The sequence below is a fragment of the Bradyrhizobium sp. TM102 genome (genome assembly GCF_009176685.1).
Taxonomy (GTDB): domain Bacteria; phylum Pseudomonadota; class Alphaproteobacteria; order Rhizobiales; family Xanthobacteraceae; genus Bradyrhizobium; species Bradyrhizobium ottawaense.
In genome coordinates, this window is sequence record NZ_AP021855.1 from 1,881,887 (window position 1) to 2,104,614 (window position 222,728).

At 65.1% G+C, this 222,728-nt stretch carries 224 protein-coding genes and 1 tRNA gene (2 of these 225 running past the window's edge); 142 read left to right on the forward strand and 83 right to left on the reverse strand.

Going from position 1 to position 222,728, the window contains the following annotated elements:
* The 9 genes from GDN70_RS08805 to GDN70_RS08845 form a co-directional block, all read left to right on the forward strand.
* A protein-coding gene (locus GDN70_RS08805) for an aa3-type cytochrome c oxidase subunit IV (protein ID WP_028140297.1) crosses the window boundary here: on the forward strand, positions 1-25 show its 3' end. It extends 128 nt beyond the left edge of the window; 25 of the gene's 153 nt are visible here — the last part of the coding sequence; its start codon lies off the left edge, out of view; it ends in the stop codon at positions 23-25.
* Positions 26-162: 137 nt separating this feature from the next.
* Entirely contained in the window at positions 163-1,290 is a 1,128-nt protein-coding gene (locus GDN70_RS08810; protein ID WP_152102402.1) for a Re/Si-specific NAD(P)(+) transhydrogenase subunit alpha, read from the forward strand.
* 11 nt (positions 1,291-1,301) lie between these two features.
* Positions 1,302-1,619, forward strand: a complete 318-nt coding sequence (locus tag GDN70_RS08815) for a proton-translocating transhydrogenase family protein (RefSeq protein ID WP_018317801.1) — start codon at positions 1,302-1,304, stop codon at positions 1,617-1,619.
* Positions 1,620-1,658: 39 nt separating this feature from the next.
* A complete protein-coding gene (locus GDN70_RS08820) occupies positions 1,659-3,056 on the forward strand; it encodes an NAD(P)(+) transhydrogenase (Re/Si-specific) subunit beta (RefSeq protein WP_028140295.1) in 1,398 nt (465 codons plus the stop codon).
* 19 nt (positions 3,057-3,075) lie between these two features.
* Positions 3,076-3,246: a hypothetical protein gene (locus tag GDN70_RS34875; RefSeq protein ID WP_162832257.1), complete on the forward strand. Its 171-nt coding sequence runs from the start codon at positions 3,076-3,078 to the stop codon at positions 3,244-3,246.
* Positions 3,247-3,274: 28 nt separating this feature from the next.
* Positions 3,275-4,072 (forward strand): alpha/beta hydrolase, encoded by a 798-nt coding sequence (locus GDN70_RS08825; protein WP_152103678.1) that lies wholly within the window; start codon positions 3,275-3,277, stop codon positions 4,070-4,072.
* Positions 4,026-5,504, forward strand: coding sequence for a sodium:proton antiporter (locus GDN70_RS08830; protein WP_152102403.1), 1,479 nt, complete (start codon positions 4,026-4,028; stop codon positions 5,502-5,504). The genes GDN70_RS08825 and GDN70_RS08830 overlap by 47 nt, the downstream gene beginning before the upstream one ends.
* Before the next feature lie 251 nt (positions 5,505-5,755).
* Complete coding sequence (locus GDN70_RS08840) at positions 5,756-6,040, forward strand: cupin domain-containing protein (RefSeq protein WP_028140292.1); 285 nt, start codon at positions 5,756-5,758, stop codon at positions 6,038-6,040.
* 92 nt (positions 6,041-6,132) lie between these two features.
* A complete protein-coding gene (locus GDN70_RS08845; RefSeq protein ID WP_152102404.1) occupies positions 6,133-7,113 on the forward strand; it encodes a hypothetical protein in 981 nt (326 codons plus the stop codon).
* Between the two features lie 16 nt (positions 7,114-7,129).
* On the opposite strand, the gene GDN70_RS08850 is transcribed toward GDN70_RS08845, so the two are convergent.
* A complete protein-coding gene (locus GDN70_RS08850; RefSeq protein WP_152102405.1) occupies positions 7,130-7,780 on the reverse strand; it encodes a tetratricopeptide repeat protein in 651 nt (216 codons plus the stop codon).
* A gap of 270 nt (positions 7,781-8,050) precedes the next feature.
* Complete coding sequence (gene rpsU / locus GDN70_RS08855; protein ID WP_028140289.1) at positions 8,051-8,350, reverse strand: 30S ribosomal protein S21; 300 nt, start codon at positions 8,348-8,350, stop codon at positions 8,051-8,053.
* Between the two features lie 261 nt (positions 8,351-8,611).
* On the opposite strand from rpsU, the gene aqpZ reads away from it, so the two are divergent.
* Positions 8,612-9,334 (forward strand): aquaporin Z, encoded by a 723-nt coding sequence (aqpZ, locus tag GDN70_RS08860; protein ID WP_028140288.1) that lies wholly within the window; start codon positions 8,612-8,614, stop codon positions 9,332-9,334.
* A gap of 45 nt (positions 9,335-9,379) precedes the next feature.
* On the opposite strand, the gene GDN70_RS08865 is transcribed toward aqpZ, so the two are convergent.
* Together GDN70_RS08865 and purE are read right to left on the reverse strand one after the other, a co-directional pair.
* Positions 9,380-10,486, reverse strand: a complete 1,107-nt coding sequence (locus GDN70_RS08865; protein ID WP_152102406.1) for a 5-(carboxyamino)imidazole ribonucleotide synthase — start codon at positions 10,484-10,486, stop codon at positions 9,380-9,382.
* Entirely contained in the window at positions 10,483-10,971 is a 489-nt protein-coding gene (gene purE / locus GDN70_RS08870; RefSeq protein WP_038948420.1) for a 5-(carboxyamino)imidazole ribonucleotide mutase, read from the reverse strand. Before purE ends, GDN70_RS08865 begins: the two co-directional genes overlap by 4 nt.
* Before the next feature lie 141 nt (positions 10,972-11,112).
* Between purE and GDN70_RS08875 the strand changes: the two genes are divergently transcribed.
* Complete coding sequence (locus tag GDN70_RS08875; RefSeq protein WP_081494282.1) at positions 11,113-11,838, forward strand: GGDEF domain-containing protein; 726 nt, start codon at positions 11,113-11,115, stop codon at positions 11,836-11,838.
* On the opposite strand, the gene GDN70_RS08880 is transcribed toward GDN70_RS08875, so the two are convergent.
* The 3 genes from GDN70_RS08880 to GDN70_RS08890 all read right to left on the reverse strand — a co-directional run bounded on the left by GDN70_RS08880 (position 11,835) and on the right by GDN70_RS08890 (position 12,657).
* A complete protein-coding gene (locus tag GDN70_RS08880) occupies positions 11,835-12,086 on the reverse strand; it encodes a hypothetical protein (RefSeq protein ID WP_028140285.1) in 252 nt (83 codons plus the stop codon). The two genes, GDN70_RS08875 and GDN70_RS08880, sit on opposite strands and share 4 nt — an antisense overlap.
* 23 nt (positions 12,087-12,109) lie before the next feature.
* On the reverse strand, positions 12,110-12,328 hold the full coding sequence (locus GDN70_RS08885; protein WP_028140284.1) for a hypothetical protein: 219 nt from the start codon (positions 12,326-12,328) through the stop codon (positions 12,110-12,112).
* A 122-nt stretch (positions 12,329-12,450) separates the two neighbouring features.
* The gene (locus GDN70_RS08890) at positions 12,451-12,657 is read right to left on the reverse strand and encodes a YdcH family protein (protein ID WP_008546179.1); all 207 of its coding nucleotides are present in this window, start codon (positions 12,655-12,657) and stop codon (positions 12,451-12,453) included.
* Between the two features lie 329 nt (positions 12,658-12,986).
* Between GDN70_RS08890 and GDN70_RS08895 the strand changes: the two genes are divergently transcribed.
* A complete protein-coding gene (locus tag GDN70_RS08895; RefSeq protein WP_026201910.1) occupies positions 12,987-13,166 on the forward strand; it encodes a YdcH family protein in 180 nt (59 codons plus the stop codon).
* Between the two features lie 175 nt (positions 13,167-13,341).
* On the opposite strand, the gene GDN70_RS08900 is transcribed toward GDN70_RS08895, so the two are convergent.
* Positions 13,342-14,445, reverse strand: a complete 1,104-nt coding sequence (locus GDN70_RS08900) for an NAD(P)/FAD-dependent oxidoreductase (RefSeq protein ID WP_038948423.1) — start codon at positions 14,443-14,445, stop codon at positions 13,342-13,344.
* A 202-nt stretch (positions 14,446-14,647) separates the two neighbouring features.
* On the opposite strand from GDN70_RS08900, the gene GDN70_RS08905 reads away from it, so the two are divergent.
* The 5 genes from GDN70_RS08905 to GDN70_RS08925 all read left to right on the forward strand — a co-directional run bounded on the left by GDN70_RS08905 (position 14,648) and on the right by GDN70_RS08925 (position 21,908).
* A complete protein-coding gene (locus GDN70_RS08905) occupies positions 14,648-17,335 on the forward strand; it encodes an EAL domain-containing protein (protein ID WP_028140282.1) in 2,688 nt (895 codons plus the stop codon).
* A 137-nt stretch (positions 17,336-17,472) separates the two neighbouring features.
* Complete coding sequence (locus GDN70_RS08910; RefSeq protein ID WP_097668378.1) at positions 17,473-18,933, forward strand: glycerol-3-phosphate dehydrogenase; 1,461 nt, start codon at positions 17,473-17,475, stop codon at positions 18,931-18,933.
* Positions 18,934-19,007: 74 nt separating this feature from the next.
* Positions 19,008-20,180 (forward strand): ABC transporter ATP-binding protein, encoded by a 1,173-nt coding sequence (locus GDN70_RS08915; protein WP_028140280.1) that lies wholly within the window; start codon positions 19,008-19,010, stop codon positions 20,178-20,180.
* The gene (locus tag GDN70_RS08920; RefSeq protein ID WP_028140279.1) at positions 20,177-21,091 is read left to right on the forward strand and encodes an ABC transporter permease; all 915 of its coding nucleotides are present in this window, start codon (positions 20,177-20,179) and stop codon (positions 21,089-21,091) included. The genes GDN70_RS08915 and GDN70_RS08920 overlap by 4 nt, the downstream gene beginning before the upstream one ends.
* A 4-nt stretch (positions 21,092-21,095) precedes the next feature.
* A complete protein-coding gene (locus GDN70_RS08925) occupies positions 21,096-21,908 on the forward strand; it encodes an ABC transporter permease (RefSeq protein ID WP_028140278.1) in 813 nt (270 codons plus the stop codon).
* Here GDN70_RS08925 and GDN70_RS08930 read toward each other — a convergent pair.
* The 5 genes from GDN70_RS08930 to GDN70_RS08950 all read right to left on the reverse strand — a co-directional run bounded on the left by GDN70_RS08930 (position 21,841) and on the right by GDN70_RS08950 (position 27,356).
* Positions 21,841-22,833, reverse strand: a complete 993-nt coding sequence (locus tag GDN70_RS08930; protein ID WP_152102407.1) for a hypothetical protein — start codon at positions 22,831-22,833, stop codon at positions 21,841-21,843. The genes GDN70_RS08925 and GDN70_RS08930 overlap by 68 nt on opposite strands.
* A gap of 113 nt (positions 22,834-22,946) precedes the next feature.
* Positions 22,947-23,798: a carbohydrate ABC transporter permease gene (locus tag GDN70_RS08935; protein WP_018317827.1), complete on the reverse strand. Its 852-nt coding sequence runs from the start codon at positions 23,796-23,798 to the stop codon at positions 22,947-22,949.
* The gene (locus GDN70_RS08940) at positions 23,795-24,667 is read right to left on the reverse strand and encodes a carbohydrate ABC transporter permease (RefSeq protein ID WP_028140277.1); all 873 of its coding nucleotides are present in this window, start codon (positions 24,665-24,667) and stop codon (positions 23,795-23,797) included. The genes GDN70_RS08935 and GDN70_RS08940 overlap by 4 nt, the downstream gene beginning before the upstream one ends.
* A gap of 93 nt (positions 24,668-24,760) precedes the next feature.
* Positions 24,761-26,146 (reverse strand): ABC transporter substrate-binding protein, encoded by a 1,386-nt coding sequence (locus GDN70_RS08945; RefSeq protein ID WP_028140276.1) that lies wholly within the window; start codon positions 26,144-26,146, stop codon positions 24,761-24,763.
* Positions 26,147-26,375: 229 nt separating this feature from the next.
* A complete protein-coding gene (locus GDN70_RS08950) occupies positions 26,376-27,356 on the reverse strand; it encodes a LysR family transcriptional regulator (RefSeq protein WP_038970875.1) in 981 nt (326 codons plus the stop codon).
* A 118-nt stretch (positions 27,357-27,474) separates the two neighbouring features.
* On the opposite strand from GDN70_RS08950, the gene GDN70_RS08955 reads away from it, so the two are divergent.
* Together GDN70_RS08955 and dctA are read left to right on the forward strand one after the other, a co-directional pair.
* A complete protein-coding gene (locus GDN70_RS08955; RefSeq protein WP_152102408.1) occupies positions 27,475-28,548 on the forward strand; it encodes a 4-oxalomesaconate tautomerase in 1,074 nt (357 codons plus the stop codon).
* 68 nt (positions 28,549-28,616) lie between these two features.
* The gene (gene dctA, locus GDN70_RS08960) at positions 28,617-30,002 is read left to right on the forward strand and encodes a C4-dicarboxylate transporter DctA (RefSeq protein ID WP_028140274.1); all 1,386 of its coding nucleotides are present in this window, start codon (positions 28,617-28,619) and stop codon (positions 30,000-30,002) included.
* Positions 30,003-30,117: 115 nt separating this feature from the next.
* Here the strand turns inward: dctA and GDN70_RS08965 are convergent, their stop codons facing one another.
* Complete coding sequence (locus tag GDN70_RS08965; RefSeq protein ID WP_028140273.1) at positions 30,118-32,058, reverse strand: AsmA family protein; 1,941 nt, start codon at positions 32,056-32,058, stop codon at positions 30,118-30,120.
* Positions 32,059-32,330: 272 nt separating this feature from the next.
* Here GDN70_RS08965 and GDN70_RS08970 point away from each other — a divergent pair, with 272 nt between their 5' ends.
* Together GDN70_RS08970 and GDN70_RS08975 are read left to right on the forward strand one after the other, a co-directional pair.
* The gene (locus tag GDN70_RS08970) at positions 32,331-33,038 is read left to right on the forward strand and encodes a CoA transferase subunit A (RefSeq protein ID WP_028140272.1); all 708 of its coding nucleotides are present in this window, start codon (positions 32,331-32,333) and stop codon (positions 33,036-33,038) included.
* 18 nt (positions 33,039-33,056) lie between these two features.
* Entirely contained in the window at positions 33,057-33,707 is a 651-nt protein-coding gene (locus GDN70_RS08975) for a 3-oxoacid CoA-transferase subunit B (RefSeq protein WP_028140271.1), read from the forward strand.
* A gap of 143 nt (positions 33,708-33,850) precedes the next feature.
* Here the strand turns inward: GDN70_RS08975 and GDN70_RS08980 are convergent, their stop codons facing one another.
* The 4 genes from GDN70_RS08980 to GDN70_RS08995 form a co-directional block, all read right to left on the reverse strand.
* Positions 33,851-34,729, reverse strand: coding sequence for an SUMF1/EgtB/PvdO family nonheme iron enzyme (locus tag GDN70_RS08980; RefSeq protein WP_028140270.1), 879 nt, complete (start codon positions 34,727-34,729; stop codon positions 33,851-33,853).
* Positions 34,730-34,781: 52 nt separating this feature from the next.
* Positions 34,782-35,876, reverse strand: a complete 1,095-nt coding sequence (nirK, locus tag GDN70_RS08985; RefSeq protein WP_028140269.1) for a copper-containing nitrite reductase — start codon at positions 35,874-35,876, stop codon at positions 34,782-34,784.
* A gap of 123 nt (positions 35,877-35,999) precedes the next feature.
* Positions 36,000-36,875, reverse strand: coding sequence for a copper chaperone PCu(A)C (locus tag GDN70_RS35780; RefSeq protein WP_063615301.1), 876 nt, complete (start codon positions 36,873-36,875; stop codon positions 36,000-36,002).
* 25 nt (positions 36,876-36,900) lie between these two features.
* A complete protein-coding gene (locus tag GDN70_RS08995; protein WP_028140268.1) occupies positions 36,901-37,101 on the reverse strand; it encodes a hypothetical protein in 201 nt (66 codons plus the stop codon).
* 204 nt (positions 37,102-37,305) lie between these two features.
* Here GDN70_RS08995 and hemN point away from each other — a divergent pair, with 204 nt between their 5' ends.
* Entirely contained in the window at positions 37,306-38,658 is a 1,353-nt protein-coding gene (gene hemN / locus GDN70_RS09000) for an oxygen-independent coproporphyrinogen III oxidase (protein WP_028140267.1), read from the forward strand.
* A 208-nt stretch (positions 38,659-38,866) separates the two neighbouring features.
* On the forward strand, positions 38,867-39,064 hold the full coding sequence (locus GDN70_RS09005; RefSeq protein WP_028140266.1) for a DUF1858 domain-containing protein: 198 nt from the start codon (positions 38,867-38,869) through the stop codon (positions 39,062-39,064).
* A gap of 134 nt (positions 39,065-39,198) precedes the next feature.
* Here the strand turns inward: GDN70_RS09005 and GDN70_RS09010 are convergent, their stop codons facing one another.
* Positions 39,199-39,909, reverse strand: a complete 711-nt coding sequence (locus GDN70_RS09010) for a Crp/Fnr family transcriptional regulator (protein ID WP_038970872.1) — start codon at positions 39,907-39,909, stop codon at positions 39,199-39,201.
* A gap of 130 nt (positions 39,910-40,039) precedes the next feature.
* On the opposite strand from GDN70_RS09010, the gene GDN70_RS09015 reads away from it, so the two are divergent.
* Positions 40,040-41,251, forward strand: coding sequence for an NnrS family protein (locus GDN70_RS09015; protein ID WP_028140264.1), 1,212 nt, complete (start codon positions 40,040-40,042; stop codon positions 41,249-41,251).
* 3 nt (positions 41,252-41,254) lie between these two features.
* On the opposite strand, the gene GDN70_RS09020 is transcribed toward GDN70_RS09015, so the two are convergent.
* Positions 41,255-42,289: an AraC family transcriptional regulator gene (locus GDN70_RS09020; protein WP_152102409.1), complete on the reverse strand. Its 1,035-nt coding sequence runs from the start codon at positions 42,287-42,289 to the stop codon at positions 41,255-41,257.
* A 206-nt stretch (positions 42,290-42,495) separates the two neighbouring features.
* Between GDN70_RS09020 and GDN70_RS09025 the strand changes: the two genes are divergently transcribed.
* Positions 42,496-43,116, forward strand: coding sequence for a response regulator transcription factor (locus tag GDN70_RS09025; RefSeq protein WP_028140262.1), 621 nt, complete (start codon positions 42,496-42,498; stop codon positions 43,114-43,116).
* Positions 43,117-43,287: 171 nt separating this feature from the next.
* The gene (locus GDN70_RS09030) at positions 43,288-44,964 is read left to right on the forward strand and encodes a mucoidy inhibitor MuiA family protein (RefSeq protein WP_038970880.1); all 1,677 of its coding nucleotides are present in this window, start codon (positions 43,288-43,290) and stop codon (positions 44,962-44,964) included.
* A gap of 4 nt (positions 44,965-44,968) precedes the next feature.
* On the opposite strand, the gene GDN70_RS09035 is transcribed toward GDN70_RS09030, so the two are convergent.
* Genes GDN70_RS09035 through GDN70_RS35465 form a run of 4 tightly spaced genes read right to left on the reverse strand, consistent with a single transcriptional unit; the run spans position 44,969 to position 48,047 of the window.
* Complete coding sequence (locus tag GDN70_RS09035; RefSeq protein ID WP_050995583.1) at positions 44,969-45,796, reverse strand: heme ABC transporter ATP-binding protein; 828 nt, start codon at positions 45,794-45,796, stop codon at positions 44,969-44,971.
* Positions 45,793-46,884: an iron ABC transporter permease gene (locus GDN70_RS09040; protein WP_152102410.1), complete on the reverse strand. Its 1,092-nt coding sequence runs from the start codon at positions 46,882-46,884 to the stop codon at positions 45,793-45,795. Before GDN70_RS09040 ends, GDN70_RS09035 begins: the two co-directional genes overlap by 4 nt.
* Entirely contained in the window at positions 46,881-47,834 is a 954-nt protein-coding gene (locus GDN70_RS09045; RefSeq protein ID WP_152102411.1) for a hemin ABC transporter substrate-binding protein, read from the reverse strand. Before GDN70_RS09045 ends, GDN70_RS09040 begins: the two co-directional genes overlap by 4 nt.
* Positions 47,835-47,840: 6 nt before the next feature.
* Positions 47,841-48,047 carry a hemin uptake protein HemP gene (locus GDN70_RS35465; protein WP_028140258.1) on the reverse strand — a complete coding sequence of 69 codons (207 nt, stop codon included), beginning with the start codon at positions 48,045-48,047 and terminating at the stop codon, positions 47,841-47,843.
* A gap of 267 nt (positions 48,048-48,314) precedes the next feature.
* On the opposite strand from GDN70_RS35465, the gene GDN70_RS09055 reads away from it, so the two are divergent.
* The 6 genes from GDN70_RS09055 to GDN70_RS09080 all read left to right on the forward strand — a co-directional run bounded on the left by GDN70_RS09055 (position 48,315) and on the right by GDN70_RS09080 (position 53,705).
* Positions 48,315-50,663 carry a TonB-dependent hemoglobin/transferrin/lactoferrin family receptor gene (locus GDN70_RS09055; RefSeq protein ID WP_081494281.1) on the forward strand — a complete coding sequence of 783 codons (2,349 nt, stop codon included), beginning with the start codon at positions 48,315-48,317 and terminating at the stop codon, positions 50,661-50,663.
* A gap of 94 nt (positions 50,664-50,757) precedes the next feature.
* Entirely contained in the window at positions 50,758-51,090 is a 333-nt protein-coding gene (locus tag GDN70_RS09060; protein WP_028140256.1) for an antibiotic biosynthesis monooxygenase, read from the forward strand.
* 24 nt (positions 51,091-51,114) lie between these two features.
* On the forward strand, positions 51,115-51,630 hold the full coding sequence (gene hutX / locus GDN70_RS09065; RefSeq protein ID WP_152102412.1) for a heme utilization cystosolic carrier protein HutX: 516 nt from the start codon (positions 51,115-51,117) through the stop codon (positions 51,628-51,630).
* A gap of 26 nt (positions 51,631-51,656) precedes the next feature.
* Positions 51,657-52,427 carry a tonB-system energizer ExbB gene (exbB, locus tag GDN70_RS09070; protein WP_152102413.1) on the forward strand — a complete coding sequence of 257 codons (771 nt, stop codon included), beginning with the start codon at positions 51,657-51,659 and terminating at the stop codon, positions 52,425-52,427.
* Positions 52,428-52,431: 4 nt separating this feature from the next.
* Positions 52,432-52,878, forward strand: a complete 447-nt coding sequence (exbD, locus tag GDN70_RS09075; RefSeq protein WP_095426643.1) for a TonB system transport protein ExbD — start codon at positions 52,432-52,434, stop codon at positions 52,876-52,878.
* Positions 52,878-53,705, forward strand: a complete 828-nt coding sequence (locus GDN70_RS09080; protein WP_152102414.1) for an energy transducer TonB — start codon at positions 52,878-52,880, stop codon at positions 53,703-53,705. The genes exbD and GDN70_RS09080 overlap by 1 nt, the downstream gene beginning before the upstream one ends.
* Before the next feature lie 52 nt (positions 53,706-53,757).
* Here GDN70_RS09080 and GDN70_RS09085 read toward each other — a convergent pair whose 3' ends face one another.
* The 8 genes from GDN70_RS09085 to GDN70_RS09120 all read right to left on the reverse strand — a co-directional run bounded on the left by GDN70_RS09085 (position 53,758) and on the right by GDN70_RS09120 (position 62,284).
* On the reverse strand, positions 53,758-55,113 hold the full coding sequence (locus GDN70_RS09085; protein ID WP_097668357.1) for an esterase-like activity of phytase family protein: 1,356 nt from the start codon (positions 55,111-55,113) through the stop codon (positions 53,758-53,760).
* An 85-nt stretch (positions 55,114-55,198) separates the two neighbouring features.
* Positions 55,199-55,657, reverse strand: a complete 459-nt coding sequence (locus GDN70_RS09090) for a DUF6130 family protein (protein ID WP_097668380.1) — start codon at positions 55,655-55,657, stop codon at positions 55,199-55,201.
* Positions 55,658-55,677: 20 nt separating this feature from the next.
* Positions 55,678-56,685, reverse strand: a complete 1,008-nt coding sequence (locus GDN70_RS09095) for an alpha/beta fold hydrolase (protein WP_097668358.1) — start codon at positions 56,683-56,685, stop codon at positions 55,678-55,680.
* A gap of 47 nt (positions 56,686-56,732) precedes the next feature.
* On the reverse strand, positions 56,733-57,701 hold the full coding sequence (locus tag GDN70_RS09100) for an MBL fold metallo-hydrolase (RefSeq protein ID WP_097668359.1): 969 nt from the start codon (positions 57,699-57,701) through the stop codon (positions 56,733-56,735).
* A gap of 133 nt (positions 57,702-57,834) precedes the next feature.
* A complete protein-coding gene (locus tag GDN70_RS09105; protein ID WP_097668360.1) occupies positions 57,835-58,737 on the reverse strand; it encodes a carbohydrate ABC transporter permease in 903 nt (300 codons plus the stop codon).
* Positions 58,730-59,686, reverse strand: a complete 957-nt coding sequence (locus GDN70_RS09110; protein ID WP_097668361.1) for a carbohydrate ABC transporter permease — start codon at positions 59,684-59,686, stop codon at positions 58,730-58,732. The genes GDN70_RS09105 and GDN70_RS09110 overlap by 8 nt, the downstream gene beginning before the upstream one ends.
* Before the next feature lie 124 nt (positions 59,687-59,810).
* Positions 59,811-61,157 carry an ABC transporter substrate-binding protein gene (locus GDN70_RS09115; RefSeq protein WP_152102415.1) on the reverse strand — a complete coding sequence of 449 codons (1,347 nt, stop codon included), beginning with the start codon at positions 61,155-61,157 and terminating at the stop codon, positions 59,811-59,813.
* An 83-nt stretch (positions 61,158-61,240) separates the two neighbouring features.
* On the reverse strand, positions 61,241-62,284 hold the full coding sequence (locus GDN70_RS09120; RefSeq protein WP_028140247.1) for a C-terminal binding protein: 1,044 nt from the start codon (positions 62,282-62,284) through the stop codon (positions 61,241-61,243).
* 258 nt (positions 62,285-62,542) lie between these two features.
* Between GDN70_RS09120 and GDN70_RS09125 the strand changes: the two genes are divergently transcribed.
* Entirely contained in the window at positions 62,543-64,228 is a 1,686-nt protein-coding gene (locus GDN70_RS09125; RefSeq protein ID WP_028140246.1) for a methyl-accepting chemotaxis protein, read from the forward strand.
* A 158-nt stretch (positions 64,229-64,386) separates the two neighbouring features.
* On the opposite strand, the gene GDN70_RS09130 is transcribed toward GDN70_RS09125, so the two are convergent.
* The 3 genes from GDN70_RS09130 to GDN70_RS09140 form a co-directional block, all read right to left on the reverse strand.
* Positions 64,387-65,364, reverse strand: coding sequence for a tripartite tricarboxylate transporter substrate binding protein (locus GDN70_RS09130; RefSeq protein WP_038948458.1), 978 nt, complete (start codon positions 65,362-65,364; stop codon positions 64,387-64,389).
* Positions 65,365-65,598: 234 nt separating this feature from the next.
* Positions 65,599-66,534, reverse strand: a complete 936-nt coding sequence (locus GDN70_RS09135) for a DMT family transporter (protein WP_038948459.1) — start codon at positions 66,532-66,534, stop codon at positions 65,599-65,601.
* Positions 66,535-66,659: 125 nt separating this feature from the next.
* Positions 66,660-67,592, reverse strand: coding sequence for a DMT family transporter (locus tag GDN70_RS09140; protein WP_028140243.1), 933 nt, complete (start codon positions 67,590-67,592; stop codon positions 66,660-66,662).
* A gap of 420 nt (positions 67,593-68,012) precedes the next feature.
* Between GDN70_RS09140 and GDN70_RS09145 the strand changes: the two genes are divergently transcribed.
* Positions 68,013-69,305 (forward strand): adenylosuccinate synthase, encoded by a 1,293-nt coding sequence (locus GDN70_RS09145; protein ID WP_028140242.1) that lies wholly within the window; start codon positions 68,013-68,015, stop codon positions 69,303-69,305.
* 37 nt (positions 69,306-69,342) lie between these two features.
* The gene (locus GDN70_RS09150) at positions 69,343-70,950 is read left to right on the forward strand and encodes a hypothetical protein (RefSeq protein WP_028140241.1); all 1,608 of its coding nucleotides are present in this window, start codon (positions 69,343-69,345) and stop codon (positions 70,948-70,950) included.
* A 64-nt stretch (positions 70,951-71,014) separates the two neighbouring features.
* Here GDN70_RS09150 and GDN70_RS09155 read toward each other — a convergent pair whose 3' ends face one another.
* From GDN70_RS09155 to GDN70_RS09165, 3 genes are all read right to left on the reverse strand, one after another.
* On the reverse strand, positions 71,015-71,308 hold the full coding sequence (locus GDN70_RS09155) for a hypothetical protein (RefSeq protein ID WP_162832256.1): 294 nt from the start codon (positions 71,306-71,308) through the stop codon (positions 71,015-71,017).
* A gap of 257 nt (positions 71,309-71,565) precedes the next feature.
* The gene (locus GDN70_RS09160; protein ID WP_026202008.1) at positions 71,566-71,796 is read right to left on the reverse strand and encodes a hypothetical protein; all 231 of its coding nucleotides are present in this window, start codon (positions 71,794-71,796) and stop codon (positions 71,566-71,568) included.
* A 37-nt stretch (positions 71,797-71,833) separates the two neighbouring features.
* Positions 71,834-72,076 (reverse strand): hypothetical protein, encoded by a 243-nt coding sequence (locus GDN70_RS09165; protein WP_018318371.1) that lies wholly within the window; start codon positions 72,074-72,076, stop codon positions 71,834-71,836.
* A gap of 142 nt (positions 72,077-72,218) precedes the next feature.
* Between GDN70_RS09165 and GDN70_RS09170 the strand changes: the two genes are divergently transcribed.
* On the forward strand, positions 72,219-72,644 hold the full coding sequence (locus GDN70_RS09170; protein WP_028140238.1) for a DUF5413 family protein: 426 nt from the start codon (positions 72,219-72,221) through the stop codon (positions 72,642-72,644).
* A 61-nt stretch (positions 72,645-72,705) separates the two neighbouring features.
* Positions 72,706-73,260 (forward strand): DUF4112 domain-containing protein, encoded by a 555-nt coding sequence (locus tag GDN70_RS09175; RefSeq protein WP_152102416.1) that lies wholly within the window; start codon positions 72,706-72,708, stop codon positions 73,258-73,260.
* Between the two features lie 134 nt (positions 73,261-73,394).
* On the opposite strand, the gene GDN70_RS09180 is transcribed toward GDN70_RS09175, so the two are convergent.
* The 4 genes from GDN70_RS09180 to msrA all read right to left on the reverse strand — a co-directional run bounded on the left by GDN70_RS09180 (position 73,395) and on the right by msrA (position 75,334).
* Positions 73,395-73,688 (reverse strand): hypothetical protein, encoded by a 294-nt coding sequence (locus tag GDN70_RS09180; protein ID WP_018318374.1) that lies wholly within the window; start codon positions 73,686-73,688, stop codon positions 73,395-73,397.
* Positions 73,689-73,901: 213 nt separating this feature from the next.
* The gene (locus tag GDN70_RS09185; RefSeq protein ID WP_080670079.1) at positions 73,902-74,066 is read right to left on the reverse strand and encodes a DUF3309 family protein; all 165 of its coding nucleotides are present in this window, start codon (positions 74,064-74,066) and stop codon (positions 73,902-73,904) included.
* 106 nt (positions 74,067-74,172) lie between these two features.
* Positions 74,173-74,592 carry a peptide-methionine (R)-S-oxide reductase MsrB gene (gene msrB / locus GDN70_RS09190; protein WP_028140236.1) on the reverse strand — a complete coding sequence of 140 codons (420 nt, stop codon included), beginning with the start codon at positions 74,590-74,592 and terminating at the stop codon, positions 74,173-74,175.
* 31 nt (positions 74,593-74,623) lie between these two features.
* Complete coding sequence (msrA, locus tag GDN70_RS09195; protein ID WP_152102417.1) at positions 74,624-75,334, reverse strand: peptide-methionine (S)-S-oxide reductase MsrA; 711 nt, start codon at positions 75,332-75,334, stop codon at positions 74,624-74,626.
* A gap of 257 nt (positions 75,335-75,591) precedes the next feature.
* On the opposite strand from msrA, the gene GDN70_RS09200 reads away from it, so the two are divergent.
* The gene (locus GDN70_RS09200; protein ID WP_152102418.1) at positions 75,592-77,274 is read left to right on the forward strand and encodes a tetratricopeptide repeat protein; all 1,683 of its coding nucleotides are present in this window, start codon (positions 75,592-75,594) and stop codon (positions 77,272-77,274) included.
* 208 nt (positions 77,275-77,482) lie between these two features.
* Here GDN70_RS09200 and GDN70_RS09205 read toward each other — a convergent pair whose 3' ends face one another.
* Positions 77,483-78,598, reverse strand: coding sequence for an ATP-dependent RecD-like DNA helicase (locus tag GDN70_RS09205; RefSeq protein ID WP_104462595.1), 1,116 nt, complete (start codon positions 78,596-78,598; stop codon positions 77,483-77,485).
* Positions 78,599-79,010: 412 nt separating this feature from the next.
* On the opposite strand from GDN70_RS09205, the gene GDN70_RS09210 reads away from it, so the two are divergent.
* From GDN70_RS09210 to GDN70_RS09245, 8 genes are read left to right on the forward strand one after another with little or no spacing between them, the layout of a single operon-like run.
* Positions 79,011-79,358, forward strand: a complete 348-nt coding sequence (locus GDN70_RS09210) for a 4Fe-4S dicluster domain-containing protein (protein ID WP_173015773.1) — start codon at positions 79,011-79,013, stop codon at positions 79,356-79,358.
* Positions 79,351-79,686 (forward strand): chaperone NapD, encoded by a 336-nt coding sequence (locus tag GDN70_RS09215; RefSeq protein ID WP_173015774.1) that lies wholly within the window; start codon positions 79,351-79,353, stop codon positions 79,684-79,686. The genes GDN70_RS09210 and GDN70_RS09215 overlap by 8 nt, the downstream gene beginning before the upstream one ends.
* 26 nt (positions 79,687-79,712) lie before the next feature.
* Complete coding sequence (gene napA / locus GDN70_RS09220) at positions 79,713-82,262, forward strand: nitrate reductase catalytic subunit NapA (RefSeq protein WP_038948467.1); 2,550 nt, start codon at positions 79,713-79,715, stop codon at positions 82,260-82,262.
* 18 nt (positions 82,263-82,280) lie between these two features.
* On the forward strand, positions 82,281-83,045 hold the full coding sequence (gene napG / locus GDN70_RS09225) for a ferredoxin-type protein NapG (protein ID WP_152102421.1): 765 nt from the start codon (positions 82,281-82,283) through the stop codon (positions 83,043-83,045).
* Positions 83,042-83,986, forward strand: coding sequence for a quinol dehydrogenase ferredoxin subunit NapH (napH, locus tag GDN70_RS09230; RefSeq protein ID WP_049801836.1), 945 nt, complete (start codon positions 83,042-83,044; stop codon positions 83,984-83,986). The genes napG and napH overlap by 4 nt, the downstream gene beginning before the upstream one ends.
* A complete protein-coding gene (locus tag GDN70_RS09235) occupies positions 83,983-84,450 on the forward strand; it encodes a nitrate reductase cytochrome c-type subunit (RefSeq protein WP_038948471.1) in 468 nt (155 codons plus the stop codon). The genes napH and GDN70_RS09235 overlap by 4 nt, the downstream gene beginning before the upstream one ends.
* A gap of 7 nt (positions 84,451-84,457) precedes the next feature.
* On the forward strand, positions 84,458-85,174 hold the full coding sequence (locus tag GDN70_RS09240) for a NapC/NirT family cytochrome c (RefSeq protein WP_063615300.1): 717 nt from the start codon (positions 84,458-84,460) through the stop codon (positions 85,172-85,174).
* Positions 85,175-85,179: 5 nt separating this feature from the next.
* On the forward strand, positions 85,180-85,791 hold the full coding sequence (locus GDN70_RS09245; protein WP_173015775.1) for a DUF2478 domain-containing protein: 612 nt from the start codon (positions 85,180-85,182) through the stop codon (positions 85,789-85,791).
* A 73-nt stretch (positions 85,792-85,864) separates the two neighbouring features.
* Here the strand turns inward: GDN70_RS09245 and GDN70_RS09250 are convergent, their stop codons facing one another.
* Genes GDN70_RS09250 through napE form a run of 5 tightly spaced genes read right to left on the reverse strand, consistent with a single transcriptional unit; the run spans position 85,865 to position 90,021 of the window.
* Entirely contained in the window at positions 85,865-86,506 is a 642-nt protein-coding gene (locus GDN70_RS09250; protein WP_028140229.1) for a NapC/NirT family cytochrome c, read from the reverse strand.
* Positions 86,503-86,973, reverse strand: a complete 471-nt coding sequence (locus GDN70_RS09255; protein WP_028140228.1) for a nitrate reductase cytochrome c-type subunit — start codon at positions 86,971-86,973, stop codon at positions 86,503-86,505. The genes GDN70_RS09250 and GDN70_RS09255 overlap by 4 nt, the downstream gene beginning before the upstream one ends.
* A gap of 3 nt (positions 86,974-86,976) precedes the next feature.
* Entirely contained in the window at positions 86,977-89,481 is a 2,505-nt protein-coding gene (gene napA / locus GDN70_RS09260) for a nitrate reductase catalytic subunit NapA (protein WP_095426631.1), read from the reverse strand.
* Between the two features lie 17 nt (positions 89,482-89,498).
* Positions 89,499-89,813, reverse strand: a complete 315-nt coding sequence (locus GDN70_RS09265) for a chaperone NapD (RefSeq protein ID WP_028140226.1) — start codon at positions 89,811-89,813, stop codon at positions 89,499-89,501.
* Between the two features lie 19 nt (positions 89,814-89,832).
* A complete protein-coding gene (gene napE, locus GDN70_RS09270) occupies positions 89,833-90,021 on the reverse strand; it encodes a periplasmic nitrate reductase, NapE protein (RefSeq protein WP_028140225.1) in 189 nt (62 codons plus the stop codon).
* Between the two features lie 238 nt (positions 90,022-90,259).
* Here napE and GDN70_RS09275 point away from each other — a divergent pair, with 238 nt between their 5' ends.
* The 12 genes from GDN70_RS09275 to GDN70_RS34885 all read left to right on the forward strand — a co-directional run bounded on the left by GDN70_RS09275 (position 90,260) and on the right by GDN70_RS34885 (position 100,867).
* Entirely contained in the window at positions 90,260-91,465 is a 1,206-nt protein-coding gene (locus GDN70_RS09275) for an LLM class flavin-dependent oxidoreductase (protein ID WP_028140224.1), read from the forward strand.
* Between the two features lie 9 nt (positions 91,466-91,474).
* Complete coding sequence (locus GDN70_RS09280) at positions 91,475-91,828, forward strand: DUF2200 domain-containing protein (protein WP_028140223.1); 354 nt, start codon at positions 91,475-91,477, stop codon at positions 91,826-91,828.
* A 118-nt stretch (positions 91,829-91,946) separates the two neighbouring features.
* Positions 91,947-92,735 carry a LuxR C-terminal-related transcriptional regulator gene (locus GDN70_RS09285; RefSeq protein WP_028140222.1) on the forward strand — a complete coding sequence of 263 codons (789 nt, stop codon included), beginning with the start codon at positions 91,947-91,949 and terminating at the stop codon, positions 92,733-92,735.
* A 149-nt stretch (positions 92,736-92,884) separates the two neighbouring features.
* Entirely contained in the window at positions 92,885-93,772 is an 888-nt protein-coding gene (locus tag GDN70_RS09290; RefSeq protein ID WP_028140221.1) for a L,D-transpeptidase, read from the forward strand.
* An 88-nt stretch (positions 93,773-93,860) separates the two neighbouring features.
* Positions 93,861-95,024, forward strand: a complete 1,164-nt coding sequence (locus tag GDN70_RS09295) for a cytochrome P450 (protein ID WP_028140220.1) — start codon at positions 93,861-93,863, stop codon at positions 95,022-95,024.
* 207 nt (positions 95,025-95,231) lie between these two features.
* On the forward strand, positions 95,232-96,182 hold the full coding sequence (locus tag GDN70_RS09300) for a sulfonate ABC transporter substrate-binding protein (protein ID WP_028140219.1): 951 nt from the start codon (positions 95,232-95,234) through the stop codon (positions 96,180-96,182).
* A gap of 38 nt (positions 96,183-96,220) precedes the next feature.
* On the forward strand, positions 96,221-97,174 hold the full coding sequence (locus GDN70_RS09305) for a sulfonate ABC transporter substrate-binding protein (protein ID WP_028140218.1): 954 nt from the start codon (positions 96,221-96,223) through the stop codon (positions 97,172-97,174).
* 8 nt (positions 97,175-97,182) lie between these two features.
* Entirely contained in the window at positions 97,183-98,349 is a 1,167-nt protein-coding gene (ssuD, locus tag GDN70_RS09310; protein WP_097668382.1) for an FMNH2-dependent alkanesulfonate monooxygenase, read from the forward strand.
* Positions 98,346-99,152 carry an aliphatic sulfonate ABC transporter permease SsuC gene (gene ssuC / locus GDN70_RS09315; RefSeq protein WP_038970845.1) on the forward strand — a complete coding sequence of 269 codons (807 nt, stop codon included), beginning with the start codon at positions 98,346-98,348 and terminating at the stop codon, positions 99,150-99,152. The genes ssuD and ssuC overlap by 4 nt, the downstream gene beginning before the upstream one ends.
* Positions 99,153-99,172: 20 nt before the next feature.
* On the forward strand, positions 99,173-100,000 hold the full coding sequence (locus GDN70_RS09320) for an ATP-binding cassette domain-containing protein (protein ID WP_028140215.1): 828 nt from the start codon (positions 99,173-99,175) through the stop codon (positions 99,998-100,000).
* Positions 100,001-100,032: 32 nt separating this feature from the next.
* Positions 100,033-100,614 carry a flavin reductase family protein gene (locus GDN70_RS09325; RefSeq protein ID WP_038970844.1) on the forward strand — a complete coding sequence of 194 codons (582 nt, stop codon included), beginning with the start codon at positions 100,033-100,035 and terminating at the stop codon, positions 100,612-100,614.
* A gap of 94 nt (positions 100,615-100,708) precedes the next feature.
* Positions 100,709-100,867: a hypothetical protein gene (locus tag GDN70_RS34885; protein ID WP_018318398.1), complete on the forward strand. Its 159-nt coding sequence runs from the start codon at positions 100,709-100,711 to the stop codon at positions 100,865-100,867.
* A gap of 119 nt (positions 100,868-100,986) precedes the next feature.
* On the opposite strand, the gene GDN70_RS09330 is transcribed toward GDN70_RS34885, so the two are convergent.
* The 10 genes from GDN70_RS09330 to GDN70_RS09380 form a co-directional block, all read right to left on the reverse strand.
* Entirely contained in the window at positions 100,987-102,135 is a 1,149-nt protein-coding gene (locus tag GDN70_RS09330; RefSeq protein WP_038970843.1) for a M20 family metallopeptidase, read from the reverse strand.
* 284 nt (positions 102,136-102,419) lie between these two features.
* Positions 102,420-103,670, reverse strand: a complete 1,251-nt coding sequence (locus GDN70_RS09340) for a vanadium-dependent haloperoxidase (protein WP_038948487.1) — start codon at positions 103,668-103,670, stop codon at positions 102,420-102,422.
* 258 nt (positions 103,671-103,928) lie between these two features.
* A complete protein-coding gene (locus GDN70_RS09345; protein ID WP_095426627.1) occupies positions 103,929-105,314 on the reverse strand; it encodes a sigma-54-dependent Fis family transcriptional regulator in 1,386 nt (461 codons plus the stop codon).
* 33 nt (positions 105,315-105,347) lie between these two features.
* Positions 105,348-105,698: a flagellar motor switch protein FliN gene (gene fliN / locus GDN70_RS09350; RefSeq protein ID WP_018318401.1), complete on the reverse strand. Its 351-nt coding sequence runs from the start codon at positions 105,696-105,698 to the stop codon at positions 105,348-105,350.
* Positions 105,699-105,701: 3 nt separating this feature from the next.
* A complete protein-coding gene (locus tag GDN70_RS09355) occupies positions 105,702-106,325 on the reverse strand; it encodes a FliH/SctL family protein (RefSeq protein WP_018318402.1) in 624 nt (207 codons plus the stop codon).
* Positions 106,325-107,416 carry a flagellar motor switch protein FliG gene (fliG, locus tag GDN70_RS09360; RefSeq protein WP_028140210.1) on the reverse strand — a complete coding sequence of 364 codons (1,092 nt, stop codon included), beginning with the start codon at positions 107,414-107,416 and terminating at the stop codon, positions 106,325-106,327. Before fliG ends, GDN70_RS09355 begins: the two co-directional genes overlap by 1 nt.
* Positions 107,417-107,463: 47 nt before the next feature.
* On the reverse strand, positions 107,464-109,074 hold the full coding sequence (gene fliF, locus GDN70_RS09365; protein ID WP_028140209.1) for a flagellar basal-body MS-ring/collar protein FliF: 1,611 nt from the start codon (positions 109,072-109,074) through the stop codon (positions 107,464-107,466).
* A gap of 192 nt (positions 109,075-109,266) precedes the next feature.
* Complete coding sequence (locus GDN70_RS09370) at positions 109,267-109,542, reverse strand: DUF1153 domain-containing protein (RefSeq protein ID WP_002714638.1); 276 nt, start codon at positions 109,540-109,542, stop codon at positions 109,267-109,269.
* A 393-nt stretch (positions 109,543-109,935) separates the two neighbouring features.
* Complete coding sequence (locus GDN70_RS09375; protein WP_028140208.1) at positions 109,936-110,643, reverse strand: flagellar hook assembly protein FlgD; 708 nt, start codon at positions 110,641-110,643, stop codon at positions 109,936-109,938.
* Between the two features lie 12 nt (positions 110,644-110,655).
* Positions 110,656-112,293, reverse strand: coding sequence for a flagellar hook-length control protein FliK (locus tag GDN70_RS09380; protein WP_152102423.1), 1,638 nt, complete (start codon positions 112,291-112,293; stop codon positions 110,656-110,658).
* A 343-nt stretch (positions 112,294-112,636) separates the two neighbouring features.
* On the opposite strand from GDN70_RS09380, the gene mnmA reads away from it, so the two are divergent.
* From mnmA to GDN70_RS09420, 8 genes are all read left to right on the forward strand, one after another.
* A complete protein-coding gene (gene mnmA, locus GDN70_RS09385; protein ID WP_028140206.1) occupies positions 112,637-113,818 on the forward strand; it encodes a tRNA 2-thiouridine(34) synthase MnmA in 1,182 nt (393 codons plus the stop codon).
* 20 nt (positions 113,819-113,838) lie between these two features.
* Positions 113,839-114,477 carry a class I SAM-dependent methyltransferase gene (locus tag GDN70_RS09390; RefSeq protein ID WP_028140205.1) on the forward strand — a complete coding sequence of 213 codons (639 nt, stop codon included), beginning with the start codon at positions 113,839-113,841 and terminating at the stop codon, positions 114,475-114,477.
* 44 nt (positions 114,478-114,521) lie between these two features.
* The gene (locus tag GDN70_RS09395) at positions 114,522-114,878 is read left to right on the forward strand and encodes a hypothetical protein (RefSeq protein ID WP_152102424.1); all 357 of its coding nucleotides are present in this window, start codon (positions 114,522-114,524) and stop codon (positions 114,876-114,878) included.
* 307 nt (positions 114,879-115,185) lie between these two features.
* A tRNA-Met gene (locus tag GDN70_RS09400) sits at positions 115,186-115,262 on the forward strand.
* 17 nt (positions 115,263-115,279) lie between these two features.
* On the forward strand, positions 115,280-115,612 hold the full coding sequence (locus GDN70_RS09405) for a hypothetical protein (protein ID WP_152102425.1): 333 nt from the start codon (positions 115,280-115,282) through the stop codon (positions 115,610-115,612).
* A 129-nt stretch (positions 115,613-115,741) separates the two neighbouring features.
* Entirely contained in the window at positions 115,742-115,903 is a 162-nt protein-coding gene (locus GDN70_RS09410) for a DUF2934 domain-containing protein (protein WP_018318410.1), read from the forward strand.
* A complete protein-coding gene (locus GDN70_RS09415; RefSeq protein WP_038948493.1) occupies positions 115,900-116,085 on the forward strand; it encodes a hypothetical protein in 186 nt (61 codons plus the stop codon). Before GDN70_RS09410 ends, GDN70_RS09415 begins: the two co-directional genes overlap by 4 nt.
* 319 nt (positions 116,086-116,404) lie before the next feature.
* Positions 116,405-116,683 carry a DUF2934 domain-containing protein gene (locus GDN70_RS09420; protein ID WP_152102426.1) on the forward strand — a complete coding sequence of 93 codons (279 nt, stop codon included), beginning with the start codon at positions 116,405-116,407 and terminating at the stop codon, positions 116,681-116,683.
* A 1,472-nt stretch (positions 116,684-118,155) separates the two neighbouring features.
* Here GDN70_RS09420 and GDN70_RS09430 read toward each other — a convergent pair.
* The gene (locus GDN70_RS09430) at positions 118,156-119,943 is read right to left on the reverse strand and encodes a peptide ABC transporter substrate-binding protein (protein WP_152102427.1); all 1,788 of its coding nucleotides are present in this window, start codon (positions 119,941-119,943) and stop codon (positions 118,156-118,158) included.
* A gap of 379 nt (positions 119,944-120,322) precedes the next feature.
* On the opposite strand from GDN70_RS09430, the gene GDN70_RS09435 reads away from it, so the two are divergent.
* From GDN70_RS09435 to GDN70_RS09475, 9 genes are all read left to right on the forward strand, one after another.
* On the forward strand, positions 120,323-121,117 hold the full coding sequence (locus GDN70_RS09435) for a MetQ/NlpA family ABC transporter substrate-binding protein (RefSeq protein WP_028144345.1): 795 nt from the start codon (positions 120,323-120,325) through the stop codon (positions 121,115-121,117).
* Between the two features lie 162 nt (positions 121,118-121,279).
* Positions 121,280-122,314 (forward strand): putative FMN-dependent luciferase-like monooxygenase, encoded by a 1,035-nt coding sequence (locus tag GDN70_RS09440; RefSeq protein ID WP_095426610.1) that lies wholly within the window; start codon positions 121,280-121,282, stop codon positions 122,312-122,314.
* A gap of 35 nt (positions 122,315-122,349) precedes the next feature.
* Positions 122,350-122,952: a CMD domain protein gene (locus GDN70_RS09445; protein WP_152102428.1), complete on the forward strand. Its 603-nt coding sequence runs from the start codon at positions 122,350-122,352 to the stop codon at positions 122,950-122,952.
* A gap of 15 nt (positions 122,953-122,967) precedes the next feature.
* On the forward strand, positions 122,968-123,546 hold the full coding sequence (locus GDN70_RS09450; protein WP_152102429.1) for an alkylhydroperoxidase domain protein: 579 nt from the start codon (positions 122,968-122,970) through the stop codon (positions 123,544-123,546).
* A 59-nt stretch (positions 123,547-123,605) separates the two neighbouring features.
* Complete coding sequence (locus GDN70_RS09455) at positions 123,606-124,763, forward strand: ABC transporter substrate-binding protein (RefSeq protein WP_038950178.1); 1,158 nt, start codon at positions 123,606-123,608, stop codon at positions 124,761-124,763.
* Between the two features lie 67 nt (positions 124,764-124,830).
* Positions 124,831-126,654, forward strand: a complete 1,824-nt coding sequence (locus GDN70_RS09460) for an ABC transporter permease (protein ID WP_028144350.1) — start codon at positions 124,831-124,833, stop codon at positions 126,652-126,654.
* On the forward strand, positions 126,654-127,499 hold the full coding sequence (locus GDN70_RS09465; protein ID WP_028144351.1) for an ABC transporter ATP-binding protein: 846 nt from the start codon (positions 126,654-126,656) through the stop codon (positions 127,497-127,499). Before GDN70_RS09460 ends, GDN70_RS09465 begins: the two co-directional genes overlap by 1 nt.
* Positions 127,496-128,236, forward strand: coding sequence for an ABC transporter ATP-binding protein (locus GDN70_RS09470; RefSeq protein ID WP_028144352.1), 741 nt, complete (start codon positions 127,496-127,498; stop codon positions 128,234-128,236). The genes GDN70_RS09465 and GDN70_RS09470 overlap by 4 nt, the downstream gene beginning before the upstream one ends.
* Before the next feature lie 183 nt (positions 128,237-128,419).
* The gene (locus GDN70_RS09475; protein ID WP_152102328.1) at positions 128,420-129,595 is read left to right on the forward strand and encodes an IS481 family transposase; all 1,176 of its coding nucleotides are present in this window, start codon (positions 128,420-128,422) and stop codon (positions 129,593-129,595) included.
* A gap of 35 nt (positions 129,596-129,630) precedes the next feature.
* Here the strand turns inward: GDN70_RS09475 and GDN70_RS09480 are convergent, their stop codons facing one another.
* Both GDN70_RS09480 and GDN70_RS09485 read right to left on the reverse strand, forming a co-directional pair.
* Entirely contained in the window at positions 129,631-131,142 is a 1,512-nt protein-coding gene (locus GDN70_RS09480; protein WP_152102430.1) for an ATP-binding protein, read from the reverse strand.
* Positions 131,143-131,245: 103 nt separating this feature from the next.
* Complete coding sequence (locus GDN70_RS09485) at positions 131,246-132,064, reverse strand: YkgJ family cysteine cluster protein (RefSeq protein WP_028144354.1); 819 nt, start codon at positions 132,062-132,064, stop codon at positions 131,246-131,248.
* Positions 132,065-132,324: 260 nt separating this feature from the next.
* Here GDN70_RS09485 and GDN70_RS09490 point away from each other — a divergent pair, with 260 nt between their 5' ends.
* Positions 132,325-132,909 (forward strand): LysE family translocator, encoded by a 585-nt coding sequence (locus GDN70_RS09490; RefSeq protein WP_152102431.1) that lies wholly within the window; start codon positions 132,325-132,327, stop codon positions 132,907-132,909.
* A gap of 27 nt (positions 132,910-132,936) precedes the next feature.
* Here GDN70_RS09490 and GDN70_RS09495 read toward each other — a convergent pair whose 3' ends face one another.
* Complete coding sequence (locus tag GDN70_RS09495) at positions 132,937-134,001, reverse strand: ketopantoate reductase family protein (protein WP_028144356.1); 1,065 nt, start codon at positions 133,999-134,001, stop codon at positions 132,937-132,939.
* A gap of 876 nt (positions 134,002-134,877) precedes the next feature.
* On the opposite strand from GDN70_RS09495, the gene GDN70_RS09500 reads away from it, so the two are divergent.
* On the forward strand, positions 134,878-135,960 hold the full coding sequence (locus tag GDN70_RS09500; protein WP_038970831.1) for a hypothetical protein: 1,083 nt from the start codon (positions 134,878-134,880) through the stop codon (positions 135,958-135,960).
* 71 nt (positions 135,961-136,031) lie between these two features.
* Here GDN70_RS09500 and GDN70_RS09505 read toward each other — a convergent pair whose 3' ends face one another.
* Positions 136,032-136,511, reverse strand: coding sequence for a MarR family winged helix-turn-helix transcriptional regulator (locus GDN70_RS09505; RefSeq protein WP_028144358.1), 480 nt, complete (start codon positions 136,509-136,511; stop codon positions 136,032-136,034).
* A gap of 511 nt (positions 136,512-137,022) precedes the next feature.
* Here GDN70_RS09505 and GDN70_RS09510 point away from each other — a divergent pair.
* Positions 137,023-138,594 (forward strand): porin, encoded by a 1,572-nt coding sequence (locus tag GDN70_RS09510; protein ID WP_095425962.1) that lies wholly within the window; start codon positions 137,023-137,025, stop codon positions 138,592-138,594.
* Positions 138,595-139,166: 572 nt separating this feature from the next.
* Here GDN70_RS09510 and GDN70_RS09515 read toward each other — a convergent pair.
* From GDN70_RS09515 to GDN70_RS09530, 4 genes are all read right to left on the reverse strand, one after another.
* Positions 139,167-139,802 (reverse strand): MarR family winged helix-turn-helix transcriptional regulator, encoded by a 636-nt coding sequence (locus tag GDN70_RS09515; protein WP_028145755.1) that lies wholly within the window; start codon positions 139,800-139,802, stop codon positions 139,167-139,169.
* An 856-nt stretch (positions 139,803-140,658) separates the two neighbouring features.
* The gene (gene fliI / locus GDN70_RS09520) at positions 140,659-141,984 is read right to left on the reverse strand and encodes a flagellar protein export ATPase FliI (RefSeq protein ID WP_028145754.1); all 1,326 of its coding nucleotides are present in this window, start codon (positions 141,982-141,984) and stop codon (positions 140,659-140,661) included.
* Positions 141,985-142,026: 42 nt separating this feature from the next.
* A complete protein-coding gene (gene flgF / locus GDN70_RS09525; protein ID WP_028145753.1) occupies positions 142,027-142,755 on the reverse strand; it encodes a flagellar basal-body rod protein FlgF in 729 nt (242 codons plus the stop codon).
* A gap of 3 nt (positions 142,756-142,758) precedes the next feature.
* Positions 142,759-143,544, reverse strand: coding sequence for a DUF1217 domain-containing protein (locus tag GDN70_RS09530; protein ID WP_028145752.1), 786 nt, complete (start codon positions 143,542-143,544; stop codon positions 142,759-142,761).
* Positions 143,545-143,687: 143 nt separating this feature from the next.
* Between GDN70_RS09530 and motA the strand changes: the two genes are divergently transcribed.
* The 37 genes from motA to GDN70_RS09715 all read left to right on the forward strand — a co-directional run bounded on the left by motA (position 143,688) and on the right by GDN70_RS09715 (position 174,407).
* Positions 143,688-144,584, forward strand: coding sequence for a flagellar motor stator protein MotA (gene motA / locus GDN70_RS09535; protein ID WP_028145751.1), 897 nt, complete (start codon positions 143,688-143,690; stop codon positions 144,582-144,584).
* On the forward strand, positions 144,581-145,522 hold the full coding sequence (locus tag GDN70_RS09540; protein ID WP_028145750.1) for a flagellar motor switch protein FliM: 942 nt from the start codon (positions 144,581-144,583) through the stop codon (positions 145,520-145,522). The genes motA and GDN70_RS09540 overlap by 4 nt, the downstream gene beginning before the upstream one ends.
* On the forward strand, positions 145,503-145,817 hold the full coding sequence (locus GDN70_RS09545) for a hypothetical protein (RefSeq protein WP_028145749.1): 315 nt from the start codon (positions 145,503-145,505) through the stop codon (positions 145,815-145,817). The genes GDN70_RS09540 and GDN70_RS09545 overlap by 20 nt, the downstream gene beginning before the upstream one ends.
* A gap of 76 nt (positions 145,818-145,893) precedes the next feature.
* Entirely contained in the window at positions 145,894-146,283 is a 390-nt protein-coding gene (fliN, locus tag GDN70_RS09550) for a flagellar motor switch protein FliN (RefSeq protein ID WP_018318435.1), read from the forward strand.
* Positions 146,284-146,285: 2 nt separating this feature from the next.
* Positions 146,286-147,326, forward strand: coding sequence for a flagellar motor switch protein FliG (locus GDN70_RS09555; RefSeq protein ID WP_028145748.1), 1,041 nt, complete (start codon positions 146,286-146,288; stop codon positions 147,324-147,326).
* A 13-nt stretch (positions 147,327-147,339) separates the two neighbouring features.
* Complete coding sequence (gene flhB, locus GDN70_RS09560; RefSeq protein WP_038970828.1) at positions 147,340-148,425, forward strand: flagellar biosynthesis protein FlhB; 1,086 nt, start codon at positions 147,340-147,342, stop codon at positions 148,423-148,425.
* 64 nt (positions 148,426-148,489) lie between these two features.
* Positions 148,490-148,891 (forward strand): flagellar basal body rod protein FlgB, encoded by a 402-nt coding sequence (gene flgB / locus GDN70_RS09565; RefSeq protein WP_038950165.1) that lies wholly within the window; start codon positions 148,490-148,492, stop codon positions 148,889-148,891.
* Between the two features lie 11 nt (positions 148,892-148,902).
* The gene (flgC, locus tag GDN70_RS09570; RefSeq protein WP_028145745.1) at positions 148,903-149,319 is read left to right on the forward strand and encodes a flagellar basal body rod protein FlgC; all 417 of its coding nucleotides are present in this window, start codon (positions 148,903-148,905) and stop codon (positions 149,317-149,319) included.
* 2 nt (positions 149,320-149,321) lie between these two features.
* Positions 149,322-149,651: a flagellar hook-basal body complex protein FliE gene (locus GDN70_RS09575; protein WP_028145744.1), complete on the forward strand. Its 330-nt coding sequence runs from the start codon at positions 149,322-149,324 to the stop codon at positions 149,649-149,651.
* A gap of 17 nt (positions 149,652-149,668) precedes the next feature.
* On the forward strand, positions 149,669-150,457 hold the full coding sequence (flgG, locus tag GDN70_RS09580) for a flagellar basal-body rod protein FlgG (protein ID WP_028145743.1): 789 nt from the start codon (positions 149,669-149,671) through the stop codon (positions 150,455-150,457).
* 13 nt (positions 150,458-150,470) lie between these two features.
* Entirely contained in the window at positions 150,471-150,947 is a 477-nt protein-coding gene (flgA, locus tag GDN70_RS09585; RefSeq protein ID WP_038974583.1) for a flagellar basal body P-ring formation chaperone FlgA, read from the forward strand.
* Positions 150,944-152,074: a flagellar basal body P-ring protein FlgI gene (gene flgI / locus GDN70_RS09590; RefSeq protein ID WP_028145741.1), complete on the forward strand. Its 1,131-nt coding sequence runs from the start codon at positions 150,944-150,946 to the stop codon at positions 152,072-152,074. The genes flgA and flgI overlap by 4 nt, the downstream gene beginning before the upstream one ends.
* A gap of 67 nt (positions 152,075-152,141) precedes the next feature.
* A complete protein-coding gene (locus GDN70_RS09595) occupies positions 152,142-152,909 on the forward strand; it encodes a MotE family protein (protein WP_028145740.1) in 768 nt (255 codons plus the stop codon).
* A complete protein-coding gene (flgH, locus tag GDN70_RS09600) occupies positions 152,910-153,617 on the forward strand; it encodes a flagellar basal body L-ring protein FlgH (RefSeq protein ID WP_028145739.1) in 708 nt (235 codons plus the stop codon).
* A gap of 42 nt (positions 153,618-153,659) precedes the next feature.
* On the forward strand, positions 153,660-154,103 hold the full coding sequence (locus tag GDN70_RS09605; RefSeq protein ID WP_028145738.1) for a flagellar basal body-associated FliL family protein: 444 nt from the start codon (positions 153,660-153,662) through the stop codon (positions 154,101-154,103).
* Positions 154,100-154,840, forward strand: coding sequence for a flagellar type III secretion system pore protein FliP (gene fliP, locus GDN70_RS09610; protein ID WP_018318447.1), 741 nt, complete (start codon positions 154,100-154,102; stop codon positions 154,838-154,840). The genes GDN70_RS09605 and fliP overlap by 4 nt, the downstream gene beginning before the upstream one ends.
* 264 nt (positions 154,841-155,104) lie before the next feature.
* Positions 155,105-156,010 (forward strand): flagellin, encoded by a 906-nt coding sequence (locus tag GDN70_RS09615; RefSeq protein WP_028145737.1) that lies wholly within the window; start codon positions 155,105-155,107, stop codon positions 156,008-156,010.
* Positions 156,011-156,273: 263 nt separating this feature from the next.
* On the forward strand, positions 156,274-157,185 hold the full coding sequence (locus tag GDN70_RS09620; protein WP_028145736.1) for a flagellin: 912 nt from the start codon (positions 156,274-156,276) through the stop codon (positions 157,183-157,185).
* Positions 157,186-157,519: 334 nt separating this feature from the next.
* Positions 157,520-159,145, forward strand: a complete 1,626-nt coding sequence (gene fliF, locus GDN70_RS09625; RefSeq protein ID WP_038950157.1) for a flagellar basal-body MS-ring/collar protein FliF — start codon at positions 157,520-157,522, stop codon at positions 159,143-159,145.
* Positions 159,142-159,834 (forward strand): hypothetical protein, encoded by a 693-nt coding sequence (locus GDN70_RS09630; protein WP_152102432.1) that lies wholly within the window; start codon positions 159,142-159,144, stop codon positions 159,832-159,834. Before fliF (GDN70_RS09625) ends, GDN70_RS09630 begins: the two co-directional genes overlap by 4 nt.
* Positions 159,835-159,840: 6 nt before the next feature.
* Positions 159,841-161,166 carry a MotB family protein gene (locus tag GDN70_RS09635; protein ID WP_028145734.1) on the forward strand — a complete coding sequence of 442 codons (1,326 nt, stop codon included), beginning with the start codon at positions 159,841-159,843 and terminating at the stop codon, positions 161,164-161,166.
* Positions 161,163-162,341, forward strand: coding sequence for a chemotaxis protein (locus GDN70_RS09640; RefSeq protein ID WP_152102433.1), 1,179 nt, complete (start codon positions 161,163-161,165; stop codon positions 162,339-162,341). The genes GDN70_RS09635 and GDN70_RS09640 overlap by 4 nt, the downstream gene beginning before the upstream one ends.
* Positions 162,338-163,666 (forward strand): flagellar hook-length control protein FliK, encoded by a 1,329-nt coding sequence (locus GDN70_RS09645; protein ID WP_152102434.1) that lies wholly within the window; start codon positions 162,338-162,340, stop codon positions 163,664-163,666. The genes GDN70_RS09640 and GDN70_RS09645 overlap by 4 nt, the downstream gene beginning before the upstream one ends.
* A complete protein-coding gene (locus tag GDN70_RS09650; RefSeq protein ID WP_152102435.1) occupies positions 163,617-164,198 on the forward strand; it encodes a transglycosylase SLT domain-containing protein in 582 nt (193 codons plus the stop codon). Before GDN70_RS09645 ends, GDN70_RS09650 begins: the two co-directional genes overlap by 50 nt.
* A 90-nt stretch (positions 164,199-164,288) precedes the next feature.
* Positions 164,289-165,521 (forward strand): flagellar hook protein FlgE, encoded by a 1,233-nt coding sequence (locus tag GDN70_RS09655; RefSeq protein WP_152102436.1) that lies wholly within the window; start codon positions 164,289-164,291, stop codon positions 165,519-165,521.
* 34 nt (positions 165,522-165,555) lie between these two features.
* Complete coding sequence (flgK, locus tag GDN70_RS09660) at positions 165,556-167,034, forward strand: flagellar hook-associated protein FlgK (RefSeq protein ID WP_095425968.1); 1,479 nt, start codon at positions 165,556-165,558, stop codon at positions 167,032-167,034.
* A gap of 3 nt (positions 167,035-167,037) precedes the next feature.
* Complete coding sequence (locus GDN70_RS09665) at positions 167,038-168,084, forward strand: flagellar hook-associated family protein (RefSeq protein WP_038950149.1); 1,047 nt, start codon at positions 167,038-167,040, stop codon at positions 168,082-168,084.
* Between the two features lie 55 nt (positions 168,085-168,139).
* On the forward strand, positions 168,140-168,484 hold the full coding sequence (flaF, locus tag GDN70_RS09670) for a flagellar biosynthesis regulator FlaF (protein ID WP_028145728.1): 345 nt from the start codon (positions 168,140-168,142) through the stop codon (positions 168,482-168,484).
* On the forward strand, positions 168,484-168,894 hold the full coding sequence (flbT, locus tag GDN70_RS09675; protein ID WP_018318460.1) for a flagellar biosynthesis repressor FlbT: 411 nt from the start codon (positions 168,484-168,486) through the stop codon (positions 168,892-168,894). The genes flaF and flbT overlap by 1 nt, the downstream gene beginning before the upstream one ends.
* A gap of 14 nt (positions 168,895-168,908) precedes the next feature.
* Positions 168,909-169,331 carry a flagellar hook assembly protein FlgD gene (flgD, locus tag GDN70_RS09680; protein WP_018318461.1) on the forward strand — a complete coding sequence of 141 codons (423 nt, stop codon included), beginning with the start codon at positions 168,909-168,911 and terminating at the stop codon, positions 169,329-169,331.
* On the forward strand, positions 169,328-169,594 hold the full coding sequence (gene fliQ / locus GDN70_RS09685; protein WP_018318462.1) for a flagellar biosynthesis protein FliQ: 267 nt from the start codon (positions 169,328-169,330) through the stop codon (positions 169,592-169,594). Before flgD ends, fliQ begins: the two co-directional genes overlap by 4 nt.
* 75 nt (positions 169,595-169,669) lie before the next feature.
* Positions 169,670-171,751, forward strand: a complete 2,082-nt coding sequence (gene flhA, locus GDN70_RS09690) for a flagellar biosynthesis protein FlhA (protein ID WP_152102437.1) — start codon at positions 169,670-169,672, stop codon at positions 171,749-171,751.
* Positions 171,748-172,500, forward strand: a complete 753-nt coding sequence (gene fliR / locus GDN70_RS09695; protein ID WP_028145726.1) for a flagellar biosynthesis protein FliR — start codon at positions 171,748-171,750, stop codon at positions 172,498-172,500. Before flhA ends, fliR begins: the two co-directional genes overlap by 4 nt.
* Positions 172,501-172,507: 7 nt before the next feature.
* Entirely contained in the window at positions 172,508-172,927 is a 420-nt protein-coding gene (locus GDN70_RS09700) for a hypothetical protein (RefSeq protein ID WP_152102438.1), read from the forward strand.
* Positions 172,924-173,397 carry a rod-binding protein gene (locus GDN70_RS09705; protein WP_173015777.1) on the forward strand — a complete coding sequence of 158 codons (474 nt, stop codon included), beginning with the start codon at positions 172,924-172,926 and terminating at the stop codon, positions 173,395-173,397. Before GDN70_RS09700 ends, GDN70_RS09705 begins: the two co-directional genes overlap by 4 nt.
* Before the next feature lie 42 nt (positions 173,398-173,439).
* Positions 173,440-173,952 carry a hypothetical protein gene (locus GDN70_RS09710; RefSeq protein ID WP_028145723.1) on the forward strand — a complete coding sequence of 171 codons (513 nt, stop codon included), beginning with the start codon at positions 173,440-173,442 and terminating at the stop codon, positions 173,950-173,952.
* Complete coding sequence (locus tag GDN70_RS09715; protein ID WP_028145722.1) at positions 173,949-174,407, forward strand: hypothetical protein; 459 nt, start codon at positions 173,949-173,951, stop codon at positions 174,405-174,407. Before GDN70_RS09710 ends, GDN70_RS09715 begins: the two co-directional genes overlap by 4 nt.
* A gap of 303 nt (positions 174,408-174,710) precedes the next feature.
* On the opposite strand, the gene GDN70_RS09720 is transcribed toward GDN70_RS09715, so the two are convergent.
* Positions 174,711-175,481 carry a response regulator transcription factor gene (locus tag GDN70_RS09720; protein WP_038950144.1) on the reverse strand — a complete coding sequence of 257 codons (771 nt, stop codon included), beginning with the start codon at positions 175,479-175,481 and terminating at the stop codon, positions 174,711-174,713.
* Positions 175,482-176,301: 820 nt separating this feature from the next.
* Here GDN70_RS09720 and GDN70_RS09730 point away from each other — a divergent pair.
* Positions 176,302-177,258: a hypothetical protein gene (locus tag GDN70_RS09730; protein WP_152102440.1), complete on the forward strand. Its 957-nt coding sequence runs from the start codon at positions 176,302-176,304 to the stop codon at positions 177,256-177,258.
* Between the two features lie 14 nt (positions 177,259-177,272).
* Here GDN70_RS09730 and GDN70_RS09735 read toward each other — a convergent pair whose 3' ends face one another.
* Positions 177,273-177,851, reverse strand: a complete 579-nt coding sequence (locus GDN70_RS09735) for a MarR family winged helix-turn-helix transcriptional regulator (RefSeq protein ID WP_028145719.1) — start codon at positions 177,849-177,851, stop codon at positions 177,273-177,275.
* A 728-nt stretch (positions 177,852-178,579) separates the two neighbouring features.
* Here GDN70_RS09735 and GDN70_RS09740 point away from each other — a divergent pair.
* Positions 178,580-179,467 (forward strand): dienelactone hydrolase family protein, encoded by an 888-nt coding sequence (locus GDN70_RS09740; RefSeq protein WP_038950143.1) that lies wholly within the window; start codon positions 178,580-178,582, stop codon positions 179,465-179,467.
* Between the two features lie 63 nt (positions 179,468-179,530).
* On the opposite strand, the gene GDN70_RS09745 is transcribed toward GDN70_RS09740, so the two are convergent.
* Both GDN70_RS09745 and GDN70_RS09750 read right to left on the reverse strand, forming a co-directional pair.
* On the reverse strand, positions 179,531-180,799 hold the full coding sequence (locus GDN70_RS09745; protein ID WP_152102441.1) for a serine hydrolase: 1,269 nt from the start codon (positions 180,797-180,799) through the stop codon (positions 179,531-179,533).
* A 122-nt stretch (positions 180,800-180,921) separates the two neighbouring features.
* The gene (locus tag GDN70_RS09750; protein ID WP_152102442.1) at positions 180,922-181,770 is read right to left on the reverse strand and encodes an SDR family oxidoreductase; all 849 of its coding nucleotides are present in this window, start codon (positions 181,768-181,770) and stop codon (positions 180,922-180,924) included.
* Positions 181,771-181,916: 146 nt separating this feature from the next.
* Between GDN70_RS09750 and GDN70_RS09755 the strand changes: the two genes are divergently transcribed.
* The gene (locus tag GDN70_RS09755; protein WP_028145715.1) at positions 181,917-182,651 is read left to right on the forward strand and encodes an HAD family hydrolase; all 735 of its coding nucleotides are present in this window, start codon (positions 181,917-181,919) and stop codon (positions 182,649-182,651) included.
* Positions 182,652-182,675: 24 nt separating this feature from the next.
* On the opposite strand, the gene GDN70_RS09760 is transcribed toward GDN70_RS09755, so the two are convergent.
* Positions 182,676-183,083, reverse strand: a complete 408-nt coding sequence (locus tag GDN70_RS09760) for a nuclear transport factor 2 family protein (protein ID WP_152102443.1) — start codon at positions 183,081-183,083, stop codon at positions 182,676-182,678.
* 98 nt (positions 183,084-183,181) lie between these two features.
* On the reverse strand, positions 183,182-184,666 hold the full coding sequence (locus GDN70_RS09765) for a mannitol dehydrogenase family protein (protein WP_152102444.1): 1,485 nt from the start codon (positions 184,664-184,666) through the stop codon (positions 183,182-183,184).
* 140 nt (positions 184,667-184,806) lie between these two features.
* Here GDN70_RS09765 and GDN70_RS09770 point away from each other — a divergent pair, with 140 nt between their 5' ends.
* The 6 genes from GDN70_RS09770 (at position 184,807) to uxuA (ending at position 191,081) form a co-directional block, all read left to right on the forward strand.
* The gene (locus tag GDN70_RS09770) at positions 184,807-185,622 is read left to right on the forward strand and encodes a FadR/GntR family transcriptional regulator (protein WP_152102445.1); all 816 of its coding nucleotides are present in this window, start codon (positions 184,807-184,809) and stop codon (positions 185,620-185,622) included.
* A gap of 82 nt (positions 185,623-185,704) precedes the next feature.
* Positions 185,705-186,670, forward strand: coding sequence for a sialic acid TRAP transporter substrate-binding protein SiaP (locus GDN70_RS09775; protein WP_370126372.1), 966 nt, complete (start codon positions 185,705-185,707; stop codon positions 186,668-186,670).
* A 114-nt stretch (positions 186,671-186,784) separates the two neighbouring features.
* Positions 186,785-187,363, forward strand: a complete 579-nt coding sequence (locus GDN70_RS09780) for a TRAP transporter small permease (RefSeq protein ID WP_028145710.1) — start codon at positions 186,785-186,787, stop codon at positions 187,361-187,363.
* A gap of 4 nt (positions 187,364-187,367) precedes the next feature.
* The gene (locus GDN70_RS09785) at positions 187,368-188,774 is read left to right on the forward strand and encodes a TRAP transporter large permease (protein ID WP_028145709.1); all 1,407 of its coding nucleotides are present in this window, start codon (positions 187,368-187,370) and stop codon (positions 188,772-188,774) included.
* On the forward strand, positions 188,771-189,820 hold the full coding sequence (locus GDN70_RS09790; RefSeq protein WP_097668428.1) for an L-idonate 5-dehydrogenase: 1,050 nt from the start codon (positions 188,771-188,773) through the stop codon (positions 189,818-189,820). The genes GDN70_RS09785 and GDN70_RS09790 overlap by 4 nt, the downstream gene beginning before the upstream one ends.
* 70 nt (positions 189,821-189,890) lie before the next feature.
* Entirely contained in the window at positions 189,891-191,081 is a 1,191-nt protein-coding gene (uxuA, locus tag GDN70_RS09795) for a mannonate dehydratase (RefSeq protein WP_081494279.1), read from the forward strand.
* Positions 191,082-191,114: 33 nt separating this feature from the next.
* Here the strand turns inward: uxuA and GDN70_RS09800 are convergent, their stop codons facing one another.
* On the reverse strand, positions 191,115-191,804 hold the full coding sequence (locus tag GDN70_RS09800) for an aspartate/glutamate racemase family protein (RefSeq protein ID WP_038970815.1): 690 nt from the start codon (positions 191,802-191,804) through the stop codon (positions 191,115-191,117).
* A gap of 1,398 nt (positions 191,805-193,202) precedes the next feature.
* Between GDN70_RS09800 and GDN70_RS09810 the strand changes: the two genes are divergently transcribed.
* From GDN70_RS09810 to GDN70_RS09825, 3 genes are all read left to right on the forward strand, one after another.
* Positions 193,203-194,864 carry a thiamine pyrophosphate-binding protein gene (locus GDN70_RS09810; protein ID WP_152102446.1) on the forward strand — a complete coding sequence of 554 codons (1,662 nt, stop codon included), beginning with the start codon at positions 193,203-193,205 and terminating at the stop codon, positions 194,862-194,864.
* 3 nt (positions 194,865-194,867) lie between these two features.
* Positions 194,868-196,133 carry an FAD-binding oxidoreductase gene (locus GDN70_RS09815; RefSeq protein WP_152102447.1) on the forward strand — a complete coding sequence of 422 codons (1,266 nt, stop codon included), beginning with the start codon at positions 194,868-194,870 and terminating at the stop codon, positions 196,131-196,133.
* A 383-nt stretch (positions 196,134-196,516) separates the two neighbouring features.
* On the forward strand, positions 196,517-197,296 hold the full coding sequence (locus GDN70_RS09825) for an SDR family NAD(P)-dependent oxidoreductase (protein ID WP_038951129.1): 780 nt from the start codon (positions 196,517-196,519) through the stop codon (positions 197,294-197,296).
* A 120-nt stretch (positions 197,297-197,416) separates the two neighbouring features.
* On the opposite strand, the gene GDN70_RS09830 is transcribed toward GDN70_RS09825, so the two are convergent.
* From GDN70_RS09830 to GDN70_RS09840, 3 genes are read right to left on the reverse strand one after another with little or no spacing between them, the layout of a single operon-like run.
* The gene (locus GDN70_RS09830; protein WP_028145702.1) at positions 197,417-198,211 is read right to left on the reverse strand and encodes an IclR family transcriptional regulator; all 795 of its coding nucleotides are present in this window, start codon (positions 198,209-198,211) and stop codon (positions 197,417-197,419) included.
* 17 nt (positions 198,212-198,228) lie between these two features.
* Complete coding sequence (locus GDN70_RS09835) at positions 198,229-199,962, reverse strand: FAD-dependent oxidoreductase (protein WP_038970810.1); 1,734 nt, start codon at positions 199,960-199,962, stop codon at positions 198,229-198,231.
* A gap of 8 nt (positions 199,963-199,970) precedes the next feature.
* A complete protein-coding gene (locus GDN70_RS09840) occupies positions 199,971-201,185 on the reverse strand; it encodes an ABC transporter substrate-binding protein (protein WP_038951126.1) in 1,215 nt (404 codons plus the stop codon).
* Between the two features lie 390 nt (positions 201,186-201,575).
* Here GDN70_RS09840 and GDN70_RS09845 point away from each other — a divergent pair, with 390 nt between their 5' ends.
* The 7 genes from GDN70_RS09845 to GDN70_RS09875 all read left to right on the forward strand — a co-directional run bounded on the left by GDN70_RS09845 (position 201,576) and on the right by GDN70_RS09875 (position 207,467).
* Positions 201,576-202,877, forward strand: a complete 1,302-nt coding sequence (locus GDN70_RS09845; RefSeq protein ID WP_028145699.1) for an MFS transporter — start codon at positions 201,576-201,578, stop codon at positions 202,875-202,877.
* A gap of 209 nt (positions 202,878-203,086) precedes the next feature.
* A complete protein-coding gene (locus tag GDN70_RS09850) occupies positions 203,087-203,548 on the forward strand; it encodes an Hsp20 family protein (protein ID WP_038970808.1) in 462 nt (153 codons plus the stop codon).
* Between the two features lie 86 nt (positions 203,549-203,634).
* A complete protein-coding gene (locus GDN70_RS09855) occupies positions 203,635-204,126 on the forward strand; it encodes an Hsp20/alpha crystallin family protein (RefSeq protein ID WP_095425985.1) in 492 nt (163 codons plus the stop codon).
* A gap of 86 nt (positions 204,127-204,212) precedes the next feature.
* A complete protein-coding gene (locus tag GDN70_RS09860; RefSeq protein ID WP_038970807.1) occupies positions 204,213-204,548 on the forward strand; it encodes a hypothetical protein in 336 nt (111 codons plus the stop codon).
* Between the two features lie 155 nt (positions 204,549-204,703).
* On the forward strand, positions 204,704-205,810 hold the full coding sequence (locus tag GDN70_RS09865) for a trypsin-like peptidase domain-containing protein (protein WP_081494278.1): 1,107 nt from the start codon (positions 204,704-204,706) through the stop codon (positions 205,808-205,810).
* Positions 205,811-205,936: 126 nt separating this feature from the next.
* Positions 205,937-206,722, forward strand: coding sequence for a fumarylacetoacetate hydrolase family protein (locus GDN70_RS09870; RefSeq protein WP_028145694.1), 786 nt, complete (start codon positions 205,937-205,939; stop codon positions 206,720-206,722).
* Between the two features lie 361 nt (positions 206,723-207,083).
* Complete coding sequence (locus GDN70_RS09875; RefSeq protein WP_038970804.1) at positions 207,084-207,467, forward strand: hypothetical protein; 384 nt, start codon at positions 207,084-207,086, stop codon at positions 207,465-207,467.
* A gap of 61 nt (positions 207,468-207,528) precedes the next feature.
* Here GDN70_RS09875 and GDN70_RS09880 read toward each other — a convergent pair whose 3' ends face one another.
* Together GDN70_RS09880 and GDN70_RS09885 are read right to left on the reverse strand one after the other, a co-directional pair.
* Positions 207,529-208,380 carry a CoA ester lyase gene (locus tag GDN70_RS09880; protein ID WP_028145692.1) on the reverse strand — a complete coding sequence of 284 codons (852 nt, stop codon included), beginning with the start codon at positions 208,378-208,380 and terminating at the stop codon, positions 207,529-207,531.
* Positions 208,380-208,832, reverse strand: coding sequence for a MaoC family dehydratase (locus GDN70_RS09885; protein ID WP_011089535.1), 453 nt, complete (start codon positions 208,830-208,832; stop codon positions 208,380-208,382). Before GDN70_RS09885 ends, GDN70_RS09880 begins: the two co-directional genes overlap by 1 nt.
* A gap of 232 nt (positions 208,833-209,064) precedes the next feature.
* Here GDN70_RS09885 and GDN70_RS09890 point away from each other — a divergent pair, with 232 nt between their 5' ends.
* Entirely contained in the window at positions 209,065-210,231 is a 1,167-nt protein-coding gene (locus tag GDN70_RS09890) for an acyl-CoA dehydrogenase family protein (RefSeq protein ID WP_152102448.1), read from the forward strand.
* Between the two features lie 33 nt (positions 210,232-210,264).
* Here the strand turns inward: GDN70_RS09890 and GDN70_RS09895 are convergent, their stop codons facing one another.
* The 3 genes from GDN70_RS09895 to GDN70_RS09905 all read right to left on the reverse strand — a co-directional run bounded on the left by GDN70_RS09895 (position 210,265) and on the right by GDN70_RS09905 (position 213,226).
* Positions 210,265-211,839 (reverse strand): AMP-binding protein, encoded by a 1,575-nt coding sequence (locus GDN70_RS09895; RefSeq protein WP_152102449.1) that lies wholly within the window; start codon positions 211,837-211,839, stop codon positions 210,265-210,267.
* Between the two features lie 33 nt (positions 211,840-211,872).
* Positions 211,873-212,508: a uracil phosphoribosyltransferase gene (gene upp / locus GDN70_RS09900; protein ID WP_028145689.1), complete on the reverse strand. Its 636-nt coding sequence runs from the start codon at positions 212,506-212,508 to the stop codon at positions 211,873-211,875.
* A 250-nt stretch (positions 212,509-212,758) separates the two neighbouring features.
* Complete coding sequence (locus GDN70_RS09905; RefSeq protein WP_173015778.1) at positions 212,759-213,226, reverse strand: hypothetical protein; 468 nt, start codon at positions 213,224-213,226, stop codon at positions 212,759-212,761.
* A 600-nt stretch (positions 213,227-213,826) separates the two neighbouring features.
* Between GDN70_RS09905 and GDN70_RS09910 the strand changes: the two genes are divergently transcribed.
* Genes GDN70_RS09910 through GDN70_RS09935 form a run of 7 tightly spaced genes read left to right on the forward strand, consistent with a single transcriptional unit; the run spans position 213,827 to position 221,993 of the window.
* Positions 213,827-213,916, forward strand: coding sequence for a K(+)-transporting ATPase subunit F (locus tag GDN70_RS09910; protein ID WP_018641117.1), 90 nt, complete (start codon positions 213,827-213,829; stop codon positions 213,914-213,916).
* A 3-nt stretch (positions 213,917-213,919) separates the two neighbouring features.
* Complete coding sequence (locus GDN70_RS35665; RefSeq protein ID WP_256379457.1) at positions 213,920-214,048, forward strand: hypothetical protein; 129 nt, start codon at positions 213,920-213,922, stop codon at positions 214,046-214,048.
* On the forward strand, positions 214,045-215,748 hold the full coding sequence (gene kdpA, locus GDN70_RS09915) for a potassium-transporting ATPase subunit KdpA (RefSeq protein WP_152102451.1): 1,704 nt from the start codon (positions 214,045-214,047) through the stop codon (positions 215,746-215,748). The genes GDN70_RS35665 and kdpA overlap by 4 nt, the downstream gene beginning before the upstream one ends.
* Before the next feature lie 18 nt (positions 215,749-215,766).
* Positions 215,767-217,881, forward strand: coding sequence for a potassium-transporting ATPase subunit KdpB (gene kdpB, locus GDN70_RS09920; RefSeq protein WP_152102452.1), 2,115 nt, complete (start codon positions 215,767-215,769; stop codon positions 217,879-217,881).
* A 56-nt stretch (positions 217,882-217,937) separates the two neighbouring features.
* The gene (locus GDN70_RS09925; protein ID WP_152102453.1) at positions 217,938-218,543 is read left to right on the forward strand and encodes a K(+)-transporting ATPase subunit C; all 606 of its coding nucleotides are present in this window, start codon (positions 217,938-217,940) and stop codon (positions 218,541-218,543) included.
* 40 nt (positions 218,544-218,583) lie between these two features.
* The gene (locus GDN70_RS09930; RefSeq protein WP_152102454.1) at positions 218,584-221,307 is read left to right on the forward strand and encodes a sensor histidine kinase KdpD; all 2,724 of its coding nucleotides are present in this window, start codon (positions 218,584-218,586) and stop codon (positions 221,305-221,307) included.
* Entirely contained in the window at positions 221,304-221,993 is a 690-nt protein-coding gene (locus GDN70_RS09935) for a response regulator (RefSeq protein ID WP_028145683.1), read from the forward strand. Before GDN70_RS09930 ends, GDN70_RS09935 begins: the two co-directional genes overlap by 4 nt.
* A gap of 136 nt (positions 221,994-222,129) precedes the next feature.
* On the opposite strand, the gene GDN70_RS09940 is transcribed toward GDN70_RS09935, so the two are convergent.
* A protein-coding gene (locus GDN70_RS09940; protein WP_028145682.1) for a Ku protein crosses the window boundary here: on the reverse strand, positions 222,130-222,728 show its 3' portion. Its footprint extends 286 nt past the window's final position; 599 of the gene's 885 nt are visible here — the last part of the coding sequence; its start codon lies off the right edge, out of view; the stop codon is at positions 222,130-222,132.

Here is a 222,728-nt window from a genome sequence, read left to right on the forward strand (position 1 = left end):
CCTGATGGCGGTCTTCCTGACCTGATCTGTCGGCAGCTGCACACGCCAGCGGCAGCAGCTGCCCAGAATATTTGCATCCAAGCCGGTGCCAAAACCGGTATCGAACGCCGCGGGAGTAACGCTTAGTTTGCGCGCGCGCTGTCCCGCGCCGCCGGAGGACCTATGAAGATCGCCGTTGCCAAGGAAATCGATCCGCTCGAGCCGCGAGTCGCCGCTTCGCCCGATACGGTGAAGAAGTTCAAGGCGCTGGGCGCCGAGATCGCCGTCGAGCCGGGCGCCGGCCTCAAATCGGGCCTGCCGGATTCCGAATTCACCGCGGTAGGTGCCACCGTCAGCGCAGATGCGCTGAAGGATGCCGACATCATCATCAAGGTGAAGCGTCCTGAAGCCTCCGAGCTCGCGCAGTACAAGCGCGGCGCGCTCGTCATCGCCATCATGGACCCCTATGGCAACGAGGCCGCGCTGAAGACGATCGCCGATGCCGGCGTTTCCGCCTTCGCGATGGAATTGATGCCGCGCATCACGCGCGCGCAGGTGATGGACGTGCTGTCCTCGCAGGCGAACCTCGCCGGTTACCGCGCCGTGATCGAGGGCGCCGAGGCGTTCGGCCGCGCCTTCCCGATGATGATGACCGCTGCCGGCACCGTGCCTGCGGCGAAAGTGTTCGTGATGGGCGTCGGCGTCGCCGGCCTCCAGGCGATCGCGACCGCGCGCCGTCTCGGCGCCATCGTGACCGCGACCGACGTGCGGCCCGCGACCAAAGAGCAGGTCGAATCGCTCGGCGCGAAATTCCTCGCCGTCGAGGACGAGGAGTTCAAGAACGCGCAGACCGCCGGCGGCTACGCCAAGGAGATGTCTAGGGAATACCAGGCCAAGCAGGCCGCGCTCACCGCCGAGCACATCAAGAAGCAGGACATCGTGATCACCACGGCGCTGATCCCGGGCCGGCCCGCGCCGAAGCTCGTCTCCGGCGAGATGGTCAAGTCGATGAAGCCGGGCTCGGTGCTGGTCGATCTCGCCGTCGAGCGCGGCGGCAATGTCGAGGGCGCCAAGGCCGGCGAGGTCGTCGACCTCGATGGCATCAAGATTGTCGGCTACACCAACGTCGCTGGCCGCGTCGCGGCCTCGGCCTCCAGCCTCTACGCGCGCAATCTGTTCTCCTTCATCGAGACCATGGTCGACCAGAAAGAGCAGAAGCTCGCCGTGAACTGGGACGACGAACTGGTCAAGGCGACCGCGCTCACGAAAGACGGCGCCGTCATCCACCCGAACTTCCAGCCGAAGGCTTAAGGAGACCCGCCATGGAGCATGCTGCACAGGTCGTCGACCCCTTCATCTTCCGGCTGTCGATCTTCGTCCTCGCCGTCTTCGTCGGCTATTTCGTGGTGTGGTCGGTGACACCGGCGCTGCACACGCCGCTGATGAGCGTGACCAACGCGATCTCCTCGGTGATCGTGGTCGGCGCGTTGCTTGCCGGCGGCGTCGCGAACGTCTCGAGTGGCTCGGGCTGGGCCCGCGCCTTCGGCTTTGTCGCGCTCATTTTCGCCTGCGTGAACATTTTTGGCGGCTTCCTTGTCACCCAGCGCATGCTGGCGATGTACAAGAAGAAGTCGAAGTAAGCGGCCACCTCGGGCTGAAGGGATCAATGGGGACCTGAGATGAGCGCCAACCTCTCTGCATTTTTGTATCTCGTGGCGGGAGTGCTGTTCATCCTGTCGCTGCGCGGGCTGTCGAGCCCGGCTTCGTCGCGCCAGGGCAATCTGTTCGGCATGATCGGCATGGCGATTGCGGTCGCCACCACGCTGGCCAACCATCCGCCGGCAGACGGCCTCGCCTGGGTGCTCGTCATCGTCGGTATCGCCATCGGTGCCGCGATCGGCGCGGTGATCGCCCGTCGCGTGCCGATGACCTCGATGCCGGAGCTGGTCGCCGCCTTCCACTCGCTGGTCGGCATGGCCGCGGTGCTGGTCGCCGCCGGCGCGTTCTACGCGCCCGAGGCCTTCGATATCGGCACCCCCGGCAATATCCATCCGCAGAGCCTGGTCGAGATGTCGCTCGGCGTCGCCATCGGCGCGCTGACCTTCACCGGCTCGGTGATCGCGTTCCTGAAGCTGTCCGCGCGGATGAGCGGCGCGCCGATCATCCTGCCCGCCCGTCACATCATCAACATCGCGATTGCCGTGGCGCTGGTGTTCTTCATCGTCCGCCTGGTCCTGACCGGCGGCGCGCTCGACTTCTGGCTGATCGTCATCCTGGCGCTGGCGCTCGGCGTGCTCATGATCATCCCGATCGGCGGCGCCGACATGCCGGTCGTGATCTCGATGCTGAACTCCTACTCCGGCTGGGCTGCGGCCGGCATCGGCTTCACGCTCGGCAATTCCGCGCTGATCATCACCGGTGCGCTGGTCGGCTCGTCCGGCGCGATCCTGTCGTACATCATGTGCCACGCGATGAACCGGTCCTTCATCTCGGTCATTCTCGGCGGCTTCGGCGGCGAGACCGCGGCGGCCGGCGGTGGCGGCGGCGAGCAGAAGCCCGCCAAGCTCGGCTCGGCCGACGACGCGGCCTTCATCATGAAGAATGCCCAGAAGGTCATCATCGTGCCCGGCTACGGCATGGCAGTGGCGCAGGCGCAGCACGCGCTGCGCGAGATGGGCGACATCCTGAAGAAGGAAGGCGTCGAGGTGAAGTACGCCATTCACCCGGTCGCCGGCCGCATGCCCGGCCACATGAACGTGCTGCTCGCCGAAGCCAACGTCCCCTATGACGAGGTGTTCGAGCTCGAGGACATCAACTCCGAGTTCGCGCAGGCCGACATCGCCTTCGTGATCGGCGCCAACGACGTCACCAACCCGGCGGCCGAGGAGGACAAGACCTCGCCGATCTACGGCATGCCCGTGCTTCAGGTCTGGAAGGCCGGCACCGTGATGTTCATCAAGCGCTCGCTCGCCTCCGGCTATGCCGGCATCGACAATCCGCTGTTCTATCGCGACAACACCATGATGCTGCTCGGCGACGCCAAGAAGGTCACCGAGAACATCGTCAAGGCGATGTAGCACGCGAAGGAAACCGACCGTGGCCATCAACAGGGAATGGCACCGGTCCCATCGCATGCCGCTCAAGGCGACGCGCGAGCAGCGCGTCGCATGGCACGCCGCCCACAAGGCGGCGTGCGGCTGCCGGGACGTACCGGCGAGCCTCCGGCCCGACGTCATGAAATTGCTGCGGAGCAGTCGCAAGCCCTGAGCCTGAACCGGGGGCCGGCCGCGCAATGATCACCATCGCCAAATGGACCGTCATCCTGCTCGCGACCGTCTATCTCGCCGGGCTCGTCGTGCTCTATGCCCGGCAGCGCGAGATGCTGTTTCCGATACCGACCGCCAAGCGGACCCCGCCTGAGGCTGCAAATTGTCCCGAGGCGGAGGAGCATGTCCTGGCCACCTCGGATGGCGAGAAGATCATCGTCTGGCATGTGCCGGCGAGGCCCGGTCGTCCCGTGATCCTGTATTTTCCGGGCAATGGCGATTTTCTCGCCGGCCGTGTCAGCCGCTTCAAGGCCATGACGGCTGATGGCACCGGCTTGGTCGCGCTGTCCTACCGCGGCTATGCCGGCTCCAGCGGCGCGCCGAGCGAGGAGGGTCTGCTGCGCGATGCCGCTGCCGCCTACGCCTTCACCACCGCCCGCTACACGGCGGAACGAATCGTCGCCTGGGGCTTCTCGCTGGGGACCGGCGTGGCGGTTGCGCTCGCCTCGGAACAGCGTGTTGGAAAGCTCGTCCTGGAGGCCCCCTATACCTCGACGGCCGACATTGCATCTTCGTCATTCTGGTTCGTGCCGGTGCGCCTCTTGATGCGCGATCCGTTCCCTTCCGACGAGCGGATCGCGCGCGTCACGGTGCCGCTCCTGGTGATGCATGGCACCAATGACCTTGTCATTTCGATCGTGTTCGGAGAGCGTCTGTTCGCGCTCGCGCATGAACCGAAGCAGTTCGTTCGCTTTGCGGGCGGCGGACACGACAATCTCGATGCGTTCGGTGCGATCGAAACGGCAAGGCGCTTCATTGGATCCTGAACGGCTCGTCTCCCGGCTGTGGGGCGTATCCCTCGCCGCCATCCTCGCTTTGTTGCCGCAGCAGGCCTGGGCCGCAACCGGCCTCGATGGTGCGGCGATGCGCTGGCCCTATGCGCTTCCCTTTGCCGGCCTGTTGCTGTCGATCGCGCTCGGACCGCTGCTGTTTGCAAAAGTCTGGCACCATCATTACGGCAAGATCGCTGCTGCCTGGTCGCTGCTGGCGCTGGCCTCGCTCGTCATTTTTGCCGGGAGCATGGCGACGCTGGCGGCGTTCGTCCATGCCATGCTCGCTGAATATCTCGGCTTCATCGTGCTGCTGTTCGCGCTCTATGTCGTGGCCGGAGGCATTCTCATTACCGGCGACATCAAGGCCACGCCGGCGACGAATGCCGGCATCCTCGCGCTCGGCACCCTGATGGCAAGCATCGTCGGCACCACGGGGGCCGCGATGATCCTGGTCCGTCCGCTGATCCGCGCCAACCGGCCGCGGCGCCACAACGCCCACGTCATCATCTTCTTCATCATCCTGGTCGCCAATGTCGGCGGCGCGCTGAGCCCGCTCGGCGATCCCCCGCTGTTCGTCGGTTTCCTGCACGGCGTCGACTTCTTCTGGACCACGCGGAGCATCTGGTTGCAGACCGCAATCGTCGCCGGATTGCTGCTCGCGATCTTCATCGCCATCGATTCCTGGCGCTTCCGCAGCGAGCCCGCGCTGAGCGACGCCGGTCCTGCGGATCCGGTCCGCATCCGCGGTCTGGTCAACCTCGTGCTGATCGCAGCCATCGTCGCGAGCCTGCTGGCCTCGGCGATGTGGAAGCCCGCTATCGCCTTCGACATTCTCGGAACGAAGCTGGAGCTGGAAGACATCGCGCGCAATTTGGCGCTGCTTTCCATTGCGGCGCTGTCGGTGTGGCTGACGCCGGACGAGCACAGGCTGGCCAACGGCTTCACCTGGGAGCCGATCCGCGAGGTCGCAAAACTGTTCGCGGGCATTTTTGTCGCCATCATCCCGGTCATTGCCATGCTCAATGCCGGCCATCACGGCGCCTTTGCCTGGCTGTTGTCGGCCGTGACGGCACCGGACGGCACACCGCGCGAGGTCGCCTATTTCTGGTTTACCGGCCTGATGTCGGCGTTTCTCGACAATGCGCCGACCTATCTCTTGTTCTTCCAGCTTGCCGGCGGCGATCCGCACATGCTGATGCATCAGCTGTCGGGCACGCTCGCGTCGATCTCGATGGGCGCCGTCTACATGGGAGCGCTCACCTATATCGGCAACGCGCCGAACTTCATGGTCAGCAGCATTGCCAGCGAGAACGGGATCAAGATGCCGAGCTTCTTTGGCTATCTCGTGCGCGCCGGCGCGGTGCTGATCCCGCTGTTCATGCTGCTGACGCTGCTGCCGGTCGCGCCGATCCTGCGCTGGCATTGAATCCGCCGGCCGATTTGCTCGCCGCTCGACAAGGAGCTCGAGCTCGGCCTCAACGCCCGGGGGCAGCGTGCTCTTGCTCCCGACCTTCGTCCTGAGCATGCCGACCTTCGGCACGGGCAGGACAAACGTCCTGTTCGGGCTGGTCCATGTGATGGTATTTGGCGTCTACGTATTCATGGTTTCGTGCCCTGAACCCACTTTGCGCTCACGCGGCCCTTCGGGGCCGGGATCGCGTCCCAGGAGAGGTCCCAATGCTTGCCGCCAGATCCGAGGTTCAGGTCGACAACGAGGAGGTCCGGGTGACGGAATGGCGGCTCGGTCCGGGCAGCGCCACGGGGCATCACACCCACGGCATGGACTATGTGATTGTTCCCGTCGTCGCGGGCGAAATGACCATCGTGGCGCCGGGCGGCGAGCGGTCCAAGGCGCAGCTGGCGGCCGGGAAATCCTATTTCCGCAAGGCGGGCGTCCAACATGACGTACTTAACGAAACCTCAACCGAGATCGTGTTCCTTGAGATCGAGCTGAAGCCGTAGGTCCGGCCTTACAACTTGCCATCGATCCGTCGCAGTTGATCCCTTACAATGCCCCAAAGTTCCCGCATCAGATCGCGCGGGGAGTGGCCGGAATGCTGAAATACCTCGCTAAAATTTCGATGGATATTTTCCCCTCGGTGCTCGCGACGATCATCGGGGCGTACATCGTTAACCACTACATCAACGCCAAGCCGGCGGCTGACGCCCCTGCGGCCGTCGTGGCCCCTGCCGAGGCCGGCAAGAACGGCAAGCCCGCCGATGTGGCCAATCTCCCGGCGCCCGGCGTCAAGGCCAAAGGCATCCCCGAGAAGAGCGTGACGGACAAGCCGGCGGCTGAAAAGGCTGCCGATCAGCCGTCTGCCGAGCACAAGGCTGCGGATGTGGCTCCGGCCGAGGCCAGCCCGCGTGGCAAGCCGTCGGCGCGCGAGAAGGCGGTCGCCAAGTCTACCCCGACGTCTACCCCGGCCGCCAGCACGCCCGCTCCCGCTGCTCCGGTGGTTGAGGCCAATTCGGCGTCGGCTGCCGCGGCTCCGGTCCCCGACGCCAACGACCTCGTGCGTGCCGCGATCGAGCGTCTGCGCAAATCTCCTGAGGGCAAGTCTCTTGAGGGCAAGTCTCCTGAGGGCAAGTCGTCTGAGGGCAAGTCCGCCGAGACCAAGCCTGCCGAGGTTAGGCCGTCCGAGACCAGGTCAGCCGAGAAGCCGACCGAGCCTGCCGTGCGGGAAGCCGCTCGCACGCCCGAGGCCCCGCGGGTCATCAGCATGGAGCCGGCTACGGTCCGTCCGCTGCCGCCGCCGATCACGGTATCGACGCCCTCACCAGAGGCCTATGGCAAGGATGGCTCCTCGCCGGCCAATCCGTCCTATACGGCCTCGGTCGGTAGCGATGATCCGAATCGGATGACGCCGCCGGCTGACATTCCCGTGCCGGTGATCGCGCCACCGCTCGATCTGCGCGCCGACGCCGGCGGCTCCATGCCGCGGCCCAAGAAGACCAATGTCGCCGACGAGATGCTGTCGGGCATGAAGTCGATGTTCCACTCGGTTCTGCCGAAGAGCGCCACCCCCGATTGAGACGGTGCCAGAACCGTCAGCCGCCGACGCGGGCCAGGCCGCTGCGCGCGGCGTCGTCGCGTGGACGAAGCGATACAGCCCTGGTGTAGGACGCCGCCGCCTTGGCCCTGTCGCCCAGCCGCTCATAGGCCTGTCCCCGCGCGGTCCAGACCTGCGCGTTGTGCGGATCGGCCTCTGAGGCCTCATCCAGATCGGCCGTGGCCTCCTTGACCTTGCCGAGCGCGAGATAGCTGGTGGCGCGGCCGAGCAGCGGCTCGACCTTCTGGGGATTGAGCCCGCTCGCAGCGCTGAAATCTGCGATCGCGAAGTCGTGCTGATTGTTGCTCTGGTAGATCAGGGCACGGCCATACAGCGCCTGCGCATTGTAGGGATCGAGCCCGACCGCGCGATTGAACTCGTCGAGCGCCGCCGCGACCTCGCCTGACTTGGCCAGGGATTGGGCTTTTGCGGTGTGGGCCTGAGCCTCGGTGACGTTGGCGGCGCTCACCGCGCTCTCGGCGGGCGCGGCGGCCTTGGGCGCCTCCTGCGGCTTGTCCTTCTCCGGCATCAGCGATCCCAGATCGAACGAGCAGCCGCACAACGCTATCCCCATGAGCGCCAGCGCGAACGGCGGCTGCGAGATCCGGCGTAGCCACGTCAAGCCGTGCTGGGGGAGGGGGGAGGCCATCTACGGTTCGCTCGCGCTAGAGCATGATCCGGACCCGAAGGGCCGCGTTGGCGAAAAGTATGCAGCGGTTTTTCCTCGCGACAAACGCGCGATGCGTTTGCGTAGAGATTGCTCAAACAACAAACTAAAGCGCGACGACGTTCAATCCAAATCTCATCGCGCTTGCGTGCCGCATCCGTGGTGCCGACCCGGAAAAGGCCCCGCGCACAAACAATAACGCGGGCCAGAGGCCCGCGTTATCGAAACTGAAATCTTGCAAAATTCGGTAAATCAGCGCGGTCCGCGCGGACCAGCACCTGCACCCGGGCCACGACCGCCGCGATCACCGCCGGGACCGGCGCCGAACACCGGCTTCGGCTTCATCGGCAGCAGGCCTTCGCGCTGCAGCTTCTTGCGGGCCAGCTTGCGCGCACGGCGCACAGCTTCGGCCTTTTCGCGGGCCTTCTTCTCGGAGGGCTTCTCGTAATGACCGCGGAGCTTCATCTCGCGGAAAATTCCCTCGCGCTGCATCTTCTTCTTCAGCGCCTTGAGGGCTTGGTCGACATTGTTATCGCGAACGAGAACCTGCACGCGGCATCCTCTTCAGTGGATCGGATTTGAATTCTGGTAAGACGAAGGGGATGGCGAAAACGCGCAAGCCCTTAACCTTGAGGGCGCGGATGTATCAGACAAATCCCGGGATGTCCACCGGACAAGCGGGCTTTCGGGCCAAGTTCAGCCATTAAATGAGGCGAAAATACCTCTGTGCGGCCCTGATTTGGGCGATTCGACGCCAGGGATGGGGCCGTTTCCGGAGCTTGTTCCGGAATCTTTGAAAGCAGGGGACGACACATGGATATCAAGAAATACGCCGCTGAAGCCATCGGCACCTTCTGGCTCACATTCGCAGGCTGCGGAAGCGCGGTGATCGCTGCCGGCTTCCCGCAGGTCGGAATCGGTCTGGTCGGTGTCTCCCTCGCATTCGGACTGAGCGTGGTCACCATGGCCTATGCGATCGGCCATATCTCCGGCTGCCATCTCAACCCGGCCGTCACGGTCGGTCTTGCCGCCGGCGGGCGTTTTCCGGCCGGCCAGATCCTGCCCTATGTGATCGCGCAGGTGGCCGGCGCGATCGTGGCCGCCTGGCTCCTCTACGTCATCGCGAGCGGAGCTCCCGGATTCGATGTCAGCAAGGGCTTCGCATCCAACGGCTATGATGCGCATTCGCCCGGCCAGTACAGCATGATCGTGTGCTTCCTCACCGAGGTGGTGATGACCATGATGTTCCTGTTCATCATCATGGGCGCGACCCATGGCCGCGCGCCCGCCGGCTTCGCGCCGCTCGCGATTGGGCTTGCGCTGGTGATGATCCATCTCGTCAGCATCCCCGTCACCAACACCTCGGTGAACCCGGCGCGCAGCACGGGTCCTGCGCTGTTCGTCGGCGGCTGGGCGATCGCGCAGCTCTGGCTGTTCTGGGTCGCACCGCTGATCGGCGGTGCGCTGGGCGGGGTGATCTATCGCTGGCTCAGCGAGGAGCCCACGGGCGTCGTCGCAGGCGCGAAGACGGCCTAAAGCGTTTTCGAGCGAAGCGGGATCGCAGCGATTGCTGCGGTCCCGCTACTTGCCTTTCGTCGGCCTGACTTCGGTGACGTGGCCCATCTTCCGGCCGGGGCGCGGCGCACCCTTGCCGTAGATGTGCACGGTCGCGCCGGGCACGCTCAGCCACTTTTCGTAATCGTTGATCTCGTCGCCGATCAGATTGGTCATGGTGACGACCTCGCCGTGGCGCGCGGGCTTGCCGAGCGGCCAGCCGGCGATGGCGCGGATGTGCTGCTCGAACTGCGAGACCGACGCGCCGTCGAGCGTCCAGTGCCCGGAATTGTGCACGCGCGGGGCGATCTCATTGACCAGCACCTTCGGGCCGGTGCCGTTGGCGAGCACGAACATCTCGACAGCGAGCACGCCGACATAGTCGAGCGCGCTTGCGATCTTGCCGGCGATGCTGCGTGCTTCCTCGGCGAGCGCAGCCGGGATCGGCGCCGGCGCGCGCGATATCTTCAGGATATGGTCGCGGTGCTCGTTCTCGGTGACGTCGAAACACTCGACCTGGCCTGTGACCGAGCGTGCGGCGATCACGGAGATCTCGCGCTCGTATGGCACGAAGGCTTCCAGGATCGCGGATTTGGTCGCGAGGCTGGTCCACACCTTGGCGATATCGTCGCCCTCGCGGATGATGGCCTGGCCCTTGCCGTCATAACCGAAGCGGCGGGTCTTGAGCACGGCCGGAAGGCCGATCCTGGCGATCGCCTCGCGCAGCGAGGACACCGAGGTGACGTCGGCATAGGCCGCAGTGCCGATGCCGAGCCGCGTCACGAAATCCTTTTCGGCGAGCCGGTCCTGGGTGGTCTCGAGAATCTTGCGGTTGGGCAGCACGGGTCGGCGCGCGTCCAGCACCATCGCGGCGGCCGATGGCACGTTCTCGAATTCGTAGGTGATGACGTCGACGTCGTTGGCGAACAGTTCGAGCGCCTCGACGTCGGCATATTCGGCGCAGGTCGCGTTCAATACGACGTCGAAAGCCGGCGAGTCCGGATCGGGCGAGAACACCTGGCAGCGCAGGCCGAGCCGCGCCGCAGCCATGGCCAGCATCCGGCCCAATTGTCCGCCGCCGAGGATTCCGATGGTGTCACCGGGCTTCAGCTTCACCTGCCTGGTGTCGGTCACGCCTTGTCCTCCGGGCGCTCGGCGACCGCCTCGGTCTGCGCCTTGCGCCAGGCGGCGAGGCGATTGGCCAAGGCCGGGTCGGACAACGCCAGGACGGCCGCTGCCAGCAGTGCGGCGTTGGTTGCCCCGGCCTTGCCGATGGCGAGGGTGCCGACCGGGATGCCGGCGGGCATCTGGACGATCGAATAGAGCGAATCGAGGCCCTTGAGCGTCTTGGATTCGACGGGAACGCCGAACACCGGGAGTTCGGTCAGCGCCGCCGCCATACCGGGCAGGTGCGCAGCGCCACCGGCGCCGGCGATGATGACCTTGTAACCCGCGGCCTTGGCGCCCTTGGCGAAAGCGAAGAGACGGTCGGGGGTGCGGTGGGCCGAGACGATGCGGGTGTCGGCGGCGACGCCGAGCGCGGCAAGCGTGTCGGCGGCATGCCGCATCGTGTCCCAGTCCGACTGGCTTCCCATGATGATGGCGATCGGCGCGGTCATGACGTTAATTGTGCCCGAAAAACAGAAAGATAGGCCAGATTAACGGTTCCGGCCGGCGGCTCGCAAGGCGGTGGCAAGGAGAAGGGAATCCACTATCCTGTCTTGGTGAATCCCCGCAAGCCTTCATTGAGCAGGATGCCCATGAAGAAACCAAAAAGGGCGGGCGCTGCGAAGGCCAAAAAGGGCCGGAAAACCAGTGCCGGCCGATCCAAAGCCGCCCCAAAACGGCTGACCAGGCGTTCGGCGGGGCCGCCGACGCGCGGCGCCTCGGGCGATGATGGAGCCAAGGATGCCGTCAGGACGACGATCCGGGGCTTGCGGGCCAAGCTCAAGGAGGCGCAGCGCCGGGTCGCGGAACTGGAAGCTGCGGCCGACACCGATTTCCTGCTCGATATCCCCAACCGGCGCGGCTTCGAGCGCGAGCTCGCGCGCGCCATCGCCTACATGAAGCGCTACCGCGCCAGCGGGGCGCTGATCGTGCTCGACGTCGATCGGTTGAAGCCGATCAACGATTCGTTCGGTCATGGCGCCGGCGACGAGGTGCTCAAGGCGATTGCCGCCACGCTGACGCGGCAGGTCCGTGCCTCCGACGTGGTCGGCCGGCTCGGGGGCGACGAGTTCGCGCTGCTGCTGTGGAATCTCAGCGAGACCGACGCCAAGGCGAAGGCGGCCATCTTCGAGCAGGCGGTCGACGAATTGTCCTTTGTCTTTCGCGGCCAGGAGGTGACCGCGGGCGCCTCCGCCGGTGTCGCGCTTCTGGGGGCGCAGTCCGACCCGGGCCGCGCCCTGGAGGAGGCGGATGCCGCCATGTATGTGCGCAAGGCGCACCGGCGGCACGAGCCGGGGGTCAGGCTGGTCGGCAGCTAAAGCGCGCTGAGATCTGGCGGTACGTTACCGAATTTCCGCAGCAATTTGGCGTCGCCAAACTCGCCGGTCAGGGGATCGCCGCTGCGGCTGAAGGCGACGGCGCCGATATGGCCGGCGCCGTGCGCCAGCATTTCCGCACGACGCAGGGCGGCAGCCGATGTCTGGCATTCCTCGGCAGCACCCGCCACCGGCGATCCGTCCTCGTCGATCAGGAAGGGCAATGCAACGTAGTAGGTGACGTCGGGCATGATCGGCTCCGATAGCTGACGGTTCAGGCGGCGCTGCTCTTGCTCCGCATCTTGCTGCGCGAGGTGTCCGGAATGCAGCCGGCGGAAATCGCCGCCTGCAATTCCTCCAGCTCGGCCTCCAGATATTCGTTGGCCATGATCAGCGCCTTGATGGTGCTGCGCAGATTGCCGTCGCACATCGCGATCGCCTGATCGCACGCCTGTTCATAATGGCTGTTGTCGAGAAGGGCGGCTGTCGACATCTGCATTGTCCTTGTCAGTTGTCCTGGGCGTTTTCTGGGGGCGCTGGGGTCGTCAAATGTTCCTATTTTGTTCTTTTGGAGTCAAGCGGATTCATCCGCGCGAGGGAAAGCCGGATCGCAGGTCAGGCGATGATGTCGGGGGTGATCTGGTCTTCGATGAACGCGATGCGGTCTCGTAACAACAGCTTGCGCTTCTTCAAGCGCTGTAACCGCAATAGGTCGGGGGCGGGCGATTGATGCAGTGCATCGATCGCCGCATCGAGATCTCGGTGTTCCTGCTGCAACCGGGTGAGCTCGGCTTCGAGCTCACGCTCGTCTTCATTGGTCATGTCTGCGGTGGCCGAAAACCGATAGGCGTGGGATTAAGGCTGTGGATGCCCTGTGGAAATTATCGTCCTTGCGCGGCGTGATCGCAAGCGATCTGCGACCATCGTTCGCCGATCTCCAGCGACATATTTCCGCTGATCGCTGCGGCGCTGCGCAAGCGCATTGATATCATGGATTTTTCCCGCGCGGTTCCTTTACTCACGCTTCGTTACATATGAATTTTCAAAAATGAAGCTGCGGCGACGGTTACCCATCGACAGGACGAATCGCTGATGTACACTTCCTTGTCCGGATCGAATCCTGAGGTTCAACCCTACCGAGGAGGTTTCGAATGACAATTCAGGCACATCTCGTTGAATTGGAGCGGAAGCACAAACTTCTCGAAAACGAATTGCACGAAGCTCTCGTGCACCTTTCAACAGACGACCTGCAAATTGTTGAGTTGAAGCGCCGGAAGTTGATGGTCAAGGACCAGATCGAGCGTCTGAGGCACGGCGACACGCTCCACTAGTAACCCCCGTAACAGCGTAGAGTTGAACATACCCCTATCCCGCAGGGGTGGGAGCTTTTGCGCTCATCCCTGCGACAAAGGTGAGAAACCGTGCAAAGAAGTTTGCGCGGTGTTTGGTTTTTGTCGCAACGCGTTGTCTTGCCGCGAACTGATATCCACGTCGCTCGAAAACGCTTCAGATGTCTGCGAGCTCGGCGACGTGATCTGCGATCGCGAGCGACGACGTCAGTCCTGGCGATTCGATGCCGAACAGATTGATCAGGCCAGCGACGCCGTGATCGCGCGGGCCCTGCATCAGGAAGTCCTGCGTGGCCACCGCGGGCGGTACGATCTTCGGCCGGATACCCGAATAGCTCGGCATCAACGCGCCGTCAGGCAGTGTCGGCCAGTATTTGCGGATCGCCGGGTAGAACCGCTCGGCGCGTGACGGGTCGACCTCGTAGTCGATCGTCTCGATCCACTCGACGTCAGGGCCGAAGCGCGCTTGGCCTGCCATGTCCAGCGTCAGATGCACTCCCAACCCGCCGGGTTCGGGCACCGGGTAGATCAGGCGCGAGAACGGCGCCTTGGCATTGCAGCTGAAGTAATTTCCCTTGGCGAGATAGGCGCGCGGAATTCGGTCCAGCGGCATGCCGTCGATGTTGCGCGCCACATTGGTCGCCGAGAGCCCCGCGGCGTTGACGAGGAGGGCGCATTGCAGCGTCATTGGCGCCTCGCCGCCGGCGTCGATCTCGATCAGGCCGTTCGCCGCCTTGGCGCGGATCAGCGGCGTGTGAAACGCGAACGCCGTGCCGGCTTCCTCGGCTTCGCCGCGCAGCGAGAGCATGTAGGCGTGGCTGTCGATGATGCCCGTCGATGGCGACAGCAGCGCGGCGTCGCAGGCCAGCGCCGGCTCCAGCGCGCGTGCCGCCTCGCCCGTGAGCTGCTGCATGTCGAGCACGCCATTGGCCTCGGCATGCGCCTTGATCGATTGCAGCTTCTCGGTCTCCTGCGGGCTGGTCGCGACGATCAGCTTGCCGCAATTCTTGTGCGGGATGCCGCGCTCGGCGCAGTAGCGGTAGAGCGCGTGCTTGCCGTCGACGCACATGCGCGCCATCCAGCTCCCGGCGCGGTAGTAGATGCCGGCATGGATCACCTCGCTGTTGCGCGAGGAGGTGATGGTGCCGATCGCCTCGGCCTCCTCGAGCACGATGACCTCGCGTCCGGCCTGCGCAAGCTTTCGAGCCACCGCGAGCCCGACCACGCCGGCTCCGATGACGACGCAATCGACCTTATCCATGGTTGTGCAGGAGGTCCGCTGGAGGCGCCGGTGGCATCAGGCCTGGAGAGAATGCCGCGCGGCCGTTTTCCGTTAAGGAAGAATTTATCATGTCAGGGCAATTGCCGTATTTCACGTCACATTTTTCTGTTGCGCGTACAGGCGTTTACCCGATCCAAACGCGTGAAGCCAGACAATCCGACGTTGAAATCGCGGGTGGCTGATGGCTGAGAAGAACTGGCACGAGGGCAGCACGCTTCCGATTGCTGTGCAGGCCGTTGTGTGCCTGGCCGGCACGGTTGCGCCCGCGCGCGCCTTTGCGCTGTCGGATGGCTTCGCCGCGCCGAGCTATCTCGGCCAGCTCGATCCCAACGTGGTCTGGGAAGTCCTGATCGCGGGCATCGTCGTCTGCGCGTTCCTCGGCGCGATCGTGCTGTGGATCCATTCCTCGCTGCGCCGGACCAGGCGTCTACAGTTGCGGCGCAACGCCTTCGTCTCCTCCGCCATGAACAATCTCAATCAGGGCGTGGTCATGACGGATGCGCAGCGCCGCATCATCTTCTGCAACGACCGCTATCTCGAGATCTACGGCCTGACGCGGTCGGAACTCTGGGCCAATATGGACGGCCATGAGCTTCTTAAGCTCCGGCGCAAGCGCGGGGTGCTCGGCGGCATCTCCGACGACGAATTCTACGAGAAGGCGGCGAGCCACAACGGCCTGGTCACCGAGCTGCCCGACGGGCGAGCCATCCTGGTGAAGTTTTTCGTGCTGCCGAACGGCGGCTCGGTGGCGACGCATCTGGACGTCAGCGAGCAGCGCAAGCTGTCGCGACAGCTCGCTTCCACCAAGCAATTCCTGGAATCGGTGCTGGACCATGTGCCGGCCTGCGTGGCCGCGAAGAACATCGAGGACGGCTGCTACATCTTCGCCAACAGCGCCTATGAGCGGTTCTGGGGGTTCTCGCGGGATCATGCCGTCGGCAAGAACGCACGCGAGCTGTTTGCGCCGGTCTCGGCAGCCAGTATCGAGGCGACCGACCGGGCGGCGCTCAACTCCCCGGACGGCCAGTTCCGTAACGAGTTCGAGGTCGACCGCGGCGGCGAGCGGCGCATGGTCGCCTCGATTCGGATCGTGGTCCGCAACGAGAGCAACAAGCCCGAGTTTCTGCTGCTGGTGTTCGAGGACATCACCGACCGCCGGTCGCTGTCGCAGGAGCTGGAGAGCACGAAGAAGTTCCTCGAGCTGGTGGTCGACAACATCCCGGTGGCGCTGATCGTCGAGCAGGTCAAGGACGGCCGCTATCTGCTCGCCAATCGCAGCGCGGAGACGATCCTCAACCGCCGGCGCGAGGAGGCCACGGGCCTGACCGCGTCCGACATCTTCAACCCCAAGGAAGCCAAGCTGATCATCGCGCGCGACGAGGCCGCGATCAAGAAACGCGGGATGATCACCGAGGAGCATCCGATCTCCACCAAGGACGGCCTGCGGCTGTTCCTGACCCGCCGCGCCACCGTGCTCGGCGATACCGGCGAGCCGCAATATCTGATCAAGACCCACGAGGACGTCACCGACCGCCGGCAGACCGAGTCGCGCATGGCGCACATGGCCTATCACGACGGCCTCACCGATCTGCCGAACCGCGCCGCCTTCCTTCAGGCGCTAACCCAGATGATCGAGGCCTGCGAAGGCACCGGCGAGGAGTTCGCCGTCCTCTGCGTCGACCTCGACGGCCTCAAGGAGGTCAACGACGTCTTCGGTCATGCGCTCGGCGACAAGCTCCTGATCGAGGTGGCCAAGCGGCTCCAGGACTCCGCCCGTGGCGGCGTGGTGGCGCGCCTGTCCGGCGACGAATTCGGACTGATCATCGACGGCAAGCAGCCGGACGCGGGTCTTGCGCTGGCGCAGCAGATCGGCGACGCCGTCGCGAAGGACTTCCAGATCGACGGCCGGGCGGTCCGCGCCGGCGTCACCACCGGCATGTCGATCTTCCCGCACAATGGCACTGACGGCGCCTCGCTGCTCGCCAATGCCGGTGCGGCGCTGTTCCGCGCCAAACAGAAGTCGCGCGGCACGATCAGCCTCTTCCAGCCCGAGATGGACCAGCAGATCCGCGACCGCCGCGTGCTGCACCAGGACCTGTCGGTGGCCATCAAGAACGGCGAGCTCTCGCTTGCCTTCCAGCCCCAGGGCGCCGCCGGCCACAGCGTCGCCGAGAGCGAGATCATCGGCTTCGAGGCGCTGGCGCGCTGGCAGCATCCGGTACGCGGCCAGGTCTCGCCGGCCGAATTCATCCCAATCGCCGAGGAGAGCGGTCTGATCGTCGAGATGGGCGAGTGGATCCTGCGCGAGGCCTGCCGCGAGGCGGCGTCCTGGCCGAAGCCGCTCCAGGTCGCGGTCAATCTGTCCCCGGCGCAGTTCATGCACGGCGACGTGGTTGGCCTCGTCCATTCGATCCTGCTCGAGACCGGCCTTGCACCCGGCCGGCTCGAGCTGGAGATCACCGAGGGCGTGTTGATCGAGGACTTCGACCGGGGCCTCGCGCTGCTGCGCCGCCTGAAGGCGCTCGGCGTGCGCATCTCCATGGACGATTTCGGCAGCGGTTACTCCTCGCTGAGCTATCTCCAGGCGTTCCCGTTCGACAAGATCAAGATCGACCGGGCCTTCATCACCAATCTCGGCCGCAATCCGCAATCGGCTGCGATCGTGCGCGCGGTGATCGATCTCGGCCACGGCCTCGAAATGTCGATCATCGCCGAGGGCGTCGAGACGGTCGAGCAACTCGCCTTCCTCGCCAAGGAGGGCTGTGACGGCGTGCAGGGCTATCTGCTCGGCAGGCCCCTGCCGATCGGGAAATATGCCGGGCTCGTCGGCCGCGCTGAAGTCATGGAGCTTGCGCTCAAGACCGGCTAGAGCGTTCGAGCGAAGTGGACGCCGGTTCGCGTCAAGAAAAACCGTCAGAATAAGAACCTAGAGACCCCGTTCCGATTTCATCGGAACGGAAATGGCTCTAGTGATGATGGGGCGCTTTGCTTCCATTCGACGGCTTCATGGCGGATTACGACCTCGCGATCATCGGCGGCGGCCTGAACGGTGTCAGCCTCGCGCGCGATGCGGCAGGCCGCGGCTTGCGGGTGATCCTGTTCGAGCAGGGCGATCTCGGCAGCGCGGCATCGTCGGCAACACCGCGGCTGATCCACGGCGATCTGTCGGTGCTGGAGCGGCGCGGGTTCCGGCGGGTGCGCCGGGCCCTGGCCGAGCGCCGGACCTGGCTCCGGATCGCACCGCATCTGGTCCGGCCGATGCGCTTCGTGATCCCCGCGCATTCCGACGAGCGGCCGCCATGGCTGCTGCGTGCCGGCCTGTATGTCTATGACGGTCTCACGAACCGGGGCGGCCTGCCGCCCTCGGCCACTCTCGACATCACGCATCATCCGGTCGGCAACGCGCTGAAGCGCCCGTTCGGTACGGCGTTCGAATATTCGGACTGCGTCGTCGATGACTCTCGCCTGGTGGTGCTGACGGCGCTGGATGCCGCTGAGCATGGGGCGGCGATCCGGACTGGTGCGCGTTGCGTCCGTGCGGACAGAACCGACATTTGGCGGCTCGCGGTGGTCGATCGCGGCCACCGCCGCACGGTCACGGCGCGGGCACTGGCCAACGCCACCGGCGGCTGGACGCCAATGGTTGCTGAGACCGTGCTGCGGCAGCCGCAGCCCGCGATGGCGGCCACGCAGATGAGCCAGATCATCGTGCCCAGGCTGTTCGATTCCGAGAACGTCTACGTCTTTCAGAACAATGATGGACGGCTGATCTTTGCCCGGCCCTTCGAGCGCGACTTCACGCTGATCGGCACGGTCACGCACGCCTTCACCGGCGATCCCGCAATTGTGGCGATGCCGGGGGCCGACGTCGGCTATCTCTGCGAAGCGGCGAGCCGCTATTTTCGTCAGCGCGTCGCCCCGACCGACGTGGTCCGGACAGTCTCCGGCGTCAACCTGGCGCTGGCGTCCCTGCGCGGCCGCGACGGCACGATGCTGTTCCATGCGCGCCTGCGCAAGGCGCCGCTGCTCACCATGTTCGGCGGCGACGTCACCACCTCGCGCCTGCGCGCGGAGTGGGCGGTGACGAAGCTGACGCCGTTCTATCCGATGTCGCCGCCCTGGACTGCCGGCGCCGCGCTGCCCGGCGGAGATTTTGCCTGGGAGCGTTTCGACACCGAAGTCGACCTTGCGCGCGACCGCTGGCGGTTTCTGTCGGAGCCAGAGGCCCAGCGTCTGGTCGGGGCTTATGGCTCGCGGTTGTCCGCAGTTCTCGGTGACGCCAGGAGCCGCGACGATCTCGGCCCGGGCTTCGGTCCCGAACTGACCGGCGCCGAGGTCCGCTACCTGATGGCTCGCGAATGGGCCCGCTTCCCCGAGGACGTCCTGTGGCGCCGCTCCAAGCTGGGCTTGACCATGCCTGCGGCGGACCGCGACGCGCTGGCGTCGTTCATGGCGAATGTGATGTGAACGATCTCTCCCGGCACGGTTGAGCTAGGGACGATCGGCGGCTAGCGTGCGGCGGAATCGGGGTTGGCAGGATCATGACGGACGAGTTGCCCAGAACAGGCGCCGCGGCTGATGCGGCCGGCGGAGATGCGCTTCCTGCGGCGGGCCAGCCGCTGCTGCGCATCGAGGGCGTCGCCAAAACCTTTGGCACCTTCCGCGCCGTGGATGGCGTCTCGCTGGACATCAAGGCTGGCGAATTCTTCGCGCTGCTCGGCCCGAGCGGCTGCGGCAAGACCACGCTGCTGCGCATGCTCGCCGGCTTCGAGGCGCCGGACGAGGGGCGCATCCTGCTCGGGGACAAAGACATCGCGCAGGCGCTGCCGCATGAGCGCCCGATCAACATGATGTTCCAGAATTACGCGTTGTTTCCGCATCTGTCGGTGCGCGACAACATCGCCTTCGGCTTGAAGCGCGCCGGCATGGCACGCGCCGACATCGCCGGCCGTGTGGCCGAGATGGTCGCCCTGGTGAAGCTCGAAGGGCTCGAGAAGCGCAAGCCGGATCAGCTCTCCGGCGGCCAGCGCCAGCGCGTCGCGCTTGCCCGCGCACTGGCGCGCCGCCCGCAACTGCTGCTGCTCGACGAGCCGCTCGCGGCGCTCGACAAGAAGCTGCGCGAGAATACGCAAGGCGAGCTGATGGAGCTGCAGCGCCGGCTCGGCATGACCTTCATCGTCGTCACCCACGACCAGGAGGAAGCCATGACGATGGCGAGCCGGATCGGAGTGATGAACACCGGCAGGCTTGCTCAGGTCGCGAGCCCCCGCGAGCTCTATGAAGCTCCGCGCTCGCGCTGGATCGCGGAGTTCGTCGGCGACGTCAATGTGTTCGACGGCGAGACCAGATTGCGCGACGGTCATCGTCTGGTCATTGGTACGCGTGATGCGGGTACGCTGGTGGTGGCCGAGCCGCGCGAACCGGTCGGCGCGGGAAGATTCTCGATCGCGATTCGTCCCGAGAAGATCAAGTTGTCGCGCCGCGCCCCGGTCAGCGAAGCCGGTCGTGAAACCACGATCAACAGCCTGGACGGTGTGATCGCGGACATCTGCTATCTCGGCGGCACCACCACCTATAAAGTGAAGCTCGATACCGGCGGAATCGTACGGGCCTCCGTCTCCAACAGCGCGCGTCTGTACGTCGACGCCTATAGCGTGGGCCAGCAAATCGTCGCCTGGTTCACGCCCGATGATTGCGTGGTGCTGCCGTCATGAGCTCCCGCCGTATCTTCGCGCGTCCGGCGCGCTTTGCCGCGATCGCCCCCTATGTCTGGATGGTGCTGTTCTTCCTGGTGCCGTTCGCGTTCGTGCTCAAGATCAGCCTGTCGCTGACGGCGATCGCGCAGCCGCCTTACGAGCCGGTGTTCGACCTGATGGCGGGGTGGGACGCGCTCAAGGCGGCCTTTGCCGCACTGTCGATCGACAATTTCAAGCTGCTCGTCTCCGACGACATCTATGTGTTCGCCTATGTGCGCAGCCTCACCGTCGCTGTGACCGCGACTGCGCTGCTGCTGCTGATCGGCTATCCCATCGCCTACGGCATGGCGCGACTGCCGAAGAGCTGGCAGGCGGTGGCGATGGTGCTGGTGATCGTGCCGTTCTGGACCTCGTTCCTGATCCGCATCTATGCCTGGATCAACATCCTCCAGCACGACGGGCTGCTGAACCAGATCCTGCTGGCGCTACACCTGGTCAGCCAGCCCCTGGTCTGGCTTTCCACCGACAGCGCGATGTATATCGGCATCGTCTATTCCTATCTGCCGTTCATGATCCTGCCGCTCTACGCCACGCTCGCCAAGATGGAGCCAGCGCTGGAGGAGGCGGCTGGCGATCTCGGCGCGCCACCGTGGCAGGTGTTCTGGCTCGTCACCTTCCCGCTGTCGCTGCCCGGCGTCGGTGCCGGCGTGCTGCTGTGCTTCATTCCCATCGTCGGCGAATTCGTCATCCCGGACCTTCTGGCCGGCTCCAATTCGCTGATGATCGGCCAGACCCTGTGGCTCGAATTCTTCACCAACAAGGACTGGCCGGTCGCCTCTGCCGCGGCCATCGTGCTGCTGGTGGTGCTGCTGATGCCGCTGCTGCTGTATGAGCGGCTCCAGAAGCGGCAGCTGGAACAGGGGCGCTGACGCCATGCGCAAGGTCTCACGCCTGTCCCGTTTCAACATCGCCTCGCTCGCGCTCGGGCTGGCGTTCCTTTACTTGCCGATCCTCATCCTCGTCATCTACTCCTTCAATGCTTCGCGGCTGGTGACGGTGTGGGGCGGCTGGTCGCTGCGCTGGTATCACGAGTTCTTCAACGACCGCGCCATGATCGAGGCGGCCTGGATGAGTTTTCGCGTTGCGGTCTCCTCCGCGACCATCGCCACGCTGCTCGGCACGCTCGCCGCGGTCGCATTGTCGCGCGGCGAGCGCTTCCGCGGCCGCACGCTGTTCTCCGGCATGCTCTACGCGCCGCTGGTGATGCCCGAGGTGATCACCGGTCTGTCGCTGCTGCTGTTGTTCGTCGCGCTGAACGCCGAGCGCGGCTTCTGGACGGTGACGATCGCCCATACCACGCTGACGATGTGTTTCGTCGCCGTGGTCGTGCAGTCCCGGCTCGGCTCGCTCGACCGTTCGCTGGAGGAGGCGGCGATGGACCTTGGCTGCGACCCGGTCCGCGCCTTTCTTTCGGTGACGCTGCCGTTGATCGCCCCCGCGATCGTCGCAGGCTGGATGCTGGCCTTCACGCTGTCGCTGGACGATCTCGTGATCGCGAGCTTCACGACCGGGCCGGGGTCGGCGACCTTGCCGATCCGGATCTATTCCGAGGTGCGGCTGGGCGTGAAGCCGGAGATCAACGCGATCTGCACGCTGGTGATCGCCCTGATCGCGGTGGTCATCGTGATCGCCTCGCTCGCTTCGAAACTGTCGAGCTCGCAGGGCGAGAGCGCGGCGCCGCTGTAGCCGTTCGTGCAGCGTGCCATCCTCGCGCCGCGCCCTGCACCGCCGCCCCGAGTTGCCGCAGCGCCAGGGCGTCGAGCGGAAATTCCAGCAGGATATGGATCAGGCTCAGCGCCAGCAGGAAGGTGAAGCCGAACGCGTAGTCGTAGAAGTAGAGCGCGGTGGAGGCTGCGCTGGCGGCGGCCATCGCCGCCAGCCGCGCCTTCGGGACTGCGGTCCAGCGGATGACGTCGGCTTTGATGAACCAGTTGAGGTAATGATAGGTATAGACGAAGGCGAGCAGGCTCGTCAGCCTGGTGTCGAGGACGAGACCGGGTACGCCGAACAGCCGGCTGAGCGCCGGGCCGACATTGCCGAAATAATCCTGTCCGACTCGGGCAAAGCTTGCGATCCGGACTTCGGCGGTTGGCGGCAGCAGCAGGATCGTAGCAATCGCGACGAGGTAGACAGCCACCAGCGCAGCCTGGACGCGGCTGCCGGATCGGTGCGCGCCGAGCACCATGAAGATCAGCGTGAACAGCGAGACGTGGATCAGGGTCGGAATCAGGATGCCGATGACCGCGAGCGAAGACCCGCTCGAATACATGATCGCGGACAGGGCGAGTGCCGTCATGAACAGCAGCATGCTCTCGATCGCCGAGGTGGTGGCCGCGAGCATGGCGCAGACGATCAGCGCGCCCCACATCGCAAAGCCGAACCAGGAGGCGTTGTCGATCAGGGCCGCGACCACGGCGATGATTGCGAGGGCTGCCGCAATCCCGCGATGTGGCAGGTAGTAGCTGCGGTCGTGCAGCCACGAAATCTCGGTGAAGTAGTGCGCCGGGCCGAGCACGACATAAGCCAGCAGGAGCAGTTCGAACGGCATCAGATAGGCCGCCGCGAGCGCCAGCAGCATCAGGCCGAGATGGATCGCGTCGTTGCTGCGCATGATGCCGTGCCCTGCATTGGGGCACGGAGGTTAGAGCAGGCGTGGACAACCCGCAATTGTCCACGTTGTCGCTCGAACGTCCTGCTTGCGGCGACCCGTTGCGTCCTGTCGCGTCAGGACTTCACCGCACCTGCCGTGAGCCCGCCCACCATGTAGCGGCGGAAGGCATAGTAGATCGCGGCCGGCGGCAGTGCGTAGATGAAGCCGGTCGTCATCAACAGCTCCCACGGCGAGTCGTCGGCGGCGAGGAAGTTGCCGAGCGCTACGGGGAGGGTGATCTCGCGGTCGTTCGAGAGCAGCAGGAACGCGTAGAGATATTCGTTCCAGGCCAGCAGCACCGCATAAGTGCCGATCGCGACCAGCGAGGGCATCATCAGCGGCAGGTAGACCAGGCGGAAGATCTGGAGGGTCGTCGCACCGTCCATCACGGCGGCTTCGTCCAATTCGACGGGCAGCTTGTCGGAGGCCTGCTTGAGCACCCAGATCGCGTAAGGGCTGGCGATGGTCACCATCGCCAGGATCAGCGACCAGTGATTGTTGAGCAGGCCGTAATTGCCCATGGTGCGGTACATCGGCACGGCAAGGAACGCCGCCGGGATGAAATAGGTGAACAGCGCGAGATTCATCACGACCCGCCCGCCGGGCACCTTCAGCCGCGAGATCGAGAATGCCGCGGCGGTGGCGATGAACAGCGTCAGCACGCCGACGGATGCCGCGATCACCAGCGAGTTCCAGAACTGTATGTAGAAGTCGCGCAGGAAGTAGTGCTGTTGCTTGAACACGATTTCGAAGTTGTGCAGCGTCGGATGGTCCGGCCACAGCTTGCCGGAGAATGCGTCCTCCTTCGGCGAGATCGCGAACAGGAACATGTGGTAGATCGGAATCATCGTCCAGAGGAAGACGGGAATGCCGATCAGCAGCAACCGCGCTTCGGTTGCGACTTCGCGCAGGGTGGGGAGCTTCATCGCGACAACCGTTTCATCATGAAGTACACGAGCGGCAGGACGAACGGCATTGCGCAGACGATCGATGCCATGGCCAGGCTGAGCTGGTCGAGCCGGAGATAGCGGATGCCGAGGGTCGACAGCACATGCGTGAGGTCGGCCGGGCCACCGCCGGTGAGCAGATAGACGCTGTTGAAGTCGCCGAGCGTCCAGATCATCGAGAGCAGCGTGCAGGTGACGTAGAGCGTCTGCATCGACGGCCAGGTGATGTAGCGGAATTTCTGCCACCAGCTCGCACCGTCGACCTCGGCGGCCTCGAACAGATCGTGCGAGATCGCAAGGCGGCCGGTGATCAGGATCAGCGTCCAGAACGGCAGCGACTTCCAGATGTGCACCGCGATCGCCATGCTGAGCGCCACGGTGGGGTCGTTGAGCCAGTTCGGGCCGTCATCGCCGGTCAGGGAGAAGATGAGGTGATTGACCATGCCCCATTCGGGATTGAGCATGAAGCGAACCGACAGGATGGTCGGGATCGACGGCACCGCCCAGGGCAGGATGAAGATCACCGAGAGCCATTTGATCCAGGGGCGCTGCACCGCGAAGAAGCCGGACAGGAACAGCGCGATCAGCATCTTGATGTTGATGCCGATGACCAAGAAGATCAGCGTGTTGACCGCGGCGCGCGCGAAGATCGGATCGTTGTAGAGCGCGACATAATTCGACGGGGCCCGCGCCAGCCACAGCCCGTAGCCGACGGGGTAGACCACGAAGGCAAGGAAAACGAGCAGATAGGGCGCAAGCAGCACGATGCCCCAGACCTGCGGCGGGGTCAGCCGCGACGACAGGGGCGGGCCGGGGAGTGCCTGATCGCCAGAGAGCGTGATCGCCATTCTTTTCGGACTCTTCAAAGAGATGCCGGCCGCGAAACGCGGCCGGTGTTGTTCTAGCACCTCTCCCCGCGAGGCGGGGAGAGGCAGGATGATTTAACCCGCGACCTGCTTGATGCGGGCGATCAGTTCGTCGACGGCCTTGTCGACCGGAACCTTCTCGCTGACGACGCGGTTCATCGCCTTCGCCCACACGTTCTCGTTGTTGAGGATCGTGAACTTCCAGTTTTTGGTGAAGTCGAACGCCGCGGTGCCGCCCTTGAACTGCGTGTAGACGGCCTTGCGGTGCTTGTCAGCCTGCCAGAACGGGCTTTCCTGGCTTTCCTTCGTCACCGGGAACCAGCGGCCGAGCGCGCCCTCGATGTAGGGGCGGACGTTCTCTTCCTGGAGCAGGAAGCTGATGAACTGCTTGGCCTCGGCCTTGTTCTTGGCCGCGGTGAAGACCAGTCCGGTCTTGACGTCGGAGCGGTAGCGGATGGTCGAACCATCCGGCGCCTTCGGGAAGGACGCCGTCACGATGTCCTGCTCGTAGGCCTTCTTGCCGGCTTCGCGCTGTTCGGGCGTGAGCGCCTGGTTCTGGGAGTCCTCGAACCACTTCGCGGCGATCGAGATCGTGAAATTGTGGGTCATCACGATGGTCTTGTTGTGGAACGCGACGTTGTTGTCGGGATCCTTCCAGGTCGTGGAGGATGGCGGCGTGCAACCCTTGATGTAGGTGTCGGTGTAATCCTTCATCGCCTTGATCAGGTTCTCGCGAACCGTGGGATCGTCGACCGTGAGCTTGCCGTCGTCATCGACCAGCTTGACGTGGTAGGCGTCCATGAAGGTGTAGAACGACTGGAAGGCGTCGGTGGATTCCACGCCCATCGGCTGGCCGACGGCATAGATGCGCTGGCCGGTGGCCTTGCGGATCCCCGGCTGCACCTTGTCGCACCAGAACGTCCAGTAGCCCGTCCAGTCGTTCGGGATATCGGCGAGCTTGAAGCCGGACTTCTCCAGCATGTCGTTCCAGATCTGAACGTGCATGCTCTGCTGCTTCAGCGGGAAGCCGTAATAGGCCTTCTTCTTGGTGACGTCGTTATAGAGGATCGACGCATCCAGCGTGTTCTGCACGAACCGGCCCTTGATCGGCTCCATCACGTCGGAGAGATCCTCAAGCTTGCCTTCATAGGCCCACTTGCCCTGCGCCTGGACGTCATAAGAGTCGGAATAGGCGACATCGGGCACGGTGCCGGCATCGAGCGCGGCGACCGTCTTCGGAATCATGTCCTGGATCGCGTATTGCGACAATTCGACCTTGATGCCGGTCTTGGCTTCGAACTTCTTGATCGTCTCGATCAGTGCGTCGTCTTCGGAGCGATAGAAGCCCTTGCCCCACCAGACCGTGATCGTCTTCTGCTGCGCAAATGCGGGTGCAGCGGCTGCAAACAGCCCGGCCGCAGCGACCGCCAGTGATACTGCGCCAATAACCTTGGATTTCACGTTTTTCTCCCTCAAACGGCCGGTGTTTTTAACCGGTCGTATAAAACACTAGCGCATGGCGTTAGCTCGATCTAGCGGCATGTTGTCAGACATAGGTCGCGGGGATGGGCCTTGCGGAGATCCTTAACGCGTGCATCGATCCAATCACCGCATCAATTCGCCCTGATCAATTCGCGCCTTCCGAGGAACTCCAGTTTGGGGAACGGTCTCGTCCCGCTCGGGCGAGCCGTCAGCGTTTCCGCTTTAGACCCGTCGATATCGTGTTCGAACTTGCCTCAGCGGATCGGGGCCGCGGCTTGCCATGCCCGCCGGCTCGAGAAGGAGAGCGCCATGCCTCGAGGAGCATCTTCAAAAACTGGCTGGCATGCGGCGATAGCGTCGCTCCGCGCCTGCGCACGATTCCGATCGTCCGCGACACTTCCGGCTCGATCAGCCGAACGGTGTGAATAATCGGATGACCGGCGGCGGGCGTCGCGAGCCTCGGCAGCACAGCGATGCCCAATCCCTCTTCGACCAGGCCAAGCGAGCCGGAGAGGTGGGCGACTTCATAAGACCAGTTCAGCTGCAGGCCATGCCGCGCCAGCGCATTGTCGATCAACGCGCGATTGCCGCTGTTGCGACCGACGGTGATGACCCGGTGCGACACGATCTCCGACCAGCTCACCTGCTTGCGCGATGCCAGCGGATGGTCATGACGGCAGGCCAGGACGAAAGGGTCCTCAACCAATTTCTCGAATTCGATTTCGGCATGCGAAGCGCCGATGAAATTGATGCCGAAGTCGACTTCTCCGCGCGCCACCGCTTCCAGCCCCTCATTGGCGCCGATATCCAGAATACGGATGCGGATGCGCGGATACGCTTCGGCAAACCTGCCGATCGCTCGCGGAAGAAAATAGAACACCGCCGTCGGCACCGCGGCTACCGAGACCAGGCCCGAACTTCGCGCGCCGATATCATGGATGGCGAGCACCGAGGTCTCGAACTCGTCGATGAGGCGGCGGACTTTCGGCAGGAAGTCGCGGCCCGTCATGGTGAGATTGACGTGGCGCGTGGACCGTTCGAGCAGCGGCGCTCCGAGACTTTCCTCCAGCTTCTGAATGCGCCGGCTGAGCGCCGGCTGGGACAGATTCAGCGCCTTCGCGGTCCGGACGAAGCTGCCCATCTCCGCGACGGTGATGAACGCCTTGAGGTCGAGCAGTTCTGCGTTCATGGCAAGGCTCCATTATGTCGATTGACGAAATAATACCTCAGATATTTGCATTTCACAAAAGAGTTCGGGGGGAGGATGCTCTGGTTCAGGCGAGCATGTCGCCGAACGGAAGAACATCATGAACGATCAGATTGCCATTCCCTGTGTGGTCATGCGCGGTGGGACCTCGCGCGGACCGTTTTTCCTGGCCCGCGACCTTCCTGCCGATCCCAACGCGCGCGACGCGGTCCTGTTGTCGGTAATGGGAGGTGGGCACGATCTCGGAATCGATGGAATCGGCGGCGGCAATGCCGTGATCAACAAGGTCGCGATCATCGGACCGGCAACGGTGCCCGACGCCGATGTCGACTACCTGTTTGCCCAGGTGCGCGTTCGCGAAGGGATCGTCGATACCTCGCCGAACTGCGGAAACATGCTGGCGGCGGTCGGGCCGTTCGCAATCGAAGCTGGCCTGGTCGCCGCTATCGCAGATCGCACCCATGTGCGTATCCATAACGTCAACACCGGTAAGCTGGTCGATGCGACGGTCGCCACTCCCGGAGGACGGGTGACCTATGAGGGCGGGGCGCGGATCGACGGGGTACCGGGAACGGCCGCGCCCATCGAACTGTCGTTCCCCAACGCGGCCGGCGCACGCACCGGTCGCCTGTTGCCGACAGGACGTCCGGTCGACCGTATCGGAGGGATCGACGTGACCTGCATCGACGCAGCCATGCCCGTCATGCTGGTCCGCGCGGCAGATCTCGGATGGACCGGCCGCGAGGCCCCTCCGGCCTTCGCCGACGGCGCCTTCCGCGGGCGGCTCGAACATTTGCGCATCGAGGCTGGACGCCGGATGGGTTTTCCGGATTCCGCGTCAATGGTGATTCCGAAGCCGGTTCTGATCGCGCCTGCAAGCGGGGCGGCGTTGAACGTCAGGTACTTCATGCCGCACGACTGCCATAGCGCGCTGGCGGTGACCGGTGCCGTCGCGATCGCGACCGCCTGTGTGACGCCCGGGACGATCGCCGCAGAGATGGTTGGATTGCTTGCACCTCCGGTGCCGATCACGCTCGCCCATCCCTCCGGCCAGCTCGTGGTTCGGCTGGAGCCCGGCCCGGTTGCCCGGGTGCAGCGGACAGCCCGGCGAATTCTCGAGGGCCATGTCTTCGCCCGTCGATCGCACGTCCCTCATTCAGTCCTGGCAGCCTGAAGCCGGACCGCTTTCAAAGCCTTCAAAAATCAGAGCCATGAAAAATCAGAGCCATGGGAGAAACGAGAATGCAGAAGCAAGCGCTGGTCGGGCCCGTGAACAGTGAGACGCGAAAGCCATTCTACCGGATCCTCTACGTCCAGGTGCTGATCGGTCTCATGTTGGGCGTCCTCACCGGCCATCTCTGGCCTGAGTTCGGTGCCGCGCTGAAGCCCTTCGGCGACGGCTTCGTGAAGCTGGTCAAGATGATGATCGCGCCGATCGTGTTCTGCACCATCGTCAGCGGCATCAACAGCATCAGCGATTCCCGCGAGGTCGGCCGCACGCTGGTGAAATCCATGGCGCTGTTCTACCTGCTGACCGTGCTCGCACTGCTGGCCGGGCTGGTCGCCGTGTTGCTGATCCAGCCGGGCGTCGGCATGCATGTGTCCGTCAGCACGCTGGATCCGTCGGTGGCCGCGAAATTCACCAAGCAGGCGAGTGCGACCGGATTTGCGGACTTCATGCTGCACATCATCCCGCATTCCTTCTTTGGCGCGTTTGCCGACGGCGAAGTGCTGCCGGTCCTGCTGGTCTCCATCCTGATCGCCTTTGGCCTGAGCCGTGCCGGCGATGGGGGCGCGGTGGTTACGAAGGCGGTCGATTCCTTCTCTCAGGTCCTGTTTGTGTCCTTTGGCTTCGTCATGAAGCTCGCTCCGCTCGGCGCCTTTGGCGCCATGGCGTTCACCGTGGGCCGCTACGGCATTCGATCGATCGGCTCGCTCGGACTGCTGATCCTGACATTCTATATCGCCTGCTCCGTCTTCGTGGTCGTCGTGCTCGGCACGCTGGCGCGGCTGAACGGCTTCAGCCTGTGGAAGACCATTCGCTACTTCAAGGAAGAGCTGCTGATCGTGCTCGGCACATCATCGTCGGAACCGGCGCTGCCGGGAGCGCTGCGCAAGCTGGAGCAGCTCGGATGCCGGAAAGGCGTGTCCGGCCTCGTGTTGCCGATGGGCTATTCCTTCAATCTGGACGGCAGCGCCATCTATCTCACCCTGGCCTCCATCTTCATCGCGCAGGCCTGCGACATCCACCTGTCGTGGGGGCAGATTGCGGCGATGCTCGGACTGATGCTGCTGACGTCCAAAGGCGCGGCTGGCGTCACCGGCAGCGGCTTCGTGGCGCTTGTCGCGACCCTCTCCGTCATGCCGGATCTGCCCGTGACCGGCGTGGCGCTGCTTGTCGGCATCGACCGTTTCATGTCGGAAGCGCGGGCGCTGACCAGCATGATCAGCAACTGCGTCGCAGCCATTACCGTTTCGCTGTGGGAGGACGCCTGTGACCGCGAGGTGTTGGCTCGCGAACTGGGAGGAAGCGGCGCTCTCAAGGTCGCGGCCGGATCGAAGATCGGTGGAGGAGCAGTGCTGCAGGGGGACAAGGCCTGGATTTCGACGACGCAATCGGCCGCTTAACGCCACCTCCGGGATGCAATCGGCCGCACTGCTCGATTTGGATTTGGCAAGTCGCTGGCATGTCGAGCTTGTTGAGCTCGGGCTACCGAAATCCGCGAAGGCTGCGTTGATCAGCCTAGTTGGATTTGGCGTTTTCCTTCGCGTTCTCTTTGGCGTTCTCCGCCGTCGGCGATTCCGCCGGTGGAGGACGCTTTCCGCTGCCGGTGATGCGTTCGATCGCGGAGCGCACGGCGTCGCCCCCCTTGCGATCCTTGAGCATGTCGAGCAGCGGCGCGGAGGCCGGCGAGCGGCGGATCAGGCTTTCCGGATCGGGGAAGATCAGGGGATCGTCCCAGGGGCCCTGCACCACGAATGGCAATTCGAATCCCGACGTGCTGTTGAGGCTCGCCACGCCCTTCATGTCGTATTCGCGCGTCGGCACCGAGGCGGTGCCGGTGAGCGTGATCTTCGCCGCCGGCCCTTCGACACGGATGTCTTCGGCGGTCGCGACCCCATCGGAGAATTTCACGGCGATGGTGAGATTGTTGTACGGCGTCGAACCGTTGCGGAAATTGCCGCCGCCGGACAGCGGCCTCCGCTCCAGGCGTTTCAGCAGCTGCTCGGCATTGAAGCCCGAGATCGCGCCGTCATGACCGGTGACGGTGGCGCTGCCGTCGAGCGACTGCACGAGGCCGAACGGGCTCGAGCCCGAGGCGAAGAGCGACACGTTGATGTTGCCGCGGCCGGATAGCTTGCTGAGGCCGAACAGTTCGGTGGCGCAGGCCTGGAGATCGACGTCGGTGAACTGGAATTGCGCCTTGATGTCGGCGACGGTGTCGGAGCGCGCGATGCCGAACGAGCCCTTGGCGATGCCGCCATAGACCTGCGCCTCGCCGACCGAGAGCGCCAGCGTGCCGTTGCGCAAATTGGCGCCGATCGCGGTGCGGCCGAGCCTGGTCGGACCGACCGTGAGCTTTGCTGCCGACAGGCGCATGTCGAGGTCGGTCGTCGACAATCCGTTGAGATCGAACAGCTGCCTGTTCCAGTCCCGCGCGCCGCTCGCGAGCAGGCGGAAGGTGGAGATATAAGGCGTGAAGTCGAGCGCGTCGGCGGCAAGCGTCGCCTGCAGCGTCTGCCGGCCGTTATTGGCGTAGGTCATGACGCCCTCGGCGGCATTGCCGTCGAGCTCGACATTGACGTTGGTGAGCGCGATCGAGGCGCCGACGACGTTGGCGCGCGCCTTCAGCACGAAGCGGCCGAAGCCGCCGCTGGCGGGCTGTGGCTGCCCGGTCCAGCGCAGCGCGTTGCGCAAGGAGGGGCTGTCGATCGTCAACGTGCCCTCCATCATCGGGCTGGTGCGGTTGGCGACGCTGCCGTCGAAGGCGAGCTTGAGCGGCGCGCTGGCGATCCGCGCCTTCAACCCCGAGCGCTCGCCGGAGAGGGCGGCGACGAAATCGGAAAAGCTGATCGAGCCGTCGACACGCTCGCCGCGCCAGTCGAACTGTCCGGTCGCGGCGAAGGAGCGCGAGATCGAAGGCCAGGCCAGGGACAGGTCGATGTCCTCGAACTTCTCGGTGCCGTGCGTGGCGGCGTCCTCGTAGTCGAGCACGCCGTCCTGGATCCGGATTTCGGAGAACGAGACCTGGTTCTCGGCCCCGGGCTTCATGGTGCGCGCGATGGTCTGGATGAAGGGCGTCCAGTTGCTCTGGCCGTCCGGCTTCAGGCTGACATGGATGCGGGGCCGCAGCAGCGTCAGGTCGGAGATCTCGAACCGTTGCAGCAGCAACGGCAGCAGCCGCAGATTGGCGGTGAGCACGTCGACCTGGAGCGCGGGATCGCTGGTGCCGCCGCCCTTGAGGCCGACGTCACGGAAGGAGATGTAGCTTGCCGGCAGCACCGAGATGTCGATTGCGCCTGCGACACTGAGCTCGAGCCCGGTGACGTCGCGGATCTGCGCTTCGACCGCCCTGCGCAGCGCGTCGCGGTTGATGAGCCATGAGGTCGCGATCAGGGCGATCAGCGCGACACCGAGCAGCGCCGCGATCGGCGTCCCGAGGCGCTTCATTCCTTGGGCCATGGTCAATGGCATGTCCTGATCGGGTTGGTCGTTGGAGCCAGAAGGGCGGGTCGGGAAACCTGCGTGCCCACGCCCAACCCCCGCAACTTGATGGTTTTTCTTGTCGCTTTCAAGGCCGCGGACGGTTCTGCCCACGGTGTGGGCAGCTTCTATCACCCGGGCGCGGTGCGGAGAACCCCGTATCATTGACGGCTTTGGAGGATTTCGCCTAATAATCGCCGCCAACAGGGCGCGCCGCCTCCAAGCCGAAGGTTCAGTCGAAGGTTATTTGCATGAACAAGGTCTATCCCGACGCGAAGTCGGCTCTCAACGGCATTTTGAAAGACAACATGATGATCATGTCGGGAGGCTTCGGCCTCTGCGGCATCGCCGAGGAGCTCTCGGATGCGATCCGCGAGTCCGGCGTCAAGGGCCTGACGGTGGTCTCCAACAATGCCGGCGTCGACGGCATCGGGCTCAGCCGCCTTTTGGAAACCCGGCAGATCAAGAAGATGATCTCGTCCTATGTCGGCGAGAACAAGCTGTTCGCCCAGCAATTCCTCGCCGGCGAGCTGGAACTCGAATTCAATCCGCAGGGCACGCTCGCCGAGCGCATCCGCGCCGGCGGCGCCGGCATCCCGGCCTTCTACACCAAGACCGGCGTCGGCACGCTGATCGCCGAAGGCAAGGAAGTGAAGGAATTCGACGGCGAGAAGTATCTGATGGAGCGCGGCCTGTTCGCCGACCTCGCCATCGTGCATGCCTGGAAGGGCGACACCGCCGGTAACCTCATCTACCGCAAGACCGCGCGCAATTTTAACCCGATGATGGCGACCGCCGCCAAGATCACCGTCGCCGAGGTCGAGCATCTGGTTCCGGCCGGTGAACTCAATCCCGACCACATCCACACGCCCGGCATCTTCGTGAAGCGCATCGTCGAGGTCGGCACGGCCAAGAAGCGCATCGAATTCCGCAACACCCGCCCGCGTACCGCCGCTTAAGCGTATCAGGAGACACACATGGCCTGGACCCGTGAACAGATGGCCGCGCGCGCCGCAAAGGAATTGCGTGACGGCTACTACGTCAATCTCGGCATCGGCATCCCGACGCTGGTTTCGAACTTCATCCCCGACGGGGTCGATGTCAGCCTGCAGAGCGAGAACGGCATGCTCGGCATGGGCCCGTTCCCCTATGAAGACGAGGTGGACGCGGACCTGATCAACGCCGGCAAGCAGACGGTGAGCGAGCTGCCCTCGACCTCGTATTTCTCGAGCGCGGATTCCTTCGGGATGATCCGCGGCGGCCACATGGACCTGTCGATCCTCGGCGCCATGCAGGTGGCCCAGAACGGCGATCTCGCCAACTGGATGATCCCCGGCAAGATGGTCAAGGGCATGGGCGGCGCGATGGACCTCGTCGCCGGCGTCAAGCGCGTCGTCGTGGTGATGGAGCATTCGGCCAAGGACGGCTCCAAGCTCCTGAAGAAGTGCAATCTGCCGCTGACCGGCGAGCGCGTGGTCGACATGGTCGTCACGGATCTGGCGGTTTTCACCATCGACAAGCACGGCGACGGCGGCATGGCCCTGATCGAGCTCGCCGACGGCGTCTCGCTCGACGAGGTCAAGGCGAAGACCGAAGCCGAGTTTCGCGTGGCGCTGAAGAACAGCTGAGTTAACGATCCGCGACCAATGGGAAAGGGCCGGGCTTTGTCCCGGCCATTTTCATTGAAGTACCGACGCGCACTGCTTCCACATCGCAATGACGGAGTATGAGGCGCGGCCGAGACTCTGCTATTTCGCGAGTCAGGCCCGCCCTACGACCTCACCGCCCACACCTTGCTCCAGCGCGCCGACACGCTCGCGACCCAGGAGGTCTCCTCGCGCACCAGGCGAAAGCCGAGATTGGCGGGCGGCACGCCCTGGGCGCAGCCGCCGGCGCGGGCGTCGCGGATGAAATCGGTGACATAGGCGCGGTGGGCGCCCTCGGCGACACGGACGCCGCAGTTCACGGTGGGGCGGCCGGCATTGCCGGCGGCGTCGACGCGCGAGCGCACGAAGCAGGTCGAGGTCCATTCCCAGACATTGCCGGCGAGGTCTTCGACGCCGTGTTCGTTCGGGCCGAACTTGCCGAACGGATAGGCCGTGGTGTCGGAAAGGTCGCGTTCGGATTCGCGCTCATAGCGGCTGATCCAGCGCTTCGAAGGATCGTCGGCATCGACAGCGACGCCATCGTCCTTGAATCTGGAGCCTGCTGCAAAGGCCCATTCTGCATCGCTCGGCAGGCGGTAATGGTGGCCTGTCTTGCGCGACAGCCAGCCTGCATAAGCCTCGGCATCGTGCCAGCTCACCTGCACCGCGGGACGATCGGCGGCGACCGCGACGTCGCGATCGAGCGCGCGGCAGGCGCCATCCTGCACACAGAGCTGATAGTCGGATGAGGAGACCTGATTTCGCATGATGTGGAGCGGCCGGTCGACGCGCATCGCGCGCAGCGGCGCTTCCGCCTGCTGCCCGCCGCGCGTGAAATCGCCGGCCTCGCGATAGGACAGGCTGCCCGCTGCGACCCTGACGATCGCAGGCTCCGACGCCGTGCCGTGGACGGTCATGTCCGAGACCAGCGGCGCCATCGCGATCGGCCCGGCGAGTCCGGCGGCGCAGGCGAGTGCCAGTTTGAGCTTGAATGCGATCAGCATGGTCATTCCTCGAAGAAAGAAGGGGCCGGTGATGACCGGCCCCTTGTCGCGTTTAGTTGGTGGCGGCCGGTATTTCGGCAGGGGCCTTCACCTGCATCATCAGATCGTCGTTCCACTTGCCTTCGACCTTGAAGTGCGCGGTGGCGCCAAGGTCGGCGGCCTCGATCAGATTGTGCGTGACGTAGGCGTAGATGCCGGGCTGCTGGAACTTGTACAGTGCAGCTCCCGCCGAGCCGCCGCGGATGAACCAGGTCTCGAGCCCGACTTCGGGTGCATTACCGAACTTGCCGGTCTCCCAGACGTAGTCGCCATGGCCGCCGATCAGATGCGGGCGGCTGTCGCGGTTGGCCTGCGAATGCACCATCAGAACGTTCTCGCCGACCTTGGCAGTCAGTGCGTTCTTGCCGGTGAGCGCGCCGACCTTGCCGTTGAAAACGACGTGGGTGGGGGTCAGCTTTTTCATCACCTCTTCGGTGTCGGTGAAGGCTTCACCCGGCGAGTCGTAGGACTTGAAGTTGCCCTTCTCGTCGCGCGGCACGTACATGTCCTGCTCGCCGATGTAGTAGACCTTGTCGTACTTCAGAGCGTGGCCCTTGCCATCGTTTAGTCCGTCGCGCGGCAGCACCATCACGGCGCCGTTCATGCCGGAGACGACGTGCCAGGGGATCATCGGGCCGCCCGGAGCGCAATGGTAGACGAACACGCCGGTCTTGGTTGCCTTCCAGCGCAGCACGACCTGCTCGCCGGGATTGACCAGAGTGAGCGCGCCGCCACCGAGCGCGCCGGTCGCGGAATGGAAGTCGATGTTGTGCGGCATGGTGTTGGTCGCGGGATTGACCAGCGTCGTTTCGACGTAGTCGCCCTCGTGCACGACCATCAGCGGGCCCGGCATCGAACCGTTGAAGGTCATCGCCTGGAAGGTGGTGCCCTTCTCGTCGATGACGACCTTCTTCTCCTCGATCGTGAGCCTGAACTCGATGATCTTGGGGCCTTGCTTGGTCGCCTGCTCGTGCGCGTGCACGAAGGGCGGAGCGACCAGCTCTACCTTTTGGCGCGGCAGCTTGAGATCATCGGCCGCGAAGGCGGGGGTCGCCAGCATCAGCGCGGTCGCGGCGGCGCTGATCAATGCGGCTCTGCGGGTGAACATCGGAAGCATCCTTCATCTGGAAAGGTTTTTGATGACGGATGCAGTGTGCGCCGATCGTGGCAAGAGTGTTTGCGCTGCGACAAGGTTTTGCCGGATTCGTCTCCGCAACAGTACTTAGGTGTCTCAACGGAGCAGGATCGGTGACACCACGTTAACCGCATCCGACGGATTGATGCGGATGTCGAGGCCGAGCGACCAGCGGCCGGACAGCGGTGCCGACATTCTGACTCGCCACTGATCGTTGCCGACGCGTTCGGCGTTCGCGGTGATCGGCGCGACGCCGTGCTCGGCGTTGCCGAGCGTGACAGCAACCGCGTCGGCGCTCAGCGGCAACTCATTCGCATCTTCAAGCTGGATTGCGATTTCGACTGGACCGGCGCGCCCGGGCGAGACCGTGACGTTGGCCATGGCCTTTTCAGCATGGAGATGCGTGAAGAAGCTCTCGTCAGCTTCGGTCGTCGACGGGGGTGGGACCGCCGCAGCCTGCTCCACGCGATGTGCAGGCTCTGCGGCCGCCGTTGTCTTCGCGCTTTCGGGAGCCTGTGCGCCGATGGCCTGCACGTCCAGCGTCACTTTCACTGCGCCGGCGTGCTCGAACGACAGCGTCACGGGCATCTGGTCGCCGGCATGGAGCGGCACATCGAGACCGATGAACATCAGGTGTCCGCCGCCGGGTGCAAGCGTCACGATTTGTCCGGGTGCGATGACAAGCCCCTTGTCGAGCGGGCGCATGGTCATGACACCGTCGTTGACGGTCATTTCATGGATCTCGGTTCGAAGCGCATGGGCGGCCGATGCGGCCTGCAGCCGCTCCGGCGCGCGGCCCCTGTTCTCGATCGTCAGATAGCCGCCGGCGACCCTGGCTCCGCCGGGCGTCGCCCGGCTCCAGGCCCTGGTGATGACGAGATCGCCGCTGGTCGTGTCGGCCGCAAAGGCCGGCGCCCCGACAATGCATGCCAGCACGACCGCGCCGGCGAATGCGCGCTTGGATGAGATCATGGTCGAGGCCTTCGCGAAGACGTGACTAAAATAGATGTGTGGCAAGCCAGACCGTTGCCCAGATCGCTAGCGACAGCACGGCGAAGACGGCGATGGCCGCGGCCAGAGCGCGCACGGTGCCGGCCGGGGCCGGTGCGACCGGGGCCGGCCGAAAGTCGTCGAAACGCGGGATATGGCCGCGGACGTCGAGCAAGGAAAGAATCAGCTCGAGTGCGAGAAGCCTCATGGGCAAACGCTCCGGATGGCGTGCGAATTGCCATGATCATGGCCCCGAACCCGCCGCTGCGCTTTGCGCGAGCGCAAAGTCTGCTGCACCCCCGGCCGACTTTGCGCGAGCGCAAGGTCGCCTCCGCGGATCCGGGTTATTGGAGTGCATTCCGTGATTTGCCGTGATGTCTGCGCACGGCGGAAATTTACGAATGGGTAAGACATGAGAGCTGATCTAGCGGCGAGCTACGGCGAAGAACGATTGCCACGCTACACGAGCTATCCGACCGCGCCGCATTTTTCGACGGCGGTCGGACCGGACGCCTACGCCAGTTGGCTGGCGGAGCTGCCGGCGGGCGCCAGCGCGTCACTCTATCTCCACGTGCCGTTCTGCCGCGAGATGTGCTGGTATTGCGGCTGCCATACCCAGATCGTCCGCCGCGACGAGCTCATCGCCGGCTATCAGCGGACGCTGCGCAACGAGATCGAGCAGGTCGCCGAAACCATTGGCCGCCGCATCAAGGTGGAGCACATCCATTTCGGCGGCGGCACGCCGACGATCATGCAGCCGGAAGCTTTCGCCGAGTTGATGGCGACGATGCGCCAGAAGTTCTTCGTGCTACCCTCGGCCGAGATCGCGGTCGAGATCGATCCCCGCACATTGACCGCCGACATGGTCGATGCCATGCGGCTCTCCGGCGTCAACCGTGCGAGCCTTGGCGTGCAGAGCTTCGATCCCGTGGTGCAGCGGGCGATCAACCGCGTGCAGAGCTTCGAGCAGACGGCTTCCGTGGTCGACATGCTCCGGCGCGCCGGCATCGAGGGACTCAATTTCGATCTGATCTACGGGCTGCCGCACCAGACCGTCGCGTCCTGTCTGGATACGGTCCGGCGCAGCCTCACGCTCGCGCCCGACCGCTTCTCCGTGTTCGGGTACGCTCACGTGCCCAGCTTCAAGAAGCACCAGCAGATGATCAACGAGGCCGTGTTGCCGGACGGACTCGCGCGCCACGACCAGGCTTGCGCGATCGCGAATGCATTGAAGGAGGCCGGTTACGTGCAGATCGGGCTCGATCATTTCGCGCGACCCGACGATTCCATGGCAGTGGCCTTCGAGGAACGGACGCTGCGGCGCAATTTTCAGGGCTACACCACTGACAAGAGCGAAGTCCTGCTCGGTTTCGGCGCGAGCGCGATTGGGCATTTGCCGCAGGGTTACGTCCAGAACGAGGTGCAGATCGGCGCCTATGCGCAAAGCATCGCCGCCGGCCGTCTCGCCACCGCCAAGGGCTATGGGCTCACCGACGACGACCGGCTGCGCGCCGACATCATCGAACGCATCATGTGCGAGTTCAGCGCCGATCTCGGCGACATCTGCGCGCGCCATGGCGCGGAGGCGGGGGCGATGCTGAATTCGGCGGCGCGTCTGAAGCCGCTGATCTCCGACGGCATCGTGAGGCTGGATGGCAACCGCCTCGCAGTCGCAAAGGATTCGCGCTTCCTGGTCCGCAGCGTCGCGGCCGCGTTCGACGCGCATCTCAATCCGGCGAAGCAGCTGCACAGCCGGGCTGTGTAAGGTCTCTCCTCCTGTCATTCCGGGGCGCGCCCTTTGGCGCGAACCCGGAATCCATTTCTCCACGTCACCTGCTGCGCGATGGATTCTGAGATGCGCAATTGCGCATCATAGTTCGCGCTTCGCGCGCCCCGGAATGACAAGCCAGCTTGCGCTTCGACAAGGAGCCTTCGATCCATTCTGCTATCGTCGTTGCGGAACGGAGTTGTCCATGTCTTTTGGATCCGACGATCTGGTCGATGACATCATGCGTACCGCGCCGCACACGATCCGCGTGTTTCTGGCCTTCAGGATGGCTTGTGTCGGTTGCCCGATCGCAACCTTCCACACGGTGGATGATGCCTGCCGCGAGCATGGCATCGACCGCGAGAAATTCCTCGCCGCGTTGTGCGATTGCGTGCCGGCGTGAAGCGGTCCGGAATTCACGCGGGCGCGCGCGGATTCCCGGGTGAGGGACGCTTTCGCCGTAAGCGGAAGCGCCCCTCACCCCTATCTCGATCCCTGTCTTAATCCCTATCTTGGGCGGAGACGTCCCGGCGGCTGTCACGCCGCGCCGCTGTCGGCGCTTCGCTCCGCCAACACGACGATCCTGTGCGGATCGCGCAGGATGATGCGCTGACGGCCGCTCTCGACGAGGCCTTGGCTCTCCCAGCCGCTCAGGATGCGGCTGACGGTGTGCAGCGTGGTGCCGGTCATCTGGGCGATGTCCTGGCGGCTGATCGGGAAGTCGATCTCGATGCCGTGGTCGAGCTTCTTGCCGGACTGCTTGGCGAGGCGCAGCAGCGCATGGGCGACGCGCTGCTCGACCTGCTGGGTCGACATTTCCAGGATGCGGGTGTGGCTTTCCTGGAGGCGCTTGCCGACGGTCTGGAGCGTGTTGGCCGCCAGCGAGGGAAATCGCTCAACCAGCCGCGGCCAGGCCGAGGTTGGCCAGATCAGCACCACGCTGTCATCGACCGCGATCGCGGTCGCCGGATACTGCACGGCTCCGATCGCCATGGCGAGCCCGAACGTTTCGCCGGGCGCGACGTAGCGTACCACGATCTGCTCGCCGGTCGGCGTGGTCTTGGCCGCGCGGACATGGCCGTGCAGCAGCAGGAAGAAGGACTGCGCATCCGCCCCCTGCTCGAAAATGGCACTGTTCTTGGGATAGCGCGCCGAACGGGCCTCACGCAGGATCTCATCCAGAGCTTCCGGCGTGACCCCGGCAAACAGCGGCAAATGCGCAACCAGCGATGTGTCGACCTTGGCCATTCTGCCTCCTTGGCATCAGGGAGTGTGATGGCACCTGCAATCGTTCGATAGTTTGCGATAGCGCAAAACGGGACGGCTGAGTGGCAGTATTTTTCCAGATAACGGACTGAAATTTATTGGAGTTGACCCCATGGCTGGCGCCCGATCCCGCAACTTTGAGGGCTGGCCGCTGTTTGCGAACAGTTTTCGGCCCTTCTTCCTGCTCGCCGCGATCCAGGCGGGGCTATCGATCCTGGCCTGGCTGCCGATGTTCTACGGCGAGTTGTCGGTGAGTTCCGCGTTCGCGCCGCGCGACTGGCACGTCCACGAGATGCTCTACGGCTTCCTGCCGGCGGTGATCACCGGGTTCCTGTTCACGGCCATCCCGAACTGGACCGGGCGGCTGCCGATCCAGGGCACCTCGCTGGGGGCGTTAGTGATGGTCTGGCTTGCCGGACGTATCGCGGTGACGTTGTCGGCCGATACCGGCTGGGCGTTTGCGCTTCTCGTCGATGCCGCCTTCCTGGCGCTGGTGGTCGCTGCCGCGGCGCGCGAGATCATCGCAGGCGGCAACTGGCGCAACCTGCCCGTGGTGGCGATGGTGTCCGTTCTGCTCGCCGGCAATGTCGCTTTTCATCTCGAGGCGCACTACCAGGGCGCGGCCGATGTCAGCATCCGCGTCGGCATCGGGGTGGTCATGCTGCTGATCTCGCTGATCGGAGGCCGCATCATTCCGAGCTTCACCCGCAACTGGCTGGTCAAGTTCAATCCCGGCCGTCTGCCGGTGCCGTTCGGACGCTTCGACGGCGCAGTGATCGGATGCAGCGCGCTCGCGCTCATCTTCTGGATCGTGGCGCCGTTGAATGCCGTCACCGGTGTCCTGATGGCGCTGGTCGGCGGGCTGCATCTGGTGCGGCTTGCGCGCTGGGCCGGCGATCGCACCTTTCGCGAGCGACTGCTGGTGATCCTGCATATTGGCTATGTCTTCGTGCCGCTCGGCTTCATCCTGCACGCCGTCGCGGTTTTCGGAGCGCTGCCGCCAAGCGCCGGCATCCACGCCTGGATGACGGGCGCGGCGGGAACCATGACGCTGGCGGTGATGACCCGCGCGAGCCTCGGCCACACCGGACAGGCGTTGACCGCTTCGCCGGCGACCCAGGGAATCTACGCTGCGATCATCATCGCGGCTCTGGCACGGGTCGCCGCCGTGGTGTTGCCCGCGCACAGCGATCTATTGTTGCACATCGCCGCCTGCGGCTGGCTGGTCGCGTTCCTCGGATTTGCCGTCGCGTTCGGCCCGCTGCTCGCCGGCAGCCGGCGGCGTGCCCTTGCCGTAATGGGCGTGCCTGCTCCGGCGCGCTGAAACTCAAGCTCCGGTCGCCGAAGGCGCATCGCGCGGTGTCGGAGGCCGAATGCCCTTGCGCCAGTCGGTGACGGTGCAGCCGAACCGGCCGCGGAACCAGCGCGCCATGGCGCTCTGCGCGGAGAAGCCGAGCTGGGTCGCGATGTCAGCCAGCGGCCGGTCGGGGTCCTCGATCAGCTGGATCACGAGATCGGCGCGTTGCGCATCCAGGATGGCCGAGAAGCTGGTGCCTGATGCGGCCAGATGCCGGTGGATGGTACGGCGGGTGCAGGCAAGATGCTCGGCGACGCGCTCGACGGTGCAGTCGCCGCCGGCGAGCAGGGTCCGCACGACCTCGTCGACCTTCCCTTCCCAACTTGCCGGCCGGGTCTCGATCGCCTCGATCCGCTTGCGCAGATAGCTCGCGATCAGGGGATGCGCGCTCGGGATCCGGCGCTCCATGTCGCGCGCCGAGAGCAGGATCGCATCGTGTTCGGCGTTGAAGGTCACGCGGCAGCCGTAGAACTCGCGATAGCGCTTGCGATCGCGCGGCGGCGGGTAATGCAGGTGGACCTCCTGCGGCCGCCAGTCATGGCCGTACAGCGATTGGATGATGCGGTGGATGCTGCCGAGCGCCATGTCGATCGCCTGGCGCGGCGCGCTCGGCTGCCGGCCGCGCAGGTGCAGCGTGACCGTCACGATCTGCCCGTCGCGCGCAACGTCCAGCCGCATGCCGTCATGATGGATGTGGATGAAGCGCGAGAATGCTTCGATCGCCTCGCCGACGGTCGCCTGCTCGCGCACGATCAGGCCGACCGCACCGAAATTGGTCAGGCCGCCGCGCTCGGCGAGACGCAAGCCGAAATCTTCGGCGCCGGAGGCCTCCGCCGACAATTCGAGCAGACGGCGCAGGCCGGCGACGGCGATGGGCGTATCGGGCTTGTCGAGGCAGGCCAGCGGCAGCCTGGCCTTGCGCATCATCTGTTTGGGATCGAGCCCGACCGACCGGGCGACCTCCGGGTAATAGCTCAAGCCTGCGCTGCGAACGAGGTCGGTCATGCGAACCGTTCCTGCCAGCCATTCCCGCAGATGTCCCGAAATGTAAAGTTTCTGTCTCGATCCGTCAAATCCAGGAACCGGCCGGAACATACATAGGGGGAAACCGAAGCACTGGCGTGAATGCCGTGCTCACGACGGCGCGGCAGGGCGATGCGGCCCGCTTTCCGTCTCGGACCATTTGACCAAGACATTGCTGGATCGGGATTATGCCGGGGAACATGCTTTCCAAGGGCGAGGTATTCGTCATCGACACCGACGCTGCCTCCCGCGAACAACTTTCGACCGCGCTCCAACAGAGCGCCTATGACGTGATCTGCTTCGCTGACGGTGCCTCACTTCTGTCGGAAGCGAAGGCGCGGATGCCGGCCTGCGTGCTGATGGAGCTGCCGCCCGATCGCTCCGGCCTCGACATGCTCAGGCGGCTGCGCGAGGAAAACTGCATGGCACCGGTGCTGGTGACCTCGGCGAATGGCAGCATCGCCATGGCGGTCGACGCCATCAAGAGCGGCGCGGCCGACTTCATCGAAAAGCCGTTCCGCACCCACGACATCGTCGGCCGGATCGATGCCGCCATCGACGAATTTGCGCAGCCCGGCACGAGCCGGCAGCGCTGGTTGCCCGGCTGCGAGCCCTTGACCGAGCGTGAGGGCGACGTGCTCGAGCACCTCGCTGCCGGCCTGACCAACAAGGAGATCGCCCGGCGCATGCATCTGAGCGCACGGACCGTCGAGGGCTATCGCGCCGGCATCCTGAAGAAGGCCGGAGCCAGGAACGTGACCGATCTGCTCCGCCGCATCTTCGGCCAGGGGGCGTCGACCCAGGTTTAGCGGGCTCGCCGCGGGACGACGTTCCGTTCCGCGGCCTTGGTGCCGCCGCTGCGGCGCCCCACGGAAACCCCAATCGAACCAGTTCCTTCCCTGCCGCGTCCAACCATGTTGGCGAGGCATTTGATCGCGCGCGTCCGGCTGGCGGCGCGGCGATACGGCAGGAGGGACTTCATGCGCATCACCGCAAGATATTTGGCAACGACGAGCCTGGTTCTGGTCACCATGGCGGCGTCGTCGCCATCATGGGCCGCCGATCTGGACGCCATTTCGGCGATCGATACGGTCACGGTTTACCCCGATGGTGCCACCGTCACGCGCGTCATCACGGTCGATTTGCCGTCCGGGGATTCGACGCTTGTTGCCAAGGACTTCCCGCTTGGTCTCGATGCCTCCTCCATCCGGGTCGAGGGTGAGGGCGGCGCAAAGCTCACCATCGGCACGATCGATGCGCGGTCGCCTCGCGCCGCGCCGGTCAATCTGCCCGAGCTGGAAAAGCGCATCGAGGCCTTGAACGATCAGCGCGCCGATTTGCAAGGCGCGATCGACTCGGCGAATGCGCGGCGCAAGTTTGCGGAGCACTTTGCGGAAACCTCCCCGGCGGGGATCGGCGACAAGGGCGAGGCGCGGCCGATCGCCGAATGGCGCGCGGCTTTTGCTGCGGTCGGCGAGGAAATTGCGAGCGCCGACACCGCCGTCCGCGACGCCACGCGCAAGACGCGCGAGATCGACCGGCAGATCGCCCAACTCGAGGTCGAGCGCAAGGCCAAGCCGCCGAGCAAGCTCGAGGTTCGCATGGACGTTGCCGCGGCCGCTGCGATGAAGGCGACGCTGCGCGTGACGTATGCCGTGCGCAATGCGCGCTGGATGCCGCTCTATGACGCCCGGCTCGACACCGGTGCCAAGGATCGCAAGCCGCAGCTCGAACTCATTCGTCGCGCCGAGATCACGCAATCGACAGGCGAGGATTGGTCCAACGTGACGCTCGGCGTCTCCACAACCCGCATCAGCCGCGGCGGCAGTGCGCCGGAGCTGCATTCACTGGTCGCGCAATATCCCCAGGTGCCGAAGCCGCTGGCAGCAGGCTCGGTCTCCGATCTGGCGCGGCCCGCGCCGGTCCTGCGCCAGATGCAATCGCCAGCGATGGCCAAGATCGCGGAGGCGGCCGAGCCGCGCGAACGTGCCGACGAGCAGCAGGCAATTGCCGAGATCGGGGATTTCCAGGCGACGTTCAAAATTCCCGGCCGCGTCAGCCTCGGCGCCGCCGAGGGCGCCAAGAGCCTGCGGATTGCAGCGATGACCGTGCCCGCCGACCTCGCGGTCCGCGCCGCACCGGTGCTGGACCCGACCGCCTTCCTCGAAGCCAGCTTCAAGCAGACCGACGACTCGGCTCTGCTGCCCGGCAAGGTCGCGATCTACCGCGACGGCGTCTTCGTCGGCCGCGGCAAGCTCTCCGCTTCCGCCAAGGACGACATCGTGCGGCTCGGCTTCGGCGCCGACGACAAGGTGAGAATCGAGCGCGCCGTGCTCAAGCGCAACGAGGGTTCGGCCGGCCTGCTTGTCACAACATCCAAGACCGACGAGCGTACGTTCAAGACCACCATCCGCAACGGTCATGATTTCCCGATCAAGGTCGCGATCGAGGATCAGTTGCCGGTCAGCGAGAGCGAGGACATCGTCGTCGAAATGCTGCCCGCGACCACGCCGCCGACCGCCAGCAACATCCGTGACCGCCGCGGCGTGCTGGAATGGTCGTTCGACGCCAAGCCGGGCGAAGTCAAGGATATCAACTTCGCCTGGCGCATCCGCTGGCCGAAGGACAAGAGCATGGTGATCGTGCCGGCGGGGTAGGCGGCTAGGCCCTCACCTCTCCCCGCTGGGAAGAGGTGAGGAGCGCCGCCCGCATCGACTGCGGCAGCACGTAAGGCACGCCGTCGTCGCCTTGATGGACGACGGCATCGATCTCGAAGATCTCGCGGATGATCTCGCGGGTGACGACATCCGCGCGCGGGCCATCTGCGGCGAGCTTGCCGCCAGCCAGCACGACCAGCCGGTCGGCGAAGCGGATCGCGAGATTGAGGTCGTGCAGGATCGCGATGACTGCGGTGCCGCCGGCCGCGCGGCGGCGCGCTGCTTCGACGAGGTCGATCTGGTGGCGCAGATCCAGGCTCGAGGTCGGCTCGTCCAGCAGCAGAAGTCCCGGGCCATGCTCGACTTCGCCGCAGGCGAGCTGCACCAGCACGCGGGCGAAATGGGCACGCTGCTGTTCGCCGCCTGATAGCGTTGGCAATTGCCGTTCGCGGAAATGGGCTAGCCCAACCTCATCGAGGGCCGCGTCGACGAGCGCGCCTGCTGCACGCGCGCTGCGCTCGCCCGCGCCCATCAGCACGATCTCCTCGACGGTGAAGGGGAAGGTGACGTTGATGTGCTGGGACAGCATGGCGCGGTGCGCGGCAAGCTCGCGGGGCGCATAGCCGCTGATATCCCGCTGCTTCAGGCGCACCTCGCCTGCGTTTGGGCGGAGATCGCCGGAGAGCAACCGCAGCAGCGTCGACTTGCCGGCGCCGTTCGGGCCGATGATCGCGACCATCTCGCCGGCCGCAACCGTCAGGCCGACGCCATCGAGCAGCGTCGCGCGGCCGGCGCGCTTGCTCAAGGCACGCGCCTCGATCACGGCGCTCATAGCGGGGCCAGCCCGCGCTGCCGCAACAGGATGAAGAGGAAGACCGGCGCGCCGACCGCTGCGGTCAGAATGCCGATCGGCATCTCCGCCGGCGCCACGATGGTGCGCGCCAGCGTGTCGGCGCCGACCATCAGGATCGCGCCTGATAGCACCGAGGCCGGCAACAACAGCCGATGCGCAGGTCCAATGACGAGACGGAGCAGATGCGGCACGACGATGCCGACGAAGCCGATGACACCGCTGATCGACACCGCGACGCCGGTCATGGCGGAGACCATGACGATCGAGATCCGCTTGAGACGCTCGACGTCAACGCCGCCGTGAAAGGCGTCGGCCTCGCCGAGCACCAGGAGATCGAGGCCGCGCGCGATGAAGGCGCAGGCGCCAAGCCCGATGACGAGGATGGGCGCCAGCACGGCGGCCTTGGTCCAGGTCACCCCGCTCATCGAGCCCAGCAGCCAGAACGTGACGTCGCGGAGCTGGCGGTCGTCGGCGATGAACACCAGAAGCCCGATGCCGGCATTGGCGATGGCGGTGATGGCGACGCCGGCGAGCAGGAAGACCGCGATCGAGGTGCGGCCCGAGCGGCTCGAGATGCCGTAGAGGATCGCGGTCGTGGCCAGCGATCCCGCGAATGCCGCGAGCGGCAGGAGCTCGGCCTGGAGGAAGCGCAGCGTCTCGCCGAAGCGCGAATCGGTGAACACGATCGCGCTTGCGGCTGCGAGCGCGCCGCCGCTGGAGACGCCGACCAGCGCGGGATCGGCGAGCGGGTTACGAAACAGCCCTTGCATGATCGCGCCGGCCGCGGCGAGCAGGCCGCCGACCATCGCCGCCGCCGCGATCCGGGGGACGCGGATCGACCACAGCACGAGCTGGTCGCGGGCCGTCATGGCCGTGCTTTCGCCTGATAGGCCGAGTGCGGCAGGCAGGCGGGAGAGGGGAATGCCGGCGGCGCCGAAGCTCAGCGCCACGATCGCGGCGACCGCGAGCACCGCGATCAGGAGAGGGATTGCGAACGATGCGGACCGCCGCCGCGAACTGGAGCGTCGTTCCGTGCCGCGCGCTTCCGTGCCGATCGCCACCCTCATTGCCGGCAATTCGCCGCCGACAGCGCCGAGGTGAATGCATCGCCCGGTTCGGCCAATGCCGGATAGAGTTTTACCGAGAGATCTCGCGCCGCCGCCGCCGTCCGTGGCCCGAAGCCGAGCAGATAGAGCCCGTCCATTGTGATGAGGCTCTTGTTGGCCGCGACCGACGTCAGGGCGAAGCCGGGATGGGCATAGATCGCGTCGGCAGGAAGCGAGTCCTTGCCGCGCTCGATCGACAGCACCACGTCGGGTCTTGCCGCCGCGATGGCCTCGTCACCGATGATCTTGTAGCCGTCGAAATCGTCGACGGCGTTGGCTGCGCCGGCGAGTTGAATGATCTCGTCGGCCGCGGTCTTGTGGCCGGCGACCATGGCGCGCCCGTTCTGGAGCGACATCACGAACATCACGCGCACCGGCTTGGTCACCTTGGCGCGCAGGGCGCGCAGCTGCGCAAGATCGGCGCCGACCGCGGCGCTGAGGCAGGCGGCGCGCGCATCGACACCCATGGCGTGGCCGACCAGTTTTATCTTCTCGATCAGACCGTCCTCGGAGAAGGTGTCGGGCACCAGCACCAACGGCACCTTCGCCGTTTCCAGGATCTCCATGGTCGCGTGCGGGCCCGAGCCCTGGATCGCCAGGATCAGGGTGGGGTTGAGGCCCAACACGCCTTCGGCGGAGATCTGGCGCATGTAGCCGACATTGGGTTTGTCCTGCAGTGCCGCCGCTGGATAAAGGCTGGTGGTGTCGACGCCGACCAGCCGGCTCTCGAGCCCGAGCGCATAGATGATCTCGGTGATGGCGCCGCCGATCGAGACGGTGCGCGCGAAGTCGGTCACGGCGACGTCGCGATGGCGCGCGTCATGCACGGTGATGCCGGCGGCGTGCGCGGCAGAGGCGAGCGCGATCGTGCTGGAGAGCAGGAGGCTTGCGAGGGTGCGACAAAATGTCATTACAGGTTACTTCGTCAGGATCAGCTTGTTCTGCGAGGTCAGGCGAAGCCGATAGCTGTCCTCGCCATGCGCGATGATGATCTCGCGCTCGGCCGCAAACAGCTCGCGACTGTCGATCCGGCTCCCACGCATGGTGAGGGTTCTCGTTGTCGCAGCAGGGCTTCCTGCCGACCCCGCCGCGCCGCCGCTGCTGTCTCCTGATGTTGCTGACATGTAGGCTGTGATGCGCTTTCGAAACTCTGGAGTGCTGCTTGCTTGTTTGTATAAGCGGCACGAAGCGCATTCCAACGGCTGCAATTTACAATCGATATAAACTGCAACCTGATGTCATTGACCGTCAGAGTGTTGCCACGTAACCAATTATGGCGGCGGGGTGACTTGCCCGCGTCTTGAGAAATCAGCCAGCCAGTCGTTCGCGTTGCGAACGCACGCCAGCCAAAAGACCTGAAATAATAGAGTGAAGTGCAGGCTGGGGCTAATATGGCTGACGGGGCTAGGTATTCGCGCGCCTTGATTTTGGGCGCGTCGGTGATTTCATTTGCGGCAATGACGACGGAGAGTGGTCTTGCACAGACCGCCGAGCCGCAGGCTGAACGCGCGTCGACGGAGCGGCCGAAGCAGGCCAAGCGCAAGCCGGCCAAGCCGCTGGTCGCGCAGCAGGCAGCGCCGGAGGTCCTCAACGCCCGAGCCCAGGCCGGCGGCACCGCGCCGGTTCAGACGCTCGACACCATCACGGTCGCTGCAACGAAAACCAAGGAGCGCGCGATCGATGCGCTCGCGCCGGTCAGCTCCATTTCGCTCGACCAGATCCAGGGAATCCAGCCCAACCGGCTGTCGGGCATCTTCTATGCTGTCCCCGGCGTGTCGTTCCAGGAACGCGGCGACGATCCCGCGACCGTCATCAACATCCGCGGCCTGCAGGAGTTCGGGCGCGTTGCGGTGGTCGTCGATGGTGCGCGGCAGAACTACCAGCGCACCGGTCATAACGCCAGCGGCTCCTTCTTCCTCGATCCTGAATTGGTCGGCGGCGTCGACGTCGTGCGCGGCCCGACCGCCAACATCTACGGCTCCGGCGCGATCGGCGGCCTGGTCTCGTTCCGCACCAAGGACATCGACGATGTGCTGCGTCCCGGCGAGCGCTGGGGCGTCGATCTCTCGGGCTCCTACGGCTCCAACAACAATCGCGGCCTCGGCTCGGTCTTCGGCGGTGTGCGCGCCACACCCGACGTCGATATCTTCGGCGGCGCGGTCTATCGCACGCAAGGCAATTACAAGGACGGCAACGGCACCGAGATCGGCAACACCGGCAACCAGGTCGAGAGTGGCCTGATGAAGCTCACGGTGCGTCCCGCCCTCGGCCACGAGGTCAAGTTCGGCGCCATCTTCCAGGACTATCAATACGATGTCGGCCAGTTCAACAGGGGCCCCGTCGCGACCGCCGCCCAGCGCGCGCTCTATCAGGGCTCGTCGGTCTACGCCTCCGATGCCAAGAACTACACCGGCACGATCACCTGGAATTACGCGCTGCCGAGCGACAATTTGTTCGACTGGCACATGTCAATCTATGGAAACCGCGTCGATAACGACCAGACCAAGACCTACCATTATTCGACCTCGGGTGCGGCTTTGTGCGGCACCGGCAATTTCGGCAACAACATCTCCGGCTGCGTCGGCGACAAGCGCGGCTATGTCCTCAATACCTACGGCATGGACGCCAACAACACCACGCGGTTCAACGTCGGTGACTGGCGCAACGCACTCACAGTGGGCTTCGATGCGTTTCAGGACGATGTGATCACGACCGACAGCCGCGGCAATTCCAACATCACCACGCCGAGCGGCATCCGCACCGTGTCGGGCGGTTTCCTGCAGTTGAAGCAGAACTACAGCACCTGGTTCGAGGCCGTGAGCGCGATCCGTTACGATCGCTACGATCTGGAGTCGGGCAAGACCAACGGCAGCGGCGACCGCTTCTCGCCGAAGATCACCCTTGGCGTCACGCCCGTTCCCGGCTTCCAGCCATATGTCAGCTACGCCGAAGGCTATCGCGCTCCCTCGATCACCGAGACCGTGATCTCAGGCGCGCATGCGACCGGTGGCGGGCCGGCCTTCTTCCCCTGTCCTGACGGGACCGTCGGCTTGTTCTGCTTCCTGCCCAATCCGAATCTTCGTCCCGAAGTCGGCAAGAACAAGGAAGTCGGCATCAACCTGAAGTACGACAACATCTTCAGCGCCAGTGACTCCTTCCGCGGCAAGATCAACCTGTTCCGCAACGACGTCAGCGATTACATCGACCTCGTCGCCTCGACGCCGGTCCCGACCGGGTTTGGCTCGTTCAGTCAGTTCTACCAGTACCAGAACATCGCGCAGGCCCGCATCCAGGGTTTCGAGGCGGAGACGATGTACGATGCCGGCAGCTGGTTCATCGGTGTCGCCGGCCACTACATCCAGGGCAAGAACGCCGTCACCAATGTCGGGCTCGCGACCATCACCCCGCGCAAGGTCGTCACCACCGGCGGCGTCCGCCTGCTCGACCGCACGCTGATCCTGACGGCGCAATGGGCCTCGTTCGGTGCCAACAACGACGTACCCGCCGGCTATCTGCCCGCGACCGGGTACGAGCTGGTCAATCTGTACATGACCTACAACGCAACGAAGGACATCGTGTTCTCGGCGTCGATCGACAATCTCTTGAACCAGTACTACCGGCCTTACGCCATTCCCGGCACGTCGACCGACGGCACCACGCAGAACGACGTGCTGTGGTCGAGCCCCGGACCGGGCCGGGTCTACAAGGCCGGCATGAAGATCCATTTTGGAGGTGCGTAGCCGCCAGCTTCGCAGCACCACATCTCCGCCGGGCCGCGCTGATGCTCCAGCGCGGCTCCGGCGCGTTTCGTTTTGATCAGAAGGAGAGACTTTGATGTTCATCGCCATGAATCGTTTCCAGGTGAAGAAGGGCGCGGAGACCGCGTTCGAAACCGTCTGGGCCACCCGTGAATCCTATCTCGGCAGCATGCCGGGCTTCGTCGAGTTTCACCTGCTGAAGGGCCCGGAGGCCGAGGACCACACGCTCTATTCGTCGCACACCACCTGGGTCGACAGGGCGGCGTTCGAGGCCTGGACGCGCTCGGACCAGTTTCGTCGTGCCCATGCCCGCGCCGACAACTCGACCGGCGAGAGCCTGTATCTCGGCCATCCCAAGTTCGAGGGCTTTGAGGTGATCCAGAGCGAGCGCAAGGCCGCGGCCGCCTAGATTGCAATGGCAGAGGAGCCGGACATGTTGAGCACCGATCTTGCCGATCTCAGGGTCCATATGGCCGACAATCCGGGTGCTGTGATCGAGGACGTTGCGCGCGAGCGCAAGGTCACCCCGCGCAGCGTGATCGAGGCGCTGCCATCCTCCATGGTGCGGATCGGTGGCGGCGAGCACTTTGCCGCCGCCATGCTGGACATCGCGGAGTGGGGCGAGGTCACGCTGATCGTGCACACCGATGACGCGATCTTCGAGTTCACGGGCGCTGTTCCTGCGGGCGAGATCGGCCGCGGCTACTTCAACCTGATGCAGCCGAAGGGTCTGCACGGCCATCTTCGCCACGAGCGCTGCGCTGGCGTCGCCTTCGTCGAGCGCCCGTTCATGGGCAAATCGTCGGCCTTCGTCGCGTTCGTGAACGCCGACGGCGGCATCATGTTCAAAGTGTTCGTCGGCCGCGACGAGACAAGGGCGCTGCGGACGGATCAGCTGGCGCGGTTCCGGCAGCTCGCGGCCCGGATCGCGGCGCAGCCGGCTGCGTAGCCTTCTTTTGTTGTCGGGAGATCAGGATGCAAGGCAAGTCCAGGCTTCGGCAAATGGTCGTTGCAATCGCGCTGGCGCCGACACCGGCCTTCGCGATCGACGAAGCCCTGTTACCGCGCAATCTGTCGCCCTGGGGCATGTTCGTCAGCGCCGACATTATCGTGAAGACGGTGATGATCGGGCTCGCTGTCGCCTCGCTGGTGACATGGACGGTGTGGCTCGCCAAGACCATCGAGCTGCGCCGCAAGGGCGTGCTCGCCTTGCGGCGGACGCGAGCGCTCGAAGGCAACATGACGCTGGCCGAGGTATCGTCACGGGCCGGTGACGCGCGCGACGCCGTCGCCCAGCTGATCCAGTCCTGCGCCAGGGAAGCCGAGCTCTCCGGCGGCATCCTCGACGACGGCCTCCAGGAGCGGGTGGCGCTGCGGCTCGAGCGGGTGGAGGCGGCGATGTCCAGGCAGATCGCGCGCGGCACCGGCGTGCTCGCGACCATCGGCGCCACTGCGCCCTTCGTCGGCCTGTTCGGGACCGTCTGGGGCATCATGAACGCCTTCATCGGCATCTCCGAGAGCCACACCACCAGCCTCGCGGTGGTCGCGCCGGGCATCGCGGAGGCGCTGCTCGCCACCGCGCTCGGCCTCGTCGCGGCGATCCCGGCGGTGGTGATCTACAATCATCTGGTCCGCAGTATCGCCAATTACCGCGCGTTGCTCGGCGATGCCTCGGCGCAGCTGATGCTGCTGGTCAGCCGTCAGCGCGACCACAGGGAGTTCCGCCTGGCGCGGGCGGCGGAGTAGGCCCATGGGTGCGAAGCTCGGCGCGCGCGGGGGATCGCCGCTCAAGCGCGGTGACCCGGATGATCTCCACGTCGTCAACGAGATTAACGTCACGCCGTTCATCGACGTGATGCTGGTGCTGCTGATCATTTTCATGGTGGCAGCCCCACTCGCCACCGTCGATATCGGTGTCGAGCTGCCCGCGACCGCAGCCGAGCCGGCGCCGCGGCCGGACAAGCCGACCTTCGTGACGGTGAAGCCGGATTCCACAATTGCCGTTGGCGAGGACACGATGGCCCGCGACGGTCTCGCCGCCGCCCTCGATGCCGTCATCAAAGGCCGCAAGGACGAGCGCATCTATCTGCGCGCCGACAAGGCCGTCTCCTACGGCGACCTGATGGAGGTGATGAACACCCTGCGTAACGCCGGCTACCTCAAGGTTGCCCTCGTCGGCCTCGATGGACGCAACTGATGGCCGCGAACGCCTTTGCCCTGCACGAGCCGCTTCGAGAGCGCGAGACCGCGCGCTGGGGCGCATCGGCGGCGGTGGTCGTGGCGTTGCACATCGCCGCCGCACTGCTGGCGATGAATTGGATCAGGTCGCAGCCCGAGCAAGGTGTCAACATGCCGGCGATCCTCATCGACATGACGCCGGAGACATCGGCGCCGCAGTCGACACCGCTCGATATCGCGCCGGGCCCCGTGATGGAGCAGGCGGATGCGTCGCCGCCGGAGCCGAAGCAGCAGCAGGCCGTCGAAGAGACGATCGCGCCGACGCCGCCGCAGGAAAAGCCGGACGTGGTTGCGCCGCCGGAGCAGAAGCTGGATCCGGCTCCGCCGAAGCCCGAGCCGGTGCAAGTCGCGCCCGTGGAGAAGCCGGCACCGGCAAAGCCTCGGGTGGTACGTCCCGATGCTCGGAAGCCGTCGGATGCGCCGCCCGCGCCGCGCACCAGCGCGCCGCCACGTGCCGAGCGCCAGGCTCCGCTGGCATCCGCCGTGAGTGCCGGCTCAGTTGCTTCGGCGATGGCAACCTATTATCAGCGCGTGCGCGCGCACCTCATGCGCTTCCACCAGTATCCGACGAGTGCGAATGGTCAGAGGGGCGTGGTCAAGCTGAGCTTCACGCTCGGCCGTGGCGGGCAGGTGCTGTCCAGCCGCCTCGCGGGCTCTTCGGGTGTGGCGGTGCTCGATGCCCAGGCCATGGCCATGGTGCGTCAGGCCCAGCCATTCCCGCCGGTGCCGTCCGAAATCACTTATGCGACGATTCCCATCAACGTGGGCGTCGCGTTTGGTAATTGATTTGCGACGAACTCCTCCCCCGCGCGAAGCGGGAGAGGAGCATAGCGTCAGCCTATTTCGCCTTCAGGAAATCCGCGACCTCGAGCAGCATGAACTCGTCGTCATCGGCCTTGTTGGGATCGCGGCTGGAGGAGAACGGCAGATTGTTGTCGTTGCCGACGATGATGTGGGTGTCGTCGACGCGATCGACGTTCTCGATGGTGAAGAACGGGAAGGTGTAGACGCCGTCGTTGAGCGGCTTCCTCGCCTTCTTGTCGGGATCCTTGATCTTCAAGAGGTCGATATAGCCGATCTTGCGCACGGGCTTGCCGACATTGGCCTCCGTGAGCTCGATCTTGTAGATGCGCTTGAACTTGGCGAGATCCGGGAAGCAGTTCTCGCCGCGCTGGCCTTGCGGGCAGGCCTTGTCCGCCGTGCCTTCGCCGTTGTCGCGCTCGATGATGAGGCCGGAGGCCTGATCGATCATGTTGAAATCGCCGATGGCGTTGCCGTTTTGCTCGAACACATACTGCCAGTAACGGCCGGTGAACTTCTCCGCAGCGACGTCGAATTCGAGGATGCGGGAGGCTTCCTTGCCGTCGACCTTCTCCCAGTCCTTCTTCTCGGCGTCCCACAGCGGTCCCTCGAGCAGGCCGTAGAGGAACTTGCCGTCCTTGGAGGACGCAAAGCCCTCATAGCCCTTGGAGCGGCGGAGGTTGACGTTGGTGTAGGTCGCGCCCGGCGCGCCCGGCGTCGCCACGGCCCAACTGTCCGGCGACCGCACCGGCTTGCCGTCAGCAACCGTATCGAACACGGCCAGGATCTTGCCTGATTTGTCGGCCTTCAGGATGTAGGGGCCGAACTCGTCGCCGATCCAGAAGACGTCGCCGATGATCTGGAAACCTTCGGTGTCGAAGTCGGAGCCGGTGAGGTAGCGCTTCGCCGTGTCCTCGTGGACGATGCGGAACGGCACCTTCTTGTCGGGATCGTGCAGGAAGATCGTCTCCTGACGCTCGATCTTGCCGCTGGCCCAATCCATCTTGTAGCGGTTGAGATACAGCATCGAATCCGGCGAGTTGGCGCGCGCGCCCATGCCGTTGTCGGTGATGACCCAGAAACTGCCGTCGGGCGTGGTCTTGATGCCGGAATGGCCCTGCAGCGGCTGGCCCTTGAACGGCAGCGACACGCCGGTCGCCCGCTCATAGGACTTGCCCATCACGGTGCCGAGCGCGTCGACGCGCTTGCCGGTGGTGTATTTGCCTGATGTCTTGAGATCTGCGGGGGCGTCGGCCGGAGCGTCGATGAACGACTCTGCCGGCATCACCACGTGGCCGGCGAGCTTGGCCGGGAATTCGCCCTCGCTCTGTGCCAGCGCGGTGCTCGCTGTGAGAATGATCGTTGCGACGGTGCTGAGAAAAGTCGCGCGCATGTGCGTCTCCTGTTGGCGGACGCACGCGTTATGCGGTCGGGGTGTTGCAGTTTTGTGAAACCGGGCGAAAGGCCGCAGCCACCGGCTACTTTCTCGGCGGAGTCGTCGAAGGCACCGGTATCTCGAAGCTGACGGTCTTGCTGTCGATCACGCGATGCGTGGGATCGGCCAACTCCAGCAGGACCTTGTGCGGGCCCGGGGGCAGTCCGACCACGATCACGGTCTCGCCGCTGGCATCTACAAAATGCCAGGGCGCATCGTCGACCGTGATATGGAGATGGCCGATACGCGGCGACACGTCGAGCGCGCCCTTGCCGAACACCGGTACGACACGGAGATTCTCCGTGGCGTACTGGATGAAGACGAGCCCGTGCGCCAGTTGTTCGGCCAGCGGCGGATCCACGATCAGGCGGGCAGGCGCCTGGTTTTCGATCGCAACCAGCGCAGAGGGCCCGCGCACGTCGCGCGCGCTCTGGGCGATGGCCGCCGATGCAAATAGTGTTGAGGCAGCCAGAACGGCCATGACGTCGAGGGCCGCGCTCATGATCGTTCCTTCGGGAGCCATCAGGCAATCTTGCGGGCGAGGAAGTCGCGGATCAACGGGGTGACCTCGTCAAACCTGTCCTCGAGCAGGAAATGGCCTGAGTCGACCAGGTGAAACTCCACCTGCGGCAGATCGCGCTTGTAAGGATGGGCGCCGTCGGCGGGGAAGATGAAATCATTCTTGCCCCAGACGATCAGCGTCGGCGGCTGGTGCTTGCGGAAATAGGCCTGCACCGCCGGATACAGCGGCAGATTGGTCCGGTAGTCGTAGAGCATGTCGAGCTGGATGTCGCCGTTGCCGGGACGGTCGAGCAGCGCCTGATCGTGAACCCAGTTGTCGGGTGAAATCCGGCTGACGTCGGACATGCCGTCGGTATACTGAAATTTCGTTATCTCCAGTGTGACGAGCTTCTTCAACGCCTGCCGGCTGTCATCGGAACCGTCGGCCCAGTATTTCTTGATCGGATCCCAGAACGCTTTCAACCCCTCGTCATAGGCATTGCCGTTCTGGACGATCAGGCCGCTGATGCGCTCGGGATGCTTGAGCGCCAACCGCCAGCCAACTGGAGCACCGTAATCCATGACATACATCGCGTAGCGCTTGACACTGATCTGATCGAGCAGGCCGTCGACGAGCTCGCTGGCGCGGTCGAACGTGTATTTGAAGGATTCGCGCGGCGGCATGTCGCTCTGGCCGTAACCGGGATAGTCCGGCGCGATCACGTGATACTTGTCGGCCAGTGCCGGGATCAAATTGCGGAACATGTGCGAGGAGGTTGGAAAGCCGTGCAACAGCAGCACCACCGGCGCATCCTTCGGCCCGGCTTCGCGGTAGAAGATCTTGATGCCGTCCACTGTCGCGGTTCGATGGTAGGTGACGGGATAGGCGCTGGCGGCAGCGTTCTCGTCACGCTCCGGCTTGGCGGATGCTGCCGTGGAAGCGGCTGCGACGGCCGCTCCGGACAACCCCAAAACGAGACGGCGACGATCGAGCAGCGCTGGCTTGTGAGTGGTCTCTGCGGTTTTCATGTCACGTCCTTTCAAGACGATGAGTTCGCGGGCGGCAACGAGGGGTTTCAAACGCCCTGGTAGACCAGACGGGTGAAGAAGCCGGGATCGATCACGAACTGCCCCCATATCGCGTCGAACGCCGCTGTCGGCTTCGCCGCGACGGTTTCGTCCCGCGTTCGTCCCTGCTGCTTGAGCCGGGCGACGTTGTCGCGGCATCCGACGAGCATGTCGCGAAAGGCCTGGAATTCGGTTTTGTTGCTGACCGGCTTGCCGTGCCCGGCGATGACGATGGTGTCCTTGTCCATGGCCCCGAGATTGGCGTCGCATGCAGCGATCATCCCGTCGATGCTGCCGCCCGTCGAATAGTCGATGAAAGGATAGATGCCGTTCCAGAACATATCGGCGACGTGAACGATGTTGGCGTCTGCGAAGGTGACGGAGATGTCGCTGTCGGTGTGGGCAGGTCCGAAATATTTCAGGCCGATCGAGGTTCCATTGAGCTTGAGCGTGTGGTTGCTCGCAAAGACTTCACTCGGGATTCCACCAGCGCCGAGCGGAAGGAAATTGTAGTCCCAGTCCTCGACACGCTGGATTTCGGAGAGGTACTTTTGGGTGTTCTCATGCGCGACGATCTTCGCGCCTGCCGCATGCAGCCATTCGTTACCGTCGGCGTGGTCGAAATGCCAATGGGTGTTGACGAGATGGGTGACGGGATCGGCGCCCAGATCGGCCAGCGCCTTGGTGAGCTGGGGACGCGAGACACGGATGCCCGCATCGATCAGCAGCTTGCCGTCAGGTCCGGTGAGAACGGCGATGTTGCCGCCGGAGCCTTCAAGCACGCTGATATTGCCGCGCAGCTTGTAGGTCGTGATGGGTGACGTCGCCGCGCTGTCCTTGATCAGGCTGACGATACCTCGCGCTTCGGCGTAGGCTTGCCTCGGGCTCAGCCATCCGGAGGCGGCGGCGGACGCGACGGCGCCGACGCAACACAGGCAGAAGCCGCGTCGCGACAAGTGAGGTCTTGGCGTTTCCATGCAACTCTCGCACTGTTGAGCGATGATTGACGGCGCCAAGGAAAAACCCCGCCGTCTGATCGGCAAGGTGGGTCGGAAAGCGTCAGCAGTCTATCACGATAGCACGATCGACTGCGCCTCGCGCAGTCGCCGCTTACTCCTTCACTGCACCGGTCAGCGAGGACACGTAGTAATCCACGAACAGCGAATAGAAGATCGCGACCGGCAGCGATCCCAGCAGCGAGCCCGCCATAAGCGCGCCCCACTGATAGACGTCGCCGGTGACGAGCTCGGTCAGGATCGCGACCGGCACGGTCTTGTTGGCGCCGCTCTGGATGAAGGCGAGCGCGTAGATGAACTCGTTCCAAGACAGCGTGAAGGAGAAGATGCCGGCCGAGATCAGTCCGGGCACGGCCAGCGGCAGCGTGATTCGGCGCAGGATCTGCAGCCGCGTAGCACCGTCGACCAGCGCGCATTCCTCGAGCTCGTAAGGGATCGACTTGAAATAGCCGATCAGGAGCCAGGTGCAGAACGGCACCAGGAAGGTCGGATAGACCAGGATCAGCGCGAGCGGCGAGTCGAACAGGCCGAACTGCACGATGACGGTGGCGAGCGGAATGAACAGGATCGACGGCGGCACGAGGTAGGCCAGGTAAATGCCGAGGCCGACATAAGGGCTGCCGCGGAAACGCAGGCGCTCGATGGCGTAGGCGGCGAGCGTGCTCGCGATCAGGGACAGCGTGGTCGAGCCGATCGCCACCGTCATCGTCGTCCACAGCCAGCGCGGATAGGCGGTGTCGAACAGCAGATGCTTGATATGGGCGAGCGTCGGCGAGGAAATCCAGAACGGGTTGTGCTGCTTGTAGTTCAGCAGCTCCGCGTTCGGCTTGAATGACGTGATCGCCATCCAGTAGAACGGAAACAGAAGGATCAGCACGAAGCAGCCGAGCGGCAGGTAGATCATCATCAACCGCCGCAGCCCGGAATCCCAGGCCATGGTGTCGGGTGCTGCTTTCGCGTCGGCCACGGCAGCGGTTTGCGCGACGGTGTCAGTCATTGCTCTCTCCCTGCTGCCATTTGCGGCGCGCCAGGCCGAAATAGGAGAACAGCGTCGCGAAAATCAGGAACGGGATCATCGACACCGCGATCGCCGCGCCTTCGCCGAGCTCGCCGCCGGCGATGCCGCGCTGGAACGCCAGCGTCGCCAGCAGATGGGTCGAGTTGACGGGCCCGCCGCGGGTGATGGCGTAGACCAGCTGGAAGTCGGTGAAGGTGAAGATGATCGAGAAGGTCATGACGATGGCCAGGATCGGCATCATCATCGGGAAGGTGATGTAGCGGAAGCGCTGCCAGGCGCTGGCGCCGTCGAGCATCGCGGCCTCGTAGAGCGAGGGCGAGATGGTCTGCAGGCCCGCGAGCAGCGAGATCGCAACGAAGGGAATGCCGCGCCAGATGTTGGCGGCGATCAGCGAGAAGCGGGCCGGCCAGGCCGAGCCGAGGAAGTCCACATTGCTCGTCCGCCAGTGCAGCACGTCGACCAGCAGATAGGAGATGATCGAGAACTGCGGATCGTAGATCCACCAGAACGCCAGCGCCGAGAGCACGGTCGGCACGATCCAGGGCAACAGGATGATCGCGCGCAGGATGCTCTTGAACGGAAAATGGTTGTTGAGCAGCAGCGCGAGCCAGAAGCCGAGCGCGAACTTCCCGAAGGTCGCGATGCCCGTATAGACCACGCTGTAGAAGACCGCGTTCCACCACAAGGGATCGGTGAGCAAATACTGGAAATTCTCGAAGCCCACGAAGACGCCGCGCCGGCCGATCGTGGTGTCGGTGAAGGCGAGCCAGATGCCGAGGCCGAGCGGATAGGTCAGGAACACCGAAAGCAGCCCGATCGCAGGCGCCAGGCACATCATGATCAGGAATGGCTTGTAGTCGAAGAGCCGCACCAGCCAGGACGGTTGCCGCTGCGCCAGGGCTTGGGAGGAAAGGGCGGTCACGGACATTAGTGTGTTGTCCTGTTCTGATCTTTCACTACGCCGTCATTGCGAGGAGCGAAGCGACGAAGCAATCCAGACTGTCGCTGCGCGGACGGACTGGATTGCTTCGCTTCGCTCGCAATGACGATCTCTACTTCTGCCGCCGGAAGTACCGCTTGCAGCGTTGCTCGGCTTCCGCGGCTGCGGCCTCCGGCGTGGCCGCGCCTGTCGCAACGGACGATAGCATCTGAATCAGCACGTAATCGGCGGTGACCGCTCCGCTGGCCGTCGAAATCGGTCCCTTGTAACCGCTATAGTAAGTGCTGTTCATGGTGTTCTTGAAGATTGTCACCTTGGGGTCCTGCGACCACACCGCGGCATCGGCATAGGCAGCCAGCGGCTGCGACCAGTAGCCGGAATTGGCGTTGAGCCAGGGTTCGTACTGGTCTTTTTCCAGCATGTATTGCAGGAAGGCCTTTGCGGCGTTGGGATACTGGCTGTGTTTGAACACCATGGCGTTGAGCGTGAGCCCGTCCATCGGTGAGACCTTGGCCAGGCCCTTGGGCAGAAGCTGATGCTCGCTGTCGTCGGCGATCGCCTTGGTCGCCGGGTCGTTCTTCAGCGAGAAGTACAGCGAGACGCCGTTGGCGGTCAGCGAGATTTCTTGCGCGGAATAGGCGCGATTGTTTGACACGTCATTCCACGACGGCGTGCCGGCGATGAAGGTAGGGTAGATCTGCTTCACCCAGTTCAGCGCGGCGATTGTCTCCTTGCTGTTGATGACGACGTTGCCTTCCTCGTCGAGCAGGGATGCGTTGTGCGACCACAGCGTCCAGTTGGCGAAGCCGGTGCCGTCTCCTCTCGCGTTGCCGAGCGCGAAGCCGGCCGGCTTGCCGGCCTTGTGCAGCTTTTGGCAGAGGTCGAGGATGCCGGCATGGTCTTCCGGCACCTTGTCGAAGCCGACCGATTGCAGGATCGACTTGCGGTAGATCAGCGGCCCCGCGGTGGCGCCGAACGGCAGCCCGATCCAGGCGTCGCTCTTGTTCTTCTTGCCGTAGCGCTGCGCCAGCGGGAGCCAGCCGCCATAGCGCTTGCCGACATAATCGGCGACGTCGGTCAGCTCGATCAGCTTGTCGACGTAGATGTGGGGAGCGTCGGAGAAGCCGATGATGATGTCGGGGCCCGCGCCGGAGTTCGAGGTGACCGCGGTCTGCTGGTTGATGTCCTCCCAGCCGACGAAATCGACCTTGACCTCGACGCCGGTCTCCTTGGTGAACTTTGCTGCATTGGCACGGAACACGTCCTCGTCGGCCTGGACGAAGCGCACCGGGCGCAGCATGCGCAAGGATGCGCCCTTCTCGATCGCAAGCTTGGGCGCCGCCACCTCGGCGGCCTTGATTGTCGATGATGTTGTTTGCGCTGCAGCACCGGTGGCCGCGAGCGTTGCAGCGGACAGGCCCAGCGCCAAGGCATCACGACGTGTGATGTCGTTCCTCATCAGTTCCTCCCTATGATGTCCCCTTCCCGGCGTTGATCGCCGGTGAAGGGCCGTTTCGCCTCTGGCGCCTTGGCGCCGGCCGCCTAGCTGTTCGGCCCGCGATCCATGCTGACGGGTTGCCAGCGGCGGAGCGTGGTGTCTTGCAGCACCGACGGATTGACGCAGCTTACCGGCCACATGCCCTGAAGCACCAGTGACAATTCGTAGCCCACGCGGCGCTTGCGCGCTTCGTCAAACCGTGCCGAGGCCGAAGCGACGTGGGCGGTCAGGGTCACGTTCTCCATGCCAAGCAGGGGATTGTTGTGCGAGGGCGGCTCCTTCTCCAGCACGTCGAGCGCGGCGTGCGCGATCCAGCCTTCCTGCAGCGCCTTGATCAGGCTCTCCTCGTCCACGGTTGCGCCGCGCCCGGTGTTGATGAAGATCGAGCCCTTCTTCATCTGCCGAAAGTGCTTCTCGGTCAGCATGTGATGCACCTCAGGCCTTGCCGGGGCATGCATCGAGACGAAGTCGGATTGCGACAGCACCTCGTTCAGCGTCGCCGGGATCACGCCGTGATCGTACATCAGCGTTTCCTGGATGAAGGGATCGTAGGCCATCATGCGCAGGCCGAACGGCGCCGCGCGTTTCGCAACCGCACGCGCCACGCGGCCGAACGAGACGAAGCCGAGCGTCTGGCCCATCAGCCTCGGGACCTTGAGCAGCGCTGGCCGGCCCTCGGCCCAGCGGCCGCTGCGTACCATGCGGTCCTGCTCGACCAGGCGGCGGAAGCCGGCGAGCAGCAGCATCATGGCGTGGTCGGCGACCTCTTCGATGAAGGTGTCCGGAATGTTGGTGACGGGAATGCCGCGCGCGGTGGCGGCCTTGACGTCGACGCTGTCGACGCCGACCGAGCCAAGCGTGATGACCTTGCAGGTCTGCAAGCTGTCGATGATGGTCTTGGTGATCGGGATGCCCTTGGCATAGATGGCGTCCGCGGTCTTTGCGGCGGCGATGAACCCGGCCTCGTCGGCGGGAGCCTCGATGATCTCGGCGTCGATCGGATCGAGCGCCTCGCGCTCAAAGGAATAGTCGCTGCCCGCGACCGTGAAGCTCGCGCCCTTCGGCGTCACCACCCTGTATTTCGGCATTTTCTCGCTCCCGATTTGGTTTGTCGGTTCTTGTTGTGACCCGTCTCCGCGGGCGGGCCTTTGCGTCTTTTACGCGAAATCGGAGCGGTCGCGTACAATCGTTGGTTGCCGGTGCGGAGATAAATTGCCGTTTATTGCGGCTGCGTCCGGGCTTCTACGGAGGCACGTAAGTAACTTGCTAAGGCTCTCTCCCTAAAAGCTATTTCGATTTCGATCGATCTGTCGCGCGCCCGTATCCCATTATTGCCGGAGCTAATCGTGAAATTGAGCAATCTGAAGATCGCCCCGAAGCTCGGCATCCTTGTCGGCGTCACCTTGTTCGGCCTGTGCATCTCCGGTGTCCTCGCCGGCTATCTGATGAAGCGCGAGATGGTGAATGCGCGCATCGATCAGGCCAAGGCGATCGTCGAGCTGGCACGCAACTATGCGGGCGCTCTGAAGAAGCGCGTCGACGCCGGCGAGCTGACGAAGGACGCGGCCATGGCCGAGCTTCGCCGCTACGGCAATTCGATGACCTACGACAACGGCGCGGGCTATCTGTTCGGTACGTCGTATGAAGGCATCACGCAGCTCGCGCCGGATCCCAAGCAGATCGGCACCAACCGCATGGATGTCGTGACCAACGGCCGCAAGCTGTCGGTCGAGCTGATGGACGGCGTCAAGGCCAACGGTTCGATCCTGCTGCATTATGAATACATGAAGCCCGGTCAGCCGACGCCGATCCGCAAGATCGGCTACGCGGTGGCGGTGCCCGGCTTCGACATGTATCTCGGCACCGGCGCTTATCTCGACGACATCGACGCCAAGATGGGTCCGGTCTATTGGCTGCTCGGCTTTGCCATGCTCGGCATATTCATTGTCGCCGGCAGCGTCGCCTGGCTGATCGGCCGCGGCATCAGCCGCCCGCTGGCGCTGCTTGGCGCCCGCATGAAGGATCTCGCCGACGGCAAGCTCGAGGGCGACATTCCCGGCGTCGGCCGCGGCGACGAGGTCGGCGCGATGGCCTCCACCGTCCAGATCTTCAAGGACAACGCGGTCCGCATCCGCGACCTCGAAAGGACCGAAGCCGATGCCAAGGAACGCGTCGCGGCGGAACGTCGCAGCGCGATGGAAGGCATCGCCAACGACTTCGAACGCAGCGTCAACGGCATCGTCCGCTCGGTCTCCTCGGCCGCGGCCGGCATGCAGACGACGGCGCAGTCGATGACCGCGACCGCCAGCGACGCCTCCTCGCGCGCGGCGACGGTCGGCGCTGCCTCGCAAAAAGCCTCCGGCAATGTCGGCACGGTTGCGGCGGCCGCCGAAGAGCTGTCGAGCTCGGTTGCGGAAATCTCCCGCCAGGTCACGCGCTCGACCGAAGTCGCCAGCCGCGCCGTCAGCGACGCCGAGCGTACCAATGCCACCGTGCAGGTGCTCTCGACCGGCGCCGAGAAGATCGGCGAAGTCGTCAAGCTGATCCATTCGATCGCAGCGCAGACCAATCTGCTCGCGCTCAACGCCACCATCGAGGCGGCACGCGCCGGTGAATCCGGCCGCGGATTCGCGGTCGTCGCCTCCGAGGTCAAGGCGCTGGCCAACCAGACCGCCAAGGCGACCGAGGAGATCTCCGCGCAGGTCGCGGCGATGCAGACCTCGACCAGCGACGCGGTCACGGCCATCTCCGGCATCACCCAGACCATCGCCGAGATGAGCGAGATCACCGCCGGCATTTCCGCATCGATCGAGCAGCAGGGCGAAGCGACCCGCGAGATCGCCCGCAACATCCAGTCGGTCGCGGCCGGTTCGAACGAGATCAACGCCAATATCGGCAGTGTCACCTCGGCCGCGGAAGCGACCGGCACCGCGGCAACCGACGTGCTCACCAACGCCCGCGAACTGGACAGCCAGTCCGGCGCGCTGCGCAGCGCCGTCGACGGCTTCCTCGCCAAGGTGCGCGCGGCGTAAGGCCAAACGCTCGAAATTCGTAGGGTGGGCAAAGGCGCCGAAGCGCCGTGCCCACCTTTTCTTTTTGCGACGACCTGACGGTGGGCACGCTTCGCTTTGCCCACCCTACGAGAGCGGTGCCCCGGGCTCAGCGCCGCGTCCGCGACACGAGACCGTCCTTACTGCTTCTCGATCTTCGCGTTGGTGATCAGCTTCTCCCACAGCACGAGCTGTTCGTTCACGAACGTGCCGAGCTGCTCCGGCGTGCCCGAGAACGCGTCCATGCCGAGGGTGGCGAGCTGTGCCTTGATCTCCGGCTTCTCGACGATCTTCCGGATCTCGGCGTTGAGCCGGGTCACGATCTCCTTCGGCATGCCGGCGGGGCCGAAATAGCCCTGCCAGGACGAGATGTCGAAATCAGGCACGCCGGCCTCCTGCATCGACGGCAGGTTCGGCACCAGCGGCGAGCGGTCCTTGGTGGTGACGGCGAGCGCGCGCAGCGCGTTGCCGTTGACGTGGGGCAGGCCGGTCAGGATGTCGACGAACATCATCGAGACGCGGCCGCCCATGACGTCGTTGAGCGCCGGCGGCGAGCTCTTGTAGGGCACGTGCAGCAGGTCGAGCCCGGCATTGTGCGCAAAGGTCGCACCCGACACGATCGCGGAGGACGATCCCGAGGCGTAGCTCAGCTTGCCCGGATTGGCCTTGCCGTAGGCGACGAGCTCGCCAACGGTCTTGGCCGGCACTTCCGGATTGACGACCAGCATGAAAGGCAGGTCGCCGGTGCGCGCGATCGGCGTGAAATCCTTGACCGGATCGTAAGTGAGGCTCTTGAGCAGATAGGGATTGGCCGAATGCGTGGTGTTGGTCGTCACCAGCAGCGTGTAGCCGTCGGGGGCGGCCTTCGCGACATAGCTTGCGGCGAGCATGCCGTTGGCGCCCGCCTTGTTCTCGATCACGATGCCGACGCCGAGCGCCTGCGACAGATGCTGCGAGATCAGCCGTGTCGTCGTGTCGGTGCCGCTGCCGGCCGCGAACGGCAAAACAAGCGTGATGTTGCGGCTCGGCCAGGTATCGGCCTGTGCAGTGGATGCGGCGACGAGGCACAATGCAGCCGCGCCGACGGCACGCAGGTTTCGAATCAGCCCTGAAATCATATCGAGACGTTCCCTCTTTTTCGTTGGCGGGGAACCTAGCGTCTCTTCGCCAAAATCGGAAGACGCGAGTTGTCTCGTGTGCCCCGGGCGCAGTGCAGCGCGCCGCCGTTCGCGGCGTGATGCGCTGCCGAACGGGGGCCCATGCTGCCACAAACTGGATCCCGGCTCTGCGACGCACCGCTTGCGCGCTGCGTCTTGTCCGGGACACGAGCACGCATCGTCCGCCGCGCGGAATTACTTCACCGCCGAGCCCTGGCGTGAGGCGATCACGACGCCGGCGAGCACCAGCGCGTAGCCGATCAGGTGAAACGGCTGCAGCTTTTCGCCGAGCAGCACGATCGCCATCGCCGAGCCGAACACCGGCACCAGATGGAAGAACGGCGCGGCGCGGTTCGGGCCGATCAGCGCGACGCCGCGGTTGAAGAACAGATAGGCCAGCGTCGAGGGAAAGATCAGGATGTAGCCCAGCGTCGCCAGCGTCGTCCCGTCGAATTGCAGCACGCGGCCGCTTGCCGCCTCCCAGATCGCGGTCGGCAGCAGCATCGTCGCGCCGCAGCAGGTGGTGAAGGACAGGAAGGAGAGCTGGTGGATCTTGGGCCGACGCGGGATGAAGGCCGAGTAGATCCCAAACGCCACCAGCGAGGAGGCGAACATGATGTCGCCCCTGTTGAAGCTGATGCTCGCGAGCGCGGCGAGATCGCCGCGCAAAATGATGATCAACACGCCGAGAAGCGAGATCGCGATGCCGGCGAACTGGGCACCCGTCAGCCGCACGCCGAACAGCACCAGCGACCACAGCGCCACGAACAGCGGTCCGGCCGACTGGATCAGCAGCGCGTTCAGCGCCTCCGTGTATTGCATCGCCCAGTAAGAGATCGCGTTGTTGAAGGCGAAGCCCACCAGCGACAGGAACAGCATCAGCGGCAGGCTGTTGCGCAAGGCGGGCCAGTCGCGCTTGAGATGCGGCCAGGCGAACGGCAACAGGATCAGGAAAACGCCGAACCAGCGGATCGTGGTCACCGTCAGCGGCGGCACATGCGCGCCGACATGGCGCGCGAGCACGATGTTGCCGGCCCAGAACAGCGAGCTCAGGCTGAGCAGCAGATAAGGCTGGTTGTTGAGCCAGCTGGCCGGACTGGAGGCAGGTGGCGCGGGCGAGGCAATCGTCATTGGCGTTGGATACGAGCTTGCGCCGGATTGGCGTCGCGGCACAAGCCACGCGGCCGCAATGCTACAATGCAGGCAAGCCCTGAGGAGGCGCCTTTGGCGGCTAATATGTTGAACCCTCGCTGGTCCTACGCCGCCTGCTTTCGTGACGCCACGAACACGCCCGACAGCACCAGCGCAAAACCGATGAAGTGGAATGCCTGCGGGTGTTCGCCCAGGAACGCCATCGCCATGATCGAGCCGAACACCGGCACGACGTGGAAGAACGGCGCGGCGCGGTTGGCGCCGATCAGGCGCACGCCGCGATTGAAGCAGAGATAGGCCAGCGTCGAGGGAAACACCGCGACGTAGAACAGCGTCAAGAGGTTCGGCCCGTCGAGCTTCATGACCGGGCGCGCGGACAATTCCCAGATCTCCAGCGGAATGAGGCAGGCCGCGCCGGCCCCGAAGGTGAAGGCGAGGAACGACAGGCCGTGCATCGGCGGCCGTTTCAGCGTCAGCACCGAATACAGCGCGAAGATGACGAGTGCGACGATGAAGATGAGGTCGCCCTTGTTGAACTCGATGTTCGACAGCGTGGTGAAATCGCCGTGCAGCAGAATGGTCAGCACGCCGCACATCGACAGCAGCACGCCGAACGCCTGCGCCGCGGTGAGGCGGATGCCGAGGATGGCCAGCGACCACAGCGCCACGACCAGGGGCGCGGCCGACTGCAGCAGCAGCGTATTGAGTGCCTGGGTATGCTCCAACGCCCAATATTGCAGCGTGTTGAAGGCGCCGATGCCGGTGACCGAGAGCGTGATCATCAGGCCGAGCCTGCCGCGGATCGCGGGCCAGTCCTGGGCAAGATGTTTCCAGGCGAACGGCAGCACCAGCAGGAAGGCAAAGAACCAGCGCAGGAACGACAGCGTGACCGGCGGGATGTGGCCGGCGGCGAGCCGGCCGACGATGGCGTTGCCGGCCCAGCACAGCGCGGTGATGCTGAGCAGCAGATAAGGCTGGTTGGCGATCCAGCTGTGGCCGGATGTCTCCGCGCTCGTGGTCTGGCCGGTGGCGGACATTGGGATTGGCGTGCCCCGCGTGCGCCGAGGCTTCCAGCCCGGCGGGATCCGGGCCGGCTGATCGCCCGGCGCTGTCCAAAGACACGGAAATCGGGGCTGCATCAACGGGGGGCGGACGCATCGCGACCATGCAGCGGCGGATTGAGCCTCTCACGCTTTGGTCGAAGCCTGCGCGCTGGCCGCGAAGGTTTCTGGATTTTCCGGGGATATCAAAGGCTTGGAGTGGCCTCGAAGCCCTGAAAATGCCCCGTTCTTGCTTGCCTAGAGAGGCTGCTTCCTTTATCCGGTTGGGCTGCCTCGGTGCGAACGGCCTCTGGCCGGGAATTGGGCTGGGCGCAGGCATGATTCCGGAAAAATGGGTACCAATTTTCCGTTCGGATCGTGCCACCTACAGAGAAATCTTCGAAGGATTACCCGCGAATGGCCAATGTTGTCGTCGTCGGCGCCCAGTGGGGCGACGAAGGAAAGGGCAAGATCGTCGACTGGTTGTCGGAGCAGGCGGACATCGTCGTCCGCTTCCAGGGCGGTCATAACGCCGGCCACACGCTGGTGATCAACGGCAAGACCTACAAGCTCGCGCTGCTGCCCTCCGGCGTGCTGCGCGAGCAGAAGCTGTCGGTGATCGGCAACGGCGTGGTGTTCGATCCCGCCGCCTTCCTCGACGAGGTCTCCAAGCTGCGGGCGCAGGGCGTCGCGGTCTCGCCGGAGAACCTGCGTATCGCCGAGAACGTCACGCTGATCCTGCCGCTGCACCGCGAGCTCGATGCGCATCGCGAATCCGCCAGCGCGGCGACCGCGATCGGCACCACCCGCCGCGGCATCGGGCCTGCCTATGAGGACAAGGTCGGCCGCCGCGCGATCCGCCTGATGGACCTCGCCGACCTCGACACGCTCCCGCACAAGATCGACCGGCTGCTTGCCCACCACAACGCGCTTCGCCGCGGCCTCGGCCTGCCCGAATTCGACGGCAAGGTGATCTTGAAGGAGTTGAGCGCGCTGGCGCCGGAGCTGCTGCCCTACGCCGAGACGGTGTGGCGGCTGCTCGACATCAAGCGGCGCGAAGGCAAGCGCATGCTGTTCGAAGGCGCGCAAGGCGCGCTGCTCGACGTCGACCACGGCACTTACCCCTACGTCACCTCGTCCAACACGGTGGCGGCGCAGGCGGCGACCGGCTCGGGCCTCGGACCCGGGGCGGTCGGCTATGTGCTCGGCCTGTGCAAGGCTTATACGACCCGCGTCGGCCAGGGCCCGTTCCCGACCGAGCAGGACAACGAGACCGGCCGCCGGATCGGCGAGCGCGGCCGCGAGTTCGGCACCAACACCGGCCGTCCGCGCCGCTGTGGCTGGTTCGACGCCGTGCTGGTCCGCCAGGCGGTCCGGACCTGCGGCATCAACGGCCTGGCGCTGACCAAGCTCGACATTCTCGACGGCTTCGACACGATCGAGGTCTGCACCGGCTACAAGCTCGACGGCAAGGAGATCGACCACTTCCCCGCCGGCGAGGGCGCCCAGGCCCGGGTCGAGCCGATCTACGAGACCATCGAGGGCTGGAAGGAGCCGACCGCCAATGCGCGGTCCTGGGCCGACCTGCCGGCCCAGGCCATCAAATATGTCCGGCGGATCGAGGAATTGGTGGGGTGCCCGGTTGCGCTGCTTTCCACCAGCCCCGAACGCGAAGATACTATCCTGGTGCAAAATCCGTTTGAGGCTTAACGATATCTTACCGGGACGCGCGTATAGTTGAGTTGAAATGGCTGATTACTATCCGCTGATCGCCCGCGCTATTGCCGCCCTGGACCCGAACGCTCCCGGCGAAAGCCGTCGCGCGCTCTATGAGCGGGCGCGCACGGCGTTGATCGCGCAGCTGCGCAGCGTGCAGCCGCCGCTCTCCGAATCCGAGATCACGCGCGAAAGGTTGTCGCTGGAGGAGGCCGTCCGCAAGGTCGAATCGGAGGCCGCCCAGCGCGCCCGCGAGGCCTCGCGCCCCGGTGGCGGCGCCCGCGGCGGCAGCAGCGGAGATGCCTTCCGCCGCGCCAGCACCCGAGCCGCCGAAGGCAGCCCGGCTGCGGCCGCGCCGACCCCGCCGCGGACGCGTCCGGCTCCGCCGCCGCCGCGCGCCGACCGTCCCTCCTTCAACGTCGATGACCAGAGCGAGGCCCCGCGTCCGCCGCGCGCGCCCCGTTTCGACGCCCCGCGCCAACCGGGACCGTCCGCCCCGCCACCGATGCCGGAGCCGGCGGCCGGGCGCGATCGCGCCGGTGCGCGCCGTCCGCCCGATGTCGGACCTCCGCCGCCGCTGCCGCCGGCACCGGGTGTGCGCGGCTTCCGCGACATCACGGCCGACGCCAACGATCTCGGCGGCGCTGCCGCCCAGGCCAGCCGCGCCGCGCGCCGCACCTACGCCAACGTGCCCTCGCCCTCGCCGGAATTCGACCGGCTCGAGCCGAGCCTGGAAAACCGCGCCGGCGAGCAGGACGCGCCCTATTCCTACGACGAGTCGGTCGAGGAGGCCGAGCGCTACGCGCCGCAGCCGCCGTCGCCGCGTCCGCGCATCGCGCCCGAGCGCGACGCCAAGAAGCGTGCCCGCACGCGCTCCGCCTTCCCGTTCAAGAGTGCGATCGCCGTCGGCATCGTGCTGATCCTGGTCGGCGCCGGCATCCTCTGGGGCAAGCAGCTGGTCCAGATCGCGACCAACCTGCTCAAGTCCTCGCCGACCCAGGTGGTGGAGGCGCCGAAGGATCCGTCCCAGCCGCAGAGCAAGCCCAAGATTCCGGATCGCGTCGGCCAGCCCTCGGCCAGCGACCAGCCGGTCGCGCCGGTGGCGCAGAAGGTCGTGCTCTATGACGAGGATCCGTCCGATCCGAAGGGCAAGCAATATGTCGGCTCGGTGGTGTGGCGGCTCGAGCCGATCAAGGCGTCGGGCAACCAGAAGGCCGACGTCGCCGTGCGTGCCGACATCGAGATCCCCGACCGCAAGTTCAAGATGACGATGTCGTTCCGCCGCAACACCGATTCCTCGCTGCCGGCGAGCCACACGGCGGAGCTGACCTTCATCCTGCCGCCGGATTTTCCCGGCGGCAGCGTCTCCAACGTGCCGGGCATTCTGATGAAGTCGAACGAGCAGGCGCGCGGCACGCCGCTCGCCGGCCTCGCGGTCAAGGTCACCGACGGCTTCTTCCTGGTCGGCCTGTCCAATGTCGACGCCGACCGCTCCCGCAACGTCCAGCTCCTGAAGGAGCGCTCGTGGTTCGACGTGCCGCTGGTCTATGCCAATCAGCGCCGCGCCATCATCGCCATCGAGAAGGGCGCCCCCGGCGAACGCGCCTTCAACGACGCCTTCGCACAGTGGGGCGACTGAGGCACTGCTGTCATTCCGGGCTCGGTGCTGCGCACCGCCCCGGAATGACATTCTTCATGGATTACTATTGCGCCGCCGCTTCCCGCTTGCGCGATGCTGATGCCGCGGCTTCGCGGTCCATCACGGCGCGGCAGCCGGGGCTGACCTGGGCCTTGTTCCGCACCATGCAGGCCCTGACCCTGGGAATGTCGGGGATCTCACTTGAGCACAGCCGCATCGCATCGCCCGTGCACATCTGCTGCGCTTCGGACGAGAAGGCGAGGCCGGGTGAGGTCTGGAGTGCGATGGCCGTGGTTGCTACGGCCAACAGCGAAGCGGTGGTCTTAAGCAGCGAAGCGATCGTCTGATAGCGTGTCATGCAGAATGCGTCCCCGAGTTCCGTGAGCTTGAGCCACTTGGTTTTTGGGGCGCCGCACACGGCTTGATCTGCCGCATGTCACAGCCTTCACGTCGGGAACTTTGGTCCCGCATGTGGTCGCTCGATTTCTTCATGTTCGAATCGAAAAGTGCTGCGCCGCCCGAGCGAAGTATGCGCCATTGTCACGCGGCTGCAATGGCAGGCGCAAAGGAATTTACAATTGTTGCGTGGACGTCACGCACAAAGCGTGCGCGCGTTCAGATCATCCGATCGAAGGAGGCGCTCGCTTGTTCCACATCGCTCGCGCCGAGCGCGGCGGCGTGTTCCTCGACGGCGGTGACGCCTTTGGCAGTCAGCTCGAACAAATCGCCGTCCTTCATCACGTAGCCGTCGGCGATGAGTTCGCCGATCTTGCCGTGGCGGTCGTCGGCGAAGGCAACGGACTGGCTGATGTCCCGCAGGATCGAGAGCTGTTCGTCGCGCAACATGGCTTCACTCTCCGTTCGCTGGGGATGGTCGCGGTCCTCACATGCCGTGGCTCTGAAACACCTTGCTGCAAGAGCGCGACAGCTTGGCCCGGTTGGCTTGCAGGCAACCCTGCACGGCGCCGTCATTGCCGAGGTCCTTGCGACAGAAGCGCGAGGCGTCGCGCGAGCAGGCCTGCTGTTCCTGGGGCGAGCCCATGTGGCCTTGCGCAAGAGCGGGAGCGTTCGACAGGCCACTCAGGGCTGCCAGCGTGATCGTCGCCAGGAGAAATTTGCGGGCCATCGGCGGCTCCAATCTGACAGGGATAATTCAGGTCCTGTCTGAACTCGTCGCCTTGCCACTTGTTCCTCCAAAGGCAGAGCTCGCCCCGCTATTCAAGGTTCCCGCGGCGCTGCTATAACACCGGCGAAACGTGAGGTGTTTGATGAAACGCTATCTGGTGTTTGCGCTGGTTGGCCCGTTCGTCGGCGGGTTCCTGCTGCTGCTGACGACGACCTATCAGTCCGGCTATTGGGCCCAGACCAGTCTCGGCGAGGTCGGCAAGCTGTTCGCGGTGTTCTTCAAGACCCTGCAGTACAGCTATCTGTTCGGCTTCCTGCCTTCGCTGATGATTGGCGCAGTCGATGACATCCTGACCCATGTCAGGCGGATCGGCCCGGGCTTGCGGATGCTCCTGGTCGGCCTGTTCGCCTTCGTGCTGGCCTCGCTCACCTACAGCTCGCGCGGGCCGGATTCGGGCGCGGTGCAGTTCATCCTGTATGGCCTCGTCGGGTTCGTGCCGGCGGTGATTTCGTCCTGGCTCGTGCATAAATACATCAAGGAGCCGCATCCGGTGGCGGCGCCGACGTGAGCGCGCGACGTTCGGACGCGGCGCAGCAACCTCAGCCGCGTCCGCGCGTTCCCTGAAGGCCATGACCATGTCCGACGACGACATCCTAGCTCCACGCAGATCCCGTCCGGGGAGCTCGCGCGCGACCTCTTCCGGCACCGAGGCACGCGGGCCGATCATCGACCAGGACGGCCGCGAAATCCGCCCCGAGACGCTGCAGCAGGGGTTTCGCGAATTCGGTTCCGAGCTTGGCAAGGACAATCCATTCGCCGGGAGTCCGTTCGGCAATCTGACGCGCGAGCAGCGGATCGCGCGGATCGAGGCGATCGCAAAGCTGCTCGACGTCGCCTTCATCCTGCCCGGCACCAACATCCGCTACGGCATCGACGGGCTGATAGGCCTGATCCCCGTCGTTGGCGACATCATCACCACGGCGATCTCGCTGTGGCTGGTGCGGGAGGCCCGCGCGTTGGGCGCGCCCTGGTACATCACCACCCGCATGCTCGGCAATGTCGCGCTCGACGGCGTGGTCGGCATGGTCCCGTTCGCGGGCGACGCTTTCGACGTGATGTTCCGCGCCAACATGCGCAACGTGCGTCTGCTCCGCCGCTGGCTCGACAAGCAGCCGCGGATTTAGCGCGGCGGCTGGGAGCGCTTGCCGCGAGTCCATCTGGTCGATGATGCGCCGCTGCGGGGAGAACCCCCAAACGCAAAAAACGCGACAGCCTTTCGGCCATCGCGCTTCTGCGCACATCGGAGGCTTGCGAAAACTTAGGCCGCGTCGGCGGCGTCGGTCTCGGCCGGCGCCGGCTTGGGACGGCGGGGCAACGGGAAGGCTTCGCTCTCATAGAGCGAGCGGATGCCGTTCTGGTCGAAACGCGCTTCCTCGACCTGGAGATAGGCGCCGTTCAGTGAATCCGTCGGCAATTGCTCCATCGCGAACTGCACGGCTTCGGCCGCGGTGCCGAACCGGCGATAGGTGAAGCCTGCGCGCTTCTTCTTGCGGATCGCGGCGGGGAAGAGTTCGGCGGAGGTGTTGAAGTTGAACGGACGCAGTGGACGCATGGTCAAAGACCTCGTGATCTTCTCTGGGGCTTTAAGCGCGTGGGGTTTGGGAGGGCAGGGGCCGCCATCGAGCGAGCCCGCCGCACATGCCATTTCGCCCTCTAATATAGGCCGATTTGACAAAAATGCGACCCCCGCGATGGGAGATGATGAATCCGCGCATGGCAGCTCCGCGGATGAAATTAATCAAATTATTACAATGGCTTATATGGATTACAATTTGCCAAGAAGCAGCAGGACGACCAGCACCGCCAGCACGACGCCGCCGATGCCCATGCCGGAATGGCCCATCCCATAGCCGTAACCGCCGATGCGGCCGGACAGGCCGCCGAGCAGATAGATGATCACCAGGATGATCAGGACGGTCCCGAGTGACATGGCATCCTCCCTGGCGGCCGCCAAATGCGATGATCGGCCGCACCGCCAGACAAGAAAAGCACATCGCGCGGCCGGGTTCCACGAAGGAACCGGGCCGCGCGCAACCTTATTTCGGCTCCAGCTTCAGCGCGGCCGAGTTGATGCAGTAGCGCAGGCCGGTCGGCCCGGGGCCGTCGGGGAAGACGTGGCCGAGATGGCCGCTGCATTTGGAGCAGAGCACCTCGGTGCGGACCATGCCGTGGCTCACGTCCCGCTCCTCGTCGATATGGCTCTCGACGGCGGGCTGGGTGAAGCTCGGCCAGCCGCAGCCGGAATCGAACTTGGCGTCGGACTCGAACAGCACATTGCCGCAGCCGGCGCACGTGTAGGTGCCGGCGCGGTGGTCGTGCTCATACTCGCCGGAGAAGGGACGCTCGGTCGCCTTCTCGCGCAGCACCGCGTACTGCATCGGCGACAATTCGCGCCGCCACTGCTCTTCGCTCTTGATGACCTTGTTATCAGTGGTTTTCATTTTGGTGTCGGGCATGGGTCTCCCGTTTGTTTCGGCGATCTCGCGATCAGTTGGTGGCCTTGCTGGCGCTCACCAGCGTCGGCTTTTCAATGTAGTTATCCGCGAACAGCTTTTTCAGGTTCTCGACCTTGGGCAGGTCGTTATAGGCGATGTAAGGCTGGTTCGGGTGCAGCGTCAGATAGTCCTGGTGGTAGGCCTCCGCCGGGTAGAACGCCTCCAGCGCGCCGACCTTGGTCACGATCGGCTTGCTGAACACCTTGGCGCCGTTGAGCTGGGCGATATAGGCCTCCGCCACCTTCTTCTGCTCGTCGGAGGTGGTGAAGACGGCCGAGCGATATTGCGTGCCGACGTCGGGGCCTTGGCGGTTGAGCTGGGTCGGGTCGTGCGCCACCGAGAAGTAGATCTGGAGGATCTTGCCGTAGGAGATCTTCTTCGGGTCGTACTTGATCTCGACCGCCTCGGCATGGCCGGTCCGGCCGCTCGAGACCGTCTGGTAGTCGGCGGTCGCCTTGGTGCCACCGGCATAGCCGGAGACCGCGTTGACGACGCCCGCGGTGTGCTGGAAGACGCCCTGCACGCCCCAGAAGCAGCCGCCGGCGATCACGGCGGTCTGGATCCCGCTCGCGGGTGCCGCATCCATGGCTGGGGCGGGGATCACGACCGCATCCTCCGCAGCCCGGGACGGCGCGGTAAAGGCAAAGGTTAGCGAAAGGGCGGTGGTTGCGGCGAGCAGGGAGGCGAGGGCAGGTCGGCGCATGGCGGATCCTCTTTCGGAAGGTCTGACAGTCTAGGGCGGTCGGGGCCGGACGAACAGTTGCCCGGCCGCGTTTTCGCACCATCCGAGGTACGGACGCGGCCGCCGATTGTTACGGCGGGACGGACACGAGTCTGTGAAACGAGCCGCGCGGGATAGCCGGGCGCCGGCGGCTTGGCGAGACCGGGAACTCCGCGCTAGATGAACCGGTGCGATCGATGATCGACTCAAGAAGAATCTGGCTGGAGCAGGCCTGACCCATGCTGCGCGTCGTTTCCCTGACCCTCGTCATCCTGACCGCCGGCCTGTTCAGCGCAGTGGCCGACCCGCAGGCCGACGATCTCACCCTCTGCCGCGACCGCCAGGCGGAGGCCCAGGCCCGCGCGAGCGCCTGCGACAATCTGCTGAAGGCTGACAAGCTCGGCGGCAAGGACAAGGCCATCGCGCTCTCCGTGCGCGGCAACACGCTGATCAGCAAGCGCGATTACGACCACGCGATCGAGACCCTGTCCATCGCGGTCGATCTCGATCCGGATTACGTCATTGCCCTCAACCTGCGCGGCCTCGCCTATGAGCGCAAGGGCCAGGACGATCTCGCCATGGCGGACTACAACCTCGCCCTCCAGAAGCGCCCCACCTATGGTGTGCCCTACAACAATCGGGGCGTCATCTATGCGCGCCGCGGCGCATTGCAAAGCGCGATCGACGATTTCAGCCTGTCGATCAAATACACGCCCAAATTCCTGCTCGGCTGGACCAATCGCGCCCGCGCGCGGACGCTGATGAAGGATTTCGACGGCGCGATCGCGGATTTCGCGGAGGCCGAGAAGATCGACCCGGCCGCGCCGCAGATCGCCAGCAACCGCTGCATCACGTACGGCATGATGGGCAGGTACGCGCAGGCCCTTGCCGACTGCAACGGCCTGATCGAGCGGCAGCCGAAAAACGTGTTCGCGATCAACAACCGCGCCGACGTCAGCATGATGAAGGGCGACCTCGACGCCGCGCTGAAGGACTACAACACGGCGATCCAGATCAATCCGAACAACATCCGCGCGCATTCCGGTCGCGGCCAGATCTATGAGCGGAAGAAGGATCTCGCGCAGGCGCGCGCCGATTTCCGCGCGGCCGCCTATTCGTTGACGAAGTTCGACGAGCCCGACGTCGCCCGCGCCCGTGCCGTCGCGCAGGAGCGGCTCGCCGCGCTGACGCCGCAGGCGCCGGCCGGGGCAACCGGGCGCCGCGTGGCGCTGGTGATCGGCAACGGCGCCTACAAGAACGTTCATGCCTTGCCCAATCCGCCGCGCGATTCCAAACTGATCGCGAGCGTGCTGCGCGACGTCGGCTTCCAGACCGTGATTGCCGTCAGTGACCTCACCCGCGACAAGTTCTTCGACGCGCTGAAGGCCTTCGCTGAGGAAGCGGAGAAGGCCGACTGGGCCGTGGTCTACTACGCCGGCCACGGCTTCGAGATCGGCGGGGTGAACTATCTCGTTCCCGTCGACGCCAAGCTCGCCGCCGACAAGGACGCCGAGACCCAGGCGGTCGCCCTCGAGCAGGTGATCGCCGCGGTCGGTGCCGCGCGAAAAATGCGTCTCGTGGTCCTGGATGCCTGCCGCGACAATCCGTTCGCGCCGAGCATGCAGCGCACGCTGTCGCTGAAGCTGGTCGACAAGGGCTTTTCCAACATCGAGCCCGGCGCCGGCTTCATGGTGGTCTACGCCGCCAAGCACGGCGAGACCGCGATGGACGGCGACGGCAGTGCCAACAGCCCGTTCGCCACCGCGCTGGCCCGCGAGATCAAGCAGCCGCGCATCGAGATCCGAAAACTGTTCGACATCATCCGCGACGACGTCTGGGCCGCCACCAGGCACGAGCAGCAGCCGTTCACCTACGGCTCGCCGCCGGGACGGGAAGATTTTTATTTTGTCGCGGGGAAGTAACTGAGCGTGAGGCGCGGCAACGCCACCTCATAACCGCTGTCGTCCCCGCGAACGCGGGGACCCATAACCCCAGGGAGGAGCGTGAGGCAAAACTCCCACTCCGAGTCTTCGTCAATCATCTTCCTGTGGGTATGGGTCCCGGATCGGCGCTCCGCTTCGCTACGCTTGTCCGGGACGACAGCGGAGGTCGAGGCTCGGGCCTCGGCGCCTAAACCACGATACTCAACCTTTTCGCCGCTCGCGTGATGCCTGTGTACAGCCACCGCGCCCTTGAGTCCTGGAACGCAAAGCTCTCGTCGAACAGCACGACGTCGTCCCATTGCGAGCCCTGCGACTTGTGCACGGTGAGCACGTAGCCGTAGTCGAACTCGTCATAGGGCTTGCGCTGCTCCCAGGCGATCTGCTCGACGCCGCCCTCGAAGCAATCGGCGCGCACCGAGACCTTGGTCACCTTGTGGCCGAAATCCTCGTCGGGCGACAGCCGCATCGAAAGGATGCGCGATTTCGAGCGCGAGGTGTTGCGCGACTTCACGCGCCATAGCCCGCCGTTGAACAGGCCCTTCTTGCGGTTGTTGCGCAGGCACACCAGCTTGTCGCCGGCGACCGGGAAGACGTCCTCGATGTTCTGGCGCTGGCGCACCCGCATGTTGTAGGCGCGCCTTGTGTTGTTGCGGCCGACCAGCACCTGGTCGGCGCCCATGACCCTGTCAGGATCGAGCTCCTTGCGCGACACCACCTCGCTCTCGCCGTAGCGGCCGATGTCGAGCTCGCGTCCCTCGCGCACGTCCATCGACATCCGCACGATCGGATCGTCCTGCGCCTGGCGGTGCACCTCGGTCAGCATCGCGTCGGGTTCGGTGTTGGTGAAGAAGCCGCCGCCCTGGATCGGCGGCAGCTGCGCGGGATCACCCAGCACCAGCAGCGGGCAGTCGAACGACATCAGGTCGCGGCCCAATTCGGCGTCGACCATCGAGCATTCGTCGATCACGATCAGCTTCGCCTTCGAGGCCGGCGCGTCGTCCCACAATTCGAAGCTCGGCTGCTCCTCGCCGGATTCGCGGGCGCGGTAGATCAGGGAGTGGATGGTGGAGGCGTCGTCGCATCCCTTGTTGCGCATGACGAGGGCGGCCTTGCCGGTGAAGGCGGCGAACTTCACCTCGCCGTCGACGCCGTCGGCGATGTGCCGCGCCAGCGTGGTCTTGCCGGTGCCGGCAAAGCCGAACAGGCGGAAGATCGGCGGCGTGCCATTGCGGCCCGGCTTGGCCTTCAGCCAGTCGCCGACGGCCTTGAGAGCGGCATCCTGATGCGGTGTGAAACTGGCCATATCTGTCTTGAGGAAGGGCGAAAAGGCGGCGATTCGCTACGCCCCAAGTTAATCATTCGACCCCCGCTTTCAAGCCGGATGCAGCAGCGAAGATCGAGGCGTCAGCGGGCGGTCGTCAGCTTCCGCTGGCCCGCCTCGCGGCCGCAATCCGCCTCGTCACGTCGCTGGTGAAGGCGAAGTAAACGCCTTGCCCGGTTCGCGCAATTTCGTGCGGCAAACGACCCGCAGGTTAATCGTTGCTTGCGCGCGTTCGCGACGCCGGTTGATCTAGCGCAATGCAACATGGACAGCGCGAACCTATGGTCCGCAGCGGTGACAACGGCGTCGACCGAGATGTGCCCGATGGGGCGCATTCTCCTGGAAAATTCCTCAACACGGGTCTGCCCGTGAGGATTCGGATATGCCGAGGCCAATGTCGCGACGCTCACTATTCTCTGCCGTTCTGCCTTTCGCATCCGGCCGCGACGTGCTTGCGCCGCGCGTGGACGAGTCGTGCCCCGAACAGGTGGCGACCGTCTCCAGCGCGAGCGCCTGCGTCGAAAGACACGGCGTGGTCTGCCGTCGCTGCGTCGAAGCCTGTGAGCATTCCGCCATCCGCATTCTCGCGCGCGAGAAGCTCGGCGCCGTCATCGATGCCGCGGCCTGCACCGGCTGCGGCGACTGCATCCCGGTCTGCCCGGTCGAAGCCATCGCGCTCGCGCCGCGGGACCGGATCGCGCTGGTATCCGAACTTGCAAACCTGGTCGTGCACAATGGCTGAAGCCACCAACATCTGCGGCGTCGCCGTCTATCTCGCACCGGATGCCGCGGGCGGTCTGACGGACCGGATCCTGGCGCTGCCCGGCGTCGAGCTCGAGGCCGCATCCGGCGAGAACCGGCTTGCGCTGACCGTCGTCGATACGCCGGCCTCGCTGGCGATCGACCAGATCGCCGCGATGCATCGCCTGCCCGGCGTCGTCAGTGCCTCGCTGATCTTTCACGCCTTCGATGCGCCCGACGACGAGAGCGCGATCGAGACCGAGCCGGCCGCCTGCTGCGGCGGCCTCTGCCAGAATTCCGGCGCGCACGCGCGCCCTTCCGCAATTTGAGATTCGTTGAGCCGGAGAGACCGACGATGGTTACGAAGTTGACGAACGGAAATGAAGCCACGGCGACCCGCCGCGATGCGTTGAAGGCAGCCGCAGCGGTGGCTGCCGCCTCGACCATCGGTGTGACGCTGCCGGATGCGGCGATCGCGCAGCCGGGGAAGACCGACGGCATCCGCTGGGACAAGGGCGTGTGCCGCTTCTGCGGCACCGGCTGCGGCGTGATCGTCGGCACCAAGAACGGCAAGGTCGTGGCGACGCAAGGAGATCCCGATGCGCCGGTCAATCGCGGCCTCAACTGCATCAAAGGCTACTTCCTGTCCAAGATCATGTACGGCGAGGACCGGCTGACCCAGCCGATGCTGCGCATGAAGAACGGCAAGTTCGACAAGAACGGCGAGTTCGCGCCGATCTCGTGGGACGACGCCTTCAAGCTCATGGCCGAGAAATGGAAGACCGCGTTGAAGGCCGGTGGCCCCTCGACCGTCGGCATGTTCGGCTCGGGCCAGTGGACCATCTGGGAAGGCTACGCCGCCGCCAAGCTCTACAAGGCCGGCTTCCGCTCCAACAACCTCGATCCGAATGCGCGCCACTGCATGGCCTCGGCCGTCACCGGCTTCATGCGCACCTTCGGCATCGACGAGCCGATGGGCTGTTACGACGACATCGAGCATGCCGATGCGTTCGTGCTGTGGGGCTCGAACATGGCGGAGATGCATCCGATCCTGTGGTCGCGCCTGACCGACCGCCGTCTGACCCATGAGGGCTGCGAAGTCCACGTGCTCTCCACCTTCGAGCACCGCTCGTTCGAGCTCGCCGACAATCCGCTGGTGTTCACCCCGCAGAGCGACATGGCGATCCTCAACTACATCCAGAACTACATCGTCAACTCCGGTGCGACGAACAAGGACTTCGTCGAGAAGCACGTCGAGTTCGCATCGACCGTGACCGACATCGGCTACGGATTGCGGCCGACGCACGCGCTCGAGATCAAGGCGCTCAACGCCTCGCACAAGGCCGGCAAGGACGGCGCGCTCGATCCGGCCGGCTTCAAGGACAAGATCGGATTCGACGAGTACAAGAGGCTGCTCGAGCCCTATACGCTCGACTATGCTCACAAGATGTCGGGCGTGCCGAAGGAGAATCTCGAGCGGCTCGCAAAGCTCTATGCCGATCCCAAGAAGAAGGTCGTCTCCTACTGGACGATGGGCTTCAACCAGCATGCACGCGGCACGTGGGTCAACAACATGATCTACAACGTGCACCTCTTGATGGGTAAGATCTCGGAGCCGGGCAACGGCCCGTTCTCGCTGACCGGCCAGCCCTCGGCCTGCGGCACCGCGCGCGAGGTCGGCACCTTTGCCCATCGCCTGCCGGCCGATCTGGTCGTCACCAACCCGAAGCACCGCGAGACGGCCGAGAAGGTGTGGCAGCTGCCCGAGGGCACCATCCCGGGCAACATCGGCTACCATGCCGTGCTGCAGAACCGGATGCTGAAGGACGGCAAGCTCAACGCCTATTGGGTCCAGTGCAACAACAACATGCAGACGGCCCCGAACATGAACGAGGAGGGCTATCCCGGTTATCGCAATCCGGCTGCCTTCGTCGTGGTCTCCGATCCCTATCCGACCGTGACCACGCTGGCCGCGGACCTCATCCTGCCGACGGCGATGTGGATGGAGAAGGAGGGCGCCTATGGCAATGCCGAGCGGCGCACCCAGTTCTGGCGCCAGCAGGTGAAGGCGCCGGGCGAGGCGCGCTCGGATCTCTGGCAGGTGATGGAGTTCTCCAAGTACTTCAAGATCGAGGACGTGTGGCCGGAGGAGCTGATCGCCAAGAAGCCGGAGGTGCGCGGCAAGACGCTGTTCGACGTGCTCTACGCCAACAGCGAGGTGAACAAGTTCCCGATCACCGAGTGCCAGAAGGGTTTTGACAATTCGGAGAGTGCCGCATTCGGCTTCTACGTGCAGAAGGGCCTGTTCGAGGAATACGCCAAGTTCGGCCGCGGTCACGGCCACGATCTGGCGGATTTCGAGCAGTATCACCAGGCGCGCGGCCTGCGCTGGCCGGTCGTCAGCAACAAGGAGACGCTCTGGCGCTTCCGCGAGGGCTACGATCCCTACGTCAAGCCGGGCGAGGGCGTGTCGTTCTACGGCAAGCCGGACAAGAAGGCGCGCATCATCTTCTGTCCGTTCGAGCCGGCGGCCGAAACGCCCGACAAGGAGTTCGATCTGTGGCTGTGCACCGGCCGCGTGCTGGAGCATTGGCATTCCGGCTCGATGACGCGCCGCGTCCCCGAGTTGCACCGTGCCGTGCCGGCCGCGACGCTGTTCATGCATCCGGACGACGCGGCCGAGCGCAAGCTGTTGCGCGGACAGCCGGTGAAGATCCAGACGCGGCGCGGCGAGGTGGTCACGCGGGTCGAGACCAAGGGCCGCAACAAGCCGCCGCGGGGCCTCGTCTACTTCCCGTTCTTCGACGAAAGCCAGCTCGCCAACCAGCTCACGCTCGATGCGACCTGTCCGATCTCGAAGGAGACCGACTTCAAGAAGTGCGCCTGCCGCGTGACGTCGGCCTAAACCCTCGATGGACGAGCCATGTCGGATTCCAGCTCAGGCATCCCGCGCGATCCGCGCCGCCGCAAGGCGCTGCAGGATATGACGCGTTTCGGCGGCGGCGCAGCCGTCGCCGCAACGATGCTGACGGCATTCGGCGTGTCCTCGCGGGCCAAGCCAGCGCCGACGCTGCGGCCGCCGGGTGCGCTGCCTGAGAAGGATTTTCTGGCGGCCTGCGTCCGTTGCGGCCTGTGCGTTCGCGACTGTCCTTACGACACCCTGAAGCTGGCGGACTGGGCCGACGGGCCCGCGATGGGAACGCCGTTCTACGTCGCCCGCAACGTGCCTTGCGAGATGTGCGACACCATTCCCTGCGTCAAGGCCTGCCCGACCGGCGCGCTCGAGCATGCGCTGACCGACATCGCGAAGGCCAAGATGGGCGTCGCGGTGATCACCAGCCGCGAGACCTGCCTCAATCTGCAGGGCTTGCGCTGCGACGTCTGCTATCGGGTCTGTCCGGCCATCGACAAGGCGATCACGCTCGAGGTCTCGCACAACGCGCGCACGACCAAGCACGCGATCTTCGAGCCGGTCGTTCACGCCGAGTCCTGCACCGGCTGCGGCAAGTGCGAGAAGTCCTGCGTGCTGACCGATGCCGCGATCAAGGTGCTGCCGATCGAGCTCGCCGCGCTGAAGCAGGACGAGCACTACAAGCGCGGCTGGGAAGAGAAGTCCAGGGCCGGCGGAGCCCTGGTCGACGCGCCGCTCAAGCTGCCGGTGCGCAGACCCGAGGGAGGCACGCCATGACGGCGAATGCCAGGCCTTATGTCGAAGCGCGCGCGGTCAAGGGACTTTGGGCCGCCTCGCGGTTTCTGGTGCTGCGGCGGGCGAGCCAGCTGTTCTTCCTCGCGCTGTTCCTGTCGGGGCCGCTTCTGGGCGTCTGGATCGCCAAGGGCACGCTGGCCTCGTCGATGACGCTCGGCACGCTGCCGCTGACCGATCCCTTCGTCTTGCTGCAATCGCTCGCGGCGCGCCACTGGCCGGAGGCCCTCTCGGTGATCGGCGCCGCGATCGTGCTCGCCGCCTATCTGCTGTTCGGCGGCCGGACCTATTGCTCCTGGGTCTGCCCGGTCAATCCGGCGACCGATCTTGCTGCCTGGCTGCGGCGGCGGCTCGGCATCACCTTCACGGCCAAGATCCGCCCGGAGCTCAGGCTCTATTTCGTCGGCGCGGTGCTCGCGGCCTCCGCACTATCAGGGTCGATCGCCTGGGAGCTGATCAACCCGGTGACGGCGCTGCATCGCGCGCTGGTGTTCGGTCTCTGGTTCGGCGCCGGCGGCACCGCGGCGATCTTCGTGTTCGATCTCCTCGTCGCCAGGCACGGCTGGTGCGGTCATCTCTGTCCGGTCGGGGCGTTCTACGGCCAGATCGGCAAGGTCGCGCTGATGCGCGTCACCGCCGACAACCGTGCCGCCTGCAACGACTGCATGGATTGCTTCGCCGTCTGTCCGGAGCCGCATGTCATCGGCCCCGCGCTCAGGGGCGAGCGCAGCGGCGCCACGCCGGTCATTATCGCGGGCGATTGCACGCTCTGCGGAGCCTGCATCGACGTCTGCTCCAAGCAGGTCTTTCATCTCGGTCTGCGCGGCCGCAATGCGGCGCGTCCGGACCCCTCCATGACCGCGCCATCGCCAGCGGCGCGCGTCGTCTCTTCCCAGCCGGCCGTCCTTGAAAGGGACCTCCCATGACGTTTGTTCGACTGATTCCGTTGATCGCGGCGGCGGCCGTCGCCGTCGCAGTTGCAATTCCGTTCGCGGCGTCGGGCCCGCTTGCGCAGGAGGCCAAGCAGCCCAAGGCGCTGCGCGAGGCCCCGCTGACCGAGATGTCGGCGCCGCCCGACGTGACCAAGCAGTCGGTGCCGGCGAGCGGCTTCGAGCGCGCCTATCGCCAGCAGCCGCCGCTGATCCCCCACAAGATCGACGGCTACCAGATCACGACGGAGAACAACGCGTGCATGGGCTGCCACGACTGGCCCGGCAATACGCGCGTCAACGCGCCGAAGATCTCGGAGACGCATTACGTCGACCGCCAGGGCGTGCGGCTCGATAAGGTCGCCGGCACGCGTTACTTCTGCCAGCAATGCCACGTGCCGCAGGCCGACGCGAAGCCGCTGGTCGGCAACATCTTCCAGAACGCGACGCAGGCGAAGTGAGGCTGACATGCAGGACACCAGCACTTCTGCCGCCGTCGCAGCAGCGCAGCCGGGTCGCCTGAAACGGCTGTGGCGATGGTTCTTCTCGCCGACCGCGCGCTACGCCTGGGGACTGATCGCCATCGTCGCATTCGCCGGCGGCGTCCTGTTCTGGGGCGGCTTCAACTGGGCGATGGAGATGACGAACAACGAGCAGTTCTGCATCTCCTGTCACGAGATGAAGGAAAACGTCTATCTCGAATACCGCAACACGGTTCACTATTCGAACCGCACCGGCGTGCGCGCCAGCTGTCCGGATTGCCACGTGCCGAAGGAATGGAGCCACAAGGTCGTCCGCAAGATCCAGGCCTCGAACGAGGTGCTGCACAAGATCCTCGGCACCATCGGCACGCCCGAGAAGTTCAACGCCCACCGCATCGACCTTGCCAAGAGCGTGTGGCGCGGCATGAAGACGACGGATTCGCGTGAGTGCCGCAACTGCCACAAGTTCGACCACATGGAGTATGCGGTGCAGGAGCCGCGCGCCTCCAAGCTGCACCAGACCGCGTTCGCGCAGGGCAAGACCTGCATCGATTGCCACCAGGGCATCGCGCACAAGCTGCCGCCCAAGGCGCAGGAGGGATATCGCGATATGCTCGAGCATATCGACGAGGTCGGCCCCGTGCAGCGCATGATCGACTTCCTGCAGGATGCCGACGTCGCCAAGGCGAAGGCGGCGAGGTGATGGACATGCTTCAGCAATCCCGCGATACGGCGGATAGCGCGCCCCGGCCTTCCGCCGCCGTCAGCGTTGCCCTGGTCTATGATTCGGGCCCGGCCGTGAACCGGTGGTTCGCCGGTCTCGTCACCGAGCTTCGCGGCTCGGGCAAGAGCCTGGCCGGCCTGATCCAGGACGACGTGCCCCAGCCGGGTCGCACTCGCTGCGACATGGTTCTGCACGAGCTCGCCACCGGCCGGGCGATGTCGATCTCCGAGGATCTCGGCGCGGGAGCGACCTCCTGCCGTCTGTCCACGCCGCGCCTGCTCGAAGCGGCGCAACTGGTCGAGGCTCAGCTCGCCGACGCCGAGATCGTGTTTCTCAACAAGTTCGGCAAGGCCGAGGCGGATGGCGGAGGGCTGCGCGACCTGATTGCCCATTGCATCGAGTCCGGCAAGAGCCTCGTGATCGGCGTTCCCAGCGGCAATCAGCAAGCCTGGACCGATTTCTGCGGCGAGTATTTCAGGACGGTCGCGGCAACGGCGGAGCCGAGCCAGGAGGCGATCGCGGCTCTTGCGGCTCTGCTCGGTCAGCCCAAGACTGGTCGCGCGAAGGCCGGCAGCGAGCAGCTGCACGTGGCCTGAGGCCGCATCCCGGCTCGTCCCACCGGACCGGCGGGCGCCATTGCTCCCGCTGGTTCAAGCGGGGGCAGAAGCGCTATTGCCAGCCGGGAACGCCGCGCATGTCGGGCAGCTTGTGCGCGATGCCCTTGTGGCAATCGATGCAGGTCTTCTCGCCGCTGAACAGGTAGCGCTGATGCGCAACCGAGGCCCGCGGCGACTGCTTCGTGATGTCCATGGAATCCGCGCTGTGGCAGTTGCGGCATTCCAGTGAATCGTTGGCCTTGAAGCGCGCCCATTCATGCGCGGCCAGCTCGAGCCGGTGATCCATGAATTTCTCGCGGGTGTCGATCGTGCCGAAGATCTTGCCCCAGACTTCCTTGGACGCCTGCATCTTGCGCGCGATCTTGTCGGTCCAGTTGTGCGGCACGTGGCAGTCGGGACAGGTGGCGCGGACTCCGGAGCGGTTGGAGAAGTGGATGGTGGACTTCAGCTCCGCATAGACGTTGTCCTTCATTTCGTGACAGCCGGTGCAGAACTTTTCGGTGTTGGTCAGTTCCAGCGCGGTGTTGAAGCCGCCCCAGAAGATGACGCCCGCCACGAAGCCCGCGAGCACGAGCGTGCCGAGCGCGAACACAGAGCTCGGGCGCCTCAGCACGCCCCAGAGCTCGAGCACAAAGCTCCAGGTTCGCGCGATGAAGCCGCGCCTGGGCTTGGACTCCTCCGTGGTCGCGCTCATCGGCGGCCACCGGGGCTTGCGCGCGAGAGCAGCGTGTCGATGTCGACGAAGTCGTTGCTCACGGGCGGATTGGCGGTGTTCTGCGGCACGTGACACTCCGTGCAGAAGAAGCGCCGCGGCGAGATCGAGGCCAGGAACTGGCCGTCGCGGTCCATGAAGTGGGTGATCGAGACCATCGGCGCCTGCGACTCCGCCGTGCGCGCGCGGGCATGGCAGGACAGGCACTTGTTGCCGTTGAGGTCGATCTGGTAGCCGTCGATCGTATGCGGGATCACCGGCGGCTGCTCCGGGTAGTTGCGCGTCTCCTTCTCGGAGGTGTTGCGGTTCGGCAGCATCGTCGGCGCCGGCCCTTCGTCGTTAAGCGGGGTCGGGCCGCGCAGGCCTGAATTGAGCGTCTGCGCGGTCAGCGCGCTCGCCCCCGCGGCAATCGCGAGCGCCAGCACGGCAATGCCAAGTCGCTTCATCATGGCTCACACCCGCTCGATGCGCACGGCGCATTTCTTGTAGTCGGTTTGCAGCGAGATCGGATCGGTGGCGTCCAGCGTCACCTTGTTGATCAGCTTGGATTCGTCGAACCACGGCACGAAGACCAGCCCACGCGGCGGCCGGTCGCGGCCGCGTGTCTCGACACGGGCGCGGATGAAGCCGCGCCGCGAGACCACCTTCACTTCGTCGCCGCGACGGAACTTGGCCTCCTGCGCATCGTCCGGGTGCATGAAGCACACGGCCTCGGGGAAGGCCTTGTAGAGCTCGGGCACGCGGCGCGTCATGGTGCCGGAATGCCAGTGCTCCAGCACGCGGCCGGTCGAGAGCCAGAACGGATATTCGCCGTCGGGCGATTCCGCCGGCGGCTCGTAGGGCAGGGCGAAGATGCGCGCCTTGCCGTCCGGATAGCCGTAGAACTGCACGTCGGTGCCCTGCTTGACGTAGGGGTCGCTGCCCTCGCGGAAACGCCATTTGGTTTCCTGGCCGTTGACGACAGGCCAGCGCAGGCCGCGCTCGCGGTGATAGGTCTCGAACGGCGCGAGGTCGTGGCCGTGGCCGCGGCCGAACGAGGCGTATTCTTCGAAGAGTCCCTTCTGCACGTAGAAGCCGAATGCTTTGGATTCCTCGTTGGCGTAGCCCTCCTCGATCTCGGAGGTCGGGAATTTGTCGACCTGGCCGTTCTTGTAGAGCACGTCGAACAGGGTCTTGCCGCGAACCTCGGGTTTCTTGGCGATCAGCTCCTCGGGCCAGACCTCCTCGATCTTGAAGCGCTTGGAAAACTCCATGAGCTGCCAGAGATCGGACTTCGCCTCGCCGGGCGCGTTGACGAGCTGGTGCCAGAACTGCGTGCGCCGCTCGGCGTTGCCGTAAGCGCCCTCCTTCTCCACCCACATCGCGGTCGGCAGGATCAGGTCGGCGGCCAGGGCCGTCACCGACGGATAGGCGTCCGAGACCACGATGAAATTGTCGGGATTACGGAAGCCCGGATAGGTCTCCTCGTTGGTGTTGGGGCCGGCCTGGAGATTGTTGTTGACCTGCACCCAATAGGCGTTGATGAGGCCGTCCTTCAGCATCCGGCTCTGCAACACGGCATGTGCGCCGGGCTTGTCGGGAATGGTGCCCTCGGGCAGCAGCCAGAGATGCTCGGCGTGGTCGCGGTGCTGCTTGTTGGTCACCACCATGTCGGCGGGGAGGCGGTGCGAGAAGGTGCCGACCTCGCGCGCGGTGCCGCAGGCGGAGGGCTGCCCGGTCAGCGAGAACGGGCTGTTGCCGGGCGAGGAGATCTTTCCGGTCAACAGATGGATGTTGTAGACGAGGTTGTTGCACCAGACGCCGCGGGTGTGCTGGTTGAAGCCCATGGTCCAGAACGAGACCACCTTGGTCTTCGGGTCGGCATAGAGCTCGGCCAGCGCCTCGAGGCGGTTCAGCGGCACGCCGGACATCTCCGCCGCTTTCTCCAGCGTGTAGTCCGAGACGAACTTGACGAATTCGTCGTAGCTCATGTCGGTGGAGTCATTGGCCTTCGCCGCACCCGTCGCCTTCTTCTGCAGCGGATGCTCGGGCCGCAGGCCGTAGCCGATGTCGGTCTGGCCGCGCCTGAAGATGGTGTGTGCGGCGACGAAGTCCTTGTGGACCCGGCCGGTCTTGATGATGTGATGGGCGATGGCGTTGAGAATGTAGAGGTCGGTTTGCGGCTTGAACACCATGCCGATGTCGGCGAGGTCGAACGAGCGGTGCTCGAAGGTCGAGAGCACGGCGACGCGGACATGCGGCGCCGAGAGCCGGCGGTCGGCGAGGCGCGTCCACAGGATGGGGTGCATCTCCGCCATGTTGGAGCCCCACAGCACGAAGGCGTCGGTCGCCTCGATGTCGTCGTAGCAGCCGGCCGGCTCGTCGATGCCGAAGGTGCGCATCATGCCGGCGACGGCCGAAGCCATGCAGTGCCGCGCGTTGGGATCGATGTTGTTGGTGCGGAAGCCGGCCTTGAACAGTTTCGAGGCGGCATAGCCTTCCCAGATCGTCCACTGGCCCGAGCCGAACATGGCGACGCCGTTCGGTCCGCGCTTCTTCATCGCCTCCTTCCACTTCACCTCCATGATGTCGAAGGCTTCGGTCCAGGACACGGGCGTGAACTCGCCGTTCTTGTCGTATTTGCCGTTCGCCTTGCGCAGCATCGGCTGCGTCAGGCGGTCGTGGCCGTACATGATCTTGGAGAGGAAATAGCCTTTGACGCAGTTGAGGCCGCGATTGACCTCGGCCTTGATGTCGCCGTGGGTCGCGACCACGCGGTTGTCCTTGGTGGCGACCATCACGGAGCAGCCGGTGCCGCAGAAGCGGCAGGCGGCCTTGTCCCATTTCAATTCGCTCGCCTCCCGCTCGGCGGCGAGATTGGCGGCGAGCGCCGGGACCGGCATGCCGGCAGCGGCGGCCGCGATCGCGGCAGCCTCCAGCTTCAGCATCTGGCGGCGGTCGAGCTTTGGCGATGTCATGATGGCTCTCCCGGTCTTTAGGCGGTTTCGATGGCGTGGAAGACGAGCGCCGCGGAATAAACGTGTCGCAGGGATTGGATGGTGTTGAGCATGGTGCCGAGGCTGCCGGCGTCCAGCGCCTCGGCCACGACCACGAGCTTGCCACGCACGTCGCGGCCGTAAATCTCGCAGCCCGCGAGGGCGGTGATGTCGGCTTCGACGTCGGCGAGATGCTCGGGGCGCGCCTGCACCACGATACTGGCAATCTCGCCCCCGGGCGGGGGCACGATGCGGTCGGCGCCGAGCACCTGTCCCGTGATCAGCGCGCGACGGTTGAGTTTGGCTTGGGCCATATGCCTGCCTTTCTGGATATCAATGCGGGGTCGGAGGCGGGCCGGGCGGGCCCGCGAACATCTGGTAGATCCACACGGCCAGCCCGTAGCTGCCGACGGTCCCGACCGCGAGGACGGGCATCACGACCGCCGTCAGGAACAGGAACGCGAAGATCTCCATGCGCCGTTGGCGCAAACGCCCAGTCGTGTCGTCGCCGGGGGCCGGCATATCCGGTCTCTCTCTTGCAGTGCCTAAGATCTTGACGGCTTACGGCCGTCGCTCCGTGAACTTGTCAAACTATATCGCCGGAGACCGCCGATTCTGACATGGATCAATGCGCCTTGCATCAACTAAGTCGTCGCATTTCGCATGGCTGATTCGAGCCCGTGATGGCGAGCAGCCATGGACAGCGCGACCCCGCTCATTAAGATGCCATTAACAACAATAATCGCGGGAGAACGACGCCATGAAGTTCGGCATCTTCTACGAGCTGCAACTGCCGCGGCCCTGGGTGGCTGGCGACGAGCTCGCCCTGTACCAGAACGCGCTGACGCAGATGGAGCTTGCCGACAAGCTCGGCTACGACCATGCCTGGGTGGTCGAGCATCACTTCCTCGAGGAATATTCGCACTCGCCGTCACCGGAATCCTTCCTCGCTGCAGCAAGCCAGCGCACCAGGAACATCCGGCTCGGGCACGGCATCCTGCAGCTCACCACCAATCATCCGGCGCGCGTTGCCGAGCGTGTCGCGGTGCTCGATCTGCTCTCTAACGGCCGCTGCGAGTTCGGCATGGGCGAGAGCGCCTCGATCACCGAACTCACGCCGTTCGGCCGCGACATGGAGACCAAGAAGGAAGTGTTCGAGGAAGCCGTTGCCGCGATCTTCCCGATGTTCAAGGACGCGGGCAGCGAGCATCACGGCAAGTATTTCGATATCCCCCTGCGCAACGTCGTGCCAAAGCCGGTGCAGAAGCCGCATCCGCCGTTGTGGATGGCGTGCTCGCAACTGCCGACCATCGAGCGTGCCGGCCGTCACGGCTTTGGCGCGCTCGGCTTCCAGTTCGTCAGCGCCGACGCCGCGCATGCCTGGGTGCACGCCTATTACAACGCGATGACCAAGCGGCTGCATAAACTGGCGGACTACCAGATCAACCCGAACATGGCGCTGGTCTCGTTCTTCATGTGCGCCAAGACCGACGAGGAGGCGCGCGCCCGCGCCGACGGCGCCACCTTCTTCCAGTTCGCGCTGCGCTTCTACGGTGCCTCGCAGAACCGCCAGCGGCCTGCGCCCTACACCGTCAACATGTGGGACGAGTACAACAAGTGGAAGCGCGACAATCCTGAAGCGCAGGAGGCGGCGCTGCGCGGCGGCCTGATCGGCTCGCCGGAGACGATCCGCAGGAAGCTGAAGCGCTTCCAGTCCTCGCATATCGACCAGGTCATCCTGCTCAACCAGGCCGGCAAGAACAGCCACGAGCACATCTGCGAATCGCTGGAGCTGTTCGGCCGCGAGGTGATGCCGGAGTTCCAGAACGACCCGGCGCAGGCAGCCTGGAAGCAGGGCGTGATGAGTGGCGAGATCAAGCTGGAGGAGATCGACACCGAGGCCTTTACGGACCGCTACGGCAAGCTGGCGATCAGTGTCGCCCCGGCGAAGGCGGCGGCGGGGTAGGGGGCTCCGTTGCCAAAGCACCGGATCTACACGACCAGCTTCGCCAGCGTTTACCCGCTCTATGTTGCGAAGGCGGAGAAGAAAGGGCGCTCGAAGGCCGAGGTCGATCAGATCATCTCTTGGTTGACGGGTTATGGTCCGAAGGAGCTGCAAGTCCAACTGGAAGGACAGACGGATTTTGAGACCTTCTTTGCAGAGGCCCCTGCAATCAACCCCTCGCGCGCCCTCATCAAAGGCGCGGTGTGTGGCGTTCGAGTGGAGGACATCAAGGAGCCAACGATGCGGGAAATCCGTTACTTGGATAAGCTGATCGACGAACTGGCCCGGGGAAAGACAATGGACCAGATTCTGCGAAGAAAGTGATTTCGAGCGGCTACCGTCCATTCGGCTCAGCGACGTTCGCGCAATCTGCCACGCAGAGCGGCCTTCCGGCGCGCCGCCATTGCTGGTAGACCACGTCAAAAGCGACAGGGAGAAGACGATGCGCCCTTGCGGGACGTCCACAACTGCAGCGGCAGGCGATATCGCGCCCGCGGTGCTCGCCATCGGCCGCTCCGATTTCCCAAAAGTCCTGATCGACACGCTGCGCCGCCACGCCGATGTCGGCCATTGCATGGTGTTCGCGCTGAGCCGTGCCGGTGCCGCGACCTGCCTGCTCGATGCCGGCAACATCCCGATCGGCGGCGATCTCGGCGCGGCCTATGCCGGGCACTTCCATGAATCCGATCCCAACCGCGATGCGCTGTTCGAAGGCGAGGGCCCTGCGCCGATCATGCTGCCGTCGTTCGCGCCGCGCATGTATGGTGCGCGCTACCGCAAGATATTCTTCCACGAGTCCGGCATCGTCGACAAATGCGCGACCGCGATCTGGACCGGCGACACCTGCTTCTACGTCAATTTCTACCGCATCACGGCCCAGGGCCGCTTCAGCGCCGCGCAGCGCGAACGGCTCCAGGCGATCGCGCCAGCGATCGGCGCCAGCGTCGCACGTCATTTCCAGCAGGCCGCGACCGCGACGCCTGATCAGAGCCTCGCCACATTGTTCGCCACGCGCGCGCCGCTCTCCACGCTGACACCCCGTGAGCAGGAGGTCTGCCGTCGCATCCTGCTCGGTTTCAGCTCCGAGGCAATCTCGCAAGAACTCGGCATCAGCCTGCATTCGACCCTGACCTACCGCAAGCGCGCCTATCAGCGGCTCGGCATCTCCTCGCAGAACGAATTGTTTTCGATCGTGCTGGGTCTACTCGCGGGGCCGCACGGCCTGAACTGAGTATCAAGCGGTATCCCCCATTCTTGATGTCGCCGAACAAGAATTCCGCGTTAACCATCGCCAACGGTTCCCGTCTGCGCGGCATCGCTTCGAAGTTTCTTAAATTTTGCTGGGTACCTCTTCAGGCACAGTGACCCCTGGAGAAAGATATGGCTAAGCGGGCCAAGGCCAAACGTGGGAAGGCGGAGACGCTCGCAATCCCGATGGCCGCGAGGGTTGCAATTTGCGCCGTGGCCGTCGCCGCGTTGGGGTACGGTTTGCTGTCCGGCCAGGCGGGCGTGCAGCCGGTACGGAAGCCGCCCGCACAGGAAGCCCGGGCATCGTCGTCTCCTGTCTACGTGGCGCCTCCAGTTCATGCCGCAGCGGCGGTTCCGGCCCCGGCTGCAGCTCCGATTCCGGCACCGGTTCCGGCGCCTCTGGCCGAACCGCCCAAAGCCGACGCTGATGCTCCTGGAGCATTGGTGCGGCAGGTGGTCGACTATGCCAGCCGCCAGGCGCCGGGCACGGTCATCATCGATACCGGAAACACATTCCTCTATTTCGTCCTGAACGACAGGCAGGCGATGCGCTACGGCATCGGTGTCGGCCGCGAAGGTTTCACGTGGTCCGGTGAGCAGACCGTGGCCCGTAAAGCCGAATGGCCGGATTGGCATCCGCCCGTGGAGATGGTCTCGCGCCAGCCTTATCTGCCGCGCTTCATGGCAGGTGGTCCCGGCAATCCGCTCGGCGCCCGCGCAATGTATCTCGGGGAGACCGAATATCGCATTCACGGCACCAACAACCCCGCTACGATCGGCAAGCGCGTTTCGTCCGGCTGCATCCGGCTCACCAATGACGACGTCACGGACCTCTATGAACGGGTGAAGGTCGGCGCGAAAGTGATCGTGCTTCCGGCAGCCGCGGCTCGCCGACCGTCCCAGGGAGCGCCGGCCGACGCCGCATCGCGTTCGCCGGACCCGGCACCGCCGTCGAACCGGCCCTCGGCAGCCAACGCGCAGATGCTCCCATCTGGACCGAAGATCGCCGAGGCCCGGTAGCTCGGTCCGTCCCTATCGCTAGGGACAGACGCCGGCCGCGGAGTTCGCTAGTCTGGCCTGAAGGATACGACAATCCGGGGAGGCCGCTTTGAGCACCGCGCCGCGCATCGACATCGACCCTGTCGCGTTCTGGGCCGATCCCTATCCGATGCTCGCGACAATGCGGAAAGAAGCGCCGATCGCGTTCGTGCCGCAGCTCGGCTCGACCCTGCTGACCAGCCGCGACGACATCTCGATCTCCGAGAAGCAGATCGACGTGTTCTCCTCGCACCAGCCCGCCGGCCTGATGAACCGGCTGATGGGCCACAACATGATGCGCAAGGACGGCGAGGCGCACCAGGTCGAGCGCCGCGCGATGTTTCCGACGGTGTCGCCGAAGACGGTGAAGGCGCATTGGTCCGCGCTATTCCAGGCCCATGCCGACCGCATCTTCGACGCGATCGCGCCGGGGCGGATCGACTTCATGCGCGACTTCGCGCTGCCGTTCTCCGGCGAATGCCTGAAGTCGATCACCGGCCTCACCAATATCGGCTTTGGCGACATGGACGCGTGGTCGCAAGGCATGATCGAGGGCATCGCCAACTATGCCGGCGATCCCGCCGTCGAGGCGCGCTGCCATGCCGCGACGTCGGGCATCGACGCTGCGATCGACGACATCCTGCCGGTGATCACGAAGAACCCGGACCAGAGCATCCTCGGCGTGCTCGTGGCCTCCGGCATGCCGATGGACAGCGTGCGGGCAAATGTCAAACTCGCGATCTCAGGCGGCCAGAATGAGCCGCGCAAGGCCATCGCCGGCACGGTCTGGGCGCTCCTGACCCATCCCGAGCAGCTCGATCTGGTGCGCAAGGGCGAGGTGACCTGGCTCGAGGCGTTCGAGGAATATGCCCGCTGGATCTCGCCGATCGGCATGTCGCCACGGCGTATCGCCAAGCCGTGGAGCATCCGCGACGTTTCGTTCGAGCTCGACGAGCGTGTGTTCCTGATGTTCGGCTCCGCCAATCGCGACGAGAGGCATTTTGAGCGCGCGGATCAGTTCGACGTGCGGCGTGATACGACCAAGAGCGTCGCGTTCGGCGCCGGCCCGCATTTTTGCGCCGGCGCATGGGCCTCTCGCGCCATGATCGCCGACGTCGCGCTGCCGACCGTGTTCGCACGCGCCAGGCTTCTCGAGATCGCCGATGACGAGCCGGTGCGGATCGGCGGCTGGGCGTTTCGCGGACTGCAGAATCTGCCGGTGACATGGCATTAGCCGGGACCAGATCCGTGCGGCTCTCACATTCGCGTGCAGAAAAAATCCCTCTGCATCATCGCGGCCGCTTGAAAGATTAATCATGCGCGCTGCCGCACGCGCAGTGCTCGCATCACTATTTTTCCGCACGTCTCGACACCTCCGATAACCCGCACCATCATTCCTGAAACGTGAATGATGACGGCCGCACGCGGCCGGGAGTGTGGAATGCAGCGTCGTGACTTTCTCAAGCTCTCCATCGGAACCGCAGCCGCCGCTGCGCTCGCCTCGCCTGCGATCGCGCAAGGCGCGGTGAAGGAAATTCGTGTCGGCTACCAGAAGAACGGCGTGCTGGTCATCACGCGCCAGCAGGCCGCGCTGGAAAAACATTTCACGCCCCTGGGCATCGAGGTGAAGTGGGTCGAGTTCTCCTCGGGCCCGCCGATGATGGAGGCGATGAATGTCGGCAGCGTCGATTACGGCGCGGTCGGTGATTCCCCGCCGGTGTTCGCGCAGGCCGCGGGCGCCGCGATCGTCTATGCCGCGGGCCAGCCCATCACCAACGGCCAGGGCATTCTGGTGCCGAAAGATTCGCCGATCCGCGCGATCGGTGAGCTGAAAGGCAAGCGTGTCGGCTTCACCAAGGGCTCCAGCGCGCACAACATCGTGGTGCAGACGCTGGAGAAGGCGGGCCTCACCTATGCCGACATCACACCGGTCTATCTGACGCCGCCGGACGCCGGCCCCGCCTTTGCCAATGGCAGCATCGAGGCCTGGGCGATCTGGGATCCGTACTTCGCGATCGGTGAGACCAAACAGAGCGGCCGCATCCTGATCAACGCGCGCGAGGTCACCAAGACCAATTCCTTCTACATCGCCAACCGCGACTTCGCGAAGAACCACGGCGCGATCCTGCAGCAGATCGTCGACGTCACCACCGCGACCGCCAGATGGGCCGAGCAGCATCGCGACGAGGTCGCGAAGTCTCTCGCCGCGGTGACCGGCATTCCGCTGGAGATCCAGACCATCGCGGCGAACCGGTCGTCCTTCGTCGTCGGGCCCGTCACCGATGACATCGTCGCGACCCAGCAGGGCGTCGCCGATCGCTTCTACAAGCTCGGACTGATCCCGAAGCCGATCGCGATCCGCGACATCGTCTGGCGCAACCCGGCAGCCTGATCGTGCCGACCAACCTTCCCACACACAGGGGTTTGAACATGAGGCGTATCATTCAGCGTCTGATCGCGGCCGTGGTGCTGTCGATCGGCATCGTCGCTGCCGCGGTCGGCACGTCCTACGGTCAGGACAAGGTGGTCCGCATCGGCTACCAGAAATACGGCAAGCTGGTGCTGCTCAAGAGCAAGGCCACGCTCGAGCCGAAGCTCGCCGCCGACGGCTACAAGGTGGTGTGGACCGAATTCCCCTCCGGCCCGCCGCTGCTCGAAGCCCTTAATGTCGGCGCGATCGATTTCGGCAACACCGGCGAAGCCCCGCCGATCTTCGCGCAGGCCGCCGGCGCGGCGATCCAGTACGTCGCCTATGAACCACCGGCGCCGAAGGGCGAGGCGATCCTGGTGCCGAAGGACAGTCCGCTGAAGTCGGTCGCCGACCTCAAAGGCAAGAAGGTCGCGCTCAACAAGGGCTCTAACGTCCACTACCTCCTGGTCAAGGCGCTGGAGAAAGCCGGCGTGAAATATTCGGAAGTTGAGCCCGTGTTCCTCGCACCCGCCGACGCGCGCGCCGCCTTCGAGCGCGGCGCGGTCGATGCCTGGGTGATCTGGGATCCGTTCCAGGCGGCAGCGGAGGCGGCCACCGGCGCGCGCACGCTCGCTGACGGCACCGGCATCGTCGCCAACTATCAGTTCTACTTTGCCTCGAAGAAATTCCTCGGTGCCAATCCTGAGATCGTCGACGTCGTGCTCGCCGAGCTCAGCACGGTCGACGACTGGGCCAAGGGCGACATCCATGCGGTGGCCGAGCAGCTTGCTCCGGCGATCGGATTGTCGGTGCCTGTGGTCGAGGTGGCGTTGAAGCGACAGTCCTACGGCATCAAGCCGATCACGGATGCCGTCATCGCCGACCAGCAGCAGGTAGCCGACGCGTTCTTCGCGCTGGGCCTGATCCCCAAATCCATCAAGATCTCCGATGTGGCTCGGAAGTCAGGATCGTGAGCAAGGTCATGAGCAAGCAACCCAACACCAACATTCTCTGGTTCCTGCCGACCCACGGCGACGGCCGCTATCTCGGCACCGGCGTCGGCGGCCGTGAGGTCAATTTCAACTATCTGCGCCAGATCGCGCAGGCCGCCGATCAGCTCGGCTATTTCGGCGTGCTGCTGCCGACCGGGCGGTCCTGCGAGGATTCCTGGATCGTCGCCTCCGCAGTCGCACCGTTCACCGAACGGCTGCGTTACCTCGTGGCTGTCAGGCCCGGCCTGCAATCGCCGAGCGTTGCGGCGCGCATGACCGCGACGCTCGATCGCGTCACGGGCGGCCGGCTGCTCGTCAACGTCGTCACCGGCGGCGATCCCGTCGAGAACAAGGGCGACGGCATCTTCCTCGGCCATGACGAGCGCTACGAGGTCACCCGCGAGTTCCTGGGCGTCTATAGCGACCTGCTCGCCGGCAAGACGGTCAATGTCGAGGGCAAGCACATCCATGTCGAGGGCGGCAAGCTGCTGTTTCCGCCGGTGCAGTCGCCGCGCCCGCCGCTCTATTTCGGCGGCTCCTCGGACGCCGGCATCGACGTCGCCGTCGATACCGTCGATAAATATCTCACCTGGGGCGAGCCGCCGGCCCTGGTGGCCGAGAAGATCGCCAAGGTGAGGGAGGTCGCGAGCGCGCGCGGCCGCAAGCTGTCCTTCGGCATCCGCCTTCATGTGATCGTTCGCGAAACCAACGAGGAGGCCTGGGGTGCCGCGAACGAGCTGATCAGGCATGTCAGCGACGACACCATCGCGCTGGCGCAGAAGAACTTTGCCCGCATGGACTCCGTCGGCCAGCAGCGCATGGCGCAGCTTCACGGCGGCAAGCGCGACAAGCTCGAGATCGCCCCGAACCTGTGGGCCGGCGTCGGCCTCGTGCGTGGCGGCGCCGGCACGGCGCTGGTGGGCGACGCCGAGACGGTGGCGGCCCGGATCAGGGAGTATCAGGAGATCGGCATCGATACCTTCATCATGTCGGGCTATCCGCATCTGGAGGAGGCCTATCGCTTCGCCGAGCTGGTGTTCCCGCTGCTCTCGCTGGAGCAGCCCTCCAACGTGACGAAGCTGCACTTCAACGGCGGTCCGTTCGGCGAGACGGTCGGCAGCGACTTCCGTCCGCAACATCGGGTGTCGCAGTCATGAGCGTGATCGACAGCGTTTCACTTCCGCGCAGCTTTCGTTTGCCGCGGATCGACGGCCTGATCCAGTGGATCGTGCCGCTCGCCATCATCGCGATCTGGCAGGTCGCCAGCGTGACCGGCTTCGTGCCGACGCGGGTGCTGCCGGCCCCGAGCGACGTCCTGCTCGCCGGCTGGAAGCTGCTGCTCTCCGGCGAGCTCGTCCGCAACATCTGGGTCTCGTTCTGGCGCGCCTCGATCGGTTTCCTGATCGGCGGCAGCATCGGCTTCGCGTTCGGCCTCGCCAACGGCCTGTCGCAGCTTTCGGCAAAACTCACCGACACCACGTTGCAGATGGTGCGCAACGTGCCGCATCTGGCGCTGATCCCGCTGGTCATCCTGTGGTTCGGCATCGACGAGAGCGCAAAACTGTTCCTGGTGGCGCTGGGCGTGTTCTTCCCGATCTACCTCAACACGCTGCACGGCATCCGCACCGTCGATCCGCAGTTGGTCGAGATGGGCCGCATCTACGGCATGACCGACGGCGAATTGTTCCGCCGTGTGATCTTCCCGGGCGCGCTGCCGTCGATCTTCGTCGGTATCCGCTTCGCGCTCGGCATCATGTGGCTGACCCTGATCGTCGCCGAGACCATCGCGGCGTCATCGGGCCTCGGCTACATGGCGATGCAGGCGCGCGAGTTCATGCTGATCGACGTCGTCGTGCTCTCGATCCTGATCTACGCCCTGCTCGGCAAGCTCGCCGACAGCGCCTCCCGCGTGCTGGAGCGTTTGACGCTCTCCTGGCACCCCGCCTTCCAGAAAAATTGAGCAGAGATACTGGGAATCACATGCAGACAGCCGTTCGTAGCTCCCTTCCGGAAACCGAGCTCGCCAGCCGCGCCAATTTTGCGCCTCACGCGCGCGTCGTGCGCGAGGCGCAAAGCACCGGCCTGCCGCTCAGCATCCGGGGCTTGCGCAAATCCTTCGGTAGCAACGAGGTGCTGCGCGGCATCGATTTGCACATTCCCGCCGGCCAGTTCGTCGCCATCGTGGGAAAAAGTGGTTGCGGCAAGAGCACGCTGCTGCGCCTCATCGCGGGCCTCGACAAGATCGACGCCGGCAGCATCAGCTTCGGCCAGGACATTCAGCCCGAGGACATTCGCGTCATGTTCCAGGAGCCGCGGCTGTTGCCCTGGGCCCGCGTGCTCGCCAATGTCGAGGTCGGCCTCGGCCGCGATCGCGCCTCCGCCGATGCGCATGCACGCGCCGAGAAGGCCTTGAGGGAGGTCGGGCTCGCCGACAAGCGCGACCAGTGGCCGTCGGTGCTGTCGGGCGGCCAGAAGCAGCGCGTCGCGCTCGGCCGTGCGCTGGTTTCCCGTCCGCGCGTGCTGGCCTTCGACGAGCCGCTTGGTGCGCTGGATGCGCTGACCCGGATTTCGATGCAGCGCCTTTTGGAGCGTGTCTGGCGCGACCAGGGCTTTACTGCGATTTTGGTGACCCATGACGTCGCCGAGGCCGTGGCGCTGGCGGACCGGGTGCTGGTGATCGAAGAGGGCCGCATCGCCCATGATGTCGTGGTTCACGCAGGCCGGCCGCGCCAGCGCGGCTCGGCCGAGCTTGCGGGTCTGGAGGGCTCGATCCTGAGCCACCTGTTGTCGGCGGACGATCGTACCTAGATACAAGGGAACCCCGTCTCGGGGACCATGCCATGAATGTAGTGCCTCGCGATCTCATGACTGAAATCCCCATCTCGTCCGCCGATTTCCGCGGCGCCATGCGCCATCTCACCGGCGGCGTCAGCGTCATCACGGCCGGGCGGGGCAAGGACATCACCGGCATGACGGTGACCTCGGTGACCTCGCTGTCGGTCGAGCCGCCGACGCTGCTGGTCAGCATCAATCGCGACGCCTCGTCCTTCCCCTTGATCCGGCGCCACGGCGCTTTCGGCGTGAACATCCTCAACGCCGACCAGCTCGACGTCGCCGAACGCTTTGCCGGCAAGGACGGGCTGAAGGGCGCTGACCGTTTCACGGGCGCCAAATGGGTGACGGCGGTCTCGGGCGTTCCGCTGCTCGTCGGCGCGCTGTCGGCCTTCGATTGCGAGGTCGAGGAGATCGTGGAGCGACATTCGCACGGCATCGTCATCGGCCGTGTCAGGAACGTCAGGAATTCCACCCGCAACGCGGCGCTGGCCTATTGGCATGGCCAGTACGTGGCGGTCGACCAGGACGAGGACGCCGCGAGGCTTGCGGACGTGAGCGTTCCCGCGCGCGGCCGGCGCGGCCTTTGATCGCGCGGGTGGCCGGCGCGGAAGGCTGGCCTTTTCCCCGTCATCGCTCTAGAAGCGCCTGAGCCTCCCGCCGGGACGGCAATGGAGCGGATCGATGAAGCGCGTCGCGACCTGGGCGTTCTATGCCATCGGCGCGCTGGCGATCGCCTATCTCGCGCTCTACGCCTACGCGATGTTCTCGGGCCAGCCCGTGATCATCCCCGGCGATCCCATCCACATCTTCCGCAAGCCGGACGCGCCGAGTTATTCGTAGACACTCGGGAGGTTTCGTAGGGTGGGCAAAGGCGCACTTGCGCCGTGCCCACCATCTCGTTCCCAATTGCCGTCAAATCGTGGGCACGCTTCGCTTTGCCCACCCTACGGCACCAGCATTCATCCCCTCAAAATCGCCAGCGCCAGCGCTTGCGCGCGCGGCACGATGCTGTCGATATCGAGATACTCCTCCGGCGTGTGCGCGAGGCCGCCGACCGGCCCGAGGCCGCAGATGGTCGGCGTGCCCACGGCGGCGGTGAAGCCGGAATCGGCGCAGCCGCCGGAGAACTCGCCCTGGAGCGTGGTGAGGCCGGCCTCTCTTGCAGCCGCCTGGTAGTTCTCGAACAGCGCCTTCGAATCCGCGCTCTGCACCACGGGCACGAACTCGCCCTTGATGGTCAGCGTCGCACGCGTGCCCGGCACGTAAGACGTTGCGACGATGGTCTCGATCGTGTCCATCACCCGCGCACGATCCGCGGGATCGACATAGCGCAGGTCGATCTGGCCCTCGGCGTAAGGCGCCGTGGTGTTGACGGACTGTCCGCCCGAGACCAGGCCGACATTGAGCGTGATGCCCTTGTCGAGATCCGTGAGCGCGTGGATCTGCACGATCTTGTGCGCGAGCTCGCCGATCGCGCTGACACCCGCGGCGAAATTGGCGCCGGAATGCGCGGCTTTGCCGGTGATGGCAAGATGCATGAAGATGCCGCCCTTGCGCCCCGTCACGATGTTGCCGGTGGGGCGGCCCGGCTCGGAATTGAACACGGCGCGGGCGGAGCGGCCTTCACGCTCGATCACGGGCCGCGAGGAGGGCGAGCCGATCTCCTCGTCCGAGGTGATCAGCAGCTTGATCGGATGCGGGTTGCCGCCGAATTTGTGGAAGGCGGTCGCGACGAAGATGTTCATGACGACGCCGGACTTCATGTCGGCGACGCCAGGCCCATAGGCGCGGCCGTCCCTGATCGTGAACGGGCGCCGCTCCGCTTCACCCTTGCCGAACACGGTGTCGCGGTGTCCCATCAACAGCACCGGCTTCTCGTTGCTGCCGGGCTTGGCCACCTCGGCATGGATCGCGTCGCCGAAGGCGTCGTGGCTCTCGCGCCGGAACGGAATGCCATGCTCGGCAAAATGCCGCTCGAACCGCGCACCGACCGCATCGACGCCCTCCTTGTCGTAGGAGCCGGAATCGATGTTCACGACATCGCGAAGCAGATCGATCATCGCCTGCCGCTGCGATGCCAGCCAGTCCGTGATTTGAGATTGAGACATGTTTACCCTCGTGGTTCTCACGCGGGGTTATAGGGCTTCGCATGCGTGCGACCTAGTCGGAGAACGCGGTGCGGCCATGTCCATCGCTGTCGTCCCCGCGAACGCGGGGACCCATACCGCGGAATCTATCGACTGAAGGCGATAGAGGTACCGAACGACGAATCTTCGCCAAACTCCCCCCTGGCGTAATGGGTCCTGGCTTTCGCCAGGACGACGGCGGAGGGTGGGGCGGCGGTGCGAGCCCCGCTCGCAAAGAAGAACGCCCGGGACCCGCCCCGGGCATTCTAACGCTTCGGTTCCGCCATTGCCTCCACACCGCGAAGCTGCGTCGCGACGACCAGCGCGCCGATCTTCCGACCCATGTCCTTGCCGACTTCGGTCGAGAACCGGTAGTGGAAGCCGGCCCAGATGCGCGCATTGGAGACTTCGTCGCTATAGTCCTGGAGCCGCGACCATTTGCGCGTGACCCCTGGCGCCGTCGGGCTGGTCAGTGAGAACTCGCCAAAATCTCCAACGACGGTCTGGAGCACGGTCGAAATTGCGGCCGAGATGATGCAGTGAGCGCAGGGATATTCAGGATGCATCGGCGTGTCCCCAAGCGGCAGCCAGGAGGGATCGCGAGGCGTTGCGGCATTCGAGGTCAGATCGGCATTGCGTATGGCCGTGATCGGGCGCCAGAAATTGTAATGGTACTTGGCGTCGAACACGGCAACGATGGCATCGTTCCCGGCAATCGACGTCAGGGCGAACAGGCGGGCGCAGTCGACGAGATCCACTCCCTTGGCCAAGGCGGCCTGCCTCACGATGGGATTGTAGGTGCGGGCGCCGACAGAGAACCAGAAGCGGCCGATCGTCGTCTGCTCGGGTGTCCGGGTCGGGCTGCCTCTGCCGCCGACCTCGCGGATTTCGTTGACGTCCCTGGTCCAAACCTCTGAATCGAGTGCCGGCGGTGGTCCGGGGCGAAACTGCGATCCGGACGCCATGACCCACGGCGTTGTCGCACCGGTGGTCGAGAAGAGCGGGACGACGGTTGGAATATAGGCGCCCGGTGTGGTCGGGGGCCGGTACGTTTCCACGGCGGCGCTGCCATCGTTCGCGCGAAGCTGGATGATCTGCGCCGCAGCTTCTTTCCCGAGCGCGATGCCGGCGCTCTTGGACTCGCCCTCGGCAATCGGCGTCAGCGCGTTCGTCAGTGTCGCATCCAGGTCCGGCTTGAGGTCCGGATAGATCGACAGCAGCACGTCGTGAGCCGCAACTGCCCCCGCGGCTTCCCGCGAGGTCGAACGCTCCGCGGACAGCGTGACCTTGTAAGGCGCGTAGCGGCGGTCGATCGCATTGACGGCCTCGAACATTGCAACGTGCATCATGGACAAGGCGCGGCTGTGCGGCGCCGGAAGAATCTGTTTCTCGGCGGCGATCGCATCGGCTTTGGCGTTCCAGTCCATGATTACGTCCGCGCGCGCAAGCGGCGCGGTGGCCGAGATCAGCGCTGCAATCAGCGAAAAGCGGGAGATCGTCCACGAAGCGTATTTCATGGCGTGCCCTTTCGGTTAAGGAGGTTCGCGAAACGCGGATGCGGCACCTCGCCGGCATCCTGCCAAGCGGCATCGGGACTCTAACGATGTTGCGGCGTGTCCTTTGTGAACTGCTTCACGCACCGTTCCTCCCGGCGCTGTCCCGGCCCCACGCGCAATTGCGCAGCAGGCGGGGACGACACCAGCATAGCACTACCCCGCAAAGAAAAATGCCCGGGACTGGCCCGGGCATTCGCATCTCAATTTTGTCAGAAGCCCTTACGCTCCCATCATCGGTATGCGCGGATACTCGCCCGGCGTTCCCGCGGGCGTGATCGGGATGCCGCCGTCGGAATATTCGTTGAGCTTGTTGCGCAGCGTGCGGATCGAGATGCCCAGGATGTTGGCGGCATGGGTCCGGTTGCCGAGGCAGTGCTTCAGTGTCTCCAGGATCAGGTCGCGCTCGACATCGGCGACGGTGCGCCCCACCAGCGCGCGCGTCACCTGCTCGGCGGCCATCGTGGCATGCGCCACGGCCGGCACGGTTTTCGCGAGGTCGAGGCGGTCGCCGTCCGGGGTGAGGATCGCGTCGGCTCCGATCTCGTCGCCCTGCGCCATCAGCACGGAGCGGTGCATGGTGTTTTCGAGCTCGCGGACGTTGCCCTGCCAGCGGTTGGCCGAGAGCACGCGGCGCGCTTCCGCCGAGATCGGGCGCACCGGCACTCCGTTGGCTTCGGCGTACTTCTTCACGAAGTGCTGAGCGAGCTCGAGGATGTCGAGGGGACGCTCACGCAGCGGCGGGATCTTCAGGTTGACGACGTTGAGGCGGAACAGCAGGTCCTCGCGGAACGTGCCTTCGCGCACGGCCTCGGCCAGATTGCGGTTCGAGGTCGCGATGATGCGGATGTCGACCGGCACCGGCTTGGTGCCGCCGACGCGGTCGATCACGCGCTCCTGGATGGCGCGCAGCAGTTTCGATTGCAGGCGGACGTCCATCTCGGAGATTTCGTCCAGCAGCAGCGTGCCGCCGGTCGCCTCCTCGAACTTGCCGATGCGGCGCGCGATCGCGCCGGTGAAGGCGCCCTTCTCGTGGCCGAACAGCTCGGATTCCAGGAGATGCTCGGGAATAGCGGCGCAGTTGATGGAGATGAAGGGGCGCTTGGCGCGCGCCGAGCGGGTGTGGACGTAGCGGGCCAGCACTTCCTTACCCGTTCCGGACTCACCGGTGACCATTACCGAGGCGTCGGATCCTGCGATCTGCTGCGCCAGCTTGATCACCTTCGCCATCGCCTCGTCGCGATAGACCAGCTCGCGGGAATCGTTGGCGACTGCGGCCAGCACCGCGGCTATCAGCTCCGGGTCCGGCGGCAGCGGGATGTATTCCTTGGCGCCGGCGTGGATCGCGGCGACCGCGGCGCGGGCGTCGTTGGTGATGCCGCAGGCGACGATCGGGGCATGAATGTGCTCGGCCTCGAGCCGCATCACGAGGTCCCGGATGTCGAGGGCGACGTCGACCAGCAGGAGGTCGGCGCCCTTGCCGCCGCGCAGCACGCGCATGGCCTGGTCGTGATCCTCGGCATGGGTCACGGTGGCGCCGTTGTCCATCGCGATCTTGGTGGCGGTGGTGAGCTGGCCCTTCAATGTGCCAACGATGAGAAGCCGCATGTCAGTCTCCTGTCCGTCTGGTCGCGCGCGCTATCAGCTGCGTTCGGTCTTGATGATTTCGGTCATGGTCACGCCGAGCTTGTCCTCGACCAGGACGACTTCGCCGCGGGCGACCAGCTTGTTGTTGACGTAGATGTCGATGGCCTCGCCGACGCGGCGGTCGAGCTCGAGCACGGTGCCGGGTCCGAGCTTCAGGAGCTCACTGACGTCCATCTTCGAGCGGCCGAGCACGGCCGAGACCTGCACGGGAACGTCGAACACCGCCTCGAGATCGGCGGCGGCACGCGCCGCATATTCGTCCTCGTTGTAGCCGACGTCCGTGCCGGTGGGCGGCATCGGGCCGTTGAGATCGGGCAGCGGGACCTGTCCGTCGGTGTCGCTCATGGCTTAGCTCCCCCTGCGGGACGCGACATAGCGTCCAACCATTTCGTCGATCTTGGCAGCGATGGCGCCGCGCTCCAGCACGACGCCGCCATCGGCCCATTCGATCCGGCAGTCGCCGGTCGCAATCTCCGGCTCGGCCAGGATCACCAGCCGTCCTTCGAAGCCGCTCTGCTTGGCGAGCCGCTCGATCTTCTCGCGGGCGCTGTCGTAGAGCGCGTCGTTGATGCGGACCACCAGATGCGGTGTCGCGACCAGATGCGAGAAGCAGTCCTTGACCAGTGCGACGATCTCGCCGAGCGGCTCGGCGGCGACCAGGTCTGCGCACAGCTTGCGCGCAACCGCCACCGCGACGTCGACCGCCTCGGTTTCCATCTTGGATTCGATGTTGCCGATGCCGGATGCGATGCCGCGGATGCCGATATTGATCTCTTCCATGGCAAGCGCGACGCGGCGGTCGCTCTCGGCCTTGGCCTCCTGCTGGCCGGCGGCAAAGCCGTCCTGATAGGCGCGCGCCTCGGCTTCCGCGACCTTCTGGGCGATCTCCGCAGCGGTCGCGGCCTTCTCGCGTGTCGTCCGCTCGGGCGCCGCGAAGTCGGTATCGAACAGGAATTTTGCCGGAGCGGCCATCAATACACCAGTTCGTCGTCGGCGCGGTTCTTGGTCAGCATGATCTCGCCCTTGGCGGCGAGATCCTTGGCGAGGTTGACCAGCAGCGCCTGGGCCTCGTCGACGTCGCGCAGCCGCACCGGGCCCATCGCCGCCATGTCGTCCTGGAGCATCTTGGCAGCGCGCGAGGACATGTTGCCGAAGAAGAAGTTGCGGACGTCCTCGTTGGCGCTCTTGAGCGCGACGCCGAGCTTGTCCTTGTCGACGTTGCGCATCAACGTCTGGGCCGAGCCGGAATCCAGCTTCACGAGGTCGTCGAAGGTGAACATCAGCGCTTTGATGCGCTCGGCCGATTCGCGGTTGTCCTCTTCCAGCGAGGTGATGAAACGGGTCTCGGTCTGGCGGTCGAAATTGTTGAAGATCTCCGCCATCACCTCGTGGGCGTCGCGGCGGCGGGTCTGCGACAGGTTGGACATGAATTCGGTGCGCAGGGTCTTCTCCACGCTCTCGATCACCTCCTTCTGCACCGCCTCCATCTTCAGCATGCGATTGACGACGTCGAGCGCAAGCTCCTCGGGGAAGATGCCGAGAACGCGCGCGGCGTGTTCCGGTTTCAGCTTCGAGAGCACCACCGCGATGGTCTGCGGATATTCGTTCTTGAGATAGTTGGCGAGCACCTCTTCCTGCACGTTGGAGAGCTTCTCCCACATGTTGCGTCCCGCGGGGCCGCGGATTTCGTCCATGATGCCGTTGACGCGCTCGGGTGCCAGATATTGCTGCAGCAGCCGTTCGGTGGCGTCGAAATTGCCCATCAGCGCGCCCGATGCCGACATGCGCGAGACGAATTCGAGCAGCATGTCCTCGACGGTGTCGACCTCGACGGTGCCGAGCGTCGACATCTCCAGCGAGAGCTGGCGCACCTCGTCGTCGTCGAGGAGTCCCCAGATCTTGCCGCCATATTGCTCGCCGAGCGCCAGCATCAGGATCGCCGCGCGCTTCGGCCCAGACACCGCTTCGACCGCGTTGCCCGCGCGGCTGCCGGCACGCTGGCCGAGCGTGGAAATGACGCTGGTGATGTCGTTCGAGTTGGCGTTTTGCAGACTGGCGGCCATGTCAGATCACTTCTTGATTCACTTGGCGAGGGATCACTTGGTGCGGATTACTTGGCAGGTTCGGTCAGCCACTGGCGGATGATGGCGACGGTTTCGTTGGGGTTACGCTCGGCGAGCTCGCCGACGCGATGAACGGACTGGGCGTGGACCTGGCCCTGGATGGTGGCAACGTCGATCGCGCTGGCGGCGCCGCTCGGCAGCAGCGCCTGGCCGGCCGGCGCGGTCTCTTCCGAGGCCGCCGGGCCGGCGAGAACGCCGGAGATGGCGGCGGCGACTTCGTCGGAGGCCAGGATGCGCTTGACCAGCGGGCGGATCACCAGGAACAGCACGATCAGGCCGAGCAGCATCATCACGCCGAGCTCGACGAAGTACATGACGTCGTCCTTGGTGAACTGGAGCATGCCGAGGAAGCCGCCGGGCTCGCCGATCGGGGCAGTGGAGGGCGCATCCGCAAAGCGCAGATTGACGACCTCGACCTGGTCGCCGCGCTTCTGGTCGAAGCCGATCGCCGAGCGCACCAGCGTGGCGATGCGGTCGAGCTGCTCCTTGGTGCGGTCCTGATAGGCCAGCTCGCCCTTGTCGTTCTTGGAGTAGATGCCGTCGACCAGCACCGCGACCGAGATGCGGTTGACCCGGCCGGCTTCGGTCACTTCGGTCTTGGTGGTGCGGGAGATCTCGTAATTGTTGGTCTCTTCGGACTTCTTGCTCTGGTCCTTGGCCGCGACGCCGTTGTTCTGCTGGTTGCCGGGCAGCTCGTTGTTGACGGTGACCTGGCCGTTGTTGTCGGCGGTCATGCTCTGCTCTTCGCGGGTCTGGCTCGAGCGCAGCACGCGGCCCTCGGGGTCGAACTTGTCCGAGGTCTGGGTGATCTTGTTGAAGTCGAAATCGGCGGAGAGCTGGACGCGGGCGCGGCCCGAGCCGACCACGGAGGAGACGATGTCCTCGACCTGCTTGCGCATCCGCTTCTCGAAGGAGATGCGGCGCTCGTCGCCGACCGCCTGCTCCGGATCGGTGGCGGCGCCGTCGGCGAGCAGCTGGCCGGCCTCGTCGACGATCGAGACCCGCTGCGGCTTCAATCCGTTGACGGCGGAGGCGACGAGGTGGCGGATGGCGCGGATCTGCTGGGCTTCCAGCGAGCCGCGGACGCGGACCACGATCGAGGCCGACGGCTCCGGCGCCTCGCGCGCAAACAGCGGGCGCTCGGGCAGCACCAGATGGACGCGGGCGGCCTGGATGCGGTCGATGGCGCGGATGGTGCGGGCGAGCTCACCTTCCAGCGCGCGGAGGTGATTGATGTTCTGGACGAAGGAGGTGGTGCCGAGCGCGTCCGACTTGTCGAACACCTCGTAGCCGACGCCGCCGCCCTTGGGCAGGCCGCCCTCGGCGAGCTTCATCCGCAGGCGCGTGACCTTGTCCTTGGGCACCATGATGATGCTGCCCTCGTTGCGGATCTCGAACTGGATGCCCTGGCGTTCCAGGTCCTTGATAATGCCGGAGGAATCCTCGACGCTGAGGTCGGTGAACAGCGTCGTCATCTGCGGCGTGGTGACGCGCATGATGACGAACGCGAAAAAGCCGATGAGCGCGGCGGTGACCGCGATCATCGCCCCGAACCGGGCGGCGCCGATACTCTTCAAAAAGTCCGCAAGACCTTGCAAGCAACCGCCCCAACAGATTCGGCCGCTTTCACAGGAAAGGCCGACTGGGCAATTATTGCCTAGGTGATGGTTTCGATATGGTTAACGAAGGTTAAGAGGTCGGACAAAAGTCGCGCAAAGGACCGATATGAAAAAAATCGGCCTCGCAGGGCGAGGCCGATTTTCGTCAAAAGCCGCAGATTTCCGGATCGCCTACTGGCGATATTGCTGGATGCGGGTGGTGCGAAGACCCGCCAGACCATGCTGGTCGATGGAAAACTGCCAGGAGAGGAATTCGTCGACCGTCAGGGTATAACGGCTACAGGCCTCCTCCAGCGAGAGAAGTCCACCACGGACGGCGGCGACGACTTCGGCCTTGCGGCGGATGACCCAGCGTTTGGTGCCGGGTGCAGGCAGATCCGCGATCGTCAACGGACTGCCGTCCGGCCCGATGACGTATTTTACCCTCGGGCGATGGGGTTCTGTCATGGCGTACTCACAAACTCTCAACCACTGAACTCACGCCCGTAACCCTACGCCCGGCGGCTTAAAAATCCGCTAAGCCTAAGGCTTCAATACAATTCTCGTTGAAAATGGCTGGAACGGCGCCGTGTCGGCCGGCGAAACGGTGGAATCCGGGCCGGTCGAGGGGGACTTCGTAAATACTTTACTAACGAATGGAGCCGGAGCGCGGTGTCGCGGAGGCCCTCAATGTCGTCCCTGCGAAAGCAGGGACCCATACCGCGTGATCTATCGATGAGACGCGGGCAGCAGTACCAAGAATGACGTCCTAACCCCTGGTCTTCGCCAAACTTCTCCCTGGGGCTATGGATCCCCGCCTTCGCGGGGATGACAGCGAGTATATAGCAGCGGCGCGCACCTTTAATTGCTGCTGGTGGCGATGATGCTCTTCACCTGGCTCAGTGTGTAGCTTGCGCCGTCGATGGTGAGCAGGGGCGGCGATTGGGTCAGGTCGACCGACGACACGACGCCCTGCACCTGGGCGGCGATGCCGACATTGTTGTTCGCCACGTCCTTGCCCGTTGCCGTGATCGTATACTTGCCGTCGGGCCATTGCGTGCCGTCATTGCCCATGCCGTTCCAGGTGAAGGGAATGTCGGTGCCGGCGGCGGCGGTGTATTTGCCGGTGAACACGGTCTGGCCGCTGGCATTGGCGACGGTGATGTCGACGGTGGAGTCGGTCGGCACGTTGAGATGCCAGGTGGCTGATGACTTGGTCATGGTCGCGGTCGAGCCGTCGACCAGGGCGGTCTTGCCGACGAAGCCCAGCGCCTGGGTCGCCTGCGTGGTCTGCTGCAGGGTGACGAGCTGCGACAGCGCATCGTTGGTCTTGAGCTGCTGCTCGACACCGGCGAACTGCACCAGCTGCTGCGTAAACTGGTTGGTGTCGAGCGGATCGAGCGGGTTCTGGTTCTGCAGCTGCGTGGTCAGCAGCGTCAGGAAGGTCTGGAAGTTGCCGGCGAGCGTCGATCCCGTGGTCGAGCTCAGCGAGTTCGACGAGGAGGATTTCGGGAGGTCGGTCGTGCCGGAGACGACAGCAGGAGCGGTAGCGCCAGTCGTGGTGGTCATGTCGGATACTCCTTACACTCTGATGTCGACGCCGCCGCTCGGCCCGTACATGCGGCCATAGCCGCGCCCGACGGGTGCGGCAGCAGCGGTGTCGTCCTCGCTGATGATCAGCCGGCGGGCATTGCCGCCATTGTCGTTGTTCTGGCCGGAGTTCTGGCCCGACGAATTCTGGTCGCGCAGGCTGAAGGACAGCCCGTTGCTGCCGGACTTGAGGCCGGCATCATCGAGCGCGCGCTGCAATTGCGGCGCGTCCTGGCGCAGCATCTGCAGCGTCTCCGGCTTCTCCACCGTGAGATGCGAGGTGACGTTGCCGTTGCGGTCGACATTGATGCGGACGTCGATGCGGCCGAGCTCGGCCGGGTCGAGGCTGATGTCGAAGCGGGACTTGCCGGAGCGGATGGCGGCCGCGATCTCCACCGGCACGCCGTTGATCGGCACCGCCGTCGCACTGGCCGCGGTCGCGGTCAGCGTCGCGGTCGAAGCGGACGCGGTCGAGGTCGTGTTGGTCAGCGGCGCCTGCATCGCGGAGGCGGCCTGCGCGCTGGTGTCGGCGGTGTTGAAAGCGGCCTGCGCATTGGCATGGGCGTGGGCGGCCGGTGCGGCCGGGATCGCGTCGGGCGTACGGTCCGCTGCGCCGGGCTTCGCCTCGGTCGCTGCGCCATCTGCCTGCGGCTTGGCGCTTTGCGGATGCGCTGCGGCGTCGGCGGTCGCGGCGCCCGGCGCTTGTGTCGGGGCGGCGTTCGCCTTGCCGGCGTCCTGGCCGATATTGGAGACGTCCGACTGTCCTTGTGCGGTGGCGACGGCGGCCTGGAACGAGGTCTTCGGCGTGCCCTGGTTGACGGGGATCAACCCGCCGCTCGCCTTGGCGTCGGTCGCGGCCGCGTCGGTTGCCCCGGTCGCGGCATCGGCCAGCGTCGCGGTGGTGTCGGCGTCGACCTTGGCGCCGGCGGTCTTGGCGCTCTTGTCGGCGGGCGTGGCGGTGTCGGTCTTGGTGCCCGCGATCTGCGCCGCGGTCGAAGCGCTGGCGGCGATGCCGGCGGCGGCGATCGTCAGCGGCGAGGCGGTGGCGGCCTGGTTTGCAGCCGCGTTGGGATCGGCCGGGACGACCGGCGCGGCAACCACGATCGCGTTCGGATCGGGCACGGCCTGCGCCGCGTCGGCCGGCGCGGTTGCTGCGGCATCGACCGCGGCGGTGAGCGTGTCGGTGCCCTCGGTCTGGTCGTCCTTGGTTTTCTCGGATGTGTCAGCCGATTTGGCGTCCGACGCCTCGGACTTGTCCTTGACCTTGTCCTTCGCCGTGCCGGCGTCCTTGGCCGCATCCGTGGTCGTGTCGTTCGACTTGTCGTTCGCCTTGTCGTTCCTGGCGGGCGCGGAGGTGTCGGTGTCGTCGCTCGCCCTGCTCTGCGAGGATTCATCCGTGGACGAGGTGTCGCGCGGCCCCTTGTCCGCGGAGGACGAATCGCTCCGCCGCGGCGCGCTATCCTGGGCCTGCGAGGCCGCATTGGTGTTGATCGCCTGGGTGTTGCTGTCGACCAGCGACCCGAAGGAGTCGTTCGCGGACGGCTCCCTGGCGCTCTGCGACCGCGCAGGCTTTTGCTGCGCGCTCGAAACTTGCACGCTGGCCACGACATCTGACGTACGACTGACCACAGGCAACCCCTTGGAAACATCTTCGGCATCAGGGGAGCAAGGAGCGGGCCAGTGCCCTTTCAGGTATATTTATGTAGCAAAATCAATCATTTATGGATTTTATCCCGTCACCGCAGGGCCCGCTGCGACCCCGCCATTTCTGCCTCCCCGGCAAGAATTGCCCTAAGCTGGCCGCCCCCGTGATTGCTTCACCGGAATGCCGCCTATATTAAAGAGGTTACTCTCAGCCGCTTTCGACCGGGCAGTCGTGCCTTGCGGGAACTAAAGTTCCCGGGGTTCGACGACGTCCCGCGAGAAGCATGAAATCGCGGATCGCCGCACGCCGTCACAACCCTTAAGGCCCATGCTCAACAGTCTGGATCTCGAAGGCCGTCCTGAGGACACCAGGGTCGTTGTCGCCATGTCGGGCGGCGTCGATTCCTCGACGACGGCTGCGCTTCTGAAGGCGGAAGGCTACGACGTCGTCGGCATCACGCTGCAGCTTTACGACCATGGCGCGGCGACCCATCGCAAGGGTGCCTGCTGCGCCGGCCAGGATATCCACGACGCCCGCGACGTCGCGGCAAAACTCGGCATTCCCCATTACGTGCTCGACTACGAGGATCGCTTCCGCGAATCCGTCATCGACAATTTCGCCGACAGCTACGCGCTCGGCGAGACGCCGGTGCCGTGCATCGAGTGCAACCGCAGCGTCAAATTCCGCGACCTCCTGAAGACCGCGCGCGAGCTCGGCGCACAGGCGCTCGCCACCGGCCATTACGTCGCCTCGCGCCGCCGCGAAGACGGCTCGCGCGCGCTGGTCTGCGCGGCCGACGCCGACCGCGACCAGAGCTATTTCCTGTTTGCGACGACGCAAGAACAGCTCGACTTCCTGCGCTTCCCGCTCGGCGACATGACCAAGCCCGAGACGCGCGAGCTCGCGCGCCGCTTTGGCCTGTCCGTCGCCGACAAGCACGACAGCCAGGACATCTGCTTCGTGCCGACGGGCCGCTATACCGACATCATCACGCGCCTGCGTCCGAATGCGATGGACCCCGGCGACATCGTGGATCTCGACGGACGCGTGCTCGGCCGGCACAACGGCATCGCCAATTTCACCGTCGGTCAGCGCCGCGGCCTCGGCATCGCCGCTCACGCGCCGCTGTTCGTGGTGCGGCTGGAGGCTGCCACCCGCCGCGTCGTCGTCGGCCCGCGCGATGCGCTGAAGATGCACCGCATCGCCTTGCGCGACGTCAACTGGATCGGCGGCGGCGACATCGACCGCGCCATCGGCGCCGGCCTCGAATTGTTCGTGCGCGTGCGCTCGACCCGCGCGCCGCAGCCCGCATGGCTGCGCGGCAGCGATGGTCATTACGAAGTCGAGCTCGTCGGCGGCGAGGAGGGCGTCTCGCCCGGCCAGGCCTGCGTGTTCTACGACGCGCCCAGTGGGCAGGCCCGCGTGCTTGGCGGCGGCTTCATTCAAAGCGCCGCCGCGAAAGTCGCGACAGGCACGGCGAGGCCGCTTGTCGAAGCGGTGCGCGGTTAAGAGAATTCAGGGCAGGGGGCATGGCAGCAGACATCTCGCGGGCCGGGGTCGAGAAGGCCTATGGCCGCTGGGCGCCGGTCTATGATCTCGTGTTCGGCAAGGTGTTCGACGCCGGACGGCAGTCGACCATCGCGGAGGCCGACCGCATCGGCGGCCGCATCCTCGACGTCGGCGTCGGTACCGGCCTGTCGCTGTCGGACTATTCGCGCACCACGAAAATCTGCGGCGTCGACATCTCCGAGCCGATGCTGCGCAAGGCGCAGGCGCGGGTGCGTGCGCTTCGCCTCTCCAATGTCGAAGTGCTCTCGGTGATGGATGCGAAAAACCTCGCCTTCCCCGAAAACTTCTTCGACGCGGTGGTGGCGCAATATGTCATCACCGCCGTGCCCGATCCCGAAGGCACGCTCGACGAGTTCGTGCGCGTGCTCAAGCCCGGCGGCGAGCTGATCCTCGTCAACCACATCGGCGCCGAGACCGGCCCGCGCAAACTGTTCGAGCTCGCCTTCGCGCCCGTCGCCCGCCGCCTCGGCTGGCGCCCGGAATTCCCGTGGGCCCGCCTCGAGGGCTGGGCCGCGAGGCACGGCGGCATCACCTTGGCCGAACGGAGGCCGATGCCGCCGATGGGGCACTTTTCGCTGATCCGCTACCACAAATCGTGATCGTGCCGAGGGAACACGCGCCGTGATCGGCGCGTTTTGCTCCCATGCGCACGACATCAAACATCATCCTGGCCAGCCTCCTGATCGTCGCCTCCGGCAGCGCGATCGCGCAGGCTCCGCCGCTACCTGCGACGCCGCCGCAAGCGACCGCGCCGCCATCCCCGCAACATGCGGCCAATTGCACCCCGCAGGACCGCCCTAACCGCCAGGCCGATGGCACCACCACCGGCCAGTCCCGGGAACCGCTCGGCGACAAGCTGGCAAAGTCCGACGGCGTGCTCTGCCCGCCCGCGGGCGTCGACCCCGAGATGCACGCCCCGGCCCCCGACACCGGCGGCAACACCCCGGTGATCCCGCCCCCCGGCAGCCCCGGCGGCGACCCGAACGTGCGGCCGAAATAAGCGATTTCCCGCCTCTCGCGCCCTTCGCCTCTCCCCGCCTGCGGGGAGAGGCCGGAGCGCGTCGCAGATGCGATCCGGGTGAGGGGGATTCTCCACGAGTCCGGTCTTCGAACGGGCAAATCCGGCGCCCAAATCGGCCGTTTCTCGCCGTCTTGTCCCGCCGAAGCCTTGGCCAAGAAAGTCTTGGCGAAGAAAGCCTTGGCGAAGGCGGAAGCTTTTAGCGAAGGCGGATTGACTTCCCGCCGCCCCCTTCTTTATATGCCGCGCGTTCGCGAGATCGGCCGTAGCCGCCGTTCGCGGGCCCTGTGGCGGGGTAGCTCAGCTGGTTAGAGCACGGGAATCATAATCCTGGGGTCGGGGGTTCGAGTCCCTCTCCCGCTACCAATATCCCCGAGCTTCGCATGTCCATCCTCCAAGAGGCGTTGCACGACCTGCTGCGTGTCCTGGCCTTTGCGACCTGGGGATGTGCGGTCGTAATCTTGGCGATGGCGATACGCCTGGCCTTCTTGAGAGCCGGAGCGTCGCCCGAGTGGCGCGGCCTGCTAACGCTCAGGCGTCCGTTGGCGAGCGAGCTCTCGCGGGAATTCCACGCGGCCAATGGTCAGCTCATGCGTCTCATGCTTGCATTCGCCGCGATGCTAGGCATCGGCGCCCTGCTGTTCTGGCTGGATACCCTGCTTCTTCCTGTCTCAAGTAATTTGATGAGCGTGCTATCGCCCGGCGCGCGCGATTAGGAACTCCCGCGCACGATGGAAGCTTGAATCCGCGGGTCAGCCTCGCCGCCGATCGCTGGCCTGCACGGCCCGCCTCCAAGCCCCCCATACCCCCCAGGGTGGGCCGTGCTTCACCAGAGGAGACGAGAATTGTCCGACCCGACCGAGCAAGAGATCAGAGAACGCGCGCACCGCCTGTGGGAGCAGGCCGGCAAGCCCGAAGGCCGCGAAGAAGAATTTTGGAACGCGGCCGAGCAGGAGCTGCGCAACGAGGAAAAGTCGAACACGCTGCGGACGCCGGATACGCTGTGACCGACAAGACCTGCCCATTCTGCCAGGGTCTGGGATGGGTCTGCGAAAACCATCCGCTCCGGGCGTGGAGCGAGAAACTCGGCGGCTGCCGCTGCGGTGAGGGCATGCCCTGCACCTGCAACACGACTGAGGATCCGGAAATCAGAGTGGTGATCGTCGAAGCCGACACGACGTGGCACTAAAGCATGACCCGGAAAAGTGCGCAGCGGTTTTCCGAAAAGATCATGCTTAAACAACAACCTGAAGCGCGATGGCGATTCATCCTAATCGCATCGCGCTTTAGCGGCGTCGACTCGATGTGATGGTGCGTAGGATGGGTGAGCCCTTGCGAATCCCGTCATGCGTCGACGTCGTCCAGACGCCGATGGGTTTCGCTTCGCTCACCCCATCCTACGCTCTTCCATCCCGCGCGCTTTTGCCGAGGGAACAGACCATCCCCGAAAGGAATTCAATCTCCGAACAGCACGGGCTCTGGCAACATTTCCCACGGCAGTGTCGGCGGTGGACGAGCAGAAAAAGATAGAGCACCAGATCGAACTCGCCACGCGAGCGGCCGCGCTCGTCAAGGACGAAACCACCGGCCAGCGCTTCCGCAGCTTTGCCGAAGAGCTGAAGCGAAAGCTCCGCCGCATGATGGGGCGCGGCCAGGTGCGCGCGCGCGCCTACGAGCTCTGGGAGCAGGCGGGACGGCCGAGCGATCGCGAGCTGGAGTTCTGGCTCGAAGCGGAGCGGCAGGTGGAGGAAGAGCGCGAGGAGCGGAAGGGGGCGGGTGGTTCGTAGGCGGAAGCTCCACCTCGATTGAGGGAGATCACATTCGGACATCGTCATGCCCGGGCTTGTCCCGGGCATCCACGTTCTCAGTGCTGCACAGCAACAAAGAAAAAAGCCGCCGGGCTCTTCACCCGGACGGCCTCGAAAAGTCCCTAGCTGTCGATCGCCTCCGCAGCCTCACGCGTACCGCCGTTACCTTGTTTGCGGCCATGCTGGGTCATTGTAGGGGAGGGGGAGTGATTCTGCTGTGATCTGAAGCACACAGTGGAAAAGAGGATGGGGAGGGGAAGGTCCCGTGCCGCATGAGAGCTCGGTAGTAGGATGGGTTGAGCTCTTGCGAAACCCATCATGCCTCGGCGTTGGGAACATCTTGATGGGTTTTGGTCTCGGGCCGCGGGAGCTAGGCTTGTGTTCCATGGAGACTGAGGGCTTGTTTAGCAATCGCGACGATTGACTTGTCTGCCCATAACTCACCCTGTGTCGCCCTCCGTCAACCCCTCCTCACAAAAATATTCCACTTTACCGAAATTCGGTTTCGGCGTATTTCTCGCCCATCCCGGCTCACCCAAGAGGGGCGACTATGTGTCGTCACTGTCGCGAGCCGGGCTTGCGGTGGACGCGGCAGCGTCGGCACGAGAGGTGCGGACAGGGCGGGTAGTCCCTGTGAGTCCGCAACCGCGTGCGACGAGCGGCGCTGTCAGGTTCGTCTCGCCGGCAGGTCGACGGCAACGTGCACAACGTCGTCGAACCCTGCGGCGAAATGGCGGGCCGTGCGTACGGCAAAACCGTGTGGTCCTGGCCGTCGTTGCTACGGTCAAGCATCTGCGGAGATGCGCGCGAGCCCAACCGGGCAGACGGCATCGTCAATTCGCGGGGCGAGGGAGGCCAGAAGGAAAGGTCGGCTCCCGGGAGATCACGGCATAAGCCGTCCGACCATCGCGCAGGGAAGGCCGAGTGATCGGCGACACCTGTATGCTGCTGTGCGGTCTCCTTTGCGCACTATTCGCGCAGCAGACCGCGGGTGCACGCTGGCACCCGGCCTTCCCTGCGCCCTCTTGGCTTTATGAGGGTGGAGCGACGAAGCAAAGCTCGGGCGGATTGAGCCGCGAGAATGCGAAGGCGTGTCTGCGAGCTGAGCTGCGTGCCACAAACTCGATCTCGTAGGGTGGGCAAAGCGCAGCGTGCCCACGCCTTGTTGCTCATGGAGGGAGATCGTGGGCACGGCGCTGTGCGCCTTTGCCCACCCTACGCACTGCACGTTGGGATGTGGACTAGAGCTTTGCAACGACGGTGGAGAGAGCGGGCGTCATAACTCCGCTCTCGTGCCCCGGACGCAGCGCAGCGCTCTTGCGGTGCGCTGCAGAGCCGGGGCCCATGTCGCTGCGCCCTACCGTGCCGCCCCTTGGTCCCGGCTCTGCGCGGCAGCGCGCTATGCGCGTTGCCGCTTGTCCGGGACACGAGAGCCTTGCGCCGTGCCTCCCTCAAACCCGATACCACGCCGCCAGATTCCACGTGATGGTGTCCCAGCCGGAGATGTCGATCATGAGGTTGTTGGCGCCGGCGTTGACGATGGGGCGTGAGAGCAGCGGCAGGAACACGTGGGCTTCGCAGAAGATCTCGTCGACCTTCATCAGCAGCGCGGCGCGCTTGACCGGGTCGAGCTCGTTCTGCGCGGCCTTGTAGGCCTTGTCGGCTTCGGGATCGGAATAGCGCGAGTTGTTGCGGCCGAGCCATTTGTTGTCCTTGGTGGCGATCTCCCAGGACACGCACTGGTTCAGCAGGCGCTCCGGGTCGGGCTGCGGCTGCGTGGTGTTGTACATCTCCATGTCGGCATAGAATTTGGAGTAGGTGTCGGGATTGCCGACGTCGGAGGAGAAGAACACCGATGCGGTGACCGACTTGAGCTCGATGTCGATGCCGGCCTTCTGGCAGGCCTGCTTGATGATGGCCTGCGTCTTCTGGCGCGGCGCGTTGATCGAGGTCTGGAAGACGTATTTGAGCTTCTTGCCGTCCTTCTCGCGGATGCCGTCCGCGCCCTTCTTCCAGCCTGCGTCGTCGAGGATCTTGTTCGCCTTGTCGACGTCGAACTCGTATTTGAGCTTGGGCGATTTGAACTGCTTGGGCGCGTTGACGAAGCTCGCGGTGGCGATGCCGCCGCGGCCGTAGATGAATTTCTGGATCGAGTCGCGGTCGATCAGGAGGTTGATCGCCCGGCGCACCGCGGGATCGGACAGCGTCGGGTGCTTGGACTTGACGCTGGAGCGCTCGCCGTCGATCTCGGTCCACGGGTCCGTCGTGTTGAGGATGATGAACTCGACGTTGCCGGACGGCGTGATGTCGAGCTTGCCCTTGCCGCCCGCCTCCATGCGCTTGAGCACCTCCTCCTCCACCTGCATGTTCCAGGCAAAGTCGTACTCGCCGGTCTGCAGCACGGTGCGCGCCGCGGACACCGCATCGCCGCCGCCCTTGATCTCGAGCGTGTCGAAATGCGGCTGGTTCTTGATGTGATAGTCGGGATTGCGTTCGGCGCGGATCAAATCGCCCGGCTTGAACTCGACGAATTTGTACGGGCCGGTGCCGACCGGTTTCAGATTGGCCGGTGCCTCGCGCGACTTGGCGCCGGCATAGTCGCCGAAATGATGCTTTGGCAGGATCAAGCCGACCGAGCCGACGAAGGGATCGGCCCAGAACGGCGTCGGCGCCCTGAAGATCACCTTGACGGTGTGGTCGTCGATCTTCTCGACCTTGATGTCCTTGTAGGATCCCGTGGTGTAGGCCGCAGTGGCGAGATCGGCGGCGTATTGCCAGGTGAAGATGACGTCGTCGGCGGTGAAGGGCTGGCCGTCATGCCATTTGACGCCCTGCTTCAGCTTCCAGACCACGCTCATGCCGTCGGCCGCAAGGCTGCCGTTCGCCTTGGTCGGAACCTCGGCCGCAAGGCACGGGATGAGGTTGCCCTCCTTGTCCCAGCCGGCGAGCGGCTCGAAGAACACGCGCGAGGCCATCTGGTCCTTGGTGCCGAGCGCGAAATGCGGATTGAGCAGGGTCGGCGCCTGCCAGAACAGCAGCTTGAGCGGGCCGCCGCCGCCGGCCTTGGTCGGCTTGTAAGGCAACGTGGCATCCGCCATCGCCACGTTGTGCCAGAGCAGGATCTGGCTCGCGATGGGCGCTGCGATTCCGACCGCGGCCACCTTCTGGATGAACGAGCGTCGGGACAGCGTGCCTTGCTTCACCTCCGCGACCAGACCCCGGATTTCGTTCTCGTTCATCAGATGACCCTCCACCGCGAAGACAAATCGTCGCCGGCGGCCATCATGTTGCATCATGCACGAGGCGGCAATGCCGGCGTGACTGCCGGGCCATGCGACGAAATGACGATGGGGAGAGCCCTTGCGGGCCACGACCCGGACCGCCGACCGAGCGCGGCGAGGGTGGTCCTGGCAAAACTCCGGGCGAATTGTGCCGGCAATCTCGCTCTCTTGGCCCTGCCGTGCCGTGATGCGTCTCACGCTTGCGCAGGCGCGTTCGTTCCCCACATCGGATCGAACGGAGAAGCGTCGTCCGCGCCAGGCGGCAAATATGGTTTTCCATTTCATTGATTTCATCCGGCGGAGAAGCGAATACGGTTCCAATCATTCTCGCCGTGCCATGGAGACCAAGATGTCGTTTCGCTTCCCCCTGATGCTCGCAACCGCGCTCGCCGCCTGGTCGGCAGCAGCCACCGCCGAGACCATCAAGATCGGCGTGACGCCGGGCCCGCATGCGCAGATCCTGGAGGCAGTGAAGCCGATCGCCGCCAAGCAGGGTCTCGACATCCAGCTGCTCGAATTCTCCGACTATGTCGTGCCGAATGCCGCGCTCGATGCCGGCGAGATCCAGGCCAATTCGTTCCAGAACCAGCCATATCTGGACAACCAGAAAGCCGACCGCGGCTACAAGATCGAGGCCGTCGGCCTGACCGTGAATTTCCCGATCGGCGTCTATTCGAAGAAGCACAAGGCCATCGCCGACATCCCCGAGGGCGGCAAGGTCTCGATCCCGAACGATCCGACCAATGGCGGCCGCGTGCTGCTGTTGCTGCGCGACAAGGGCCTGATCAAGCTGAAGGACGGCACCGGTTTCAAGCCGACGGTGCTCGACATCACCGAGAACCCGAAGAAGCTGAAGTTCATCGAGGTCGACGCGGCGCAGGCGCCGCGCGCGCTCGACGATGTCGACGCCGCCGCGATCAACACCAATTATGCAACCCAGGCGGGCCTCGATCCGGTCAAGGATCCGATCCTGCGCGAGGACCCGAAGGGCCCCTATGTCAACCTGATCGCCGTGCGCACCGCCGACAAGGACAAGCCCTGGGTCAAGATCCTCGTCGACAGCTACCACACGCCGGAGGTCAAGGAGTTCGTCCTGACCAAGTTCAAGGGCGCGGTGCTGCCGAGCTGGTAGGCAATCTGCCCAGCTCCAGCGCAGGGGCGATCCCGGCGGGCAGCGTTACGCATGAGCCTTGTCAATGAGCTTGCGTATGAGCCCTGCGCAATGCCCGCTTGTCTGGAGCAGCAGTAACCGACATCATCGGCAGCCTGACCATCCTCGCCCGACAGGGGTCGCATGAAACGCTTTGCAAATCTGAAACGCCTGGGATTTTTCACGCGGCTTTTGGACGAGGCCCCGCCCGCCGAGCGCTATCGCTTCGCGGCCGAGCAGATCGTGCGCGCCGAAAAGGCGGGCCTCGATTCTGCGTGGATCGCGCAGCATCATTTCCACGAGCGCGAAGGCGGCCTGCCGTCGCCCTTCACCTTTCTCGGCTACGTCGCAGCCCAGACCTCGCGCATCCGCCTCGGCACCGGCATCGTCACGCTGCCGCTCGAGAATGCGGTGCGGGTGGCGGAGGACGCAGCCGTGCTCGATCTGATCTGCAACGGCCGCTTCGAGCTCGGCGTCGGCACCGGCGGCAATCCGTCGGCCTTTGCCGCCTTCGGCCTCGACAGCGCTCAGCGCAACGAGATCTTCGCCCGCAATCTGGAGGTCGTCCGCACCGCCCTGGTCGGCAAGCCGCTCGAGGGTGGCGACACGATCTACCCGCAACGGCCGCAGCTGGACAAGCGGATCTGGCAGGCCACGTTCTCGGTCGCGGGAGGTGCCCGAGCCGGCAAGGCCGGTGACGGCCTGTTGCTGTCGCGCACCCAGCCGCGGACCAAGGAGGCGCCGAAGGCGACGCTGGCCGAGATCCAGAATCCGGTGATCGATGCCTATCTGGAAGCGCTGCCCAAGGGGGCCGAGCCCCGCATCATGGCCTCGCGCAGCGTGTTCGTCGCCGACGATCATCGCGAGGCGTTGCGGCTTGCAGACATTGGCTTGCGGCGTGCGCTGCCGCAGTTTCTCAAGGGCGGCCACGCCAAGCCGGGCGAGACGCTGGAGGAGATGATCACGGCGTTCGACACCCATGTCGGCGGCGCCGACGAGGTCATCGCCTCGCTGCGCACCGATGCCACGCTGGAGCGGGTGACCGATCTCGTGTTCCAGGTGCATTCGGTCGATGCCCCGCATCCCCACGTCCTGCGCTCGATCGATCTCGTCGCGGAGAAGGTCGCACCCGCGCTGGGCTGGACCCGGACGGCGCCCGATGTGGCGCTGGCGGGCTGATTGGACATGAAGAGCATCGCGTTGCACGAGGCCGAATGATGACTACGCAGGATATCATCGACACACTCGCCGGGATCCAGCCGGGCTCGGCGCTGGACGCCATCCGCGCCCGCCGCCTGCAGGCGCGCGAGAACGCGCAGAAGAGCTATCTCTCGCTGTTCGAGCCGATCGACGCGGGCGATGTCTCGCTGGCCGAGCGCGCGGCCGTCGCCGCCTTCGTGACCGGGCTCCATGGCGAGTCGCCCGTTGCCACCTTCTATCGCGACAAGCTTGCCGCAAACGCGGACGGTGCGCGCCTGCTGGAGGCGATCGACGCCGAGATCGCGCGGGGCAGAACCTCGGGTCCCTATGGCTCGTATCCCGCCGGCCTACTGTCGATCGAGAACACGGCCGGCCTGATCTATCGCGTGAGCGCCGCGAGCAAGCCGGCGCTTGGTGCGAAGCTCGCAGCAGCGCTCGAGCATGCGCACCTCCTGGTGTTCCGGCCCCGCGATGCCGCAGCCGCCGACATGAAGGCGCTGCTTGACGCCGGCTGGTCGACCACCGGCATCGTCACCTTCTCCCAACTCGTCGCGTTCCTGTCGTTCCAGGTGCGGGTCGTCAGCGGCTTGCGCACGCTCGCCGCGGCGAACGCATAAGAGGAGACCGCAATCATGAGCGCCGCCGTCAACCCGCCCGTCGTCTTCACCCAGGACGAGCTCGGTTGGGTCTCCTGGATCGATCCGCTGCCCGAGGCCGAGCTGACCGAGCGGCATTACTCGGGCCTCGTCGATCGCTCGCGCGCCAAGTCGGAATATTTCCGCCTGCTGGTGCGCGATCCCGAAGTGCTGGAAGCCCGCACCAAGACCGACAGGGACATCTTCTACAACGTCGCCGACGGCTTGCCGCGCGCCGAGCGCGAGCTCGCGGCGGCCGCGACCTCGCGCTACAACGGCTGCATCTATTGCGCCTCCGTGCATGCGCGCTTCGCCAGCACCTATTCCAAGCGCCGCGACGACGTGCAGCGCCTGCTCGACGAGGGCATCAAGGCCGACCTCGGCGAGCGCTGGAATGCCGTGGTCAAGGCCTCGGTGGCGCTGGCCGCGACGCCGATCGCGTTCGGGCCCGACAATATCGCGGAGCTGCGCCGCGCCGGTCTCGACGATGCCGAGATCGTCGACGTCATCAACGGCGCCTCGTTCTTCAACTGGGCGAACCGGCTGATGCTGTCGCTCGGCGAGCCCTCGAAATAGCCAATCTCGGCGGCACAAGAATTGCTGCTTGTTTCAACATTGAGTGGATGGAGCCGTGCATGAGCAACATCGATCGTCGTAGCCTGGTGAAGGGGTCTCTCGCCGTCATGATGGCGGGAGCGGCCGTCTCGCGCGGCGCCTTCGCGCAATCGTCCGAACCGATCCTGCTCGGCGTCAGCGGCCCCCTGACGGGACCGAACGCGCAATATGGCACGCAGTGGAAGCAGGGTTTTGATCTCGCGCTCGACGAGATCATGGCGGCCGGCGGCATCAACGGGCGCAAGCTCGCTTATCAGTTCGAGGACAGCCAGAGCGATCCGCGCCAGTCGGTGGCGATCGCCCAGAAGTTCGTCTCCGATCCCCGGATCGTCATGGAGCTCGGCGACTTTTCCAGCCCGGCCTCGATGGCGGCCTCGCCGATCTATCAGCGTGGCGGCCTCGTGCAATTCGGCTTCACCAACTCGCACCCCGATTTCACCAAGGGCGGCGACTTCATGTGGAGCACCTCGGTCAGCCAGGCCGACGAGCAGCCGCTGCTGGCGGCTTATGCCGTGAAGCGTCTCGGCCTCAAGAAGCTCGCGGTGCTGCACCTCAACACCGATTGGGGCCGCACCAGCCGCGACTATTTCGTCAAGGCGGCGAAGGAATACGGCGCCGAGGTCGCGGTGACCGAGGGCTACATCGCGGAGGAGCGCGACTTCCGCTCCACCCTGGTGCGCGTGCGCGACGCCAGCCCGGACGGGCTGATCCTGATCTCCTATTATTCCGACGGTGCGCTGATCGCCCGTCAGGCGCGGCAGGTCGGCCTGAAGCAGGTGATCTGCGCCGCGAGCTCGGTCTACTCGCCGAAGTTTCTGGAGCTCGGCGGCGAGGCGGTCGAGGATGTCCATCTCGGCACGCGCTATTTCCCCGAGGATCCCAGGCCCGAGGTGAAGAAATTCATCTCGGGCTTCAAGGCGAAGTACGGCGGGCAGGAGCCGGACGCCTTCAACGCTTATTCCTATGATGCGATGAACATGGCGGCCGCCGTGGTCAAGATCGGCGGCACCGACCGCCGTGCGGTCCGCGATGCCTTCACGAAAGTGAAGGACGTCTCCAGCGTCATCTTCGGTTCCGCGACGTTCGACGTCGAGAGCCGCCGCGTCAAGGGCGCCATGAACGCCGAACTCGTCGTGCGCAAGGGGCAGTTCGCGCTCTGGGACGGCAAGCCGACCTGACCTGATGGCCGGGGCATTCGCTTCTGCCGCTTCTCTCTCTCTCTCTCTCTCTCCTTGGGGCCATCGCGTGTCTTCCTGGCTCGACTACACGATCAACGGGCTGATCGTCGGCAATGTCTATGCCCTCGTTGCGGTCGGGCTTGCGCTGATCTTCGGCGTCAGCCGGCTGATCAACTTCGCGCAGGGCTCGATCTATCTGGTCGGCGCCTATATCGGCTGGGTCGCGGTGGTGCAGCTGCATACGCCGCTGCCGCTCACCATCATCGTGGTCGCGGTCGCTGCCGCGCTGGTCGGGCTGGTGATCGAGCGGTTCGGTCTGCGTCCGCTGCAGAACTCGGTGCGCATCGCGCCGCTGCTCGCCACGATCGGCATCAGCTTCGTGCTCGATCAGCTGGTGATGCTGACCTTCTCGCCCAATCCGCGCGCGCTGCCGAGCCAGTTGCCGGACGTGCGCTTTCAGGTCGGCGGCGGCACCATCGGCCCACTTGATCTGCTGATCGCCGGCGTCGGCCTCACCAGCGCGCTGCTGCTGTTCGTGTTCCTGCGCTACTCCAAGCTCGGCTGGGCGGTACGCGCCACTGCGCAGGACCGCGACGCTGCGATGCAGATGGGCGTCGACGTCAACCGCGTCAATCAGGCGGTGTTCGGCATTGCCGCCGCGCTCGGCGGCGTCTCCGGCATGTTGGTCGGCATGTACTATAACCAGATCGACACCGCGATGAGCCTGCAGGCGACGCTGAAGGGCGTCGTCGCCGAAGTGGTCGGCGGCGCCGGCAATGTGCCCGGCGCCGTCATCGGCAGCCTGCTGCTCGGACTGGTGGAGAGCTACGGCGTCGCCGTGTTCGGCACCAGCTACCGCAATCTGTTCGCCTTCCTGCTTCTCGTCGTCGTGCTCGTGCTGCGGCCGAACGGCCTGTTCGCCAGCGCGCGGCAAGCGCCGCCCGAGCCGCTCACCGGCACCTTCATCGCGCCGAGCCGCCCGGTGCGCATTCCGCGCTGGGCGCTGCTGGCTGCAGCCGCGATCTTCGCGGTCCTGCCGTTCTTCCCGGTGTCGTTCTACGTGCTGCAGACCCTGATCAACGCCTGGCTGCTCGGCATGCTCGCACTCAGCCTGACGCTGGTTGCGGGCACGATCGGCCAGGTCTCGCTCGGCCATGCCGCACTGCTTGCGATCGGCGCCTACACCTCCGCGCTGCTGTCGCTGACCCTCTCCGTACCGGTGGGCCTCTCGATTATCGGCGGCGGCCTGATGTGCGCCGCGCTCGGCACCGCGCTGATCTCGCCGTCGTTCCGGCTGCGCGGGCATTACGTGTCGATCGCGACGCTCGCCATCGGCGAGATCGTGTCGCTGGTGATCCTGAATTGGGAAAGCGTCACACGCGGCCCGATCGGCATCTCCGGCATCCCGCCGCTGTCGCTGTTCGGCTACGATTTGATCAGCCCGACCTCGATCTACTGGTTCAGCTTCACAGTGATGGTCGTGCTGGCGCTGCTGCAGGGGCGCTTGCTCACCTCGCATCTCGGCCGCAGCTTTCGCGCCATCCGCGACGACGACATCGCAGCGCGCGCCTATGGCCTCAGTCTCAACCGCTACAAGTCGCTGGCCTTCATCTTCGGCGGCTTCGCCGCCGGCGTCAGCGGCGGCATCGCGGCACACCTCTACTCCTACATCAACCATGAGACCTTCAATACGCAGCAATCGATCCTGGCGCTGACCGTGGTCATCCTCGGCGGCCTCGGCAATGTCGTCGGCGCGATTCTCGGAGCGGTCGCGCTGGTCGGCCTGCCCGAGGTCTTTCGGATCGCGGCGGAGTATCGCATCCTGATCTACGGCATCGTGCTGTTGCTGCTCGTGCGGTTCAGGCCGCAGGGCCTGTTGGGGACGCTGTGATGGCACAGCTCAATTCCATGCTGTCCCTGCGCGGGCTGACGCGGCGCTTCGGCGGCCTCACCGCGGTCGACGCGATCGATCTCGATCTCGCCAAAGGTGAGCTTGTCAGCATCATCGGCCCGAACGGGGCCGGCAAGACGACTCTGTTCAACCTCGTGACCGGGCTGGACCGGCCCGACGCGGGTACAGTTCACTTCGAAGGCCAGGACATCACCGGCCTGTCGCCGGAGCGGCTCGCAGGCGAGGGCATCGCGCGCACGTTCCAGCTCGGCCGCGTCTTCGGCAATCTCAGCGTCATGGACAACGTCCTGATCGGCGCGCACACGCGGCTGCGCGCGGTGAAGCCGGCGGTGCCGGTGATCGGTCCGCTGCTGGAATTGGGGTTGGCGCTGCTGCGGCCCGCCAGCGTCAAGGCGGAAGAAGAGCGGCTGCGCGAGGAGGTGAAGGCCATCCTCGCCCGCTTCGGCGAGCGGCTGCTGCCGCGGATCGACCAGCCGGCCTATAGCCTGTCCTACGCCAATCGCCGCCGCGTCGAGATCGCGCGCGCGCTCGCGCTCAAGCCGCGGCTGTTGCTGCTCGACGAGCCCACCGCCGGCATGAACCCGACCGAGACCGCGGAGATGCAGGCGCTGGTCGCCGAGCTCAAGGCGGAGGGGCTGACCATCCTCCTGATCGAGCACAAGCTGGAGATGGTGATGCGCCTGTCCGATCGTGTCATCGTCATGGACGAGGGTAAGAAGATCGCGGAAGGGCCGGGCGACGCGGTGCGGAGCGATCCCAAGGTGATCGAGGCCTATCTTGGCCACGGGCTATCAGGGGCGTCGGAGCAGGAGAGCGCAGCATGACGACGAGCGCACCCGAACCGCTGCTGGCGCTGTCCAATGTCAACACCTTCTACGGCCAGGCCCAGGTGCATTTCGATCTGTCGATCACAGTCGCGCGCGGCCACATCGTCTGCCTGCTCGGCGGCAACGCCAGCGGCAAGTCGACGACGATGAAGATCATCTTGGGCCTTGTGAAGCCGCGCTCGGGCGATGTCACGTTCGACGGCGCCTCGCTGATCGGGCTGACCACGCCACAGATTGTCCGCCGCGGCATCGCCTCGGTGCCGGAGGCGCGGCGGCTGTTCGCGGACATGAGCGTGCGCGAGAACATCCTGATGGGCGCCTTCGTGCGCAACGACCGTGACGCGGTGGCGCAGGATCTCGACAGGATGCTGACGCTGTTCCCGAAGCTCGGCCAGCGGCTGTCGCAGCGCGCGGGCTCGCTCTCCGGCGGCGAGCAGCAGATGGTCGCGATGGCGCGCGCGCTGATGAGCCGTCCCAGGATGATCGTGATGGACGAACCGACCATGGGCCTGTCGCCGCTCTATGTGGACCGCGTGCTGGAGCTGATCCGGACCATCAATCAGGAGGGCGTCTCGGTGTTCATGGTCGAGCAGAACGCCAGCCTCGCGCTGGAGATCGCACACGAAGCCTATGTGCTGCAGACCGGCAAGATCGTGCTTTCAGGCCGGGCGCGGGCGCTGAAGGACGACCCGCGCATCCGCGACGCCTATCTCGGCGGCTCCGAGGCTGCCTGACGCAATGCGCTGACCTCTCCACGTCATGGCCGGGCTTGACCCGGCATCCACGTCTTGCCTCCAGGCACGAAGAACGTGGATGCCCGGGACAAGTGTTTAGCCCGGACAGATCACTGACGGGTGTTCGGAGACATAGCTGACACATCAACATTGGCTGGATTGGTCCGATTCGGGAGGCCGTCCATGCCGTGGAGTGAGGTGTCAGTAATGGATCAGCGCCAGGAGTTCGTGCGGCTGGCTTTGCAGGAAGGCGCCAACCGGCGCGAACTGTGCCGGCGGTTCAACATCAGCCCTGACGTCGGCTACAAATGGTTGCGGCGCTGGCAGGCCGGCGATCGGGAGCTGGCCGACCGCTCCCGTTGCCCGCATGCGATGCCCAGGCGCAGTGAGGCTGCGGTCGAGGCCCAAGTTCTGGCCGTACGGGACAAGCATCCGGCTTGGGGAGCGCGGAAGATCGCCCACTGCCTGAAGCGGAGCGGGCAGACGGTGCCGGTGCCGTCAACGGTGCACCAGATCCTGTGTCGGAACGGTCGGGTCAAACCGAGCGAGAATGTACCGCCAAATCCGGGGCATCGCTTCGAGAAGGAAGCTCCCAACCTGCTGTGGCAGATGGACTTCAAGGGTCACCTGCCGCTCGCCAACGGGACGCGATGCCATCCGCTGACCGTTGTCGACGATCACTCGCGCTATGTCCTGTGCTTGAAGGCCTGCGCCGACGAGCAGCGTCTTACCGTGCAGGATCACCTGACGACGACATTCCGCTGCTATGGCTTGCCGGAAGCCTTCTACACCGACAACGGCTCACCCTGGGGCGATACGTCAGGCGTTCGTTGGACCGGGTTGAAGGTGTGGCTGCTCAAGCTCGGTGTCAGGGTTGTGCACGCCAGGCCCTGTCACCCGCAGGCCCGCGGCAAGAACGAACGCTTCCATCGCACCCTGAAGGCCGAGGTTTTTGCCATGCGGCGCTTCCGCACCCTCCCGGAAGTCCAGCGCGCCTTCGATGCCTGGCGACCGGTCTACAATCTGGAGCGTCCCCACCAAGGCCTCGATATGCGCGTCCCCGCCGATCGCTTCCGGCCCAGCGCCCGCGCCATGCCGACCCGCGTTCCGAACGTTGAATACGACAGCGGCGAGATCGTCCGTAGGGTCTCATCGACGAGACCCTACATCTCCTTCAAAGGACGCTTCTGGAAGGTTCCCCAGGCCTTCGCGCGCGAAAGTCTCGCCATCCGGCCGCTGGATCGTGACGGCCACTACGGAATCTTCTTCGCCAGTTGGCAGGTCGCATCGATCGACTTGACCAATGGCCAACCTGTCAGTGATGTGTCCGAACAGGTGTCAGCCATGTCCCCGGACTAAACAACAAGCCCGGGCATGACGACCTCCATCCCGCTTCAAGCCGAAGCCGCGCTCGCGACCGGCTCCGCCGGCAGATCATCGCCATTGGGATCGCCGGGCGCCGTGGCCCAGGCCAGCTCCACCAGCGTCACGATCCTGCGTCCACCGCCGTCGAGCTGGACGACGATCAGGCCCTGTTCCTCCATGTAGCCGAGCAGCCGCTGCGCCCGGCGCAGCGAGTGCGAGCCATAGGCCCGCGCGATCGCGGCGTCGCCGGGGCATGGCCAGCCTTCCTTCGCCGCGCGCGCGATCATCATGAATACGCCCTGCATGTCGTCCGGCAAAATGGATGCGCGCAGCGATACGTCCTGCCAGGCGTCGTCTTCGGCATGCTCGGCGCCGAGCCCCGCGCGTGCGCGCGTCAGCATGCGGCGGAATTCGATAAGGTCAGGGACGGCCGAGCCCAGTCCCTCGATCCGGCAGCGGACCACGAACTCCTGATAGAGCACGCCGACGGCGCGGAAGCCGGCGTCGGGCGCGGCGAGCACGGCACGCAGCGTGCGATCGACGCGTTCACGCCGCTCGGCGAGCTCCTCGGCGCTGACCGGCACCTCGTCCACTTCTGGCTGGATCACCGGCGCGGCGGCCTTCGCGGCGCGGAGCTGCTCGAGCAGATCCGGCGCCGGCCGTCGTTGCGGCCGGCTGGCATCGGGCGGCGGCGCGGCCAGGATCATGGCGCGCATATCTTCCGTGGCCGCCTCCGGTAGCGGCATCAGCCGCGGCGTGGAATTGCGCGGCTGGGTGTCGGTCGGCCCGATATGCAAACGCAGGGGCCGGCGCGACAGCGCAGGTCCCAGCGCCATGAACTGTCCACGCTCGAGATCGCGGAAGGATTCCGCCTGCCGCCGCTCCATGCCGAGCAGATCGGCGGCGCGCGCCATGTCGATGTCGAGGAAGGTGCGGCCCATCAGGAAATTCGAGGCTTCCGCCGCGACGTTCTTGGCCAGCTTCGCCAGGCGCTGGGTCGCGATGATGCCGGCCAGCCCACGCTTGCGGCCGCGGCACATCAGATTGGTCATGGCGCCGAGCGAGAGTTTACGCGCCTCGTCCGAGACCTCGCCGGCCACGGCCGGCGCGAACAGCTGCGCCTCGTCGACGACCACCAACATTGGATACCAATGGTCGCGGTCGACGTCGAACATCCCGCCCAGAAACGCCGCGGCGCGGCGCATCTGGTTCTCGGCGTCCAGACCTTCGAGATTGAGCACGGTGGAGACGCGGTGCAGCCGCGCGCGCTCGCCGGCGACCTGAAGGCCGCGCTCGGTGTGATCCTCGGCCTCGATCACGAGATGGCCGAAACGCTCGGCCAGCGTGATGAAATCGCCTTCGGGATCGATGATGGCCTGCTGCACCCACGGCGCGCTCTGTTCCAAGAGCCGCCGCAGCAGATGCGATTTGCCGGAGCCCGAATTGCCCTGCACCAGGAGGCGGGTCGCCAAGAGTTCCTCGAGGTCCATGGCGGCCGCGGCGCCTGCCGTGGTCTGCCCCATCTCGATTGCAACCGTCATGCCCGACTCAAGTCCCCGTCATTCGCGGACAGGGGCTTATCAATACCGTCGCGGCGCGTCGAGCGGCACGGCGCTGATCAGGCCGCGTTGCCCACGGCGGCGTTCAGGCGTGATTCGATAGCCGTAAAAGTGCGGGCCGATAGGGGGCTTGCGGATCGTCGTCCTCGTTTGCGGGGATCGCGCAGGAGCCGAATTCCTGCCTGATCCGCTCCATCTCGGTGATGCGCTCATGCAATCGCTGCAAATGCTCCGGCGATGTCGCCCGCCAGAATTGGAACGTGTCGGCCGTCAGCGGCACGAACGCCGTGCCAAACAGCGTCGGCTCGGGAACGACGGTGCGTCCGAGCAGCAGGAAACGGTCGGCGCCGGAGACGACGAGAGTGGCATAGCCGCGGTTTCCGATCCGCTTGATCCCATTCAGCGACCATTCGGCGAGCTTGCTGAAATAAGGCTCTTCGCGCCAGCGATCGGGGCAATGGTCGTCGACCGTGACGTTCACGGCATCCTGGCTGAAATGGACGATGATGCCCGACTTCGCCGGGAACCAGTCGTCGTCGAGATGCCCTTGCAGCCAGGCGCAGACGAAGGAGCGGCACATCTGCGGGCGGCGGTCGTAGATGGTGCAGCCGGTGCCCGTCTGCCAGTGCTTGCAGAGCTGGTTCACCGGCTTGTCGACGGCGGCCACCTCGAGAATGTCGCAGCAGGCGTTGCAGGATCCGCATTGCCGGGCGAACGGCGCCGTCTTCGGCTGGCCGGCTGCCTTGAAACCCTGGCCGTCGCGGACCAGCAGCTTCTGCTTCTCCAGAGTGTTCAAGGCGCGCTCGACCTTGAGACGGGACAATCCGGTCGCGTCGATGACACTCTTCATGGTTGTCGCGCCGGCCTCCACCGCGCGAGCGACCTGCAACGTCGACTGATCCATCTTCGATGACTTGTTCTTTCGCCCGTCAATCCGGCTATCGCGGGCAGGCTTGGAACCCGCTGCCCGCAGCCGGCATCTGGAGTCTCTGCCGAGGCATCCCGGCGGCCTCTGTTACGTAAGGACAGACCTCGCATGGATGCAAATTTTTCGCAAATCGGCGGCCACGGAATGGGCGGATTCGGGTCGATTCCGGGCTGTGAGGACCGGATTCGATGATGAAGATCAAACCGGCCTGGCCCGGGGCCTGCTAGCTCAGGCGCATGAGCTTCCTGACCTTCTTCACGGCGACCTATTTCCTGCTGGCCGTGCCCGGGCCGACCAACACCTTGCTCGCGACATCGGGGGCGGGGATCGGCATCGCACGCTCACTTCATCTGCTTTTGGCGGAGCTGTGCGGCTATCTGCTGGCAATTGCCGTGCTGAGGTTGGCGCTCGGCCCTCTCGTCAGCGACATCCCGCTCGCGGCCGTCGTGCTCCGCGTCGCGGTCACCGCATACATCCTGTGCCTTGCCGTCATGCTCTGGCGAGTCAACACGCGCGAGCTGCGCGACGGTGCACCGGTGACGTTCGGCCAGGTGCTGCTCACAACCCTGTTGAACCCGAAAGCGCTCGTCTTCGCCTTCCTGCTCCTGCCACTTGGAGCTGGGCCGCTTGAACTGTTGCCCTGGTTGGGCGCGATTGCGCTTCAGATTGTCACCGCTGGCGCCGCGTGGATCACTCTGGGCGCAACGCTCGGCCGCGGCGCGCGCCGTCTCGGGCATCCCGACCTCATCACGCGCACCGGCGCGGTCACGCTTGTCGCGGTGACCGGCCTGATCTGGCTTCAATCATTCCTGAGCGCGTGAGCGTCGGCGTCGCTGGATGCGGCGCGCTCACTGCGCGCCGGATCCGCCCTGCACGATCTTCTCGTTCAGCTTCAGATCGACGGTCTCGACGGTGCGGTCGATCTCGGCATTGGGCACGCCGAGCTGATGCGAGATCAGCTTCACCAGGAGGTCGACGCGCTCGATAAAGGGGGCGCCGCTCGCGACCGCGCGCGCCGCCGATGACGGCTTGAGCAGGCTCTCGGCGGCCTTGGCGTATTTTGCGAACGGCACCTGGTCCTGCGGATCGGCGCCGAGCTTGCGGGCGATGGCATCGACGTGGTCGTAGATCGTCTGCGAGCGCTTGAGGTCGCCGTGCACGGCGTCGCGGATCGACTGCGGATCGTGCGGCGTGATGCAGCGGTAATTGCCGGTGAGCAGCATCGACCATTTCGCCAGCGGCACGAACAGGGAATCGAACACTTTCAGCTTCACCGGCACGTCGTGGCCGTCGAGCGTCACCGCGTCGATGTCGGCCTCGAGCTCGCGCAGCACCTTGTTGTGCTTGTCGTCGGCGAACACCGACGCCTTGAAATTGGTGGGCAGGCCGACATGCAGCACGTTTGCGGCTTCTTCGGGCGGACGGAAAGCCTGCGGGTCGGGGGAGCACAGCGTCACCAGCCCCGGCTCGAACCGCTCCCACACCTGCGCATTGGTGTAGGCTTCTTCCAGATCCATGTCGGCGAGCGCCGGGATCCGCTTCAGATAGGGCAGCGGCGGCATGTTCATGATCGACAGGCACGGCAGCTTCGCCGCGGCGATCTTGACCATGAGAACGCGCACGGTGTGGTTGGTGTATTGCGGCTCCTGCATCGCAAGGCCGACCATATCGTAGCGGGAGAGGTCGACATTGGCGGGGGTCACGGCGTCGAGCTTGCCGGGCAGGTTGCGCGAGAAGATCGCCCGGTGCACCGCCTCGTCACGCAGCTTGATGCGCACCTCGGTACCTTCGCGATTGATCAGCTCCGCGGTCTTGGCGCGGCAGACCAGGGTCACATTGTGCCCCGCCATCAGCAGCTTCGTGCCCAGCAGCGAGCCGTAAGAAGCCCCGAGAATCAATATGTTGCGCGCCATATTCCGTCCCTTTGACAATGTGTGTGATTTTTGAGCCCCGGCCGTCATCCGCGGGCGAGTTGGCGGCATGTAAAGCGAACTGCGCGGAGATGGCAACTGGGATAATGCATACAAGGCGCGCCAGGATCCCGGCGGCAGGGGTGTCGCGAAGAGCATTATCCGGCGATCTTTCCGCCCGCCGGCAAGGACCAGGCTTGCGCGGCGCTCATCCGCGACGAGCCCCAATTTGACCCCGACGGGTCCTCGCTGTCCCGCCACCTGCGGGTGTCAATCGGCTCACTCAACGCCATACGACTTTACCGAATCCAAGTAGGCCGGAGGATGTCTCGCTGGTCCGGCTCAGCGTGAGGTGCGATCGTACGTCGTCACATGTCGCGTGCCGATGATCGCCACGTTGGTTGGTCCCGCTGTTTTCTTCTTGTCACATTTGCCTTTCGGCATTGATGAAAGCGGCAATCCGCCGCATCCCTCACCATATCGTGCTTTCACAATGCCGGCCTACGCAGGCATGTATTTTACGTCGGCGAAGTGACGTCATTTCGGTTCGCCGATCGCAACAAGAAACGACAAGGCCCGCATCGCAAGTCTGTCGCAAGACTGGCGGAGTGCGCGGCAAACAACTGTGTTCAGCGATGGAGCTGGGACGTGACGATTGAGTTGGGGCGGCCTCGACCTTGTGCCCAAGCGGGTTGGTTGGGAATGGTGGCGAAAGACGTCGACGCGGCGGGCAGCATCGACAGGTGCAAGCGCGATGGACGCGATCAGGGGCGGCAGCGATCGCATCGAGCAGATGTGCTGGGTGCTGCGCAGAACGCGAAGCCGGCAGGTCTGGGCGCAAGTCCGGGCAAGCGTTGACGGCGCCGCTCGGGGGCTGACATGGAAGGTGATCATTGGCCGCACGGCTCGTGCGACGGCGCCGGGCAAAGCCTGGCGCGCTTGCGGGATCGCGCGTCCCAATTTTTCCAAAGCCTGTCCGTCGCGGAGCTTGGGCGTGAGACGCACCGGCATCTGTGGATTTCGGACTGGTTGAAGGTCGCGGACGACTACCGGGCCTTGGCCGAATCCGCGCACCAAAACCGTTCCGCCTGGGTTTCGCGGGAAGCGTGGCTGTGTTCGCTGACGGCCCTCGAAGTCGTCAGACGCTTGTCTTGTCCGGGAGATGTCGAAAGTGCCGGCCTCGCAGACGAGGTCGGCATCAGCCTGAGAGGCTTCGAGGCGGAGGCCGGTCTGGCGATCGAGCGCGTCAAGATCGATTGCTTCGACCAAGGGGCGCTGGCCGGCTTCTTTCTGCCGGCGCTCCATCGTGGAGCTTCCGCGCCGACGGTCATCTGTCTCAGTGATGAGGACATCACCCTGGGCTCGATGATGAGCAGGCTGTTGCCGGCCTCACTCTGCGGGACCATGTCGCTCCTGTTCGTTGATGCCGGCAATTCGACGGTGCATCGCTCCTTCAAGCCGGAGCACAGGCTTCAGTGCTGGTTGGACTATCTGGAGGCTCGCCCCGATGTCGATGCGCGGCGGATCGCAATCTATGGCGAAGGGGAGGGCGCTTCTCATGCCTCCCGCCTTGCCCTCTCGGATCGCAGAATAGCGGCCGCCGTGTGCGACGGCGGCCTTTTGACGCCGGTGATGCGCAGAGCATCGCTTCGCTGGATGACCGGCTTCGGGCAGGCCGTCCCTGACGGAGCCTCGACGGGTTCGCTGCCGCCGTCGCGTCGACTTCCGTGCCCGCTGCTCATGGTCGTCGGGAGCCGCTCCATGATATGGGAGCAGGACGCCCTGGATCTGCAAGCCGGCTATCGGCAGACCGGAGCAGATTGCTCGGTCGTCGTGCCCAACAATGTCAGGCACCCGCTCGGCGAGGTCGAGAATTTCATCGCTGTCGACGACTTCGTCTTCGAATGGCTGGGCAGCAAGCTCGGAACGGCCCGTCAGCTTGACCCCGTGACCTATCTCTAGCGCTTGGGGGTATCGTATTCGAGAGCGGTGTTTGCCGACATGCTTCGGTCGCCTCGAAGCCGAGGCGCGCGTCACGACACGTCGATAGCCAGCAATCGCGCCGCCAGCCGGGCGTTCCTGCCGATCGTTGCGAGCGCGGCATTCAGTTCAGCCAGGGTCTTCTCGTCGAGCTCGTTGAAGATGGTCGAATTCAAGGCGAGCTTTCTCTTGGACAGTTTTTCGATTTCCGTCGTGGCCTTCTCCGTCAGCGACATCAGAACGAAGCGGGCATCGTCCGGTGCCGGCCGCCGCGACAGGAAGCCGCTCTTTTCGAGGCTCTTGGTCTGGTTCGTCACGAAGGCCGGGTGGACCCGCAACTTGTTCGCGATGTCGATGCCGGCGACGCCGCGCCCGTCGTCCAGTTCGGTGATCGCCATCAAGATCAGCCACTGCGGCTCGGTAATGCCCAGCAGTCCGGCCCAGCAGGTATGGATGTCCTCCAGCTGGGAGTGAATTTCGACGACGTTCCAGATGAAGTCCGTAATCGCCCTGTCGAGTTTTTTCTCGATCATGTGGCTGCCCCCCGTTTCCCTCAATTCACTCTTTTAATGGGATATTGGGGAATCGTCTCGCATATCGCGCATAGACAATGGTGGCGGACACCGCGCGGTGGAAACGGTTGGACGGTTTAGTACTTGCAAAAAGCAATTAATTAAATTACGTCTCCTCACACTCAATCTTTGCTGCTCTTGACCCTGTCGATGGACAGCGATGTGAGACCTCCAAGAAAGCCCTCGGGATGCCCCCTGAGGGCTTTTTCGTTTTGGATTAAAGAGTTAGTTGCCGTGCCGACCGCCTCTGTTGCCATCGGGCAACATCTCTGACGGAAGTTACGATTCACTAAATCAATAAATTGAGGCCGTTGTTTTTATAAACTATACGTGAAGCTACGACGGAGGGGGGGCACCTCACTGTCGTTTCAGTCCGGACCTTCAGTGCGGACCTGAATTGAACGGAAATTAAGTGGGTCAAGCGGCGTCCTCCGAGGAGCCGAGCCCCCTGAACCGACCTGGAGGTTTACTAATGAAGTTGACGAAGACGCTCTTTCTCGGCTCGGCTGCCGGCCTGATGGCCGTCTCCGGGGCGTTCGCAGCCGATCTCCCCGTGAAGGCGAAGGCCGTCGAATACGTGAAGATCTGCTCGCTGTACGGCGCGGGCTTCTACTACATCCCGGGCACCGACACCTGCATCAAGCTGGGTGGTTATCTGCGCGCTGAAGTCGCGTTCAACACCAACAGCAACTACGGCATCTCGAACGGCTCTCCGGCCGGTGCGCACAACCGCCTCAGCAACTACTACCAGATGCGCGCTCGTCAGGATCTCAACATCGACACGCGCACCGCGACCGAATACGGCGTCGTCCGTACCTTCTTCGACGGCGTGTTCACCTGGACCACCGGTGGCTATCAGGGCTCCGGCTCCGCGACGGGCGGCACGGTCTATACCGGCAACCTCGGCCTCAACACCTCCGGCGCCACGCCGGCGCTCGTTGGTTCGTCGATCAACGGCACCGACGGCAACACCTCGGGCGGTTCGCTCGGCGTGTACTACGCCTTCATCCAGTTCGCTGGCTTCACCATGGGTAAGGCCGTGTCGCAGTTCGACGCGCCCTGGACCAACTATCCCGGCAACAACATCGACAGCCTCGTCGGCGGTTCCGGCACGGTCACTGGTGTCAACCAGTTCACCTACACCGCTGACTTCGGTCAGGGCGTGACGGCGTCGTTCTCGGCGGAAGACGCGACGGCTTACTACCAGGCCGGCAACGTCAACCTGACCGGTGCGACCGCAGGCAGCATGGTCGGCGGCACCTACGGCACCAACGCCATCGGCGGTTCGCGTTCGCCGAACCTCGTCGGTATGGTTCGTGTCGACCAGGCCTGGGGCATGTTCCAGGCGTCGGTCGCTGCGCATGACAACCACGTCGCCTACTACGGCGCGAATGAAGCCACCGGTCACCCCGACGACAAGTGGGGTTGGGCGGTTCAGCTCGCTCTGTCGATCAAGAACATCCCGACCGGCGCGGGTGACGTGATCAACATTTCGGGCGTCTACACCGACGGTGCGACCCGCTACAACTTCCAGAACCTGGCGGGCAGCAGCTACTCGATGTTCGGCAGCTCGGGCGTTGCCTACCAGAGCGTCGGCTTCGCCTATGCTCCGGACACCGTGTTCGTCACGGGCGGCCAGCAGGAAACCGTCAAGACCTGGGGCTTCCGCGGTGCCTACACCCACAACTGGGATCCCTACTGGAACACCGCGCTCTACGGCGCCTACGCTCAGGCGCAGTACGGCTCGGTCGCCAAGACCGCTCTCTGCGGCGCTGGCGGTGCAGGCGGCGTGTTCGGCGGTCTCGCCGGTGTGACGGGTTGTAACCCTGACTTCGCCGTCGGCCAGGTCGGTATCATCACCCGCTGGACCCCGGTCAAGAACCTGACGTTCTCGGGCGACCTGAACTGGACCCGCCTCGACCAGAAGTACTCGGGCACGGTCGGTTACGCCGGTGCCGGCACGACGGCCAAGCCGGCCGCCCTGTACGAGCTGAAGGATCAGGACAGCATCACCCTGCTGCTCCGCGCCCAGCGCAACTGGTAAGATCTTTCGAACCACGTGATGAACACCCGGCGGGAAACCGCCGGGTGTTTTTTTGTGCGCCCCGCGTGATGCCTGACGCCCCCGTTGCCCGGATCGAGCCGACGGGTCGCGCGAAGGCGCGGCCGATGGCGTAGTCCAGGGCATCTCTTACCGTACGGTCCCGGATTGCGCTCCTCCATGCGGGCCTACGGGATCTTGCTGTGTCGCGGCTCCCGTCAATCCGGCCGCTCGAAAAATATATCGTTTATCCGAAATTCGGTTTCGGCGCATGAGCGCCCTCGCGATGACGGTGGAGGGAGTGCTGGCCGCACTCCGCTCTCGTGCCCCGGACGCAACGCAGCGTCCCCTGGGCGATGCGAAGCATCGTCCAGCAGGACGGTGCGCTGCAGAGCCGGGGCCCATCTCTCCGTGCCATACCGGGGCGTCCCTGGGTCCCGGCTCTGCGCAGCAACGCTTCGCGTTGCAGCTTGTCCGGGACATCAGAGGACGGAGTGCGTCGTTCGAAGGCAGGCGCGGCTACGAAGCCATCTGCAGGCTGTGCCGCAACCACTCGCGCGGAAATTGCGTGCGCCTCAGCCCTGGCTTGCCATCCGCGCGCGGTCGAGATGCTCCTCGATCTTGGGGCGGTCGCGGGTGCGCTCGAAACTGGTGCACAGCAGTTCGGTCTCATCGAGCGAGACCGGAGCGCGATACAGCCGGCACATGAATTCGGCGCTCGCGCGACTTTTGGAGGTGCCCGGGCCGCGTTCGGCGAGAAACATGCAGTCGCGGCAGACGCTGGCATCGAGCCGCTGATGGGCCGCGTCGAGGTGATTGAGAACCTCGCGGAGCGAGTCGCGCAGCCTGACGCATTCGTCGTTGCCAAGCGAGGTGACCGCATTCACCACGTGATTGATCGGGTCGTGCTGGTTCAGGCATTTCTCGCCCTGGGCGGTGACGTGCAGGACGACAGAACGCTTGTCCTCTTGCGACGGCTTGCGCACCAGAAAGGATTTGCTCTCCAGCGTCTTCACGATCTGCGATGCAGTTGCTCTGGTGGCGCCGATGAAGCCGGCCAGCGCGGATGGCGTGCGCGAAAACCTGTTGGCGCGGCCGAGAAAGCGCAGCGCCATCCATTCGCGATCGCGCAATCCATGCTGATTGCCCTCGAAATACCAAGCCCTCGCCGCCTGAACCAGCAGCTCGACGGCTTCCCGTGCCAACGGCATGAATCTACCTCGTCCCCGGAACTTCGTCTGCGGCGCCCCGAAGCCGCCTTGCACCCTGGCCCGCGAAACCTTCGAAAGACATCGAACGGTTGCAGCTGTCCGGCGAACACGTCGTGTCGAGCTCTCGTTCGAAGGAACGAATCGCAGTGCGCCCGATCTGGACCGATGCGCGTCGCGTGCTTCGGAGTGACGAACTGCGTCGTTCGCATGCCAACAGCGTCGTCGCACGGGAGCCCGAGTTGCCGTCGCCAGCCGACGATGGATCGGAATAGTTCAACCGAAGCCCCTGAGTTCAAGTCACACGCAGACGTTTCTTATATTCCGTCGAAACGATGAATGAGCTTCTCAACAAAATCAAGTAGAGACGCTCGCGCAGCCCAGATGTCGTTGCAGGCGAATGTAACGTTCAAGACAATCTCGCTCATCGGGACACATGATGGTGAACGCAATACGCTGCCCGGCAAGCAACATGCACTCAATTCTGCGACGCCGTGATTGCACGGCATCCTGCTGACCGTGATCGACGCAAATTGATCGAAGCTTGTGCATGACGACGATGAGTTCGGCACGTCATCCACAACTTGTGGGTGGAGCCGGAGAATCGTCAAGGGAACTCGGAGGAATTACACGCGCCGGTTGTTGACCGTTATGCTCGCAGAATCGCCGGTGCGGTCCCTTCCGGCGCGGTCGTCCACTGCCCTCACCCGAGTGGTGACGGCGCTCAGGACGGAAAACCGGCGGCGGCCGTGCGGCGCATGCGCCGGCTCCGTGGCGGCATGCGCAATCTCCTGTCGAAAACAACGGGGAGGAGCAGGATAGCGGCGCATGTTGCCGGCGGTCGCGGCCTCTCGCGCTGCTATTCGCCCTTGAGCATGTCCCGCAGCTCGCGGAACGGATCGGCACTCGGCGGAGCCGAAGCATCCTGCCGCATCGCGCCGTAGATTCTCGGAACCATGTCGACCGCCTGGTCGAGGCCCGAATCACGTCCCGACTGATAGCCGCCCATCAGGCGAAGGTCGCGCGTGTCCTCGTATTTGGCGATCAAGGAGCGCAGCTTGCTGACCAATTCGCGCTCTTCGGGATCCCAGACGTTGTGGGCGAGGCGGGAGACCGAAGCCAGCACATCGACGGCCGGATAGCGCGCCTGGTCGGCGATGTGCCTGGAGAGCACGATGTGCCCATCGAGCGTGCTGCGGATGGTATCGGCGATCGGCTCGTTGTGGTCGTCGCCGTCGACCAGCACCGAGAAGATCCCGGTGATGGTGCCGGAACCTTCCTCGCCGGGTCCGGCGCGCTCCAGGAGGCGCGGCAGATCGGTGAAGACCGTCGGCGCGTAGCCGCGGGCGACCGCAGGCTCGCCGGCGGCGAGCGCGACCTCGCGGGCGGCGTGGGCGAAACGCGTGATCGAGTCGACCATGAGCAGCACCGATTCGCCCCGGTCGCGGAAATATTCCGCGACCGCCATGGCCGTCTTCGGCGCCAGCCGCCGCATCATCGGGCTTTCGTCGCCGGTCGACACGATGGTGACGGCGCGCTGGCGATCGTTGCCCAGCACATCCTCGATGAACTCGCGCACCTCGCGGCCGCGCTCGCCGACCAGGGCCAGCACGACGGTGTCGAAACCCTGGCTGCGGGCGAGCATCGCGAGCAGCGTCGATTTGCCGACACCGGAGCCGGCAAAGATGCCGACGCGCTGGCCGGCGCAGATCGGCGCGAACAGATCGATGACGCGTACGCCGGTGCGCAGCGGCTTGTGCACGCGCGCGCGCTTCATGGCCGAGGGCGCCTCAGCCTCCGCCGAGACCGCCTGTGGGCCCGGTGTGAGGGGCCCCAATCCGTCCAGCGGCGCGCCGAGAGCGTTGATGACGCGACCCTTCCAGCTCGGATCGGGCGCGAACGACAAGGGCGGCATCCGGTAGGCGACCGAGCCGAGGCCGCCGGCGAACTGCCGGTCGAACGGCTTGGCGATGATGCCCTCGCTGTCGATTCGCACCACCTCGCCAATCTGCGGCTTGCCGCCCGAATTGACGCCGATGAGCTCGCCGAGCCTGACGAAGCGCGACAGGCCGGAGACACGGAAATGCGTCGGCGCGATCTCGGAGATCGCGCCGCTGACGCTTGCCAGGGGAGTGCTCTGCTGAAGCTCCAGCAGCGCCCACTCGAGTTGCCGAAGAGCGTTCAAGGAAACCGTCCAACCTCAATCTCAATGCGCACGGGGCGCGGTCTACTTGCCGGGTTCGCCCAGCGTCCGGATGGCGTTCTGCAGCGAGCTCTCGGTGCCCTCGATCATCGAATTGGTGCCGTCGAAGGCACGCGAGGCTGCGATCAGCTTGGTCAATTCCATCATCGGGTTGGCGCCGGAGCCCTCGACATAGCCTTGCTTGAAGCCGTCGCGGGAGAAATCGGCGATGGCGCTCGCGGGCCGGTCCGGCGTCACGCCGGAATTGCCGTAGCGCTCGAGATTGGCGTCAGCGGGGATGTTGAACAGGCCGATGGTGCCGATCTCGTTGTTGTCCTGGGTGATCGCACCGCCGCGCGAGATCGAGATCGGTCCGCCGTTCGGGTCCAGCGTGATCTGCGCGCCGCCGGAATCGACGACGGGAAAGCCGCTCACGGTCTGAAGATCGCCGTTGGCGGCGATCTGGAGCCGGCCGTCGCGGGTATAGACCGTGCCGTTGGGACCTGCGAAGGCGATCCAGCCCTGGCCGACCACGGCGACGTCGAGAGGGTTGCCGCTCTCGGTGATGTTGCCTTGCTCGCGCGAGATGATGTTGTCGCCTGGCGAGGAGAAGGCGACCGGGTTCGCGCCCGCCTTGGACAGCACGGTCTCGAACTTCACCACGTCGGTGCGGAATGCCGCCGTGTTGACGTTGGCGACGTTGTTGGCGATCGTCTGGAGGCGCTTTTCGAGAGCGACCTGGGCCGACAATCCCACATAGAGGGCCGATTGCATGATCTACTTTCCGAACCGGAGGGACTGAAGTTTCGAGAGCATGTCGATATCCATGCTGGCCGAGCTGGCGCCGCCGATCAGGACCAGCGCGGGATTGGTCGAATTGTCGCTCTGGGCCTGGGTCGCATCCCACATCGCCGCAAAGCGCTGCACGAATTTGGTGACCTTGGCCGGGTCCTGGAAATCGGTGAGCTTGACCCTGTTTGTGATCATCTTGGCCTGGGCGTCGATGTCGGCCGCGCTGATCGTCGAGGGCAGGCCCAGCGCGGTCTGAACCACCTGCGTCAGCGCCTTGTCCGCCAGCACCTGGTAGGCGGTCGTGATCGTGGACGCCTTGCGGGTGAAATAGAGCGCGAGCCGCAGGCCCTCGTTCTGGTCGCCGGCCTTCTGCTCCATCGTCTGCGTGACATAATGGGTCGCCGTCCCGGTCGTGGCCTGGGTGGTCTTCGTCGCGTTGCTGCCGAGGGCGGCGAAATTGAAGGCGGTGGCGAATTCCCGGTAGCGGGTGTCGGTCAGCTTGTTGGCGAAGGTGTTCTTGTTGCCGACACCCTCCGTCAGCACCTTGCGCATGAACGCCTTGGCGTAGGTCATGTCGCTGAGGCCAAAGGCCTTCATCGCGTAGGAGTAGAGGCGATAGTCCTTCAGGAAGTCGTCGATCGTCTTCACGTTGCCGATATGGCTCAGGTAATAGTCGGTCTCGCGGCTGACATCCGGCTGCGTCGCGACCTGCGTCAGCGACTTGCCCATGTCCTTGGTCAGTCTGGTGTAGTCCGCGATGGTGGATAGCATGACACGCGCCCCTCTGGCCGCTGTTGCGACGCCGCCCCAAGCTGCCGCCGATTGCTTGCGCGGGGCTGGCGAGGCGGGAAGCCAGCTTCGCGCAAGGCTCGCCGACTAGATATTCCCGGTGGGATTGGCGATGGAGCGGCGCGTTGGGCAGTTTCGTGGGGATTTTCATCACGGTAGCGGCGCTGCTCGGCGGATTTGCCGCCATGGGCGGGCATCTGGCCGTGCTCATGCAGCCGTGGGAGTTCGTGATCATCATGGGGACCGCGGTCGGCACCTTCATCGTCGCCAATCCGTGGAAGACGGTGGTGGATACCGGGGTTGCCTGCATGCAGGCCATCACCGGCGCGGTGCCCGGCCAGCGCTACTACCTTGATCTGCTCGGCGCGCTCCACGCCCTGATGCGCGAGCTCAGGGGCAAGGGCCGCAACGAGGTCGAGGCCCATATCGACGATCCCGCGTCCTCCGAGATCTTCAAGGCGTTTCCGAGCGTGCTCGGGGATCCCTCGCTGCTCCAGTTCATCTGCGACTACGTCCGCCTCATCATCATGGGCAACGCGCGCACGCACGAGATCGAGGCGCTGATGGACGAGGAGATCCACACCATCGTGAAGAGCAAGCTGGCGCCCTATCATGCGCTGGTGACGGTGTCCGAGGCGCTGCCGGCGCTGGGCATCGTCGCCGCCGTGCTCGGCGTCATCAAGGCCATGGGCGCGCTCGACCAGTCGCCGAAGCTGCTCGGCGGCTTCATCGGTGCGGCCCTGGTCGGCACCTTCGCCGGCATCTTCCTGTCCTACGGCGTCCTTTCGCCCTTCGCGATCAAGATCAAGATGACGCGCGAGAAGAAGTGCCGGCCCTACATCATCGTCAAGCAGACGCTGCTGGCGTTCATGAACGGCGCCATGCCGCAGATCGCCGTCGAGCACGGCCGCAAGATGATCGCGAGCACCGAGCGGCCGTCGATCGACGTCGTCGAGAACGAGACGATCGCAGGTCCCAAGGCCGTCGTCACCGAGCCCGAACCCAAGGCCGCCCGCGCATGATGATGGAAGACGTCGAGGTCGATCAGCGCAAGCAGCTGCCGAACTACCTGCTGGACGCGGCCGGCATATCGATCGAACGTATGCCGATGCTCAATGTGATCTTCGATCGCATGGCGGCATCGTGTACCGACAGCCTGCAGCCGATGGCGGGAACGCCCTGCTATTTCTCGGTCAACGGCATCACCAACGATCCTCTCGGCGACATCATCAAGGACTACGAGGGCAACGCGGTCGCGGCGGTGCTCTATGCCGAGCAGTGGGACTCGCGCGTCATCATCATGCTGGACCGCGACTTCGTGTTTACGATGGTCGAGGCGATGTTCGGATCCGACGGCGCGGAACCGCCGCTCGATGTCGAACGCACTTTCTCGAACATCGAGATCCGCCTGGTCCAGGCGCTGTTCGAGCGGTTCGCCAAGGCGCTGCAGAGCGCCTTCGCCGGCACGTCGAACGTCACCTTCCGCGTCGAGCGGGTCGAGACGGCGATGGCCTCGCTGGCGATCGGGCGCGCCAGCAACATGTCGATCTGCGCGAACATGATGGTGCAGGCGCTCTACCGCGGCGGCCAGATGTTCCTGATCATTCCGCACTCCGCGCTCAACCCGCTGCGGCAGAAGCTCGCTCACGTCGTCGTCAGCGACGGCCGCGCGACCGATCCGCGCTGGCGCGAGCAGATGGAGAGCGAGGTCCACCGGACCGAAGTGACGCTGAGTGCGGTGCTCGACGAGAAGATGATCTCGCTCGAGGACGTCGTGAAATTCAAGGTGGGGCAGGTGCTGGAGCTGGAGGCCACGCCGCGCACGCTGGCGCGCCTCGAGAGCAACAACCAGGTGCTGTTCTGGTGTCAGATCGGCCAGCTCGATGGCTATTACGCCATGCAGGTGGCCGATCCCGTCGATCAGAAACGGGAGTTCGTCGATGATATCCTATCTCGTTGATGCCGTGCTGCTGATCGCGCTCGCCTTCACCAGCATGCGGGTGACCCGGATGCACCGCGAGCTGGCGCGGCTGCGCAGCTACCAGGGCGAATTCTCCACCATCGTCCACGAGACCGCGGGCGCCTTCGACACTGTCATCACCGCGGCGCATGATTCCACCGCCAATCTCGGACGGCTCGCCAACGTGCTGACCACCAAGATCGATCAGGCCCACGAGGCGATCGCAGCACTCGATGCGAGGAGCGGGCTCGCGCCGGCTGCGACTGCAGGCGGCACTGAGGTGAACAAGCACTGAAGCCGAAGCCGGCTGAACCAATACGAGCGGAACGCCAGGGCGCTCCGGGAGCGGAAATACCAAGAGGCGATACCAGATGGCGCAATCCTTCGACTATGACTCTGCCACGCGAGCACCTGCCGCCGACGAGGGGCATACCGACACGACTCCGCTGGAGCGGCTCGCGGAGATCGCCGCGCGCACGGCGGAGGAGAGCGGCAAGTTCGCCAATGTCGATGCGATCCTGCGCATTCCGGTCACCATGCAGGTGGTGCTGGGATCGGCGACCATTCCGGTGGCGAACCTGATGAAGCTCGGGCGTGGCGCGGTGGTTCCGCTCGATCATCGGGTCGGCGAGCCCGTCGACGTCGTCGTCAACGGCCGCATCGTCGCCCGCGGCGAGGTGGTCGTCGTCGAAGAGGACAATTCCCGCTTCGGTGTCTCGCTGACGGAGATCGTCGGGCCGCTGGGGCAGGGTGACAGCTGACCATGGCGGCACAGGTCGGCATCGCTCCCGTCAAGCAGCGAGGCGTTGCCACGCTGGGCGGTACGGAAAAGGTCGCGGCGCTGCTCCTGGCCATGGGCCGGCAGGCGGCCGCGAGCGTGCTCTCGCAGTTCGAGCCGCAGGAAATCCGCGTCGTCACCAAGGCCGCGGCCGAGCTGCGGCCGATCACGGCGCAGGAGCTCGAGGGGATCGTCGAGGAGTTCGCCCAGCAGTTCTCGATGGGCGCCAACATTCTCGGCACCATCGGTGGCCTGGAAGCCGTGCTTGGCGACGTGCTTCCGGCCGACCAGGTCTCGGCGATCATGACGGACCTGCTCGGCAATTCGAGCCGCTCGGTATGGGACCGCGTCTCGTCCGTGTCCGAAAACTCGCTTGCGAGCTACCTGTCCAAGGAGCATCCGCAGACCGCGGCGCTGATCCTGTCCAAGGTCAAGCCGGCCTGCGCCGCCAAGGTCATGAGCCAGCTGCCATCGAGCCTGCGCAACGAGCTGATGCGGCGCGTGCTCAGCCTCAAGCCGATCGCCGACGACGCCATGAGGGTGCTCGAGAAGACGCTGCACGAGGATCTGACGCTGAACTTCGCCCGCAATCTCGGCGCCGACACCTACGCCCGCGTCGCCGACATCATCAACAAGATGGAGCGCGGACATATCGAGGACATGCTGAAGAGCCTGTCGGAGAAGCGGCCGAAATCGGCCGAAGTGCTGAAGGAGCTGCTGTTCACCTTCGACGACGTCATCAACCTGGCGCCGAAGGCGCGCACCATGATCTTCGACCAGGTGCCGACCGATCGTATCGTCGTCGCGCTGAAGGGCACCGACAAGCATTTCCGCGAACTGATCCTGTCCGCGGTTGCCTCGCGCGTCCGCCGCGTCGTCGAGCATGAGCTCGCCATCGGCGAGCCGTCGAACCAGCGCGACGTGCTGGAGGCGCGTCGCGTCATCACCGACCTGGCGCTCGACCTCGCGGAGAAGGGCGAAATCGAGCTCAACCCCGATCAGGAGGATGAGCTGGTCTTCCGCTGACCGCTGAACGGGCATGGCAGAATCATCCGATCAGGAGAGCAAGACAGAAGAGCCGACCGAGAAGAAAGTCCGTGATGCGCTCGAACAGGGCAAGATCCCGGTCTCTCGGGAGGCCTCTATTTTCGCCTCGATGGCCGCGCTGATGGTCATTCAGGCGTTCCTGATCGGCCAGGGCGTGCAGCAATTGACGCCGACGTTGAAGAACCTCCTGGACGATCCCGAAGGCTTCCCGCTCTCGACCGGCGCGGACGCGCAGAACCTGCTCACCGTGGTCGGCCTCGAGGCGCTGCGCTTCCTGGTGCCGCTGGTCGTCACCCTCGGCGCGTTCGGGCTCGCCGCCTCGCTGCTGCAGAACGCGCCGCGCCTGGTGCTGGAGCGCATCAAGCCTGACCTGTCGCGGATCTCTCCGATCAGCGGCTGGAGCCGTCTGTTCGGAACGCAGGGACTGGTCGAGTTCGCCAAGTCGCTGTTCAAGCTGGCCGCGGTGACCTCCGTGGTCGCCTTCGTGCTGCGCGCGTCGGAGGCGAAGGCGTTCGAGGCGATGTACACCGATCCGGTTGCGCTGCCGGAGATGATTCTCAACATCGCGATGCGGATCGTCTCGGCGATCTGCATCGCAACCATCGTCCTGGTGGCGATCGATCTCGCCTGGGCGCGCTTCCACTGGCGGCGCCAGCTGCGCATGACCAAGCAGGAGATCAAGGACGAGCACAAGCAGGCGGAAGGCGATCCGCTGATCAAGGCGCGCCTGCGCTCGCTGGCGCGCGACCGCTCGCGGCAGCGGATGATCGCATCCGCATCGCGCGCGACGCTGGTGATCGCGAACCCGACGCACTTCGCGATCGCGTTGCGCTACAAGCGCGAGGAAAATCCGGCGCCGCTCGTGGTGGCCAAGGGCATGGACGTGATCGCGCTGAAGATCCGCGAGGTCGCCGAGCAGAACCGGATTCCAGTGATCGAGAACAAGGCGCTGGCGCGCGCACTCTACGAGGCGGTGCAGGTCGATCAGGTGATCCCGGCGGAATTCTTCCGCCCCGTCGCCGAGATCATCTACTTCCTCCAGTCGAAGCAGGCGTCGCGGACCGAGAAGGTCCAGTAGAATTCAGAGGACGACGTCCGGCCCAACAGCTTGACGAAAGCTTAACGCCCTAGGCTTCTCCCGAATGGACCAGAACGGGGCTGTCGTGGGACCGCTTTATCTCTTCGAACTCGCATCGTCGCAGGCGCGGTACCTCGAGCTCCGCCAGTCGACCATCGCCACCAACGTCGCCAACGCCAACACGCCCGGTTTCAAGGCGCGCGACGTCGAGCCCTTCAACAAGGTGCTCGACGGCATGCCGGTGAGGCTTGCCACGACGTCGCCGTCGCACATGCAGCTGGCCGCGGCCGAGACCGACACGCGGGCGACCGCGAAGAAGGACAGCTGGGAAGTGGTTCACTCCGGCAACTCCGTCAGTCTCGAACAGGAAATGATCAAGGGCAGCGACGTCAGTCGCGATTACTCGATGAATTCGGCAGTCGTGCGGTCGTTTCACCGCATGCTGCTGTCGAGCGCGAAGAGCTGAGGTGAATTGAGATGCTGGACTCACTTCAAGCGTCATTGACGGTCGCGAGCTCCGGGCTCGAAGCGCAGTCGACGCGTATGCGCATCGTCTCGGAGAATTTGGCGAACGCGACCTCGACGGGGCGTACCGCCGGCGCCGATCCCTATCAGCGCAAGACGATCACCTTCGATGCTGCGATGGATCGTGCCTCGGGCTCGCAGCTGGCGAAGGTCAAGGAGATCGGGGTCGACACCACGCCGTACCGCGTGGAGTACGACCCGGGACATCCCGCTGCCGACAAGGCCGGCTACGTCAAGCTGCCGAACGTCAACATGATGATCGAGATGGCCGACATGCGGGAAGTCAACCGGTCCTATGAAGCCAATCTCCAGGTCGTGAAACAGGTGAGGTCGATGCTCGGCATGACCATCGACCTCTTGAGGAGCTGACAATGCTTGAGGCAATTTCATCCACTGCGATTTCCGCCGGGCAAGCGGCGAGCCGTGCGACCGAGGCGCAGGCCATCGCGCCGGCGGCTCCGACCGCCATTCAGTCCACCGACGATGTCGGATTCGAATCGGTGATGAAGCAGGTGACGACCGACGCGATCGGGACGCTCAAGGCAGGCGAAGCGGCGTCGATCTCGGCGATGCAGGGCAAGGAATCCACGCGCAAGGTCGTGGAGGCGCTGATGTCGGCCGAGCAGGCCTTGCAGACGGCGGTCGCGGTTCGCGACAAGGTCGTGCAAGCCTACCAAGAAGTCGTCCGGATGTCGATTTGATCTAAGGGAATGAAGCTGTGAAATCGCTTGCCATTGCGGCCACGGGCATGAACGCCCAGCAGACCAATATCGAAGTCATCGCGAACAATATCGCCAACATCAATTCGACGTCGTACAAGCGTGCGCGCGCCGAGTTCACCGATCTGTTCTACCAGATGGACCGCATGCAGGGCGTCGCGAACGTCAACGGCTCCTCGCCGATTCCGGAAGGCGCCAATCTCGGTCTCGGCGTCAAGTCGGCGGCGATCCGCAAGCTGCACATTCAGGGCGCGCTGACGCAGACCGGCAACCCCTACGATATGGCGATCAACGGTCGCGGCTGGTTTCAGGTGCTCGGTCCGAACAACGAGGTGCAATACACCCGCGCGGGCTCGTTCAACACCAATGCCAACGGCCAACTCGTCACCATCGACGGCTATCTGCTGGACCCCGCGATCACGGTGCCGCAGGGAACGGTCGAGGTCACGGTCAACCAGACCGGCCAGGTCTTTGCCAAGCTGGATTCCGAGGTGAACCCGCGCCAGATCGGCCAGCTCAACCTCGCCAACTTCGCCAACGAGGCGGGCCTCGAGCCGCTGGGCAGCAATCTCTACAAGGAGACCACGGCGTCGGGCACGCCGGTCGTCGGCTTGCCGGGCGATTCCGGATACGGCAAGATCAATCAGAAGTGGCTCGAAGCTTCGAACGTCGATCCGGTCAAGGAGATCACCGAGTTGATCTCGGCGCAGCGCGCCTACGAAATGAATGCCAAGGTCATCCAGGCCTCGGACGAAATGGCCCAGACAGTATCGAAGGGCATGCGCTAGTTCCGGTGTCTCGATGTTGAACAGGGTGGGCCTGATCGTGCGCGGGTTGGCCGCCGTGCTGCTGGTTCTGGCTTCGGCGCGCCTCGCAATGGCCGAGGAGAAGCGCCTTCCCGTGCCGGCGGTTGCGATCCGCGCCGGCGAGCTGATCCGGGACGACATGATCACCGAGCGCGCCTTCGCGCCGAGCCTGCTCGGCGTTGCCATGTTCGTCGACGGGCGCCAAGTCCTGGTCGGCCGCATGGCGCGGCGCGCGCTGTTGCCGGGCCAGCCCATTCCAACCAACTCGGTGGAAGACCCCTGGACCGTCGCCCGCGGCGCCATGGTCAAGGTCGTGGTGGAAGACAGCGGCCTGTCCATCGTCACTTACGGCTCGGCGATGCAGTCGGGTGCGTCCGGCGCGCTCATCCCGGTGCGCAATACGGATACCGGGGTGATCATCAGGGGCGTGGTCCAGCCGGACGGCACCGTGAAGGTCGTGGACGGGTCATGACCAGAATCCTGCTTGCGCTCGTCCTGCTGCTTTCGGCCGCCAGCGCCCATGCCGCCGTCCGCATCAAAGACATCGCGGACATCAAGGGTCTGCGCGAAAACCAGATCGTCGGCTACGGCCTCGTCATCGGCCTGAACGGCACCGGCGACACGCTTCGCAACGCTCCGTTCACGGAGCAGTCCCTGCAATCGATGCTCGAGAACATGGGCATCAACGTCAGGAACGAGACCACGAGCACCAACAATCCGACCCGTCCGACGACGCTGCGCACGCGCAACGTCGCCGCCGTGATGGTGACTGCGGACCTGTCGCCCTCGATCGGGCCCGGCGAGCGCATGGACGTGACCGTGTCGTCGCTCGGCGATGCGACGTCGCTGCTCGGCGGTACGCTGGTCATGACATCGCTGCGCGCGGCGGACGGTGCCGTCTATGCAGTGGCGCAGGGCGCGATCACGGTGGCCGGCTACAGCGTCGGAGGCCAGGCGCAGAACGTCAGTCAGGGTACGCCGACGGCCGGGCGCATCCCGAACGGTGCGCTGGTCGAGCGCGAGGTGCAGGGAAGTCTCCACGAGATGGAGTTCCTGGTGCTGCAGCTGAAGAACCCCGACTTCGTCACCGCAACACGCATCCTGGACGCCATCAACCGCTACGCCGGCGGACGCTACCGCGCGCAGATCGCCTTCGAGCGCGACTACCGCACCATCGTGCTGTCGAAGCCGCGCCACATCGGCCCTGTCCGCTTCCTCGCCGAGATCGGCGAACTGACGGTCGAGCCTGATACGCCTGCACGGGTGGTGATCAACGAGCGCACAGGCACTGTCGTGATCGGGCGCGACGTGCGGATATCGACCGTTGCCGTGACGCACGGCAATCTGACCGTTCGTGTCACGGAGATGCCCGTGGTGTCGCAGCCGGCGCCGTTCTCGCGAGGGCAGACCGTGGTGGTCCCGCAGACCGTGGTCGAGGCCAACGAGGCCGGATCGCAGGTGGCGATCCTCAGCGGGGTCGATCTGCAGCGCCTGGTGCGCGGGCTGAACCAGATCGGCCTGAAGCCGTCGGGCATCATCGCGATCCTGCAGGCGATCAAGACGGCTGGTGCGCTCCAGGCCGATGTCATCGTCCAATGAGGCGCAAGCGTCGTGCAAGCTTGGTCGCTCAATGCTCGTGTCTCGACCGAGAATCGCACGCGGCCCGATGCTGAAGCTGGATCACAAAGCCAAACTCCTCCTGCTGGTCGCGGCCTCAGTGTTCGCGGGCGCGTCGCCCGTGCTGGCCCTGGACGAGGCCAAGCCGACGAAGCCGCTCAATCTGCTCTCCTTCGCGCGCGCCCGCGCCCCCGGCCCGCAGAAGCCGCAGCCGGTCACGGCGGTGCCAGGCGACAATGCGTCGATCCGGGCGACGGCCTGGGCGGCCGAAGACCAGGGACCTGCGACCACTGGCGCGGTTCCCGCTTCCGAGGCGCCAGCGGCCGCACCTGCCGTTGCACCGGCACGTCCGGCCAAGCCCGGCAGCGTCACGGCACCGCCGAAACCTGCGCCGCCACAGGCCGCGGTATCCGCGGACAACGAAGTCGCCCTGTTCTGCAGCAACGTCGCCGATCCCGCCGTCGATGCAAGGCTGGCCTGGCAGCTCAAGGAGCTGGAGAAGGCCGAGAGCCTGCTCCGCGAGCGGATCGCCGAGGTCGAGGCCAAGCGGGTCGAATACGAGAAGTGGATGGCGCTACGCGACGACTTCCTGAAGAAGGCCGAAGCCAGCGTCGTCGAGATCTATTCGCGCATGAAGCCCGAAGCTGCGGCGACCCAGATTGCCGGCATGGCGGACGAGACCGCCGCCGCCGTGCTCGCCAAGCTCAGCCCGAGGAACTCGAGCGCGATCTTCAACGAGATGGATACGGCACGCGCGGCGCACCTGGCCGACCTGCTTGGCGGAATGCGTCGCGTGGATGACGGAAAGACCAAATAGATGAAGAAGCCGATCCTCATCCTCTCGCTCATGCTGGCGTCCGTGCCCTTGGCCGGATGCTTCCATGATCCGTCCGAGGTCCTGACCGGCCCGCAAATGTCGCCGGTCGGCAGCGGCCTCCGGACCCAGGCCGATCCGATTCCGGTGACGCCGCGCATGCGCACGCCGGTCAGCTATCGCTCGACCTGGGACGACGGCACCGATCTCTACCGCGATCCCCGCGCCCGGCGCACCGGCGACGTCGTGACGGTGATCATCTCGATGCAGGACAAGGCCAAGCTCGACAACAAGACCGGCCGCTCGCGCGACTCGCAGGTCAAGTTCGGCCTCGATTGGCTGATGGACGTCGCAGGGTGGAGCGACAAGGGATCGACCAACGCCAATCTCAGCACCAACACGCAGATCAAGGGCAACGGCCAGATCGATCGCACCGAGGATATCAAGCTCTCGATCGCGGCCATCGTCACCGACGTGTTGCCGAACGGCAATATGATGATCAGCGGCTCGCAGGAGTTTCGCGTCAATACGGAGATGCGCGTGCTCAACGTCGGCGGCATCGTGCGGCCGCGCGACATCTCGCGCACCAACACGATCTCCTACGAGAAGATCGCCGAGGCCCGCGTGTCCTATGGCGGTCGCGGGAATCTGTCCGACGTGCAGCAGCCTGGATGGGGACATCGGATCTATGACGCCGTGGCACCATTCTGAAGTCCGCGCCGGTCTGGCCGCGTCGCGAGGGCAGGGGACGTGATGCGCCTGATTGCGGCCATCGTGGCGCTGACCCTTGTCGCGATCGGTGCGGGCGCGCTGGCCGGGCTGCATCTGTTCGCGGCCGCCGAGCGTGTCGCCGACGCGAAGAAGACCGCCACGCCGCCGCCGCTTGCCTCGAGCTACGCCGGCAGCGCGCGGCTCAGGAAGTTGTCCCCGATCGTGACCAATCTCGCCGCGCCGGCCAACAACTGGGCCCGCATCGAAGCCTCCATGGTGACCGAGAGCATGAGCGACGAGGATGCCGGCATCCTGGCCGCCCACATCAGCGAGGACATCGTCACCTATCTGCGGTCGGCGACGGTGACGCAATTCGAGGGATCGCGCGGGCTTCAGCATCTGCGCGACGACCTGACCGAGCGCGCCAGTATCCGTTCGTCGGGCAAGGTGCGCGAATTGATCATTGAGACCCTGGTGATTCAGTGAGAGTGAAAATCCTGCTGCTCGCGTTGGTTCTGGTCGTGCTGCCCGAAGTGGCGCTCGCCCAGATACCGGACCTCAACTCGCTGCTGCCACCCGGAAACGGCTCGACCAGCGGCCGGATCATCCAGCTGATGGCGCTGATCACGGTGCTGTCGGTGGCGCCGGGACTGCTCATCATGGTGACGAGCTTCACGCGATTTGCGGTGGCGCTGTCGTTCCTGCGCGCCGGGCTCGGCCTGCAGACCACGCCGGCCAACCTGGTGCTGATCAGCCTCGCGCTGTTCATGACCTTCTACGTGATGGCGCCGACCTTCGATCGCGCCTGGGAGACCGGCGTCCAGCCGCTGATGAAGAACGAAATCTCGGAAGAGCAGGCCTATCTGAAGATCACCGATCCGTTCCGCGAGTTCATGCTGGCCCATGTCCGCGACAAGGATCTGCAGACCTTCGAGTCGCTCGCCGCCGAGAGCTTTCGCAAGAAGTTCGACGACAAGCGCGTCGATTTGCGCGTCATCATTCCGGCCTTCATGATCTCCGAGCTGAGGCGTTCGTTCGAGATCGGATTTCTCATCATCCTGCCGTTCCTCGTCATCGACATGATCGTGGCGACGCTGACGATGTCGATGGGCATGATGATGATGCCGCCGACGATCCTGGCGCTGCCGTTCAAGATGCTGTTCTTCGTGCTGATCGACGGCTGGAATCTGCTCGCCTCCGGACTGGTGCGCTCGTTCTCGTAACCGCCGCGATCGCCTGGCGCCCCGTCATGGTTAGCGAAAAGTACCGCGCTATGGTTAGCGTTGGGTAATATTAACCATCTGATATTGCTGAAGAATTCAAGCCGATCTTAATCCGCCGGCAAGATTCGACGTGTTAGCAAGGCGTCACGGCGGGTTGGACCTCACCCACATCAGTCCAAAGGCATGATGCCGCCCCTCCGTACCGGTGCAAGTCCGGTATGTCCCCTGATGAAAATGTAACGCGTACATAAAGGGACATTCTCAATGTCAAGCCTGCTCACGAACTCGTCCGCCATGACCGCGCTCCAGACCTTGCGGTCTGTCAGCTCGCAACTCTCCACCACGCAGAGCCGGATCTCCACCGGCCAGCGCGTGGCTACCGCCGCGGACAACGCCGCCTACTGGTCGATCGCGACCTCGATGCGCGCCGACAACGCCGCGCTCTCCGCCGTCTCCGACTCGCTCGGTCTGTCGGCCGCGACCGTCGACACCGAGTACACCGCTCTGAACAAGGTCCTCGGCGACAGCAACTCCGGCCTGACCAAGCTGCAGTCGCTGCTGGTCGAAGCCAAGACCGCCGGTATCGATCGCAGCAAGATCCAGTCGGAAATCACCCAGATTCAGCAGGACATGAAGAACGTCGCCAGCGCGGCGACCTTCAACGGCGTCAACTGGCTGAGCACCAACGCCTCCACGCCGACGACCGTCAATCTCGTGTCGTCGTTCTCGCGTGTCGGCTCCACGCCGACCACCAGCTCGATCACGGTGACCGTCGCCAACTACTCGCTCTACACCTCGAGCACGGGCGGCATCCTCGACACGGTGAGCGGCAGCGCGTCGGTCGACAGCCTCAACATCGGTGCGCTGACCGACTCGGCTGCTGACCAGACCATTCTCGATGGTTACATCGCGAAGGTCACCGCAGCGATCGGCACGGTGTCTTCGGGCGCCGCCAACCTCGGCGCCATCAAGAACCGTATCTCGAACAACTCGGAGTTCGTGAAGTCGCTGATGGACTCGGTGGATCGCGGTATCGGCCAGCTCGTCGACGCCGACATGAACCAGGAGTCCACCCGCCTGGCGGCCCTCCAGGTCCAGCAGCAGCTCGGCGTTCAGGCGCTCTCGATCGCCAACAACAACAGTCAGAGCATCCTGTCGCTGTTCCGCTAAGCCTTCGACGATCTCGGGAGGGCCGCGCTTCTTGCGAAGCGCGGCCCTTTCGTTTGCCTGACGCGCGCACCGCGATTTCGGCTGCCCTGTTGCAGCGGGGGCACAGCGCCACAAGCCCCGCACAAGCTTCGCTGGCTAGTCTGGCCGCTACGACGGATTGGGTTTACGCGCATTTCCGCAGCCCAAAGGCATGATGCCGCCCTGTCGTACCGGTGCAAGCCCGGTATGTCCCCATCCATTCTGTTTTCAAAGGGACATCGAAGATGGCTTCCAGCCTGCTTACCAACTCCGCCGCAATGACTGCGCTCCAGACCCTCCGGAATGTCAGCGCCAGCCTCCAGACCACCGAAAACCGGATCTCCACCGGCCAGCGCGTCTCGACCGCTTCGGACAACTCGGCCTATTGGTCGATCGCGACCTCGATGCGCGCCGACAACGCCGCGCTCTCGGCCGTCTCCGACTCGCTCGGTCTGTCGGCTGCGACGGTCGACACCGAATACACCGCTCTGAACAAGGTCATCGGCGACCAGAACTCCGGCCTGACCAAGCTCCAGGCGCTGCTGGTCGAAGCCAAGACCGCCGGTATCGACCGCACCAAGATCCAGGCTGAAATCACCCAGATCCAGCAGGACATGAAGAACGTGGCCAACGCGGCGACGTTCAACGGCGTCAACTGGCTGAGCACCAACGCGTCTACGCCGACCACCGTCAACCTGGTGTCGTCGTTCTCGCGCGTCGGCGGCACGCCGACGATCAACACCATCACGGTGACGGTCGCCAACTACTCGCTCTACACCGCGACCACTGGCGGCATCCTGGACACGGTGACCGGCAGCGCGTCGGTCAACACCATCGGCATCGGTGCGCTGACCGACTCGACGGCCGACCAGACCATCCTCGACGGCTACATCGCGCAGGTCACCACCGCGATCAACACGGTCAGCCAGTCCGCCGCCAACCTCGGTGCCATCAAGAACCGCATCTCGAACAACACTGAGTTCGTGAAGTCGCTGATGGACTCGGTGGATCGTGGTATCGGCCAGCTCGTCGACGCCGACATGAACGCGGAATCGACCCGGCTCCAGGCGCTGCAGACCCAGCAGCAGCTCGGCGTTCAGGCGCTCTCGATCGCCAACCAGAACAGCCAGAGCATCCTGTCGCTGTTCCGCGGCTAAGCGGCGCTTTCGAAAACGACCGTGCTCCCTCAGGGAGCACGGTCCCCGCCGTGACCGGCGGACGTGGCGGCACAAGACGTCCGCAATCGATCTCCCGACGTTGAATTTCATGCGACACGCCGCGGCCGATCGTGCGGCCGTGCGTCCCGGCGTGCATTGCCGCCGACCGGATTGCGTCGCCAGGGCTTCTTGTAAAATAGGCCTTCTTGTAAAATAGGCCTTCTTGTAAAATTGCAACGCCTCGCCTGCGAACTGACACATTCGTGTCCTCGCGCAACCTTCAGACAAGGTTGGCAGCGGAGTGTCCCGTACGTCCGCATTGGTACGAGGTCATATGCTCAGTCGTGCGCAGGTACAGCAACTGCTCAACAATCTGCTGGAGCTTGGGCCGCGACGCCTGATGGCCCTGGGCCTGATCGGTTTTGCCGTTCTCGTGACCGTCGTCGGCGGCGCGTACTATCTGAGCCGGCCTGAATTCGAGACGCTCTATACCGGCCTCACCCGCGAAGACGTGACGCGCATGGGCGCCGCGCTGCGCGAGCAGAACATCACCTTCGACGTCAATACGGCCGGCGACGCGCTCTCGGTGCGCCCGAGCCAGACCATGCAGGCGCGGATGCTGCTGGCCGAGAAGGGGCTGCCGACCAGCGCCAATTCCGGCTACGAGCTGTTCGACAAGATCGGCTCGCTCGGCCTGACCTCGTTCATGCAGGAGGTCACCAAGCTCCGGGCGCTGGAAGGCGAGATCGCGCGCACGGTGCAGTTGATGAAGGGCGTCAAGGCGGCGCGGGTGCATATCGTGCTGCCGGTGCGCGGCTCGTTTCGCGCGACGCAGCAGCCGCCATCCGCATCGGTCGTGCTGCGCACCGACGGCGCGATCGAGGCCCGCACGGCGCAGTCGATCCGCCATCTCGTCGCCGCCGCCATTCCAGGCATGAACCGCGACAAGGTGACGGTGCTGGACGCCGACGGTTCGATGCTGCTCGCCGAAGAGGACGAGGCGAGCGCCGCCCCGACCAAGATGGCGAGCCTGCAGAAGACGGTCGGCGGCATGGTGCAGGAGAACATCCGCAAGGCGCTGACGCCCTATCTGGGCCTCGACAATTTCGAGGTCAGCGTCGCGCCGCAGCTCTCCACAGACAAGCGGCAGATCAACGAGACCGTCTACGATCCGGAGAGCCGGGCCGAGCGTTCGGTGCGGAACGTGCGCGAGAAGGAATCTTCGCAGAACGCCGACCGTTCGACGCCGACCACGGTGCAGCAGAACCTTCCCGATCAGCAGGTCAACGCCGGCGGCGGCAAGAACTCCAGCGAAGACAAGACCCGCCGCGAGGACGTCACCAACTTCGAGGTCTCGTCCAAGACCACGACGACGGTGAGCGACGGCTATGCGGTGAAGAAGCTCTTCATCGCCGTCCTGGTCAATCGGGCGCGGCTGGTCGCCGATCTCGGCGACAAGAGCAACCAGGCCATCGTCGACAGCAAGCTCGCCGAGATCAGCCAGCTCGCCGCGACGGCCGGCGGATTGGACAAGCAGCGCGGCGACCAGATCCAGGTGACGGCCGTCGACTTCATCGAGGGCTCGCGCGAGCTGGCGCCGGTGCCGCCGATCAGCTTCGTCGAGATGATCAACAAGCAGCTCGGCAGCGTCATCAACGCGGTGACGATCCTGGCCGTTGCGTCGATGCTGGTCTGGTTCGGCCTGCGGCCGGCGGTCAACGGCATTCTGACCCATCGCGCGGAGCAGGAGCAGGTGGAGGCGGCCGAGGCCGCTGAGATCGAGGCTGCTGCGGCCCTTGCACTGGCCGAGAGTCAGGACCCCGAGCTCAATCTCGTCGAAGATCTCGAAGGCAAGATGCAGCGAACGCCGCAGAAGCGACTGGAGCAGATCGTCCGGCTCGACCAGGCGCAGGCCGCAGCGATCCTTAAAGACTGGATGCGACGCGAGGAGGCGGCATGAACGCGGCAATCGGAAAATTCCTGACGCAGTTCGACGCGAACGGCCGGGTCAAATCACCGCCGCCTCCGCCGCCCAGGATCCAGGACGTGCTGACGAGGCCGAAGGAGATCATGCGCGAGCCTTCGCCGCAGCCCCAGGCCCATTCGCAGCCACTGCCGCAGTCGCCGTCTCCGGCACCGAGGGTGGAAGCCCCGCCGGCCAATGTCCTGGACGACGCCTACCGCCGCGGCCATGCGGCCGGCGTCGCGGAAGGCGACGCCAGGCTTGCCGAGGAGCGCGTCCGCAGCGCGATCCGGCTCGGCGAAGAGCGCGCCAAATGGTCCGACCAGCAGGCGGTCGCGATCGTCAGCGGCTTCGAGACGGCTTGCCGCGAGATCGAGACCAACATCGCAAGCTCCGTGGCGCGGATATTACTGCCGTTCCTCACCGAGGCGGTCCGCGACAAGGCGATCGGATCGCTGGTCGAGCAGATCGCAGCGCTGACCGGCAACTCGTCGGTGCCGGCGTTCAAGGTCACCGGTCCGAGCGAGCTGCTCGACCTCGTGAAGACGCAGCTCGAGGCGTCCAGGCGCACCGGCATCGAGTACGAGGCGGCCGACACCTTGGAGGTTCGCGTCGTGGCCGACCAGACCGTGATCGAGACGCAGATCACGGCCTGGAGCGAACGCCTGAAGGAAGCACGCCGGTAGCCCGTCATGGAAGAGGTCAAGCATGAACTCGTGATCGTCCGCCGGCGCAGCGCCTTCGCCGAGGAGGCGCATCACGGCGGCGTATGGAAGATCGCCTATGCGGACTTCATGACCGCGATGATGGCGTTCTTCCTGGTCATGTGGCTGCTCAACGCGCTCAACCAGGATCAGAAGCAGGTCGTCGCGAGCTATTTCAATCCGATCCAGCTCGCGGAAAATGCCCCCGCGCCGAAGGGCCTGAAGAATCTTTCCAAGAAGGAGCCGACCTCGTTCGAAGGTCAGGACGGCAAGCGTCAGCCGGCCGGCTCGAACGAGGAACGTCGCGGCGACTCGCCGACGGCGGAGAAGCCGGCCTCCTATGAAGAGAAAGTCCTGTTCCGTGATCCCTATGCGACGCTTTCCGAAATCGCGAACAGCGCGAACCAGTCCACGGGACAGCGACGCGCCGGCGCGCTGACGTCCGCCGAAGAGGATGGTCTCAAGGGCGGCGACGCCTACCGCGATCCCTTCGACCCCGGCTATTGGAAGCTGGCGCCGCAAGCATCCAAGGACGCCGATCGCATGATCGAGAGCGAGCCCAAGCCGAATGCTTCCGCGCGCGACGGTGCCTCAGGCACAAATCAGGGCGAGCCGCAGCCGCGTCGTGCCAAGGCGGACGATGCCGGCGGAAGCCTGGCGCCGAACGCGGATGCGTCGTCCGCAAACCTGTCGCCGTTGTTGCCGCCGGGGCCCGCGCCGGCGCAGGCCCCGCGCGAGGGCAGCGCCCAGGCCACCGTTCAGGCGAGCGCTCAAGCCAACGCCGCCGCGCAGGCGCGTCCCAACGATACGACGAAGGAGTCCGAGCCGCGCGATGCGGCGCAAACCCAGCAGCCGACCGTCAAGCAGCTTCAGGCCGCGATTGCCGACGCGCTCTCGGACATCAAGGCTGGCGCCGGGCCGGCGGCCGAGGTGCGTCAGGTCGAGGAGGGCCTCCTGATCAGCCTGACCGACGATGCGAGCTTCGGCATGTTCGCGGTCGGCTCGGCCGAGCCGCGGCCCGAGCTGATCCGCGTGATCGACAAGATCGGGCCGTTGCTGACGAAGCGCCAGGGCATGATCATCGTCCGCGGCCATACCGACAATCGACCGTATCGTTCTGAGACTTACGACAATTGGCGGCTGTCGACCGCCCGCGCGCAGATGGCCTATTACATGCTGGTTCGCTCCGGCGTCGACGCGCTGCGGATCGAGCATGTCGAAGGCTATGCCGACCGCCGGCCGAAGCTTCCGAACGATCCGGCGGCCGCGCAGAACCGCCGGATCGAGATCCTGATTCGTGAGAAGCGCCCTTGATCAGGCCGCTCCTCTGCGCCGCCGTGCTGCTCCTGCCGTTCACGGCAGCGAACGCGCTCGCACAATCCGCGCGCCAGCCGGGCGAGCCCTATGAGCTCGTCCGCGCGTTGCAGGCCGTGCAGGACAGCATCGCCAACGGTGACACCGCCGCGCATGGCAGTCACGTCGCGCTGATCCGGCAGATCGGAGAGAAGTTCCTCGCCGCCGATCCGGGCGTGTGGAGCAATGCGCAGAACAGCCAGGCTGCGGTCATCTACCTGCTCAGCGGCGGCGCGCCGCAGATCGTCCGCAAGCTGCCGCGCGACAAAATGAACGTCGACGAGCGGCTGTTCAACGGCGCGCTCGCCTATGTCGAGGGCCGTCAGGAGGAAGCGCGGGAGTTGCTCAAGGACGTCAAGCCGCGGACGCTGTCCTCCGGCCTCGGCGGACAGGTCGCGCTGGTCCAGGGCGCGTTGTTTGCGCGCTCCGAGGCATCGCTCGCGATCGAGCGTCTGGACGACGCGCGCCTACTCCTGCCCGGTACGCTGGTGGAGGAGGCGGCGTTGCGGCGCGAGATCCTGCTGGTGGGGCAGGCGGAGGATTTCGACAAGTTCGAGTTCCTGGCGCTGGCCTATATCCGCCACTACCGCAACTCGATCTATGCCGGCGATTTCTGGCAGCGCTTCTCCTCGGGCCTGACGCAATCGAGTCTGGCGCTCGACGATCGCCGCTTCGCGCGGATCGCAGCGCTGCTCGAGCAGATCGATCGCGCGAGCCGCCTCAAGCTCTATCTCGTGATCGCGCGCGCGGCGATGGTGCGCGGGCAGATGGCTGTGACGCGGCTTGCCGGCGAGCGGGCGCTGACGCTCAGCGCCGACGCCTCGGCGGATCGCGAGCGGGCGCATTTCTTCCGCGGCGCCGCGCGGGCGCTCACCGACGAGTATGATGGCGGTCTGGCCGAGCTGAAGGCACTCGACCGGTCGAAGCTGCCCGAGCGCGACGTGCCCCTTCTGAATGCCACGGTGCAGCTCGCGCTCGATGTTCGCAAGCCGTTTCCGGGCGGATCCGCCGCTACTGCCGACAAGCCTCCGGCAACGCCGGCACGTCTCGATCTGGCGTCATCGACCGTGACTCTCGCGCGCGCGCAGAAGCAGCTCGGCGAGCTCGAACTCCTTACCAGGGACCGCCGCCCATGACCAAGCTCAGTGGAACCTCCGGACAGCTCTTCTCGGGTCTCGCCGAGAGCCTCAACATCCGCGGCACGTCGCGTTCGGCAAAGAACGCCGGAGCCAAATCGCAGGCGGGCTCGTCGTTCAACGATCTGCTCCACACCGTCTCGAACCTCGCCAAGCAGGCACTCAACGATGAGGGCAGCGATACGACCGCGAAGGCCGGAGCGTTGCGCACGCGTCTGGCCCACCCCGCGGGCAAGGACAAGTCGAAGGACGAGACGGACGAGCGTACCGAGGCGACCGACCTGCTCAAGGCCGGCGACCAGACGACCGACAAATCCTCGGAGACGCAAAGCCCGGTCGGCCATGATCCGAAGCCAGACGGTTCGAATCGCTCGAACGCTCCCGCGATCGTGGGACAGGATCTCGTTGCCGCATCGGCCGCGAAGCCGCAAATGCCGTCGCAGTCGGGCGACAGGAAAGACGTGCCCGCGCGCGACGAGCGCTCATCCGGGACGAAGCGCGAAGTTGCGGCCACAGGCATCGCGAAGGCAACGACGGCGGATTCCGCGCCGTCTGCTGTCGTTCCGACCGGCGCGCGTGCACAAGGCGATGCATCGCAAGCCGCGGCCGCACAGCCAGGCAGCGAGGCTTCCGCCAAAGCCATGCCCGCGACATCAGGCTTCGAGGCGGTCACCGCCAATGTCGAACGCGCCGCCAAGGTCTCGACGCGCGACGCGTTGCCCGAGACGACCAAGGTCACCGTGGTCCAGCAGGAGACCCATCTGCCCCCGGCGCAGTTCAACGCTCCGCAACAAGTCGCCAATGCGGTCGTCGCCGAACTGAAGGACTCCGCAGGCCCGGCGGGGTCCGCAGCGCCCGATCCCGCAGCATCCCAGACCAATGCGCCGGATCAGCCGCTCAAGATCCTGACCATCAATCTCGAGCCGCCCGCGCTCGGCAACGTCACCGTGCGCCTTCGTCTCGTCGGCACCGAAGTGTCCGTCCACCTTGCCGCCGCGCGCAAGGACACGAGCCAGATGCTGGATCAGCAGCGCGACCAGATCCGCGATCTCATGCAGACGGCGGGTTATGTCGCCGACGTCGCGCCCGTGCAGCACGGCTCGCTGGATGGATTCCAGAGCGGCTCCGGCCAGTCGCAGCCGCAGCTCTCGGGCCAGCAACAGCCCTCGTCGCAGTCGCAAGGTGCGTTCGGTGGCGCAGGCTCGTCGTCGGGGCAATCCGATGGCGGCGCGAAGCAGGCCCGCCAGGAGCGCCAGCCCAGCCAGGAGACGCGTCATGACCAGGACGTGGGTCAGCCGAATCGTCGCGGCCCTGTTTATCTGTAATGCGAGCGCCGCCGACGCGGCCACCGACGCCGCGCGCCCCTGCGAGCGCGAGATGGCGCGCGCGGCCCAGCAGCATGGGATTCCGCTCGGCATTCTCTACGCAGTCGGTCTCACCGAGACCGGCCGCCGCGGCGCGCTGCATCCTTACGCCCTCGGCGCCGACGGCCAGACCGTGTTCGCCAGGGACATGGATGATGCGATCGCAAATTTCCAGGCCATGCGAGGCAAGGGCATCAAGCTGATCGATCTCGGCTGCATGCAGATCAACCATTACTATCACGGCGACAAGTTCGTCTCGGTGCGCGCGATGTTCGATCCCGCGAAAAACGTCGAATATGCCGCGCGCTTCCTGAAAGAGCTGAAGCAGCGCGAGGGCAGCTGGACCATGGCGGTGGCTCGCTACAATGCCGGCCCCAACAACCAGCCGGCGCAGAAGCGCTATGTCTGTCACATCGTGGCTCACCTCGTGTCGAGCGGTTTCGGCGCCTGGACCGACAAGGCACGCTCGTTCTGTCAGCCGAAAACGACATGACGACGTGAAGTTGTGCATGGTTCCGAACCATCAGCCCCGCGCAAGCAAGATCCCCCATTGTAACTGCAACCTACCAAAGGAGCCCACTTCATGAGCCTGTATGGTGTTATGCGCACCGGTGTTTCCGGTATGAGCGCGCAGTCCAACAAGCTGTCGACGGTTTCGGACAACATCGCGAACGTCAACACCACTGGTTACAAGCGGGCTTCGACCGAATTCTCCTCGCTGATCCTGAAGAGCGGCTCTGGCAATTACGACTCCGGCGCCGTCGAGACGACCGTCCGTTACGCCATCAGCGACGCCGGACATACGCAGTTCACGACGTCTTCCACCGACCTTGCCGTGCAAGGCAACGGCTTCTTCGTGGTCTCGAACGCCACCAACACGCAGCAATATTTGACCCGCGCCGGCTCGTTCGTGCCTGATAGCCAGGGCAATCTGGTCAATGCGGCCGGCTACTACCTTCTGGGCCAGCCTGGCCTCGTGACCAATTTCTCGCAGAACAGCCTGGCTGGAATGCAGATCGTGAACATCGCCCAGGTCTCGCAGGTGCCGGTGCCGTCGACTGCGGGCACCCTGACGACCGGCAATCTCGATCCGAAGGCGGCCGTCATTGCCGGTCCGCCCGGCCCGGCGTCATATTCGTCGAAAAGCTCGATCGTTGCCTACAACAATATCGGTCAGGCCGTTACGCTCGACGTCTATATGTCCCACACCGCGACGGCGGCCGGTTCGGATACCTGGCAGGTTCAGGTCTACAACTCTGCGACGGGCACCTCGCTCGCCGCCGCCACCACCTTCACTTTCGATACCACGGCGGCCGGCAAAGGCGCGCTGGCCGCGGCGAGCCCGACGGGCCTTACGTTCACGGTCCCGGGCGGCGCGGCGATGACCATGGACCTGTCGAACATGACGCAGGTTGGAGCCGACTTCAGCTTCAAGGCCACCGTCAACGGCAGCGTGCCCGCGGCGATCGACAAGGTCGATGTCGACGAGGCGGGCCATGTGACGGCGATCCTCAAGAACGGGCAGCAGCTGACGCTCTACACGATCATGCTCGCCGACGTCGCGAGCCCCGACAATCTGACGCCCGAGCCGGGCAACGTCTATTCGACCAACATGAATTCCGGCAATGCGCAGGCCGGGAATGCTGGCACCGGCGGGCTCGGCACGGTCCAGTCCGGTGCGCTGGAGGACTCCAACGTCGATCTCGCGGACGAGCTCACCGGGATGATCGAGGCGCAGCGCGGCTTCACCGCCAACTCGAAATCGTTCCAGACGGGCGCCGACCTGCTCGACGTCGTCGTCAACCTGAAGCGCTGAATTCTTCCGCGCTCACCCCCGGCAAGAGCAGATCATGTCCCTTACCGCCGCTCTCGACTCCGCTCGCGCCTCGCTCATGGCGTCGGGCATCCAGTCGTCGACGATCTCGCGCAACATCGCCGGTGCCAGCGCCACCGGCTATTCGCGCAAGATCGCCGTGCTGGACAACCTCCCCGGCACCGGCGTCTACGTCGCGGCGATCCAGCGCGCCGCCAGTTCGGGCCTCTATTCGAACGTGCTGACCGCGACCTCGTCGTCGGCCAAGCAGAGCGTGATCTATGACGGCCTGCAGAAGATCGCGGCCGCGACGGTGGACGATCCCGAGCTCGAGCAGTCGCCGACCGCCCAGCTCAACAAGCTGAAGCAGGCGTTGCAGCAATACGCCAACTCCACCGACAATGCGACCCTGGCGCAGGCGGCCGTGACGTCCGCCAAGGACATGGTGACCGGGCTCAACCAGGCCACCAAGACGGTTCAGTCGGTCCGCGAGGGGGCCGACGCCGACATGGCGAATTCGGTCGCCAACATCAACCAGCTGCTGTCCCAGTTCCAGACGGTCAACACCGCCATCGTGAAGGGCACGATCTCCGGCGACGACGTCACCGACTATCTCGACCAGCGCGACAGCATCGTCTCCAGGCTGTCGCAGGAGGTCGGCGTCTCGATGTCGATCCGGACCAATGGAGATGCCGCGCTCTATACCGACAGCGGCGTCGTGCTGTTCGACAAGACGGCGCGGGCCGTGAGCTTTGCGCCGACCAATGCCTATACCGCCGGCACCACGGGCAATGCCGTCTTCATCGACGGCGTTCCCGTGACCGGCGCCAATTCCGTCATGCCGCTCAAGTCCGGCAAGCTCGCCGGCTTGGCCCAGCTGCGCGACAAGGACACGGTCACGTATCAGAGCCAGCTCGACGAGATCGCGCGCGGCCTGATCGACGCCTTCAAGGAAAGCGACCAGTCGGCTGTCCCAACGCTGGCGGACCGGCCCGGCCTGTTCACTTATCCCGGCGCGCCCGCGATGCCCGCGAGCGCGACGATCTCGGTGGGCCTCGCCGGGAGGATCTCGGTCGCCGCCTCGGTCGATCCGGCCGTAGGCGGAAATCCGAACCTGCTGCGCGACGGCGCCATCAGCGGCGTTGCCGCCTATAATTACAACACGACCGGCAATGCCGGCTTCTCGGCGCGGCTGCAGCAGCTCATCAACAAGATGGAAGCGCCGCAGCCATTCGATGCCACGGCTCAGGGCAAGCCGAGCGGCAGCGTGATCGAGTTTGCGTCTTCCTCGGCGAGCTGGATCGAAAGCCAGCGCAAGACCGCCGACGACAGCGTCCAGTATCAGAATACGCTGCTCGACCGCAGCACCGCGGCGCTGTCCAACGTCAGCGGCGTCAACATGGACGACGAGATGGCGTTGATGCTCCAGGTCGAGCGCACCTATTCGGCGTCGTCGAAGATCATTTCCACCGTCGATGAGATGCTGCAGAGCCTGCTGGCTGCCGTAGGGAATTAAGTCATGATGAGCGCGAACTACATCTCGACCCTGATGCTGTCTTCATCGTTGAGGTCGTCGATCACGAACAACCAGAGCGCGCTGACCAAGGCCTCGAAGGAGGCGACCACCGGCCGTTTCGCCGATGTCGGCCTCGAGCTCGGCACGGGAACGGGCCGCGACGTGGCGCTGCGCGCCGATTTCAACTTCGCCGACCAGCTCGTCGACACCAACGAGCTGGTTTCGGGGCGCCTCGATGTGACCCAGAACCGGATCACGCAGCTCGGCAAGACCGCGTCGGAATTCCTCAAGAACCTGATCGCGGCCCGCGACGCCGACAGCGGCGCGAAGATCATCCTGCCGAGCGCGTCCGCGAACCTTCAGGACGTCATCGGCGCGCTCAACGTTTCCTACAACGGGTCGTATCTGTTCGGCGGAATCGATACGCAGACCGTGCCGGTCACGAACTACACGGCCGGCTCTGCCAGCAAGAACCAGGTCGATGCGGACTTCCTGGCGACGTTCGGCTTCTCGCAGGCTGCGGCCGGTGTGAGCACCATCACTCCGGCGCAAATGCAGAATTTCCTCGACAACACCCTCGACCCCGAGTTCGCGAGCCCGGCCTGGAACGCCAACTGGTCGTCGGCCACGGACCAGACGCTGTCGAGCCGCATCTCCACGACCGAGGTTGTCGACAGCTCGGTCAGCGCCAACCAGCCCGGCTTCCGCAAGCTGGCCGAGGCCTACACCATGCTCACTGATCTCGGGAACACGAGCCTGAGCAAGGACACGTTTCAGGTCGTCGTCGACAAGGCCATCAGCCTGGTCAGCGGCGCGATCAACGATCTCGCCGTGCTCGGCGGGACCGTCGGCTCGATCCAGCAACGGGTCACCGGCGCGACCGAGAAGCTGAAGATCCAGAAGGACATCCTCAACGACCAGATCGTCAAGCTGGAGGCGGTCGACCCGACCGAGGCCTCGGTCCGCGTCAACACCCTGCAGACCCAGATCAAGACGGCGCTCGCGCTGACCTCGCAGCTCCAGCAGATCAGCCTCATCAACTATCTCTAGAGCCGAGGCTCGCAACCTCGTCCTGTTACCCGGTCTCCTGCGCAGAGTGATGCTGATGACGTTTGAAGCCTATGAATCGGTCGTCGACGAGAGCGGTTACGAGGCGCGGGGCCGCGAGCGGCAGGCGCTCAGCCTCGGCATCGACCGGCTCGAGCGGATTCAGCGAGGCGTGTTCCGCCTCGAGGATCTGGTCGAGAGCCTGCTCTATGTGCGGCGGCTGTGGACGATCTTCATCGAGGATCTCTCGCACCCCGAGAACGGGCTTCCGGACAAGCTGCGCGCCGACATCATCTCGATCGGCCTGTGGGTCGTCAAGGAGGCCGATCGTCTTCGCGAGGAGAGGTCGAACGACGTGATGCAGCTCATCGAAATCAACCGCCTGATCCGAGACGCTCTTTGATGAAGATCTCCTTGCGGGCGGGCGAACGGATCTACATCAACGGCGCGGTGCTGCGCGTGGACCGCAAGGTCTCCGTCGAGCTCGTCAACGACGTGATGTTCCTGCTCGAAGGGCAGGTCATGCAGGCGTCCGACGCCACCACGGCGCTGCGGCAGCTCTACTTCATCGTCCAGCTCATGCTGATGAACCCGACCGACATCCGCGACGCCGCGGCACTCTACGCCCAGCATCACGCGGCCCTGTGCGCCGTGTGCGAGAGCCGGGAGATGCTGGACGGACTGGGCGCGGTCGACGAGCTGGTCGAGGCGACCCGCTACTTCGAGGCGCTCAAGCGGATCCGGGCCCTGTTCCCGGTCGAGCAGGCCATCCTGGCCGGCGCCATCACCGAGTCCCCATTCCAGGCTGCCTGACAGCGGAGAGGTACATGAACGTCAACAGTGCGACCGACAGCACGAGCAAGTCGTCCAGTTCGACCGGCTCCACCAATTCGACCTCGAGCAACAGCGTCGACTACAACACGTTTCTTCAGCTTCTCGTCGCCGAGATGAAGAACCAGGATCCGACCAATCCGATGGATACCTCGCAATATATGAGCCAGTTCGCGCAGCTCTCGACGGTCGAGCAGGCCATGCAGACCAACTCGAAGCTGGATGCGCTGCTGTCCTCGCAGTCGTTGTCGCAGGCCAACGGCCTGATCGGGAAAACCGTCAGCTTCACAGACGCCACCGGCGCCAGCTTCAGCGGCAAGGTCGTCTCGGTCTCCATCAACGCCGACGGCTCCATCGCGACCCTCGAGAACGGCACCAAGGTCGCGGTCGGGCCGGGACTCACGATCAGCCAGTCATGAACGAACGCGACGCTCTCGACATCGTCCAGGCGGCGATCTGGACCATCATCGTCGCCTCCGGGCCCGCGGTCGGCGCCGCGATGCTGGTCGGCACCATCATCGCGCTGATCCAGGCCCTGACCCAGATCCAGGAGGTGACGCTGACCTTCGTTCCGAAGATCATCGTCATCCTCCTGGTCGTTGCCGTCTCCGGCTCCTTCATCGGCGCGCACCTCTCCACCTTCACCGAGATGGTCTATTCGCGGATCGAGCGCGGCTTCTGACCCGCGCGGCCTCGGCCACCATCCCCGCGTAAGCTTTGCGGGGCAGATTAGGGGTGGACCCTCTGCCGGTGACCCATGGCCGATACGTTAGCTGCTAGCCTGCCGACCCCACGACGATTGGGGGCCGACGCCTTTTTCGCCGGCGGCATCGTGGCCATGCTCACGATCCTGTTCCTGCCGATCCCGCCGATCCTGATCGATCTCGGCCTCGCGTTCTCGATCGCGCTGTCGGCGCTGATCCTGATGGTCGCGCTGTGGATCCAGCGACCGCTCGACTTCTCCGCCTTCCCGACCGTGCTGCTGATCGCGACCATCCTGCGGCTGGCGCTGAACGTCGCGACCACCCGCCTGATCCTGTCGCGCGGCGGGGAGGGCGAGCAGGCTGCCGGCCACGTCGTCGCCGGCTTCTCCAAGTTCGTCATGGGCGGCGACTTCGTCATCGGCCTGATCATCTTCGCCATCCTGGTCACCGTGAATTTCGTCGTGATCACCAAGGGTGCGACGCGTATCGCCGAAGTCGGCGCCCGTTTCACCCTCGACGCCATCCCCGGCAAGCAGATGGCGATCGACGCCGATCTGTCGGCGGGCCTGATCGACGACAAGGAAGCCCAGCGCCGGCGCCGCGAGCTCGAAGAAGAAAGCGCGTTCTTCGGTGCCATGGACGGTGCCTCGAAGTTCGTTCGGGGCGATGCCATCGCCGGCCTGCTCATCACCGCGATCAACATTTTCGGCGGCATCATCATCGGCGTCACCCATCACGGGCTGACGCTGTCGCGCGCCGCCGACGTCTACACGAAGCTCTCCGTCGGCGACGGTCTGGTGTCGCAGATGCCGGCACTCATCGTGTCGCTGTCGGCCGGCCTGCTGGTCTCCAAGGGCGGCACGAGAGGATCGGCCGAGCAGGCCGTGCTGCGCCAGCTCGGCGGCTATCCCCGCGCTGTGTCGGCCGCCGCGCTGATGATGTTCGTGCTCGCCTTGATGCCGGGGCTGCCGTTGGCGCCCTTCGTGCTTCTCGGCGGCGTCATGGCCTTCGTCGGCTACTCGCTGCCGAAGCAGCAGGCGGCCTTGAAGCAGAAGGAGGACGCGCGCAAGGCCGACGAGCGCGCCCAGGCTGAGGCCAAGGAATCCGTCAAGGACCAGCTCAAGACCGCCGAGATCGAGCTTGCGCTCGGTGGCCATCTTTCGGTCCATCTGCTGGGCTCGCGCACCGAGCTTGCCCACCGCGTCGCCAAGATCCGCAAGAAGTTCGCCAAGCAGTACGGCTTCGTTATTCCCGAGATCAAGCTCAGCGACAATCTGTCGATCGACCCCAAGGGCTACCAGATCCGGATCCACGACACCCGCGTCGCCCATGGCGAGCTCCGGCTCGGCGAGGTGCTGGTGCTGGTCGACAAGGACGGCAAGCCCGACGTGCCCGGCGAAGAGGTGGTCGAACCCGCTTTCGGCATGAAGGCGCTGTGGGTGACGGAAGCCTTCACGGACGAAGTCAAGCGGCAGGGCTGCAAGCCGGTCGACAATCTGTCGGTGCTGCTCACGCATTTGAGCGAGGTGCTCCGGGCGAACCTCGCCCAGCTCCTGTCCTACAAGGACATGCGCGCGCTGCTCGACCGGCTCGATCCCGAGTACAAGCGCCTCGTCGAGGATCTCTGCCCGTCGCAGATCTCCTATTCCGGCCTGCTGGCGATCCTGAAGATCCTGCTGGCCGAGCGGGTCTCCATCCGCAATCTTCACCTCATCCTCGAGGCGATCGCCGAGATCGCGCCTCACGTGCGGCGCTCCGAGCAGGTCGCAGAGCACGTGCGGACCCGGCTTGCCCAGCAGATCTGCGGCGACCTCTCCGACAACGGCGTGCTCAACGTCGTCCGTCTCGGCAACCGCTGGGACCTCGCCTTCCACCAGAGCCTGAAGCGCGACGCCAAGGGCGACGTCGTCGAGTTCGACGCCGATCCGCGCCTGATCGAGCAGTTCGCGACCGAAGCCAGCGCCGCGATCCGCAAGTTCACCGAGAACGGCACCAGCGTGGTGCTGGCGGTGACGCCGGAAGCCCGGCCCTATGTCCGGATGATCCTGGAGCGGGTGTTCCCGACCTTGCCGATCCTGTCGCATGTCGAAGTCGCGCGCAGCGCCGAGATCCGGGCGCTCGGAGCCGTGTCGTGATCAGCGGCCTTGCCGACAGCGTGCTGGTGACGTTCATCGTGTTCTGCCGCATCGGCGCCTGCCTGATGCTGGTGCCCGGCTTTTCCAGCGTCAACGTTCCGGCACAGGTCCGCCTGTTCGTCGCGCTCGTCACGACGTTCGCGCTGACGCCGATCCTGATCGCGGTGCTGAAGCCGCTCACGGACAACGCCGCGCCGCTGACGCTGGCGCTCCTGATCTGCTCCGAGCTCGTGGTCGGCAGCGTCATCGGGCTCGGCGGGCGGGTGTTCTTTCTCGCGCTCCAGACCATGGCGACGGTGATGGCGAGCGCGATCGGGCTCAGCAACATCCCGGGAACGCCGGTCGCCGACAGCGATCCGGCGCCGGCGCTGGTGCCGCTGATCATGGTGTCCGTCACCACGCTGTTCTTCATGACCGACCAGCATTGGCAGGTCCTGCGTGGGCTGATGAACTCCTACGACGTCTGGCGTCCCGGGAGTCGGCTCGGCGGCGGCATGGCACTCGACCTGCTCGTCGGCCGCCTGTCGGAAGCGTTCGTGCTGACGCTGCGGATCGCCAGCCCGTTCATCGTCTATTCGGTGATCGTCAACCTGGCGGTCAGCCTGATCAACAAGCTGACGCCGGCAATTCCAGTCTATTTCATCTCGGTGCCCTTCGTGCTGTTCGGCGGCTTCCTGCTGCTCTACCTCACGAGCGACGAGCTGCTGACGCAATTCATGCTCGGCCTCTCGTCCTGGCTGGCGGAGTGAGCCTGTGATGACGTCGCGCGCGGACAAGCTCGGCCGGATGGTGTCGCTGGTGAAGCTCCAGCTCCGGCTGTCCGAATGGCAGCTCGCGCAGCTGCGGCAGCAGGAGCGAAGCCTGCAGGACGAGCAGGAATGGCTGGTGGGAGCCCTGAACGATGGCAAGCCGCCGGCGGGATCGTCGAGCGAATCGATCGCGCGGCGCTTGAACAGGACGAGCGTCGATGCGCGCGAGATCCGGACGCAGGCCGCGCAGCAGCTCGACCAGGTCCGCGCCGAGAGCCGCCGCGTGAAGCAGCTCGAGCAGGTCGCGAAGGCGGCGCTGGCCGACAAGCTCCGTGACGCCGAGAAGCGCTCCCTCGAGGAGATGACGGGAATAAGCCCAGCCGTGCGCGCGTGGACGCCACGGCCAGCCAATCGGAACAAGCCATGATCGTGACCGCGACGCCCGACCTCGTTCTCGACGTCCTCGAGGCCGCCGATCCCGTGACCCAGCGCGCGGCGACCGCGAAACTCGATGCGCTGAAATCCTCCGATGCCGACTTCGCCGCAACGATGGACGCGGAGGCCGGCAAGGCGGCAGCTGCCGAGCAGTCCGCGACGAAGGTCTCTGAGGCGTCGTCGGATGCGGTGAATGGGGCCCCGGTGCGGATGATCAAGGCGCCGGCGTCGGGCGAGGTGTACCGGAAGTTCGAAGCTTTCATCCTCCAGACCTTCGTCGAGACGATGTTGCCGAAGGAATCCGAGCAGGTCTTTGGCAAGGGCACGGCCGGCGGCGTCTGGAAATCGATGCTGGCGGAGGAGCTTGGCAGCCAGCTGGCAAAGGGCAACGGCATTGGCATCGCCAAGCAGCTGGCCGCCGCCAATCCGGCGGGGCCGAACGGTGCCGGCAAGGCCGGATGATGATCCGCGAACGGGTGACAGAAGTTGAAGGGTGAATTTCCTATGCAGGCACAAGACAGCGCGGCGGCCATGGTGATCGAGCAGCCGGTCGTGGACACCGGGGTGATGACGACGGAAGCAGCAGAAGCCGATGCGCTGCTGCCGGTGCTGCTGCCGATCATGAGCGGCGAGGCCGTGGTCGACGGCGCGGATGCGGCGAGATTGGATGAAGTGCGGGGCCTGCTGGCAGCGATCCGCCGGCTCGAGAGCATCGTCGAGGAGGAGACGGTCGCGCTCACGACGCGTCAGAAGATCGATTTCGACGACTTCAGCGCGCGGAAGAGCCGGAGCATGCTCGAATTCGTCCGCCTGATGCGGGCGCGGATGCATCTCGGCGGCGACGTCGAGGTCACCGACGAGATTCAGCGGCTGCGCGAGAAGCTCGAGCGGAATCGCTCGATCCTCGAAATGCACTACGACGCGGTGCGCGAGATCGCGGGCATCATCGTCAAGGCGATCAAGGAGGCCGAGTCGGACGGCACCTATACCGGCCGCGCAGCGCAGGACGGAAAATGATCAGACTGGTGCTGGCCGGGCTCTGGGTATGCATCCTCACCGCGGGCACGAGCTATGGCGTGGCCTATTGGAAGGAGAACGGCAGCCTGCTGCCGGCGAAGGACGAATATCTCGACGGGCTGCAATACCAGAAGACCAGGGCTTTGAGCGTGCCCATGGTCGAGAACGGCAATGTGCAGGGCTATATCGTCGCGCGCTTCGTCTACACCGTGGAGGCGCGGACGATGCACCAGCTCAACGTTCCGCCGGAGCCGTTCGTCGTCGACGAGGCCTTTCGCAGGATCTATGCCGACGACCGTCTCGACTTCAGGAAGCTCGCCCGCTACGACCTCTCCATCCTGACGGCCGCCATCAAGCAGCGCGTCAACGAGCGGATGCAGGCTGACGTCGTCCAGGACGTCCTGGTCGAGGATTTCAATTACGTCTCCAGGGAAGAATTCCAGCAGAAGCCGTAGAGCGCGGGCTGAATAGGCGCAGCTGGTTCGTCACAAAGACGTCGTCATGCCCGGGCTTGCCCCGGGCATCCACATTCTTGGTCCGGCGTAGCAACCCGTGGATGGCCCAAGCACGGCCATGACGACGTGGATAGTCTTGCGCCCAATAGCTCCGATGGGATTGCCTCTTCACAAGAGGAAAACGCACCTCCATCGAGGCGCTATAGGGGGCTCATCCCACATCTCCCGCCGCCGAAAATGCAACGGCCTCTGCGATGGTGCTTCGCAGAGGCCGTTGTCTGTTCGTGGCAGGCTTGTGCCGTGTCAGTTGCCGACCGGATAGGCGGCCGGGACGGCATGCGCCCTGTTCAGGATGATGCCGACCTCGTCGAGCTCCTGCATCGGCACGTCGAGGGTGTCGCCGGCAGGGATGTCGAGGCGGTATCCGACGTAACGCCGGGCCACGATCGCGTCGAAGCCGAGGCGGTCGCGGAGTTTCTTGCGCAGCTTGCTGACGTGGCTCTCGATCACGCTCTCGTCGAAGGTGGACTCGAAGATGCCGTAGACCGCGTTGAAGATCTGCGTCTTGGTGATCCACTTGCCGTGATTGCTGACCATATATTCGAGAATGCGCAGTTCGCGGCGGGGCAGCGTGAGGGCGTGGCCCGCGATCTCGGGGTCACGGCCGTTGAAGAAGACCTGGATCCTGCTCTCGCAGGGCCTCGGCAGCTCGCCCACCCGGCGGCGCGCGATCGCGGCCGTTCGGGCAAGGATCTCGCGCAGGTGGATCGGTACGTGCACGACGTCGTCGACACCCGATTCGAACAGCTCCAGCGTGTTCTTGAGCATCTTCTGGCCGCTCATGGCGATGATGGGAGCCGAGGAACGCTTGCGCATCGCCCGCGGCAGGCTTCCGCGGGCATCGCAATCCCCGAGGAGGAAGGCGTCCACCGCTGCCAGATCCGATTCACTCGCGGATTGCAGCCAGTCCCAGAATTCCCCGGAGGAGAAGCCGATCGACGATACGCCTTCGCGAACGAGCCCTCCGACATAGCTGTTCGCGACGCTCTCGCGATCATCAACGATAATATACATCAGTCTTTCGCCCCTGTTTCGCACCTGTCGCGGCCGGCTGGTTGTTGTGATGCCCGGCTCGGCAACGATGCTGTTTGACGACATTCCTTCCCGCGAACCGTTGTTATGGTTTCGATATTCGCGGGCAGCCCTACGCATTCAGTGCCTGCGTCTCGCAGGCCTGGTACTTCAACTCGATACTGAACGCTTACTGCGTGAGGCCCGGCGGGTGTCTTACGGATCACCTCGCGGGGCGGATTGAGAAACGACCTAGAACAGTTGCGCCAAGTTGCTCATCGCGTCCGAACGCCACTGAATCTGTGTCGATCTCCTCGCCAACTGGCGAGAATCACTTGAGTAGGACCGTAACAATTGCCGATTTCCGATCAAGCGTGCGAAACAAAGCGATTGCTACGTGTGCTTGATGCTGTTGGTTTGTTTCGGGTTGTTTCTTGATATATTCAAACGCATCAGTTGATTTGGAAACTAAACTAGTTCTTCATCGTGATGGGTCTAAGGTTCCGCATCCCCGTACAATCACAGCTATTTTAGGTGGTGGGGTGGATCAGGCATATCGAGGGGTTTTCAACCCGGGATTGACTCTCATGGGCGTGTTTCGCCGTGCGACAATTCGACTCACGTGTGGCGGCGAGACTCCAGCTTGGCGAAATCTTGGCGAGTGTGTGTCTTTCGAGTCGCACTCTCGCCACGTCCATGACGCGATTGACTCATGTGACGTCGCATCGCGCGCGATGGAAAAGTTTTCGATGCGCACGTTTCAGGCAAGCTTCGGCAAATAACGTCATCGTTCGACAGATCGAACCGAACGGAGCATTTTCACATGTTGTCCGATGGACAAGCTCGTCCCAACGCGACCACTGATGTTTCCGCAACGACGAAGCCGGCTCCCGAAGCACGCGATACGAAGGACGATACGGCGCGAGCGCCCAGGCCTGCCGCGGGCGCAAAGCGAGCGTCGGCCCCGGCAAGCGATGAAGCTCTGGCGAAGGAGGCACTCGAGGGGCTGAAACGTATTCGGGCCAAGGCGCGTCTCGACAAGATGGCGATCCCCAAGCCCGCGCCGACCGTGATCAAGCCGGCCGTGATCGTCGCCAAGCCCCCGCCGCCCCGTCCGACATGGGTTGCGCCGCTCGCGACATTGGCGGTCGCCGCCATGTTGGTGGTCTGCGCCTGCACCGGCGTGATCGCCTATCTCACCACGCAGCCCGCCCAGAACAACGTTGCAGCCAATACGGAGATCAGGAATCTGCGCGAGACCGTCGCGCATCTGCGCAAGCAGGTGTCGGGCGTGTCGGAAAATCTCGATGGCCTGCGCACCGCGGTGGATCAGTCGAGCAAGGCGACCAATGACCGTTTCGGCAGGTTCGCCGAGAATTTGGACCGTATCGAGCGGGTGAGCTCGTCCTCGACGGTGAAGCTCGACAAGCTCGCCCAAGCGCAGGTTCAGACGCCGGCTCCGGCGCCGGCCATGGTGCAATCGCAGCCCTCGCCACAGCAAGGATCGATGATGGCCTCGGTCGCAGCGCCCGAGTTCACGGGCTCGGTGTCTCCGTCCGAGCGCGCGCCGGCGCCGCGGAAGGTGATCAAGGGTTGGTCGGTGCGCCAGGCCTATGAAGGCATTGCGATCCTGCAGGGTCCGAACGGCGTCATCGAGGCCGTGCTGGGACAGCAGGTGCCGGGTCTTGGCCGCATCGAGGAGATCAGGAGCGAGAACGGGCGCCTGGTGGTGGAGGCGAGCGGCGGTGTCATCTATTCGTCACGTAAGGCGACGCCCTGATCGAGGGCTGTCCTCTATTGGCGGTGATGCTCGAAGCTGGTGCATAGCAGATCGACCTCCGCCTCCGCGATCGGCGAGCGGAACAGACGGCAGCTGAACTCGGCCGCTGCCTTGCTGTCGTTGGTGGTGCGCTCCTCCCGGAGGAAGATGCATCGTTTGCAAACGTCGGTGTGGTGCCGCTGCTCGGCCGCGTCCGACTGATCCAGCACGTGCCTGAAGGTGTCGCGGAAGCGGATCTTGACCTCCTCGTCGAGGACGGCAATCGCCTCGACCAGAACGCTGACGGGGTCGCGCACCAGGAACTTCTTGCCCTGCTGCGTCACGCTCAGCATCACCGAGCGCTTGTCGGTGGCCGAGCGTTTTCGCTCGATATAGCCCAGCCGCTCGAGCTCCCCGATGATGAACGAGGCGGTGCCGCGCGTGGTGCCGACGTAACTCGCGAGCGCCGAAGGCGTCCGGGAAAAACGGTTGGCGCGGGAAAGGAAGCGCAGCGCCATCCACTCGCGGTCGCGCAAGCCGTGCTTGGTGCCTTCGAACCACAGGATTCGTGCGACCTGCTCCAACAGTTCAATCGATTCGCGAGCCAAATTCATTTCAATTCCAGATCGGGTAAAGCTTTATTCAATTGAGCCTTGGGGTGCGCAATCTGTGTGGACGAGAATGAAGTCCTCGCGTGACCCTTCGTCCGTTGCCGGACGGCGGACCGCGTGGGGAAGAAGTCTCTGTTGCAGAGATGGAACTTCCGGCCGTGGAACTAGGGCGTCACAAAGAAAGTTCGAGTAAATCGCACGGCTCAAGTCCTCCGAAAATTTCAATCAAATGACGACGGCTCGCGCGTGATTGACGGTGATTGTGTCGATGCGCGAGCAACATGATGTGTCATTGTGGCCACTGCGGTGCCCATTTGTTGCGGGTGAGCGTCTCGAAGGCGCGCACATGCGCATCACCTGCAGCACTTGGCGGTGCGGCCGGCTGCGGGAGAACCGTCTTTTTCGGTTAATGGATGTTGCGATGCAGTGCAGCTAGACGGTTAAGTCCGGCACACGAGCGAAGCGAATGTCAGAGTGCCGTTGGGAGTCGAAACAGTCAGCGTTGTTCAACGTCCTGCAGCGTTGGCAGCCACGGTCGGCTCCTGCGTGGCGCAATCGTCGAACTTTGGCGCGATGAGCCCGATGCCCGAGATTGCGCCGGTGCAGAAACCGCACGGTCTGGCCTGAAAGCGCGCGTGCTCGCAGGCTGGTGATTTGCATCTCGCCGGCAACTATTGGCGAATGCGTCGCCCCCCGGGATACCAGCATAGGCAGCAGCAAGGGATAGATCGATGAGCTTCGAAACTACCATGGCATCCGACGTCGTCGGGTTGACGAAAGTCGCCCCGGTCTCTCGCCGCGGGTTCATGAGCGCCACCGCGGCCGTCGCCGCCGGCTACACGCTTGCGGCCGGGCCCGTGCGCGCCGAGGCGATCACGACCGACACCAATGGTCTTCAGGTCAGTGACGCCAGGATCAAGGTCGGCTCCGAAGAGATGCCCGTCTATTTCGCCCGTCCCGCCGGCAACACCAAGGCGCCGGTGATCATCGTGGCGATGGAGATTTTCGGCCTGCACGAATATATCAAGGACGTGACGCGGCGCCTCGCCAAGCTTGGCGCGTTCGCAATCGCGCCCGACTATTACTTCCGCAAAGGCATCGATCTGACCAAGGTCGCCGAGGTCAAGGATCTGCTCCCGGTGGTCAATGCCAAGCCCGACGCGGAGCTGCTGTCCGATCTGGACGCGGTGGCGGCCTGGGCTGGATCGCAAGGCGGCGACACTGCAAAGCTCGGCATCATCGGCTTCTGCCGTGGCGGGCGCACCGTCTGGGAATATGCCGCCCATAGCAGCACGCTCAAGGCCGGCGTCGCCTTCTACGGCACCTTGGTCGACCCCGAAAATCCGCTGCTGCCGAAGAGCCCGATGCAGCTCGCCCCCGAGATGAAGGCGCCGGTGCTCGGCCTCTATGGGGGCGCCGACACCGGCATTCCCGTCGCCCAGGTCGAGCAGATGAAGGCCGCGCTCGAGCAGAACAAGAAGACGGCCGAATTCAAGATCTACCCCGAAGCGCCGCACGGCTTCCATGCCGACTACCGCGGCAGCTACCGCAAGGACGCCGCGGAAGATGCCTGGAAGCAGGCGCAGGCCTGGTTCAAGAAGTACGGCGTGTTGAGCTGACGCTGGGTCAAAACAAAAGGGCGGCCCGATCGGCCGCCCTTTTTCTTTCAGTGCGTGCCGATCTCACTTCGCCATCGCACCATAGACGATGTCCTGAACCTGCTCGCGATAATACTTCCTGAGTTCGCCGGGCGCAGCCGTTCCCACCACGACCACGAGACGCTCCTTCGGGTCGCAGAAGAACTGCGTTCCGTAGGCACCGTTCCAGGTGAACTCGCCGGGATTGCCGGGGACAGACGACAGCCCTTCGCTGGTGCGAACCGCGACCGAAAGGCCGAAGCCGAAGCCGCCGCGATGCGGCTCGACATTGGCCACGTTGTTCTTGATCTCGGGGCCAAGGTGGTTGGTCGTCATGTGATGCACGGTCTTCGGACCCAGGATGCGCTGGCCGTCGAGCTCGCCGCCGTTGAGCAGCATCTGCCCGAAGCGGGCGTAGTCGCCGACCGTCGCGAACGAGCAGGCGCCGCCGCAGTCGAACTTGGTCGGGGTGTCGAGCAGCTTGATCGCCTGCGGCTTGCCCGTCAGCGGATCGTTGGCAAACGGGCGGGCGAGGCGAGGGCGTTGCGCGTCGGTCGGGTGGAAGGTCGCGTCCTTCATGCCGAGCGGCTGCCAGACATTGGCGGCGAGATACTCGCCGAGCTTCTGCTCGCTCACCTTCTCGACGACGGCGCCGAGCACGTCGATCGAGAAGCCGTATTCGAACTCGGTCGAGGGCTGATGCGCCAGCGGCAGTTTGGTGATGCGGTCGATGAACGCCTGGGTGTCACCTTCGATCGCGGGCGCGACGCCGTCAGGATATTGCCGGGCCACCGGGCTCGAACTGTCGGGCCGGCCGCCATACATCAATCCGGAGGTGTGCCGGTAGAGATCGTGGATGAAGATCGGCGAGGCCTGCGGCTCCAGCTTGAGCGAACCGTTGGCCTCGGTCACGCCGATTTTCATGTCGGAAAAGCCGGGATAGTAATCGGACAGCTTGGCCTGGAGCGGCAGCCGTCCCTGCTCCATCAGCGTCAGGCCCGCGACCGCTGCCATCGGCTTGGTCATCGAGGCCAGCGCGAAGATCGCATCGATCGGCATCGGCGTGCCCTTGTCCGGATCCAGCATGCCGTAAGCCTTGTAGTGCACGAGCTTGCCGTCGCGCGCGATGGCGACGACCGCGCCGGGGACGCGCTTGGCGGCGATCTCGCGAGCGAAGAAATTGTCGAGGCGTGCAAGGCCCTGACTGGAGAAGCCGACATCGTCGGGTTTGGCTTCGGGCAGCGGCGCGGCGATGGCCGTGCCGAATGTGATGACGGCAGCCGCCGCCGCGATCATGGCGATCGTCTTGTTCATTATGTTCCTCCCGCACGAGCTCGTTGTGTGAGTGGCTCGTTGCACGCCTAGATCACGACTGCACCGACGCGAAGTCAAGCGCGGGCAGGGCATGTCTGGGACGTGCCGGACGCGGCGGTGCCTTATCGTGCTTCGCCTGCATGCCACAGCGCGTCGAGGCCGCGCCGATAGGTCGGGTGGACAAGCGTGACGCCGAGCTCGCACTTCAGTTTTGCGTTGGAGACGCGGGCGCTGCTGGCATAGAAGCTGCGGGCCATCGCCGACATCTCGGCCGTCGCGAACGCCTCTTCCGGCGGCGGCGCAACGCCCATCAGTTTCGCCGCATAGGCGATCACGTCCTGCGGCGGCGCCGGCTCGTCGTCGCAGACGTTCCAGATGCCGCCGCTTCCGTGGGGAATGGCGGCCATGATCGCACTCGCGATGTCGTCGACATGGATGCGGTTGAAGACCTGGCCCGGCTTGATGACGCGGCGGGCTGTCCCACCCCGCAGTGTCGCCAGCGCGTTGCGGCCGGGGCCGTAGATGCCCGCAAGCCGCAGGATGGCGGCATCGCCGCGGGCCATGTCCATCCAGGCCTGCTCGGCGGCAACCCGCATGCGGGCGCGGTCGAGCGTTGCCTGCGGCGGAGTACTCTCGTCGACCCAGCCGCCGCCGTGATCGCCGTAGACGCCGATGGTGGAGAGATAGACGATCTTGCGGCGGCCCGCCGCCAGCACGTCGCCGAACGCGGCGATGGCGGGATCGCCGCTGCTACCGGGCGGGATCGATATGAGAAGGACATCGGCCTCGCGAACCTGCTCGACCGTCTCGCGTGCAGGAGGCTCGCCGGAAAAGGCATGCACCTCGATGCCGGCGAGGTCATCCCGCTTTCCGGGATCGCGCACGGTGCCGGCGATATGCGAGAAGCTGCCGCCATGTTTGCGGACGAAATGCCGGGCACTATAGCCGAGGCCAAGGATGAAGAGCCGCATGCGTCTCCTGTGCAGGTCGAAAGTTCCCGTCCGCGCCGTCGCGCGTCGTTTGCTCATAAGAGATTTTTGGGTCCGGCAAAAGATATTGCGATTTGTCTCGCCTCCTGCCTCGGGCGATGTTCGCCTGTCACCGGGAGGCATCGATCATGCAGGCAGAAGCGCTCGCCTTGGTGCCGCCGGATGCCAATGAGCTGGTCCGGCGCGCGGCCGCGCTGATCTTCGACGTCGACGGCACCCTGGCCGAGACCGAGGAGCTGCATCGGCAGGCCTTCAACCACGCCTTCGCGCACCACGGTCTCGGCTGGCAGTGGGACCGCGCGGTCTACAAGGATCTGCTGCGGGTGACCGGCGGCAAGGAGCGCATGCGCGCCTACCACGGAAGGCTGCGGAACGTCCCGCCGCTGCCGGACGAGGACATTGCCGCGCTTCACCGCATCAAGACCGCGCATTACGCCGAGCGGGTCGAAACCGGCTGCTGTTCCTTAAGGCCGGGCGTGATCGAACTGCTCGCTGCGGCGAAGGCGCGCGGCCAGCGGCTTGCGATCGCGACCACGACCTCGCACGGCAATATCGATGCGCTGCTGTCGCAGGCGCTGGGGGCGGGTTGGGCTGCGCAGTTCGACGCCATTGTCGCCGGTGACGATGTCAGGCACAAGAAGCCGGCACCGGACGTCTATCTGGAAACGCTGGCGCGGCTGCAACTCGGCGCGGCCGACTGCGTGGCCATCGAGGATTCCGCCAACGGGCTGATTGCGGCCTCACGCGCCGGCATTCCGGTTCTGATCACCCGGAGCATGTTCTTCGCGGATGATGATTTTTCCGCGGCGCGGGCCGTGCTGGATGACCTGTCGGAACTCGAAAAACAACCCCATGCACAGTAGCTCACGCCCGCTTGTCCGCCGCGTTCAGTGCACGCGGTGGCTCGCTCTATCGTCTTCAGCCTGCTCGACAATCTGCGCGATCGGGCTCGATTGGTGATGCACTAGCAGCCACTCGTCGCCGACGCGGCGAAAATGGTTGGCCGCGGCCAAGGCGGTGCCGTCGACGATCTCGATGCAGAGCACGCGGGCGCTGTCGCCGTCGACGATGACCTGCGGCTCGGCGCAGACGATCTGCGGCCGCTCCGGGTTTTGCAGGATGTCGCGCCAGCTTCCGATCACCGTGGCGCGCCCGATGATGGCCGGCCAACCGGGATGGATGCAGGAAATGGCGTCGTCGTCCGCCCACAACCGTTCCATGCCGTCGAAGTCGCCGGTCGAGAACGCGGCGTAAAAGGCCGCGTTGGCGGCGATGATCTTGTTGTCCTTTGCCATCGCTCTCGGGTGGGGCAAGGACAGGCAAAAATCAAGCGCGACTTCCGTTCGACCTTGTGTCCGATTTGGACCGCAGTGCAGCATTGCCCGCTCAGTGGTCAGGCCGAGACGAGCGTCTCCACGGCCCGCCGCGCACCATCCTTGTAGAGACGGCCGAGCGCCGTGGTCACGGCCTCGCGCAGGCGTGGCTCGGACCCCAGCGGCCCGAACACCTTCTGAACCCCGAGCAGCGCAGGCGCGAGCCGCTCGGCAACGGGCCCCGCCTCGCGCGCCAGCGCGGCGAATTCGGCGGCGAGGGGATCGCGCACGTCGATGGCGCGGCCCTGCTCGTCGAGGCCGCTGACGTAGCGCATCCAGCCGGCCACCGCGAGCGCATGGGTCGCGATCGGCAGGTTCCTGGCGAGGCGGTCCTGCATCGCGCCGAGCAGCCGCTGCGGCAGCTTTTGCGAGCCGTCCATCGCGATCTGCCAGGTGCGGTGATGCAGTGCCGGATTGGAAAAGCGCTTGAGCAGCGAGGCGCGATAGGCGGCGAGATCAGTGCCGGCAGGCATCGTCAGCGTCACCGCGGCTTCCTCCATCACCTGCGCGGCAAGCCGTGCGAAGTGCGGATCCTGCATGGTGTCGGCGATGGTCTCGTAGCCCGCGAGATAGCCGAGATAAGCCAGCGCGGAATGGCTGGCGTTGAGCAGCCGCAGCTTCATCAGCTCGAACGGCTTGACGTCGGCAACGAGCTCGACGCCGGCGGCGGCAAGGTCGGGCCGGCCGGCCGTGAAACGATCCTCGACCACCCATTGCGTGAACGGCTCGGTCATCACGGGCCAGGCGTCGCGCATGCCGAGTGCGTTCGCGACCGCGTCGCGGTCGGCGTCATTCGTCTCCGGCACGATGCGGTCGACCATGGTCGAGGGAAAAGCGGCATTGTCCGCGATCCACTTGCCGAGTTCCCTGGAGCGGAGCGCGGCGAACTGCGTCACGATGCGCTGCACGGTGTGGCCGTTGGCAGCGAGATTGTCGCAGCACAGCACTGTGAAGGGCGGTACGCCTAGCGCGCGCCGGCGTGCCAGCGCCGCGACGATGAAGCCGGGCGCCGAGCGCGGCGCGTCGAAATTGTTGAGATCGTGCACGATGTCAGGATGCCGTTCATCGAGATCGCCGGTCTGCGGCGTGTGGCAATAGCCTTTCTCGGTGACCGTCAGCGAGACGATGCGAATGGCGGGATCGACCATCCGCTCGACCAGCGCCGCCGGCTTCTCGCGCGCGACGACGCTGTCGAGCAGCGCGCCGATCACGCGGTGCTCGGTGCCTTCGGCGGCACGCACGGCAACGGTGTAGAGATGATCCTGCGGGGCGAGGGCGTCGCGCGTATCCGGGCTGCGCAGGCTGGCGCCGACGATGCCCCAGGACGAGCTGCCGCTGGCAAGGCAATCGTCGATGACGACGGCCTGATGCGCGCGATGAAAGGCGCCGAGGCCGAGATGCACGATGCCGGGCGTGATGCGCGAACGGTCATAGGCCGGGCGGCGGACGGCCGGCGGCAACCGGTTGAGATTGGCGCTGCCAAGACGCACGGAACCTGGGCGCATGGACGTCTCCCCTTGCTTTGCCGCTGCTTGACATGGCGCCCGTATCAGGTCAATGCTCCGGTCAATTGGTAAGACCAATTTTCCAAAATTGGCGGGCCGCGGGTCGAAATGCCTCGCGCGACCCTTTCGGGAGGACCAGCGTGCCGCTGGAAGCTGTGGAGGCGAGACGGCTCTATCGCCAGGTCGCCGATCAATTGCGAAGCCTGATCGACAGCGGCGAGTACGCGGTCGGCAGCCGCTTGCCGACCGAGCGCGAGCTCGCCGAGCAGCTCAAGGTGTCCAGGCCGACCGTGCGCGAAGCCTTGATTGCGCTCGAGGTCGAGGGACGCCTGCGCATCCGCGTCGGCTCCGGCATCTATGTGATCGAGCCCGCTGCCATCGCCGCGCCCGCAGCCGCCTCCGTCATCGAGGGCCCGTTCGAGCTGCTGCGCGCCCGCGAATTCCTCGAAAGCGCCATCGCCGAACAGGCCGCGCGCGTCGCGACCAAAGACGACATCGCCCGCATCGACGCCTCGCTCCTCGCGATGGAGAATGTCGAGCATCCCGGCGAAGCCTCGATGGTGCACGACCGTGCGTTTCACGTCGCGATCGCCGGCAGCCTCGGCAATGCCGTTCTGGTGCGCGTCGTCGGCGAGCTGTTCGACCAGCGCCTCAATCCCTATTTCGCGCAGCTCGCGCATTATTTCGAGAGCCCGGGCACCTGGCGCACCGCGCTCGACGAGCATCGCGCCGTGCGCGAGGCGATCGCGGCGCATGATCCGCAAGCCGCGCGCGAAGCGATGCGCGCGCATCTGGCGCGCTCGCAGGAGCGCTTTGCGCAGAATTTCGGCGCCGAGAACGCGGCAGGATCATCTTCGGGGCGGGGCCGGACGGCGCGAGCACCGGCAAAGCCATCGAAACCGAAACCGGCGCCGAAGAAGAACCAGGCCGGAGGCGGCAGCGCGCGGCGGCGATGAGATTGTACGGCCCGCATCCGTGCCGGGGCGGGTGAACAAGAAGCAGACTTGAACGATGGAGGAAAAGTCGATGTTGAAGAAAATGACGATTGCAGCAGTGATGTCCGCCGCCACGCTGTTGGCGGCCACCCAAGCCAGCGTGGCGCAGACCAAGCTCAAATGGGCCCATGTCTACGAGACCTCGGAGCCGTTCCACACCGCTTCGGTCTGGGCCGCGCAGGAGATCGGCAAGCGAACCAACGGGCGCTATGCGATCGACGTCTATCCGGCCTCGCAGCTCGGCAAGGAAGCCGACATCAACCAGGGCCTCTCGCTCGGCTCGGTCGACATCATCATCTCCGGCTCGAGCTTCGCGGCCAAGAGCTTCCCGCCGATCGGGGTGACCTACTATCCCTACACCTTCCGCGATGCCGATCATCTGCTCGCCTACACCAAGAGCGACATCTTCAAGGAGCTCGCCAAGGGCTATGAGGACAAGAGCGGCCACCACATCGTCGCGGTCACCTATTACGGCGTGCGCCAGACCTCGTCGAACAAGCCGATCAAGACTTGCGCGGACCTCAAGGGCCTGAAGATGCGCGTGCCCGACGTGCCGGCCTATCTCGCGATGCCGCGCGCCTGCGGCGCCAACACCGCGCCGATCGCCTTCGCGGAAGTCTACCTCGCGCTCCAGAACGGCACCGTCGAGGCGCAGGAGAACCCGCTGACCACGATCGAAGCCAAGAAGTTCTACGAGGTGCAGAAGCATATCGTGCTGACCGGCCACATCGTCGATCACCTCAACACGGTGGTCGCTGGCGCGCTGTGGAAGAAGCTCTCCGACGAGGACAAGAAGATCTTCACCGACGTCGCCCAGGAGGCTGCCGCCAAGGCGACCGCGGAGATCAAGCAGAACGAGGCCAAGCTGGTCGCCTTCTTCAAGGAGAAGGGCTTGAGCGTGACCGAGGTGGACAAGAACGAGTTCCGCGACACCGTGCTGAAGAACGTCGCCTTCGAGACCTTCGGCTATCGCAAGGCCGACTGGGAAAAGATCCAGGCGGTGAAGTGACGACGTAGTCGTCATCCCGGGGCGGCTCGAAGAGCCGAGCCCGGGATCTCGAGGTTCCGGGTCTGGTGCTAACGCACCATCCCGGAACGACGGAGCCAGTTTGAGGAGTCCCCCATGTCCACCGCCGAAATACACCGGCAGATCACCGCGGACGAGATCGCCCACACCTTCGAGGAGGAGGCGACGCCGAAGGTCGACCTCGGCATCTACGCGTTCGAGGACTGGGTGGCGCTCGCGATCTTCTGGGTGATGGCGCTCGCCGTCTTCCTCCAGTTCTTCACGCGCTACGTGCTCAACGACAGCTATGCCTGGACCGAGGAGATCGCGACCTATTGCCTGATCGGCGTCGTCTTCATCGGCGCCTCGATGTGCGTGCGGCTGTCGCGGCACATCCAGGTCGACCTCCTCTACCGCTATTTGCCCCACATCGTGGCGCGCGCGCTGTCGACGGTGATCGACCTGATCCGGATCGCCTTTTTCGGCTACGCCATCAAGCTGGTCTGGGTCTACATCCAGATCATCGGCGACGAGCAGATGACCACGATCAATCTTCCCAAGGACTACGTCTACTACGCCGTCCTGGCCGGCTTCGTGCTGATGTTCGTGCGCTCGGTGCAGGTGGCCATACAACATTTGCGACAGGGTTATTCGATCCTCGAACGTCCCGGCGCCTACGACGGTTTTGAAGGGTAATCCCATGTTGCTGCTGCTTGGAGGCTTCCTCATCCTGATGCTGCTCGGCGTTCCCGTGGCGATTGCCATGGCCGCGTCGTCGCTGCTCTACATCCTGGTCAGCGGCGTGACGCCCGACGTCACGCTGGCGCAGCGCATGATCGCCGGCGTCGAGAGCTTTCCGCTGCTCGCGGTGCCGTTCTTCATCCTGGCCGGCAACCTCATGAACATCGCCGGCGTCACGGGGCGCATCTACAAATTCGCCGTCGCGCTGGTCGGCTGGATGCGCGGCGGCCTCGGCCACGTCAACATCATCGGCTCGGTGATCTTCTCCGGCATGTCCGGCACCGCGATCGCGGATGCCGCCGGTCTCGGCACCATCGAGATCAAGGCGATGAAGGACCACGGCTACTCCACCGAGTTCTCGGTCGGCGTCACCGCGGCCTCCGCGACGCTCGGCCCGATCATCCCGCCGTCGCTGCCCTTCGTGATCTACGGGATGATGGCGAACGTCTCGATCGGCGCGCTGTTCCTCGGCGGCGTCATTCCCGGCATCGTCATGACGCTGCTGATGATGGCGACCGTCACTTATTTCGCGCACAAGAACAAATGGGGCAGCGACACGCCGTTCTCCTGGCCGCAGCTCGGCTCGGCCGGCCTCGAGATCGCCATCGTGCTGGCGTTCCCGATGGCGATCTGGCTGATGGTGCTCGCGGGCATGTCGGTCAACATGGCCGTCGTCATCGGCCTCGGCACGCTGCTCATCATCGACTGGTATTTCGACTTCTCGGCGGTGATGGCGCTGATGGCGCCGGTGATCCTGATCGGCGGCATGACGCTCGGCTGGTTCACGCCGACGGAAGCCGCGGTTGCCGCCGTGATCTGGTCGCTGTTCCTCGGCCTCGTCCGCTACCGCACCATGACGCTGAAGACCGTGGCGAAGGCGACGTTCGACACCATCGAGACCACGGCCTCGGTGCTGTTCATCGTCACGGCGGCCTCGATCTTCGCCTGGCTGCTGACGGTGTCGCAGGCCGCCCAGATGCTGTCGGACTGGATGCTCAGCATCACTCACAACAAATGGGTGTTCCTGGCGCTCGCCAACGTGCTGATCCTGTTCGTCGGCTGCTTCATCGACACCACGGCGGCGATCACCATCCTGGTGCCGATCCTGCTGCCGATCGTGCTCAAGCTCGGTATCGACCCGATCCATTTCGGCCTGATCATGACGCTGAACCTGATGATCGGCCTGTTGCATCCGCCGCTCGGCATGGTGCTGTTCGTGCTCGCCCGCGTGGCCAAACTCTCGGTCGAGCGCACCACGGTCGCGATCCTGCCCTGGCTGGTGCCGCTGATGCTGGCGTTGATCGCGATCACCTACATCCCCGAACTGACCCTCTGGCTGCCAAAATACATGGGACTCTCCAAATGACCTCCACCGCTCTCGCCGCAACCCTGTTCGGTCCCGAAGATCTGCGCATGGTCGAGCATCCGCTCGACAAGCTCGCAGACGGCATGGTGCGCATCCGCTTCGGCGCCGGCGGCATCTGCGGTTCGGACATGCACTATTTCCGCCATGCCCGGACTGGCGATTTCGTGGTGAAGTCGCCACTGGTGCTCGGCCACGAGATATCGGGCGAAGTCGTGGAGATCTCCGGCTCCGCTGCCAATCTGAAGGTCGGCGACCGCGTCGCGGTCAACCCGTCGCGCTGGTGCGGCCATTGCGTCGCCTGCCGCGAGGGCCGGCCGAATCTGTGCGAGAACATCTACTTCATGGGCTCGGCCTCGAAGACGCCGCACATGCAGGGCGGCTTCGCCAACTATTTCGACGCGGTCCCCGCGCAGTGCGTGAAGATTCCCGATCACGTGTCCTATCAGGCCGCAGCGCTCGCCGAGCCGCTCGCGGTCTGCCTGCACGCGGTCGCGCGCGCCGGCAATATCGAGGGCAAGCGCGGCATCATCTTCGGCGCCGGCCCGATCGGGCTGTTGACCATGCTCGCCGCGCATCGCGCCGGGATGGCCGACATCACGGTCGCCGACATCGCGCCGGCACCGCTCGCCTTCGCGACCAGGCTCGGCGCTTCGCATGTGGAGAATGTCTCGGGCGGTGAGGAAGGACTGAAGGCGCAGGCTGCGTCGCGTCCCTATGACGTTGCGTTCGAGGTCTCGGGCACGGCCGCGGGCCTTGCGAGCGCCATCGGCATCGTCAGGCGCGGGGGCATCGTGGTGCAGATCGGCAATCTGCCCGGCGGCCAGATCCCGACGCCGTCGAATGCGGTGATGGCCAAGGAGATCGACCTGCGCGGTTCGTTCCGTTTCGGCTTCGAGTTCATGACGGCGGTGGAACTGATTTCCTCCGGCGGCGTCGACGTGCTGTCGCTGGTCACCGCCGAGCGGCCGCTCTCGACCGCGCCCGATGCGCTGCGGCTGGCGCTCGATCGCTCGCAGAGCGTCAAGGTCGTGCTGACCGCGAACTGACCTTGTTTTGACGCGTTTTCTTCACGCGAACCGGTATCCACTTCGCTCGAAAACGCTTTAGGAGATATCCATGATGCTGCAGGGTTGGCGCTGGTACGGGCCCGATGATCCCGTGTCCTTGGATGACGTCAGGCAGGCCGGGGCGACGGATATCGTCTCGGCGCTGCATCAGGTGCCGATCGGCGAGGCCTGGACCCGCAAGGCGGTCGAGGAGCGCAAGAACTTCATCGAGAACGGCCAGCCCGGCCGCTCGCAGCTGACCTGGTCGGTGGTGGAATCGATTCCGATCCCCGACGACGTCAAGCGGCTCGGCGGCAAGGCGACCAAGTCGATCGAGGCCTGGATCGCCAGCCTAGAAGCTGTCGCGGCCTCCGGCATCAAGATCATCTGCTACAATTTCATGCCCGTGGTCGATTGGTGTCGCACCGACCTCGAATGGGAGATGCCGAACGGCGCCCGCGCCATGCGCTTCGACCAGGACCGCTTTGCTGCGTTCGAGCTGCATATCCTCAAGCGCCCGGCTGCCGCACAGGACTATTCGCTCGAGCAGCAGGCGCGCGCGAAAAAGCTGTTCGACCAGATGAGCCAGGCCGACATCGATTATCTCGTCATGGTGATCGCCAGCGCGCTGCCCGGCTCGACCACCGAGCCGATGACCATTCCGCAATTCCGCGACCGGCTCGAGACCTATCGCGACATCACGCCAAATATCCTGCGGCAGCATCTCGCCGAATTCCTCGCGCGCGTGACGCCGGTGGCTGAGCAGCTCGGGGTGTCCTTGACCCTGCATCCGGACGATCCGCCGCGCCCGTTGTTCGGCCTGCCGCGCATTGCGTCGAGTGCCGACGACTATCAGGCGCTGTTCGACGCCGTGCCGTCCAAGGCCAACGGCATCTGCCTGTGCACCGGCTCGCTCGGCGTGCGCGCGGAAAACAATCTGCCTGAAATGGCCGAGCGCTTCGGCCCCCGCATCGCCTTTGCCCATCTGCGCGCAACCAAGCGCGAGGCCGACGGCCTGTCGTTCTACGAATCCGATCATCTCGACGGCGACGTCGACATGGTCGCGGTGCTCAAGGCGCTGCTCAAGGAGAACGCCACGCGTTCGCCGGACAAGAGAATCGTGTTCCGCCCCGATCACGGCCACCGCATGCTCGACGACCTCGCGGCGACCAAGCGCACCAACCCCGGCTACACCGCGATCGGCCGCCTGCGCGGCCTCGCCGAGCTCCGCGGCGCGATCCGCGCGATCGAGCATCGGTGATAGAGGCGGGGCTCGGCGACGGCCGACATCGCATCAACCCATGGCGAAATCGGCCGCCGTCTCGGCGTGAATGGCCGTGGTGTCGAACGTCTCCACCGTTGTGTCATCAGGGCCGACCAGCATCGTGATCTCGGTGCAGCCGAGGATGATGCACTCGGCGCCGGCGGCGACCAGCGCTGCCATCACGTCCTGGTAGCGGCGGCGCGAGGGATCGGCGACGATGCCGAGGCACAGCTCCTCGTAAATGATGCGGTTCACGTCGGCGCGCGCCTCAGTGGGAGGAACCAGCACGTCGAGATCATGCGCGCGCAGCCGGTCGATATAAAAGTCCTCCTCCATCGTGAACTTGGTGCCGAGCAGCCCGACCCGCCGATAACCTTTCGCCCGGATCCGCTGCGCCGTCGCGTCGCCAAGGTGGATGAACGGAACGGTCACGCTGGAGATGATGTCGGGCGCCAGCTTGTGCATCGTGTTCGTGCACAGCACGATCGCCCGCGCGCCAGCGCCTTCGAGACGCCGCGCGACCTCCGCCAGGCTGGCCGCCGCCTCGCTCCAGCGACCCGCGTATTGCATCTGCTTGATCTCTTCGAAATCGTAGGAATACAGCAACAGCGGAGCCGAATGCAGCTTGCCCATGCGGTCGCGGACCCGCTCATTGATGAGCTTGTAGTAGAGCGCGGTGCTCTCCCAGCTCATGCCCCCGATCAGACCGATGGTTTGCATTCCGGTACCTCGACGTGGTTCGGCCGGATCGTAAACGAAGACGTCGAAGCGCGGTAGCTGATTGCGGGTTAATGCACCGTCGGTCTAACCATCTCAGCGCTCGTAGCCCGCAGGGAGCGTTAGCGTAATCCGGGCCGCTCGCCCGGCATCTGGCACCGCCCGGATTAAGCTGGCGCTCCATCCGGGCTACGCCATCGTGCCTGTGTCGCCCGCTGTCAATTGCCACGCACAAAAATATTCCACTTTACCGAAATTCGGTTTCGGCGTATGTGTCGGCCATCCTGATCCGGCGAAAGGGGCGGTCGTACGTCGTCACGAGCCGCGGATCGGGGAGCGGTGGACGCAGGCAGCGTCGTGCACGAGAGGTGGGAGCAGGGCGGGAGAACCCCGTGAGGTCCCGGCGGCGTGCGGACGAACGGCGCTTGAAGCGTACGGCCAAATCGCGTGGTCCTGGTTGTCGTTGCTACAGCCAAGCCTTGCGGAGGTGCGCCGAGCCCGACCGGGCGAAGCGCATCGTCAATTCGCGGGGTGACGGAGGCAAGCAGGAACTCGTCTCCGGGGAGAGCGCGCCATACGCCGTCAGACCATCGCGCAGGGAAGGCCGGATGATCGGCTGCCCTGTGTCTCCCTCGTGCATTGCGTGTGCAATGTGTTCGCACGGGGGTCTTGCGGGTGCCAGCCGGCACCCGGCCTTCCCTGCGCCCTTTCTATTGAGGGCGCGAAGAGAGCAAAACTCGGGCGGAAGCGCCGCGAGGATGAGATGGCATGTCTGCGAGTCACAACCTCCGAATCGTCGGGTGGGCAAAGCGCAAGCGTGCCCACGCATCTCGTGTCGCGATTGAATCTGGTGGGCACGGCGCGGTGCGCCTTTGCCCACCCTACGGCACTGAAACTTGAAATGCACGTTGGAGAGCTGCAATGCCACCGGCTGCTCGAAGCAATCCAGCTTCTCTCCGCGGAGGGATTCTGGATTGCTTCGTCGCAAGAGCTCCTCGTAATGACGAGGAGAGAGCGCCAAACTCCGCTCGTGCCCCGGACGCAGCGCAGCGGCCCGGCGATGCGCAGCATCGTCCGGGGTGGTGCGCTGCAAAGCCGGGGCCCATGTCGCCGCGTGCCGTGCCGCCTTCTGGGTCCCGGCTCTGCGCCGCAACGCCATAAGCGCGTTCACGCGCGTCTTCGACGCGCTATGCGCGTCGCGGCGCGTCCGGGACACACTGGCGGCGTTATGTCGACCGCCATCCTTCCATCAAGCCCGACGAATGGGCGGTCGTGCAAACGGCACCGACGGGCATGACGTCTGCGCAGGCTAGGAGAAGCCTTTCGATCTTGCGTGCCCACCCGGCCTGTCCTACGCAGTCTCCGAATAAGTACGCATCGCCAAAGCCTTGAGGAGCCGTCATGACCATCCGCAACACCCGCACCGGGGGCCAGATCCTGATCGATCAGCTCGTCGCCCAAGGCGTCGAGCGCGTCACCTGCGTGCCGGGCGAGAGCTATCTGGCCGCGCTCGATGCGCTGCATGACAGCCCGATCGACGTCATGATCTGCCGCGCCGAGGGTGGTGCTGCGATGATGGCGGAGGCCTATGGCAAGCTCACGGGCCGGCCCGGCATCTGCTTCGTCACCCGCGGTCCCGGCGCGACCAATGCCAGCCACGGCGTCCACATTGCGATGCAGGATTCGACGCCGATGATCCTGTTCGTCGGCCAGGTCGACACCGGCATGCGCGAGCGCGAGGCGTTCCAGGAGCTGGACTACAAGGCGGTGTTCGGCACCATGGCGAAATGGGCGGTCGAGATCGATCGTCCCGATCGCATTCCGGAGCTGGTGGCGCGCGCCTTCCGCGTCGCCATGCAGGGCCGTCCCGGTCCCGTCGTGATCTCGCTTCCCGAGAACATGCTGACCGAGACCGCCGCCGTAGCCGATGCCATGCGCATCGAGCCTGCCGTGAGCTGGCCCGCGCCGGCCGATATCGAAAAGCTCGGCGCCATGCTCGCGACCGCCAAGGCGCCTCTCGTCATCCTCGGCGGCTCGCGCTGGACCGATGACGCCACCAAGAGCATTGCCCGCTTTGCCGAGCGCTTCGACCTGCCGGTCGCAACCTCGTTTCGCCGGGCCTCGCTGATCGATGCCGACCATTCGCATTATGCCGGCGATCTCGGCATCGGGCCGAGCCCGGGCCTGAAGGCGCGCATCGACAACGCCGATGTCGTTCTCCTCGTCGGCGGCCGCATGTCGGAGATGCCGTCCTCGTCCTACACGCTGCTCGACATTCCGAACCCGCAGCAGAAGCTGATCCACGTGCATCCGGGCTCCGAAGAACTCGGCCGCGTCTATCAGCCGGCGCTGGCGATCCAGGCGACGCCCGCGGCGTTTGTCGCCGCCGTCGAGACGCTGAAGCCTTCAGGCGCGGTGGCCTGGAAGGGCGAGGCCGCCAAGGCGCACGCCGATTACCTCGCCTGGACCGAGAAGGCGCGCGAGCTGCCGGGCACGTTCCAGTACGGGCAGGTCATGACCTGGCTGCGCGACCGCCTGCCGAAGGACGCCATCGTCTGCAACGGCGCCGGCAATTATGCCGGCTGGATCCATCGTCATCACCGCTTCCACAGCTTTGCCTCGCAGCTGGCGCCGACCTCGGGCTCGATGGGCTACGGCGTGCCGGCGGCGGTGCTGGCCAAGCGGCAATATCCGGATCGCACCGTCGTCGCCTTTGCCGGTGACGGCTGCTTCCTGATGAACGGTCAGGAGTTCGCAACCGCCGTGCAGTATGACGCGCCGCTGGTCGTGATCGTGGTCGACAATTCGCAATACGGCACCATCCGCATGCACCAGGAGCGCGACTATCCCGGCCGCGTCGTCGGCACCCAGCTCAAGAACCCCGATTTTGCGATGTACGCGAAGGCGTTCGGCGGCCATGGCGAGCGGGTCGAACGCACCGAGGAATTCGCGCCGGCCTTCGAGCGCGCGCTCGCCTCCGGCAAGCCGTCGATCCTCCACTGCATCATCGATCCGCGCGCGATTTCGGTCGGCAAGGACTTCGCGCCCGCGGTGAAGGCTTAGGCGATGGCGGCCGGCCGCCACGTCGCCATCATCGGCGCCGGCGCTGTCGGTGTCATCAGCGCGATCGAGGCGCTGCGCGAGGGCCATCGCGTCACGCTGATCGATCCGGGCGAGCCTGGCGGCGAACAGGCGGCGAGCTATGGCAATGCCGGCTGGCTGTCGTCACATTCGGTGATCCCGCCGGCGGAGCCGGGCATCTGGAAGAAGGTGCCGGGCTATCTCATGGACCCGCTCGGGCCGCTCGCGATCCGCTGGTCGTATTTGCCGAAAGCGCTGCCCTGGCTGGTCAAATATCTGCTCTCGGGCTGGACCGAGGCGCGGGTCGAGAAGACGGCGTTTGCCCTGCGCGACCTGTTGAGGGACGCGCCGCTGCTGCACCGGAAGCTGGCGGAAGAAGCGGGCGTTTCTGAATTGATCGAGCGCAATGGCGTGATGCATGTGTTTCCGTCGCGCGGCAATTTCGACAACGATCTCGGCTGGCGCCTGCGCAAGAAGGTCGGCGTCGAGTGGATGGAGCTCAACGCCGACGAGATGCGCCAGCGCGAGCCCGATCTGCATCCGCGCTACACCTTTGGCGTGGTGGTGGAGGAGGCCGGGCGCTGCCGCGATCCCGGTGCTTATGTCGCGGCGCTTGCCAATCATGCGATCGCCAGCGGCGTCGCGCATGTGCGGGTCAAGGCGACCGGCTTGAGGTTGAATGGCGACAAGCTCGTGGCCGTCCTTACCGAGACCGGCGAGATCGCCTGTGATGCTGCCGTCGTCGCGGCCGGCGCCCGCTCGAAGCAGCTCACCGCATCGGTCGGCGATCCCTTGCCGCTCGAGACCGAGCGCGGCTACCACGTCATGATAGAGAACCCGGAGTCAGGTCCGCGCAGCTCGATGATGGCATCCGACGCCAAGATGGTGGTGAACTGGACCAACAAGGGCCTGCGCGCCGCCGGCACCGTCGAGATCGCCGGCCTCGAGGCCGCGCCGAACTGGAAGCGCGCCGAGATCCTGCGCAACCACCTCATCAGCATGTTTCCAAAACTTCCGAAGGATATTCCGCCTTCGCGCATAAAAACCTGGTTCGGGCATCGGCCGAGCATGCCGGATGGACGTCCCTGCATCGGCTATGCGCGCGCCTCGCGCGACATCGTCTATGCCTTCGGCCACGGCCATGTTGGCCTGGTTGGTTCGGCCCGTACCGGGCGGCTCGTCGCGCAGCTGCTCAGCGGCAAGGCGCCAGAGATTCCGCTGGCGCCGTTTGCGCCTGAACGCTTCCTCTGAGGTCGTGCATCCGGACTGCGCTCGCGCGTCTTGCCGGATTCCGATCGTCGCAAAGGCCTGAACAATCTCTGGTAGCGCTGCCGTGTGCATTGCCTTCGTCCACGCGGCCCCGGTATATAGAGCTGTGTCCGGGCATCAATGCAGCTGATGAAGAGCAACGTGGAACTCGCTTCCGACAGCATCGTCGATCGCGTCTATGAACAGCTCAAGGCGATGGCCGTGAGCTACGCGTTACTTGCGTCTCCGTGCTGGAAAAGCACATCGACCGCCGCCTCGGCCTCGACCGCATCACCGCCGCGATCAAGGAAGGCTACGCGCAGATTTACATGCCGGCGACGGCAAGGTCGGCGGCGAATTGAGGTTCTCTTGTCTGGAGTGAGACCATGAAGCTATCCGGTAAGGTCGCCGCCATCACTGGCGCAGCGCGCGGCATCGGCAAGGCCTGCGCGAAGAGATTTTTGGATGACGGCGTCAAGGTCGTGATTTCGGATGTCGATGCCGAGGGCCTCGCCAAGACGGCGGCCGAGCTCGGACATCCGGAGGCCTTGCGCACCGTCGTCGGCAACGTCGCCAAGCGCGCCGATGTCGACCAGCTCGTCGCCACCGCCGTGAAGGAGTTCGGCCGGCTCGACATCATGGTCAACAATGCCGGCGTCGCCCGCAACCGGGACATCCTGGAGATATCCGAAGAGGAATTCGACGAGATCATCGGCATCAATTTGAAGGGCGCGTTCTTCGGCGTGCAGGCCGCCGCCAAGCAGATGATCGCGCAAGGCGGCGGCGGGGTCATCATCAACATGTCCTCGGTGAACGCGCTGCTGGCGATCCCGGCGCTGGCAACCTACGCGATGTCCAAGGGTGGCATGAAGCAGCTCACCTCGGTCGCCGCCGTCGCGCTCGCCCCGCACAACATCCGCGTCGTCGCGGTCGGGCCGGGCACGATTTTGACCGACATGGTGGCATCGTCCATCTACACCTCCGAGGACGCCCGCAAGACCGTGATGTCGCGCACCCCGGCTGGCCGCGGCGGTGAGCCGAGCGAGGTGGCCTCCGTGGTCGCGTTCCTGGCGAGCGACGATGCGTCCTACATCACCGGGCAGACGATCTATCCTGATGGCGGAAGGCTGATCCTGAACTATACGGTGCCGGTGAAGGAGAAGTAGGAGCGCGAGTTCTCTCGGTCGTCATGCCCGGGCTTGTCCCGGGCATCCACGTCTCTCGGCAGTCGTCGCGCTACGTGGATGGCCGGGACAAGCCCGGCCATGACGGCGCATCTGATAGCCTCACTCCGCCGCAACCGTCATCCCGTAGCCCAGCCGCTTCGAGATAGCGCCGGCGCAGTCGCGCAAGGCATGCGCGATCGGGCTGTCCCAGCGCGCATCGAACGTGCCTTCCGGCCCCATCGCCGTGATGACCAGCGCGACATGGCCGGAATGATCGAACACGGGGGCCGAGAACGCATTGACGCCGGGCAGGGGATCGCCGAGCGCGCGGGCGAGGCCGTGCTTGCGGACCTCGGTCAGCATCTCGGCGACCTTCGGGCCCTTCACGGTGCGCTTCGGATTGTAGCCGACGCCGTGACGATCGAGCCCGCTCTCCAGCGCGGCGTTGATGGTCTTCTCCGGCAGGAACGCCGCAAAGGCGCGGCCGGTGGCCGTCTCCAGCAGCGCCATCACCGACCCCGCGCGCATCACGATGTGGACCGGCTGGGCCGGCTCTTCGAGCTGGACGACGGTCGGGCCGTACGTGCCCCAGACTGCCAGTGAGACCGCATGTCCGATCTGGCTCGCGAGCGCGGCGATCTTCGGCCTTGCGATGCGCACGCCGGAGAGGCGGCGCAGGCTGATCAGGCCGAGCTCCAGCGCCAGCGCGCCGATCTCGTAGCGGCCGGTGGTCTCGTCCTGCTCGATCAGCCCGATGCGGGAGAAGCTGGCGAGATAAGGATGCGCCTTGGCCGGCGACATGCCGGCCTCGCGCGCGAGATCGCGCAGCATCATCGGCTCGCCGCACCTTGCGAGCGCGCGGAGCAGCTCCCCGCCGACCTCGATGGACTGGATGCCGCGGCTTTCCCTCTTCATGCGCCTCCTGGCGTGGCTTAGGCCGCGTCGCGCTTGGCGGCGCTGTCGGCGAGATGACGCCCGGCAATGTAGCCGAAGGTCAGCGCCGGCCCAAGCGTGATGCCGGCCCCCGGGTAATTGCCGCCCATGATGCTCGCCATGTCGTTGCCGGCGGCATAGAGCCCGGGAATGACGCGGCCCTCGGCATCGAGCGCCCGCGCGCTCTCGTCGGTGACGATGCCGGCATAGGTGCCGAGATCGCCGACCACCATCTTGATGGCATAGAACGGCCCGTTCTCGATCGGCGCGACGCAGGGGTTCGGGCCGTGCATCGCGTCGCCCTGGTAGCGGTTATAGGCCTTCGAGCCCTTGCCGAAGGCGGCATCATGGCCTTGCGGCGCGGTGGCATTGAACTGCCTGACGGTGTCGATGAACGCCGCCGCGTCGATGCCGGCCTTCGCCGCGAGCGCCTCCAGCGTATCGCCGCGCATGAGATACCCGGTATCGAGGTGATGACCCAGCGGCATCGGGAAGGGCGGCACGCAGCCGAGGCCGTATTTGCGCAGCGTCTTGTGATCGCAGACGAGATAGGCGGCGATCTCCTCGCCGGGCTTGGCGGCCTTGACCATGGCCTGGACGAAGTCGTGATAGGAATTGCCTTCGTTGGCAAAACGCCGGCCGTCGCGCATCACCGCGATCACGCCCGGCTTGGCGCGGTCGATGAAATGCGGCATCACGCCTTTCGAGCCGTCCTTACGCGTGGTCAGCGACACCGGCACCCAGGCCGCCGCGTTCGGCAGGCGATCCTCGATATGTCCGCCGGCGCGCTCCGCAAGACGCAGTCCATCGCCGGTGTTGCCGGTCGGCCCCGGCGAGAAATGCTCGCTGCCGGTCGGCGCGTGCGGAAACATCTTCTTGCGCCGCTCCACATCATGCGGGAAGCCGCCGCAGGCCAGCACCACGCCTTGCCTTGCACGAACGCGCACGTTGCGTCCCTCACGCGAAACGATGGCACCCGTGACCGCGCCGTTCTCGACCGTCAGCTCGCGCACGGGCGCGGACAGCCACATCGGAATTTTCAGATCCTGCGCGGATTTCGCCAGCCGTCCGGCCAGCGCATTGCCGTTGGTCAGCGTCATGCCGCGGCCGTAGCGCAGCACGTCCATCAGGTGACGCGACAGGCGCTTGGCGACGTAGACCGCGGAAGTCAGCGACTTCGTCACCCGCATGAAGTGGATGATCTCCTTGCCGCTTCCCAGCATCATGCCGAACACGGTCAGCTCCGGCAGCGGCATGCCCAGCGTCTTGATGAGGTCGCCGAGCTCGCGGCCGTCGAACGGGCGCGTCACCATGGAGCGCCCGCCTTGCGCGCCGCCGGGTGCTTCGGCGTGATAGTCGGGAAACACCAGCGGCATGTCGAAGCGGAGCGCGGTCTTGGTGGTGAAGAAATCGACGGCCTCGGGACCGGCCGAGAGAAATGCATCGACCCGTGCCGCGTCGTAATTGTTGCCGGCCTCGTGCCGCAAGTAGGTGCGGGCCTGTTCCGGCGTCTCGGCGATGCCGTAGGCCTTTGCCAGCGAGGTGCCGGGAATCCAGAGCCAGCCGCCGGAGCGGGCGGTGGTGCCGCCGAAGCGCGGCTCCTTCTCGACGATCAGCACGTCGAGGCCGCGATGGCGCGCGGTGATCGCGGCCGACATGCCGGAGCAGCCTGATCCGGCCACGAGCACATCGCACTCGTAAGTTTCAATTGCGCTATGCTCGCTGCCGGTCATGCTTGGCCTCACTTCTTCAGGAGCGGACATTTGGACTCGGAGACCGGGCGGAAGGCGTCCTCGCCCTTCACGGTCTTGACGATGTCCAGATAGTCCCACGGCTCCTTCGACTGTTCGGGCTTCTTCACCTTGGCGAGATACATGTCGCGGATGACGCGGCCGTCCTCGCGCAACTTGCCGCCGTGGACGAATGTATCCTCGATCGGCAGCTCGCGCATCCTGGCCATCACCTTGGTGGAATCGTCGGTGCCGGCCGCCTTGATGGCCTTGAGATAGTGCAGCACCGAGCCGTAGACGCCGGTCTGGATCATGGTCGGCATCACCTTGGTGCGCTCGTAGAACTTCTTCGACCAGGCGCGGGTTGCCTCGTCCATGGCCCAGTACGAGGCCGTGGTCATGTAGGTGCCCTGCGCGGCCTTGAGGCCGATCGCGTGCACGTCGGTGTCGAACATCAGGAGGCCGACGAGCTTCTGGCCGCCCTGGACGAGGCCGAACTCGCCGGACTGCTTGATCGCGTTGTCGGTGTCCTGGCCGGCATTGGCGAAGGCGACTACGTCGGATTTCGAGCTTTGCGCCTGGAGCGCGAAGGAGGAGAAGTCCGCGGTGTTGGTCGGATGCTTCACGCCGCCCAGGACCTTTCCGCCCATCTCATTGACGAAACGCGTGGCGTCCTTTTCGAGCTGCTGGCCGAAGGCGTAGTCCGCGGTGATGAAGTACCAGGACTTACCACCCTCCTTGATCACGGCGGAGGCCGTCACCTTCGACAGCGCATAGGTATCGTAGGTGAAGTGCACGGTGTTCGGGCTGCACAGCTCGTCGGTCAGCGAGCTTGCGCCGGGACCGGAGAGCAGCGCGACCTTGCCCCGCTCGCGCACCATGTTGTGGACGGCGATCGCGATGCCGGAATTGGGGATGTCGACGACCGCGTCGACCTTGCCGTTGTCGAACCAGCCGCGCACGATCTGCACGCCGACGTCGGTCTTCATCTGGTGATCGGCGCTGATGATCTCGATGGGCTTGCCGAGCACGGTCGGCCCGAATTCTTCCACCGCCATTTTCGCGGCCTCGACCGAGCCCGGCCCCGAGTTGTCGCGGCCCCAGCTCGACAGATCCGTCAGCACGCCGATCCGCACCGCGTCGTCGGAGACTTGCGCGGTGGCGACTGTGGTCATGGCTGCCGAAGTCATGGCCGCGAGCATGGCGCAGGCCAGAAGCCCTCTCATCGTCGTTTCCTCTCTTTTATTGGCCGCATGGCGCGGCAGGCTGTTCTCGAGACAAATTAGATATAAGCAAATAAGTTTGTCAATGGTGAATTCGAGTCTGGATGGGTTCCTCTCGGCGGGTGAGACGACAGGAGGCACCGCTGCTTCAGCACCCGCGATTGCGAGGGCAGCGACTTGTCCGCCGAAGCCTTGGCGAAGGCGGAAGCAATCCAGACTTTCTCCACGGAGGCAGCCTGGATTGCTTCGTCGCAAGAGCTCCTTGCAATGAAGGATGTTGCGACACCTGCGCACAAAATCCCGCGTTGTTATCCTGTGAGAGCCATCACCCCTGCAGGTTGCAACCCTCGGCACGATTGGCCATGATGCTCTCCGGAATCTCTGGGGCGGGGCATGACGGCAGCAACGGGAGTCTCCGCGGCGGCGGAGAAATCGACGACGGCGCATGTGGTGTGGGCGAGCGCGCTCGGCACCGCGATCGAATGGTACGACTTCCTGATCTACGGCACGGCGGCGGCGCTGGTCTTCAACAAGCTGTTCTTCCCGAGCTTCGATCCCTTCGTCGGAACGCTGGCGGCGTTCTCGACCTATGCGGTCGGTTTCGTGGCGCGGCCGATCGGCGGCGCCATCATCGGGCATTACGGCGACCGGCTCGGCCGCAAGACCATGCTGGTCGCGACCATGATCGCGATGGGGCTCGGCACCTTCCTGATCGGCTGCCTGCCGACCTACAGCCAGATCGGCGTGTGGGCGCCGATCCTGCTCATCGTGCTGCGCTTCGTCCAGGGCATCGGCCTGGGCGGCGAATGGAGCGGCGCAGTCGTCATGGTGATCGAGCATGCCGGCAATCGCCGCGGCTTCTATGGCAGCCTGGTGCAGATCGGCTTTCCCGTCGGCGTTGCCGCATCGACCGGCATTTTCGGCTTGATGACCAAGCTGCCCGAAGCCGATTTCCTGAGCTGGGGCTGGCGCGTGCCCTTCCTGATCAGCATCCTGCTCGTCGGTGTCGGCTTCATCGTGCGGCTCAAGCTCGCGGAGACGCCGCACTTCAAGGAGGTGGTCGAGCGCAAGGAGGTGCTGGCGCAGCCGGTGCTGGAAGTGCTCCGCCGCGACTGGCGTAGCTTTCTGCTGGCGATCGGCATCACGGTGTCGGAGGTCGGGCTTGCTTATCTCCTCACCGTCTTCACCGTGGTCTATGCCACGACGAAGCTCGGGCTGTCGCGCCAGGTGATCCTGGATGCCGTGGTCTATGCTGCCCTCGTCGAATTCGCGACGCTGCCGCTCGCCGGCTGGCTGTCCGACATCTTCGGCCGCAAAGCGCTGTATCTCGCCGGCGGCGTGTTCTCGGTGGCGTTGGCGTTTCCGTTGTTCTGGTTCCTCGATACCAAGGAGCCGGCGCTGATCACGCTGGCGCTCGTCGTCACGATGACGCTGACCCATGCGCTGCTGTTCGGGCCGAAGGCCGCGTTCATGCCGGAGTTGTTCCGCACCCAGGTGCGCTACAGCGGAGCCTCGCTCGGCGCCAATGTCGCGGCGGCGCTGAGCGGCGGCTTCTCGCCGCTGATTGCGACTGCGCTGCTGGCGTGGGCCGGCTCGTACTGGGCCGTGTCCGTCTACATCATCGCCCTCTCGATCATCACGATCGTCGCGACGCTGATGGCGCCCGAGACGGCGCGGGAGGCGCTGAGATCCTGAGGGGCAGCGCCTGCCCGGCGGCCCAAAAAATTTTCGGGCTGGCCCCTTGAAACCGACTTGCGATTTTCTAAGTCGTGTCTCGCCGCGAGAGCGGTGTGCCGGATGCCAAAAACAGGGTCCGGCACGGGCGCCTGGCTGGTCTTTCGGACCCGTCTGAAATCCCGCCTTGCGCTCCTTCGTATCCATCTTGCTCTTTGGAGGACTTGGTTATGAGGACCAGTTTTGACTTCGCGCCCCTATGGCGTTCCACCATCGGCTTCGACCACCTGGCCGACCTCGTCGACAGCACGCTGCGCCAGACGACTGAGGACAACTATCCCCCCTACAACATCGAGCGTTCCGGTGAAGACCATTATCGGATCAGCCTTGCGGTGGCGGGGTTTGGTGCCAACGACATCACCGTGACCGCCGAACAGAACGCGCTCACCATCGAGGGCAAGAAGCCCGAGACGGCTGCGCGCGAATACCTGTACCAGGGCATCGCCGCGCGTCCGTTCCGGCGCGTGTTCAACCTGGCCGACTATGTCCAGGTGAAGCAGGCCTCGTTCCAGGACGGGCTTCTGATCATCGACCTCGTCCGTGAGATTCCGGAAGCGATGAAGCCGCGCCGGATTCCGATCGCGGGCGCCCCTCCTGCGGCATCGCAGATCGAGCAGAAGAAGGCAGCCTGACGCTCGATCAACGCTGGATCAAGACAGTGACGGAACGCGGCGCGCCGATGCGCGTCCGCGCTCCCCGATGCATGGAGGAGATAATAATGGGTTTTCGTGATCTCATTCCCTGGTCAGGGAAACAGGACCTCGCGCCTGCGCGCGACAATTTCGATCCCTTCCTGACGCTTCATCGCGAGATGAATCGTCTGTTCGACGACGTTTTCCGCGGCTTCGGCGGGACGAGCCTGTCGCGGCTGATTGAGGGCCGTTTCGACTGGCCGAAGGTCGAGCTCAGCGAGACCGATAAGACGCTGACCGTCTCGGCCGAACTTCCCGGCCTGACCGAGAAGGATGTTCAGGTCGAGATTGCGGGCGGCGTCCTGACCCTCCGCGGCGAGAAAAAAGCCGAGCGCAACGGCGAAGGCAGGTACTTCACCGAGCGCTACTACGGTGCGTTCGAGCGGCAGATTCCGCTGGAGGGTGTCGAGGAGGACAAGGCCGAGGCGTCGTTCAGTAATGGCGTGCTGACCGTGTCGCTGCCGAAGTCGGAGAAGGCACGCGAAGGCGTCAAGCGCATCGCGATCAACACGCACTGACATCAAGCGGGACGGCGGCGGTCGGCGCCGCCGTCCAACGTCCACAAACCGGTCCCTTGGAAAGGAGCATGAGGGAGGCACGACCGATGACCAACGTGAACACCAATGCCGGCACGCTCAATCCGCTGTTTCACCCAGCTGCCCATTACGATTCGCCCGCTGACGTCCTGAAGGCCGAGGAACTCTCCGCGCCGGAGAAGCGGATCATCCTGTCGTCCTGGGCATCCGACATGTACGCGGTCGAATCATGTCCCGCGCTGCGCGAGATACCGGGCATGAGCCACATCATCCGGCTTGCCGATGTTCTGGCGGCGTTGCGTAAGCTCGACGGCGACAATGACAATGATGATCCGCCACGCGGGGGCGGCGTCCCGATGCGGCTGCGACGGCCCTGGGCCGCCGCAGAGAGGCGCGCCGCATGATCGTCACGCACACCGTTTTGACGCTCGTGCTGCTCGGCCAAGCCTCGGCGGCCTTCGCCGTGCCATTTCTCGCGGTACACGGCTTGGTCGCCGCACCGCGTGACTGAGGCCACCAGTTCTTCCATCCACATTGGACCATGCGGCAGGTGACCAAGATGAATGTTACGCGTTTGCTTTGGCTTGCATTGCTGGTGCTCGCGCTCACGGCATCGCAGCCGGCCGCTGGCCAAATTCCAGACCTGAAGACGGGCGGCTCGGTGCCCACGCTGGCGCCGCTCGTGCGCCAGGTGACGCCGGCCGTCGTCAACATCTCCGTGCATGGCCGCGTTCGCGAGGACAATCCGCTCTATCGCGACCCGCTCTTCCGCGAGTTCTTCGACGTCCCCAGGCAGATCGAGAAGGAGGTCAACGCGACCGGCTCAGGGGTCATCGTCGATGCCCAGCGTGGCCATGTCCTGACCAACAATCACGTGGTCGAAGGCACTTCCGCCGTTCAGGTCACAACCAAGGACGGCCGGCAATTCTCCGCCAAGGTCATCGGCCGCGATCCGCCGACGGACATTGCCGTGCTCCAGATCCAGAACCCATCCGGGCTCCAGGCGCTGTCCTTCGGCGACAGCGATGCGCTTGACGTCGGCGACTTCGTGCTTGCGATCGGCAACCCTTTCGGCCTCGGCCAGACCGTGACGTCCGGCCTCGTCAGCGCGCTCGGCCGGACCGGACTCGGCAAGCAGGGCTATGAGGACTTCATCCAGACCGATGCAGCGATCAATCCCGGCAATTCCGGCGGAGCGCTGGTCAGCCTGCGCGGTGAACTGGTCGGCATCAACTCGGCCATCATTTCGCCTGCCGGCGGCAATGTCGGCATCGGCTTTGCAATTCCCGTCAACATGGCGCGGAAGGTGATGGAGCAGATCGTCGCCAAGGGCCGCGTCGAGCGCGGCCGGATCGGCGTTTCTCTGAAGGACCTGCATCCCTCGGTCAACAAGGGATTGAACCAGGGAGCCGTCGTCGCGGAGATTGCGGCGGATTCGCCGGCGCAACAGGCGGGCCTGCGCAAGGGCGATATCATCACGAAAGCCGACGACCGTCCGATTCGCACCGCAGCCCAACTCCGCAACACGATCGGCCTCGCGCGCGTCGGCGAGGAGGTGAAGCTCACGGTGTCGCGAAATGGCGCACCGGTTGCGATCGTCGTGAGAGTGGCGCCCGCGTCCGATACGAGTAGTGCTGTCGCAGGCGGCGATCGTTTCGTCCGCTAGTGGATTTGTGCCGCGCGGCGATCAAGCTGCCGGCGCCGATCCATGTTGCTGGCATGCCAAATATCGACTATCAGCCGGATCGGCGCGCATGACGCTGCCCAAGCAAAGGCAAAGGGAGCACCCGAGATGACCTCACCCACGCGACGTGATCTGCTCGCAACCGCTGCGGCGGCCGCCGCCGTTTCGATGGCCGAGGTCGCACCCGCCGCCGCGCAGGCCGGACCCAAGTTCCCGGTGCCGATGGTGACGATCCCGATCGTCGGCGAGAGCCAGGTGTTTCAGGTCCGCCGCATCTACTGCATCGGGCGCAACTACGCCGCGCACGCGATCGAGCGCGGCTCGGACCCGAACCGCGAGCCGCCGTTCTTCTTCCAGAAGCCGACCGACGCGATCCAGAACGTCGCGGTCGGCGAGGTCGCCGATCATCCCTATCCGTCACTGACCAAGAACTATCATCACGAGGTCGAGCTGGTCGCCGCGCTGAAATCAGGCGGCACCAATATCCCGGTCGATAAGGCGCTCGACCACGTCTATGGCTACGCGCTCGGCCTCGACATGACCCGGCGCGACCTCCAGAACGGCATGGCCGCGGAGAAGAAGCCCTGGGAGATCGGCAAGAGTTTTGACCACGCCGCGGTGATCGGCCCGATTCATCCGGCCAGCAAGACCGGGCATTTCGACAAGGGCGCCATCTCGCTGGCGATCAACGGCACGGTGAAGCAGAACTCGGATCTCAGCAAGATGATCTGGAACGTGGCCGAGCAGATCGCAAAGCTGTCGGAAGCGTTCGAATTGAAAGCCGGCGATATCATCTATTCCGGCACGCCGGAGAATGTCGGTCCCGTCGTGAAGGGCGACGTGCTGCTGTGCAAGCTCGAGGGCTTGCCGGATATGTCGATCAGGATCGTGTAGTTGCTGCCGCCTCTCCCCGCTTGCGGCGGGGGCGATCGCGTTTGAGAGCTGTCCTGCGCCATCCTTCGAGACGCCCGCTCTAGGCGGGCTCCTCAGGATGAGGGCGGAATGCGTAGCGGCAGTTCAACGGGTACGATGCTGCTTAGCCTCATCGTGAGGAGACCGCGAAGCGGTCGTCTCGAAGGACGAGGCGCGCCGTGAGGTGTTGCCAAAGTCAAATACGACGACCGCGCTCTCCAGGAACAGAGGCCATTGTCGCCCCACAGCCGGGTTCCCCGCCGATTGCCTTTTGTTGGCCGGCAAGCGAACCTCGTGCGGCCATATTTGAGCAGGAGTGATTTCCCGTGAGGGAGGCGCTCCGATGACCAAGGCTTTGATTATTGCTGTTGCAATGTTGGCTTGTGTGCCGGTGAGTGCGGTTGCGCAGGAGCGCGCCGGCGATGCAGCACTCGGTGCCGTCTCCGGCGCGGTCGTGTTGGGGCCAGTCGGTGCGGTTGCCGGAGCCTTGATCGGCTACACTGCCGGACCTTCGATCGCCCGTTCCTGGGGTATGAGAGGTTCGCACTCGGCAGGACATCGGCCGCCGCCGCGCCGCGCGGCCGCGACCAGGAGCCCGACGCGCACCCGCGAGGCGATGGCAGCCAACGGTCAGATGCGAGCTGCCGGCAATCCGGCTCCGCCGGTTCAAGCCGCGCCCGCCGTGCCGGCGCAGAGCTCGACGCCGCCGGTTCAGGGATTCGACTGAGGCCGTCGCATGACGGGATGAGGGCCGATCGATGCTACGACGAACCTAAAGACATTCCACGCTAGGGCTGGCCGAGGATCTTCTTCGCGGCGCGAAGATGCGGCTTGTCGATCATCTGGCCGTCGAGCCGCAGCGTGCCTGAATTGGGATTGCTGGCGAACGCGGCGATCACTTTTTCCGCCCAGGTGCGTTCGGCCTCGGTCGGCTCGAACGCCGCGTTGACGACGTCGACGTGCTTGGGATGGATCAGCGCCTTGGCGGAAAAGCCGTCGCGGCGCGCCGCGCGTGTTTCCTGCTCGAGACCGGCGAGGTTGTCGATGTCGGTATAGACCGTATCGATCGGCGCGACCTCGGCCGCGGCCGCCGCCATCAGGCAGAGATCGCGCGCGAGGCGATAGGGGCTGTGGAACACGCCGCCGGACGCCTTTTCGGTGGCGCCGAGCGAGGCCGAGAGATCCTCGGCGCCCCACATCAGGCCGGCGAGGCGAGGGGAGCAGCCCTTGTAACTGCCGAGCCCGAAGATCGAAGCCGCGGTTTCCGTCGCCACGCAGACGATGCGGGTGGTGCCGATCGCGATGCCGGCCGCTGCTTCCAAGGCTTCGAGCCAGGTTGCGACCTGCCTTACGTCGTCGCCGCCTTGCGATTTCGGCAGCACGATGCCGTCGGGCCTGCCGGGCAACACCGCGGCGAGATCGGCCAGCGTCATGCCGGTGTCGAGCGCGTTGACGCGGACATAGAGCTGGTGCGGGCCGCGTCGGCCCTTGAGCATCGTCAGCGTCAGCCCGCGCGCCTCCGCCTTCTTCTCGGTGACGACGGAATCCTCGAGATCGATGATCAGCGCGTCGGCCTTGCCTTCGCTCGCCTTCTCGAATTTGCGCGGGGAATCGCCCGGCACGAACAGCATCGAACGCATCAAACCGGCCTCTTGTGCATCATCGCCATGCGGCGGCATTTGCCGACGATCTCGTCGTTCTGGTTCAGGGCATGGTGCTCGAACTCGACGATGCCGGCCTTGGGCCGCGATTTGGATTCCCTCAACGAAAGCACCTTCGTCGTCGCCCGCAACGTGTCGCCATGGAAGACCGGCTTTGGAAAGGTGACGTCGGTCATGCCGAGATTGGCAACGGTGGTCCCCATGGTCGTATCATAGACCGTCATGCCGATCATGATGCCGAGGGTGTAAAGGCTGTTGAAAATGCGCTGGCCGAACTCGGTCTTTTCGGCGAAATGCGCATCGATGTGCAGCGGCTGCGGATTGAGCGTCAGCAGGCTGAACATGGTGTTGTCCATCTCCGTGACGGTGCGGGTCAGCGGATGCCTGAACTCCTGGCCTACGGAAAAGTCTTCGAAATACAGTCCGGCCATCGCGGTTTCCTCCCTGCGAAATAACGGCGCGCTCATAGCTTTACGTCGCATGACCCTATGCATGGTAGACACAGTTGATAGACAAATTCACGTATCTGTACGCGGTTTTTCGAGCTAAGAACCCAGCCAAGGGCACGTCAGGGCGCGAAGCAAGCGGCCACGGCCTTCGAGCGGGGAACGCGAAGAGACGGGAGATGGCGCGGTCGCGGCTCCCGACAAGGAGATCAAGACCATGGATTTCGCGCTCACCGATCAGCAGGAAGCCATTCGCGATGCCATCGCCAAGATCTGCGAAGGCTTTCCGGATGCCTACTGGCTGAAGAAGGACCATGACGGCGGCTTCCCGCACGATTTTCACAAAGCACTTGCCGACGCCGGCTGGCTCGGCATCTGCGTGCCGGAGGAATATGGCGGCTCGGGGCTCGGCATCACCGAAGCTGCGATCATGATGCGCACCATCGCCGAATCCGGCGCCGGCATGTCCGGCGCATCCGCCGTGCACATCAACGTGTTCGGCCTCAATCCCGTCGTCGTGTTCGGCACCGAGGAGCAGCGCAGGCGCATGCTGCCGCCGATGGTGGAGGGCCGTGAGAAGGCCTGCTTCGCCGTCACCGAGCCCAACACCGGCCTCAACACCACGCAGCTCAAGACCCGCGCGGTCGCCAAGAACGACCGTTACATCGTCAACGGCCAGAAGGTGTGGATCTCGACCGCGCAGGTCGCGCACAAGATCCTGCTGCTGGCCCGCACCACGCCGCTGGAGGAGGTGCGCTCGCCGACCCATGGCCTCAGCCTGTTCTACACCGATTTCGACCGCAACAGAATCAAGGTCCACGAGATCGAGAAGATGGGCCGCAAGATCGTCGATTCCAACGAGCTGTTCTTCGAGGACTTTGAAATTCCGATCGAGGATCGGATCGGCGAGGAAGGCAAAGGCTTCCAGTACATCCTCGAAGGCATGAACCCCGAGCGTATCCTGATCGCGGCGGAGGCGGTCGGCCTTGGCAAGCTGGCGCTGGCGCGGGCCACGGAATATGCCAAGACGCGCGTGGTGTTCAACCGTCCGATCGGCAAGAACCAGGGCATTCAGCATCCGCTCGCGGTGAACTGGGTCGAGCTCGAGGCGGCCTGGCTGATGGTGATGTCGGCGGCGTGGCAATACGACAAGGGCATGCCGTGCGGCGCTGCGGCCAATGCCGCAAAATACCTTGCGGGCGAAGCGGGCTTCTCGGCCTGCGAGCAGGCGGTGATGACCCATGGCGGCTTCGGTTACGCCAAGGAATTCCACGTCGAGCGCTACTTGCGTGAAGTGCTGATCCCGCGCATCGCGCCCGTCAGCCCGCAGCTGGCGCTCAGCTTCATCGCGGAGAAGGTGCTGGGGCTCGCGAAGTCGTACTGAACGAGCCTTGTGGCGCAAACCAAATAGGCCCGCCTATTCGGCGGCGATGCGCTCCATCGCCATGGCGCGTAGCCGGGCGCGCTGGATCTTCACGCCGTTGGCGCTGTCGGTGACGGGGAAGGCGTCTACGAGATAGATTCGCGCCGGCACCTTGTAGCCGGCGAGCCGCTCGCGCAGGCGCGCGACCAGCGTCTCCTGCATTGGCGGCTCCTTTGCCGGGATCACGAAGGCGACGCAGCGCGCCTGACCCTTGAGGTCGACTGCAACCACCTGGGCATCAGCCACGCCGGCACATGATTTGAGCTCGTCCTCGATCTCGCCGGGCGCGACGAGGAAGCCGCCGAGCCGCATGGCGTCGCCCGCGCGGGTCTCGTAGACGAAGGAACCGTCGCCGCGCAGCCGGCCGATGTCGCCGGTGCGGAAGAACCCGTCCGCGGTGATCGCATCGCGCGTCGCATCCGGATTGTTGAAATAGCCGAGGAAACGTGACGGCGCGCTGATCTCGATCTCGCCGGAAACGCCTTCGGCCGCAAGTTCGCCGGTCTCGGTGTCGCGCACGCGCACGCTTGCCTCGGGTGACATCGGCCAGCCGCCGCCCTCGATGCGGTCGGAAAAGGTGTCGCTGGTGCGGGCGATCGAGAATAGGGCCTGAACCTCGCTCGACCCGTAGAGGCCGAACAGCGGCAGGCCGCGCGCCTCGGCCTCCGCGGCAAGCTCGCGCCAGCCAGGCTGGAACGCGGCGAAGCCGCAGAGTTCGAGATGCGGGAATGGGCGTGGCGTACCGCTGAGGGCGACAATGCGCCGGAACATCTCGTCGGAGCCGAAGGCGTGCGTGATCCCCTGCGTGCTGAGGATCTCCAGTGCCGGTGCCGCCTCGAAGGCGTCGAGCACATGGATGGTCGCGCCCGCCGCGACGAAGCCGAGCAGGCTCGTCATGCCGAACGTGCCGCAGAACGGAAGCATGGCCAGCAGCGAATGACGCTGCGGATCAAGCCGAAGCGCCTTGGCGACAGAGACGGCGTGGCCCGCCAGCGTGCGCTGCGTATGCGCGACGAGCTTCGGGCCCTTGGTGGTGCCCGATGTCGTGTAGAGCAGCACCGGCAGATCGACGTCGTCCCGTATCGGAGAGGCGGCCGGATAGGGCTTTTCGAAAGCGTCGAAGCGGACACAGGGCCAATTGGCCTTGATCGCGTCCGCGCCGACCACCGCAAGCCGCTGCAGCGCCGGCACTTCGTCCTTGGCGATGTCGGCGAGGATCGCGGCAAAATCCACCGAGCGGAATGCGGCCTCTACCACCATCAGCCTGGCGCCGGACAAACGAAGCAGATGCGCGACTTCCGCGCTGCGATAGCGGGTATTGACGGCCGCGACGATCGCGCCAAGGCGGGCGGCGGCGAACAGCAGCGCGATCCATTCGATCCGGTTGACCAGCCAGACCGCGATCACGTCGCCCTTGCCGATGCCTTGCTCCGCAAGCCAGGCCGCGGTCTGCTCTATCCTTTCGGAGAACTCAGCGCGCGAGACCCGCGTGCCGTCGAATACGAAGGCGGTATCGGCGGCGGCCTCGGTCCGGATCAGCGATTGCAGTGAAAACGCGTTGGCACTCATGGCAAGGGGAGTAACCCGATCGCGCCAACCTGTCTACTTGGTGCCGAACATCCGGTCGCCGGCATCGCCCAGGCCCGGCACGATGTAGCCGTGGTCGTTGAGCCGCTCGTCGATCGCGGCGGTCCAGATCGGCACGTCAGGATGCTCGCCCTGGAATTGCGCGATGCCCTCGGGCGCGGCCAGGAGGCACACGAAGCGGATGTCGCGGGCGCCGCGGGCCTTGAGCAGAGAGGCGCCGGCGCAGGCCGAGTTGCCGGTCGCCAGCATCGGATCCATCAGGATCACGGTGCGATCCGACAGGTCCTGCGGCGCCTTGAAGTAATATTCCACGGCTTGCAACGTCTCGGGGTCGCGGTAGAGCCCGATATGGGCGATGCGCGCCGATGGCATCAGCGCCAGCATGCCGTCGAGGAAGCCGACGCCGGCGCGCAGGATCGGCGCCAGCGTGAGCTTCTTGCCGGCGATCTTGGGCGCCCGCATCGGCGCGATCGGCGTCTCGATCTCGACCAGCTCCAGCGGCAAATCCCGGGTCACCTCATAGCCAAGCAGCATCCCGATCTCGTTCAGGATCTCGCGAAAGCTCTTGGTCGAGCGATCCTTCTCCCGCATCAGCGAGAGCTTGTGCTGGACCAGGGGGTGGGCGACGATGTTGACATTGCCAGTGCTCATGAAACCGCTCTACACGTTTCCCTAGAATTGCGCCAGATCGGCCCGGCTTTTTCCGCCGGACAGGCGGCGTCAACCGGGCATCGCCACCGCGCTGCGGGCCGGGTTGCTCGCGGCATAGGCAGCCATGGTCAGTTCGCGGTTGGAGCGGAGGAGCTAGACGCCGAGCCCGCGTGCGACGAGGATGAGTGCAGCGGTTGTTCAAAGCCATCTGTCAGCACCGGCATTTTCCAGGATCGATCCGTCAGGCTGCCTAGCCGCAATTGTCGCAAGCGAGCGGCTCGTAAAGCGGATCCAGCACAGGACGAACGGAAGGAACGCTCGGCCGCGGCACGTCCGCGGCCAATGCCCGGACCTCGACGAGGGCCGACAGCAGAGCCAGCGCGAGGTCGGAATGGCGCGCCTCGACCGCGGCGTCCAGCCAGTCCGGCAGCTCACGCGCGCGCGACAGTGCACAATGCCACTCGCCCTCGTCATAGGCGATGCGGCGGACCTGCCACATCGGCAGCTCGAGCTCGATCAGCGCCAGCGCCGCATCGGCCCAGGCCTCGACGTCGATCAGGCGCATGATGCGTGCGGGGCGTTCGCCTTGGCCGAGCGTGGGGACACGCCGGCAGGCGTGCGCGATGATGTCGAGCATCAGCGGTCGGGTCATCGCCGGTGCCGCGCGAAGCTGCTGGCTGAGGAAAGGTGGGTCGAGGCGTCCGAGAGCGGCGGTCATGTCAGGCCTCCTGGAATTGGCGTCGGTCAGTCGGCCGGCCTTGCCAGGATGGCGGGCAGTGCATTTGAAAACGAGATGGGGAAGCGGGGGGAGATATAGGGATTTCATAAGTGGCGCGTGGGTGGGCGAGGGGCGCAATCGCCCCATTCCCCGCTGTCATCCCCGCGCACGCGGGGATCCATAACCACAGGCAGTAGCTGAGGCGCAAATCAGGTCACTCCGAGTCCTCGCCCAACCTCTCCCTGTGGCTATGGATCCCGGATCTGCGCTGCGCTTGTCCGGGACTACGGGGGTTGTCTTCCGATCTGGGCCCGCGCCGGCCTTTATGAGATTCCTATATCTTCGCCATAGCCCTCATCTCGAAAACCTATGTCCGGGGTGGCACTTCAGCACGGTCGAGAATCCCGACTGTCGCCCGTGGAAATGCGTTCCATTTCCGGCGCGAGCCGCCGGGTCACCGTGAGAAAGTTGCGCCGGATCTTACGGCGCAATGAGGAGTATCGCCATGATGGACATCCTGATGCTGGCGCTGGGCTTCGTCTTCTTCGCCCTCGCGATCGGCTACACCTACGCCTGCGAACGGCTGTGACGGAGCAAACCATGATCTTCGATTATGCGCTCGCCGGTGCCGTCTCGTTCGGTCTGCTGGTCTACCTCACCTATGCGCTGCTGCGGCCCGAGCGGTTCTGACCCGTGCTGCTGCTCGTCGAATTGCTGCTGGCGGACGCGGTGCTCGTCGCCTGCCTGCTGACGGTGCTCCTGCCGCTGTTGCGGGCAAAAAGTCTGAAGGATTGCACCAAGCCTGAAGGGTTGATTCCATGACTGTGATCGGTTGGCTCCAGATCATTCTGTTCTGCGCCATTATTGTTGCGCTGACCAAGCCGCTCGGCTGGTACATGACGCGCGTATTCAACGGTGAGCGGACGTTCCTGTCGCCAGTGCTGCGCCCGATCGAGGCCGGCGTGTACTGGATCTCCGGCGTCGACGAGAAGCGCGAGCAGCATTGGCTGACCTACACGGTCGCCATGCTGCTGTTCCATGTCGGCGGCTTCCTCATCATCTACGGCGTGATGCGGCTTCAGGCCGTGCTGCCCTTCAATCCGGCCGGACAGGGCGCGGTCGCTGAGGATCTTTCCTTCAACACCGCGGTCTCCTTCATCACCAACACCAACTGGCAGAACTACGGCGGCGAGAGCACGCTGTCCTATCTCGTCCAGATGCTCGCCCTGACGCATCAGAACTTCCTGTCGGCGGCAACCGGCATCGCGCTGGCGATGGCCCTGATCCGCGGCTTCTCGCGCGCCTCAATGCGCACGGTCGGCAATTTCTGGGTCGACGTGACCCGCTGCACGCTCTACGTGCTGCTGCCGATCTGCGTCGTCTACGCGCTGTTCCTGGTCTGGCAGGGCACGCCGCAGACGCTCGGCCCATATATCGAGGCGACCACGCTCGAAGGCGCCAGGCAGACCATTGCGGTCGGCCCGGTCGCTTCCCAGGTGGCGATCAAAATGCTCGGCACCAATGGCGGCGGCTTCTTCAACGCCAACGCCGCGCACCCGTTCGAGAATCCGACCGCGCTGTCGAATTTCGTGCAGATGCTGTCGATCTTCGCGCTCGGCGCCGCGATGACCAACGTGTTCGGCCGTATGGTCGGCAACCAGCGCCAGGGCTGGGCGATCCTGTCCGTGATGGGCGTGCTGTTCGTCGCAGGCGTCGCCATCACCTATTGGGCGGAGGCCAATGGCACCTCGACCATGCATGCGCTGGGCCTGACCGGCGGCAACATGGAGGGCAAGGAGGTTCGCTTCGGCATCGTCGCGTCCTCGCTGTTCGCCGTCGTCACCACGGCCGCTTCGTGCGGCGCGGTCAACGCCATGCATGACAGCTTCACCGCGCTCGGCGGCATGATCCCGCTGATCAATATGCAGCTCGGTGAGATCATCATCGGCGGCGTCGGCGCCGGCCTCTATGGCATGCTGCTGTTCGTCGTGCTCGCGATCTTCGTGGCGGGGCTGATGGTCGGCCGCACGCCGGAATATGTCGGCAAGAAGATCGAGGCACGCGAGGTCAAGATGGCGATGCTCGCGATCCTGGTGCTGCCGCTGATGTATCTCGGCTGGACCGCGGTCGGCGTGGTCTATCCGGCGGCGGTCGCCTCGATGGCCAATGCCGGCCCACACGGCTTCACCGAGGTGCTCTATGCCTTCACCTCGGCGACCGGCAACAACGGCTCGGCCTTCGCGGGCCTCACCGGCAACACCCTCTTCTACAACCTCACGCTGGCAAGCGCGATGTTCGTCGGCCGCTTCTTCATGATCGTCCCGGCGATGGCGATTGCGGGCTCGCTGGCCGCCAAGAAATCCATCCCGCCGTCGGCAGGCACCTTCCCGACCACGGGCGGGCTGTTCGTCGGCCTCGTCGTCGGCGTGATCCTGATCATCGGCGGCCTGACCTTCTTCCCGGCACTCGCGCTCGGCCCGATCGTCGAGCATCTGGCGATGAACGCTGGCAACCTCTTCTGATTGTCTGGAGTGACCTCCATGGATACGATGAAACTGCAAAAGCGTGCTGCCGTCTCGGCAATGCTCGATCCGAAGATCCTGCTGCCGGCGATCCGCGCCTCCTTCACCAAGCTCGATCCGCGGCTGATGGTCAAGAACCCCGTGATGTTCGTGGTCGAGGTCGTGGCCGCGCTGACGACGGTGATCTTCCTGCGCGACGTCGTCGCGGGCGGCGCTGGCCTCGGCTTCACCTTCCAGATCATCGTCTGGCTCTGGTTCACGGTGCTGTTCGCCAATTTCGCCGAAGCGGTGGCCGAAGGCCGCGGCAAGGCGCAGGCTGAATCGTTGCGCAAGACCCGCACCGATAGCCAGGCCAAGCTGCTGACCGGCGCCGGCCAGCACTTCAATCTCGTGCCAGGGACCAGCCTCAAGGTCGGCGACATCGTGCTGGTCGAGGCCGGCGACACCATTCCCTCCGACGGCGAGGTCATCGAGGGCGTCGCGTCCGTGAACGAGGCCGCCATCACCGGAGAGTCCGCGCCCGTCATCCGCGAATCCGGCGGCGACCGTTCCGCGGTGACCGGCGGCACGCAGGTGCTGTCCGACTGGATCCGTGTCCGCATCACGGCGGCGCAAGGCTCGACCTTCATCGACCGCATGATCAAGCTGGTCGAAGGCGCCGAGCGGCAGAAGACGCCGAACGAGATCGCGCTCAATATCCTGCTCGCCGGTCTCACCATCATCTTCGTGTTCGCAACCGTGACCATTCCGAGCTATGCGGCCTATGCCGGCGGCTCGATCTCGGTGATCGTGCTGGTCGCGCTGTTCGTGACGCTGATCCCGACCACGATCGGCGCACTGCTGTCGGCGATCGGCATCGCCGGCATGGACCGCCTGGTGCGCTTCAACGTGCTGGCGATGTCCGGTCGCGCCGTCGAGGCCGCCGGCGATGTCGACACGCTGCTGCTGGACAAGACCGGCACCATCACGCTCGGCAACCGGCAGGCGACGGCGTTTCGCCCGGTGCGCGGCGTGACCGAGCAGGAGCTCGCCGACGCAGCCCAGCTCGCTTCCCTCGCCGACGAGACGCCGGAAGGCCGCTCCATCGTGGTGCTGGCGAAGGAGAAATACGGCATCCGCGGCCGCGACATGGCGGAGCTCGGCGCCACCTTCATTCCGTTCACGGCGCAGACCCGCATGAGCGGCGTCGATGCCGGCGGCTCGTCGGTGCGCAAAGGCGCGGTCGATGCGATGCTCAACTATGTCGGCGGCGGCGCGCAGCTGGCGGTTGCTTCTGGCAACGCGGCGCGCGCCATTCAGCCCAGCGGGCTCTCTGAGATCGGCCGCGAGATACAGACCATCGCGGATGAGATCGCCAAGGCCGGCGGCACGCCGCTGGCGGTCGCGAGGGACGGCAAGCTGCTCGGAATCATCCAGCTCAAGGACATCGTCAAAGGCGGTATCCGCGAGCGTTTTGCCGAGCTGCGCCGCATGGGCATTCGCACCATCATGATCACCGGCGACAACCCGATGACGGCGGCTGCCATCGCAGCGGAGGCAGGGGTCGACGACTTCCTGGCGCAGGCAACCCCCGAGGACAAGCTCAAGCTGATCCGCAACGAGCAGGCCAAGGGCAAGCTGGTTGCGATGTGCGGCGACGGCACCAACGACGCCCCGGCGCTTGCGCAGGCCGACGTCGGTGTCGCCATGAACACGGGTACGCAAGCTGCCCGCGAGGCCGGCAACATGGTCGACCTCGACTCCAACCCGACCAAGCTGATCGAGGTCGTCGAGATCGGCAAGCAGCTCCTGATGACGCGCGGCGCGCTGACGACGTTCTCGATCGCCAACGACGTCGCAAAATACTTTGCGATCATTCCGGCGATGTTCCTGGCGTTCTACCCCCAGCTCAACGTCCTCAACGTCATGAATCTGTCGAGCCCGCAGAGCGCCATCCTGTCGGCGATCATCTTCAACGCGTTGATCATCATTGCGCTGATCCCGCTCGCGCTGAAGGGCGTCGCCTATCGCGCCGTCGGTGCCGGCGCGCTGCTCCGGCGCAACCTCTTGATCTACGGCCTCGGCGGCATCGTCATTCCCTTCATCGGTATCAAGGCGATCGACCTCGTCGTCGTTGCTTTACACCTGGCTTGACCGTCCCCGCGCGGTGCAAGGCGCCGCGCGCCATGACGAAGACTTAGGAGACCAACATGCTCAGAGAAATCCGCCCCGCCATCGTCCTCTTGCTGGTGCTCACCGCCATCACCGGCCTTGCCTATCCGCTGGCGATGACGGCCATCGCCGGCGCGCTCTTCCCGGCGCAGGCTCAAGGCAGCCTGATCGAGAAGGACGGCAAGGTGATCGGCTCCGCCCTGATCGGGCAGGAGTTCAGGGACAACAGATACTTCCACGGCCGTCTCTCGGCGACGGTGGCGCCCGACCCGAACGATCCGACCAAGACGGTGCCGGCGCCGTACAACGCCGCCAATTCCGGTGGCTCCAACCTCGGCCCGACCAGCAAGGTGTTGGCCGACCGGCTCAGGGAAGATGTAGACAAGCTCAAGGCTGAGAATCCGAACGCTGCCGTGCCGGTCGATCTGGTGACAACCTCCGCCAGCGGCCTCGATCCTGATATCTCGCCGGAAGCGGCGCAATTCCAGGTGCCGCGCGTGGCCAGGGCGCGGAATATGCCGGAGGATCAGGTCAAGCAGATCGTGACCGCCAATACCGAAGGCCGCTTGTTCGGTCTGATTGGCGAACCCAGGGTTAACGTTCTGGCACTGAATCTCTCGCTGGATCGCGCCGCCGCCAGGTAGCGGTCTAGGCTCGCGTCACGCAGATGATTATATTGGCAAAATGGTCCGAGAGCGCCGCGATCCCGAACAACGTCCGTCGCCCGAGGCGCTGCTGGAAGCGGCGCGGCGGGAAGGGAGCGCAAGCGGCAAGCTGAAGGTTTTCGTCGGCGCCGCCCCCGGCGTCGGCAAAACCTACGAGATGCTGCAAAGCGCCCACGCCAAGCGCAAGGCCGGCATCGACGTCGTGGTCGGTTTCGTCGAGACCCACGGCCGCGCCGAGACCGAGGCGCTGGTGCGCGGTCTCGAAGTGGTCCCGCGCAAGCGGCTGGACTATCGCGGGCAGATCGTCGAGGAGATGGATCTCGATGCGGTGATCGCGCGCCGGCCGCAGATCGCGTTGGTCGACGAGCTCGCCCACACCAATGCGCCCCTTTGCCGCCATCCCAAGCGCTATCTCGACGTCGAGGAATTGCTGTCCCAGGGCATCGATGTCTACACCGCCGTCAACATCCAGCACATCGAGAGCCTGAACGACGTCGTCGCCCAGATCACCCATGTCAGGGTACGCGAGACCGTGCCGGACTCGGTGTTCGATCGCGCCGACGCGATCGAGCTGATCGACCTCACGCCCGACGATTTGATCCAGCGCCTGAAGGAGGGCAAGGTCTATGTGCCCAAGCAGGCCGAGCGTGCGCTGGAGCATTATTTTTCGCCGGGGAACCTGACGGCGTTGCGCGAGCTCGCTTTGCGCCGCACGGCGGAGCGGGTCGACGAGCAGCTCCTCAACCACATGCAGGCCAACGCGATTCCCGGGCCCTGGGCCGTCGGCGAGCGCATTCTCGTCTGCGTCAGCGAGGATCCGCGCGCCGCCGGTCTCGTCCGCTACACCAAGCGGCTGGCGGACCGGCTGCATGCCCCCTTCACCGCGGTTTCGATCGAGACGCGGCGATCGCTGCAATTGTCCGATGAGCAGCGCGACCGGCTGGCCGATACGCTGCGGCTCGCGGAATCGCTCGGCGGCGAGGCGTTGACCATTCCGGCGGTCGGTCGCCGCATCGCCGACGACGTCGTCAATTTCGCGCAAGGCAACAACGTCACCCAGATCGTGATCGGCAAATCGACCCGCTCGCGCTGGTTCGAGATGACACGCGGCTCGGTCGTCCATGATCTGGTTCGCCGCGCCGGCAACATCACGGTTCATGTCATCGCCGGCGACGAGCTGCCGGGCGAGGGGGCGCCCAAGACGGCGGTGCAGACCGCCGTGCGGTCCGAGCCGTTCAATCCGTTGCCTTATCTGAAGGCGCTCGGCATCGTGCTGATCGGCCTTGGCGCCGCCGAGCTGATTCAGCCGCGGTTCGGCATCGAGAACGTCGACCTCGTGCTGCTGACGGCGGTGGTGGCGGTCGCGGTCCGCTACGGACTATGGCCGTCGCTGCTGGCGACTGTCGCGGCCTCGCTCTGTTACAATTTCTTCTTCCTGCCGCCGATCCACACCTTCACGATCACCGACCCGACCAACGTCGCCGCCTTCGTGCTGTTCATGGTGGTGGCCATGCTCGTCTCCAATGTTGCGGCGCGCGTGCGCACCCAGGCCGATGCCGCCATCGGCCGGATCAGGATGAGCGAGCAGCTCTACGCCTTCAGCCGCAAGCTCGCCGGCACCGCAACGCTCGACGACGTGCTGTGGGCGACGGCCTACCAGATCGCGTTGATGCTGAAAGTCCGGGTGGTTTTGCTGCTGCCGGAAGCAGGTCTGCTCACGGTGAAATCCGGCTATCCGCCCGAGGACGAGCTCGATCAGGCCGATCTCGCCGCCGCCAACTGGGCCTGGAGCAACGACCGCCCCGCCGGCCGCGGCTCGGACACGCTGCCGGGTGCAAAACGGCTGTTCCTGCCGATGCGCACCGGGCGCGGCCCGATCGGGGTGATCGGCATTGACGACGACCGCACCGGTCCGCTGCTGACGCCGGACCAGCGCCGCCTGCTCGATGCGCTGGTCGACCAGGGCGCGCTCGCGATCGAGCGCGTGCTGCTGGTCGAGGACATGGACCGCGTCAAGCGCACCGTCGAATCCGAGCGGCTGCGCTCGGCGCTCCTGACCTCGATCTCGCACGATTTAAAGACGCCGCTCGCCTCGGTGCTGGGGGCGGCCTCCACCATGCGCGATCTCGCCGGCGCGCTTTCCGACACCGAGAAGCGCGACCTGCTCGCGACCGTGATCGACGAATCCGAGCGGCTGAACCGCTTCATCGCCAATCTGCTCGACATGACCAAGCTCGAGTCGGGTGCCGTCGTGCCCAACGCGGCGCTGCACGATCTCGGTGAGATCGTGGGCAGCGCGCTGCGGCGTGCAGCCAAGATTCTCACCGCACACGAGGTCGAGCTGGTGCTGGCCGCCGATCTGCCGATGCTGCAGCTCGATGCGGTGCTGTTCGAGCAGGTGCTGTTCAACCTGCTCGACAACGCTGCGAGATATTCGCCACCCGAGACCACAATCTCGATCCGCAGCCGGCGTGACAGCGATCATGTCGTGCTCGAGATCGCGGACGAGGGGGCCGGCATCCCGCCTGATGAGCTCGAGAGCGTGTTCGACAAGTTCTACCGCGTTCAGAAAGGCGATCACGTCCGTCCCGGCACGGGGCTCGGGCTCGCCATCTCGCGCGGCTTCGTCGAGGCGATGCGGGGCACGATCTCGGCCGCCAACCGCAGCGACCGCAGTGGCGCTGTCCTCACCATCCGTCTTCCCGTTCCGGCAGAGAGCCGCGCATTGGATACCGCCGCATGAGCGCTGCCCCGATCAAGGTCCTGGTCATCGACGACGAGCCGCCGATCCGCAAATTGCTGCGGATGGGGCTGACGACGCAAGGCTATGAGATCCTGGAAGCGTCGAACGGCAAGATCGCACTGGAGAAGCTCGTCGAGGAGCCGGCGCTGATCATCCTCGATCTCGGTCTGCCCGACGTGCAGGGACACGAGCTGCTGCGCACCATCCGCGCACGCAACGAAGGCGTGCCGATCGTGGTGTTGTCGAGCCGTGGCGACGAAGCCGGCAAGGTACAGGCGCTCGATCTCGGCGCCGACGATTATCTGACCAAGCCGTTCGGCATGGACGAGCTGCTGGCCCGCCTGCGCGCGGCGCTGCGGCACCAGCTCCAGGTCCAGGGCGAACGCCCGGTGTTTCGCAGCGGTGATCTCTCGGTCGATCTCGTGCGCCGCATCGTCAAGGTCGGCGAGCGCGAGGTGAAGCTGTCGCCGAAGGAATACGACCTCCTGCGCGTGCTGGTGCAGCACGCCGGCAAGGTGCTCACCCACCGCTTCCTGCTGAGGGAGCTCTGGGACGAATTGACCGACGCGCAATACTTACGCGTCTATGTCCGCCAGCTCCGCCAGAAGATCGAAGCCGACCCGGAGCGGCCGCAATTTGTGCTGACCGAGACGGGGATCGGGTACCGGTTGAAGGCGGGGGACTAGGCTCCGACTTCGACAGCCCGTAGGGTGGGCAAAGGCGCAAAGCGCCGTGCCCACCATTCTCGCGATTTTGATAAAGGTGGTGGGCACGCTCCGCTTTGCCCACCCTACGATATCGAGTGTCGGGCGAGCGATCCCCTCAACCCGCCTTCCGATGTCGCGCCGTGGACCGATGCGTCTTCTTCGCGGCCCGCTGCCGTCCAGTTGCCCGCCGCGCATGCGACTTCGCGGCCGTCTTCTTGCCGCCACGTCCTTTCAGGCTCTGCTTCAGCGCATCCATCAGGCTGACGACGTTGCTGGGGCGCTCCTCGGGCTCCGGCAGCTCGATCTTCTTGCCGCTGGCCTTGCGTTTCACCAGCGCCTTCAGCGCGTTCTCGTACTCGTCCTTGAACTTGCCGGGGTCGAAATGGGCGGCCTTGGTCTGGAGAATGTGGCCCGCGAGCTCGACCATGTCCTTGGTGATCTTCGGGCTCTTGATGTCTTCGAAGAACTGGTCCTCGTCGCGCAGCTCGTAAGGAAAGCGCAGCGTGGTGCCGAGCAGGCCCTTGCCGAGCGGTTCGATCGCCATGATGTGTTCGCGGTTGGTGAGCACGATCTTGGCGAGCGCCACGCGCTCCTGGTCCTTCATGGCGTCGCGGATCACCGCAAAGGCATCGACCGCGGCCTTGCCGTCGGGTGCAAGATAATAGGGATGGTTGAGGTAACGCTGGTCGATCTCATCGCTCGGCACGAAGCTCT

What these genes read in the sequence shown, in the direction of transcription:
- GDN70_RS08810 (WP_152102402.1), top strand. Translation starts at nt 163, where the DNA reads ATGAAGATCGCCGTTGCCAAGGAAATCGATCCGCTCGAGCCGCGAGTC.
- GDN70_RS08815 (WP_018317801.1), top strand. Translation starts at nt 1,302, where the DNA reads ATGGAGCATGCTGCACAGGTCGTCGACCCCTTCATCTTCCGGCTGTCG.
- GDN70_RS08820 (WP_028140295.1), top strand. Translation starts at nt 1,659, where the DNA reads ATGAGCGCCAACCTCTCTGCATTTTTGTATCTCGTGGCGGGAGTGCTG.
- GDN70_RS08830 (WP_152102403.1), top strand. Translation starts at nt 4,026, where the DNA reads ATGCGTTCGGTGCGATCGAAACGGCAAGGCGCTTCATTGGATCCTGAA.
- GDN70_RS08840 (WP_028140292.1), top strand. Translation starts at nt 5,756, where the DNA reads ATGCTTGCCGCCAGATCCGAGGTTCAGGTCGACAACGAGGAGGTCCGG.
- GDN70_RS08845 (WP_152102404.1), top strand. Translation starts at nt 6,133, where the DNA reads ATGCTGAAATACCTCGCTAAAATTTCGATGGATATTTTCCCCTCGGTG.
- GDN70_RS08850 (WP_152102405.1), bottom strand. Translation starts at nt 7,780, where the DNA reads ATGGCCTCCCCCCTCCCCCAGCACGGCTTGACGTGGCTACGCCGGATC.
- aqpZ (WP_028140288.1), top strand. Translation starts at nt 8,612, where the DNA reads ATGGATATCAAGAAATACGCCGCTGAAGCCATCGGCACCTTCTGGCTC.
- purE (WP_038948420.1), bottom strand. Translation starts at nt 10,971, where the DNA reads ATGACCGCGCCGATCGCCATCATCATGGGAAGCCAGTCGGACTGGGAC.
- GDN70_RS08875 (WP_081494282.1), top strand. Translation starts at nt 11,113, where the DNA reads ATGAAGAAACCAAAAAGGGCGGGCGCTGCGAAGGCCAAAAAGGGCCGG.
- GDN70_RS08880 (WP_028140285.1), bottom strand. Translation starts at nt 12,086, where the DNA reads ATGCCCGACGTCACCTACTACGTTGCATTGCCCTTCCTGATCGACGAG.
- GDN70_RS08885 (WP_028140284.1), bottom strand. Translation starts at nt 12,328, where the DNA reads ATGTCGACAGCCGCCCTTCTCGACAACAGCCATTATGAACAGGCGTGC.
- GDN70_RS08890 (WP_008546179.1), bottom strand. Translation starts at nt 12,657, where the DNA reads ATGACCAATGAAGACGAGCGTGAGCTCGAAGCCGAGCTCACCCGGTTG.
- GDN70_RS08895 (WP_026201910.1), top strand. Translation starts at nt 12,987, where the DNA reads ATGACAATTCAGGCACATCTCGTTGAATTGGAGCGGAAGCACAAACTT.
- GDN70_RS08900 (WP_038948423.1), bottom strand. Translation starts at nt 14,445, where the DNA reads ATGGATAAGGTCGATTGCGTCGTCATCGGAGCCGGCGTGGTCGGGCTC.
- GDN70_RS08905 (WP_028140282.1), top strand. Translation starts at nt 14,648, where the DNA reads ATGGCTGAGAAGAACTGGCACGAGGGCAGCACGCTTCCGATTGCTGTG.
- GDN70_RS08910 (WP_097668378.1), top strand. Translation starts at nt 17,473, where the DNA reads ATGGCGGATTACGACCTCGCGATCATCGGCGGCGGCCTGAACGGTGTC.
- GDN70_RS08915 (WP_028140280.1), top strand. Translation starts at nt 19,008, where the DNA reads ATGACGGACGAGTTGCCCAGAACAGGCGCCGCGGCTGATGCGGCCGGC.
- GDN70_RS08920 (WP_028140279.1), top strand. Translation starts at nt 20,177, where the DNA reads ATGAGCTCCCGCCGTATCTTCGCGCGTCCGGCGCGCTTTGCCGCGATC.
- GDN70_RS08925 (WP_028140278.1), top strand. Translation starts at nt 21,096, where the DNA reads ATGCGCAAGGTCTCACGCCTGTCCCGTTTCAACATCGCCTCGCTCGCG.
- GDN70_RS08930 (WP_152102407.1), bottom strand. Translation starts at nt 22,833, where the DNA reads ATGCGCAGCAACGACGCGATCCATCTCGGCCTGATGCTGCTGGCGCTC.
- GDN70_RS08935 (WP_018317827.1), bottom strand. Translation starts at nt 23,798, where the DNA reads ATGAAGCTCCCCACCCTGCGCGAAGTCGCAACCGAAGCGCGGTTGCTG.
- GDN70_RS08940 (WP_028140277.1), bottom strand. Translation starts at nt 24,667, where the DNA reads ATGGCGATCACGCTCTCTGGCGATCAGGCACTCCCCGGCCCGCCCCTG.
- GDN70_RS08950 (WP_038970875.1), bottom strand. Translation starts at nt 27,356, where the DNA reads ATGAACGCAGAACTGCTCGACCTCAAGGCGTTCATCACCGTCGCGGAG.
- GDN70_RS08955 (WP_152102408.1), top strand. Translation starts at nt 27,475, where the DNA reads ATGAACGATCAGATTGCCATTCCCTGTGTGGTCATGCGCGGTGGGACC.
- dctA (WP_028140274.1), top strand. Translation starts at nt 28,617, where the DNA reads ATGCAGAAGCAAGCGCTGGTCGGGCCCGTGAACAGTGAGACGCGAAAG.
- GDN70_RS08965 (WP_028140273.1), bottom strand. Translation starts at nt 32,058, where the DNA reads ATGGCCCAAGGAATGAAGCGCCTCGGGACGCCGATCGCGGCGCTGCTC.
- GDN70_RS08970 (WP_028140272.1), top strand. Translation starts at nt 32,331, where the DNA reads ATGAACAAGGTCTATCCCGACGCGAAGTCGGCTCTCAACGGCATTTTG.
- GDN70_RS08975 (WP_028140271.1), top strand. Translation starts at nt 33,057, where the DNA reads ATGGCCTGGACCCGTGAACAGATGGCCGCGCGCGCCGCAAAGGAATTG.
- GDN70_RS08980 (WP_028140270.1), bottom strand. Translation starts at nt 34,729, where the DNA reads ATGCTGATCGCATTCAAGCTCAAACTGGCACTCGCCTGCGCCGCCGGA.
- nirK (WP_028140269.1), bottom strand. Translation starts at nt 35,876, where the DNA reads ATGTTCACCCGCAGAGCCGCATTGATCAGCGCCGCCGCGACCGCGCTG.
- GDN70_RS35780 (WP_063615301.1), bottom strand. Translation starts at nt 36,875, where the DNA reads ATGATCTCATCCAAGCGCGCATTCGCCGGCGCGGTCGTGCTGGCATGC.
- GDN70_RS08995 (WP_028140268.1), bottom strand. Translation starts at nt 37,101, where the DNA reads ATGAGGCTTCTCGCACTCGAGCTGATTCTTTCCTTGCTCGACGTCCGC.
- hemN (WP_028140267.1), top strand. Translation starts at nt 37,306, where the DNA reads ATGAGAGCTGATCTAGCGGCGAGCTACGGCGAAGAACGATTGCCACGC.
- GDN70_RS09005 (WP_028140266.1), top strand. Translation starts at nt 38,867, where the DNA reads ATGTCTTTTGGATCCGACGATCTGGTCGATGACATCATGCGTACCGCG.
- GDN70_RS09010 (WP_038970872.1), bottom strand. Translation starts at nt 39,909, where the DNA reads ATGGCCAAGGTCGACACATCGCTGGTTGCGCATTTGCCGCTGTTTGCC.
- GDN70_RS09015 (WP_028140264.1), top strand. Translation starts at nt 40,040, where the DNA reads ATGGCTGGCGCCCGATCCCGCAACTTTGAGGGCTGGCCGCTGTTTGCG.
- GDN70_RS09020 (WP_152102409.1), bottom strand. Translation starts at nt 42,289, where the DNA reads ATGACCGACCTCGTTCGCAGCGCAGGCTTGAGCTATTACCCGGAGGTC.
- GDN70_RS09025 (WP_028140262.1), top strand. Translation starts at nt 42,496, where the DNA reads ATGCCGGGGAACATGCTTTCCAAGGGCGAGGTATTCGTCATCGACACC.
- GDN70_RS09030 (WP_038970880.1), top strand. Translation starts at nt 43,288, where the DNA reads ATGCGCATCACCGCAAGATATTTGGCAACGACGAGCCTGGTTCTGGTC.
- GDN70_RS09035 (WP_050995583.1), bottom strand. Translation starts at nt 45,796, where the DNA reads ATGAGCGCCGTGATCGAGGCGCGTGCCTTGAGCAAGCGCGCCGGCCGC.
- GDN70_RS09040 (WP_152102410.1), bottom strand. Translation starts at nt 46,884, where the DNA reads ATGAGGGTGGCGATCGGCACGGAAGCGCGCGGCACGGAACGACGCTCC.
- GDN70_RS09045 (WP_152102411.1), bottom strand. Translation starts at nt 47,834, where the DNA reads ATGACATTTTGTCGCACCCTCGCAAGCCTCCTGCTCTCCAGCACGATC.
- GDN70_RS35465 (WP_028140258.1), bottom strand. Translation starts at nt 48,047, where the DNA reads ATGTCAGCAACATCAGGAGACAGCAGCGGCGGCGCGGCGGGGTCGGCA.
- GDN70_RS09055 (WP_081494281.1), top strand. Translation starts at nt 48,315, where the DNA reads ATGGCTGACGGGGCTAGGTATTCGCGCGCCTTGATTTTGGGCGCGTCG.
- GDN70_RS09060 (WP_028140256.1), top strand. Translation starts at nt 50,758, where the DNA reads ATGTTCATCGCCATGAATCGTTTCCAGGTGAAGAAGGGCGCGGAGACC.
- hutX (WP_152102412.1), top strand. Translation starts at nt 51,115, where the DNA reads ATGTTGAGCACCGATCTTGCCGATCTCAGGGTCCATATGGCCGACAAT.
- exbB (WP_152102413.1), top strand. Translation starts at nt 51,657, where the DNA reads ATGCAAGGCAAGTCCAGGCTTCGGCAAATGGTCGTTGCAATCGCGCTG.
- exbD (WP_095426643.1), top strand. Translation starts at nt 52,432, where the DNA reads ATGGGTGCGAAGCTCGGCGCGCGCGGGGGATCGCCGCTCAAGCGCGGT.
- GDN70_RS09080 (WP_152102414.1), top strand. Translation starts at nt 52,878, where the DNA reads ATGGCCGCGAACGCCTTTGCCCTGCACGAGCCGCTTCGAGAGCGCGAG.
- GDN70_RS09085 (WP_097668357.1), bottom strand. Translation starts at nt 55,113, where the DNA reads ATGCGCGCGACTTTTCTCAGCACCGTCGCAACGATCATTCTCACAGCG.
- GDN70_RS09090 (WP_097668380.1), bottom strand. Translation starts at nt 55,657, where the DNA reads ATGAGCGCGGCCCTCGACGTCATGGCCGTTCTGGCTGCCTCAACACTA.
- GDN70_RS09095 (WP_097668358.1), bottom strand. Translation starts at nt 56,685, where the DNA reads ATGAAAACCGCAGAGACCACTCACAAGCCAGCGCTGCTCGATCGTCGC.
- GDN70_RS09100 (WP_097668359.1), bottom strand. Translation starts at nt 57,701, where the DNA reads ATGGAAACGCCAAGACCTCACTTGTCGCGACGCGGCTTCTGCCTGTGT.
- GDN70_RS09105 (WP_097668360.1), bottom strand. Translation starts at nt 58,737, where the DNA reads ATGACTGACACCGTCGCGCAAACCGCTGCCGTGGCCGACGCGAAAGCA.
- GDN70_RS09110 (WP_097668361.1), bottom strand. Translation starts at nt 59,686, where the DNA reads ATGTCCGTGACCGCCCTTTCCTCCCAAGCCCTGGCGCAGCGGCAACCG.
- GDN70_RS09115 (WP_152102415.1), bottom strand. Translation starts at nt 61,157, where the DNA reads ATGAGGAACGACATCACACGTCGTGATGCCTTGGCGCTGGGCCTGTCC.
- GDN70_RS09120 (WP_028140247.1), bottom strand. Translation starts at nt 62,284, where the DNA reads ATGCCGAAATACAGGGTGGTGACGCCGAAGGGCGCGAGCTTCACGGTC.
- GDN70_RS09130 (WP_038948458.1), bottom strand. Translation starts at nt 65,364, where the DNA reads ATGATTTCAGGGCTGATTCGAAACCTGCGTGCCGTCGGCGCGGCTGCA.
- GDN70_RS09135 (WP_038948459.1), bottom strand. Translation starts at nt 66,534, where the DNA reads ATGACGATTGCCTCGCCCGCGCCACCTGCCTCCAGTCCGGCCAGCTGG.
- GDN70_RS09140 (WP_028140243.1), bottom strand. Translation starts at nt 67,592, where the DNA reads ATGTCCGCCACCGGCCAGACCACGAGCGCGGAGACATCCGGCCACAGC.
- GDN70_RS09145 (WP_028140242.1), top strand. Translation starts at nt 68,013, where the DNA reads ATGGCCAATGTTGTCGTCGTCGGCGCCCAGTGGGGCGACGAAGGAAAG.
- GDN70_RS09150 (WP_028140241.1), top strand. Translation starts at nt 69,343, where the DNA reads ATGGCTGATTACTATCCGCTGATCGCCCGCGCTATTGCCGCCCTGGAC.
- GDN70_RS09155 (WP_162832256.1), bottom strand. Translation starts at nt 71,308, where the DNA reads ATGACACGCTATCAGACGATCGCTTCGCTGCTTAAGACCACCGCTTCG.
- GDN70_RS09160 (WP_026202008.1), bottom strand. Translation starts at nt 71,796, where the DNA reads ATGTTGCGCGACGAACAGCTCTCGATCCTGCGGGACATCAGCCAGTCC.
- GDN70_RS09165 (WP_018318371.1), bottom strand. Translation starts at nt 72,076, where the DNA reads ATGGCCCGCAAATTTCTCCTGGCGACGATCACGCTGGCAGCCCTGAGT.
- GDN70_RS09170 (WP_028140238.1), top strand. Translation starts at nt 72,219, where the DNA reads ATGAAACGCTATCTGGTGTTTGCGCTGGTTGGCCCGTTCGTCGGCGGG.
- GDN70_RS09175 (WP_152102416.1), top strand. Translation starts at nt 72,706, where the DNA reads ATGACCATGTCCGACGACGACATCCTAGCTCCACGCAGATCCCGTCCG.
- GDN70_RS09180 (WP_018318374.1), bottom strand. Translation starts at nt 73,688, where the DNA reads ATGCGTCCACTGCGTCCGTTCAACTTCAACACCTCCGCCGAACTCTTC.
- GDN70_RS09185 (WP_080670079.1), bottom strand. Translation starts at nt 74,066, where the DNA reads ATGTCACTCGGGACCGTCCTGATCATCCTGGTGATCATCTATCTGCTC.
- msrB (WP_028140236.1), bottom strand. Translation starts at nt 74,592, where the DNA reads ATGCCCGACACCAAAATGAAAACCACTGATAACAAGGTCATCAAGAGC.
- msrA (WP_152102417.1), bottom strand. Translation starts at nt 75,334, where the DNA reads ATGCGCCGACCTGCCCTCGCCTCCCTGCTCGCCGCAACCACCGCCCTT.
- GDN70_RS09200 (WP_152102418.1), top strand. Translation starts at nt 75,592, where the DNA reads ATGCTGCGCGTCGTTTCCCTGACCCTCGTCATCCTGACCGCCGGCCTG.
- GDN70_RS09205 (WP_104462595.1), bottom strand. Translation starts at nt 78,598, where the DNA reads ATGGCCAGTTTCACACCGCATCAGGATGCCGCTCTCAAGGCCGTCGGC.
- GDN70_RS09210 (WP_173015773.1), top strand. Translation starts at nt 79,011, where the DNA reads ATGTCGCGACGCTCACTATTCTCTGCCGTTCTGCCTTTCGCATCCGGC.
- GDN70_RS09215 (WP_173015774.1), top strand. Translation starts at nt 79,351, where the DNA reads ATGGCTGAAGCCACCAACATCTGCGGCGTCGCCGTCTATCTCGCACCG.
- napA (WP_038948467.1), top strand. Translation starts at nt 79,713, where the DNA reads ATGGTTACGAAGTTGACGAACGGAAATGAAGCCACGGCGACCCGCCGC.
- napG (WP_152102421.1), top strand. Translation starts at nt 82,281, where the DNA reads ATGTCGGATTCCAGCTCAGGCATCCCGCGCGATCCGCGCCGCCGCAAG.
- napH (WP_049801836.1), top strand. Translation starts at nt 83,042, where the DNA reads ATGACGGCGAATGCCAGGCCTTATGTCGAAGCGCGCGCGGTCAAGGGA.
- GDN70_RS09235 (WP_038948471.1), top strand. Translation starts at nt 83,983, where the DNA reads ATGACGTTTGTTCGACTGATTCCGTTGATCGCGGCGGCGGCCGTCGCC.
- GDN70_RS09240 (WP_063615300.1), top strand. Translation starts at nt 84,458, where the DNA reads ATGCAGGACACCAGCACTTCTGCCGCCGTCGCAGCAGCGCAGCCGGGT.
- GDN70_RS09245 (WP_173015775.1), top strand. Translation starts at nt 85,180, where the DNA reads ATGCTTCAGCAATCCCGCGATACGGCGGATAGCGCGCCCCGGCCTTCC.
- GDN70_RS09250 (WP_028140229.1), bottom strand. Translation starts at nt 86,506, where the DNA reads ATGAGCGCGACCACGGAGGAGTCCAAGCCCAGGCGCGGCTTCATCGCG.
- GDN70_RS09255 (WP_028140228.1), bottom strand. Translation starts at nt 86,973, where the DNA reads ATGATGAAGCGACTTGGCATTGCCGTGCTGGCGCTCGCGATTGCCGCG.
- napA (WP_095426631.1), bottom strand. Translation starts at nt 89,481, where the DNA reads ATGACATCGCCAAAGCTCGACCGCCGCCAGATGCTGAAGCTGGAGGCT.
- GDN70_RS09265 (WP_028140226.1), bottom strand. Translation starts at nt 89,813, where the DNA reads ATGGCCCAAGCCAAACTCAACCGTCGCGCGCTGATCACGGGACAGGTG.
- napE (WP_028140225.1), bottom strand. Translation starts at nt 90,021, where the DNA reads ATGCCGGCCCCCGGCGACGACACGACTGGGCGTTTGCGCCAACGGCGC.
- GDN70_RS09275 (WP_028140224.1), top strand. Translation starts at nt 90,260, where the DNA reads ATGAAGTTCGGCATCTTCTACGAGCTGCAACTGCCGCGGCCCTGGGTG.
- GDN70_RS09285 (WP_028140222.1), top strand. Translation starts at nt 91,947, where the DNA reads ATGCGCCCTTGCGGGACGTCCACAACTGCAGCGGCAGGCGATATCGCG.
- GDN70_RS09290 (WP_028140221.1), top strand. Translation starts at nt 92,885, where the DNA reads ATGGCTAAGCGGGCCAAGGCCAAACGTGGGAAGGCGGAGACGCTCGCA.
- GDN70_RS09300 (WP_028140219.1), top strand. Translation starts at nt 95,232, where the DNA reads ATGCAGCGTCGTGACTTTCTCAAGCTCTCCATCGGAACCGCAGCCGCC.
- GDN70_RS09305 (WP_028140218.1), top strand. Translation starts at nt 96,221, where the DNA reads ATGAGGCGTATCATTCAGCGTCTGATCGCGGCCGTGGTGCTGTCGATC.
- ssuD (WP_097668382.1), top strand. Translation starts at nt 97,183, where the DNA reads ATGAGCAAGCAACCCAACACCAACATTCTCTGGTTCCTGCCGACCCAC.
- ssuC (WP_038970845.1), top strand. Translation starts at nt 98,346, where the DNA reads ATGAGCGTGATCGACAGCGTTTCACTTCCGCGCAGCTTTCGTTTGCCG.
- GDN70_RS09320 (WP_028140215.1), top strand. Translation starts at nt 99,173, where the DNA reads ATGCAGACAGCCGTTCGTAGCTCCCTTCCGGAAACCGAGCTCGCCAGC.
- GDN70_RS09325 (WP_038970844.1), top strand. Translation starts at nt 100,033, where the DNA reads ATGAATGTAGTGCCTCGCGATCTCATGACTGAAATCCCCATCTCGTCC.
- GDN70_RS34885 (WP_018318398.1), top strand. Translation starts at nt 100,709, where the DNA reads ATGAAGCGCGTCGCGACCTGGGCGTTCTATGCCATCGGCGCGCTGGCG.
- GDN70_RS09330 (WP_038970843.1), bottom strand. Translation starts at nt 102,135, where the DNA reads ATGTCTCAATCTCAAATCACGGACTGGCTGGCATCGCAGCGGCAGGCG.
- GDN70_RS09340 (WP_038948487.1), bottom strand. Translation starts at nt 103,670, where the DNA reads ATGAAATACGCTTCGTGGACGATCTCCCGCTTTTCGCTGATTGCAGCG.
- GDN70_RS09345 (WP_095426627.1), bottom strand. Translation starts at nt 105,314, where the DNA reads ATGCGGCTTCTCATCGTTGGCACATTGAAGGGCCAGCTCACCACCGCC.
- fliN (WP_018318401.1), bottom strand. Translation starts at nt 105,698, where the DNA reads ATGAGCGACACCGACGGACAGGTCCCGCTGCCCGATCTCAACGGCCCG.
- GDN70_RS09355 (WP_018318402.1), bottom strand. Translation starts at nt 106,325, where the DNA reads ATGGCCGCTCCGGCAAAATTCCTGTTCGATACCGACTTCGCGGCGCCC.
- fliG (WP_028140210.1), bottom strand. Translation starts at nt 107,416, where the DNA reads ATGGCCGCCAGTCTGCAAAACGCCAACTCGAACGACATCACCAGCGTC.
- GDN70_RS09370 (WP_002714638.1), bottom strand. Translation starts at nt 109,542, where the DNA reads ATGACAGAACCCCATCGCCCGAGGGTAAAATACGTCATCGGGCCGGAC.
- GDN70_RS09375 (WP_028140208.1), bottom strand. Translation starts at nt 110,643, where the DNA reads ATGACCACCACGACTGGCGCTACCGCTCCTGCTGTCGTCTCCGGCACG.
- mnmA (WP_028140206.1), top strand. Translation starts at nt 112,637, where the DNA reads ATGCTCAACAGTCTGGATCTCGAAGGCCGTCCTGAGGACACCAGGGTC.
- GDN70_RS09390 (WP_028140205.1), top strand. Translation starts at nt 113,839, where the DNA reads ATGGCAGCAGACATCTCGCGGGCCGGGGTCGAGAAGGCCTATGGCCGC.
- GDN70_RS09395 (WP_152102424.1), top strand. Translation starts at nt 114,522, where the DNA reads ATGCGCACGACATCAAACATCATCCTGGCCAGCCTCCTGATCGTCGCC.
- GDN70_RS09405 (WP_152102425.1), top strand. Translation starts at nt 115,280, where the DNA reads ATGTCCATCCTCCAAGAGGCGTTGCACGACCTGCTGCGTGTCCTGGCC.
- GDN70_RS09430 (WP_152102427.1), bottom strand. Translation starts at nt 119,943, where the DNA reads ATGAACGAGAACGAAATCCGGGGTCTGGTCGCGGAGGTGAAGCAAGGC.
- GDN70_RS09435 (WP_028144345.1), top strand. Translation starts at nt 120,323, where the DNA reads ATGGAGACCAAGATGTCGTTTCGCTTCCCCCTGATGCTCGCAACCGCG.
- GDN70_RS09440 (WP_095426610.1), top strand. Translation starts at nt 121,280, where the DNA reads ATGAAACGCTTTGCAAATCTGAAACGCCTGGGATTTTTCACGCGGCTT.
- GDN70_RS09445 (WP_152102428.1), top strand. Translation starts at nt 122,350, where the DNA reads ATGATGACTACGCAGGATATCATCGACACACTCGCCGGGATCCAGCCG.
- GDN70_RS09450 (WP_152102429.1), top strand. Translation starts at nt 122,968, where the DNA reads ATGAGCGCCGCCGTCAACCCGCCCGTCGTCTTCACCCAGGACGAGCTC.
- GDN70_RS09455 (WP_038950178.1), top strand. Translation starts at nt 123,606, where the DNA reads ATGAGCAACATCGATCGTCGTAGCCTGGTGAAGGGGTCTCTCGCCGTC.
- GDN70_RS09465 (WP_028144351.1), top strand. Translation starts at nt 126,654, where the DNA reads ATGGCACAGCTCAATTCCATGCTGTCCCTGCGCGGGCTGACGCGGCGC.
- GDN70_RS09470 (WP_028144352.1), top strand. Translation starts at nt 127,496, where the DNA reads ATGACGACGAGCGCACCCGAACCGCTGCTGGCGCTGTCCAATGTCAAC.
- GDN70_RS09475 (WP_152102328.1), top strand. Translation starts at nt 128,420, where the DNA reads ATGCCGTGGAGTGAGGTGTCAGTAATGGATCAGCGCCAGGAGTTCGTG.
- GDN70_RS09480 (WP_152102430.1), bottom strand. Translation starts at nt 131,142, where the DNA reads ATGACGGTTGCAATCGAGATGGGGCAGACCACGGCAGGCGCCGCGGCC.
- GDN70_RS09485 (WP_028144354.1), bottom strand. Translation starts at nt 132,064, where the DNA reads ATGGATCAGTCGACGTTGCAGGTCGCTCGCGCGGTGGAGGCCGGCGCG.
- GDN70_RS09490 (WP_152102431.1), top strand. Translation starts at nt 132,325, where the DNA reads ATGAGCTTCCTGACCTTCTTCACGGCGACCTATTTCCTGCTGGCCGTG.
- GDN70_RS09495 (WP_028144356.1), bottom strand. Translation starts at nt 134,001, where the DNA reads ATGGCGCGCAACATATTGATTCTCGGGGCTTCTTACGGCTCGCTGCTG.
- GDN70_RS09500 (WP_038970831.1), top strand. Translation starts at nt 134,878, where the DNA reads ATGGAAGGTGATCATTGGCCGCACGGCTCGTGCGACGGCGCCGGGCAA.
- GDN70_RS09505 (WP_028144358.1), bottom strand. Translation starts at nt 136,511, where the DNA reads ATGATCGAGAAAAAACTCGACAGGGCGATTACGGACTTCATCTGGAAC.
- GDN70_RS09510 (WP_095425962.1), top strand. Translation starts at nt 137,023, where the DNA reads ATGAAGTTGACGAAGACGCTCTTTCTCGGCTCGGCTGCCGGCCTGATG.
- GDN70_RS09515 (WP_028145755.1), bottom strand. Translation starts at nt 139,802, where the DNA reads ATGCCGTTGGCACGGGAAGCCGTCGAGCTGCTGGTTCAGGCGGCGAGG.
- flgF (WP_028145753.1), bottom strand. Translation starts at nt 142,755, where the DNA reads ATGCAATCGGCCCTCTATGTGGGATTGTCGGCCCAGGTCGCTCTCGAA.
- GDN70_RS09530 (WP_028145752.1), bottom strand. Translation starts at nt 143,544, where the DNA reads ATGCTATCCACCATCGCGGACTACACCAGACTGACCAAGGACATGGGC.
- GDN70_RS09540 (WP_028145750.1), top strand. Translation starts at nt 144,581, where the DNA reads ATGATGATGGAAGACGTCGAGGTCGATCAGCGCAAGCAGCTGCCGAAC.
- GDN70_RS09545 (WP_028145749.1), top strand. Translation starts at nt 145,503, where the DNA reads ATGATATCCTATCTCGTTGATGCCGTGCTGCTGATCGCGCTCGCCTTC.
- fliN (WP_018318435.1), top strand. Translation starts at nt 145,894, where the DNA reads ATGGCGCAATCCTTCGACTATGACTCTGCCACGCGAGCACCTGCCGCC.
- GDN70_RS09555 (WP_028145748.1), top strand. Translation starts at nt 146,286, where the DNA reads ATGGCGGCACAGGTCGGCATCGCTCCCGTCAAGCAGCGAGGCGTTGCC.
- flhB (WP_038970828.1), top strand. Translation starts at nt 147,340, where the DNA reads ATGGCAGAATCATCCGATCAGGAGAGCAAGACAGAAGAGCCGACCGAG.
- flgB (WP_038950165.1), top strand. Translation starts at nt 148,490, where the DNA reads ATGGACCAGAACGGGGCTGTCGTGGGACCGCTTTATCTCTTCGAACTC.
- flgC (WP_028145745.1), top strand. Translation starts at nt 148,903, where the DNA reads ATGCTGGACTCACTTCAAGCGTCATTGACGGTCGCGAGCTCCGGGCTC.
- GDN70_RS09575 (WP_028145744.1), top strand. Translation starts at nt 149,322, where the DNA reads ATGCTTGAGGCAATTTCATCCACTGCGATTTCCGCCGGGCAAGCGGCG.
- flgA (WP_038974583.1), top strand. Translation starts at nt 150,471, where the DNA reads ATGTTGAACAGGGTGGGCCTGATCGTGCGCGGGTTGGCCGCCGTGCTG.
- flgI (WP_028145741.1), top strand. Translation starts at nt 150,944, where the DNA reads ATGACCAGAATCCTGCTTGCGCTCGTCCTGCTGCTTTCGGCCGCCAGC.
- GDN70_RS09595 (WP_028145740.1), top strand. Translation starts at nt 152,142, where the DNA reads ATGCTGAAGCTGGATCACAAAGCCAAACTCCTCCTGCTGGTCGCGGCC.
- flgH (WP_028145739.1), top strand. Translation starts at nt 152,910, where the DNA reads ATGAAGAAGCCGATCCTCATCCTCTCGCTCATGCTGGCGTCCGTGCCC.
- GDN70_RS09605 (WP_028145738.1), top strand. Translation starts at nt 153,660, where the DNA reads ATGCGCCTGATTGCGGCCATCGTGGCGCTGACCCTTGTCGCGATCGGT.
- GDN70_RS09615 (WP_028145737.1), top strand. Translation starts at nt 155,105, where the DNA reads ATGTCAAGCCTGCTCACGAACTCGTCCGCCATGACCGCGCTCCAGACC.
- GDN70_RS09620 (WP_028145736.1), top strand. Translation starts at nt 156,274, where the DNA reads ATGGCTTCCAGCCTGCTTACCAACTCCGCCGCAATGACTGCGCTCCAG.
- fliF (WP_038950157.1), top strand. Translation starts at nt 157,520, where the DNA reads ATGCTCAGTCGTGCGCAGGTACAGCAACTGCTCAACAATCTGCTGGAG.
- GDN70_RS09630 (WP_152102432.1), top strand. Translation starts at nt 159,142, where the DNA reads ATGAACGCGGCAATCGGAAAATTCCTGACGCAGTTCGACGCGAACGGC.
- GDN70_RS09635 (WP_028145734.1), top strand. Translation starts at nt 159,841, where the DNA reads ATGGAAGAGGTCAAGCATGAACTCGTGATCGTCCGCCGGCGCAGCGCC.
- GDN70_RS09645 (WP_152102434.1), top strand. Translation starts at nt 162,338, where the DNA reads ATGACCAAGCTCAGTGGAACCTCCGGACAGCTCTTCTCGGGTCTCGCC.
- GDN70_RS09650 (WP_152102435.1), top strand. Translation starts at nt 163,617, where the DNA reads ATGACCAGGACGTGGGTCAGCCGAATCGTCGCGGCCCTGTTTATCTGT.
- GDN70_RS09655 (WP_152102436.1), top strand. Translation starts at nt 164,289, where the DNA reads ATGAGCCTGTATGGTGTTATGCGCACCGGTGTTTCCGGTATGAGCGCG.
- flgK (WP_095425968.1), top strand. Translation starts at nt 165,556, where the DNA reads ATGTCCCTTACCGCCGCTCTCGACTCCGCTCGCGCCTCGCTCATGGCG.
- GDN70_RS09665 (WP_038950149.1), top strand. Translation starts at nt 167,038, where the DNA reads ATGATGAGCGCGAACTACATCTCGACCCTGATGCTGTCTTCATCGTTG.
- flaF (WP_028145728.1), top strand. Translation starts at nt 168,140, where the DNA reads ATGACGTTTGAAGCCTATGAATCGGTCGTCGACGAGAGCGGTTACGAG.
- flbT (WP_018318460.1), top strand. Translation starts at nt 168,484, where the DNA reads ATGAAGATCTCCTTGCGGGCGGGCGAACGGATCTACATCAACGGCGCG.
- flgD (WP_018318461.1), top strand. Translation starts at nt 168,909, where the DNA reads ATGAACGTCAACAGTGCGACCGACAGCACGAGCAAGTCGTCCAGTTCG.
- fliQ (WP_018318462.1), top strand. Translation starts at nt 169,328, where the DNA reads ATGAACGAACGCGACGCTCTCGACATCGTCCAGGCGGCGATCTGGACC.
- flhA (WP_152102437.1), top strand. Translation starts at nt 169,670, where the DNA reads ATGGCCGATACGTTAGCTGCTAGCCTGCCGACCCCACGACGATTGGGG.
- GDN70_RS09700 (WP_152102438.1), top strand. Translation starts at nt 172,508, where the DNA reads ATGACGTCGCGCGCGGACAAGCTCGGCCGGATGGTGTCGCTGGTGAAG.
- GDN70_RS09705 (WP_173015777.1), top strand. Translation starts at nt 172,924, where the DNA reads ATGATCGTGACCGCGACGCCCGACCTCGTTCTCGACGTCCTCGAGGCC.
- GDN70_RS09710 (WP_028145723.1), top strand. Translation starts at nt 173,440, where the DNA reads ATGCAGGCACAAGACAGCGCGGCGGCCATGGTGATCGAGCAGCCGGTC.
- GDN70_RS09715 (WP_028145722.1), top strand. Translation starts at nt 173,949, where the DNA reads ATGATCAGACTGGTGCTGGCCGGGCTCTGGGTATGCATCCTCACCGCG.
- GDN70_RS09720 (WP_038950144.1), bottom strand. Translation starts at nt 175,481, where the DNA reads ATGTATATTATCGTTGATGATCGCGAGAGCGTCGCGAACAGCTATGTC.
- GDN70_RS09730 (WP_152102440.1), top strand. Translation starts at nt 176,302, where the DNA reads ATGTTGTCCGATGGACAAGCTCGTCCCAACGCGACCACTGATGTTTCC.
- GDN70_RS09735 (WP_028145719.1), bottom strand. Translation starts at nt 177,851, where the DNA reads ATGAATTTGGCTCGCGAATCGATTGAACTGTTGGAGCAGGTCGCACGA.
- GDN70_RS09740 (WP_038950143.1), top strand. Translation starts at nt 178,580, where the DNA reads ATGAGCTTCGAAACTACCATGGCATCCGACGTCGTCGGGTTGACGAAA.
- GDN70_RS09745 (WP_152102441.1), bottom strand. Translation starts at nt 180,799, where the DNA reads ATGAACAAGACGATCGCCATGATCGCGGCGGCGGCTGCCGTCATCACA.
- GDN70_RS09750 (WP_152102442.1), bottom strand. Translation starts at nt 181,770, where the DNA reads ATGCGGCTCTTCATCCTTGGCCTCGGCTATAGTGCCCGGCATTTCGTC.
- GDN70_RS09755 (WP_028145715.1), top strand. Translation starts at nt 181,917, where the DNA reads ATGCAGGCAGAAGCGCTCGCCTTGGTGCCGCCGGATGCCAATGAGCTG.
- GDN70_RS09760 (WP_152102443.1), bottom strand. Translation starts at nt 183,083, where the DNA reads ATGGCAAAGGACAACAAGATCATCGCCGCCAACGCGGCCTTTTACGCC.
- GDN70_RS09765 (WP_152102444.1), bottom strand. Translation starts at nt 184,666, where the DNA reads ATGCGCCCAGGTTCCGTGCGTCTTGGCAGCGCCAATCTCAACCGGTTG.
- GDN70_RS09775 (WP_370126372.1), top strand. Translation starts at nt 185,705, where the DNA reads ATGACGATTGCAGCAGTGATGTCCGCCGCCACGCTGTTGGCGGCCACC.
- GDN70_RS09780 (WP_028145710.1), top strand. Translation starts at nt 186,785, where the DNA reads ATGTCCACCGCCGAAATACACCGGCAGATCACCGCGGACGAGATCGCC.
- GDN70_RS09785 (WP_028145709.1), top strand. Translation starts at nt 187,368, where the DNA reads ATGTTGCTGCTGCTTGGAGGCTTCCTCATCCTGATGCTGCTCGGCGTT.
- GDN70_RS09790 (WP_097668428.1), top strand. Translation starts at nt 188,771, where the DNA reads ATGACCTCCACCGCTCTCGCCGCAACCCTGTTCGGTCCCGAAGATCTG.
- uxuA (WP_081494279.1), top strand. Translation starts at nt 189,891, where the DNA reads ATGATGCTGCAGGGTTGGCGCTGGTACGGGCCCGATGATCCCGTGTCC.
- GDN70_RS09800 (WP_038970815.1), bottom strand. Translation starts at nt 191,804, where the DNA reads ATGCAAACCATCGGTCTGATCGGGGGCATGAGCTGGGAGAGCACCGCG.
- GDN70_RS09810 (WP_152102446.1), top strand. Translation starts at nt 193,203, where the DNA reads ATGACCATCCGCAACACCCGCACCGGGGGCCAGATCCTGATCGATCAG.
- GDN70_RS09815 (WP_152102447.1), top strand. Translation starts at nt 194,868, where the DNA reads ATGGCGGCCGGCCGCCACGTCGCCATCATCGGCGCCGGCGCTGTCGGT.
- GDN70_RS09825 (WP_038951129.1), top strand. Translation starts at nt 196,517, where the DNA reads ATGAAGCTATCCGGTAAGGTCGCCGCCATCACTGGCGCAGCGCGCGGC.
- GDN70_RS09830 (WP_028145702.1), bottom strand. Translation starts at nt 198,211, where the DNA reads ATGAAGAGGGAAAGCCGCGGCATCCAGTCCATCGAGGTCGGCGGGGAG.
- GDN70_RS09835 (WP_038970810.1), bottom strand. Translation starts at nt 199,962, where the DNA reads ATGACCGGCAGCGAGCATAGCGCAATTGAAACTTACGAGTGCGATGTG.
- GDN70_RS09840 (WP_038951126.1), bottom strand. Translation starts at nt 201,185, where the DNA reads ATGAGAGGGCTTCTGGCCTGCGCCATGCTCGCGGCCATGACTTCGGCA.
- GDN70_RS09845 (WP_028145699.1), top strand. Translation starts at nt 201,576, where the DNA reads ATGACGGCAGCAACGGGAGTCTCCGCGGCGGCGGAGAAATCGACGACG.
- GDN70_RS09850 (WP_038970808.1), top strand. Translation starts at nt 203,087, where the DNA reads ATGAGGACCAGTTTTGACTTCGCGCCCCTATGGCGTTCCACCATCGGC.
- GDN70_RS09855 (WP_095425985.1), top strand. Translation starts at nt 203,635, where the DNA reads ATGGGTTTTCGTGATCTCATTCCCTGGTCAGGGAAACAGGACCTCGCG.
- GDN70_RS09860 (WP_038970807.1), top strand. Translation starts at nt 204,213, where the DNA reads ATGACCAACGTGAACACCAATGCCGGCACGCTCAATCCGCTGTTTCAC.
- GDN70_RS09865 (WP_081494278.1), top strand. Translation starts at nt 204,704, where the DNA reads ATGAATGTTACGCGTTTGCTTTGGCTTGCATTGCTGGTGCTCGCGCTC.
- GDN70_RS09870 (WP_028145694.1), top strand. Translation starts at nt 205,937, where the DNA reads ATGACCTCACCCACGCGACGTGATCTGCTCGCAACCGCTGCGGCGGCC.
- GDN70_RS09875 (WP_038970804.1), top strand. Translation starts at nt 207,084, where the DNA reads ATGACCAAGGCTTTGATTATTGCTGTTGCAATGTTGGCTTGTGTGCCG.
- GDN70_RS09880 (WP_028145692.1), bottom strand. Translation starts at nt 208,380, where the DNA reads ATGCGTTCGATGCTGTTCGTGCCGGGCGATTCCCCGCGCAAATTCGAG.
- GDN70_RS09885 (WP_011089535.1), bottom strand. Translation starts at nt 208,832, where the DNA reads ATGGCCGGACTGTATTTCGAAGACTTTTCCGTAGGCCAGGAGTTCAGG.
- GDN70_RS09890 (WP_152102448.1), top strand. Translation starts at nt 209,065, where the DNA reads ATGGATTTCGCGCTCACCGATCAGCAGGAAGCCATTCGCGATGCCATC.
- GDN70_RS09895 (WP_152102449.1), bottom strand. Translation starts at nt 211,839, where the DNA reads ATGAGTGCCAACGCGTTTTCACTGCAATCGCTGATCCGGACCGAGGCC.
- upp (WP_028145689.1), bottom strand. Translation starts at nt 212,508, where the DNA reads ATGAGCACTGGCAATGTCAACATCGTCGCCCACCCCCTGGTCCAGCAC.
- GDN70_RS09905 (WP_173015778.1), bottom strand. Translation starts at nt 213,226, where the DNA reads ATGACCGCCGCTCTCGGACGCCTCGACCCACCTTTCCTCAGCCAGCAG.
- GDN70_RS09910 (WP_018641117.1), top strand. Translation starts at nt 213,827, where the DNA reads ATGATCTTCGATTATGCGCTCGCCGGTGCCGTCTCGTTCGGTCTGCTG.
- kdpA (WP_152102451.1), top strand. Translation starts at nt 214,045, where the DNA reads ATGACTGTGATCGGTTGGCTCCAGATCATTCTGTTCTGCGCCATTATT.
- kdpB (WP_152102452.1), top strand. Translation starts at nt 215,767, where the DNA reads ATGGATACGATGAAACTGCAAAAGCGTGCTGCCGTCTCGGCAATGCTC.
- GDN70_RS09925 (WP_152102453.1), top strand. Translation starts at nt 217,938, where the DNA reads ATGCTCAGAGAAATCCGCCCCGCCATCGTCCTCTTGCTGGTGCTCACC.
- GDN70_RS09930 (WP_152102454.1), top strand. Translation starts at nt 218,584, where the DNA reads ATGGTCCGAGAGCGCCGCGATCCCGAACAACGTCCGTCGCCCGAGGCG.
- GDN70_RS09935 (WP_028145683.1), top strand. Translation starts at nt 221,304, where the DNA reads ATGAGCGCTGCCCCGATCAAGGTCCTGGTCATCGACGACGAGCCGCCG.